This is a genomic window from Streptomyces sp. NPDC096136, from assembly GCF_044763325.1.
Lineage (GTDB): Bacteria > Actinomycetota > Actinomycetes > Streptomycetales > Streptomycetaceae > Streptomyces.
Window position 1 is genome coordinate 1 of the sequence record NZ_JBIWFZ010000015.1, and the last position, 192,893, is coordinate 192,893.

Annotated in this window: 171 protein-coding genes, 1 tRNA gene and 2 riboswitches; of the genes, 104 read left to right on the forward strand and 68 right to left on the reverse strand. The window is 72.7% G+C overall.

The annotated features are described in order from the left end of the window. Nucleotides 1-352 precede the first annotated feature (352 nt). Nucleotides 353-823 (reverse strand): hypothetical protein, encoded by a 471-nt coding sequence (locus ACIRBY_RS26605; protein WP_403904877.1) that lies wholly within the window; start codon nt 821-823, stop codon nt 353-355. Next, complete coding sequence (locus ACIRBY_RS26610; RefSeq protein WP_403904880.1) at nt 823-1,212, reverse strand: DUF6325 family protein; 390 nt, start codon at nt 1,210-1,212, stop codon at nt 823-825. Before ACIRBY_RS26610 ends, ACIRBY_RS26605 begins: the two co-directional genes overlap by 1 nt. A gap of 110 nt (nt 1,213-1,322) precedes the next feature. On the opposite strand from ACIRBY_RS26610, the gene ACIRBY_RS26615 reads away from it, so the two are divergent. Further along, a complete protein-coding gene (locus ACIRBY_RS26615; RefSeq protein WP_403904886.1) occupies nt 1,323-2,723 on the forward strand; it encodes an FtsW/RodA/SpoVE family cell cycle protein in 1,401 nt (466 codons plus the stop codon). Continuing rightward, a complete protein-coding gene (locus ACIRBY_RS26620; protein WP_403904888.1) occupies nt 2,720-4,180 on the forward strand; it encodes a penicillin-binding transpeptidase domain-containing protein in 1,461 nt (486 codons plus the stop codon). Before ACIRBY_RS26615 ends, ACIRBY_RS26620 begins: the two co-directional genes overlap by 4 nt. A 194-nt stretch (nt 4,181-4,374) precedes the next feature. Here ACIRBY_RS26620 and ACIRBY_RS26625 read toward each other — a convergent pair whose 3' ends face one another. Next, entirely contained in the window at nt 4,375-5,481 is a 1,107-nt protein-coding gene (locus ACIRBY_RS26625) for a ferritin-like domain-containing protein (RefSeq protein ID WP_403904890.1), read from the reverse strand. Nucleotides 5,482-5,658: 177 nt separating this feature from the next. Here ACIRBY_RS26625 and ACIRBY_RS26630 point away from each other — a divergent pair, with 177 nt between their 5' ends. From ACIRBY_RS26630 to ACIRBY_RS26640, 3 genes are read left to right on the forward strand one after another with little or no spacing between them, the layout of a single operon-like run. Then, complete coding sequence (locus tag ACIRBY_RS26630; protein ID WP_403904893.1) at nt 5,659-6,588, forward strand: diiron oxygenase; 930 nt, start codon at nt 5,659-5,661, stop codon at nt 6,586-6,588. A 37-nt stretch (nt 6,589-6,625) separates the two neighbouring features. Beyond that, the gene (locus tag ACIRBY_RS26635; RefSeq protein WP_403904896.1) at nt 6,626-7,354 is read left to right on the forward strand and encodes a TetR/AcrR family transcriptional regulator; all 729 of its coding nucleotides are present in this window, start codon (nt 6,626-6,628) and stop codon (nt 7,352-7,354) included. A 10-nt stretch (nt 7,355-7,364) separates the two neighbouring features. Continuing rightward, nucleotides 7,365-7,640, forward strand: coding sequence for a hypothetical protein (locus ACIRBY_RS26640; RefSeq protein ID WP_403904898.1), 276 nt, complete (start codon nt 7,365-7,367; stop codon nt 7,638-7,640). An 89-nt stretch (nt 7,641-7,729) separates the two neighbouring features. Here the strand turns inward: ACIRBY_RS26640 and ACIRBY_RS26645 are convergent, their stop codons facing one another. The 3 genes from ACIRBY_RS26645 to ACIRBY_RS26655 form a co-directional block, all read right to left on the reverse strand. Further along, entirely contained in the window at nt 7,730-8,983 is a 1,254-nt protein-coding gene (locus tag ACIRBY_RS26645) for a histidine kinase dimerization/phospho-acceptor domain-containing protein (RefSeq protein ID WP_403904901.1), read from the reverse strand. Continuing rightward, on the reverse strand, nt 8,980-9,762 hold the full coding sequence (locus ACIRBY_RS26650) for a hypothetical protein (RefSeq protein ID WP_403904903.1): 783 nt from the start codon (nt 9,760-9,762) through the stop codon (nt 8,980-8,982). Before ACIRBY_RS26650 ends, ACIRBY_RS26645 begins: the two co-directional genes overlap by 4 nt. Before the next feature lie 134 nt (nt 9,763-9,896). Further along, nucleotides 9,897-10,499 carry a hypothetical protein gene (locus tag ACIRBY_RS26655; RefSeq protein ID WP_403904905.1) on the reverse strand — a complete coding sequence of 201 codons (603 nt, stop codon included), beginning with the start codon at nt 10,497-10,499 and terminating at the stop codon, nt 9,897-9,899. Nucleotides 10,500-10,677: 178 nt separating this feature from the next. On the opposite strand from ACIRBY_RS26655, the gene ACIRBY_RS26660 reads away from it, so the two are divergent. Further along, complete coding sequence (locus ACIRBY_RS26660) at nt 10,678-11,478, forward strand: NERD domain-containing protein (protein ID WP_403904907.1); 801 nt, start codon at nt 10,678-10,680, stop codon at nt 11,476-11,478. Nucleotides 11,479-11,740: 262 nt separating this feature from the next. Here the strand turns inward: ACIRBY_RS26660 and ACIRBY_RS26665 are convergent, their stop codons facing one another. Then, on the reverse strand, nt 11,741-12,889 hold the full coding sequence (locus ACIRBY_RS26665; protein ID WP_403904909.1) for a Ku protein: 1,149 nt from the start codon (nt 12,887-12,889) through the stop codon (nt 11,741-11,743). 31 nt (nt 12,890-12,920) lie between these two features. Between ACIRBY_RS26665 and ligD the strand changes: the two genes are divergently transcribed. Together ligD and ACIRBY_RS26675 are read left to right on the forward strand one after the other, a co-directional pair. Further along, nucleotides 12,921-13,817, forward strand: a complete 897-nt coding sequence (gene ligD / locus ACIRBY_RS26670) for a non-homologous end-joining DNA ligase (RefSeq protein WP_403904912.1) — start codon at nt 12,921-12,923, stop codon at nt 13,815-13,817. After that, complete coding sequence (locus ACIRBY_RS26675; RefSeq protein WP_403904914.1) at nt 13,814-14,719, forward strand: ATP-dependent DNA ligase; 906 nt, start codon at nt 13,814-13,816, stop codon at nt 14,717-14,719. The genes ligD and ACIRBY_RS26675 overlap by 4 nt, the downstream gene beginning before the upstream one ends. Nucleotides 14,720-14,759: 40 nt before the next feature. Here ACIRBY_RS26675 and ACIRBY_RS26680 read toward each other — a convergent pair whose 3' ends face one another. Both ACIRBY_RS26680 and ACIRBY_RS26685 read right to left on the reverse strand, forming a co-directional pair. After that, nucleotides 14,760-15,155, reverse strand: coding sequence for a DUF6479 family protein (locus ACIRBY_RS26680; protein WP_403904916.1), 396 nt, complete (start codon nt 15,153-15,155; stop codon nt 14,760-14,762). 116 nt (nt 15,156-15,271) lie between these two features. Then, the gene (locus ACIRBY_RS26685) at nt 15,272-16,252 is read right to left on the reverse strand and encodes an XdhC family protein (protein WP_403904918.1); all 981 of its coding nucleotides are present in this window, start codon (nt 16,250-16,252) and stop codon (nt 15,272-15,274) included. Nucleotides 16,253-16,596: 344 nt separating this feature from the next. Between ACIRBY_RS26685 and ACIRBY_RS26690 the strand changes: the two genes are divergently transcribed. Then, nucleotides 16,597-16,965 carry a DUF6083 domain-containing protein gene (locus ACIRBY_RS26690; protein ID WP_403904921.1) on the forward strand — a complete coding sequence of 123 codons (369 nt, stop codon included), beginning with the start codon at nt 16,597-16,599 and terminating at the stop codon, nt 16,963-16,965. Nucleotides 16,966-17,008: 43 nt separating this feature from the next. Here the strand turns inward: ACIRBY_RS26690 and ACIRBY_RS26695 are convergent, their stop codons facing one another. Both ACIRBY_RS26695 and ACIRBY_RS26700 read right to left on the reverse strand, forming a co-directional pair. Then, the gene (locus ACIRBY_RS26695; RefSeq protein ID WP_403904924.1) at nt 17,009-17,407 is read right to left on the reverse strand and encodes a hypothetical protein; all 399 of its coding nucleotides are present in this window, start codon (nt 17,405-17,407) and stop codon (nt 17,009-17,011) included. Between the two features lie 388 nt (nt 17,408-17,795). Continuing rightward, nucleotides 17,796-17,867, reverse strand: a tRNA-Arg gene (locus ACIRBY_RS26700). 155 nt (nt 17,868-18,022) lie between these two features. Between ACIRBY_RS26700 and ACIRBY_RS26705 the strand changes: the two genes are divergently transcribed. The 25 genes from ACIRBY_RS26705 to ACIRBY_RS26825 all read left to right on the forward strand — a co-directional run bounded on the left by ACIRBY_RS26705 (nt 18,023) and on the right by ACIRBY_RS26825 (nt 43,914). Then, nucleotides 18,023-18,442 (forward strand): response regulator, encoded by a 420-nt coding sequence (locus ACIRBY_RS26705; protein ID WP_403904927.1) that lies wholly within the window; start codon nt 18,023-18,025, stop codon nt 18,440-18,442. A gap of 175 nt (nt 18,443-18,617) precedes the next feature. Beyond that, nucleotides 18,618-19,580: an ArgS-related anticodon-binding protein NrtL gene (nrtL, locus tag ACIRBY_RS26710; protein ID WP_403904930.1), complete on the forward strand. Its 963-nt coding sequence runs from the start codon at nt 18,618-18,620 to the stop codon at nt 19,578-19,580. A gap of 19 nt (nt 19,581-19,599) precedes the next feature. Beyond that, on the forward strand, nt 19,600-20,991 hold the full coding sequence (gene lysA / locus ACIRBY_RS26715) for a diaminopimelate decarboxylase (protein ID WP_403904933.1): 1,392 nt from the start codon (nt 19,600-19,602) through the stop codon (nt 20,989-20,991). Between the two features lie 159 nt (nt 20,992-21,150). Next, nucleotides 21,151-22,440: a homoserine dehydrogenase gene (locus ACIRBY_RS26720; protein ID WP_042820321.1), complete on the forward strand. Its 1,290-nt coding sequence runs from the start codon at nt 21,151-21,153 to the stop codon at nt 22,438-22,440. Between the two features lie 6 nt (nt 22,441-22,446). Then, a complete protein-coding gene (gene thrC, locus ACIRBY_RS26725) occupies nt 22,447-23,517 on the forward strand; it encodes a threonine synthase (RefSeq protein ID WP_042820311.1) in 1,071 nt (356 codons plus the stop codon). Nucleotides 23,518-23,864: 347 nt separating this feature from the next. Then, nucleotides 23,865-24,803, forward strand: a complete 939-nt coding sequence (gene thrB / locus ACIRBY_RS26730; protein WP_366452046.1) for a homoserine kinase — start codon at nt 23,865-23,867, stop codon at nt 24,801-24,803. A gap of 429 nt (nt 24,804-25,232) precedes the next feature. After that, nucleotides 25,233-27,320: a transcription termination factor Rho gene (gene rho, locus ACIRBY_RS26735; RefSeq protein WP_403904936.1), complete on the forward strand. Its 2,088-nt coding sequence runs from the start codon at nt 25,233-25,235 to the stop codon at nt 27,318-27,320. Nucleotides 27,321-27,489: 169 nt separating this feature from the next. After that, nucleotides 27,490-28,593 (forward strand): LCP family protein, encoded by a 1,104-nt coding sequence (locus ACIRBY_RS26740; RefSeq protein ID WP_403904939.1) that lies wholly within the window; start codon nt 27,490-27,492, stop codon nt 28,591-28,593. Nucleotides 28,594-28,764: 171 nt separating this feature from the next. Further along, nucleotides 28,765-28,983 carry a 50S ribosomal protein L31 gene (gene rpmE, locus ACIRBY_RS26745; RefSeq protein WP_007266580.1) on the forward strand — a complete coding sequence of 73 codons (219 nt, stop codon included), beginning with the start codon at nt 28,765-28,767 and terminating at the stop codon, nt 28,981-28,983. A 120-nt stretch (nt 28,984-29,103) separates the two neighbouring features. Further along, complete coding sequence (prfA, locus tag ACIRBY_RS26750) at nt 29,104-30,183, forward strand: peptide chain release factor 1 (RefSeq protein ID WP_403904941.1); 1,080 nt, start codon at nt 29,104-29,106, stop codon at nt 30,181-30,183. Nucleotides 30,184-30,265: 82 nt separating this feature from the next. Further along, nucleotides 30,266-31,111 carry a peptide chain release factor N(5)-glutamine methyltransferase gene (gene prmC, locus ACIRBY_RS26755; RefSeq protein WP_042813202.1) on the forward strand — a complete coding sequence of 282 codons (846 nt, stop codon included), beginning with the start codon at nt 30,266-30,268 and terminating at the stop codon, nt 31,109-31,111. Between the two features lie 55 nt (nt 31,112-31,166). Continuing rightward, the gene (locus tag ACIRBY_RS26760; protein WP_403904944.1) at nt 31,167-31,814 is read left to right on the forward strand and encodes an L-threonylcarbamoyladenylate synthase; all 648 of its coding nucleotides are present in this window, start codon (nt 31,167-31,169) and stop codon (nt 31,812-31,814) included. Then, the gene (locus tag ACIRBY_RS26765) at nt 31,811-32,449 is read left to right on the forward strand and encodes a low molecular weight phosphatase family protein (RefSeq protein ID WP_042813199.1); all 639 of its coding nucleotides are present in this window, start codon (nt 31,811-31,813) and stop codon (nt 32,447-32,449) included. The genes ACIRBY_RS26760 and ACIRBY_RS26765 overlap by 4 nt, the downstream gene beginning before the upstream one ends. A 138-nt stretch (nt 32,450-32,587) precedes the next feature. Then, the gene (glyA, locus tag ACIRBY_RS26770; protein ID WP_403904946.1) at nt 32,588-33,823 is read left to right on the forward strand and encodes a serine hydroxymethyltransferase; all 1,236 of its coding nucleotides are present in this window, start codon (nt 32,588-32,590) and stop codon (nt 33,821-33,823) included. 104 nt (nt 33,824-33,927) lie between these two features. Beyond that, the gene (locus ACIRBY_RS26775) at nt 33,928-35,274 is read left to right on the forward strand and encodes an MraY family glycosyltransferase (RefSeq protein WP_403905214.1); all 1,347 of its coding nucleotides are present in this window, start codon (nt 33,928-33,930) and stop codon (nt 35,272-35,274) included. Nucleotides 35,275-35,560: 286 nt separating this feature from the next. Next, complete coding sequence (locus ACIRBY_RS26780) at nt 35,561-35,998, forward strand: hypothetical protein (RefSeq protein ID WP_403904948.1); 438 nt, start codon at nt 35,561-35,563, stop codon at nt 35,996-35,998. Between the two features lie 210 nt (nt 35,999-36,208). Further along, nucleotides 36,209-37,048, forward strand: a complete 840-nt coding sequence (gene atpB, locus ACIRBY_RS26785) for a F0F1 ATP synthase subunit A (protein WP_403905216.1) — start codon at nt 36,209-36,211, stop codon at nt 37,046-37,048. Nucleotides 37,049-37,126: 78 nt separating this feature from the next. Beyond that, nucleotides 37,127-37,354 (forward strand): ATP synthase F0 subunit C, encoded by a 228-nt coding sequence (gene atpE / locus ACIRBY_RS26790; protein WP_030386954.1) that lies wholly within the window; start codon nt 37,127-37,129, stop codon nt 37,352-37,354. A 50-nt stretch (nt 37,355-37,404) separates the two neighbouring features. Further along, nucleotides 37,405-37,938 (forward strand): F0F1 ATP synthase subunit B, encoded by a 534-nt coding sequence (locus ACIRBY_RS26795; protein WP_403905219.1) that lies wholly within the window; start codon nt 37,405-37,407, stop codon nt 37,936-37,938. Further along, nucleotides 37,935-38,750: a F0F1 ATP synthase subunit delta gene (locus tag ACIRBY_RS26800; protein WP_042818478.1), complete on the forward strand. Its 816-nt coding sequence runs from the start codon at nt 37,935-37,937 to the stop codon at nt 38,748-38,750. Before ACIRBY_RS26795 ends, ACIRBY_RS26800 begins: the two co-directional genes overlap by 4 nt. Before the next feature lie 134 nt (nt 38,751-38,884). Beyond that, nucleotides 38,885-40,480 carry a F0F1 ATP synthase subunit alpha gene (atpA, locus tag ACIRBY_RS26805; protein WP_042818476.1) on the forward strand — a complete coding sequence of 532 codons (1,596 nt, stop codon included), beginning with the start codon at nt 38,885-38,887 and terminating at the stop codon, nt 40,478-40,480. 20 nt (nt 40,481-40,500) lie between these two features. Next, nucleotides 40,501-41,418, forward strand: a complete 918-nt coding sequence (locus tag ACIRBY_RS26810) for a F0F1 ATP synthase subunit gamma (RefSeq protein WP_390685368.1) — start codon at nt 40,501-40,503, stop codon at nt 41,416-41,418. Next, complete coding sequence (gene atpD, locus ACIRBY_RS26815) at nt 41,418-42,860, forward strand: F0F1 ATP synthase subunit beta (protein WP_366452036.1); 1,443 nt, start codon at nt 41,418-41,420, stop codon at nt 42,858-42,860. Before ACIRBY_RS26810 ends, atpD begins: the two co-directional genes overlap by 1 nt. 104 nt (nt 42,861-42,964) lie before the next feature. Then, on the forward strand, nt 42,965-43,339 hold the full coding sequence (locus ACIRBY_RS26820; protein ID WP_042818471.1) for a F0F1 ATP synthase subunit epsilon: 375 nt from the start codon (nt 42,965-42,967) through the stop codon (nt 43,337-43,339). A gap of 128 nt (nt 43,340-43,467) precedes the next feature. Beyond that, on the forward strand, nt 43,468-43,914 hold the full coding sequence (locus ACIRBY_RS26825) for a DUF2550 domain-containing protein (protein WP_211275098.1): 447 nt from the start codon (nt 43,468-43,470) through the stop codon (nt 43,912-43,914). A gap of 62 nt (nt 43,915-43,976) precedes the next feature. Here the strand turns inward: ACIRBY_RS26825 and ACIRBY_RS26830 are convergent, their stop codons facing one another. The 3 genes from ACIRBY_RS26830 to ACIRBY_RS26840 form a co-directional block, all read right to left on the reverse strand. Then, on the reverse strand, nt 43,977-45,839 hold the full coding sequence (locus ACIRBY_RS26830; protein WP_403904953.1) for a glycosyl hydrolase family 18 protein: 1,863 nt from the start codon (nt 45,837-45,839) through the stop codon (nt 43,977-43,979). Nucleotides 45,840-46,019: 180 nt separating this feature from the next. Then, nucleotides 46,020-46,676, reverse strand: coding sequence for a response regulator (locus tag ACIRBY_RS26835; RefSeq protein WP_403904956.1), 657 nt, complete (start codon nt 46,674-46,676; stop codon nt 46,020-46,022). Beyond that, a complete protein-coding gene (locus tag ACIRBY_RS26840; protein WP_403904959.1) occupies nt 46,673-47,872 on the reverse strand; it encodes a sensor histidine kinase in 1,200 nt (399 codons plus the stop codon). Before ACIRBY_RS26840 ends, ACIRBY_RS26835 begins: the two co-directional genes overlap by 4 nt. A gap of 168 nt (nt 47,873-48,040) precedes the next feature. Here ACIRBY_RS26840 and ACIRBY_RS26845 point away from each other — a divergent pair, with 168 nt between their 5' ends. Further along, nucleotides 48,041-48,619: a hypothetical protein gene (locus ACIRBY_RS26845; protein ID WP_403904962.1), complete on the forward strand. Its 579-nt coding sequence runs from the start codon at nt 48,041-48,043 to the stop codon at nt 48,617-48,619. Here ACIRBY_RS26845 and ACIRBY_RS26850 read toward each other — a convergent pair. Next, nucleotides 48,616-49,188, reverse strand: a complete 573-nt coding sequence (locus ACIRBY_RS26850) for a cob(I)yrinic acid a,c-diamide adenosyltransferase (RefSeq protein ID WP_366452033.1) — start codon at nt 49,186-49,188, stop codon at nt 48,616-48,618. The genes ACIRBY_RS26845 and ACIRBY_RS26850 overlap by 4 nt on opposite strands. A gap of 182 nt (nt 49,189-49,370) precedes the next feature. On the opposite strand from ACIRBY_RS26850, the gene ACIRBY_RS26855 reads away from it, so the two are divergent. The 4 genes from ACIRBY_RS26855 (at nt 49,371) to ACIRBY_RS26870 (ending at nt 54,871) form a co-directional block, all read left to right on the forward strand. Continuing rightward, nucleotides 49,371-50,219 (forward strand): 3-hydroxyacyl-CoA dehydrogenase family protein, encoded by an 849-nt coding sequence (locus ACIRBY_RS26855; RefSeq protein WP_344165295.1) that lies wholly within the window; start codon nt 49,371-49,373, stop codon nt 50,217-50,219. A 180-nt stretch (nt 50,220-50,399) separates the two neighbouring features. Continuing rightward, a complete protein-coding gene (locus ACIRBY_RS26860) occupies nt 50,400-50,723 on the forward strand; it encodes an STAS domain-containing protein (RefSeq protein ID WP_403904965.1) in 324 nt (107 codons plus the stop codon). A gap of 90 nt (nt 50,724-50,813) precedes the next feature. Beyond that, nucleotides 50,814-51,455, forward strand: a complete 642-nt coding sequence (locus ACIRBY_RS26865; RefSeq protein ID WP_403904967.1) for a LysE family translocator — start codon at nt 50,814-50,816, stop codon at nt 51,453-51,455. Nucleotides 51,456-51,934: 479 nt separating this feature from the next. Then, entirely contained in the window at nt 51,935-54,871 is a 2,937-nt protein-coding gene (locus ACIRBY_RS26870; protein ID WP_403904970.1) for an ATP-binding protein, read from the forward strand. Nucleotides 54,872-54,940: 69 nt separating this feature from the next. Here ACIRBY_RS26870 and nucS read toward each other — a convergent pair whose 3' ends face one another. Further along, nucleotides 54,941-55,612, reverse strand: a complete 672-nt coding sequence (nucS, locus tag ACIRBY_RS26875; protein ID WP_403904972.1) for an endonuclease NucS — start codon at nt 55,610-55,612, stop codon at nt 54,941-54,943. A gap of 219 nt (nt 55,613-55,831) precedes the next feature. Between nucS and ACIRBY_RS26880 the strand changes: the two genes are divergently transcribed. Beyond that, the gene (locus ACIRBY_RS26880) at nt 55,832-56,224 is read left to right on the forward strand and encodes an SCO5389 family protein (protein ID WP_042811577.1); all 393 of its coding nucleotides are present in this window, start codon (nt 55,832-55,834) and stop codon (nt 56,222-56,224) included. An 87-nt stretch (nt 56,225-56,311) separates the two neighbouring features. Here the strand turns inward: ACIRBY_RS26880 and ACIRBY_RS26885 are convergent, their stop codons facing one another. Beyond that, the gene (locus ACIRBY_RS26885) at nt 56,312-57,343 is read right to left on the reverse strand and encodes an LLM class flavin-dependent oxidoreductase (RefSeq protein ID WP_403904975.1); all 1,032 of its coding nucleotides are present in this window, start codon (nt 57,341-57,343) and stop codon (nt 56,312-56,314) included. Between the two features lie 250 nt (nt 57,344-57,593). Between ACIRBY_RS26885 and ACIRBY_RS26890 the strand changes: the two genes are divergently transcribed. After that, the gene (locus ACIRBY_RS26890) at nt 57,594-57,920 is read left to right on the forward strand and encodes an ATP/GTP-binding protein (RefSeq protein WP_403904978.1); all 327 of its coding nucleotides are present in this window, start codon (nt 57,594-57,596) and stop codon (nt 57,918-57,920) included. A gap of 33 nt (nt 57,921-57,953) precedes the next feature. Here ACIRBY_RS26890 and ACIRBY_RS26895 read toward each other — a convergent pair whose 3' ends face one another. The 7 genes from ACIRBY_RS26895 to mce all read right to left on the reverse strand — a co-directional run bounded on the left by ACIRBY_RS26895 (nt 57,954) and on the right by mce (nt 68,395). Then, a complete protein-coding gene (locus ACIRBY_RS26895; protein WP_403904981.1) occupies nt 57,954-58,832 on the reverse strand; it encodes an ABC transporter permease in 879 nt (292 codons plus the stop codon). Continuing rightward, a complete protein-coding gene (locus ACIRBY_RS26900) occupies nt 58,829-59,950 on the reverse strand; it encodes an ATP-binding cassette domain-containing protein (RefSeq protein WP_403904984.1) in 1,122 nt (373 codons plus the stop codon). The genes ACIRBY_RS26895 and ACIRBY_RS26900 overlap by 4 nt, the downstream gene beginning before the upstream one ends. Nucleotides 59,951-60,117: 167 nt before the next feature. Further along, nucleotides 60,118-60,897 carry an ABC transporter permease subunit gene (locus ACIRBY_RS26905; protein WP_403905222.1) on the reverse strand — a complete coding sequence of 260 codons (780 nt, stop codon included), beginning with the start codon at nt 60,895-60,897 and terminating at the stop codon, nt 60,118-60,120. 2 nt (nt 60,898-60,899) lie between these two features. Further along, the gene (locus tag ACIRBY_RS26910) at nt 60,900-61,826 is read right to left on the reverse strand and encodes an ABC transporter ATP-binding protein (protein WP_403904987.1); all 927 of its coding nucleotides are present in this window, start codon (nt 61,824-61,826) and stop codon (nt 60,900-60,902) included. A 138-nt stretch (nt 61,827-61,964) separates the two neighbouring features. Then, nucleotides 61,965-62,903 (reverse strand): cellulose-binding protein, encoded by a 939-nt coding sequence (locus ACIRBY_RS26915; protein ID WP_042811317.1) that lies wholly within the window; start codon nt 62,901-62,903, stop codon nt 61,965-61,967. Between the two features lie 194 nt (nt 62,904-63,097). Continuing rightward, the gene (gene scy, locus ACIRBY_RS26920) at nt 63,098-67,822 is read right to left on the reverse strand and encodes a polarized growth protein Scy (RefSeq protein WP_403904989.1); all 4,725 of its coding nucleotides are present in this window, start codon (nt 67,820-67,822) and stop codon (nt 63,098-63,100) included. 144 nt (nt 67,823-67,966) lie between these two features. Next, a complete protein-coding gene (gene mce, locus ACIRBY_RS26925; RefSeq protein ID WP_042820734.1) occupies nt 67,967-68,395 on the reverse strand; it encodes a methylmalonyl-CoA epimerase in 429 nt (142 codons plus the stop codon). Nucleotides 68,396-68,541: 146 nt separating this feature from the next. Here mce and ACIRBY_RS26930 point away from each other — a divergent pair, with 146 nt between their 5' ends. Both ACIRBY_RS26930 and meaB read left to right on the forward strand, forming a co-directional pair. Next, complete coding sequence (locus ACIRBY_RS26930) at nt 68,542-69,744, forward strand: acetyl-CoA C-acetyltransferase (protein WP_042820733.1); 1,203 nt, start codon at nt 68,542-68,544, stop codon at nt 69,742-69,744. Nucleotides 69,745-69,755: 11 nt separating this feature from the next. Then, nucleotides 69,756-70,718, forward strand: a complete 963-nt coding sequence (gene meaB / locus ACIRBY_RS26935) for a methylmalonyl Co-A mutase-associated GTPase MeaB (protein ID WP_403904992.1) — start codon at nt 69,756-69,758, stop codon at nt 70,716-70,718. A gap of 91 nt (nt 70,719-70,809) precedes the next feature. Here the strand turns inward: meaB and ACIRBY_RS26940 are convergent, their stop codons facing one another. From ACIRBY_RS26940 to ACIRBY_RS26955, 4 genes are all read right to left on the reverse strand, one after another. Further along, on the reverse strand, nt 70,810-71,286 hold the full coding sequence (locus ACIRBY_RS26940) for a MarR family transcriptional regulator (protein WP_366452100.1): 477 nt from the start codon (nt 71,284-71,286) through the stop codon (nt 70,810-70,812). A gap of 85 nt (nt 71,287-71,371) precedes the next feature. Beyond that, the gene (locus tag ACIRBY_RS26945; RefSeq protein WP_403905224.1) at nt 71,372-72,175 is read right to left on the reverse strand and encodes an AIM24 family protein; all 804 of its coding nucleotides are present in this window, start codon (nt 72,173-72,175) and stop codon (nt 71,372-71,374) included. A gap of 11 nt (nt 72,176-72,186) precedes the next feature. Further along, nucleotides 72,187-72,837, reverse strand: a complete 651-nt coding sequence (locus ACIRBY_RS26950; RefSeq protein ID WP_403904995.1) for an AIM24 family protein — start codon at nt 72,835-72,837, stop codon at nt 72,187-72,189. Further along, nucleotides 72,837-73,475 (reverse strand): AIM24 family protein, encoded by a 639-nt coding sequence (locus tag ACIRBY_RS26955; RefSeq protein ID WP_403904998.1) that lies wholly within the window; start codon nt 73,473-73,475, stop codon nt 72,837-72,839. The genes ACIRBY_RS26950 and ACIRBY_RS26955 overlap by 1 nt, the downstream gene beginning before the upstream one ends. A gap of 159 nt (nt 73,476-73,634) precedes the next feature. On the opposite strand from ACIRBY_RS26955, the gene ACIRBY_RS26960 reads away from it, so the two are divergent. Beyond that, nucleotides 73,635-73,979, forward strand: coding sequence for a DUF3817 domain-containing protein (locus ACIRBY_RS26960; protein WP_079429816.1), 345 nt, complete (start codon nt 73,635-73,637; stop codon nt 73,977-73,979). Further along, entirely contained in the window at nt 73,976-74,272 is a 297-nt protein-coding gene (locus ACIRBY_RS26965) for an MTH1187 family thiamine-binding protein (protein WP_403905000.1), read from the forward strand. Before ACIRBY_RS26960 ends, ACIRBY_RS26965 begins: the two co-directional genes overlap by 4 nt. 115 nt (nt 74,273-74,387) lie before the next feature. On the opposite strand, the gene ACIRBY_RS26970 is transcribed toward ACIRBY_RS26965, so the two are convergent. Next, complete coding sequence (locus ACIRBY_RS26970) at nt 74,388-75,383, reverse strand: DUF5937 family protein (RefSeq protein ID WP_403905003.1); 996 nt, start codon at nt 75,381-75,383, stop codon at nt 74,388-74,390. A gap of 112 nt (nt 75,384-75,495) precedes the next feature. Between ACIRBY_RS26970 and ACIRBY_RS26975 the strand changes: the two genes are divergently transcribed. The 4 genes from ACIRBY_RS26975 to ACIRBY_RS26990 all read left to right on the forward strand — a co-directional run bounded on the left by ACIRBY_RS26975 (nt 75,496) and on the right by ACIRBY_RS26990 (nt 79,730). Continuing rightward, nucleotides 75,496-76,977 carry an MFS transporter gene (locus tag ACIRBY_RS26975; RefSeq protein WP_403905006.1) on the forward strand — a complete coding sequence of 494 codons (1,482 nt, stop codon included), beginning with the start codon at nt 75,496-75,498 and terminating at the stop codon, nt 76,975-76,977. Between the two features lie 43 nt (nt 76,978-77,020). Next, on the forward strand, nt 77,021-77,530 hold the full coding sequence (locus ACIRBY_RS26980) for a MarR family winged helix-turn-helix transcriptional regulator (protein WP_403905009.1): 510 nt from the start codon (nt 77,021-77,023) through the stop codon (nt 77,528-77,530). A 50-nt stretch (nt 77,531-77,580) separates the two neighbouring features. Continuing rightward, entirely contained in the window at nt 77,581-77,910 is a 330-nt protein-coding gene (locus tag ACIRBY_RS26985; protein WP_042809084.1) for a DUF3817 domain-containing protein, read from the forward strand. Nucleotides 77,911-78,029: 119 nt separating this feature from the next. Next, nucleotides 78,030-79,730, forward strand: coding sequence for a methylmalonyl-CoA mutase family protein (locus ACIRBY_RS26990; RefSeq protein ID WP_366452015.1), 1,701 nt, complete (start codon nt 78,030-78,032; stop codon nt 79,728-79,730). A gap of 115 nt (nt 79,731-79,845) precedes the next feature. Here the strand turns inward: ACIRBY_RS26990 and ACIRBY_RS26995 are convergent, their stop codons facing one another. Beyond that, nucleotides 79,846-80,478 carry a TetR/AcrR family transcriptional regulator gene (locus tag ACIRBY_RS26995; protein WP_403905012.1) on the reverse strand — a complete coding sequence of 211 codons (633 nt, stop codon included), beginning with the start codon at nt 80,476-80,478 and terminating at the stop codon, nt 79,846-79,848. Between the two features lie 272 nt (nt 80,479-80,750). On the opposite strand from ACIRBY_RS26995, the gene ACIRBY_RS27000 reads away from it, so the two are divergent. From ACIRBY_RS27000 to ACIRBY_RS27015, 4 genes are all read left to right on the forward strand, one after another. Further along, nucleotides 80,751-81,734 (forward strand): tetratricopeptide repeat protein, encoded by a 984-nt coding sequence (locus tag ACIRBY_RS27000; RefSeq protein ID WP_403905014.1) that lies wholly within the window; start codon nt 80,751-80,753, stop codon nt 81,732-81,734. A 602-nt stretch (nt 81,735-82,336) separates the two neighbouring features. Then, nucleotides 82,337-82,984 carry a DUF6230 family protein gene (locus ACIRBY_RS27005; RefSeq protein ID WP_403905016.1) on the forward strand — a complete coding sequence of 216 codons (648 nt, stop codon included), beginning with the start codon at nt 82,337-82,339 and terminating at the stop codon, nt 82,982-82,984. A gap of 114 nt (nt 82,985-83,098) precedes the next feature. Then, entirely contained in the window at nt 83,099-83,653 is a 555-nt protein-coding gene (locus ACIRBY_RS27010) for a DUF6114 domain-containing protein (RefSeq protein ID WP_403905018.1), read from the forward strand. Next, on the forward strand, nt 83,643-84,977 hold the full coding sequence (locus tag ACIRBY_RS27015; protein WP_403905020.1) for a hypothetical protein: 1,335 nt from the start codon (nt 83,643-83,645) through the stop codon (nt 84,975-84,977). Before ACIRBY_RS27010 ends, ACIRBY_RS27015 begins: the two co-directional genes overlap by 11 nt. Before the next feature lie 111 nt (nt 84,978-85,088). Here ACIRBY_RS27015 and pyk read toward each other — a convergent pair whose 3' ends face one another. The 3 genes from pyk to pta all read right to left on the reverse strand — a co-directional run bounded on the left by pyk (nt 85,089) and on the right by pta (nt 89,945). Then, nucleotides 85,089-86,519, reverse strand: coding sequence for a pyruvate kinase (gene pyk, locus ACIRBY_RS27020; protein ID WP_403905023.1), 1,431 nt, complete (start codon nt 86,517-86,519; stop codon nt 85,089-85,091). A 62-nt stretch (nt 86,520-86,581) separates the two neighbouring features. After that, nucleotides 86,582-87,796, reverse strand: a complete 1,215-nt coding sequence (locus tag ACIRBY_RS27025; RefSeq protein ID WP_403905026.1) for an acetate kinase — start codon at nt 87,794-87,796, stop codon at nt 86,582-86,584. A 58-nt stretch (nt 87,797-87,854) separates the two neighbouring features. Next, entirely contained in the window at nt 87,855-89,945 is a 2,091-nt protein-coding gene (gene pta, locus ACIRBY_RS27030; RefSeq protein WP_403905028.1) for a phosphate acetyltransferase, read from the reverse strand. Between the two features lie 230 nt (nt 89,946-90,175). Here pta and ACIRBY_RS27035 point away from each other — a divergent pair, with 230 nt between their 5' ends. Continuing rightward, nucleotides 90,176-91,201, forward strand: coding sequence for an ATP-dependent 6-phosphofructokinase (locus ACIRBY_RS27035; protein ID WP_403905031.1), 1,026 nt, complete (start codon nt 90,176-90,178; stop codon nt 91,199-91,201). A gap of 137 nt (nt 91,202-91,338) precedes the next feature. Here the strand turns inward: ACIRBY_RS27035 and ACIRBY_RS27040 are convergent, their stop codons facing one another. The 5 genes from ACIRBY_RS27040 to ACIRBY_RS27060 form a co-directional block, all read right to left on the reverse strand. Further along, nucleotides 91,339-92,031 (reverse strand): XRE family transcriptional regulator, encoded by a 693-nt coding sequence (locus ACIRBY_RS27040; protein ID WP_403905033.1) that lies wholly within the window; start codon nt 92,029-92,031, stop codon nt 91,339-91,341. A 283-nt stretch (nt 92,032-92,314) separates the two neighbouring features. Continuing rightward, the gene (gene glgB / locus ACIRBY_RS27045) at nt 92,315-94,627 is read right to left on the reverse strand and encodes a 1,4-alpha-glucan branching enzyme (RefSeq protein WP_403905036.1); all 2,313 of its coding nucleotides are present in this window, start codon (nt 94,625-94,627) and stop codon (nt 92,315-92,317) included. Next, nucleotides 94,624-96,057, reverse strand: a complete 1,434-nt coding sequence (locus ACIRBY_RS27050; protein WP_403905039.1) for a maltokinase — start codon at nt 96,055-96,057, stop codon at nt 94,624-94,626. Before ACIRBY_RS27050 ends, glgB begins: the two co-directional genes overlap by 4 nt. Before the next feature lie 173 nt (nt 96,058-96,230). After that, entirely contained in the window at nt 96,231-97,937 is a 1,707-nt protein-coding gene (treS, locus tag ACIRBY_RS27055) for a maltose alpha-D-glucosyltransferase (protein ID WP_366452001.1), read from the reverse strand. Beyond that, nucleotides 97,934-99,928, reverse strand: coding sequence for a maltotransferase domain-containing protein (locus ACIRBY_RS27060; protein ID WP_403905042.1), 1,995 nt, complete (start codon nt 99,926-99,928; stop codon nt 97,934-97,936). The genes treS and ACIRBY_RS27060 overlap by 4 nt, the downstream gene beginning before the upstream one ends. A gap of 498 nt (nt 99,929-100,426) precedes the next feature. Between ACIRBY_RS27060 and ACIRBY_RS27065 the strand changes: the two genes are divergently transcribed. Both ACIRBY_RS27065 and glgP read left to right on the forward strand, forming a co-directional pair. Beyond that, nucleotides 100,427-101,281: a hypothetical protein gene (locus tag ACIRBY_RS27065; RefSeq protein WP_403905044.1), complete on the forward strand. Its 855-nt coding sequence runs from the start codon at nt 100,427-100,429 to the stop codon at nt 101,279-101,281. Between the two features lie 76 nt (nt 101,282-101,357). Then, nucleotides 101,358-103,997 carry an alpha-glucan family phosphorylase gene (gene glgP / locus ACIRBY_RS27070; RefSeq protein WP_403905047.1) on the forward strand — a complete coding sequence of 880 codons (2,640 nt, stop codon included), beginning with the start codon at nt 101,358-101,360 and terminating at the stop codon, nt 103,995-103,997. A gap of 6 nt (nt 103,998-104,003) precedes the next feature. Here the strand turns inward: glgP and ACIRBY_RS27075 are convergent, their stop codons facing one another. Beyond that, complete coding sequence (locus ACIRBY_RS27075) at nt 104,004-105,032, reverse strand: Lrp/AsnC family transcriptional regulator (protein ID WP_403905049.1); 1,029 nt, start codon at nt 105,030-105,032, stop codon at nt 104,004-104,006. Between the two features lie 158 nt (nt 105,033-105,190). On the opposite strand from ACIRBY_RS27075, the gene ACIRBY_RS27080 reads away from it, so the two are divergent. Together ACIRBY_RS27080 and ACIRBY_RS27085 are read left to right on the forward strand one after the other, a co-directional pair. After that, nucleotides 105,191-106,708: an MFS transporter gene (locus ACIRBY_RS27080; RefSeq protein WP_403905052.1), complete on the forward strand. Its 1,518-nt coding sequence runs from the start codon at nt 105,191-105,193 to the stop codon at nt 106,706-106,708. 172 nt (nt 106,709-106,880) lie between these two features. After that, nucleotides 106,881-107,384, forward strand: coding sequence for a hypothetical protein (locus ACIRBY_RS27085; RefSeq protein WP_403905055.1), 504 nt, complete (start codon nt 106,881-106,883; stop codon nt 107,382-107,384). A 120-nt stretch (nt 107,385-107,504) separates the two neighbouring features. Here ACIRBY_RS27085 and ACIRBY_RS27090 read toward each other — a convergent pair whose 3' ends face one another. Further along, a complete protein-coding gene (locus ACIRBY_RS27090; protein ID WP_403905058.1) occupies nt 107,505-109,778 on the reverse strand; it encodes a M4 family metallopeptidase in 2,274 nt (757 codons plus the stop codon). Nucleotides 109,779-110,159: 381 nt separating this feature from the next. On the opposite strand from ACIRBY_RS27090, the gene ACIRBY_RS27095 reads away from it, so the two are divergent. Next, a complete protein-coding gene (locus ACIRBY_RS27095) occupies nt 110,160-111,647 on the forward strand; it encodes a sugar transferase (RefSeq protein WP_403905061.1) in 1,488 nt (495 codons plus the stop codon). A 16-nt stretch (nt 111,648-111,663) separates the two neighbouring features. Here ACIRBY_RS27095 and ACIRBY_RS27100 read toward each other — a convergent pair whose 3' ends face one another. Further along, on the reverse strand, nt 111,664-112,608 hold the full coding sequence (locus ACIRBY_RS27100; RefSeq protein WP_403905064.1) for a GDP-L-fucose synthase family protein: 945 nt from the start codon (nt 112,606-112,608) through the stop codon (nt 111,664-111,666). Nucleotides 112,609-112,742: 134 nt separating this feature from the next. Here ACIRBY_RS27100 and gmd point away from each other — a divergent pair, with 134 nt between their 5' ends. The 3 genes from gmd to ACIRBY_RS27115 all read left to right on the forward strand — a co-directional run bounded on the left by gmd (nt 112,743) and on the right by ACIRBY_RS27115 (nt 117,541). Then, on the forward strand, nt 112,743-113,756 hold the full coding sequence (gmd, locus tag ACIRBY_RS27105; protein ID WP_403905067.1) for a GDP-mannose 4,6-dehydratase: 1,014 nt from the start codon (nt 112,743-112,745) through the stop codon (nt 113,754-113,756). 247 nt (nt 113,757-114,003) lie between these two features. After that, on the forward strand, nt 114,004-116,778 hold the full coding sequence (locus tag ACIRBY_RS27110; RefSeq protein ID WP_403905070.1) for a LamG-like jellyroll fold domain-containing protein: 2,775 nt from the start codon (nt 114,004-114,006) through the stop codon (nt 116,776-116,778). 76 nt (nt 116,779-116,854) lie between these two features. Continuing rightward, nucleotides 116,855-117,541, forward strand: coding sequence for a hypothetical protein (locus ACIRBY_RS27115; RefSeq protein WP_403905073.1), 687 nt, complete (start codon nt 116,855-116,857; stop codon nt 117,539-117,541). 59 nt (nt 117,542-117,600) lie between these two features. Here the strand turns inward: ACIRBY_RS27115 and ACIRBY_RS27120 are convergent, their stop codons facing one another. Continuing rightward, nucleotides 117,601-118,722: a glycosyltransferase gene (locus tag ACIRBY_RS27120; protein WP_403905076.1), complete on the reverse strand. Its 1,122-nt coding sequence runs from the start codon at nt 118,720-118,722 to the stop codon at nt 117,601-117,603. Next, complete coding sequence (locus ACIRBY_RS27125; RefSeq protein ID WP_403905078.1) at nt 118,719-119,258, reverse strand: WcaF family extracellular polysaccharide biosynthesis acetyltransferase; 540 nt, start codon at nt 119,256-119,258, stop codon at nt 118,719-118,721. Before ACIRBY_RS27125 ends, ACIRBY_RS27120 begins: the two co-directional genes overlap by 4 nt. Nucleotides 119,259-119,348: 90 nt before the next feature. Between ACIRBY_RS27125 and ACIRBY_RS27130 the strand changes: the two genes are divergently transcribed. Both ACIRBY_RS27130 and ACIRBY_RS27135 read left to right on the forward strand, forming a co-directional pair. After that, the gene (locus ACIRBY_RS27130; protein WP_403905080.1) at nt 119,349-120,863 is read left to right on the forward strand and encodes a hypothetical protein; all 1,515 of its coding nucleotides are present in this window, start codon (nt 119,349-119,351) and stop codon (nt 120,861-120,863) included. Between the two features lie 85 nt (nt 120,864-120,948). Next, nucleotides 120,949-121,923: a hypothetical protein gene (locus ACIRBY_RS27135; RefSeq protein WP_403905083.1), complete on the forward strand. Its 975-nt coding sequence runs from the start codon at nt 120,949-120,951 to the stop codon at nt 121,921-121,923. A gap of 18 nt (nt 121,924-121,941) precedes the next feature. On the opposite strand, the gene ACIRBY_RS27140 is transcribed toward ACIRBY_RS27135, so the two are convergent. From ACIRBY_RS27140 to ACIRBY_RS27150, 3 genes are read right to left on the reverse strand one after another with little or no spacing between them, the layout of a single operon-like run. Continuing rightward, nucleotides 121,942-123,171 (reverse strand): hypothetical protein, encoded by a 1,230-nt coding sequence (locus ACIRBY_RS27140; protein WP_403905086.1) that lies wholly within the window; start codon nt 123,169-123,171, stop codon nt 121,942-121,944. Then, on the reverse strand, nt 123,168-124,883 hold the full coding sequence (locus ACIRBY_RS27145; protein ID WP_403905088.1) for a lipopolysaccharide biosynthesis protein: 1,716 nt from the start codon (nt 124,881-124,883) through the stop codon (nt 123,168-123,170). The genes ACIRBY_RS27140 and ACIRBY_RS27145 overlap by 4 nt, the downstream gene beginning before the upstream one ends. Further along, entirely contained in the window at nt 124,880-126,085 is a 1,206-nt protein-coding gene (locus tag ACIRBY_RS27150) for a glycosyltransferase family 4 protein (protein WP_403905227.1), read from the reverse strand. The genes ACIRBY_RS27145 and ACIRBY_RS27150 overlap by 4 nt, the downstream gene beginning before the upstream one ends. A gap of 161 nt (nt 126,086-126,246) precedes the next feature. Between ACIRBY_RS27150 and ACIRBY_RS27155 the strand changes: the two genes are divergently transcribed. After that, entirely contained in the window at nt 126,247-126,768 is a 522-nt protein-coding gene (locus ACIRBY_RS27155) for an adenylyltransferase/cytidyltransferase family protein (RefSeq protein WP_403905090.1), read from the forward strand. Here ACIRBY_RS27155 and ACIRBY_RS27160 read toward each other — a convergent pair. Together ACIRBY_RS27160 and glgX are read right to left on the reverse strand one after the other, a co-directional pair. Further along, entirely contained in the window at nt 126,749-127,471 is a 723-nt protein-coding gene (locus ACIRBY_RS27160; RefSeq protein WP_403905093.1) for a CDP-alcohol phosphatidyltransferase family protein, read from the reverse strand. The two genes, ACIRBY_RS27155 and ACIRBY_RS27160, sit on opposite strands and share 20 nt — an antisense overlap. A 93-nt stretch (nt 127,472-127,564) precedes the next feature. After that, nucleotides 127,565-129,850 carry a glycogen debranching protein GlgX gene (glgX, locus tag ACIRBY_RS27165; RefSeq protein ID WP_403905096.1) on the reverse strand — a complete coding sequence of 762 codons (2,286 nt, stop codon included), beginning with the start codon at nt 129,848-129,850 and terminating at the stop codon, nt 127,565-127,567. A 166-nt stretch (nt 129,851-130,016) separates the two neighbouring features. On the opposite strand from glgX, the gene ACIRBY_RS27170 reads away from it, so the two are divergent. The 8 genes from ACIRBY_RS27170 to ACIRBY_RS27205 all read left to right on the forward strand — a co-directional run bounded on the left by ACIRBY_RS27170 (nt 130,017) and on the right by ACIRBY_RS27205 (nt 139,457). After that, nucleotides 130,017-131,261 carry an Ig-like domain-containing protein gene (locus tag ACIRBY_RS27170; protein WP_403905098.1) on the forward strand — a complete coding sequence of 415 codons (1,245 nt, stop codon included), beginning with the start codon at nt 130,017-130,019 and terminating at the stop codon, nt 131,259-131,261. A 136-nt stretch (nt 131,262-131,397) separates the two neighbouring features. Further along, a complete protein-coding gene (locus ACIRBY_RS27175) occupies nt 131,398-133,719 on the forward strand; it encodes a choice-of-anchor A family protein (protein ID WP_403905100.1) in 2,322 nt (773 codons plus the stop codon). A 219-nt stretch (nt 133,720-133,938) separates the two neighbouring features. Beyond that, nucleotides 133,939-135,123, forward strand: coding sequence for an Ig-like domain-containing protein (locus tag ACIRBY_RS27180; RefSeq protein WP_390685522.1), 1,185 nt, complete (start codon nt 133,939-133,941; stop codon nt 135,121-135,123). An 86-nt stretch (nt 135,124-135,209) separates the two neighbouring features. Further along, entirely contained in the window at nt 135,210-135,977 is a 768-nt protein-coding gene (locus tag ACIRBY_RS27185; RefSeq protein WP_403905102.1) for an enoyl-CoA hydratase/isomerase family protein, read from the forward strand. 258 nt (nt 135,978-136,235) lie between these two features. Next, entirely contained in the window at nt 136,236-136,739 is a 504-nt protein-coding gene (locus ACIRBY_RS27190) for an ATP-binding protein (protein ID WP_403905105.1), read from the forward strand. A 378-nt stretch (nt 136,740-137,117) separates the two neighbouring features. Next, on the forward strand, nt 137,118-137,927 hold the full coding sequence (locus ACIRBY_RS27195; protein ID WP_403905108.1) for a polysaccharide deacetylase family protein: 810 nt from the start codon (nt 137,118-137,120) through the stop codon (nt 137,925-137,927). Beyond that, the gene (locus ACIRBY_RS27200; RefSeq protein ID WP_403905111.1) at nt 137,924-139,111 is read left to right on the forward strand and encodes a YncE family protein; all 1,188 of its coding nucleotides are present in this window, start codon (nt 137,924-137,926) and stop codon (nt 139,109-139,111) included. The genes ACIRBY_RS27195 and ACIRBY_RS27200 overlap by 4 nt, the downstream gene beginning before the upstream one ends. Before the next feature lie 133 nt (nt 139,112-139,244). Beyond that, nucleotides 139,245-139,457 (forward strand): EF-hand domain-containing protein, encoded by a 213-nt coding sequence (locus ACIRBY_RS27205; RefSeq protein ID WP_403905230.1) that lies wholly within the window; start codon nt 139,245-139,247, stop codon nt 139,455-139,457. Between the two features lie 58 nt (nt 139,458-139,515). Here the strand turns inward: ACIRBY_RS27205 and ACIRBY_RS27210 are convergent, their stop codons facing one another. From ACIRBY_RS27210 to ACIRBY_RS27230, 5 genes are all read right to left on the reverse strand, one after another. Continuing rightward, nucleotides 139,516-140,070, reverse strand: coding sequence for a PadR family transcriptional regulator (locus ACIRBY_RS27210; protein WP_403905114.1), 555 nt, complete (start codon nt 140,068-140,070; stop codon nt 139,516-139,518). Nucleotides 140,071-140,184: 114 nt separating this feature from the next. Continuing rightward, a complete protein-coding gene (locus tag ACIRBY_RS27215) occupies nt 140,185-141,006 on the reverse strand; it encodes an ATP-binding cassette domain-containing protein (protein WP_403905117.1) in 822 nt (273 codons plus the stop codon). After that, complete coding sequence (gene cbiQ / locus ACIRBY_RS27220) at nt 141,003-141,752, reverse strand: cobalt ECF transporter T component CbiQ (RefSeq protein ID WP_403905120.1); 750 nt, start codon at nt 141,750-141,752, stop codon at nt 141,003-141,005. Before cbiQ ends, ACIRBY_RS27215 begins: the two co-directional genes overlap by 4 nt. 3 nt (nt 141,753-141,755) lie before the next feature. After that, nucleotides 141,756-142,103 (reverse strand): energy-coupling factor ABC transporter substrate-binding protein, encoded by a 348-nt coding sequence (locus tag ACIRBY_RS27225; RefSeq protein WP_403905123.1) that lies wholly within the window; start codon nt 142,101-142,103, stop codon nt 141,756-141,758. Beyond that, nucleotides 142,103-142,798, reverse strand: coding sequence for an energy-coupling factor ABC transporter permease (locus tag ACIRBY_RS27230; protein WP_403905125.1), 696 nt, complete (start codon nt 142,796-142,798; stop codon nt 142,103-142,105). The genes ACIRBY_RS27225 and ACIRBY_RS27230 overlap by 1 nt, the downstream gene beginning before the upstream one ends. 29 nt (nt 142,799-142,827) lie before the next feature. Continuing rightward, nucleotides 142,828-143,024: riboswitch (cobalamin riboswitch) on the reverse strand. Between the two features lie 123 nt (nt 143,025-143,147). Between ACIRBY_RS27230 and ACIRBY_RS27235 the strand changes: the two genes are divergently transcribed. Continuing rightward, on the forward strand, nt 143,148-143,858 hold the full coding sequence (locus tag ACIRBY_RS27235; RefSeq protein ID WP_403905128.1) for a flavodoxin family protein: 711 nt from the start codon (nt 143,148-143,150) through the stop codon (nt 143,856-143,858). Nucleotides 143,859-143,867: 9 nt separating this feature from the next. Here the strand turns inward: ACIRBY_RS27235 and ACIRBY_RS27240 are convergent, their stop codons facing one another. The 6 genes from ACIRBY_RS27240 to gcvT form a co-directional block, all read right to left on the reverse strand. After that, nucleotides 143,868-144,383, reverse strand: a complete 516-nt coding sequence (locus ACIRBY_RS27240) for a hypothetical protein (RefSeq protein ID WP_403905130.1) — start codon at nt 144,381-144,383, stop codon at nt 143,868-143,870. 92 nt (nt 144,384-144,475) lie between these two features. Continuing rightward, nucleotides 144,476-144,883: an SsgA family sporulation/cell division regulator gene (locus ACIRBY_RS27245; protein WP_403905133.1), complete on the reverse strand. Its 408-nt coding sequence runs from the start codon at nt 144,881-144,883 to the stop codon at nt 144,476-144,478. Nucleotides 144,884-145,061: 178 nt separating this feature from the next. Continuing rightward, nucleotides 145,062-146,444, reverse strand: coding sequence for an L-serine ammonia-lyase (locus tag ACIRBY_RS27250; protein ID WP_403905136.1), 1,383 nt, complete (start codon nt 146,442-146,444; stop codon nt 145,062-145,064). Between the two features lie 261 nt (nt 146,445-146,705). Further along, on the reverse strand, nt 146,706-147,962 hold the full coding sequence (glyA, locus tag ACIRBY_RS27255; protein WP_042811644.1) for a serine hydroxymethyltransferase: 1,257 nt from the start codon (nt 147,960-147,962) through the stop codon (nt 146,706-146,708). A 17-nt stretch (nt 147,963-147,979) separates the two neighbouring features. After that, nucleotides 147,980-148,360 carry a glycine cleavage system protein GcvH gene (gene gcvH / locus ACIRBY_RS27260; RefSeq protein WP_079429884.1) on the reverse strand — a complete coding sequence of 127 codons (381 nt, stop codon included), beginning with the start codon at nt 148,358-148,360 and terminating at the stop codon, nt 147,980-147,982. A 92-nt stretch (nt 148,361-148,452) separates the two neighbouring features. Next, nucleotides 148,453-149,568, reverse strand: coding sequence for a glycine cleavage system aminomethyltransferase GcvT (gcvT, locus tag ACIRBY_RS27265; protein WP_403905139.1), 1,116 nt, complete (start codon nt 149,566-149,568; stop codon nt 148,453-148,455). A gap of 152 nt (nt 149,569-149,720) precedes the next feature. Next, nucleotides 149,721-149,824: riboswitch (glycine riboswitch) on the reverse strand. A 261-nt stretch (nt 149,825-150,085) separates the two neighbouring features. Between gcvT and ACIRBY_RS27270 the strand changes: the two genes are divergently transcribed. The 11 genes from ACIRBY_RS27270 (at nt 150,086) to ACIRBY_RS27320 (ending at nt 162,282) form a co-directional block, all read left to right on the forward strand. Then, nucleotides 150,086-150,700 carry an AAA family ATPase gene (locus ACIRBY_RS27270; RefSeq protein ID WP_403905233.1) on the forward strand — a complete coding sequence of 205 codons (615 nt, stop codon included), beginning with the start codon at nt 150,086-150,088 and terminating at the stop codon, nt 150,698-150,700. Nucleotides 150,701-150,923: 223 nt separating this feature from the next. Then, nucleotides 150,924-151,658: an enhanced serine sensitivity protein SseB gene (locus ACIRBY_RS27275; protein ID WP_403905142.1), complete on the forward strand. Its 735-nt coding sequence runs from the start codon at nt 150,924-150,926 to the stop codon at nt 151,656-151,658. Nucleotides 151,659-151,720: 62 nt separating this feature from the next. Beyond that, the gene (locus ACIRBY_RS27280; protein WP_403905145.1) at nt 151,721-152,461 is read left to right on the forward strand and encodes an enhanced serine sensitivity protein SseB C-terminal domain-containing protein; all 741 of its coding nucleotides are present in this window, start codon (nt 151,721-151,723) and stop codon (nt 152,459-152,461) included. 635 nt (nt 152,462-153,096) lie between these two features. Continuing rightward, nucleotides 153,097-154,089, forward strand: coding sequence for an ABC transporter permease (locus tag ACIRBY_RS27285; RefSeq protein ID WP_358892284.1), 993 nt, complete (start codon nt 153,097-153,099; stop codon nt 154,087-154,089). A 94-nt stretch (nt 154,090-154,183) separates the two neighbouring features. Next, a complete protein-coding gene (locus ACIRBY_RS27290; RefSeq protein ID WP_403905236.1) occupies nt 154,184-155,893 on the forward strand; it encodes an ABC transporter substrate-binding protein in 1,710 nt (569 codons plus the stop codon). A 160-nt stretch (nt 155,894-156,053) separates the two neighbouring features. Next, complete coding sequence (locus tag ACIRBY_RS27295) at nt 156,054-157,055, forward strand: ABC transporter permease (RefSeq protein WP_045949763.1); 1,002 nt, start codon at nt 156,054-156,056, stop codon at nt 157,053-157,055. A gap of 32 nt (nt 157,056-157,087) precedes the next feature. After that, entirely contained in the window at nt 157,088-158,149 is a 1,062-nt protein-coding gene (locus ACIRBY_RS27300; RefSeq protein WP_403905239.1) for an ABC transporter ATP-binding protein, read from the forward strand. A gap of 5 nt (nt 158,150-158,154) precedes the next feature. Further along, nucleotides 158,155-159,231, forward strand: a complete 1,077-nt coding sequence (locus ACIRBY_RS27305; protein WP_403905242.1) for an ABC transporter ATP-binding protein — start codon at nt 158,155-158,157, stop codon at nt 159,229-159,231. Nucleotides 159,232-159,399: 168 nt separating this feature from the next. Beyond that, nucleotides 159,400-160,056: a trimeric intracellular cation channel family protein gene (locus ACIRBY_RS27310; RefSeq protein ID WP_366451960.1), complete on the forward strand. Its 657-nt coding sequence runs from the start codon at nt 159,400-159,402 to the stop codon at nt 160,054-160,056. Nucleotides 160,057-160,116: 60 nt separating this feature from the next. Next, nucleotides 160,117-160,968 (forward strand): thioesterase family protein, encoded by an 852-nt coding sequence (locus ACIRBY_RS27315; protein ID WP_403905148.1) that lies wholly within the window; start codon nt 160,117-160,119, stop codon nt 160,966-160,968. A 150-nt stretch (nt 160,969-161,118) separates the two neighbouring features. Continuing rightward, the gene (locus ACIRBY_RS27320) at nt 161,119-162,282 is read left to right on the forward strand and encodes a cysteine desulfurase family protein (RefSeq protein WP_403905151.1); all 1,164 of its coding nucleotides are present in this window, start codon (nt 161,119-161,121) and stop codon (nt 162,280-162,282) included. A gap of 35 nt (nt 162,283-162,317) precedes the next feature. Here ACIRBY_RS27320 and ACIRBY_RS27325 read toward each other — a convergent pair whose 3' ends face one another. Further along, nucleotides 162,318-162,995, reverse strand: a complete 678-nt coding sequence (locus tag ACIRBY_RS27325) for an N-acetylmuramoyl-L-alanine amidase (RefSeq protein WP_403905154.1) — start codon at nt 162,993-162,995, stop codon at nt 162,318-162,320. A gap of 68 nt (nt 162,996-163,063) precedes the next feature. Here ACIRBY_RS27325 and mnmA point away from each other — a divergent pair, with 68 nt between their 5' ends. Continuing rightward, nucleotides 163,064-164,200, forward strand: a complete 1,137-nt coding sequence (gene mnmA / locus ACIRBY_RS27330) for a tRNA 2-thiouridine(34) synthase MnmA (RefSeq protein ID WP_403905157.1) — start codon at nt 163,064-163,066, stop codon at nt 164,198-164,200. Between the two features lie 11 nt (nt 164,201-164,211). On the opposite strand, the gene ACIRBY_RS27335 is transcribed toward mnmA, so the two are convergent. Next, entirely contained in the window at nt 164,212-165,135 is a 924-nt protein-coding gene (locus ACIRBY_RS27335; RefSeq protein ID WP_403905160.1) for an NADP-dependent oxidoreductase, read from the reverse strand. Between the two features lie 127 nt (nt 165,136-165,262). Here ACIRBY_RS27335 and ACIRBY_RS27340 point away from each other — a divergent pair, with 127 nt between their 5' ends. The 11 genes from ACIRBY_RS27340 to ACIRBY_RS27390 all read left to right on the forward strand — a co-directional run bounded on the left by ACIRBY_RS27340 (nt 165,263) and on the right by ACIRBY_RS27390 (nt 177,750). Then, nucleotides 165,263-166,306, forward strand: a complete 1,044-nt coding sequence (locus ACIRBY_RS27340) for a GlxA family transcriptional regulator (protein ID WP_403905163.1) — start codon at nt 165,263-165,265, stop codon at nt 166,304-166,306. Between the two features lie 89 nt (nt 166,307-166,395). Next, entirely contained in the window at nt 166,396-166,740 is a 345-nt protein-coding gene (locus ACIRBY_RS27345; RefSeq protein WP_403905166.1) for a DUF1330 domain-containing protein, read from the forward strand. A gap of 67 nt (nt 166,741-166,807) precedes the next feature. Continuing rightward, on the forward strand, nt 166,808-167,497 hold the full coding sequence (locus ACIRBY_RS27350) for an SDR family oxidoreductase (protein ID WP_403905168.1): 690 nt from the start codon (nt 166,808-166,810) through the stop codon (nt 167,495-167,497). Further along, nucleotides 167,494-168,477 carry a methionine synthase gene (locus tag ACIRBY_RS27355; protein WP_403905170.1) on the forward strand — a complete coding sequence of 328 codons (984 nt, stop codon included), beginning with the start codon at nt 167,494-167,496 and terminating at the stop codon, nt 168,475-168,477. Before ACIRBY_RS27350 ends, ACIRBY_RS27355 begins: the two co-directional genes overlap by 4 nt. 31 nt (nt 168,478-168,508) lie before the next feature. Continuing rightward, nucleotides 168,509-170,710, forward strand: coding sequence for an NAD-dependent DNA ligase LigA (ligA, locus tag ACIRBY_RS27360; RefSeq protein WP_403905173.1), 2,202 nt, complete (start codon nt 168,509-168,511; stop codon nt 170,708-170,710). A 356-nt stretch (nt 170,711-171,066) separates the two neighbouring features. After that, nucleotides 171,067-173,247, forward strand: coding sequence for a putative bifunctional diguanylate cyclase/phosphodiesterase (locus ACIRBY_RS27365; protein WP_403905176.1), 2,181 nt, complete (start codon nt 171,067-171,069; stop codon nt 173,245-173,247). A gap of 323 nt (nt 173,248-173,570) precedes the next feature. Then, a complete protein-coding gene (gene gatC, locus ACIRBY_RS27370) occupies nt 173,571-173,867 on the forward strand; it encodes an Asp-tRNA(Asn)/Glu-tRNA(Gln) amidotransferase subunit GatC (protein WP_007266718.1) in 297 nt (98 codons plus the stop codon). Nucleotides 173,868-173,872: 5 nt separating this feature from the next. Further along, nucleotides 173,873-175,372: an Asp-tRNA(Asn)/Glu-tRNA(Gln) amidotransferase subunit GatA gene (gatA, locus tag ACIRBY_RS27375; RefSeq protein WP_403905178.1), complete on the forward strand. Its 1,500-nt coding sequence runs from the start codon at nt 173,873-173,875 to the stop codon at nt 175,370-175,372. A 62-nt stretch (nt 175,373-175,434) separates the two neighbouring features. Further along, entirely contained in the window at nt 175,435-175,614 is a 180-nt protein-coding gene (locus ACIRBY_RS27380; RefSeq protein ID WP_344165909.1) for a hypothetical protein, read from the forward strand. A gap of 16 nt (nt 175,615-175,630) precedes the next feature. Beyond that, the gene (gene gatB / locus ACIRBY_RS27385; protein ID WP_403905181.1) at nt 175,631-177,142 is read left to right on the forward strand and encodes an Asp-tRNA(Asn)/Glu-tRNA(Gln) amidotransferase subunit GatB; all 1,512 of its coding nucleotides are present in this window, start codon (nt 175,631-175,633) and stop codon (nt 177,140-177,142) included. An 83-nt stretch (nt 177,143-177,225) separates the two neighbouring features. Then, nucleotides 177,226-177,750 carry a hypothetical protein gene (locus ACIRBY_RS27390; RefSeq protein WP_403905183.1) on the forward strand — a complete coding sequence of 175 codons (525 nt, stop codon included), beginning with the start codon at nt 177,226-177,228 and terminating at the stop codon, nt 177,748-177,750. Nucleotides 177,751-177,763: 13 nt separating this feature from the next. Here the strand turns inward: ACIRBY_RS27390 and ACIRBY_RS27395 are convergent, their stop codons facing one another. Genes ACIRBY_RS27395 through ACIRBY_RS27405 form a run of 3 tightly spaced genes read right to left on the reverse strand, consistent with a single transcriptional unit; the run spans nt 177,764 to nt 180,167 of the window. Then, nucleotides 177,764-179,293, reverse strand: a complete 1,530-nt coding sequence (locus ACIRBY_RS27395; RefSeq protein WP_403905186.1) for a protein kinase — start codon at nt 179,291-179,293, stop codon at nt 177,764-177,766. A 59-nt stretch (nt 179,294-179,352) separates the two neighbouring features. Then, nucleotides 179,353-179,595 carry a DUF397 domain-containing protein gene (locus ACIRBY_RS27400; RefSeq protein WP_403905188.1) on the reverse strand — a complete coding sequence of 81 codons (243 nt, stop codon included), beginning with the start codon at nt 179,593-179,595 and terminating at the stop codon, nt 179,353-179,355. Further along, nucleotides 179,592-180,167: a Scr1 family TA system antitoxin-like transcriptional regulator gene (locus tag ACIRBY_RS27405; RefSeq protein WP_403905245.1), complete on the reverse strand. Its 576-nt coding sequence runs from the start codon at nt 180,165-180,167 to the stop codon at nt 179,592-179,594. The genes ACIRBY_RS27400 and ACIRBY_RS27405 overlap by 4 nt, the downstream gene beginning before the upstream one ends. Before the next feature lie 37 nt (nt 180,168-180,204). Here ACIRBY_RS27405 and ACIRBY_RS27410 point away from each other — a divergent pair, with 37 nt between their 5' ends. Beyond that, nucleotides 180,205-180,999, forward strand: a complete 795-nt coding sequence (locus tag ACIRBY_RS27410) for an alpha/beta fold hydrolase (RefSeq protein ID WP_403905190.1) — start codon at nt 180,205-180,207, stop codon at nt 180,997-180,999. Here the strand turns inward: ACIRBY_RS27410 and ACIRBY_RS27415 are convergent. From ACIRBY_RS27415 to ACIRBY_RS27430, 4 genes are all read right to left on the reverse strand, one after another. Beyond that, nucleotides 180,977-181,561, reverse strand: coding sequence for a GNAT family N-acetyltransferase (locus tag ACIRBY_RS27415; protein ID WP_403905193.1), 585 nt, complete (start codon nt 181,559-181,561; stop codon nt 180,977-180,979). The two genes, ACIRBY_RS27410 and ACIRBY_RS27415, sit on opposite strands and share 23 nt — an antisense overlap. Next, a complete protein-coding gene (locus ACIRBY_RS27420) occupies nt 181,558-183,606 on the reverse strand; it encodes a penicillin acylase family protein (RefSeq protein ID WP_403905195.1) in 2,049 nt (682 codons plus the stop codon). The genes ACIRBY_RS27415 and ACIRBY_RS27420 overlap by 4 nt, the downstream gene beginning before the upstream one ends. An 85-nt stretch (nt 183,607-183,691) precedes the next feature. Next, on the reverse strand, nt 183,692-184,204 hold the full coding sequence (locus ACIRBY_RS27425; protein ID WP_403905198.1) for a DinB family protein: 513 nt from the start codon (nt 184,202-184,204) through the stop codon (nt 183,692-183,694). Nucleotides 184,205-184,320: 116 nt separating this feature from the next. Next, a complete protein-coding gene (locus tag ACIRBY_RS27430) occupies nt 184,321-185,106 on the reverse strand; it encodes a GNAT family N-acetyltransferase (protein WP_403905248.1) in 786 nt (261 codons plus the stop codon). A 61-nt stretch (nt 185,107-185,167) separates the two neighbouring features. Between ACIRBY_RS27430 and ACIRBY_RS27435 the strand changes: the two genes are divergently transcribed. The 6 genes from ACIRBY_RS27435 (at nt 185,168) to ACIRBY_RS27460 (ending at nt 192,803) form a co-directional block, all read left to right on the forward strand. Beyond that, a complete protein-coding gene (locus ACIRBY_RS27435; protein WP_403905251.1) occupies nt 185,168-185,620 on the forward strand; it encodes a signal peptidase I in 453 nt (150 codons plus the stop codon). Between the two features lie 138 nt (nt 185,621-185,758). Continuing rightward, nucleotides 185,759-187,990, forward strand: a complete 2,232-nt coding sequence (locus ACIRBY_RS27440; protein WP_403905200.1) for an MMPL family transporter — start codon at nt 185,759-185,761, stop codon at nt 187,988-187,990. A 27-nt stretch (nt 187,991-188,017) separates the two neighbouring features. After that, complete coding sequence (locus tag ACIRBY_RS27445; protein ID WP_403905202.1) at nt 188,018-188,572, forward strand: GNAT family N-acetyltransferase; 555 nt, start codon at nt 188,018-188,020, stop codon at nt 188,570-188,572. 103 nt (nt 188,573-188,675) lie between these two features. Beyond that, on the forward strand, nt 188,676-189,329 hold the full coding sequence (locus tag ACIRBY_RS27450) for a hypothetical protein (protein WP_403905205.1): 654 nt from the start codon (nt 188,676-188,678) through the stop codon (nt 189,327-189,329). 190 nt (nt 189,330-189,519) lie between these two features. Then, nucleotides 189,520-189,684, forward strand: a complete 165-nt coding sequence (locus ACIRBY_RS27455) for a hypothetical protein (RefSeq protein WP_403905207.1) — start codon at nt 189,520-189,522, stop codon at nt 189,682-189,684. Between the two features lie 80 nt (nt 189,685-189,764). Further along, nucleotides 189,765-192,803: an AAA family ATPase gene (locus ACIRBY_RS27460; protein ID WP_403905210.1), complete on the forward strand. Its 3,039-nt coding sequence runs from the start codon at nt 189,765-189,767 to the stop codon at nt 192,801-192,803. Nucleotides 192,804-192,893 lie beyond the last annotated feature (90 nt).

Genomic DNA, 192,893 nt, shown 5'->3' on the forward strand with positions numbered 1-192,893 from the left:
ATCTGACGCGTGGGGGCGGCCCCGGTTCCCATGGGATGTCGGCCCGGATGGGCGGTCTGCCGGCCCCCGACGACCCCGCCTCATCGCTGCTCCCGCCGCGTGTCCGACTCTGGACCGTCCCGTTCCTTTGGGGGGTTCCCGGCAGTCTTCGGCTTTTCGTGGCGGGGCGGTCTGTCAAGGGTCGCCGTAGGCGATCGCGTAGCGACGCGACGAAGGAGCGCCCTTGACAGGCCGTCACGACGCGGAAGGACGATGAGACTGGCGGGAACCCCCCAACCCTCTCTGAGACCGCCCAGCCGGGACCCCGCCCCCACCGACCCCGCCCAGCTTCACCCACCCCGCCCCCGCCCCCTCACCCCTCCAGCAGTCGCGCCTTGAACCGGCTGAACTCCTCCGGGGTCAGGAGCCCTTCCCGGGCGAGGTCGGCCAGTTGGTTGAGCTCCGGGACCAGGGTTGCGTGTGCGGGCGGCGTCGGCTGGGGCGTCCCGGGCGGGGTGGTCGGCCAGGGGCTCGGGCGGGCCATCGCGTCGGCCTCGTCCGCCGCTTCCGCCCGCCCCTCCATCCCGGCGGCCCCCGCGGCCTCCGCCAGGGCCTCGGCCTCGTCCTCCGCGAACGCGTCGGCAAGGGAGTCACCCGCACCGGCCCCCACACCGGAACCCACGGGCTCCTCCTCCCCCTCCCGCCCCACCTCCCGCTCCCCCTCGCCCACGTCCTGGTTCCACTCCGCCGCCCCCGCCGCCCGCCGCAGCAGGCCCCGCAGCAGGGGGTGGCCCGCAGGCCGGGTCGCCGCCGTCACCGTCACGTTCACCGGCCGGATGAACATCAGGCCACCTCCACCCGCTCCGCCGGGATCCGGACCGAGCCCACGATCCGCCCGCCCGCCGCCCGTACGGCGAGGGCCGCGTCCTGCGCCCAGACGTGCTCGACGACCAGCAGCAGCGCGCAGCTGCCCCGGTCCAGGAGCTCCGCCGCCTCGCGCACGTCCTCCGGGCCGATCAGCCGGGCCACGTCGCGGCCCGCCAGGAGGCCGCGCAGCTCCACGAACTCGTCGAACTCCGCCGCCATGACCTCCCCCGAGGCCGTCTTCGTCGTGACGAGGCCGTCGATCAGGCGCACCACCCCGGTCTTGCGCAGCCCCGTCACGGCCTCGACCGCCGGGACCCGGAGCTGTTCCTCCGGGAAGGCGAGGACGATGAATTCCACAGGTCCCATAAGGCTCGGCTCCGGCTCCTGCTCGTGGCGATTCCGACCGTTTCTGACGACTCTTCGGCAGACTATGGCATAACCGGACATAGGGGTGGTTGGCTTGCTACGTTTCCCGTATGCCCCCGCCAGCCCTGACGGCGAAGGTGACGGAGCCCGAGCCCGCTCCGCCCCCTCTCCCCGGCGCCCGCACCCCCAAGCGCCGGGGCATCGAGCTGATGCTCCTCGCCGGAGCCGTCCTGATCTCCGTGCTGGGCTACGCGTACGTCGGCCTCGCCGGCCGGGTCTCGACCTCCACCACCCACTACGCCGCCGGCCTCGCCGTGGCCGCGCTGGTCGCGCACCTCGCCGTACGCCTCCGGGCCCCGTACGCCGACCCTGTCCTCCTGCCCATCGCCGTCCTGCTCAACGGCCTCGGTCTCGTGCTCATCGAGCGGCTCGACCTCGCCACCCCGGGCGAGGCCGGCGCGGGGGACCAGCTGCGCTGGTCGGGGCTCGGCGTGGGGCTGTTCGCCCTGGTCGTCGCCGGGCTGCGCGACCACCGGGCGCTCCAGCGGTACGCCTACCTCTCCGTCACCGCCGCCCTCGCGCTGATGCTCGTCCCCGTCTTCTTCCCGGCCGTCAACGGCGCCCACATCTGGATCCGCTTCGCCGGGCTCTCCTTCCAGCCGGGGGAGTTCGCCAAGATCCTGCTGGCCGTCTTCTTCGCCGCCTACCTCGCCGCCAACCGCACCGCCCTGGCCCTCACCGGCCGACGGCTCTTCTGGAGGCTCCGGCTCCTGCCCGGCCGGGTCCTCGGGCCGATCCTCACGATCTGGCTGCTCAGCGTGGGCGTCCTCGTCCTGGAGCGGGACCTCGGCACCTCGCTCCTCTTCTTCGGCCTCTTCGTCATCATGCTGTTCACCGCCACCGGCCGGATCGGCTGGATCGCCGTCGGGCTGCTCCTCGCCGCGCTCGGCGCGTACGCCGTCGGCACCCTCGAACCGCACGTCCACAGCCGCGTCCAGGACTGGATGAATCCTTTCGCCTCCATCGACCGCGGCGAGGGGCCCGGCCAGCTGGCCCAGTCCCTCTTCGCCTTCGCCGCCGGCGGCCTCCTCGGCGCCGGCATCGGCCACGGCCAGTCCTTCCTCATCGGTTTCGCCGCCAAATCGGACTTCGTCCTCGCCACCGCCGGCGAGGAGCTGGGCCTCGTCGGCCTGACCGCCCTCCTGCTCCTCTACGGACTCCTCGTCTCCCGCGGCTTCCGTGCCGGGCTCGCCCTCCGCGACCCCTTCGGGCGGCTCCTCGCCACCGGGCTCGCCTCGATCGTCGCCCTCCAGGTCTTCGTCATCGCGGGCGGTGTCACCGGCCTGATCCCGCTCACCGGCATGGCCATGCCCTTCCTGGCCCAGGGCGGATCCTCCGTCGTCACCAACTGGATCATCGTCGCCCTGCTGGTCAGGCTCAGCGACAGCGCCCGCGGCGGCGGGGTGACCGGGCCGGCCGGGGCGACCGGGGTCGCAGGAGGTCCGGGATGATCCGCTACATCCGCTGGTGCGCGTACTTCTGCGTGCTCCTCCTCGCCGCGCTCCTCGTCAACGTGGCCCGCGTGCAGGTCTGGGAGTCCGCCGCCTACGGTGCGAACCCGGCCAACAAACGCCCCGCCATCGCGCGCTACGCCCAGCCGCGCGGCAACCTCCTCGTCGACGGCCGGCCCGTCACCGGCTCCCGCGACAGCGGCCAGCTGCTGCGCTACGAGCGGACCTACACCGACGGCCCGCTCTACGCGCCCGCCACCGGCTTCTCCTCCCAGACGTACGGGACCAGCTTCGCCGAGCGGGCCGAGGACGCCGTCCTGGCCGGCACCGATCCGGGGCTCTCCGCCTTCCCCCTCTGGTACGACCTCTCGCGCGGCCGCCCCGCCGGCGGCGACGCCGCGACCACCCTGCGCGCGGACGTGCAGCGGGCCGCGTACCGGGGGCTCGGCGGCAAGCGCGGCGCGGCGGTCGCGCTGGAGCCGGCGACCGGCCGGATCCTGGCGCTGGTGAGCAGCCCCTCCTACGACCCGGGCCTGCTCTCCGGCACCGGTGCGGCGGTCAAGGCGGCCTGGGCGCGGCTGAACGCGGACCCCGCCAGGCCGATGCTCAACCGGGCGCTGCGCGAGACGTATCCGCCGGGCTCCACCTTCAAGATCGTGACGGCGGCCGCGGCCCTGGACGCGGGCGTGGTCGACGACGTGGACGCCCCCACCCGCACCCCGGACCCGTACCCGCTGCCCGGCACGAGCACCCTGCTGCCGAACGCCGGCACGGGCTGCGAGGACGCCTCGATGGCGGAGGCGGTGCAGTGGTCCTGCAACACCGTGATGGCCGGGATCGGGGTGCGGGTGGGCCTCAGGGGCATGGTCGAGGCGGCGGAGCGGTTCGGGTTCAACGACGAGGAGCTGCGGGTGCCGTCCTGGGTGTCCCGGTCGAACTTCGACACCGACATGAGCCCGGACCAGCTGGCGCTGTCCTCGATCGGGCAGTTCAACACCAGGGCCACGCCGCTGCAGATGGCGATGGTGGCGGCGGCGGTGGCCAACGGCGGCGAGATCGAGACGCCCTATCTGGTGGACCGTACGACCCGTCAGGGCGGTGGCCCGGTCCGGCGCTCCGGACCGCGCACCCTGGGCCGCGCCATGAGCCCGCCGACGGCGCTGCGGATGCAGGAGCTGATGGTGAAGGTGGTGGAGGAGGGCACCGGGCGCAACGCGGCGATCCCGGGCGCCCGGGTCGGCGGCAAGACCGGTACGGCCCAGCACGGGCTGGGCAACGCCGGCACGCCCTACGCGTGGTTCATCGGCTGGGCCAAGGCCGGGGAGGCGCCGGTGCCGGCGGTCGCGGTGGCGGTGGTGGTCGAGGACGCCTCGGCGGTCCGCGGTGACATCAGCGGCAACGGCGCGGCGGCCCCGATCGCCCGCGCGATGATGCAGGCCTCCCTGTCCGGCCACTGACCGGCGACGCCTCGGCCGGGGCCCGCACGCCGGGCAGGCCCCCGGTCTCGGCCTCAGGCCCGCACGCCAGGCCGGCCCCCGGGTCCGTCTGCCAGGCCGGCCCTCGGGCCCGCCCCCAGGCAGGCCCCCGGTCTCGGCCCCAGGCCCCCCGGGCTCGGCCGCCCGGGTCTCGGCCCGCCCGAGGCTCCGCCGGCCTAGGCTTGCGCGCCCTCCTCGATGGCCGCCTCCACCTCCGCCACCCGGTCCCGCTCCTCGGCCGCGAAGCGTTCCCGGTCGAGGGCCTCGGCGATCTCCTCGTCCTGGGTCATCAACAGGTCGAGGTTGGAGTCGCCCATCTCGAAGACGCCCATGTCCAGGTACGCCTTCTGCAGCCGCTCGCCCCACAGCCCGATGTCCTTCACGCACGGCACGATCCGGCTGAACAGCAGCCTGCGGAACAGGTGCAGGAACTCCGACTGCTCGGAGAACTCCTCCGCCTCCCGCCGCGGGATACCGAAGTTCTCCAGCACCTCCACCCCGCGCAGCCGGTCGCGCATCAGGTGGCAGCCCTCGATGACGAACTCCTCGCGCTCGCGCCGCTCGGCGTCCGTCAGCTGCCGGTAGTAGTCGCGCAGGGCCATCCGTCCGAAGGCCACGTGCCGGGCCTCGTCCTGCATCACGTACGCGAGGATCTGCCGGGGCAGCGGCTTGTCCGTCGTGTCGCGGATCATCCCGAACGCGGCCAGCGCCAGCCCCTCGATGAGCACCTGCATGCCCAGGTACGGCATGTCCCAGCGGGAGTCGCGCAGGGTGTCGCCCAGCAGCCCCTGGAGGCTGTCGTTGATCGGGTAGAGCATCCCGACCTTCTCGTGCAGGAAGCGCCCGAAGACCTCGGCGTGCCGGGCCTCGTCCATGGTCTGGGTGGCGGAGTAGAACTTGGCGTCCAGGTCCGGCACGGACTCCACGATGCGTGCCGCGCACACCATCGCGCCCTGCTCGCCGTGCAGGAACTGGCTGAAGTTCCAGGCGCCGTAGTGCCGGCGCAGCTCGCCCTTGTCCCGTTCGGTCAGCTTGGCCCAGTGCCGGGTGCCGTAGAGGGTCAGGACCTCGTCGGGGGTGCCCAGCGGGTCGTACGGGTCGACCTCGATGTCCCAGTCGATGCGCTTGGCGCCGTCCCACTGCTTGTCCTTGCCCTTCTGGTAGAGCGCGAGGAGGCGTTCGCGGCCCTCGTCGTACTCCCAGCTGAAGCGGGCCGAGCCGCCGGCGGGCACCTGCCAGACGCCCTCGCCCGGGGCCGTGGTGTAGAGCTCGTGCGTCGACACTGACGCCTCCTCGTCTCACGTACTGCCGTACTGCCGTACAGGACTGGACGGTTGGCAGCGTCACACGTTGGTAGACACGGGGTCAACAAGTCGTGCGCGAGGGATTGACGACCTTGCTGACAAGCAGTCTTATAAGACGTGACCGTTGGTAACCCGACTGCCGAGGGGCCCGAAGCCATGACGACCGTGACGGAGCGAGCCGCGCTGAGGGACGCCCTCGGCCTCCTCAAGGACCGCGAGCAGATCGCCGAGCGCCTGCTCGAATCCTCCGCGAAGCACTCCTTCGACCCCGACGAGGAGCTCGACTGGGAGGCCCCTCCCGTCGACGGGAAGTACTACTGGCCGCCCGAGCTGCTCTCCCTCTACGACACCCCGCTGTGGAAGAAGATGGGGGAGGAGCAGCGCATCGAACTCTCCCGCCACGAAGCGGCCGCCCTCGCCTCGCTCGGCATCTGGTTCGAGATCATCCTCATGCAGCTGCTGGTCCGGCACATCTACGACAAGTCGCTGACCAGCAACCACGTCCGCTACGCGCTCACCGAGATCGCCGACGAGTGCCGCCACTCGATGATGTTCGCCCGCATGATCCGGACGGGCGGCGCCCCCGCCTACCCGGTCTCCCGCGCCAACCACAACCTCGCCCGGATCCTGAAGACGGTCTCCACCACCCCCGGTTCCTTCGCCTGCACCCTGCTCGGCGAGGAGATCCTCGACTGGATGCAGCGCCTGACCTTCCCGGACGAGCGCATCCAGCCCCTCGTGCGCGGAGTGACCCGCATCCACGTCATCGAGGAGGCCCGGCACGTCCGCTACGCCCGCGAGGAGCTGCGCCGCCAGATGCTGACCGCCCCGCGCTGGGAGCGCGAACTCACCCGGCTCAGCTGCGGCGAGGCCGCCCGCGTCTTCTCCCTCGCCTTCGTCAACCCGGCCGTCTACGACAACGTCGGCCTCGACCGGCGCGAGGCCGTCGCCCAGGTCAAGGCCAGCGGCCACCGCCGCGAGGTCATGCAGACCGGAGCCAAGCGGCTCACCGACTTCCTCGACGACATCGGCGTCCTGCGCGGCGCCGGACGCCGCCTCTGGAAGAGCTCCGGCCTCCTCCCGTAAGCCCCCGCGAGCCGCACCGTACGTCTACGCTGCGGACATGACCGTACGCACCGTACGTGCCTACCGCAGGCTGAGCGTCGAGGAGCGGCGGGCCCAACTCCTCGACGCGGCCCTGTCGCTGTTCGCGCACCGGGCCCCGGAGGAGGTCTCCCTCGACGACGTCGCGGAGGCCGCGGGGGTCTCGCGGCCGCTGGTCTACCGCTACTTCCCCGGCGGCAAGCAGCAGCTGTACGAGGCCGCCCTGCGCTCGGCGGCCGACGTCCTCGAACTCTGCTTCGCCGAACCCCAGACCGGGCCGCTCACCGCACGGCTCTCCCGGGTCCTCGACCGCTACCTGGCCTTCGTCGACGGACACGACGCCGGCTTCGCCGCCCTCCTCCAGGGCGGCAGCGTCGTGGAGACCTCGCGCACCACCGCCACGGTGGACGGCATCCGCCGCGCGGCCGCCGAGCAGATCCTCCTCCACCTGGAGCTGCCCGCCCCGGGCCCCGGACCCCGGCTGCGGATGATGGTCCGCACCTGGATCACGGCGGTCGAGGCGGCCTCCCTGATCTGGCTCGACGAGGGCAAGCAGCCGGAGGCCGCCACCCTCCGGGACTGGCTGGTCGACCAGTTCATCGCCCTCCTGACGGCCACCGCCGCCACCGACCCCGAAACGGCCTCCGCCGCCCGCGCGGCCCTCGCCCTGGAACGCGCGGACGGCCCCGCGGGCCTCCTCGCGCGGCGCGTGATCCCCGTGGTCTCCGACGCGGCCCACCTGCTGTGACACTGGTGGGGTGAGAAGCGAACCGACCCCCTTCGAGGGCGGCCCGATGGACGGCCGGGTCCTCCCGATCCTCCTCGGCCCGACGGGACACCCGCCGAAGTGGTACGAGATCCCCGTCCCGGCGGCGGACGGCGGACCGCCGACGGTCCTGCTGTACCAGCGGGTGCCGTCGGGGTACACGAAGCGGCTGGGGCTCCAGAAGGGGTGGAAGTACGCGTTCTGCCCGACGGGCGAGAAGCCGAAGCTCCGCTGGCCGTGGACGAAGCCCCCGCGACACGACGCCTGACCGGCGGGGCCGGGCCGCGGCGGGCCCCGTCCCGCCGGGGTGCGGGTGAGCGGTCGGCGCCCGGTCCCTCGCGGGGTACGGGCGCGTCCCTACGACGCCGGCGGCGCCGGCGGCTCCGGCAGGGTCAGCACCGCCAGGGCCCCGCCGCCCGCCGCCGCGCGGAAGTCCAGCCGGGCGCCGATCGCCTCGGCCTGGCCTACCGCGATGGTCAGCCCGAGCCCGTGCCCCCCGCCCCCGCTCCGGAACCGCTGCGGCCCCCCGTCCAGCAGGTACTGCGGGTACCCGCCCCCGTGGTCCCGTACGGTCACCACCGGGCCGTTCACCGTCACCACCACCGGACCCCGCCCGTGCTTGTGGGCGTTCGCGACCAGGTTCCCCAGCACCCGCTCCAGCCGCCGCCGGTCCGTCTCCACGTGCGCGTCCCGGACGACGACCACCTCCGTGTCCGTCCCCGAGGCCCGCACCACCCTCCGCGCCAGCCGTGCCAGCTGGTGCAGATCGGTCTCCACCCGCTCGCTCCCGGAGTCCAGCCGCGAGATCTCCAGCAGGTCCTCGGTCAGCTGCCGCATCGTGCGCACCCGCTCCCGCACCAGCTCCGTCGGCCGTCCCTCCGGGAGCAGCTCCGACGCCGCCTGCAGACCGGTCAGCGGGGTGCGCAGCTCGTGCGCCACGTCGGCCGTGAACCGCTGCTCGCTCAGCAGCTTCCGCTGGAGGGACCCCGCCATCCTGTCGAGCGCCCCCGCCACCGTCGACACCTCGTCCGGGTGCCGTGAGGGATCCTCCGCGCGCGGGTCGCCGACCCGCGCGTCCAGGTCGCCCCGGGTGATGCGCCGCGCGACCGTCGCCGTCTGGTGCAGCCGCCGCGTCACCCGCGTCACCGCGAAGGCCCCGACCAGCAGCGTCCCCCCGAGGGCCAGCACCGAGGAGCCGATGATCGCGTTGTCCAGCCCCGTGATCGTCCCCGCGCTCTGCCCGTAGTCGACGGAGGTGGCCAGCGCCCGCCCGTCGGCCGGGGCCGCCGCCCACATCACCGGCCGTCCCTGCCGGTCCTCCGCCACGACCGTCCCGCGCTGCCCGCTCACCGCCAGCGCCCGCAGCGGCCCCGGCAGCCCCTGCGGGTCGATGCCCGACTCGGGCGGCAGGGCCTCGCCGGCCTCGTAGGCGAGCGAGGCCTCGTGCAGCTTGCCCAGGGCCTCGTCCCGGGCCGTGGCGACGGTCTGCCGGGTCACCTGGACGTGCACGAGCACGCCCAGCACCACGGCCAGCGAGCAGCACATCACCACGATGAAGCACGCCGACTTCCAGGTCAGCGTCGCCGTCCAGGCGGGCAGCAGCCGTCTCACGGCGCACCCGCGGAGGGGCCCGTGGAGGGGCCCGTGGAGGGGCCGGCCGCCCCCGCCGGCACCCGTACGATCTGCTCCCGCGCCGGCAGCATCGTCCGCTGCTTCGCGTCCCAGGACCAGGCGGTGATCAGCTCGTACCCGGAGTTGCCGCTCGGCACCCGCAGGACCACGTCCCGCCCGGCCAGCTCCACGCCGATCACGGTCTGGGTCGTCGCCATGATCCGGTTCAGCCGGCCGTCCGGATCGGCCGTGTACACCCGTACGGACATCATCCGGTCGGGGAACTCGATCCCGACCACCACCTCGTCCTTGCCGTTCCCGGTCAGGTCCCGGTAGTACGGCGCCAGCACGGGACACGCCCCCGGGGCCCGCCCCTCCCGTCCGCACGCGCGGATCGCCGCGGCGGTCTCCGGGGGCATCCCGTCCGGCCCGACGGAGAGGTCGGGATGTGCCCGCAGCTCGGCCTGCACCAGGGCCACCGGGTCGACGGAGTGCACGTCCTGGCCGGTGACCCGCGGCAGGCCCGGCACGTACTGCGGCGGCGCACCCCCGGGATCGGCGGGCGGTACCTCCGCGCCCTTGCGCTCCGGCCACAGGTCGACGGGCCCGCTCACCGTCGGGGTCGGCCCCGCGGAGACGAGCCCGCCCGTGTTCCCGCACCCGGCGGCCGACGGCAGCAGGGCCAGCAGGACGACCAGCCCGGCACCCGCACCCGTACGTGACCGCGCATCCGGACCTGCAGGCGGATGCGGATGCGCACGCACACGGGAGCGGGGCATGCGCACGGCGCGGGTCCTCCTCTCCGGGGTGGATCAGGCAGTCGTCGGGGACGTCGTCCCGACCACCTTATGCGGAGATAAGCCCGATTTAGGATTTTCGGTCATCGGGGGAAGCCGTCCTCCCGCCCCGGGGCTCAGCCGTCCGTACGGCCCCGGCGCAGCATCGCGAAGCCCAGACCGGCCGCCCCCACGGCCGCGATCCCGCCGCCCGCCGCGAGCAGCAGCACCCCGCCGCCCGGACCGTCGGCCAGGGTGTTCAGCCGCAGCGCCTCGGCGGTGCCGAGGGTGTGGCGGGTCTCGGCGACGGCCGGCACCACGTGCCCGGTGCCCCGGCGGGTCGCCGTCTTGTGCCCGTCTCCGGCCACCGTGTGCGAGCCGTCCTGCGCGAGGGTCTCGCCGACCCAGGAGGAGAGCCTCCCGTCCGGCCGCAGCGCGGCGTGCAGCTCGCCGGACCCGCCCACGCCAGTGGTCCCGTCCCGGCTGGTCAGCGTCGCCACCGTGGCGCCCGAGCGCAGGATCTCCGCCTGGTACGCGTCCTTCGCGAGGCGGTACACGTTCGCGGTCGAGCGGCCGTCCGCGAGGGCGAGGCTGCCGACCAGGGTCCGCGGCGCGCCGGCGGCGGACGCGGCGGGGACCCCGTCGGCGAGCGCGGCGGCGGTGGGCAGCGCCAGCAGGCCCGCGGCGCATGCGGTCACGGCGGTGGCGCGAACGATGGTGCGGCGGCTGACGGTGTTCACGGGAGTCCTTCGGTGCGGTCGGGTGCCGGTGGGTGCGGCACCAACGTAGGCGCGGGCTGTTGCGGTAGAGCGCTGACCTTGTAACAGGAAGGCAGCAGCGAGCCGACGGAGCTGTTACATGTTCGAGGGATTGCCGAGTGCGGCGGCGCCTGCTCACATGGACGCGGGGGTGAGGCCGATGCACGGACTCAAGGTCCTTCCGGGCGGCCGGCCCGGCCGGCTCTACGTCAGCCTGCCCGACGGCCGGACGGTGGCCTGGTACGACCGCCGGACCAAGCGGGTCAGCATCCTGGCGGACGACCGGCGCGAGGCCGTTCTGGCGGCGCTGCGCCCCTACTTGAGCGGGGACTGGACCATCGGGCCGCCCCCCGTCCCCACCCCGGCCGAACTCCGCCGCCTGTACCTCCCGCCGGACCGCGACCTGGCCCCGAACCGCCCCGGCGAGACGCTGCTCGGCGAACTCGCGTACGGCGCACCGGGAGGCGGCCGCACCCGGCACCGCATGCGCCGTCAACTCCTGGCCCTCCAGCGGACGGGCGCGGAGCTCGACCTCCTCGAAGCCACCGACTGGCGGGCCGTCCACGACGTCCCCCTGCCGGGCCTCGGACTCCTGGACCACCTGCTCATCGGCCCGCCGGGCGTCTTCGCCCTGCGCACGGTGCCGGGCCGCCGCCAGCGCGCCCAGGTGGGCGACCTCCTGCTGACCGTGGGCCGCGCCGCCCCCGGCCCGGACCCCCGCTGGATCCGCCGCGCGGCGGCCCGCGCCGCCCGCGCCCTGGCGTCCCCGGTCACCCCGGCCCTGACCCTCGCGGACGCCTCCCGGGTGGACGTGGCCCCCACCCTCCGCGACGTCCTGGTCCTCCAGCCCCCCACCCTGACGGCCACCCTCCGCGCGATCCCCCCGACCCTCAAACCACCGGACGTGGAGGCCCTGTTCACCCTGGCCCGCACCAGGACGACCTGGACACCCGAGCCGTAGCCCACCCGCCCACCCCGACGGACCGGAACCGGGACGCCGTCCGCCCCGCCCCCGCCGTCCGCCCCGCGCCCGTCCGCCCCGCGCCCGCCGTCCGCCCGCCCCTCCGGTCAGGCCGGCCCCGGCCCCGCGCCCGCCGTCCGCCCGCCCCTCCGGTCAGGCCGGCCCCGGCCCCGCGCCCGCCGTCCGCCCGCCCCTCCGGTCAGGCCGGCCCCGGCCCCGCGCCCGCCGTCCGCCCCGCACCCGCCTCCGCCCGCCCGTCCCGTCAGGCCGAACTCCGCTTCCGAGGCGCGGCCTTCTTCGCCGTTCCCGCATCCGCCCCCGCCCCCGCGGCGCTCTTCCGCGCGGCAGCCGTGGACTTCGTGGACGTGGACTTGGCGGGCGCGGATTTCGTGGACGTGGACTTCGTACCGGAAGCCGCCTGCCGCGCTCCCGACTTGCCGGCCGTCGCCTTCGAAGTCGACTTCGCCGTGGTCTTCTTCGCGGCCCCGGCACTCTTCCGGGCCCCCGCCGCGGTCGACTTCTTCCCGCCCACCGCCTTCGGCGCGGAGGCCGCCGGGGCCGCCTTCCGCCGGATCGGCGTCACCTCGGCCTCCCCGTTCCCGCCCCCGCTGCCGCCGTCCCCCGAACCCCCGCCCCGCGAGGCCCGGGCAGCCCGCACGCTGCTCTCCAGCGCCGCCATCAGGTCGATCACCTGCCCGCCGGACGGTTCGACCACCGCCTCCGACGGCTCGAACGCGCCTCCCGCCTTCGCCGCGATCATCGACTCGACGGCCTCCTGGTACTCGTCGTGCAGCGAGGAGATCTCGACCTCCCCCAGGGTTGCCATCAACGCGTCCGCCAGGTCCAGCTCGGCGTCCCGCACCGAGACCGACGCCTCCGGCGCCACCCCCTCTGGCGCCCGGATCTCGTCGGGCCACAGCAGCCCGTGCATGGCGATGACGTCGTCGACGACGCGCAGCATCCCCAACCGCTCCCGCCCCCGCAGCGCGAACTTGGCGATGGCCACCTTCCGGCTCCGCTTCAGCGCCTCCCGCAGCAGCGTGTACGGCTTCGCCGCGGTGGCCCCGTTCGCCGCCAGGTAGTAGGCGGAGTCCATCTGCAGCGGATCGATCTGATCGGCCGGCACGAAGGAGACGATCTCGATCGTCTTCGCCGAGGCGATCGGCAGCCGCGCCAGGTCCTCGTCCGTGATCGGCACGATCGACCCGTCCGCCTCCTCGTACCCCTTCCCGATCTCGTCCGACGACACCTCCTCGCCGTCCAGCTCGCACACCTTGCGGTAGCGCACGCGCCCGCCGTCCGTCACGTGGATCTGGCGGAAGGAGATGGAGTGGCTCTCGGTGGCGTTCACGAGCTTGATCGGGATGCTGACCAGGCCGAAGGAGATCGCCCCGTTCCAAATGGATCGCACGGTTCCTCCTGATTCGTGGCAATCTCATCGTATGACGCCGATCACGTCGGTGGAGGGGCGCCGCATCGCGCTCAGCAACCTGGACAAGGTCCTGTACCCGCGGACCGGCTTCACCAAGGGCGAGGTGCTGCACTACTACGCCACCGTCGCGCCCGCCCTCCTCGCGCACCTCCACGACCGCCCGGTCTCCTTCCTCCGCTATCCGGACGGCCCGGACGGGCAGCTGTTCTTCACCAAGAACCCGCCGCCCGGCACCCCCGCATGGGTGAAGACCGCCCCCGTGCCCCGCTCCGACGACCCCGGGGCCGTACAGGTGCTCGTATCCGATCTGCCGGCCCTCATCTGGGCCGCCAACCTGGTCGTCGAGTTCCACGTCCACCAGTGGCCCGCCGCCACCCCGGCCGTCGCCGACCGGCTCGTCTTCGACCTGGACCCCGGCGCCCCCGCGACCGTCGTCGAATGCTGCGCCGTCGCCCTCTGGCTGCGCGACCGCCTCGCCGCCGACGGGCTGCACGCGTACGCCAAGACCTCCGGCTCCAAGGGCCTGCACCTGTCCGTCCCGGTGGAGCCGACCCCGTCCGCGCGGGTGTCCGCGTACGCCAAGACCCTCGCCCAGGAGGCCGAGGCCGCCCTCCCCGGCGGGGTCGTGCACCGCATGGCCAAGGCCCTGCGCCCCGGCAAGGTCTTCGTCGACCACAGCCAGAACGCCGCCGCCAAGACCACCGCCGCCCCCTACACCCTGCGCGCGCGGGCCCTGCCCACCGCCTCCGCCCCCGTCTCCTGGGCGGAGGTCGAGGCCTGCCGCGACCCGTCCGACCTGGTGTTCCTCGCCGACGACGTACCGCCCCGCCTCGAACGCGACGGCGACCTCCTGGCCCCCCTGCTGGACCCCGCCCGGGCGGGCGCGCTGCCCGGGAAGCCGCGGTGACGGCGCCGGTCCGGGTGGCCCTTGCTGCCTCCGTACGCACCCTCCCGCGCGGCCCGGGCCTGGCCTACGAGCCGAAGTTCGACGGCCATCGCATGGTCATCCGCCGTGATGCCGGGGGAGTCGTCCTCCAGGCCCGCTCCGGCCGCACCGTCACCACCGCCTTCCCGGACCTCGTGGCCGCCGCGCGGCAGTTGCCGGCCGGGACCGTCCTGGACGGCGAGGTGGTCGTCTGGCACGCCGGCCGCACGGACTTCGCCCTGGTCCAGCGCCGCGCGGCGGCCACGCCGGCCCGCGCGGCCGCCCTGGCCCGGACCCTTCCGGCCTCGTACGCCGCCTTCGACGTCCTGGAGCTCGCGGGTCTCGACGTACGCGCCCACCCCTACGCACGCCGCCGCGCCCTCCTGGTCGACCTGCTCGCCCCCCTCGGGCCGCCGCTCCAGCCGGTGCCCATGACGACCGACCCGGAACTGGCCGAGACCTGGTACGCGACGCTACCCGCGAGCGGCATCGAGGGGCTGGTCGTCAAACGCCTGGACCAGCCCTACCCGTCCGGCCGCCGCGCCTGGCGCAAGCTCCGCCACACGAACGTCCGCGACGCGGCGGTGATCGGCTACACCGGCACCGCGCGCCGCCCGCTGGCGCTGGTCCTCGTCCTCCCGGGGGAGGACGAGGAGACCCCCCTGGTGTCGAGCCCCCTCCCGCCCGCCCTGCGCACGGACCTCGCTGCGGCCCTGCGCGACCGCCCCCCGGCCGCCGCGCCCGCCGGCGGCGCGGTGGCCACGGCGATCGGCGTGGGCGAAACCCCGTACACCCCACTGGACCCGCCCCTCACGGCCGAGGTGCGCCACACCTCGGCCCGCCACCCCCCGCCGCAGGTGCTCCGCCTCCGGACGGACCTCTGACCCGCGCGGAGGGCGCGGGCCAGAGGATGCGCTCGGCGGGCTAGGAGTGTGCGCCGCGCCCGGCGTTGGGCGGGGCCCCGGGCTGCGGGTGCGGCCCGGGCCCGCTCACGGGCTTGTACCCGGACTCCCGCTCGGCCCGCACCTCGTCCGGGTGCAGGGAGGTGGTGGAGCCGAAGTTCCCGTACCCCTGCATCTCGTGCGGCCTCAGCCCGCCCTCGGGGATCTCGACGGAGTCCCGCTCCTCCCGGACCTCGTGCACGGCGCCGCCGTCCGGCAGGTGCGGCTGGCTCTCGGGGGTGGGCGGCGGCGGCTCCTTGGCCCGCACCATCTGTCCCAGCTTGAACCCGGCGAGCAGGAACCCGGCGATGGCGATGCCGACGATGAAGAACCATGCGCTGTGGGTGAGGGTCGCGTCCACGCTCAGGATCATGTCCATGCATCCCATTTTCCCGTTTTCAGACCTTTTTCACGCGGTCGGCGCAAAGAATCATGAACGGACCCCACCCCCGATCCCCGCCCCCCCGATCCCCGCCCCCCCCCGGGTGCCCGCTCCTACCTGAGCGGCCCGTCGGAATCCCGCAGCCCCCGGGCGTCCCGCCCCCCGAGCACCCCGAGGATCTCCGCGCAGATCGCCAGAGCCGTCTCGGCCGGGGTCTTCGCCCCCAGGTCGAGCCCGATCGGCCCGTGCACCCGCGCCAGCCCGGCCTCACCCACGCCCGCGGCCACCAGCCCCTCCCGGCGCCGCGCCGTGGTCCGCCGCGAACCCAGCGCCCCCACGTACGGGATCCCGAGGGCCAGGGCGTTGCGCAGCGTCGGCACGTCGAAACCCGGCTCGTGGCTGAGCAGCACCAGGCAGGCGGCGTCCCGGTGCCGGACGAGCACCTTCTCCGCCTCGTCGGCGTCCTCGACCACCACCGACCCCCACCCCAGCAGCGCGGCCTGCGCCCCGATGACCTGGGCCAGCTCCCCGCCGCCGCCGATCACCAGGTGCGGGGCCGAGGGGTACGCCTCCACGAGCACCAGCCCGGACCCCCCGTACAGCGCGTCCCGTCCCGGCCGGCGGGTCCCGAGCAGCTCCCCGGCCCGCCGTCCGGCGTCGTCGGACGGCACGTCCCCCGCCCGCACGACCTCGCTCACGGCGGCGTCCGCCCCCTCGCTGAGCCGGGTCACCAGCGCCACCCCGGCCCCCGTCCCGAGCAGCTCCCACCACTCGGCGGGGATCGCGGACAGCGGCTGCAACAGCACCTCGGCCTGCCCGCCACAGGTCAGCTTCGCCTCGGTGGCCTCACCGGCCCCGACCGACACCTCGCACACCCGCGCACCGCCCCCGGCCCCCATGACCCCCGCCTCGGCGACGAGCTCGGCGTCGAACACCCCGCGGTACAGGGCCCCCACGCACTCGCCCCGCGCGTCCACGAGCACGGCCCCGGCGGGATCCCGCGGTCCGAACCCCTGCTCGGTCACCGGCCGCGCCAGGAACGCCACCCGCCCCTCGGCGGCCCACTGCCGCGCCGTCTCCGCCAGCCCACGCATCCCGTCGCCCCATCCTCTGTGCGCCACCACACCGCAAAGCGCCAGGTCAACGGCACGAAGCGGCCTCAAATCCACCCTACGCACCCCCGCTCCCCCCGCCACCCCCCGAACACACAGACCCTGCCCGACCCCCTCGTACGGACCACCGGAACACCTGCCCCCGCGCCGGCCCCTCCAGCCCCCTGCGCGACCGCCTCCCGCCCCTACCGGCCGAAGGCGTTGGGTCGCGTGTGACAGGCGACGCCCCATGCGCCGCCACCCACCCCACCCGTACCCATCCACCCCACCCGACCTGGCCGGTTCGCGCCCTTTGCACAACCCGCCGCACTGTCGACCCTCACGGTATGGGGGACTACCAGGACGAACCGACCCGGCTGCGAGCCGGGCAGCCGCACTGTCCGTACTGCGGCCTGCCGGTGGACAGGGCGGCCACGCTGGAGCACGACTGGGTACTGCTGGAGCCGGACATGACGCCGCCGGCCCACGTCGTGCCCGCGCAGCACCGCTGGATCGTGCTGTCCGACGGCCGCGTCACCGTGTACGGCGTCTGCCCGCCGGACCCGGCCCAACGCTGCCGCATAGAACACCGCCTCGCCTGCGCGGCCCAGCCCCTCCCCGACCTCTGGCCCTGGCTCACCACCCTCCGCACCGAAAACGCCCGCCAGGCCCGGCGCCGGGCGGAACCGGCGCAGGACTGGCCCGACGCCGGCTAGCCGAAACGGCCCGCCGGAGAACCCGACGGGCCGCGGAGCGGGCTCAGACCAGGACGCCCCCCTGGGCCGGCTTCCCCACCGGTGCCGGGTTCGGGGGAGGGAAGCGGTCGTCCGGCGGGTTGCAGGGCGCGGCGAAGCACTCCCACACGTGGTGCGGGGGAACACCGTGCGACCCTGCGCCCTTCCCGGGCGGCCCGCAGGGAGCGGTGACGCACTGCCAGTCGTGCCCGGGGGGAACGTTCACGGGAGGCCCGTCCTTCCCCTGCCCGTCCGGCGGATCGCAGGGCGCGGCGAAGCACTCCCACTGCTGCCCGGCGGCGGTCAGGTGCGGCGTCCCGTGGACGGCGGCGAGCGCGGCGACGTTCAGCAGGGCACCTCCCACGGCCACGACGGTCGAGGCGGCGAACACGAAGAGACGACGGGTCCAGAACGGCTGGGTCATGGGAATCCTCCTCCACTCGGAACGAACGACCGGGAAGGCCCCTCCGGCCCTTCCCGCCCCACCACCAGTAGGCCCCGCCACCGCCCCGGCGTCACGGCCCGCGATCCCGTGTCTTGACGCAGCCCGGAATCCCCGATACCGCCGTCGTGCACCCGCCCGGGCCGGCTGCCGCCGAGGGGGACGGCGTGGAAGAAGCCGGACGCCCAACGGGTGGCACGCACCTACGCGATAGCCCGGCGCCGCCAGCCCCGGCGCACCGCCCGCCCCCGAACCGGTCCCGCCTGCCGGCCCCAACACCGATGCCCGACACGGCACATGACCGCAGAAACGCGAAGACCCCGTCTCAGCGTGACCGCTGATGGCGGGGTCTTGGGCACTTCGTGCGAAGTGCCCCCGGCAGGATTCGAACCTGCGCACACGGCTCCGGAGGCCGTTGCTCTATCCCCTGAGCTACGGGGGCGTGTCGTTCGCGTTGCGGCGACGGGTTGAACACTACCAGCTTCCACGGGGTGATCAGGAACCGTTTTGGGCGGGAGGAGGGAGGTCGGTCGCCCGGACGGGGTGGAAGTGGCAAAAACCCGGACGCGGGGGCTTAGGGCGACCTACTCTCGAGTTGTGCCAGGCGCCTCGGGCCGGGTGCTTGTTGTCGACGACAACAAGGTCATCCGGCAGCTGATCAAGGTCAATCTCGAGCTGGAGGGCTTCGAGGTCGTGACCGCGAACGATGGTGCCGAGTGCCTGGACGTCGTCCACCGCGTGTGTCCCGACGCGATCACCCTTGATGTGGTCATGCCCCGGCTCGACGGGTTCGGGGCCGCCGCGCAACTGCGGGCCGACCCGCGGACGCGGCACGTGCCCGTCGCCATCGTCAGTGCCTGTACGCAGCACGAGGTGGAGGCCGGGATCGCCGCCGGGGTGGACGCCTTCCTCGCCAAGCCCTTCGAGCCCGCCGAGCTGGTGCGGGTCGTGCGGCGGCTCGTCGAGCGGAAGGACCGGCGCGAGCGGAAGGGTGCCCCGGCCGGCAGAGGGGTGTAAGGCCAGAGGGGTATAAGGGCAGAGGGGTGTGGGGGAGGGGCCTGCCGGGCCGTCCGTTGCGGTGTCCGGTCCGGCCGTCCGTTCCGGGGCGTGTTGCCGCCGTCCGTTCCAGGGCCCGTTCCACATGGCGAAACCCGATGCATGGGGGAGGGGCTTCTCCCCTAGGCTGGGCCCCGTGATCCCCGCCGACCTCTCTCGTGCCGTCGTACACGCCGTGCGCCGTGCCGTCGAGGCCGGGGAACTCGACGGGCCCGTGCCCGCGCGGGTGGTCGTCGAGCGGACCCGGCCCGGAGGGGTGGGGGAGTACGCCAGCCCCGTCGCCCTGAGGATGGGGAAGGGTGCCGAGGCCGCCCGGGTGCTCGCGGGGGCGCTGGTCCTGGAGCCCGGGATCGAGACCGTCGACGTCACCGGGCCCGGATTCCTCAACTTCACCCTCGCCCCCCTGTCCGGCGCCGAGCTGGTGCGCGACGTACGGGCCAGGGGAGAGCGGTACGGGTGCGTCCGGCCGCGCAGCGGGGCCGTCGGCGGGGACCGGGAGCAGGTCGTGCGTTCCGCCGTCGCCCGGATCCGGGAGGGGCAGGGCCTCGACGGCGCCGGGGCCGGCGGAGGCCCGCGCGTCGCGCCCGTCGCCCGCCGGGACGGGGACGTGCGCGCCCGGTACGGGGCCGCGGCCGCCGTCTGGGCCATGCTCGCCGTGCCGGCGAAGGAGACCCCCTCGTTCACGGACGCGCTGCTCGTGCAGGGTGAGGAGAACGAGGTCTTCCGGGTGCGGTACGCCCACGCCCGGGCCCGGGCACTGACCCGGAACGCCCGCGACCTCGGGTTCCACGCCGAGCCCGGCGACATCGCAGAGCCCGGCCTCGCAGACGCGCCCTGCGCGCCCGCCCTGCTGCGCGCCCTCGCCGACCACCCCCTCGCCCTCGAGGCCGCCGCGCACCACGGGGCGCCCGAGCGGCTCGCCCGGCACCTCGTCGCCGTCGCCGACGCGCTCCTCGACTTCCAGCACCAGGTCCTGCCCCTCGGGGACGAGAAACCCTCGGCCGCCCACCGCGCCCGGCTGGCTCTTGCCGAAGCCGCCGGGGCGGTGCTGGCCGGCGGCCTCGCCCTCCTCGGCATGGACGCCCCAGCCTTCTTGTGACTTCCGAAGAGAGATTCCGATGAGCCGTTCCGCGCACCCCGCCGGGCCCCGCCACGCCGACGTCCTGCCCGAGGGCCACTACGCCCCGCCGCCCGCCGACCTGAACGCGCTGGACGAGAAGGTCTGGTCGCGGACCGTCACGCGGAACGGGGACGGGGTCGTCTGCGTCGGCGGTATCGAAGTGACCCGGCTCGCGGAGGAGTTCGGAACGCCCGGCTACTTCCTCGACGAGGAGGACTTCCGGGCCCGCTGCCGGGCCTGGGCGCACGCCTTCGGCAAGGACGCCGACGTCTTCTACGCGGGCAAGGCCTTCCTGTCCAAGGCCGTCGTGCGGTGGCTGAAGGAAGAGGGGCTGAACCTCGACGTGTGTTCCGGCGGGGAGCTGGCCACCGCCCTCGCCGCCGAGATGCCCGCCGAGCGGATCGCCTTCCACGGCAACAACAAGTCGGAGGCGGAGATCCGGCGCGCGGTCGGCGCCGGCGTGGGGCGGATCGTGCTCGACTCCTTCCAGGAGATCGCGCGGGTCGCGCACATCGCGGCCGAGCTGGGGGTGCGCCAGCCCGTGCAGATCCGCGTCACCGTCGGCGTGGAGGCGCACACCCACGAGTTCATCGCCACCGCGCACGAGGACCAGAAGTTCGGGATCGCCGTCGCCGACGGCTCCGCCGCCGAGGCGGTGCGGCGGGCGCTCGGGCACGACAGCCTGGAGCTGCTCGGCGTCCACTCCCACATCGGCTCCCAGATCTTCGACATGGCCGGCTTCGAGGTGTCCGCCAAGCGGGTGGTCCGGCTGCTGGCCGCCGTCCGCGACGAGCACGGCGTCGAGCTCCCCGAGATCGACCTCGGCGGCGGCCTGGGCATCGCCTACACCTCCGCCGACGACCCGCGCGAGCCCCACGAGATCGCCAAGGCGCTCACCGAGATCGTCGCGCGGGAGTGCGAGAGCGCCGGGCTCAAGGCCCCCCGGATCTCCGTCGAGCCCGGCCGCGCCATCGTCGGCCCCACCGCCTTCACCCTCTACGAGGTCGGCACGATCAAGCCGCTGGAGGGCCTGCGCACGTACGTCTCCGTCGACGGCGGCATGTCCGACAACATCCGGACGGCCCTCTACGACGCCGAGTACGCCGTCACCCTCGTCTCCCGCGTCTCCGAGGCCGAGCCCATGCTCGTCCGCGTCGTCGGCAAGCACTGCGAGAGCGGCGACATCGTCGTCCGCGACGCCTTCCTGCCCGCCGACCTGGCCCCCGGGGACCTGATCGCCGTGCCCGCCACCGGGGCGTACTGCCGCTCCATGGCCAGCAACTACAACCACGCGCTCCGCCCGCCCGTCGTCGCCGTGCGCGACGGGGCCGCGCGGGTGATCGTCCGGCGCGAGACGGAGGAAGATCTCCTGTCCCTCGACCTCGGATGATTCCCATATTTTCGGGACGGGGCGTCCGGTCCCGAAAATAGACGTCTCACTCAATGGACCGAAGATGGAAACTGCTGTCCATTGAGTGAGACTGGTTCATACCTGGCGCGCAACCCGCGCGCCGGGAGCGAAGAAAGATCGAAAGGCGTAGGTCGAATGATGCGTACGCGTCCGCTGAAGGTGGCGCTGCTGGGCTGTGGAGTGGTCGGCTCAGAGGTGGCGCGCATCATGACGACGCACGCCGACGATCTGGCGGCCAGGATCGGCGCGCCCGTCGAGCTCGCCGGCGTCGCCGTGCGCCGCCCCTCCAAGGTGCGCGAGGGCATCGACCCCGCGCTCGTCACCACCGATGCCACCGCCCTGCTCAAACGCGGCGACATCGACGTGGCCATCGAGGTCATCGGCGGCATCGAGCCCGCCCGCACCCTGATCACCACCGCCTTCGAGAACGGCATCTCCGTCGTCTCCGCCAACAAGGCGCTGCTCGCCCAGGACGGCGCCGCGCTGCACGCCGCGGCCGAGGCGCACGGGCTGGACCTCTACTACGAGGCCGCCGTCGCCGGCGCCATCCCGCTGGTTCGCCCGATGCGCGAGTCCCTCGCCGGCGACAAGATCAACCGGGTGATGGGCATCGTCAACGGCACGACGAACTTCATCCTCGACAAGATGGACTCCACCGGCGCCGGCTACCAGGAGGCGCTCGACGAGGCCACCGCCCTCGGCTACGCCGAGGCCGACCCCACCGCCGACGTCGAGGGCTACGACGCCGCCGCCAAGGCCGCGATCCTGGCGGGCATCGCCTTCCACACCCGCGTCCGCCTCGACGACGTGTACCGCGAGGGCATGACCGAGGTCAGCGCCGCGGACTTCGCCTCCGCCAAGCGGATGGGCTGCACCATCAAGCTCCTCGCCATCCTGGAGCGCGCCGCCGACGGCGAGTCCGTCACCGCCCGCGTCCACCCGGCGATGATCCCGCTCAGCCACCCGCTCGCCTCCGTCCGCGAGGCCTACAACGCGGTCTTCGTCGAGGCGGAGGCCGCCGGGCGGCTCATGTTCTACGGGCCCGGCGCGGGCGGTTCGCCGACCGCGTCCGCGGTCCTCGGCGACCTCGTCGCCGTCTGCCGCAACAAGCTCGCCGAGGCAACGGGGCCCGGCGAGTCGGCGTACACCCAGCTGCCCGTCAGCCCCATGGGGGACGTCGTCACCCGCTACCACATCAGCCTCGATGTGGCGGACAAGCCGGGCGTCCTCGCCCAGGTGGCGACCACCTTCGCGGAGCACGGGGTGTCGATCGACACCGTCAGGCAGCAGGGCAAGGACGGTGAGGCCTCCCTCGTCGTCGTCACCCACCGCGCACCCGACGCCGCCCTCTCCGGGACCGTCGAGGCGCTGCGGAAGCTGGACACCGTGCGCGGTGTCGCCAGCATCATGCGTGTTGAAGGGGAGTAAGGACCCATGAGCAGCAATCGCACCCACCAGTGGCGCGGCATCATCGAGGAGTACCGGGACCGCCTGCCGGTCACCGAGACGACCCCCGTGGTCACGCTCCGGGAGGGTGGCACTCCCCTCGTTCCCGCCCAGGTGCTCTCCGAGCGCACGGGCTGTGAGGTGCACCTCAAGGTCGAGGGTGCGAACCCCACGGGGTCCTTCAAGGACCGCGGCATGACCATGGCCATCACCAAGGCCAAGGAGGACGGCGCCAAGGCCGTGATCTGCGCCTCCACGGGCAACACCTCCGCCTCCGCCGCCGCGTACGCGGTGCGCGCCGGCATGGTGTCCGCGGTCCTCGTGCCGCGCGGCAAGATCGCGCTCGGCAAGATGGGCCAGGCCCTCGTGCACGGCGCCAAGATCCTGCAGGTTGACGGCAACTTCGACGACTGCCTCGACCTGGCCCGCGCGCTGTCCGACAACTACCCGGTGGCGCTGGTCAATTCCGTCAACCCGGTGCGCATCGAGGGTCAGAAGACGGCCGCGTTCGAGATCGTCGACGCGCTCGGCGACGCCCCCGACATCCACGTGCTGCCCGTCGGCAACGCCGGCAACATCACCGCGTACTGGAAGGGCTTCAAGGAGTACAAGGCCGACGGCCTGGCCTCCCGTACGCCCCGCGTCTGGGGATTCCAGGCCTCCGGCTCGGCGCCGATCGTGCGCGGCGAGGTCGTCAAGGAGCCGCACACCATCGCCACCGCGATCCGCATCGGCAACCCGGCCTCCTGGGACTACGCGCTCGCCGCGAAGGAGGAGTCGGGCGGCTTCATCGACGAGGTGACGGACCGCCAGATCCTGGCCGCCTACCGCCTGTTGGCCTCCCAGGAGGGCGTCTTCGTCGAGCCCGCCTCGGCCGCCTCCGTGGCCGGCCTGCTCAAGGCCGCCGAGCTGGGCCTGGTCGACCCGGGCCAGAAGATCGTGTGCACCGTCACCGGCAACGGCCTGAAGGACCCCGACTGGGCGGTCGCGGGCGCTCCGCAGCCCGTCACCGTCCCGGTGGACGCCGAGGCCGCCGCCGTCCGCCTCGGCCTGGTCTGACCCCGGGCCCCGTCCGGGCCCCCGGCCGCACCCGCGGCGCCATGACCCGATTGCCGGATTCCGGAAACCTTCCGGAATCCGGCGACCCGGGCCGTACGACACCGGAAGCCAACGGCAATTCAGCGGAATCCACCGGAAGGCGCCGACACGCATCGTGCGCCTCCTGTGCGCCCTATGTCGCGGGAGAACCTTCCTTCGATACGCTGTACTTACATCCGCCACCGCGCATATGACCGCGGTGCTGCCCCGAGGGCCTTCGGGTGTCGTACGTTCTCCAGTACATTTCGCAGCGAAGATCCCGCACAGCCCGCCGGATCCCGCACAGTCACAAGGAGTGTCATCGACCGATGGCAGGTCCAGCGTTCCGCGCCGCCGCCGTACGAGTGCGCGTGCCCGCCAGCAGTGCCAACCTCGGCCCCGGCTTCGACGCCCTCGGCCTGGCCCTGGGGCTCTACGACGACGTGGTCGTCCGCGTCGCCGACTCCGGCCTGAACATCGACATCGCGGGTGAGGGTGCCGACACCCTCCCGCGCGACGAGAGCCACCTCCTCGTGCGCTCCATGCGCACCGCCTTCGACCTGCTGGGCGGACAGCCGCGGGGCCTGGAGGTCGTCTGCGCCAACCGCATCCCGCACGGGCGGGGCCTCGGCTCCTCCTCGGCCGCGATCTGCGCCGGCATCGTCGCCGCGCGCGCCGTGACCATAGGCGGCGAGGCCAGGCTCGACGACACGGCGCTGCTGGAGCTCGCCACCGAGATCGAGGGCCACCCCGACAACGTCGCGGCCTGCCTGCTCGGCGGCTTCACCCTCGCCTGGATGGAGGGGGGCAGCGCCAAGGCGATCCGTATGGACCCCGCCGATTCCATCGTTCCGGTGGTCTTCGTGCCGTCGAAGCCGGTCCTGACCGAGACCGCCCGCGGCCTGCTGCCGCGCTCCGTACCGCACGTGGACGCCGCCGTGAACGCGGGGCGCGCGGGCCTGCTCGTGGAGGCCATGACCAGGCGTCCCGAGTTCCTGCTGCCCGCCACCGAGGACCGGCTGCACCAGGAGTACCGCTCCCCGGCGATGCCGGAGAGCGTGGGACTCGTCAACCGGCTGCGGGCGGACGGCATCCCCGCGGTCATCTCCGGCGCGGGCCCCACGGTCCTCGCGCTGGTCGACAACGACGCGGCCGACAAGGTCGCGCAGCTCGCGGGCGAGGGGTGGGCCGCGAACCGGCTGGCCCTCGACGCCGCGGGAGCGAGCGTCCTTCCGCTGGGCGCCCAGGGCGGTCAGCCCGTGTCCTAGCACCCCGGGTGCTGGGAAGTGGGACCCGCCGGGGGTGGGCGGCCGGGCAGGCCGCCCGCCCGCGGAGGGCGATTGCCGGTGATTGAGAGGGGGAATGTCTGTTGGATCCGGTAGTGTTAATCTCAAGTACGCAACCGAAGCCGCCATGGCTCGGTGCTCAGTGTCCCCATCCGGGACCACCTTTCTTCCGGGAGCCTCCCCGACTGCTTTGATCGCTGCCAGCAGTTTCGGGCACGCTCCGGAATCGGCGTGACATTCCCACGCTTCCAGCTCGGGGGCTTCTCGCCGGAACCACGCACGTTTCTCTCTCCGCCGTTCTACCGGCGGACCACCGCCCCGGCACGGTCCACACACCTAGGACTGTTGTCGGACAGCACAACCGGTCGCCGAGCCAGACAGGCCGACGTCCGCTCCAGGGAAGGACCCTTCGTGAGCGACACCACCGATCTGATGGGCGCTGCCGACACCAACGTCGACACCAGTGCCCCCGCCGCGGGCGCCGCAGCTGCCACCGCCACCCGGCGCCGCCGCTCCGGCACCGGCCTCGAGGGCATGGTCCTGGCCGAGCTGCAGCAGGTCGCGTCGGGCCTCGGTATCAGGGGCACCGCGCGCATGCGCAAGAGCCAGCTGATCGAGGTCATCAAGGAGGCGCAGGGCGGCAGCGCCCCCAAGGCCGCGGCCCCCGCCGCCGCCGACGCCGCCGAGGCCAAGCCGAAGCGCCGCGCCACCAGCAAGGCCCGTACGGGTGAGGCGGCCGCCGCGGCGCCCGCCGAGAAGCCCGCCGCGCAGGCCCAGATCGAGATCCCGGGCCAGCCGATCAGCGAGGACGCCCCGGCCGGCGAGCGCCGCCGCCGCCGCGCCACCGCCCCCTCCGGCAGCCCCGAGTCCTCGGCCCCCGCCGTCGTGCAGGTCGAGCAGAAGACCGAGGCCCCCGCGGCCGCCCCGCAGGTCGAGGCCAAGGCGGAGCAGGCCGTGGCCGTGTCCGCCCAGGGTCAGGGCCAGGCCCCCGCCCAGGAGGCCGGCGAGGGCCGCAGCCGCCGTGACCGCCGCGACCGCGGCGAGCGCGGGGAGCGCGGGGAGCGCCAGGGCCGCCGCGAGCGCGGTGCCAAGGCCGAGGAGCAGGGCCAGCAGCAGGGCGGCCAGGCCCAGCAGCAGGGCGGCCGCCAGGACCGCGCCGACCGCCAGGACCGCGCCGACCGTCAGGACCGCCAGCAGCAGGGCGGCGGCCGTGGCCAGCAGGGCCGCCAGGACAACGGTCCGCAGGACGACTTCGACGGCGAGGACGGCCGCCGCGGCCGGCGCGGCCGCTACCGCGACCGCCGTGGCCGCCGCGGCCGCGACGAGTTCGCCCCGGGCGAGCCGCAGGTCGCCGACGACGACGTCCTGATCCCCGTCGCGGGCATCCTCGACATCCTCGACAACTACGCGTTCATCCGGACCTCCGGCTACCTGCCCGGCCCGAACGACGTGTACGTCTCCCTCGCCCAGGTCCGCAAGGCCGGCCTGCGCAAGGGCGACCACACCACCGGCGCCGTGCGCCAGCCCAAGGACGGCGAGCGCCGCGAGAAGTTCAACGCGCTGGTGCGCCTGGACTCCGTCAACGGCATGGCGCCCGAATCGGGCCGCGGCCGTCCGGAGTTCCAGAAGCTGACCCCGCTCTACCCGCAGGACCGGCTCCGCCTGGAGACCGACCCGGGGGTGCTGACCACCCGCATCATCGACCTCGTGTCGCCGATCGGAAAGGGCCAGCGCGGCCTGATCGTGGCCCCGCCGAAGACCGGCAAGACCATGATCATGCAGGCGATCGCCAACGCGATCACCACCAACAACCCCGAGTGCCACCTGATGGTCGTCCTGGTCGACGAGCGTCCGGAAGAGGTCACCGACATGCAGCGGTCGGTCAAGGGCGAGGTCATCTCCTCGACCTTCGACCGCCCGGCCGAGGACCACACGACGGTCGCCGAGCTGGCCATCGAGCGCGCCAAGCGCCTCGTGGAGCTGGGTCACGACGTGGTCGTCCTGCTGGACTCCATCACCCGTCTGGGCCGCGCGTACAACCTCGCGGCGCCCGCCTCCGGCCGCATCCTGTCCGGTGGTGTCGATTCGACCGCGCTCTACCCGCCGAAGCGCTTCTTCGGCGCCGCGCGCAACATCGAGGACGGCGGCTCGCTGACCATCCTGGCCACCGCGCTCGTCGACACCGGCTCGCGCATGGACGAGGTGATCTTCGAGGAGTTCAAGGGCACCGGCAACATGGAGCTCAAGCTCGACCGCAAGCTCGCCGACAAGCGCATCTTCCCGGCCGTCGACGTCGACCCGTCGGGTACGCGCAAGGAGGAGATCCTCCTCAACAGCGAGGAGCTCGCCATCGTCTGGAAGCTGCGCCGGGTGCTGCACGCGCTCGACTCGCAGCAGGCGATCGAGCTGCTGCTCGACAAGATGAAGCAGACGAAGTCGAACGCCGAGTTCCTGATGCAGATCGCCAAGACGACCCCGGCCGGCAAGAACGACGACTGACCGGGTCGCCCGTACGCGCGAACGCCCCCGCCGCACCCGCGGCGGGGGCGTTCGCGCGTGCGACCTTCGCCACAGGCGTGCGGCTCGCACAGAAAGCCGTGGAACCCTGGAATGCGTTCGTCCGTCTGAGTGAGGGAAGACGGGCAACGGAGCCAGGACTGAGGAGAGCATGAGCGAGGACAGCAGGGGCGGCGGCCGCCGGGCCGCGCGCGGGGGACGGCGCAGGGGGCAGCCCCAGCGCCGCAAGGGCCTCAGAGTGGCCGCCTGGACCGCCGCCGGCGTGGTCCTGCTGGGCGGCGGCAGCCTCGGCTGGTTCTACTTCAAGCTCAACGGCAACCTGCACAGCGTCGACATCGACCAGGCCCTGGGCAAGGACCGCCCGCCGAACGTCGACAACGGCTCGATGGACATCCTGGTGCTCGGCTCCGACTCCCGCGAGGGTGCGAACCGTGAGTACGGCGCGGACGACGGCGGCTCGGCCCGCTCCGACACGGCGATGATCATCCACCTCTACGAGGGCCACAAGCAGGCCAGCGTGGTGTCGATCCCGCGCGACACGATGCTCCCGCGGCCCGCGTGCCCCATGGGCAAGGGGAAGAACAGCGCCCCCCGGCAGCGCGCGCAGTTCAACGAGGCCTTCACCATCGGCGGGGCCGCCTGCGCGGTGAAGACCGTCGAGGCGATGTCGGGGATCCGCATGGACCACTACATCGAGGTCGACTTCACCGGCTTCAAGAACATCATCGACAACCTCGGCGGGGTCGAGCTCACGACCACCAAGCCGATCAAGGACTACGGCAGCCACCTCGACCTGCCGGCCGGCTCCCACAAGCTCAACGGCGAGCAGTCCCTCGGCCTGGTCCGTACGCGCAAGACCGTCGGCGACGGCGGCGACCTGGGCCGAATACAGCTCCAGCAGGCCTTCATCAAGGCGCTGATCAAGCAGGTCAAGGGCGTCGGGGTCTTCGACAGCCCCAAGAAGCTCTACGGCCTCGCCGACTCCGCGACCAAGGCGATCACCACCGACAAGGCGCTCGGCGACGTGAAGTCCCTCGCGAGCTTCGCCCAGGGGCTCCAGGGGATCAGTGCCGAGAACATGCACATGATCACCGTCCCGGTCACCCAGGACCCGCTCGACAAGGACCGCGTCGCGCTCCTGCCCAAGGACTCGAAGATGGTCTGGGACGCCCTGCTCGCCGACCAGCCCATCCCCGCCGCGGCCACGGAGCACTCCAACGGCGACAAGAGCACCGCGGGCTCGATCGTGCAGTAGCGGGTCCCTCCCGCCGCGCCGGAATAGATGCCGGGCCCACCCCGTTGAGGGGAGCGTTCCGAGAATTTTGACAGGCGGCCCGGTCCTGGCAGACTGGTCTGTCGGCCCCGGTTCACGCAGTGCGCAATTCGGCTCCTGCGACCCGGCGCCCTCCCGAATCTAGGAGACACCTTGAAGCGCGATGTTCACCCCGAGTACGTCGAGACCCAGGTCAGCTGCACCTGTGGCGCGTCGTTCACCACCCGTAGCACCCTGACCGAGGGCACCATCCGTGCCGAGGTCTGCTCCGAGTGCCACCCGTTCTACACGGGCAAGCAGAAGATCCTCGACACCGGTGGCCGTGTGGCCCGCTTCGAGGCCCGCTTCGGCAAGGGTGCGGCCAAGAAGTAGCGCGACCCAGGCGCCGGTCTCCGGCCGCCCCCTGACCATGCGGGGGTGGCCGGACCGGCGCCTTTGTCGTCGTATCGACAGCCCAGCCCATTTTTGACTTTTTCACCCCAGGAGCACCCGATGTTCGAAGCGGTCGAGGACCTGGTCGGCGAGCACGCCGACCTCGAGAAGAAGCTCGCCGACCCTTCGGTCCACTCCGATCAGGCGAACGCGCGCAAGCTGAACAAGCGCTACGCGGAGCTGACCCCGATCGTGGCGACCTTCCGTGCGTGGAAGCAGTCGGCCGAGGACATCGAGACGGCCAAGGAGCTGGCGGCCGACGACCCCGACTTCGCCGCCGAGGTCAAGGAGCTGAGCGCGCAGCGCGAGGAGCTCACCGAGAAGCTCCGCCTGCTGCTCGTCCCGCGCGACCCCAGCGACGACAAGGACGTGCTCCTGGAGATCAAGGCGGGCGCCGGCGGCGACGAGTCCGCCCTGTTCGCGGGCGACCTGCTGCGCATGTACCTGCGCTACGCCGAGCGCGTCGGCTGGAAGACCGAGATCATCGACTCCACCGAGTCCGAGCTCGGCGGCTACAAGGACGTCCAGGTCTCCGTCCGCACCAAGGGCGGCAACGGGGCCACCGAGCCCGGCCAGGGCGTGTGGGCCCGGATGAAGTACGAGGGCGGCGTCCACCGCGTCCAGCGCGTCCCGGCCACCGAGTCCCAGGGCCGCATCCACACCTCCGCCGCCGGCGTGCTCGTCACCCCGGAGGCCGAGGAGGTCGAGGTCGAGGTCAACCCGAACGACCTGCGCATCGACGTCTACCGCTCCTCCGGCCCCGGCGGCCAGTCCGTCAACACCACCGACTCGGCCGTGCGCATCACGCACATCCCGACCGGCGTGGTCGCCTCCTGCCAGAACGAGAAGAGCCAGCTCCAGAACAAGGAGCAGGCCATGCGCATCCTGCGCTCGCGCCTGCTGGCCGCCGCCCAGGAAGCCGCCGAGCAGGAGGCCTCCGACGTGCGCCGCAGCCAGGTGCGCACCGTGGACCGCTCCGAGAAGATCCGTACGTACAACTTCCCGGAGAACCGCATCTCGGACCACCGCACCGGTTTCAAGGCGTACAACCTGGACCAGGTGCTCGACGGCGACCTCGACTCGGTCATCCAGGCCTGCGTCGACACCGACTCCGCGGCGAAGCTCGCGGCCGCGCACTGACCCCCGCACCACCCCCCTCCCCCAAGCTCTCGGCTCCGCTCGAGCAGGGGGGACCCCCATGACAGCAGCCCGGAGGACCAGCGTGAACTTGCTGCTTGCCGAGGTGGCCCAGGCCACCCAGCGGCTGGCCGCCGCCGGCGTGCCCTCACCGCGTTTCGACGCGGAGGAGCTCGCGGCCTTCGTGCACGGCGTCAAGCGGGGGGAACTGCACCACGTCAAGGACGCCGACTTCGACGCCCGCTACTGGGAGGCCGTCGCGCGCCGCGAGGCGCGCGAGCCGCTCCAGCACATCACCGGCCGGGCCTTCTTCCGCTACCTGGAGCTCCAGGTCGGCCCCGGGGTGTTCGTGCCCCGGCCCGAGACCGAGTCGGTGGTGGACTGGGCCATACAGGCCGTCCGGGCCATGGACGTGGTCGAGCCGCTGATCGTGGACCTGTGCACCGGCTCCGGCGCCATCGCGCTCGCCATGGCCCAGGAGGTGCCGCGCTCGCGCGTGCACGCCGTGGAGCTGTCCGAGGACGCGCTGCGCTGGACCCGCAAGAACGCCGAGGGCTCCCGGGTCACCGTCCACCAGGGCGACGCCCTGACCGCGCTGCCCGAGCTGGACGGCCAGGTCGACCTCGTCATCTCCAACCCCCCGTACATCCCCCTCACCGAGTGGGAGTACGTGGCCCCCGAGGCCCGGGACCACGACCCCGAGATGGCGCTGTTCTCCGGCGAGGACGGCCTCGACACCATCCGCGGGATCGAGCGCACCGCCCACCGGCTGCTGCGGCCCGGCGGCATCGTCGTGATCGAGCACGCCGACACCCAGGGCGGCCAGGTGCCGTGGATCTTCGCCGACGAGCGGGGTTGGGCCGACGCCGCCGACCACCCGGACCTGAACAACCGCCCGCGCTTCGCGACCGCCCGCAAGGCCATGCCGTGACGCCCACGACCCCGACCGCCCACGACACCACCCCGCTGCACGAGGAGGCCCGCTGATGGCCCGGCGATACGACTGCAACGACGCGACGGACCGCAAGACGGGCCTGCGCGAAGCGGCCTCCGCCGTACGCCGCGGGGAGCTCGTCGTGCTGCCCACCGACACCCTGTACGGGATCGGCGCGGACGCCTTCAGCGCCGAGGCCGTCGGCGACCTGCTCGCCGCCAAGGGCCGCGGCCGCAACATGCCCACCCCGGTGCTCATCGGCTCCCCCAACACCCTGCACGGCCTCGTCACGGACTTCTCCGAGCAGGCGTGGGAACTCGTCGACGCCTTCTGGCCGGGCGGGCTCACGCTCGTCGCCCGGCACCAGCCGTCGCTGGCCTGGGACCTGGGGGAGACCCGCGGGACCGTGGCCGTGCGCATGCCCCTGCACCCCGTCGCGATCGAGCTGCTGACCGAGGTCGGCCCGATGGCGGTGTCCTCGGCGAACCTGTCCGGGCACCCGGCGCCGGAGGACTGCGACGCGGCGCGCGCCATGCTGGGCGACTCCGTCTCCGTCTACCTGGACGGCGGGCCGACCCCGAGCACCCTGCCGTCGTCGATCGTCGACGTCACCGGGAAGGTTCCCGTGCTGCTGCGCGAGGGCGCGCTGACCGCCGAGCAGCTGCGGGAGGTCGTACCCGACCTCGAGGTGGCTCCGTGAGCCCTCAGGGGCGTGGCATAGCCAAGGGAGACACCTTCCGCATACTCCACGTCAGCACCGGGAACGTGTGCCGCTCGCCCATCACCGAGCGGCTGACGCGGCACGCCCTGGCGCACCGGCTGGGTGCGCTGGGGCTGGCCACCGGCGACCTGATCGTGGAGAGCGCGGGCACCTGGGGCCACGAGGGCGCGCCGATGGAGGCCAACGCGGCGGCCGTGCTGGAGGACTTCGGCGCGGACGCGTCGGGGTTCACCGGGCGCGAGCTGCTCGACGAGCACGTCATACGGGCCGACCTGGTGCTGACCGCCACCCGCGACCACCGGGCCCAGGTCATCTCCATGGGGCACTCGGCGGGGCTGCGGACCTTCACGCTGAAGGAGTTCACCCGGCTGGTGCGGGCCATAGACCCGGCGACCCTGCCGCCGCTCGACGACGGGATGGCCGAGCGGGCCCGGGCGCTGGTGCGGGCCGCCGCCGCGCTGCGCGGGTGGCTGCTGGCGCCCTCCGCCGACGCCGACGAGGTGTACGACCCGTACGGCTCGCCGATCACGTTCTTCCGCTCCATCGGCGATGAGATCAACCAGGCGCTGGACCCCGTCGTCACCGCGCTGACGGGCGTGGCCGGGCCGCGCTGACCCTCCGGGGGCGCGCAGGACCGCGGGGCCGGCACGCGCCCCGCGCGGCGGTCGCGGCGGGGCGGCTCGCAGGGCGTGAACGCGGGGCCCGGCCTACAGTGGCTGGTACCGGTACCCCCACTGCGCGGGAGTCGCGCCATGAGCGTCACCACTGAGCGGGCCACGGACGTGCTGCGGGCACAGGACCCGCAGATGGCCGACATCCTCGAAGGGGAGCGGCAGCGGCAGGCCACCACGCTGCAGATGAGTGCCGCCGAGAACTTCACCTCCGCCGCCGTGCTCGCCGCACTGGGTTCCCCGCTCGCCAACAAGTACGCCGAGGGGTACCCCGGCGCCCGCCACCACGGCGGCTGCGAGTACGCGGACCTGGCCGAACGGCTGGCGCAGGAGCGGGCCAGGGCGCTGTTCGGGGTCGAGCACGCGAACGTGCAGCCCCATTCGGGTTCCTCCGCCGTCCTCGCCGCGTACGCCGCGCTGCTGCGGCCCGGGGACACCGTCCTGGCCATGGGCCTCGCGTACGGCGGGCACCTGACGCACGGCTCGCCCGCCAACTTCTCCGGGCGGTGGTTCCACTTCGTGGGGTACGGGGTCGACGCCGGGACCGGACTCGTCGACTACGAGCAGGTGCAGCGGCTGGCCCGGTCGCACCGTCCCAAGGCCATCGTGTGCGGGTCCATCTCCTATCCCCGGCACCTGGAGTACTCGGCCTTCCGGGAGATCGCCGACGAGGTCGGGGCCTACCTGATCGCCGACGCCGCCCATCCCATCGGGCTGGTGGCCGGAGGGGCCGCGCCCAGCCCCGTGCCGTACGCGGACGTGGTCTGCGCGACCACCCACAAGGTGCTGCGCGGTCCGCGCGGCGGGATGGTGCTGTGCGGGGCCGAGTTCGCCGAGCGCGTCGACCGGGCGGTGTTCCCCTTCACCCAGGGCGGCGCCCAGATGCACACCATCGCCGCCAAGGCGGTCGCCTTCGGGGAGGCGGCCGGCCCGGGCTTCACCCGGTACGCCCACAAGGTCGTGGCCAACGCCCGGGCGCTCGCCGGGGCCCTGCGGGCGCACGGCCTGGCCGTCACCACCGGCGGCACCGACACCCACCTGATCAGCGCCGACCCCGCCCCCCTCGGCATCGACGGCCCGGCCGCGCGCGCCCGGCTGGCCGCCGCCGGGATCGTCCTGGACACCTGCGCCCTGCCGTACGGGGACCAGCGCGGGATCCGCCTGGGCACCGCGGCGGTGACCACGCAGGGCATGGGTGAGGCCGAGATGGCCCGGATCGCCGAGCTGTTCGCCGCCGCGCTGGGCGGCGGGGACATGGCCGGAACACGTGCCGAGGCCGCCGAACTGGTCGGCGGATTTCCCCCGTACGGGGAGTAACGGGGGCGAACGTCCCGTAGTGCAACCGGAACGGGGACTCCGCGCGTCCTCGTCCCCGTGTACATCGCGGCTAATGTGTGGGGCTGAGATGGCCGGCGATACATCTGGGGCAGCCAGTGCGTGAATATCTGCTGACGCTTTGCGTCACGGTCGCGGTGACCTACCTGCTGACCGGGCCCGTCCGGAAGTTCGCCATCGCCGCGGGTGCGATGCCGGAGATCCGCGCCCGCGACGTGCACCGCGAACCCACCCCCCGGCTGGGCGGCATCGCCATGTTCGGCGGCCTGTGCGCGGGCCTGCTGATCGCCGACCACCTGCAGAACCTCAACGGCGTCTTCGAGCGCTCCAACGAACCCAGAGCGCTGCTCTCGGGCGCCGCGCTGATCTGGCTCGTCGGGGTCCTCGACGACAAGTTCGAGCTCGACGCGCTGATCAAGCTGGGCGCCCAGATGATCGCCGCGGGTGTGATGGTCATCCAGGGCCTGACCATCCTGTGGATTCCGGTTCCGGGCATCGGCACCGTCGCGCTGACCCAGTGGCAGGGCACCCTGCTCACCGTGGCGCTGGTGGTGATCACCATCAACGCGGTGAACTTCGTCGACGGGCTCGACGGCCTGGCCGCCGGCATGGTCTGCATCGCCACCTGCGCGTTCTTCCTCTACGCCTACCGGATCTGGTTCGGCTACGGCATCGAGGCGGCCGCCCCCGCGACGCTCTTCGCCGCCATCCTGATGGGCATGTGCCTGGGCTTCCTGCCGCACAACATGCACCCCGCCCGGATCTTCATGGGCGACTCCGGCTCGATGCTGATCGGCCTGGTCCTGGCCGCCTCGGCGATCTCGATCACCGGACAGGTCGACCCGGACACGATGGCCCTCTTCGTCGGCGGCGAGCGCAACGCCACGCACGCGATGCTGCCGGTCTTCATCCCCCTGCTGCTGCCGCTGACGATCATCGCGATCCCGATGGCGGACCTGCTCCTGGCCATCGTGCGGCGTACCTGGAAGGGCCAGTCGCCCTTCGCCGCGGACCGCGGGCACCTGCACCACCGGCTCCTGGAACTCGGGCATTCCCACAGCCGCGCTGTACTCATCATGTACTTCTGGTCGGGGCTGATCGCCTTCGGGACGGTGGCCTATTCGGTGCACTCCGCCTCGATGTGGATCGTCCTCTCCATCGCCGCGCTGAGCGCCCTGGGCCTCGTCCTGCTCCTGCTGCCGCGGTTCACCCCGCGCGCCCCGCGCTGGGCCGAGGGGCTGGTCCCGCCGCGCTACCGGCACGCCCGGCGGGCGGCCGAGGCGGCGGCGGAGGCGGCGGTCCGGGAGGACGCCGGGACCGAGCCGGCGCCGGCGCGGCCGATCGCGGCCGGGGTGTCCGGCGTCAACGGCGCGACAGCGGTAGGCCCCCGTTCGCGCTTCCCCGACCGGCGTAAGGCGGGTTCGGCGCGCTGACGCGCCCGGAGCATGTCCGACATGGACGCCCTTTACCAGACAAGCCGTCACCCTGTCTTGCACACACGGGCGGATTAGCCCTCATGTGTGACAGTCAGCACACCGCACAGGTAAAGCTCTCATCAAATAGTTTGTGATACCGTTCACTAAACCCGGCGACAGAGCCGAAGGACCGTAGTGCGACGGTCCATCGGCCCGAGGCGATCACTCGGACCGGGCTTACGCTCGTCCCCGTACGAGTTCCCGTACGAGTCCGTGCCCCCACCACCACGCGGAGCAAACCGCCATGCGGTCTAACGACGTCCGATCCCTCCTGCAAACCGCCGTACCCACCGCTGCCGCCGGCGTCATCGCCGCCGTCATCAGCGGTCTGGTCGTCGGTGGCAAGGGCGTGGTCGGGGCGCTCGTCGCCACCGCCGTGGTGATCGTCTTCATGGGTATCGGATTCATCGTGCTCCAGCGCACGGCGAAATCCCTGCCGCACCTGTTCCAGGCGATGGGCCTCATGCTCTACGCCGCTCAGATCCTGCTGCTCTTCGTCTTTCTCGCCGTGTTCAAGAACACGACGCTGTTCCACCCCCGGGCATTCGCGATCACGCTCGTCGTCACCACCCTCGTGTGGACCGGCGCGCAGACGCGTGCCCACATGAAAGCCAAGATCCTTTACGTCGAGCCGGACTCGACCAAGGGGGAAAAGCCCGAAAATCCGGGGTCCAAGCCGTGAGGGGTAGGGCCGGGATAAGTGTGCGTTCGAGATGCTGCTATCGTCCGGTTCCAACTGCGGCACTGCGGGCGCGGGCATCTGAGCTGACGCCTGTTCCATCGCGAGGCTCGATGCCTGACTGCCGCCCCCACACCCGTTACACCAGTCCAGTGCCGAACCGCGGCCGCGCGCCGCGCCGACACGATGAGGTTGCCGTACCTATGCGCCACGCTGAAGGAGCCCGCGGTGAGTGCTGACCCGACGCAGGTCCTCGCTTTCGAGACCGACTGTCACATCTTCTCCGGATGTGGCTTCCCCGGTCCGGGCCTGCACTCGTTCCTCTTCGAGCCGCTGTGGGGCGAACCCGGCCTGACGAGCACGTACTTCAACAAGCCGATGCTGCTGGCCCTCCTGGGCTCGGTCATCATCGTGGCCTTCTTCTGGGCCGCCTTCGGCAAGCCGAAGGTCGTCCCCGGCAAGCTCCAGATGGTCGCCGAGACCGGCTACGACTTCGTGCGCCGCGGCATCGTCTACGAGACGCTGGGCAGGAAGGAGGGCGAGAAGTACGTCCCCTTCATGGTCTCGCTGTTCTTCTTCGTGTGGATCCTGAACGTCTGGTCGATCGTTCCGGTCGCCCAGTTCCCGGTGACCGCGATCATCGCGTACCCGGCGATCCTCGCCGCGATCGTGTACTTCATCTGGATGTCGGTGACGTTCAAGCGCCACGGCTTCGTCGGCGGTCTGAAGAACCTGACCGGCTACGACAAGTCGCTCGGCCCGGTGCTGCCGCTGGTCATGATCATCGAGTTCTTCTCGAACGTCCTGGTCCGCCCGTTCACCCACGCGGTCCGACTCTTCGCGAACATGTTCGCCGGTCACACCCTGCTGCTGCTCTTCACGATCGCCAGCTGGTACCTGCTGAACGGCATCGGCATCGCCTACGCGGGCGTGTCGTTCGTGATGGTGATCGTGATGACCGCCTTCGAGCTCTTCATCCAGGCCGTCCAGGCGTACGTCTTCGTCCTCCTGGCGTGCAGCTTCATCCAGGGCGCGCTCGCCGAGCACCACTGAGTCAGGCCCTCCCCCAAACCCCCTTGTCGTCCGGTGGCCAACCCCCACCGGATCCGTGAAAGAGAAGGAAGAACTGGCATGTCCCAGACCCTTGCCGCCGTCACCGGTTCCCTCAGCTCCGTCGGTTACGGTCTCGCGGCCATCGGCCCCGGCGTCGGCGTCGGCATCATCTTCGGTAACGGCACCCAGGCCCTCGCCCGCCAGCCCGAGGCCGCCGGTCTGATCCGCGCCAACCAGATCCTCGGCTTCGCCTTCTGTGAGGCGCTCGCCCTCATCGGTCTGGTCATGCCGTTCGTCTACAGCTGACGAACAGCTCCCACTAGTCCGATTAGACGAAAGGCACTGATGTGAACCTCATGGTTCTCGCGGCTGAGGAGATGGAAAACCCCCTCTTCCCGCCGATCCCCGAGCTCGTCATCGGTCTGATCGCCTTCGTCATCGTCTTCGGTTTCCTCGCGAAGAAGCTCCTCCCGAACATCAACAAGGTTCTGGACGAGCGTCGCGATGCCATCGAGGGCGGTATCGAGAAGGCTGAGGCCCTTCAGATCGAGGCCCAGAGCGTGCTGGAGCAGTACAAGGCCCAGCTCGCCGAAGCCCGGCACGAGGCCGCGCGCCTGCGCCAGGACGCGCTGGAGCAGGGCACTGCGCTCAAGGAAGAACTGCGCGCAGAGGGCCAGCGGCAGCGTGAGGAGATCATCGCTGCCGGTCACGCCCAGATCGCCGCTGACCGCAAGGCCGCCTCTCAGGCGCTGCGTCAGGACGTGGGCAAGCTCGCCACCGACCTGGCCGGCAAGCTCGTCGGCGAGTCCCTCGAGGACGTCGCCCGGCAGAGCCGCACCATCGACCGCTTCCTCAGCGAGCTCGAGGAGAAGGCCGAGGCGGCCCGATGAACGGAGCGAGCCGCGAGGCGCTGGCCTCCGCGCGCGAGCGTCTCGACGCGCTGACGGACAACACGTCCGTCGACGCGGCGAAGCTCGCCGGTGAGCTGGCTGCCGTCACCGCGCTGCTCGACCGTGAGGTCTCGCTGCGTCGGGTCATCACGGACCCGGCGCAGTCCGGCGAGGCCAAGGCCGAGCTGGTCGGCCGGCTGCTGTCCGGCCAGGTGGGCGGGGAGACCCTCGACCTGGTGTCCGGCATGGCCCGGTCCCGCTGGTCGCAGTCCCGTGACCTGGTGGACGCGCTGGAGGAGCTGGCGGCCACCGCCGACCTCACGGCCGCCCAGCAGGCGGGCGCGCTCGACAACGTCGAGGACGAGCTGTTCCGGTTCGGCCGGATCGTCGCCTCGAACACCGAGCTGCGTGCCGCGCTGACCGACCGTGCCGCCACCGCCTCCGCCAAGAGCGAGCTGCTGCGCAGCCTGCTCGGCGGCAAGGTGAACGCCGTCACCGAGCGCCTGGTGATCCGTCTCGTCACGCACCCGCGTGGACGTAGCCTTGAGGGGGGACTCGAGTCCCTCTCGACGCTCGCCGCTGCGCGTCGTGACCGCATGGTCGCCACGGTGACCAGCGCGGTCCCGCTCAGCGACGTGCAGAAGCAGCGTCTCGGCGCGGTGCTGGCCAAGCTGTACGGCCGCCAGATGCACCTGAACCTCGACGTGGACCCCGCGGTCCTCGGCGGGATCTCGGTGCGGGTCGGCGACGAGGTCATCGACGGCACCATCGCGGAGCGCCTCTCCGAGGCGACCCGCCGCATGGCCGGCTGACCAGCCGCCACCACACAGATACAAAGCATTCCTAGCGGCCCGGTTGGGCCGTGCAGAACTTGCAGAAGATTCCTGGGGGTCGCCCCCAGACCCCTAAGAAGCTTCAGGCCCAACAAGGAGAGCAGGGAACCCAGATGGCGGAGCTCACGATCCGGCCGGAGGAGATCCGGGACGCACTGGAGACCTTTGTCCAGTCGTACCAGCCGGACGCGGCCTCGCGCGAGGAGGTCGGAACGGTCAGCGTTGCCGGCGACGGCATCGCGAAGGTGGAGGGCCTGCCCTCCGCCATGGCGAACGAGCTGCTGAAGTTCGAGGACGGCACCCTCGGTCTCGCCCTCAACCTCGAGGAGCGCGAGATCGGTGCGATCGTCCTCGGCGAGTTCAGCGGTATCGAGGAGGGCCAGCCGGTGCAGCGCACCGGTGAGGTTCTCTCCGTAGGTGTCGGCGAGGGCTACCTCGGCCGCGTTGTCGACCCGCTCGGCAACCCGATCGACGGCCTCGGCGAGATCGCGACCGAGGGCCGCCGCGCCCTCGAGCTGCAGGCCCCGGGCGTCATGGTCCGTAAGTCGGTGCACGAGCCCATGCAGACCGGCTACAAGGCCGTCGACGCGATGGTGCCGATCGGCCGTGGCCAGCGTCAGCTGATCATCGGCGACCGCCAGACCGGCAAGACCGCCCTGGCCGTCGACACGATCATCAACCAGCGCGACAACTGGCGCTCGGGCGACGTGAACAAGCAGGTCCGCTGCATCTACGTCGCCATCGGCCAGAAGGGCTCGACCATCGCGTCCGTGCGCGGCGCCCTGGAAGAGGCCGGCGCGCTCGAGTACACGACGATCGTCGCCGCCCCGGCGTCCGACCCGGCCGGCTTCAAGTACCTGGCGCCGTACACCGGTTCCGCCATCGGCCAGCACTGGATGTACGCCGGCAAGCACGTCCTGATCATCTTCGACGACCTGTCGAAGCAGGCCGACGCCTACCGCGCCGTGTCGCTGCTGCTGCGCCGCCCGCCGGGCCGTGAGGCCTACCCGGGTGACGTCTTCTACCTGCACTCCCGTCTGCTGGAGCGCTGCGCGAAGCTCTCCGACGACATGGGTGCCGGCTCGATGACCGGTCTGCCGATCGTCGAGACCAAGGCGAACGACGTCTCGGCGTTCATCCCGACCAACGTCATCTCCATCACCGACGGCCAGTGCTTCCTGGAGTCCGACCTGTTCAACGCCGGCCAGCGTCCGGCCCTGAACGTCGGTATCTCGGTCTCCCGCGTCGGTGGCTCCGCCCAGCACAAGGCGATGAAGCAGGTCTCCGGCCGTCTTCGCGTCGACCTGGCCCAGTACCGCGAGCTGGAGGCGTTCGCCGCCTTCGGTTCCGACCTGGACGCCGCGTCGAAGTCCTCGCTGGAGCGCGGCAAGCGCATGGTCGAGCTGCTGAAGCAGGGCCAGTACCAGCCGATGCCCGTCGAGGAGCAGGTCGTCTCCGTCTGGGCCGGCACCACCGGCAAGATGGACGACGTCCCGGTCGAGGACATCCGTCGCTTCGAGTCGGAGCTGCTGGAGCACCTGCGCCGCGAGCGCAAGGACCTCCTCACCTCCATCGCCGACGGCGGCAAGATGTCGGACGACACGCTGGGCTCGATCGCCGACGCGATCGCCGCCTTCAAGCGCCAGTTCGAGACCTCGGACGGAAAGCTCCTCGGCGAAGACGTTCCGGCCGTCAACGTCTCCAAGTGACGACGGAAGGGACCTGACTCATGGGAGCGCAGCTCCGGGTCTACAAGCGTCGCATCCGTGCCATCACGGCGACCAAGAAGATCACCAAGGCGATGGAGATGATCGCCGCCTCGCGCATCGTCAAGGCGCAGCGCAAGGTGGCGGCGTCGATGCCGTACGCGACCGAGCTCACCCGTGCGGTGACCGCGGTGGCCACCGGCTCGAACACCAAGCACGCCCTGACCACCGAGGTCGAGGCGCCGACCCGCGCCGCGGTCCTGCTCATCACGAGCGACCGCGGTCTGGCCGGCGGCTACTCCTCGAACGCCATCAAGCAGGCCGACCGGCTCACCGAGCGGCTGCGCGCTGAGGGCAAGGAGGTCGACAGCTACATCGTCGGCCGCAAGGGCGTCGCCTACTACGGCTTCCGTGAGCGCAAGGTCACGGACTCCTGGACCGGCTTCACCGACAGCCCGGCCTACGCCGACGCCAAGCGCGTCGCGGAGCCGCTGATCGAAGCCATCCAGAAGGAGACGGCCGACGGCGGCGTCGACGAGCTGCACATCGTCTTCACGGAATTCGTGTCGATGATGACGCAGAACGCGGTGGACGGCCGGATGCTGCCGCTCAGCCTCGAGAAGGCTGCGGAGGAGGACGGTGCGAAGGGCGAGATCCTTCCGCTGTTCGAGTTCGAGCCGTCGGCGGAGGACGTCCTCGACGCCCTGCTGCCGCGCTACGTCGAGAGCCGCATCTACAACGCACTGCTGCAGTCGGCCGCTTCCGAGCACGCCGCCCGCCGCCGCGCGATGAAGTCGGCGACCGACAACGCCGGTGAGCTCATCAAGAGCCTCTCCCGGCTTGCCAACGCGGCCCGCCAGGCCGAAATCACCCAGGAAATCAGCGAGATCGTCGGTGGCGCGAGCGCCATGGCCGACGCGACCGCGGGGAGTGACAAGTAATGACGACCTCTGTTGAGACGGCCGCTGCCACGGGCCGCATCGCCCGGGTCATCGGCCCGGTCGTCGACGTGGAGTTCCCCGTCGACGCGATGCCCGACATCTACAACGCGCTGAAGGTCCAGGTCGCCGACCCGGCCGAGGAGGGCGCGCTCAAGACGCTGACCCTCGAGGTCGCCCAGCACCTGGGTGACGGCATGGTCCGCACGATCTCCATGCAGCCCACCGACGGCCTGGTCCGCCAGGCCCCGGTGACCGACACGGGCGAGGGCATCACCGTCCCCGTCGGTGACTTCACCAAGGGCAAGGTGTTCAACACCCTCGGTGAGGTGCTGAACTACCCGGAGGCCAACGCCGAGGTCACCGAGCGCTGGGCGATCCACCGCAAGGCGCCGAACTTCGACGAGCTCGAGTCGAAGACCGAGATGTTCGAGACCGGCGTCAAGGTCATCGACCTCCTCACCCCGTACGTCAAGGGTGGAAAGATCGGTCTGTTCGGTGGTGCCGGTGTCGGCAAGACCGTTCTGATCCAGGAAATGATCTACCGCGTCGCCAACAACCACGACGGTGTGTCGGTGTTCGCGGGTGTCGGTGAGCGTACCCGTGAGGGCAACGACCTCATCGAGGAGATGTCGGACTCCGGCGTTCTGGACAAGACCGCGCTGGTCTTCGGCCAGATGGACGAGCCCCCGGGCACCCGTCTGCGCGTCGCCCTGGCCGGTCTGACCATGGCGGAGTACTTCCGCGATGTGCAGAAGCAGGACGTCCTCTTCTTCATCGACAACATCTTCCGGTACACCCAGGCCGGTTCCGAGGTGTCGACCCTGCTCGGCCGTATGCCCTCCGCGGTGGGTTACCAGCCGAACCTGGCCGACGAGATGGGTCTCCTCCAGGAGCGCATCACCTCGACCCGTGGTCACTCGATCACCTCCATGCAGGCGATCTACGTCCCCGCCGACGACCTCACCGACCCGGCGCCGGCGACCACCTTCGCCCACCTCGACGCGACGACGGTTCTCTCCCGTCCGATCTCCGAGAAGGGCATCTACCCGGCCGTGGACCCGCTGGACTCCACGTCCCGGATCCTGGACCCCCGCTACATCGCGGCGGACCACTACAACGCGGCCATGCGCGTCAAGGGGATCCTGCAGAAGTACAAGGACCTCCAGGACATCATCGCGATCCTCGGTATCGACGAGCTGGGCGAGGAGGACAAGCTCGTTGTCCACCGTGCCCGTCGCGTCGAGCGCTTCCTGTCGCAGAACACCCACGTCGCCAAGCAGTTCACCGGCGTGGACGGTTCGGACGTTCCGCTCGACGAGTCGATCGCCGCGTTCAACGCGATCTGCGACGGTGAGTACGACCACTTCCCCGAGCAGGCGTTCTTCATGTGCGGTGGCATCGAGGACCTCAAGGCCAACGCCAAGGAGCTGGGCGTCTCCTGATGCCCCCAGGAGAGGGGCGGGTGTGTCCCGCCCCTCTCTCCACGCCCATTAGAATTTGACCCAACACCCGGCGGACCCGCCGGGTGGTGACCCGAGGAGCCACCTTGGCTGCTGAGCTGCACGTCGAGATGGTCGCGGCGGACCGCAATGTCTGGTCCGGCGAGGCCACCCTGGTCGTCGCCCGCACCACGTCCGGCGACATCGGCGTCATGCCCGGTCACCAGCCGCTTCTCGGTGTGCTGGAATCGGGCCCGGTGACCATCCGTACCAGCGAGGGCGGCACGGTCGTCGCCGCGGTGCACGGCGGATTCATCTCGTTCGCGGACAACAAGCTGTCCCTGCTGGCCGAGATCGCCGAGCTCGCGGACGAGATCGACGTCCAGCGGGCGGAGCGGGCACTGGAGCGCGCGAAGGCGGACGCTGACGCGGCCGCCGAACGTCGCGCCGATGTCCGGCTGCGCGCGGTCGCGGGGCACTGAGCCCCGTACCGAAGAGTTTGAAACCTCAGCCGCGGTCCGTTCCGGAATTTTCCGGAGCGGGTCGCGGCTGAGGCGATGTACGTACTTTTTGTTTGTGCGGTTTTCGATGAGCGAGGAGGTCGGTGAAGATGCTCCTCGCTCTGCTTGTGAGCGGCCTGGTCGTAGCCCTGGTGGTGATCGGGCTGTTCGTGTTCGGGCTGCGCCGCAGACTGATCCAGCGCTCCGGCGGGACCTTCGACTGCAGCCTGCGCTGGGGCGTGGCCGAGGAGCCCGACGTCTCCGGCAAGGGGTGGGTCTACGGGGTCGCCCGCTACAGCGGTGACCGCATCGAGTGGTTCCGCGTGTTCAGCTATTCGCCGCGGCCGCGCCGGCTGCTGGAGCGCTCGTCCATCGAGGTGCTCGCACGCCGCGCGCCGGAGGGCGAGGAGGAGCTGGCGCTGCTGTCCGACTCCGTCGTGCTCGGCTGTTCCCACCAGGGGACGCGCCTGGAGCTGGCGATGAGCGAGGACGCCCTGACCGGTTTCCTGGCCTGGCTGGAGGCGGCGCCTCCGGGACAACGGGTCAATGTCGCCTGATCACGACGCGGCGAAGCCGGGGAGACGGGGGCGGACCCGTCTCCCCGGCTTCGTTCATCTCTTTACTGCAGTCCGGTGTGGATCGCGGCGGCGAGCTCGCCGGCCGCCGTGTCGCCGCTGAACTCCCAGAAGAAGGCTCCCTTGAGCCCCTGGTTCTTCAGCCAGGCCATCTTCCCGGCGATGGTGGCGGGGGTGTCGTAGCTCCACCAGTTGCTCCCGCACTTGGCGTAGGCGGTGCCGGCGACGGTGCCGGTGGTCGGGCAGCTGCTCTTGAGGACCTTGTAGTCCTCGATGCCCTGCTCGTAGGTGCCGGGGGCGGGCCCGGTCGCGGTGCCGCCGGGGGCGTCCTGGGTGACTCCGGTCCAGCCGCGGCCGTAGAAGCCGATGCCGAGGTTGAGCTTGGAGCCGGGGATGCCCTTGCCCTTGAGCTTGGTGATCGCCGCCTCGGAGTTGAAGCCGGCGATCGGGATGCCCGCGTAGGAGGTCAGCGGGGAGTGCGGGGCGGTCGGGCCCTTGGCGTCCCACGCGCCGAAGAAGTCGTACGTCATCACGTTGTAGAAGTCGACGTACGGTGCGGCGCCCGCGTAGTCCGCGAGGTCGAGCTTGCCGCCGTTGGAGCCGTCGGCGGAGATGGCGGCGGTGACCAGGTTGGCGGAGCCGAACTTGGCCCGCAGGGCCGACATCAGGTTCTTGAAGGCGGCGGCGCCGCTGGTGTCGCAGGACAGGCCGCAGGCGTTCGGGTACTCCCAGTCGATGTCGATGCCGTCGAAGACGTCCGCCCAGCGGGGGTCCTCGACCAGGTCGTAGCAGGACTGGGCGAAGGCGGCCGGGTTCTGCGCGGCCTGGCCGAAGCCGCCGGACCAGGTCCAGCCGCCGAAGGAGTAGACGACCTTGATGTTCGGGTATTTGGCCTTCAGCTTGCGCAGCTGGTTGAAGTTGCCGCGCAGGGGCTGGTCCCAGGTGTCGGCGACGCCGTCGACGCTCTGGTCGGCGGTGTAGGCCTTGTCGTAGTCGGCGTAGGAGTCGCCGATGGTGCACTTGCCGTTCTGGACGTTGCCGAAGGCGTAGTTGATGTGGGTGATCTTCGCGGCGGTGCCGGAGGTGACCAGGTTCTTCACGTGGTAGTTGCGCTGGTAGACGCCCCAGTCGGTGAAGTAGCCGAGCTTGACCCTGGCGCCCGGGTCGGGGCCGGGACCCGGTCCGGGATCGGTGCCGCCGCCCGGGGTGGTGACGGAGAGGGGGGCGGAGGAGGGGCCGGTCTGGTCGGCGGTGTCGCGGGCGGTGACCGTGTAGGTGTAGGTGGTGCCCTTGGTCAGCCCGCTGTCGCCGTAGGTGGTGCCGGTGACGGTGGTGAGCTTGGAGCCGTCGCGGTAGACGTCGTAGTTCTTGACGCCCTTGTCGTCGGTGGCCGCCGCCCAGGACAGGGTCAGCGCGTTCTCCGTGAGCCCGGAGGCCGTGGGGGTGCCGGGGGCCGAGGGAGGCGTGTCGGTGGGGGTGGTGCCGCCCTCGCAGGAGCCGCCGTTGACCTTGCAGCCGGAGGGGGCGCCGGGGCCGCTGCCGTTGAAGCCGAAGCTGGCGGTGGCGCCGGGGGCGAGGGCGCCGTTCCAGCCGACGTTCTTGGCGGTCCAGTGGGTGCCGGAGCTGGTGACGGTGGCGTCCCAGGCCGAGGTCACCTGGGTGCCGGCCGGGAAGTCCCACTCCACGGTCCAGCTGCTGAGGGCGGTGGTGCCGGTGTTCTTCACCGTCCACTTGCCCTCGAAGCCGGTGCCCCAGTCGGAGACCTTGGTGTAGGTGGCGGTCGCGGAGGCGGCCGCCTGCGCGGGCCCGGCCAGGCCGACGAGGCCGGCGACGGGCAGGGCGAGGGCGGCCGCGGTGGCGGCCAGCCTCCTGAAGAGGGGGATGCGTCGTGGGGGTGCTGTGCTCAAGGGTGCTCCTCCGGAGGTCCGTGCCGGTCGGGGGGCCGACCGGCACTGGGGATGGGACCTGCGCCGCCCGTGAGCACGCCGGAAGCGATCTTTGTCATGGCACGCTCACCACAGTGATGCGGTGAGACTAGAAAGGTCTGTACCAACCGTCAAGAGGTCCAGACCTCATCCCCGGGCGCCCTACTGGATGCCCAACTCCCGTGCCAGCACGGCGGCTTGGACCCGGCTGCGCAGCCCCAGCTTCGCCAGCAGCCTGCTGACGTGCGTCTTCACCGTCGCCTCCGCCATCTCCAGCCGTACGGCGATCTCCGCGTTCGACATCCCCTCGCCCAGCGCCCCCAGCACCTCCCGCTCGCGCCGGGTCAGCGACTCCACCGCGGCGGCCGCCTCCGGCCGCGCGGGCGCCCGCAGCGGCCGCGGCGCGGCGAACTCGGCGATCAGCCGCCGGGTCACCGCGGGCGCGATCAGCCCTTCGCCGCGCGCCACCGTCCGCACCGCCGCGATCAGCTCGGCCGCGTCCGCGTCCTTGAGCAGGAAGCCCGCGGCCCCCGCCCGCAGGGCCCCGAACACGTACTCGTCGAGGTCGAAGGTGGTCAGCACCAGCACGTCGGCCAGCCCCTCCGCGGCCACCCGGCGGGTGGCCTCGACCCCGTCGAGGACCGGCATCTGCACGTCCATGAGGACCAGGTCCGGCCGCAGCTCCCGGGCCAGCCGCACCGCCTCCTCGCCGTCGGCGGCCTCGCCCACCACCTCGACGTCGCCCGCACTGCGCAGGATCAGCACCAGCCCGGCCCGTACCGCCCGCTGGTCCTCCGCCACCACGACCCTGATGCTCATTCCGCTACCGCCCCGTCTTCCGCGGGCAGTTCCGCCCGCACCTGCCACACGGGCCCTCGCGCGCCCGCCGTGAACGTTCCGCCGAGCAGTTCCGTCCGCTCGTGCATGCCGACCAGCCCCGCCCCGGAGCCGGGTGCGCGCGGGCCCGGCCGGTCCCCGTACGGGGAGTCCACCGCCACCGTCAGCAGGCCGCCCTCCCGGGCGACCCGGACGGCGACCGTGCCGGCGGCGGCGTGCTTGAGGGCGTTGGTCAGCGACTCCTGGACGATCCGGTACGCCGCCAGCTCCACCGGGGCCGGCAGCGGCGGCGCCTGCCGGCGCGCGTCGTGCAGGACGAAGTCCAGCCCGCTCGCGGTGCCGTTCGCCCGGGCCCGCTCCAGCAGCGCCTCCAGCCCGTCGAGGGAGGGGACGGGCGCGGCCTCCTGCCCGGCCCCCGCCTCGCGCAGCAGCCCGATCAGCCGGCGCATCTCGGCGAGCCCCTGGACGCTGTTCTCGCGGATCACCCCGAGGGCCTCGCGGCTGGTGGCGGGGGAGTCGATGGACAGCGCCGCGGTGGAGTGGATGGCGATGGCGGAGAGGTGGTTGGCCACCATGTCGTGCAGCTCGCGGGCCATCCGGGCGCGTTCGGCCGCCACGGCCTGCGTACGGTCCATTTCGGCCAGCAGCGCCGTCTGCTCGGCGCGCAGCCGGGCGGCCCCGGCGGCCTCGCGGTGGTTGCGCAGGGTGGCGCCGGTCAGGGCCGGGGCGAAGCTGACGATCCCGGTGAGCACGCCGATCATCAGCGCCTGCGGGGAGCGCAGCCAGGCCAGGGTCCCGATGGTGACGACGAGGGTGATCAGGCCGGTGCTGACCGGCAGGCGCCGGGCCATGGAGGGTGTGCCGTAGACGACGGCCGCGTACATCAGGTCGGTGAACATCACGACGGTGGCGATGCTGCCCACCGTGAACTGGTCGGCGACCACGGCGAGGGTGCCGACGACCAGGGTGACGTTCGGCGCGGTGCGGCGCAGCAGCTCCATGCCGCCGACCGTCAGCAGCGGGACCAGCGCCGCCCAGTCGGGCAGTTGGTGCCGGTAGCCGGTGCCCCCGGGGCCGGTGCTGTGGACCCCGAGCGACCAGAGCAGGAGACCGGCGAGGGTGCTGATCGCCGCGATCAGGACGTCGTCTCGGTGGGGGCGGGGGATCGTGGGCGTCACGGTCCCATCCAACACGGTGCCGGGCGGCGCGGCCTCGGTACCGGGGTGGAGACGGCGCTACACCGAAGGGTGCAGTCGGGTTCCCCACTGGAGACGAGGCGTCGGGGCAGGACGGACGGAAGGCTGGAGGGGAACCACGGGAGAAGCGAGGGGAAGGGAGGCGGGGACGTGCTCGTCGCGCTGATCATCGCCTGTGAGGTCGGGTTCTGGGTGCTGCTGGCCGGCGGACTGGCGCTGCGCTACCTGGCCGGAATGCCGCGGCTGGGCGCCGCGCTGCTGCTGTGCGAGCCGCTGCTGGAGCTGGTGCTGCTGGCGGTGTCCTTCGTCGACCTGAAGAACGGCGGAGAGCCGAGCTGGCGGCACGGGCTCGCGGCCTTCTACATCGGCTACACCGTCGGCTACGGGCACTACACCGTGAAGTGGCTGGACGGGCACGCCGCCCACCGCTTCGCCGGGGGCCCGAAGCCGCCCGGGGCGAAGTACGGCAGGGCCCGCGCCGTCCACGAGTGGAAGCTGTGGACGCGGACCCTGGCCGGCGCGGCGGTCGCGCTCGGCCTGCTCCAGGCCGGGATCCTGTACGTCGGCGACGCCGCCGACACCGGCAGCCTCCAGGCGTGGCAGTTCGTCGCCCTGCGGGTGCTCGGCATCCAGGCCCTGGTCGCCGCGACCTACTCGGTCTGGCCCCGCAAGGCGCCGGCGGGCACGGACACGGAGTCCGGCGCCGGACCGGCCGGAACCGCGCGCTAGCGCTCGCCGCCCGGGACCCAGAGCACGTCCCCGACCTCCTTGTTGGCCGTGCGGGCCAGGATGAACAGGAGGTCGGAGAGGCGGTTGAGGTAGGTGGCCGTCAGCGGGTTCATCACCTCGCCGTGCGCCTCCAGCGCCGCCCAGGTCGAGCGCTCCGCCCGGCGCACCACCGTGCAGGCCTGGTGCAGCAGGGCCGCGCCGGGGGTGCCGCCCGGGAGGATGAAGCTGCGCAGCTTCTCCAGGCGCTCGTTGAAGACGTCGCAGTCCGCCTCCAGCCGGTCGACGTAGAACTGCTCCACCCGCAGCGGCGGGTACTGGGGGTCCTCGACGACCGGGGTGCACAGGTCGGCGCCCACGTCGAACAGGTCGTTCTGCACGCGGACCAGGACCTTGACGACCTCCTCCGGCAGCGAGCCCAGCGCGATCGCGGTCCCGATGGCGGCGTTGGCCTCGTTGGCGTCGGCGTACGCGGAGATCCGCAGGTCCGTCTTCCGCGTGCGGCTCATGTCGCCCAGGGCGGTCGTGCCCTGGTCGCCGGTGCGGGTGTAGATGCGCGTGAGGTTCACCATGGCGCCAGGGTAGTGCGGGCCAACTGCGGGCGGCCCGCGCACTGCTGGGCCGTGTCGGTGTGATGTCCGTCATCTGAGACGTGACGCGTGTTACTTCGCGGTCACTGGGCCCCTCACGGACGCTAGTCTCCGCCGGAGAGGCTACGAGGCCGGGTCGTACTGAGAACAACGAGGGGTGTGCAGTGGCTGGGAAGCTCGCCGTCATCGGCGCGGGACTGATGGGTTCCGGGATCGCTCAGGTCTCCGCTCAGGCGGGTTGGGACGTCGTCCTGCGGGACGTCACCGACGCCGCGCTGACCCGGGGCACGGACGGCATCAAGGCCTCGTACGACAAGTTCGTCTCCAAGGGCAAGATGACGGCCGAGGACGCCGAGGCGGCCCTCGCGCGCATCACCACGACCACCGACTTCGACGCGGTCGCCGACGTGGACATCGTCGTCGAGGCCGTCTTCGAGAAGATCGAGGTCAAGCACGAGATCTTCCGGACCCTGGACGACCTGGTCCGCGAGGACACCGTCCTCGCCTCCAACACCTCCGCCATCCCGATCACCAAGATCGCGGCGGTCACCAAGCGCCCGGAGCGGGTCGTCGGCGCGCACTTCTTCTCGCCCGTCCCGATGATGCAGCTCTGCGAGCTGGTCCGCGGCTACAAGACGAGCGACGAGACCCTCGCCACCACCCGCGCGTTCGCCGAGTCCGTGGGCAAGACCTGCATCGTCGTCAACCGCGACGTCGCCGGCTTCGTCACCACCCGCCTGATCTCCGCCCTCGTCGTCGAGGCCGCCAAGCTCTACGAATCGGGCGTGGCCTCCGCCGAGGACATCGACATCGCCTGCAAGCTGGGCTTCGGCCACGCCATGGGCCCGCTGGCCACCGCCGACCTCACCGGCGTGGACATCCTGCTGCACGCCACCAGCAACATCTACACCGAGTCCCAGGACGAGAAGTTCGCGCCGCCGGAGCTCATGCGCCGCATGGTCGACGCGGGCGACATCGGCCGCAAGAGCGGCCAGGGCTTCTACAAGCACTGAGCACGGCCGTTCGAATCCCCGCACCCTACGGGGTGAATTAGGTATCGGTTCGCTCACGGTCGGCAACTTCACCGCCCGCCGGGCAGTCAGTTGCGGTGAGAGTTGCCGACCACGAGCCGATCACGAGCCGACCACGGATCCGTCGGACCACACGCACGCAGGTACAGCCGGGGAGCACATATGCACATCAGGGGCGACCACGCCGAACTCGCTGTCGGGGGCCGCCTCGACGTGCGCAGCGCGGCGGACGCCCGTACCGCCCTCCACACCGCCCTCGACGACGGCCACGGCGACCTCGTGCTCGACCTGACCGGGCTCGACTCCTGGGACGCGACCGGACTCGGCGTGATCATGGGAGCGCACCGGCGGGCCGGCCGGACGGGCCGGCGCCTCGTCCTGCGCGGGGTGCCCGACCGGATGCAGCGGCTGCTCGTCGCCACCCGGCTGCACCGCATCCTCGCGATCGAGGGCGGGCTGGAAGCGGAGTCCCTGCCCCGGGCCTGATCCGGGACGGGCGCGCGCGTGCGGCCGGGCGTGCGGCGGCCCGCGGAAAAGGGGCTGCGCGGGCGGGCCGGGCTCGGTTTTCATGGGCGCATGGTGTCCACCGACAGACTGCTGGCCTTCGCGGCCATGTCGTTCCTGCTGATCGTGATCCCCGGCCCGAGCGTGCTCTTCGTGATCGGCCGGGCGCTGGCGCAAGGCCGCCGGGCCGCCCTGACCACGGTGGCCGGGAACACCCTCGGGGCGTACGTGCTGGTCGTGGCCGTGGCCCTCGGGGTGGGGACCGTCGTCGAGCGCTCGGTCCTCGTCTTCACGGCGCTGAAGCTGGTCGGCGCCGGCTACCTGGTGTACCTGGGGGTCAAGGCCGTGCGCCGGCGCGGATCCCTGCGGGCCGCCCTCGCCGAGGCGGCCCCCACCGCGCACGGCGGGCTGCGGACCCTGGGGGAGGGGTTCGTGGTCGGCGTGGCCAACCCCAAGACCATCGTCTTCTTCGCCGCCGTGCTGCCCCAGTTCGTCGACCGCGAGCGGGGCCACGTCGTCCTCCAGATGCTGCTGCTCGGCCTGGTCTTCAACCTCATCGCGGTCGTGTCCGACAGCCTCTGGGGGCTCGTCGCCGCCACCACCCGGGGCTGGTTCGCCGGATCCCCGCGCCGGCTCGACGTCGTCGGCGGGATCGGCGGACTCACCATGATCGGCCTGGGGGTCGCCGTCGCCGCGACCGGCCGCAAGGACTGAGCCCGGATACCGTCCGGCGCGGCGGAGTTCCGGCTTCCGCGGGTACGGGCGGGAATCGCAACGGGCCTATGGTGGAGGCACCCCCGTGGTTCCGGCGCGACCCGGCAGCGTTTAGGGTCGGGCGGAAACCGGACCAGTGGCGACGAGCGGCGCGAGCGAGGCCGGGCGGTAGGGAAGACGGCGACGGAGCGCGCGAGGCGAGGCGGGGGGACGGGGACATGGACCGTGCAGAGGGGAAGCCCGGGGAGGGCCGACGGCCCGAGGACCGGACCGCCGACGGGACGCGGCGGCCTGAGACGCGGGCGGACGACCGTACGGAGCGGCCCGGGGGCCGACCGCCCGCCGGACCGGCGGCCGGGGCTCCGGGCGCCGGGGGAGCGGTGCTGGGCGGGCCTGGTGTCGGTACGCCCGCTGCCGGTACGGCCGCTGCTGGTGTGCCCGTCGCTGGTGCGCCCGTCGCTGGTACGGCCGTCGCCGGTATGGCCGTCGCTGGTACGCCCGGTGTCGGTACGCCCGTCGCTGGCACGCCCGCCGTCGGGGTGCCGCCGCTGCCCGCCGCGCCCGCGCGGATCGTGACCTTGACCGCCGGGGAGTTCACCCTCACCGTCAACCCCGTCGACGGCAGCGAGATCGAACCCCACCGGCCCGGTGCCGGCCCGGACGCCGACCGCCGCCCCGCCAAGCGGGAGGCCTCCTCCCGCGCCGCCCAGGACGCCGCCGCCCGGCCGCCCGCACTGCCCGGGCCGCCCGCTCCCGGCCGCCCGCTCCTGGAGCGCGCCGAGGAGCGGGCGCGGCTCGTACGGCTGCTCCAGCGCGGCCGCTCCGTCCGGCTGACCGGCCCCGCCGGATCCGGCCGCACCGCCCTGCTCGACGCGGTCGCGCGGGACTGCGCCGACCTGGCGCCCGACGGCGTCGTCCGGCTCAGCGGCCACGGCCAGCAGCAGCCGGCCGAGCTGCTCCACGCCCTCTACTCGACCGTGTACGACACCGCCGGCCGGCGGCCCGACCGTACGGCCCTCCTCGCGCGGGTCCGCGAGATCGGCGCCATCGTGCTCCTCGACGACCTGGAGCTGGGCGGTCCGGCGCTGGACGAGCTGCTGCGCGCCACCCCCGAGTGCGCCTACCTCCTCGCCGCCACCCCCGAGGCCAAGGCCCCCTCCGACGACTCGCACCTGGAGGAGGTCTTCCTCGGGGGCCTCGGCCGCACCGGCTGCACCGAGCTCCTGGAGGCGCTCACCGGCCGGCCCCTGACCGAGGCGGAGACGGCCTGGGCCGGGGACCTGCGGTTCGCCTCCGAGGGCCTGCCGCTGCGCTTCGTCCAGGCGGCCGCCCTGCTGCGGCAGCGCGACGAGCTGAACGGCACGGCCGCCGGGGACGAGGACGAGGAGCCCGGTGTCTTCGAGGAGCGCCCGCGCGACCCCGCCCCCGTGCCGCTCCCCACCCTGGCCCAGGCCGCCGCCCCCGCCGAACTGCTGGCCTCCCGGGTGAGCGAGTCGGCCCGCGCCGCCCTGCGGATCGCCTGCGCGCTGGGCGGGGAACTCCCGCACCCCGCGCACCTGCCCGCGCTGGTCGGCGACACCCACGCGGACACGGCCGTCGCCGAACTGCTCGGCTGCGGGCTGATCACCCCCGTCGGTCCGCGCTTCCGGCTCGCCGAGGGCGTCGCGCGTCAGCTGGAGGAGGCCGGGTACGGAGGCGCCGGCGCCGAGGAGGCCCGTACCGCCGCCCGGCACTACGCCTGGTGGACCGGGCACGCCTCGGTCACCCCGGAGCGGGTCGCGGCCGAGGCGGACGCGGTGCTCGCCGCGCTGGCCGGGGCCGATGTGGTGGCCGCCGTGCTCCTGGCCCGGACGGCGGCGCCCGCCTTCGCGGCCTCGCTGCACTGGGACGCCTGGGAGCGGGTGCTGCGTGCGGGGTCGGAGGCCGCGCGGAAGGCCGGGGAGGTCGCCGAACAGGCGTACTTCCACCACGAGCTGGGTGTCCTCGCCCTGTGCGAGGGGCGCCTGGACCGGGCGCGCGCCGAGCTGGAGGCCTCGATCGGACTGCGCGGCGCGCTCGCGGACAAGCGCGGGACGGTCGCCGGACGGCGGGCGCTGGCCCTGGTCACCGACCGCGAGGTACTGGGCGCGGCGGGCTCCCCGCCGCTGCGGCTGGAGGCCCCGCCGACACCCGCGACGGTGTCGGAAACGGCCCCGACGGCGCCGCTGCCGAAGCCCCTGGCGGGGTCCGAGTCGACGGCTGCGACGACGCCTTTGGCGAAGCCCTCGGGGTGGCCGGTGGCGAAGCCGTCTGAGGCTGCCGCCACGGCGCCGCTGCCGAAGCCCCTGGCGGGGTCCGAGTCCACGGCGGCGACGACGCCTTTGGCGAAGCCGTCTGGGGCTGCCGCGACGGCGCCGCTGCCGAAGCGCCCGGCGGGGTCCGAGTCGACGGCTGCGACGACGCCTTTGGCGAAGCCCTCGGGGTGGCCGGTGGCGAAGGCGTCTGAGGCTGCCGCCACGGCGCCGCTGCCGAAGCCCCTGGCGGGGTCCGAGTCGACGGCTGCGACGACGCCTTTGGCGAAGCCCTCGGGGTGGCCCGTGGCGAAGCCGTCTGAGGCGGCCGCCACAGCGCCGCCGGCGAAGCGCCCGGCCACGGACGCGACGACGACCCCGGCGGCCGCCGCTCCGACCGCCCGCACCGGGAAGACCGTCGAGCAGCCCCCGGCCCCCGCCGGACGGCTCGGGAAGGCGGCCGTCCCCGCACGGGGATCGGAGGACGCCACCCAGGTCAACCCGGTGATCCGCCGGGCCCAGCTGCCGCCCCCGGAGACCCCCGCGAACCTCTCGGCGGTGTTCGGGAACGCCTTCCCGCCGCCCGCGCCCGCCCGTCCCGCACCGCCCCGCCCGCCCGGCCCGCACCCGGCGGCGGCCGCCGCCCGGGCACGGCGGCGCCGGACGGCCCTGCTGGGGGCGGCCGGGGTGCTCACCGTGGCGGCGCTCGGCACGGTCATCGGCCTGGCGCTGGCCTCGGACGGTGCGGAGGACCCGCAGTCCCCGTCGGTGTCGTCCAGCCCCTCGGCGCAGGTGTCCCCACACGTCCCGCAGGTGCCCGGCACCGTCGGCGACGACCCGGCGGGCGAGCCGGCCCGCCCGGCCGGGCCCGGTCAGTCGTCCCCGGCCCCGCAGCCGGGCGGCAGCGGGGCGGCCTCCGCCTCCCCGACGCCGACCGGAACGGCCACCACCCAGCCCCCGGCGTCCGCGACGCCCACTCCGACGCCGACCCCCACGCCCACGCCGACCCCCACCCCGACCCCCACGCCGACCCCCACGCCCACGCCGACCCCCACGCCGACGCCGACCGCCACGTCCACGTCGACCGCCACGGCCTCCGGGCCGACGACGGGCTCCTCCGCGAGCTCTTCGACGTCCCCCGGCTGAGCCCGGCGGGCCGCGTACGCACGACGGCCCCCCGAGCCGGAGCTCGGGGGGCCGTCCGGTCCGCGTGCGTCAGAACAGGCGGAGCTTGTCGTCCTCGATGCCGCGCAGGGCGTCGTAGTCCAGGACCACGCAGTCCATGCCCCGGTCATTGGCCAGAACCCGCGCCTGCGGCTTGATCTCCTGCGCCGCGAACACACCGCGCACCGGCGCCAGGTGCGGGTCGCGGTTCAGCAGCTCCAGGTACCGGGTCAGCTGCTCGACGCCGTCGATCTCGCCGCGCCGCTTGATCTCCACGGCCACCGTCGCGCCCGCCGCGTCCCGGCACAGGATGTCCACGGGGCCGATGGCCGTCATGTACTCGCGCCGGATCAGGGTGTAGCCCTCGCCCAGCGTCTCGATGCGGTCGGCCAGCAGCTCCTGGAGGTGCGCCTCGACGCCGTCCTTGATGAGCCCCGGGTCGGTGCCCAGCTCGTGGGAGGAGTCGTGGAGGACCTCCTCCATGGTGATGATGAGCTTCTCGCCCGCCTTGTTGACGACGGTCCAGACGTTCGCCCCGTCCCCGCTCCCCTCCTTGAGGGTGCACGGAGGCGACATCCAGTTGAGCGGTTTGTACGCCCGGTCGTCCGCATGGATCGAGACACTGCCGTCGGCCTTCACGAGGATCAGACGGGGTGCCGAGGGCAGATGGGCGGTGAGCCGACCCGCGTAGTCGACGGAGCAGCGGGCAATGACGAGACGCATGGTCGGCAACGCTACTCGACCGACGGGCCTTCACGCGATTCGCCCCTGAAAGCCCCGTTCGCCGATGGCGCGTTGTATGCGCATTCTCCTGGTGCGCCACCCGGCGGGCGCCTACCGTGGTGAGCGGGAGGTTGCCGAGCGTGCACACTGCGTCGCGGCCTCCCTCCCTGCCCGCAGGACTCCGGCGACCCAGACGCCGGGGTCACGAGAGGAGAACCCATGTCGCTCGACGTCTCACCGGCCCTACTCGAACAGGCCGAGCGAGGCGAGGTCGACGAAGCCGCCTTCGTCGACTGCGTCCGGACCTCCCTGCCCTACGCGTGGGAGATGATCAGCTCGTTGGTGGCCCAGCTGGAGGTTGAGGGCGGAGAGTTCGCCGACAACCAGACGCCGCCGCCGGACGAGCAGGCGCGCGGCCAGCTGCTGCGCGCGCTCGCGAGTGACGCGATCAGGGGTGCGCTGCAGCGGCACTTCGGGGTGCGCCTGGCCTTCCAGAACTGCCACCGCGTGGCGGTCTTCCCGCTGGATCCCTCGGTGGACGGCCGGCTGGCCAAGTTCACCTCGATCCGCGGCCAGCTGCTGAACCAGTCGCCCGAACTGCGCGACTGCTAGGACCGGTACTCCGCTGCCGCTCCGTGTCGCCGCACGGCGACGGACACCGGAGCGGCAGCCCAGGCCACGCGCCGGGGCCGCCGCGGGTCAGGCCAGCAGCGGCAGGACCTCCGTGCCCAGGCGCCGGACGTTCTCCTCCGTCGCGGCGAGGTCGCCGGAGCCCTCCGCCAGCAGGGCGAAGCGCGTGATGCCCGTGCGCTCCGCGGTGGCCGCCAGCCGGTCCGCCGCCAGCCGCGGCGTACCGACCGGGTGCAGGTCGCACAGCAGCTCCGTGTAGGCGTGCGGGTCGCGCATCGAGCGGGCCCGGCCGTCCACCGTCACGTGTGCGTCGAGGCCCTGCCGGAGCCAGCCGGGCATCGCCTTCAGCAGGGTCTCGCGGGCGTCGCCCGTACGGTCCGCCAGCTGGCACACCCCGGCCGACACGTGCCCGGCCTCCCGTACGGCCTCCGGCGCGTGCCCGGCGGCCAGCGCCGTCTCCCGCCAGAGCGCGACCATCCCCGCCTTGTCCTCGTCCCCGCAGTGCATGCCCAGCAGCATCGGCAGCCCGCGCCGCGCGGCCGTCCGCACCGACGCGGGGGAGGTGCACGCGACGATCACTTCCGGCCCCGTCCCGTCCCCGTCCAGCGCCTGGTCCGGGCGGGGTACGACGGCCACCTCGCGGAAGCCGTACCGCTCGCCGGCCGCCCCCACGCGCGGCTCGGCCAGCCAGCGCCGCAGCAGGTCGAGGTCCTCCGGGAACCCGGACTCGTACGCCTCCAGGCCGCCCCCGAACACCTCCAGGTCCACCCACGGCCCGCCCCGCCCCACCCCGAGGGTGAACCGGCCGCCGGAGGTGACGTGGAGCAGGGCCGCCTGCTCCCCGAGCGCCACCGGGTGCGTGTTGGGCAGCACGCTCACGGCCGTGCCCACCCGCAGCCGCCGGGTCCGCCCCAGCAGCAGCGCGGCCAGCGTCACCGCCGACGGGCAGACCCCGTACGGGACGAAGTGGTGCTCGGCGAGCCAGACCGAGTCGAGCCCGGCCCCCTCCGCCACCTCGGCGGTCCGTACCGCCCGGTGCAGGGCCTCCCCCTGTCCCTGGCCCGGGAACTGGGCCGCCACTACAAACGCTCCTACGCGCATCGCCCTTGGCCTCCTCGCGGCTGGCGCGGCCTCCCCAGGTGGACCGGCACTTTGCTCGTTCATGGCATCGATGTCCGAAGGCAACAACGTCTGACACGTGCCAAAGGCACGGCCTGACAGGAAAGTTATTGAGATAGTCGGGCCAGTTCCGTTCGGAGGAGGGCCTTCACCGGACACCCTGGGGGCCGCGCGGTCCGCTGCGCGTAGTCTGGGTGAAAGTCACTGTCCGTCGCCCCTCCGTGAGGTATACGTGTCACCGCGCCACAACCGCCCCCGGGGCGGCGAGACCCCGGACGAACGGCCCGGCTCCGGCTACGACCGGTACGGGCTGGAGCGCACCGAGGAGTACCTGGGCGAGGAGTGGAAGGTCCGCCACGTCGCGGGCGCCGGCGCGGCGGGCAAGCGCTACCGCTGCCCGGGCTGCGACCAGGAGATCCCCCCGGGCACCCCGCACGTGGTGGCCTGGCCCGAGTACGGCGGCGTGGACGACCGCCGGCACTGGCACAAGGCCTGCTGGAACGCGAAGGACCGCCGCACCTCCAAGGTGCAGCGGTCCCGCAACGCGCCGCGGTACTGAGCGGCGCGGCCGCCGCGGCTCAGACGTCCCGGCTCAGACGTCCCGGCGGCGGACGACGGCGTAGGAGGCGGCGACCGCGCCCGCCGTCACCAGGACGAGCAGCGCGATCTGGGCGAGGTCGCTGGGCATCGCCGTCCCGGCGACCCCGCTGTCCTGCACCCCGAAGAGCTGGAAGAGGCCGACGGGCGCGTTGTAGCGCAGGACCACCGATCCCAGCCCGCTCGTGACCGGCCAGGCCATCAGTATCGACCCGAGCACCGGCGGCATGGTGACCAGGCCGAGCATCACCGCGATGGCGCCCGCCGAGTGCCGCACCAGCGCCCCGACCGCCAGGGCGAGCAGGCCCAGCAGGGTCACGTAGGCACAGCCGGCCAGCGCGCCCGCCCACTCGGCTAGCCCGTGCGGCCCGGCGGCGGGCCCGCTGTGCAGGATCGCCGCCCAGAGCCCGACGAACCCCACCGAGCAGGTGGTGGTGGTGAACGCGACCGCGCCGAAGACCAGGTACTTCGCGGTGAGCACCCGCAGCCGGTCGGGGGCGGCGGTGAAGGTGGTGCGGATCAGGCCCGTGCCGTACTCGGAGGAGATCGTCAGCACGCCGAGCACGATCACGGCGAGCTGGCCGACCATCAGCCCGAAGAGGGCCGGCGCGGGGTAGGGAAGGCTCTCGTAGTCCCGGGACGCGGTCTGGATCACGGCCAGCATGCCGACGCCGACGACCAGCGCCACGAGGGAGCCGAGCGTCCACAGGGTGGAGCGCACGGAGGTCAGCTTGGTCCACTCCGAGGCCAGCGCGTGCCCCAGGTGCGGCCGGGGGGTCGGCAGCGGGGAGCTGTAGGCGCCGGGCCCGTTCGGCCCGGGCCCGTTCGGCGCGGGCGCGCTCGCCGTCGGCTTCCCGGCGGGGGTGGTGGTCATCGGGGGTCCTCGGGGGTGGGCTGGGGGGAGGGGGCCAGGTCGGCGGCGCTGCCCGGCATCAGGAAGGGCCGCCGCTGCGCTCCCGGGGGCGGGGGAGCGAAGAAGCTCGCCGCCGTCTCGGGCGCGACGGCCGTCTCGTCCCCGTCCTCCCACTCGGGGACGGACAGCGGCTCGGGCTCCCAGAGCTCGGCGCGGGGGTCGTCGGTGGAGGTGTACTCGACGGAGGCCTGGGTCATCCGCATGTAGGCCTCCTCCAGCGAGGCCCGGTGCGGGGACAGCTCCCACAGCCGTACGCCGGCTGCGTGCGCGAGGTCGCTGATCCGCGGGAGCTCCAGTCCCGTGACGCGCAGCGCCCCGTCGGGCTCCTGGAGGACCCGGCCGCCCGCCCTGGCCAGCGCGGTCGCCAGGGTCCCGCGGCCCGCGGGGTCCCCGTCGGCGGCGCGGACCCGCGCGAATCCGGCCGAGTTGTGCGTGATGAAGTCCTGCGTGCTCATGTCGGCCAGCAGCCGTCCCCGGCCGATCACGATCAGGTGGTCGGCGGTCAGGGCCATCTCGCTCATCAGGTGCGAGGAGACGAAGACGGTGCGGCCCTCGGCGGCGAGCTGCCGCATCAGGTTCCGGACCCAGAGGATGCCCTCGGGGTCGAGGCCGTTGACCGGCTCGTCGAAGAGCAGCACCTGAGGGTCGCCGAGGAGGGCGGCCGCGATGCCGAGCCGCTGGCCCATGCCGAGCGAGAAGCCCTTCGTCCGCTGGCGGGCCGCGGCCTGGAGGCCGACCACGCCGAGGACCTCGTCCACCCGCTTCTCGGGGATCCCGGAGAGCTGGGCGGTGGCCAGCAGGTGCGTCCGGGCCCGCCGGCCGCCGTGCACGGCTTTGGCGTCGAGCAGGGCGCCGACGTGCCGCTGGGCGTTCGGGAGGTCCCGGAAGGGCAGGCCGTTGATCGTGACCTGACCGGCGGTGGGCCGGTCCAGCCCGAGGATCATGCGCATGGTGGTCGACTTGCCGGAGCCGTTCGGCCCGAGGAAGCCGGTCACGTGACCCGGCTTGACCTGGAAGGACAGCCCGTCGACCGCGGTCTTGCTGCCGAAACGCTTCGTCAGGCCGACTGCCTCGATCATCGTGCTGCCCCTTGTCGGCCCCGGACGGCTCTCGCCCGCCTATGCCCTAAGAGGATATCGAGCCGCGGCCGGTTCCCGCCGGGACCGGATCCCTGAGCTCTCCCTGAGATCCGGCCCGGGGTTTTCCCGTAGTACGCGGGACGTCCGTCCTGAGGCGGAGCCGGCCGTCAGGCGTCCCGCCTCCTGAGGACGAGGTAGCCGCCTCCCACGGCGGCCAGGACCCACAGGACCATGATCCCGAGGCCGCCCCAGGGGCCGTAGGGGGCCTGGACCTGGTTCAGCGTGTCCGGAACGGTCTCCATGATCTTGGAGCCGGCCTGGTCCGGGAAGAACTGGGACACCTTCCGGGTCGTGGCGAAGGCGCGCAGGATCGTCGAGATCAGGAAGAAGAACGGCATCAGGATGCCCAGGGCCAGGACCGAGCTGCGCAGGACGGCGGTCACGCCCATCGAGAACAGCGCGATCAGGGCCATGTAGAGGCCTGCGCCGGTGACCGCGCGCAGGACGTGCTCCCCGCCGAGTCCCGTGCCGTGCTCGCCCAGGATCGCCTGGCCGAGGAAGAAGGACAGGAAGCTGGTGGCGAGGCCCACGGCCAGGGCCAGGGCGGTGGCGGCCGTGAGCTTGCCGAGCAGGAACTCCGCGCGGCGCGGCACGGCGGCCAGCGAGGTGCGGATCATGCCCGAGCCGTACTCGGTGCCGACCACCAGGACACCGAAGACGATCATGGCGAGCTGGCCCAGGGACATCCCCGCGAAGCTCGCCGCGATCGGGTCGAAGGCGAGCTGCTCGGCGGGGGGCATGTCCGGGAAGCGGGACGCGGCGAAGGAGCACAGCAGGGCGCCGAGCCCGACCGTGACGACCAGGGCGCACGCCAGGGTCCAGGTGGTGGAGGCGACGGTGCGGATCTTGGTCCACTCGGACCGGAGGACGGCGGGGAAGGAGGACACGGTCACTCGCCGCCCTTCCGGGGTGCGTGGGCGTGGTATTCGACGGTGCCCGCCGTCATGCGCATGAACGCTTCCTCCAGTGAAGCCCGCTGCGGGCTGAGTTCGTGCAGGACGATCTGGTGCCGGGCCGCGAGTTCGCCGAGCCGCTCGCTCGGGACGCCGTCGATTTCCAGGGCGCCGGTGGCGGGGACCGCGATCGCGTCGATGCCGGCCTCGTGCAGGACGTCCTTGAGGCGCTCCTGCTGCGGGGAGCGCAGGCGGACGTAACTGCGGGAGTTCTGCTGGATGAAATCCGCCATCGACAAGTCGGCGAGGAGCTTTCCTTGTCCGATGACCACCAAATGGTCCGCCGTGAGCGCCATTTCGCTCATCAGATGGGAGGAGACGAAGATCGTCCTTCCCTCGGACGCCAGCCCCTTCATAAGATTGCGGATCCAGAGAATTCCCTCCGGGTCCAGACCATTGACGGGTTCGTCGAACATGAGGATCTCCGGATCGCCCAGCAGGGCAGCGGCGATTCCCAGCCGTTGGCCCATTCCGAGCGAAAATCCTTTCGACTTCTTCCGTGCCACCGGCGTCAGTCCCACCAGGTCCAGCACCTCGCCGACCCGGCTCTTCGGAATCCGGTTCGACTGGGCGAGGCAGAGCAGGTTGTCGTGGGCGCTGCGCCCGCCGTGCATGGCCTTGGCGTCCAGCAGCGCTCCGATGTGCTTCAGCGGTTCCTTGAGGTCCCGGTAGTGCCTGCCGTCGATCCGGACCGTGCCGCTGGTCGGCCGGTCGAGGTCGAGCATCATGCGCATGGTCGTCGACTTCCCCGCCCCGTTCGGGCCGAGGAAGCCGGTCACCGCCCCCGGTTTGACCTGGAAGCCGAGGTGGTCGACGGCGGTCTTCGCGCCGAATCGCTTGGTGAGTCCCTCTAGCTCGATCATGCGGCCACGCTAGAACGCGGCAGGGCCGTACGCCACCTCGAAATGGTGATGTACGGCCCTGGATGCCCGATTTCGACTACCGGGAAGTAGCTCCGCGTGCGCACGGGGGTGTATCCGCACGCGGGCGTACGGGAGTTGCTAGCGGCTCTGCTGCGCCGGGACGCCGCGGGTGACCGGCTCGTCGTCGATCGGGGAGCCGGCGGCGGCCACGGCCGCACCGGTCAGCGTCGCCAGCATCTCGCGGACGTTGGTCAGCTGGGCGTTGATGGAGTCGCGGCGGTTGGTCAGCGCCGCCAGCTCGCGCTCGGACTCGCTGCGGATGCGGTCGGCCTTCGCGTTGGCGTCGGCGACGATGTCCTCGGCCTGGCGCTGCGCGGTCTCCACGGTCTGGCGGGCCCGGCGCTCGGCGTCCGTGCGCAGCTTCTCGGCCTCCAGGCGGAGCTGTTCGGCGCGGTGCTCGATCTCCGCAAGGCGCTTTTCGGCCTTCTGCTGACGGGAGGCGAGGTCGCGCTCGGACTGCTCACGGCGCTTGGCCAGGTTGGTCTCGAAGTCCGCGGCGGCCTGGGCGGCCTTGGCGCGGGTCTCCTCGAAGAGGGCGTCGGCCTCCTCGCGCTTGGAGGCGGCGTCCTTCTGGGCCTCGGCGCGCAGGGTGGCGGCGTCCCCCTTCGCCTTCTCGACGATGCGGACGCCCTCGTCCTCCGCCTTCGACTTCCGGTCCGCGGCGAACGACTCCGCGTCGTTGCGCACCTGCTGCGCGGCGGACTCGGCCAGCTCACGGTGCTGCTCGGCCGCGCGACGGGCCTCCTCGCGCAGGTCCTTCGCCTCCTCCTCGGCCAGCCGCAGGATCTTCTCGACCCGGGCGCCGAGACCTGCGTACGACGGCTCCGCGTCGCTCACCTGGGCCTGGGCGTTCTGCGTTTCGAGGTGCAGCTCCTCGATCCGCTTTTCCAGAGAGTTGATACGTCCAAGGGCGCTGTCGCGGTCGGAGACCAGCTTGGTAATGCGGTCGTCCACCTGACCGCGGTCGTAACCACGCCGCACGAGCTCGAAGCCGAAGGGGGAGGAAGTGTCGCTCATGGGGTTCCTGTCGAATGAGACCGATGAGGTGCTACGTGAGGTGTTGAGGGGAATCCTAGGCGCCCGGACGGCGTGTCATCGAGTCAATCCGCGTTTGCCCTGGACAATGACACCCCTTTTGAGTGGCAAGACGACGGAATGATTGTCACTCCTTCGACTGAACCTCCCTCAGAAGCACACATCCTGAGTTCCGACTACCCCTCTGATGCCTTGCCACCCGAACGAGTGGAACCCGCCGAAGCGCCGGCCTTCACACCCCCCGAGCCCTGGCCGCCCACGGACGACTTTCCGCCACCCGAAGGCGCCTCGAATGATTCCAACGCCTCAAGAACGTCCTGGACACGGGAGATCTCCGCCTGAATGTCCTCGCGCCTGCGCACCAGGACCTCCAGCTCGCGCCGGCCCTCCTCGACCAGCCGCTCCGCCTCCGCCTGCGCCTCCGCGAGGGCCCGCTCGGCCTGCCGCGACAGCTCCGCCTTCTTCTGCTCGGCCTCCTTGAGCAGCGTCTCGGCCTTGCGCACGGCGGCGATGCGGACCTTGCTCGCCTCGCTGCTCGCGTCCGACAGCAGCTCCTTGGCCTTCGCCTCCGCCTCGGCGCTCTGCTCGGTCGCCGCCCGGACCAGCTTGTCCACGCGCTCGCCGGCCGACTTCATCTGCTCCGCCGACTCCCGGCGGGCACGCTCGTGCAGCTCCTCGACCTCGGACTCGACGCGGGAGCGCAGCTCCTCCGCCCGCTCCCTTATGGCGGCCGCGTCCGTACGCGCCCCGATCAGCAGCTCGTCGGCGTCCGTACGGGCCTTCTCCACCAGGGAGTTGCCCTCGACCGTGGCCTCCGAGCCGATCCGCGCGGCCTCCTTGCGCGCCGCGTCCACCATCGCGTCGGCCTGCTCCTCGGCCGCCGTGGTGGCGGCCAGGGCCTGCCGGCCCGCGTCGGAGGTCAGCTTGTCGGCCTCCGTCACGGCCTCGGTGATGAGCCGGTCGACCTGCTCGGCGGCCTCGCGGCGGCGCTTGTTGGCCTCCTCGCGCGCCTCGTCCAGCGCCCGCTCGGCCTCCTCGCGGGCCTCGGTACGGGTGCGGTCCGCCTCGGTGGCGGCCTCCGCCTTCACGCGCTCCGCCTCGGAACGGGTGCGCGTCGCGTGCTCCTGGGCCGAGGACAGCGTCTCGGCGGCCTCGGCGCGCAGCCGCTCCGCCTCGTCGGCCGCCTCGCCGACCGTGCGCTCGTTGTCCTTGCGGGTCTGCTCGGTGAGCTTCTCCGACTCGGACACCGCCTCGGTGATGAGCCGGTCCGCCTGCTCGGCGGCCTCCGTGCGCAGCCGGTTGCCCTCCGCGCGCGCCTCGTCGAGGGTCTGCTGCGCCTCGCGCTCGGCGCTCTCCAGGGTCTCGTTCGCCGCGGCCGTGACGCGCTCCGCCTCCGCGGTGGCCTCGCCGACGATCCGGCCGCCCTCCGCGCGGGCCTCGTCGAGGGTCTCCTCCGCCTCGGTGGCCAGCCGGTCGGCCTCCGCCGCGGCCTCGCCGAGCGTCAGCTCGTTGGCCGCGCGGGTCTCCTCGATGAGGCGGTCGCCCTCGGCACGGGAGTCGACCAGGATCCTGGCCGAATCCCGCTCCGCCGCGGCCAGGGTCGCCGCGGCCTGCGCCGTCAGCTTCTCCGCCTCGGCGGCGGCCTCGGTGATGAGCCGGTCGGCCTGCTCGGCTGCCTCGCTGCGCAGCCGGTTGCCCTCGGCGCGGGCCTCGTCCAGCACGGCCCGGGCCTCGGTGCGGGCGGCCTCCGCCGCCTGTTCGGCCTCCGTCGTGAGGCGCTCGGCCTCGGCGGTGGCCTCGGCGACCGTCAGCTCGTTGGCCGCGCGGGTCTCCTCCGTCAGCCGCTCCGCCTCGGCGGCGGCCTCGGTGATGAGCCGGTCGGCCTGCTCGGCGGCCTCGGTGCGCAGCCGGTTGCCCTCGGCGCGGGCCTCGTCCAGGACGGAGGCCGCCTCGGCACGGGTGGCCTCGGCCGCCCGCTCGGCCTCCGTCGTGAGGCGCTCGGCCTCGGCGGTGGCCTCGGCGACCGTCAGTTCGTTGGCCGCGAGGGTCTCCTCGGTGACCCGCTCCGCCTCCGCCGTCGCCTCGGCCGTGATCCGGGCACCCTCGGCGCGGGAGGCCTCCAGGGACTCCGCCGCCTCGTTCCGGATCCGGTTGGCGTCGTCACGGGCGTCCGCCCGGGTCCGCGCCGCGTCGCGCTCGGACGCCGCGAGGGCGTCGGTCGCCTCGGTCCGCACGCGCTGCGCGTACTCGGCCGTGTCGGCGCGCAGCTGCTCGGCCTCGGCGATGGCGTCGCCGACCGTGCGCTCGGCCAGGGCCTTCGCCGCGTCCGTCTCGACCTTGGCCTCGCTGCGCACGCGCGCCGCGTCCTCGGCCGCCCGGTCCCGCTCGGCGTGGGCGTCGGCGCGGACCCGGTCCGCCTCCTCCTCGGCCTCGCCGCGGGTGCGCTCCGCCGCGTGCTCCGCCGCGCTGCGCAGCCCGGCGATCTCCTCCTCGGCCTGCTCGTGCAGCCCGGCCACGGAGTCCCGTACCTGCTGGGCGGTGGCCTCGGCCGCCGCGACCAGCTCCGCGGCGCGGACCTCCGCCTCCTCGGTCAGGCGGGCCGCCTCGGCCTGCGCCTCCTCCGAGCGCTTGCGGGCCTGCGCCAGCAGCTCCTCGCTCTGCTCGCGGGCCTGGGCCCGCTCGTTGCCCGCGTCCGTACGGGCCGCCGACAGGGTCTCCTCGGCCTCGCGGCGGCGCCGGGCGGCCTCCTCCTGGGCGGCGGCCAGCGCCTCCGCGGCCTCCTCGGCGACCCGCTCGGCCGCCGCCTTCGCCTCGGCGCGCAGCCGGTCCGCGGTCTCCTGCGCCTCGGTGCGCACGCGCTCCGACTCGGCCTCCGCCTCGGCGCGCAGCCGTACGGAGACCAGTTCGGCCTCCGCCCGGACCCGTCCGGCGTCCTGCGCGGCCTCGGAGCGCAGCTGCTCCGCCTCCGCCTCCGCCTGGCCCTGGAGGGTGCGGATGCGCTCCGCCGACTCGGCGCGCAGCCGGTCGCTCTCCTCGGTCGTCTCCTTGCGGATGTTCTCCGCCGCCAGACGGGACTCGCGCAGGGTCTGCTCGGCCGACGTCAGGCGGGCCTCGGCGTCCGAGTGCAGCCGCGCCAGCTCCGCGTCGGCCTCCGCCCGCTTGGCCGCCAGCGCCTGCTCGGTCTCCTCGCGCCGCGCCCGGGCCGCCGCGTCCGCCTCGGCGGCGAGCGCGCCGGCCGCCTCCTCGGCCTCGGTGCGCAGCCGCTCGGCCTCGGCGCGGGTGCGCTCCAGGGTCTCCTCGGCCTGCCTGCGCAGGGTGGTGGCCCGCTCCACGGCCTCGGCGCGGACCCGCTCGCTCTCGGCGCTCGCGCCCGAGCGCAGCTCGTCGGCGTCCGCCTTGGCCTTGCCCAGGAGCTCCTCGGCGGTCTTGGCCGCCTCCTCGATCTGCTGGACCGCCTCGCGGCGGGCCTCGCCGCGGATCCGCTCGCCCTCGGCGACGGCCTCGGCGCGCAGCTGCTCGGCCTCGCCGCGCAGCCGCCGCGCCTCCGCCTGGAGTTCGACCGTACGGGCCCGGTACTCCTCGGTGTCGTCCTTCGCGGCGCCCTTGAGCTCGGCGGCCGCGTCGGCCGCCTGGGCGCGCAGCCGCTCCGCCTCGGCCTCGGCCTCGCGGCGGATCCGCTCGGCCTCCTCGGAGGCGGCGCGGGTGGTCGCCCGGGCGTCCTCCGAGGCCTTGTTCAGCACGTCCTCGGCGGTGCGGGCCGCCTTCGCCAGCTGGGCCGCCATGTCCTCGGCGGCGGCCGTGCGGGCCTGCTCGCCGGCCTCGGTGCGCAGCCGCTCCGCCTCCGCGCGGGCGTCGGCCAGCGCGTGCTCGGCCTCGGCCTTGAGGACCTCGGCCTCCTTGGTGGCCTCGCCGACCAGCCGGGCGACCTGTTCCTTCGCGGTGCGGGTGCGCTGCTCGTTGACGGACTCGGCCGAGGCGAGCTGCCGGGCGGCGCTCTCCTTGGCCTCGGCGAGCAGGGTCTCGGCCTCCGCCCGGGCCGCGCGCAGCGCGCCGTCGGCCTCCTGGACGCGCGCCTCGGCCACCCGGCCGAGGTCCATGGTCTGCTGCCGGGTCTGCTCGGCCTCGGCGGTGGTGGTGGAGCGCAGCCGCTCGGCGTGCTCGGTGGCCTCCTGGGCCTGCGCGGAGGCGGCGGCGAGCAGCCGCTCGGCCTCCTTGCGGGCGCGCAGCAGCGAGGCCTCGGCCTCGGCACGGGCGGCCTCGGCGTCGGCGGCGAGCCGGCGGCGGGCCTCCTCGGCGGTCCGGGCGGCCTCGGCGCGGGCGGCGCCCAGTGCCTGCTCGGCCTCGGCGCGGGACTCCTCCATGAGCCGGCGGGCCTGGGACTCGGTCCGGGCGCGCAGCTGCTCGGCCCAGGCGACGTTCTCGTTGACGTGCGCCTCGACGGTCTGGCGGCGCTCGTTGAGCTCCTGGTCCAGCCGCTGGCGGCGGTTGACGGCCTCGGTGTGCAGCTCCGCCTGGAGGCGCGCCTGGTGCTCGGCGTGCTCCTGGAGGATGCGCTGGGTCTGGGCCCGGGCGTCGCGCAGTTCGCGCTCGGCGTCGGAGCGCATCTGGTCGGCCTGGATCTGGGCGTTGCGCAGCAGCTGCTCCGCCTGGTATCCCATGTCCGCGCCGTCGTAGGCGGGCCGGGACGCGAGGGCGCGCCGCACCTCGTGCAGCTTGGCCCGCAGCACCTCGACCTGGTAGCCCAGGTCCTCGGCGTGCTGGACTGCCTTCCCGCGCTCCTTCCTCAGCCGCTCCATCTCGGCTTCGAGGCGCGTGAGATGGTCGGCTTCAGCCTGATGGCTCTCCTGGCTTTCGTAGCCGAGCACAGCGCGGTCCCGTCCGTCCCCTGGTCGCAAGCTCATCTCAATTGAGCATCGCTCGCCCGCTGAACGACGCCCCCGGGGAGATGGTGTCAGAAACCGGGGCAGGGGTTACAGGTCCCGCCCCGTCTCCGCGCCGAACCCCGGCCGAGCCATGGCCACTCTACCGGCCGGGGAATGGGGGCATCAGTGATCAGGGTTGCTCGTGACGAGTTCGGTGAGGACTCCGTGGCAGTCCTTGGGGTGGAGGAAGGTGATCCGGGAGCCCATGGAGCCGATGCGGGGCTGGTCGTAGAGGACCCGGACGCCCTTGCCGCGGATGGCCTCGGCGTCGCCGTCGACGTCCGCCGTGCCGAAGGCGATGTGGTGCACGCCCTCGCCGTTCTTGGCGAGCCACTTGCCCACCGCGGAGTCCTCGCGGGTGGGCTCCAGGAGCTGGAGGTAGGAGGCGCCGCCGTCGGAGGTCCCGTTGATCTTCAGCATGGCCTCGCGGACGCCCTGCTCCTCGTTGACCTCGGTGTGGAACACCTCGAAGCCGTACGTGGCACGGTAGAACTCGACGGTCTTGTCCAGGTCGAAGCAGGCGATCCCGATGTGGTCGATTCTTGTCAGCATGGGTCCAGTGCACCGCCGAGGAGGGGCGTCACGCAACGTGCCAGCGATCACACCGACTGCCCGGTGACGGCGCGGGTACTGCTCAGTACATTCAGGTAAACCCTCGTTCACTCCTCAGCTTCCCCGCTGAAAGGGGATTCGCCCTCATGTCCGGAACGAACAACACCACCTCCGTGATCGTCGCCGGGGCCCGCACGCCCATGGGGCGGCTGCTCGGCTCGCTGAAGTCCTTCTCGGGCGCCGACCTCGGCGGCTTCGCCATCAAGTCCGCGCTGGAGCGGGCCGGGATCTCCGGCGACCAGGTCCAGTACGTGATCATGGGCCAGGTGCTCCAGGCCGGCGCGGGCCAGATCCCCGCCCGCCAGGCCGCCGTCAAGGCCGGCATCCCCATGAACGTGCCGGCGCTCACGATCAACAAGGTGTGCCTGTCGGGCCTCGACGCCATCGCCCTCGCCGACCAGCTCATCCGCGCGGGCGAGTTCGACGTCGTGGTCGCGGGCGGCCAGGAGTCGATGACCAACGCCCCGCACCTGCTGCCGAAGTCCCGCGAGGGCTACAAGTACGGCGCGATCGAGATGCTGGACGCGATGGCCTACGACGGCCTGACGGACGCCTTCGAGAACATCGCGATGGGCGAGTCCACGGAGAAGCACAACACGCGCCTGGGCATCGAGCGCGCCCCGCAGGACGAGTTCGCCGCCGCCTCGCACCAGCGGGCCGCCGCCGCGCAGAAGAACGGCGTCTTCGAGGCCGAGATCACCCCGGTCGAGATCCCGCAGCGCAAGGGCGACCCGGTGGTCTTCGCCGCGGACGAGGGCATCCGCCCGGAGACCACGGTGGAGTCGCTGGGCAAGCTGCGCCCGGCGTTCGCCAAGGACGGCACCATCACCGCCGGCACCTCCTCGCAGATCTCCGACGGCGCCGCCGCCGTGGTCGTGATGAGCAAGGCCAAGGCCGAGGAGCTGGGCCTGGAGTGGATCGCCGAGATCGGCGCCCACGGCAACGTGGCCGGCCCGGACAACTCCCTCCAGTCGCAGCCCTCGAACGCGATCCTGCACGCCCTGGGGAAGGAGGGCCTGGAGGTCGCCGACCTGGACCTGATCGAGATCAACGAGGCCTTCGCGGCGGTCGCCGTGCAGTCAATGAAGGACCTCGGCGTGACCCCGGAAAAGGTGAACGTCAACGGTGGCGCGATTGCCCTGGGCCACCCGATCGGCATGTCCGGCGCCCGCGTGGTGCTCCACCTGGCGCTGGAGCTCAAGCGGCGCGGCGGCGGGGTCGGCGCGGCCGCGCTGTGCGGCGGCGGCGGCCAGGGCGACGCCCTCGTGATCCGCGTCCCGAAGGCGTAGGTGCTGCACTGATGGCGACGGTGGACGTCCCCGCGCTGGTGGCGCAGGCCCGCGAGGGCCGGCCGCGGGCCGTGGCCCGGCTGATCTCACTGGTCGAGGGGGCGTCCCCGCACCTGCGCGAGGTCATGGCCGCCCTGGCCCCGCTCACGGGCGGCGCGTACGTGGTCGGGCTGACGGGCTCGCCCGGGGTCGGCAAGTCGACCTCGACCTCGGCCCTGGTCACGGCCTACCGCAAGGCCGGCAGACGGGTCGGCGTGCTCGCGGTGGACCCGTCCTCGCCCTTCTCGGGCGGGGCCCTGCTCGGCGACCGGGTCCGCATGTCGGACCACGCCTCCGACCCGGGGGTCTACATCCGCTCCATGGCCACCCGGGGGCACCTGGGCGGGCTCGCCTGGGCGGCGCCGCAGGCGATCCGGGTGCTGGACGCGGCCGGCTGCGACGTGATCCTCGTCGAGACGGTCGGCGTCGGGCAGTCGGAGGTGGAGATCGCCTCGCAGGCCGACACCTCGGTGGTGCTGCTCGCGCCCGGGATGGGCGACGGGATCCAGGCCGCGAAGGCCGGGATCCTGGAGATCGGCGACGTGTACGTGGTGAACAAGGCCGACCGGGACGGCGCGGACGCGACCGCCCGGGAGCTGAACCACATGCTGGGCCTGGGCGAGTCCCGGGGTCCCGGCGACTGGCGCCCGCCGATCGTCAAGACGGTCGCGGCCCGGGCCCAGGGCATCGACGAGCTGGTCGAGCAGCTGGAGAAGCACCGGGCGTGGATGGACGAGCGCGGGGTGCTCGCCGAGCGCCGGGCCGCGCGGGCCGCGCGCGAGGTGGAGACCATCGCGATCACCGCGCTGCGCGGGCGCCTCGCGGACGTGCACGGCGACGCGCACCTGGGCGGCCTGGCCGCGCGGGTCGCGTCCGGGGAGCTGGATCCGTACGCGGCGGCCGACGCGCTGCTGGAGAGCCTGACCGAGCGCTGAGGCGCCCGGGGACGCCGGAGGGGCGGGGGAAGTGCTTCCCCCGCCCCTCCTGCGCGCGTAGGGGCCGTCCGGGGGCTCCGGACGGCCGCCGCTAGATCTTGCCGCGGGTGCCGCGCAGGTGCTCCGCGACGGGCGCCAGCGAGCTGCGCAGCGCCTGGAGGGCCTCCGGGGGGAGCAGGTCGATGAAGTGCTCCCGGACGGACGCCACGTGGTGCGGGGCGACCTTGCGCATGGTCTCCATGCCCTCGTCGGTGAGCACGGCGTACAGGCCGCGCCGGTCGGACTCGCAGTTGACCCGGCGCACCAGGCCCGCGGCCTCCATGCGGGTGATCTGGTGGGACAGCCGGCTCTTCGACTGGAGGGTCGCGGTGGCCAGGTCGCTCATGCGCATCCGGTGGCCCTCCGACTCCGAGAGGTTGACCAGGATCTCGTAGTCGTTATTGGTGAGTCCGAAGGGCTGGAGATCCTTTTCCAGCTGGTGCATCAGCAGTCTGCTGACGTCCAGGTGGGTGCGCCAGGCGCACTGTTCGGCGTCGGTAAGCCAGCGGGTGGCCGTCTCGGTCTCCATCGTCTCCATGAATGAACTCTACCTAAGAAGTTGAATTACGTACAAAAATAGGAAGATCTTCCCGGCCCGCGGGGCGGGGTGCGCCTCACAGGCCGAGTCGCCGCTGGAGGTCGCCGAGCTGCCCCGGCATCCGCGGCACCCCCAGCTGCCCCAGCGGACCCTGGCCGGCCCCCGGGACGCCCTGCGCGTTGCCCGTGGCCGCCCCGGCGCCCACCTCGCCGACCGACTGCTCCGCCATCAGCAGCTCGGTCGACTGGAGCAGCACCGTGCCCGCGCCGACGAACTCGAACTGGTGCTCCTCGCCCGAGGTGCCGCCGATGCCGGTCAGCGCGCGCAGCCCGCCGATCACGCCGGACATGTAGCCGTGGTCGTAGTGGTGGCACGGGGAGGGGCAGTCCGCCCAGCCCACCAGCGCCTGCGGGTCCACCCGCAGCGGCGGCTCCATGAAGACCACCGGTCCGTTGGACGCCGCCACGAACTTCCCGGTTCCGATCAGCGTCAGGAATCCCGGGACGATCGACTGCTTGAGGGCCAGCGTGGGCTGGTAGGCCAGCAGGTTCCCCGACCGGATGGTCAGGTTGCCGTCGTCCAGGTCGTACGAGTTCACGTCGAAGGCCCGGTCGGCCAGGAGCATCTTGCCCTGCCCCTCGGCGACCACCCAGTCGCTCGCGTGCAGCGGTGAGTGGAAGCTGGTGCGCAGCAGCCGGTCGAAGCGGCCGTGGCCGATGCCGTTGAACTCGATGCGCCCGTAGTACGAGATCATCTTGCCCTTCTGCAGGAACCACTGGTTCCCCTTGAGCTCCACGCAGAAGGTGTACGCGTTCACGTTGTCGTCGGAGGGCAGCGTGTACGGGTCGAAGACCGTCGGGCCGCCCGGCCCGCCGGTCATGGGGCCGAAGTTCACAGCTTCTCCTCCGAGGCCTGTACGTAGACCGCGCCCTGGCCGGAGAGCTCCAGCTGGAACGCCTCGCCCGAGCCGCGCCCCACCATGTCCCGCCAGCCGAGCGCGGTGGAGAGCTTGTTCCTGACGTCCCCGTGGTGGGCCACGTACGCCTGCGGGTCGACGTGGACCGGCCGGTTCGGGGTGATGGGGAGCTCGATGACCCCGCCGTGGGCCATCACGGCGACCGCGCCGTGGCCCTTGAGGGTGGTGGTGAACAGGCCCTGGCCCGTCACCTGGCCGCGCACCATGCCCATGACGCCGCCCTGCGAGCCCATGAACATGGTGCCCTGCTGGAGGGTGCCGTCGAAGGCGAGCAGCCGGTCGGCCTCGACGTAGAGGGTGTCGCCCTGGAGGTTGATCACCTGGATGTGGTGGCCGCCGTGGCCGAACATCACGGTGCCGTTGCCCTCGACCTCCATCAGCGGGGTCTGCTCGTTGGCCACCCGGCGGCCGATCATGCTCATGACGCCGCCCTGGCCGCCGGTGATGCTCGGCGTGAAGGAGACCTCGCCGCGGTAGGCGAGCATCGCCCCGCGCTGGCTGTACATCTTCTGCCCGGGGACCACCTGGGCCTCGACCATCTTCGAGTTGATCTCGCGGAACGGCATCAGAGGTCGCCCCCGACCGTGTTGCGCTCGCTGGGCTGCACGTACACCAGGCCCTCGCCCTCGAAGCGGATCTGGAACGCCTCGCCGGAGCCCTCGCCGATCAGGGTGCGGAAGTTGATCCCCGACTGGAACGACTGCTGGAGGTTGCCGGTGTGGGCGATGTACGCGCCCGGGTCCACCGAGAGCGGGTACTGGGCGCTGACGCGCAGCACCACCGCCGGGCCGTCGGACATGACCGCCGCCTGGCCGGTGCCCTCCACCGTCGTGGTGAAGAGCCCGTTGCCGGTGCTCGCGCCGCGCAGGCCGGTGAACGTCGTGCCGGTGCGCAGGGAGGCGTCGGTGCACAGCAGGTTGCTGGACTCGACGTACAGCTTCTCGCCGCGCAGGTCGACCAGGTTGATCTCGCTCGCACGGTCCGCGAAGTAGCAGGTGCCGTGCCCCTGCACCTCCATCACGGTCATCTGCTCGCCGGTCAGCCGGCGCGTCACCATCCCGCGGAGGCCTTCGCCGCCGCCCGTCATCTTCTTGAAGGCCATCTGCCCGTCGTACGCGACCATGGAGCCGTTCTTCGCTTTCACGGCGTCCCCGGTCAGTGCGACGGCCAGCACCTTGCTGCCTTGGAGTCGGAACTGAGCCACGGGGTGACGGTATCGGTACCGGGCGGCACCGAACAGGGCCGGGAAGCCGATATGCGCCACATTCACCGGGGTTGGGGGTTCCGGGCCCCGGCCCGAAGATCCCCGGGGACTACTGAGACACTGGAACGGCCCCCCGGTCCCCGGCCCCGAAGGTTCCACGTGGACATCAAGACCGCCTCCGCCCTGCACCGGCTGCGCCTCATCTCCGTACCGGAGGCGCTGTCGTTCCCGGCCCTGCTGATCTTCGGCTCCCTGCTGAGCCGGATCTCGGACATCGACTACCTGATGATGCCGCTGGGCATCCTGCACGGGATCCTGTTCGTCATCTACGCGGTCTTCCTGCTGGACGTGTGGAACAAGGCGAAGTGGCCGCTGAAGAAGGTCGCCCTGTTCTTCCTCCTCGCGCTGCTGCCCTTCGGCGGGCTCTACGGCGACCGGCTGCTCAAGCGGGACGAGGCCGACAGCGTCGTCGCCGCCCGCGCGCGCGAGGCGGCCCGGGCATGATCGTCGCGTTCTCGGTGACCCCGCTGGGGGTGGGCGAGGAGGTCGGCGAGTACGTCGCCGACGCGGTCCGCGTGGTGCGCGAGTCCGGCCTGCCCAACCGCACCGACGCCATGTTCACCACCCTGGAAGGGGAGTGGCACGAGGTGATGGACGTGGTCCGGCGCGCGGTGGCCGCGGTCGAGGAGCGCGCCCCGCGGGTCTCCCTGGTCCTCAAGGCCGACATCCGCCCCGGCGTCACCGACGGGATCACCTCGAAGGTCGACACGGTCGAACGCCACCTCGCCCGGGACTGACCCGGCGCGCCGACGCGCTTCCCGACAGCGCCCCCGCCCGCCGGCGGGGGCGCTGCCGTACGCACGGACCCCTGGGGTGTGACGGGTCCCACCGCCGGGCGGCGCGGCGGGCGCGTCAGGCCCCGTCGGTGCCCGAGGCGAGGGCGATGGCCAGGGGGGTGCGTTCGTAGCGGACCTGGTGGCCGTGGCGGGCGGAGATGAGCAGGCCCGCCTCCTGGAGCACCTTCAGATGCGCCGACACCGACGACGGGGCCATGCCGAGCCGGTGGGCCAGCGCCGTGGTGGAGGCCGGCTCCTCCAGGGCGCACAGCACGTCGGCCCTGCCCCGGCCCAGCAGGCGCGCCAGCGCGGCCGGGGTGTCCTCCCGCACCGGGGTCCACAGGGCGCCGATGCCCCGGGCCGGGTAGACCACCGTCGGCTGCCAGGGCGGGTCGAAGCCGCCCGCGATCTTCGGCCAGATGAAGGCGCTCGGCATCAGCACCAGCCCCCGCCCGCCCAGGACCCGCGCGTACGCGGAGGGCCGCTCGATGGTCAGGGTGAGGGAGGCGGAGTCCCAGGAGAGGTCCGGGTGCAGCCCGTCGAAGAGGGCCTCCAGCCCCCCGGCGGCGAGCCGGTGCGAGTGGAAGAGGACGTCCGCCTCCAGCAGGGCCCGCAGCCTCGGCCAGTGCGGCTCGACCAGCACGGTCCAGGCCCGCTCCAGCAGATCGGCCAGCTGCTGCACGGACCGTGCGGGATCCGCGACCAGGGACCGGCCCAGCTCGCTGTCGAGCGCGCCCGGCGTGCAGGCCAGCGCCTTGAGCATGTCCTCGCGGGCCGCGTCCGGGTCCGCCGCGCGGACCTGCGCCAGCTCCTGCGCGAAGGAGGCGCCGGGTCCGTTCGGCGGCGGGCTGACGAAGTCCGTGCTGTGCCCGCGGCGGGGCATCAGCAGCCACAGCGGCCGCAGGTCCAGCCCCGCGGCCGCGGCCCGGATCCCGCGCAGCCAGGGCAGGTGGTACCCCTGCCGGTCCGGCCGCTTCAGGGTGCGGACCGCCTCCTGCGTCTCCCACAGGGGCGACAGCGCGAACCGGCAGCGCAGCAGGTCCTCGTGCCCGAAGTGGTGGAGCAGACCCATCCCGGCCGCCTCCCTCCGTATGCGCGTCGGCGCCGACCCGAGGACTCTGCCCCAACATTCGCCCCCACGCGAATCCCTACGCTCCGGGGGCAGGGTCACGGAGGCTGCCGCCATGCCGACCGACCACGACGCCCCCGCCGACCGGGCCGACCCCCGCACCACCCCGCCCGCTCCGGCCGCTGCGGGTTCCGCCGCTCTGGGCATCGCCGTTCCGGGCCCGGCCGCTTCGGGCGCTGCCGCTCCGGGCATCGCCGCCCCGGGCCCGGCCGCTTCGGGTTCCGCGGCCCCAGGCTCCGCCGACCCGGGCCCGGCCGCTGCCGGTTCCGCCGCCCCGGCCCCCGCCGCCCCGGATCCGGCGGCCCCGGATCCGGCGGCCCCCGGCCCCGCCGTCCCGGAGGCCGGGTACCGGGCCGTGTTCCGGGTCCGGGAGTTCCGGGCCGTCTTCGCCGCGCACCTGCTCTCCCTGCTCGGCCTCGTCGTCGCCGAGATCTCCCTCACCGTCCTCGTCTACCGCGCCACCGGCTCCCCCCTGATGAGCGCGCTCACCTTCGCCCTCGGCTTCCTCCCCTACGCCCTCGGCGGCACCCTGCTCGCCGGGCTCGCCGACCGGTACCCCGCCCGGCGGCTGCTCGTCGCCTGCGACCTGCTGTGCGCCGCCTGCGCCGCCGGCATGGTCTGGCCGGGCACACCCGTCGCGGGGATCCTCGCGCTGCGCTGCGCCATGGCCTTCGTCGCACCCCTCTTCCAGGGCGCCCGCAGCGCCTCCCTCGCCGACGTCCTCGGCTCCGGCGAGGCCTTCGTCCTCGGCCGGTCGCTGCTGCGGATGGTCTCGCAGAGCGCCCAGCTCACCGGCTTCGGCCTCGGCGGGCTGCTGCTGACCGTCCTCGCGCCGCGCGGGGCCATCGCCCTGACCGCCGCCGGGTTCCTGGCCTCCGCCCTGCTGCTGCGCCTGGGCACCCGCTCCCGGCCCGCCCGCGCCGGGGCCGCCCGCCACTCCGCGCTCGGCGGGCTGCGCGCCGTGCTCGGGGAGCGCCGGCTGCGCGCCCTCACCCTCCTGATCTGGCTCCCGCCCGCCTTCACCGTCGTCCCGGAGGCGCTGCTCACGCCCTACGCCGACGGCATCGGGGCGGGCACCGTCACCCTCGGGGTGCTGATGTGCGCCCTGCCGCTGGGCACCGTCGCGGGTGAACTCTGGGCCGGCTCGGCCCTCACCGCCCGGACGCGTGCCCGGATCACCGCGCCCCTGGCGGCCGTCTCCCTGCTCCCCTTCCTCGTGTACGCGCTCCGCCCCGGCGCGGCCGCCGTCGCCGTGGCGCTCGTCCTCGCCGGGCTGGCGCACGCCCACGCCCTCGGCGTCGACCGGATGTACGTGGACGCCGTCCCCGACGAGCTGCGCGGCCGGGCGATGACGCTGCTCAGCACCGGGCTGATGACCTTCCAGGGGGTGGGCATGGCGCTGGCCGGAGCCGCCGCCGAGGTCATCCCGGCGCACGCCGTCGTCTCCGGCTCCGCCCTGCTCGGCACCCTCGTCGTCCTCCTCCTGCTCGCCGAACTGCGCGCCACGGCGCCGCCCGGCGGAGCGGCCGAGGACTGAGACGGGGGGCCGCCGGAAATGACCGCCCGGTAGGGTCTGGTGGATGCCGAAGCCGCTCAGCCTCCCCTTCGACCCCATCGCCCGTGCCGACGAGCTCTGGCGGCAGCGCTGGGGTCCCGTGCCCTCCATGGCCGCGATCACCTCGATCATGCGCGCGCACCAGATCCTGCTCGGCGAGGTCGACGCCGTGGTGAAGCCGTACGGCCTGACCTTCGCCCGGTACGAGGCGCTCGTGCTGCTCACCTTCTCCCAGGCGGGGGAGCTCCCGATGTCGAAGATCGGCGAGCGGCTGATGGTCCACCCCACCTCGGTGACGAACACGGTGGACCGGCTCGTGAGGTCCGGGCTGGTGGCCAAGCGGCCCAACCCGCAGGACGGCCGCGGCACGCTCGCGTCCATCACGGAGAAGGGCCGGGAGGTCGTCGAGGCGGCGACCAAGGACCTGATGGCGGTCGAGTTCGGGCTCGGCGCCTATGACGCGGAGGAGTGCGCGGAGATCTTCGCGCTGCTCAGGCCGCTGCGGGTGGCCGCCGCCGACTTCGAGGAGAGCTGAGGGCCGGGGCGCGTCAAGATCGCGCAAATCGGGCGGTTACGCTCGACGGCATGAAACGAAGCGTGCTGACCCGCTACCGCGTCATGGCCTACGTGACCGCGGTCATGCTCCTGATCCTCTGTGCCTGCATGGTGGCGAAGTACGGCTTCGACACCGGCGCCGACCTGACCCTCGCGGTCTCGCAGGTCCACGGCGTGCTCTTCATGATCTACCTGGTCTTCGCCTTCGACCTCGGCTCCAAGGCCAAGTGGCCCTTCGGCAAGCTGCTGTGGGTCCTGGTGTCGGGGACCATCCCGCTGGCCGCGTTCTTCGTCGAGCGCGGGGTCCGCGCCGAGGTCGAGCCGCTCGTCGCGGACGCCCCCGTCACCGTCGGGGCCTGAGCCCGCGTCCGGGACCGCTCGCGCGGGCCTGTAGGAACGCTCGAAACCACACCCCCGGGGAAGACTCCCCGGGGGTTTGCCATCGACATTTACTAGGACGTCCTAGTAAATTCGAAGGCATGGACGCAGACGCCATCGAGGAGGGCCGCCGCCGCTGGCAGGCCCGATATGACAAGGCCCGCAAGCGGGACGCGGATTTCACCACGCTCTCCGGCGATGAGGTCGACCCCGTCTACGGGCCCCGGCCCGGAGACGCGTACGAGGGCTTCGAGCGCATCGGCTGGCCGGGGGAGTACCCCTACACCCGCGGCCTGCACGCCACCGGGTACCGCGGCCGGACCTGGACCATCCGGCAGTTCGCCGGCTTCGGCAACGCCGAGCAGACCAACGAGCGCTACAAGATGATCCTCGCCGCCGGCGGCGGCGGGCTCTCGGTGGCCTTCGACATGCCCACCCTGATGGGGCGCGACTCCGACGACCCGCGCTCGCTCGGCGAGGTCGGCCACTGCGGCGTCGCCATCGACTCCGCCGCCGACATGGAGGTCCTCTTCAAGGACATCCCGCTCGGCGACGTCACCACGTCGATGACGATCTCCGGCCCGGCCGTCCCCGCCTTCTGCATGTACCTCGTCGCCGCCGAGCGCCAGGGCGTCGACCCGGGCGTGCTCAACGGCACCCTCCAGACGGACATCTTCAAGGAGTACATCGCCCAGAAGGAGTGGCTCTTCGAACCCGAGCCGCACCTGCGCCTCATCGGCGACCTGATCGAGTACTGCGCGAACGGCATCCCGGCCTACAAGCCGCTGTCCGTCTCCGGCTACCACATCCGCGAGGCCGGGGCCACGGCCGCGCAGGAGCTCGCGTACACCCTCGCCGACGGCTTCGGGTACGTGGAGCTCGGCCTCTCCCGCGGCCTGGACGTCGACCACTTCGCGCCCGGCCTGTCCTTCTTCTTCGACGCGCACCTCGACTTCTTCGAGGAGATCGCCAAGTTCCGCGCCGCCCGCCGCATCTGGGCCCGCTGGATGAAGGAGGTGTACGGCGCGAAGAACGAGAAGTCGATGTGGCTGCGCTTCCACACGCAGACCGCCGGCGTCTCCCTGACGGCCCAGCAGCCGTACAACAACGTCGTGCGCACCGCGGTCGAAGCCCTCGCGGCCGTCCTCGGCGGCACCAACTCGCTGCACACCAACGCCCTCGACGAGACCCTCGCCCTCCCCAGCGAGCAGGCCGCCGAGATCGCGCTGCGCACCCAGCAGGTGCTGATGGAGGAGACCGGCGTCGCCAACGTGGCCGACCCGCTGGGCGGCTCCTGGTACGTCGAGCAGCTCACCGACCGCATCGAGGCCGACGCCGAGAAGATCTTCGACCAGATCAAGGAGCGCGGCCTGCGCGCCCACCCGGACGGGCAGCACCCGATCGGCCCCATCACCTCGGGCATCCTGCGCGGCATCGAGGACGGCTGGTTCACCGGCGAGATCGCCGAGTCGGCCTTCCAGTACCAGCGCGCCCTGGAGAAGGGCGACAAGCGGGTCGTCGGCGTCAACGTCCACCACGGCTCGGTCACCGGCGACCTGGAGATCCTCCGCGTCAGCCACGAGGTGGAGCGCGAGCAGGTGCGGGTGCTCGCCGCGCGCAAGGAGCGCCGCGACGACGCCAAGGTGACGGCCTCGCTGAAGGCCATGCTGGACGCCGCCCGCGACGGCTCCAACATGATCCCGGCCATGCTGGACGCCGTACGGGCCGAGGCCACGATGGGCGAGATCTGCAACGTCCTGCGCGACGAGTGGGGCACCTACACCGAGCCCCCCGGCTTCTAGTCCGCGCACCGCGCACCGCGCACCGCGCCACGGGCCGGCCGGGGGTTCCCCGCGGGGAACCCCCGGCCGGCCCCGCGCTTTCGATCCGTCCGCCCCGTGCGTTCCGCGCGCCGCCTCAGGCGCGGGCGGCGAGGCCGTGCATCAGCAGTGCGGTGAAGGCCGCCACCCAGCCCTCGTCCACCGGCTCGGAGCTCACCAGCGCGCGGTGCACCACCGTGCCCGCGATCACGTCGAAGATCAGGTCCGTGGTGTGCCCGGCGAGGGACGGGTCCTCCTCGTACGGGAGCTCGCCGCGGGCCTGGGCCCGTTCCCGGCCCAGTACGACGAGACGTTTCTGCCGGTCCACGATCGCCGACCGGATCCGGTCCCGCAGCGCCTCGTCCCGGGTGGACTCGGCGACCACCGCCATCAGGGCCGTACGGGCCTCCGGGCGCCGCAGCAGTCCCGCGAACTGCAGGACCACGTACTCGATGTCCGCTTCCAGGGACCCCCGGTCGGGCAGTTCGAGCGCGTCGAAGAGCTCCGCCACCGCGTCCACGACCAGCTCGTTCTTCCCCGCCCAGCGGCGGTACAGGGTGGTCTTGGCGACGCCGGCCCGGGCCGAGACGTCCCCCATGGTCAGCTTCGACCACCCCAGCTCCACCAGCGCCTCCCGCGTCGCCGCCAGGATCGCCGCGTCCGCAGCCGCGCTCCGGGGGCGGCCGGTGCGGCCGGGCTGGGGGGTCGTGCGGGGGCAGGGGTTGCGCATGGCCGAGACCATACCCGCCAGTAGCGGAACCGCCGGGGGCCTCCGCGCTGTGGTTCAGATCACGGGGCGCCCGGCGCCCGGGGGAGTTACGCTACGGCTCGTAGCGTAAGAGCGACAACCACGCGAAGAGCTACCGGCGCCAGGTGGGGACCCGGCGCCACAGCAGTGCGGATCGACGGCGGGCACCCCGCGGAACCCTCGGATACGAGGTTTCGCGCGGGATCTTCCGGGATCCTTTTCGTCGGCGCGCGCACACGGGGGAGGATGTACGCATGCAGCCCAGAAACATGTCCATGAGCGGCGTCGTCGACCTCGCCGCGGTGAAGGCGGCCGGCGAAGCCAAGGCGAAGGCCGAGCAGGCCCGCGCGGAGGCGGCCCGCCAGGGCGGCCCCGGCGCGCCCGGCGGCGCCGTACCGCCGTCCGCGCTCGTCGTCGACGTCGACGAGGCCGGCTTCGAAAGCGACGTCCTCCAGCTCTCCAACGAGGTCCCGGTCGTCCTCGACTTCTGGGCCGAGTGGTGCGAGCCGTGCAAGCAGCTCGGCCCGCTCCTGGAGCGGCTGGCCGTCGAGGCGAACGGCCGCTTCGTCCTGGCGAAGATCGACGTCGACGCCAACCAGATGCTGATGCAGCAGTTCGGCATCCAGGGCATCCCGGCCGTGTTCGCCGTGGTCGCCGGCCAGGTGCTGCCGCTGTTCCAGGGGGTGGCCCCCGAGCAGCAGATCCGCGAGACCCTGGCCCAGCTGGTCCAGGTCGCCGAGGAGCGCTTCGGCATCCTCGGACTCCAGGTCGACCCCGACGCCACGGGCGCCCCGGCGGCCCCGGCCCCCGTGCCGGCCGGTCCGTACGACGCGCTGCTGGAGGCGGCCGTCGTCGCGCTGGACGCGGGCGACCTGGGCGGGGCCGTGCAGGCGTACAAGAACGTGCTCGCGGACGACCCGGCCAACACCGAGGCCAAGCTGGGCCTGGCCCAGGCCGAGCTGCTCTCCCGGGTGCAGCACATGAACCCGCAGACCGTGCGCGCCGCGGCGGCCGAGAACCCGCGCGACCCGGCCGCCCAGATGGCCGCGGCCGATCTGGACCTGGCCGGCGGGCACGTGGCGGACGCCTTCTCCCGCCTGGTGGACACCGTACGGGTGACGTTCGGTGACGAGCGGGACTCCGTACGGGTACGGCTCCTGGAGCTCTTCGAGGTCATCGGCGCCGACGACCCGCGGGTGACCGCGGCCCGTACGGCGCTGGCGCGGGTGCTCTTCTAGAGCCCGGCCGGGCTCCGGCTGGAGCGGTACCCAGCCGGGGTGACCGGCGATTTGTTGACACAGAGATAAACAGCGGCCGCACTTTGCCAAAACTTGGTAATCGCGGCCGCTGTTACTCGGAGTAAATCGAACCCCGTGAACTGTCCGGTTGGTTCCTTCTTCACCCCTTCTGTCGTGGCCCAGGGTGACACCCTGTGTGGCTGCTGTGCGACGTAGGGCGGCGCTCCGGTTACCCAGCCGTTACCCGCGAGTAACGACCCCCCTTGTGCCCCGGCCTGGAATGGACCACGATCGGCGACGCTCGGTCCTTCCCGTAGAGCCGCTCATCCGGCGGCCGCGGCGGAGGGTCCCCACCGGGTGGGCCGGTGGCACGCACACCGGCCGTGGACAGGGGGGTCTCTGCCACACCGGCAGGGCCTGTCCTCCAGGTTGCGCGAACGCGTGGCCCAGTGGTTGTCGCTCGGGGGTGATCGCCGGTGTATCGGACGCGGCTGCGCCGCGGCTCGGCCGCCTGCGCTCCTTCCCGAGGACGTAGCACTTCTCCCATCCCAGGCCGGGCTCAGTCCGGACCGGAGATGTACGTCCGAGAAGGAGGAACGAATATGAGTTCTCAGGTTCGTGGCGGGACCAGATGGAAGCGCTTCGCGCTCGTCATGGTGCCGTCCATCGCGGCCACGGCCGCGGTCGGTGTGGGTCTGGCGCAGGGTGCCCTCGCGGCCTCGTTCAGCGTTTCGGGTCAGGACTTCAAGGTGTCGGCCGACGAGCTCGTCGGCCATGACCTGATCCAGTACGGCAGCGTCGCCGACGGTGCCACGCTGGGTTCCAAGGAGACGGCCCACCACCCGGTGACCATCTCCGGTTTCAGCTCCGCCAAGATCACCAACATGTGCCAGTCGCTGGTCACCCCGGTGCCCGTCCTCGGCGGGGCCATCACGCTCCAGCTGCGTACCGGCAACAAGGGCCGCTCGGCCGAGGCGACCAACCTCTACCTGGACGTCGCCGAGCTGGACGCGGACGCCAAGTTCGACCAGCTCGACATCGGTGTCGCGGTGGGCGACGGCAGCCACACCACCAAGCCGGTCCCCGGTACGGTCGCGGACACCGGCCTGTTCTCGCAGCGCGCCAAGACGGCCACGCTGACCAACGTGCGCCAGAAGGCGTGGGCGACGACGGCGGGCACCTTCACCCTGCCCGACCTCAAGCTGCGTCTGCTCAGCGGCAACCAGCCGTGCTACCAGGACGAGAAGTAGGCCTCGTCCCGGACGTGTGACTGACCGGACGGGCGGGCGGCGGCAGCCGCCGGCGCCCGCCCGTCCGGGCTCCACAGAGTTCTCCGTACCACCGTTTCCAGGGAGCTGTTGTCCATGAACCCCGAGGCCCCGGTTCACGCCGCAGACGATCACTGGTTCACCGTCGCGCGCCACCGCTTCCGCGCCTGGCGGGGCCAGCGCCCCTTCTGGGCGGGTCTGTTCACCATTCTCGGCGGTGTGCCGATCGCCTACTTCCCGTACGCGGACCTCCGGCTGGGCAACATCACCCTCGCGATGGCGACGACGGCCGGCTCCGGCTCGCTGATCATCGGCGTCCTGCTGATCACGATCGGCCTGGCCCTCTGGTTCCAGCAGGGCATCCGCGTCTTCGCGGGCGTCGCCGCGATCCTGCTGGCCCTGGTGTCCATCCCGGTGTCCAACCTCGGCGGCTTCTTCATCGGCTTCCTCTGCTCCATGATCGGCGGCGCCCTCGCGCTGTCCTGGGCGCCCGGAGTGCCCGTGGCGGAGGAGCCCCTGGAGGAGGACGCGCAGCGGCCGCACGACCTGCCGGACGGCTTCCACGGCATCCCGGGCCCCCGTGAGACGGAAACGCCGTACGTGACCGAGAAGACTGCCCACGCCGATGGCGGGAGGAACAGTGCGGGGTGACGAGACGCAGCGGGGCGTGGCCCCAGGCGCAGAGTCCCGTGAGAGAAAGGGCCGCCACGCGGCGCCCAGGAAGTCGCTGCTGAACAAGCTCCAGATACCCGTCGGCAAGACGATGGCGCTGGCGGCGATGCCGACGGCCGTGCTCGTCGGGATGGGGATCGCCCCGAAGCTGGCCCTGGCCGACGACAAGGAGATCCCCTTCGCCCCCGGCCCGTGCGTGACGCGCTCCGACGAGCCCTCCGCCCCGGCCACGCCGTCCCCGTCCGGCTCCCCGTCCGCGAAGCCCTCACCGGGTACGTCGCCGGGCGCGAGCCCCTCGCCGGGTGCGAGCCAGGCCCCGAAGCCGGGTGCGAGCCCCGCGGCGACCCCGTCGGCCAAGCAGCCCGAGGCCCCGAAGGAACGGAAGCAGGAGACCCCGCCGGCCAAGCCGTCCGCGAGCGCCTCCCCGTCCCCCTCGGCGACCAGGACCCCGAACCCGCTCGACCCGCTGGGCGTCGGAGACGCCCTCAAGGGCCTGGTGGACGCCTTCGGCAAGCCCCTCCAGGGCGCGCAGAAGCCGGCCGCCCCCGCGACGCCCGCCCCGGGCACCCCGAAGGCCCCCGCCGCCGACCCGACCGCCGACGCGATCCGCGACGCCGCGAAGAAGGCCGGCGCCACGGTCGAGGAGCTGCCGCAGTCCGTCAAGGACACCGTCAAGACCCCCAAGGACGAGACGGGCAAGGCGGCGGCCGACGAGAACAAGGCGGACGGGGACAAGGCCGACGCGGACAAGGCCGACGGGGCCTCCCCGTCCCCCACGTCCTCGACGACGGCGGACCCGGACGGCAAGCAGCCGTTCCCCTGCCCGACCTTCGACGCCAAGGCCCTGGCCGACGCGAAGCTGGAGCAGGGCATCCCGCTGCTGCCCGACGAGCCCTGGTACCTGGACAGCTCCCTGCTGACCCTCTACGGCCTGGACTACGAGGGCATCGTCGAGGTGAAGACGGCGAGCGGGAACACCAAGAAGGTCCTGAAGTTCACGGCGGACTCGCTGGACATCAAGGACCTGTACCAGACGGTCGGCAAGAGCGGGAACGTCGCCCACCTGAAGTCGCGCCCGGGCTCCACGTCCAAGATCCGCGACGGCAAGGTCACGATGTACACGGAGAGCCTCAAGGGCAACCTCTTCGGGCTCATCCCGATCGAGTTCACCCCGAACAGCCCGCCGCCCCTGAACGTCCCCTTCGCGTTCTTCACGCACGTCAAGGTCGTCCAGGCCGGCCAGTTCGGCGGCAACCTCACGGTCCCGGGCCTGCACAACTACATCGGCCCGCCGGAGGGCTGACGCGCGCGGCGGCTCCCGCGGAACGCACCGAGGGCGGCACCCCGGGTCCCTTGCGGGACCGGGGTGCCGCCCTCGGTCTCTGTGCGGCGGAGTCGGGCGGGCCCGGGGGCCTCAGTCGCGGCCGGTGCCGCCCAGGTGGTGGACGCGGACCATGTTGGTCGTGCCCGGGACGCCGGGGGGCGAGCCGGCGGTGATGATCATGGTGTCGCCGGCGTTGAAGCGCTGGAGCTTCAGCACCTCGGCGTCGACCAGCTCGACCATCGCGTCGGTGCTGTCGGCGTGCGGGACGATGGCCGACTCGACGCCCCAGCTCAGGGTGAGCTGGTTGCGGGTGTTCACGTCGGTGGTGAACGCCAGGATCGGCTGCTGGGCGCGGTAGCGCGACAGGCGGCGGGCGGTGTCGCCGGACTGGGTGAAGGCGACCAGGGCCTTGCCGTCGAGGAAGTCCGCGATCTCGCAGGCCGCGCGGGCGACGGAGCCGCCCTGGGTACGCGGCTTCTTGCCCTGGACCAGCGGCTGGAGGCCCTTGGAGAGCAGCTCCTCCTCGGCCGCCGTGACGATCTTCGACATCGTCTTGACGGTCTCGATCGGGTAGGCGCCCACGGAGGACTCGGCGGAGAGCATGACCGCGTCGGCGCCGTCGAGGATGGCGTTGGCGACGTCGGAGGCCTCGGCGCGGGTCGGCCGGGAGTTGGTGATCATCGACTCCATCATCTGGGTCGCGACGATCACCGGCTTGGCGTTGCGGCGGCACATCTCGATGAGCCGCTTCTGGACCATCGGGACCTTTTCGAGCGGGTACTCGACGGCCAGGTCGCCGCGGGCCACCATGACCGCGTCGAAGGCCGCGACCACGGCCTCCATGTTCTCGACGGCCTGCGGCTTCTCCACCTTGGCGATGACGGGGACCCGGCGGCCCTCCTCGTCCATGACGCGGTGGACGTCCTTGACGTCGTTGGCGTCGCGGACGAAGGACAGGGCGACCATGTCGCAGCCCATGCGGAGGGCGAAGCGCAGGTCGTCGACGTCCTTCTCCGACAGGGCGGGGACGTTCACGGCGGCACCCGGCAGGTTGATGCCCTTGTGGTCCGAGATGACACCGCCCTCGATGACGATGGTCCTGACCCGCGGGCCGTCGACCTCGGTCACCCGCAGCTCGACGTTGCCGTCGTTGATCAGGACCTGGTCCCCCTTGGCGACGTCGCCCGGGAGCCCCTTGTAGGTGGTGCCGCAGATGGACTTGTCGCCCGGGACGTCCTCGGTGGTGATGGTGAACTCGTCACCGCGCACCAGCTCGACGGGACCCTCGGCGAAGGTCTCCAGACGGATCTTCGGACCCTGGAGGTCGGCGAGGACGCCGACCGCGCGCCCGGTCTCCTCGCAAGCCCTCCGGACGCGGTCGTACCGCTCCTGGTGTTCTGCCTGGGAACCGTGGCTGAAGTTGAATCGGGCCACGTTCATACCTGCCTCGATGAGTGCTTTCAGCTGCTCAAGCGAGTCGACGGCGGGGCCCAGCGTGCAGACGATTTTGGAACGGCGCATGAAGCGGATCCTATCCGTTTGTTTCGTAGCGGAATATTCCGTCTGGTGGAAAGTCCAAGTGACTACTGGGTAACCAGCGCGTACGCCTGGGTGGCGATCTCCAGCTCCTCATCGGTCGGCACCACGGCCACCGCCACCCGGGCGTGGTCCGGCGAGATCAGCCGGGGCTCCGGGGAGCGTGCCGCGTTGGCCTCCGGGTCCAGCGCGAGCCCCAGTGCCTCCAGTCCGGAAACCGCCGCTTCCCGGACCACCGGGGCGTTCTCGCCGACGCCCGCCGTGAACACCACCGCGTCCACCCGGCCCAGGACCGCCGTGTACGCGCCGATGTACTTCTTCAGCCGGTGGACGTACGCGGCCAGCGCCAGGCGCGCCGACCCGTCGCCTTCGCCCGCCCGCCGGGTCACCTCGCGCATGTCGTTGTCGCCGCACAGACCCAGCAGACCGCTCTTCTTGTTGAGCAGCGAGTCGATCTCGTCCACCGACAGCCCGCCCACCCGCGCCAGGTGGAAGATCACGGCCGGGTCCAGGTCCCCCGACCGGGTCCCCATGACCAGCCCCTCCAGCGGGGTCAGGCCCATCGAGGTCTCCACGCACACCCCGCCGCGCACGGCCGAGGCGGAGGCGCCGTTGCCCAGGTGCAGCACGATCACGTTCACGTCCTCCACCGGCCGGCCCAGCAGTGCGGCCGTCGCCCGCGAGACGTAGGCGTGGGAGGTCCCGTGGAAGCCGTACCGCCGGATGGAGTACTTCTCGGCGGTCGACGCGTCGATCGCGTACCGGGCCACGTGCTCCGGCATCGTCGCGTGGAAGGCCGTGTCGAAGACGGCCACCTGCGGGAGGTCCGCGCGCAGCTCGCGCGCCACCTCGATGCCGGTCACGTTCGCCGGGTTGTGCAGCGGGGCCAGCGGGATCAGGTTGCGGATCTCCGCCAGCACCTCGTCGTCGATCACCGTCGGGGCGGTGAACCGGGTCCCGCCGTGCACCACCCGGTGGCCCACCGCGGCCAGTTCGGGGGAGTCCAGGCCCAGGCCGTCGGCGGCCAGCTCCTCGGCGACCGCCCGCAGGGCCTGCCCGTGGTCCGCGATCGCGCCCGCCCGCTCGCGCCGCCCTCCCCCGGCCCCGGGTCCGCAGAGCGGCTCGTGCACCAGGCGGGAGCCCTCCTCGCCGATCCGCTCCACCAGGCCGACGGCCAGGCGGGAGGAGTCCGCCATGTCGAGGAGCTGGTACTTGACCGACGAGGAGCCGGAGTTGAGGACGAGTACGCGCGTTGCGGTCACGGCGGGTGTCTTTCCTTCGGACGGGCGGGGATGCGGGGAGGGGTGCCGGGGCGGGGGGTCAGGCGGTGGGGGCCGGCGCGTCCGGGGTCTGGGCCTGGATCGCGGTGATGGCCACCGTGGTGACGATGTCCTGGACCAGTGCCCCGCGCGAGAGGTCGTTGACGGGCTTGCGCAGGCCCTGGAGCACCGGGCCGACCGCGACGGCGCCCGCCGAACGCTGTACGGCCTTGTACGTGTTGTTGCCCGTGTTCAGGTCCGGGAAGATCAGCACGCTCGCCCGCCCGGCCACCTCGGAGCCGGGCAGCTTGGTCGCCGCCACCGAGGGCTCCACGGCCGCGTCGTACTGGATCGGGCCCTCGACGAGCAGGTCCGGCCGGCGCTCGCGGACGATCTCGGTGGCCTTGCGGACCTTGTCCACGTCCGCGCCGGAGCCCGAGGTGCCGGTGGAGTACGAGAGCATCGCGATCCGCGGCTCGACGCCGAAGGCCGCGGCGGTGGCGGCCGACTGGACGGCGATGTCGGCGAGCTGCTCGGCGTTCGGGTCCGGGTTGACCGCGCAGTCGCCGTACACGAGGACCTGGTCGGCCAGGCACATGAAGAAGACGGAGGAGACGATCGACGCCTCCGGCTTGGTCTTGATGATCTCGAAGGCGGGGCGGATGGTCGCGGCGGTGGAGTGCACCGAGCCGGAGACCATGCCGTCGGCCAGGCCCTCCTGGACCATCAGCGTGCCGAAGTAGTTGGCATCGGTGACCACGTCGTGGGCGAGCTCGACGGTCATGCCCTTGTGGGCGCGGGCCCGGGCGTAGTACTCGGCGAACCGTTCCCGCATCGGGGAGGCGGCCGGGTCTATGAGCTGCGCGCCGGAGATGTCGACGCCCAGGTCGGCCGCCTTCTTCAGGATGGTCTGCTCGTCGCCCAGCAGGGTCAGGTCGCAGACCCCCCGGCGCAGCACCACGTCGGCCGCCCGCAGCACCCGCTCCTCGGCGCCCTCGGGCAGGACCACGCGCCGCCGCTGGGAGCGGGCCCGCTCCAGCAGTTCGTGCTCGAACATCATCGGGGTGACGCGCTCCGAGCGGGCCACCGACAGCAGCCCGCGCAGCTCGGCGGTGTCCACGTGCCGTTCGAAGAGGCCGAGTGCGGTCTCCAGCTTGCGCGGGGTCGCGGAGTTCAAACGGCTCTGCAGGGAGAAGAGTTCGGCGGCCGTCGGGAAGCTGTTGCCGGCCACCGAGACCACGGGTGTGCCGGGTGCCAGCTTCGAGGCCAGGGTCAGGACGTCCTGTCCCGGGCGCTCGCCCAGGGTCAGCAGTACGCCCGCGATCGGCGGGGTGCCGGAGGCGTGCGCGGCCAGGGCGCCGACGACCAGGTCGGCACGGTCCCCGGGGGTGACCACCAGGCAGCCGGGGGTCAGGGCGGGCAGGAAGTTGGGCAGCATCGCGCCGCCGAAGACGAAGTCCACGGCATCGCGCGCCAGCCCGGCGTCGTCACCGAGGAGCACCTCGCCGCCGAGCGCCCGGGTGATCTGGGCGACGGTCGGGGCCGAGAGGGACTTGTCCTCCGGCAGGACGTAGCAGGGCACGGGCAGGCGGGCGGCCAGCCGCTCCGCTATGGAGTCCCGGTCCGCGGGGGCGACCCGGTTGACCACCATCGCCACGACGTGGCAGCCCAGGCTCTCGTAGGCCCGGTGGGCGTTGCGGGCCTCGGCGCGCACGGCGTCGGCCGGGTGCCGGGTGCCGCCGACGACGGGCACCACGACGGCGCCGAGCTCGTTGGCGAGGCGGGCGTTCAGGGCCAGCTCGTCGGGCAGGTTGGTGTCGGCGTAGTCGGTGCCGAGGACCAGCATGACCTCGTAGTCGCGGGCCACCCGGTGGTAGCGGTCCACGAGCCGGGAGACCAGCTCGTCCGTGCCCTTCTCGGCCAGGACCGCGGAGGCCTCCCCGTACTCCATCCCGTACGCGTCCGAGGCGTCCTGGTCGAGCCGGTAGCGGGCCTTCAGCAGGTCGAAGAGGCGGTCCGGTGCGTCGTGCAGCAGCGGACGGTAGACGCCGACCCGGCCGGTCCGGCGGGTCAGCAGCTCCATGATGCCCAGTTCGACGACCTGGCGGCCGTCCCCCCGCTCGATCCCGGTCACGTACACGCTGCGCGTCACGCGCGGCCTCCGTCCATGCTGGTGGATATCCGTTTGGTGTGGCTCGACCTCTTGACAATACCCCGCTCAGTGGATAAAGCGCCCGACAGAAGAAAGGCCCGGAGGGCAGGGGCGAAAGGCCTGGTGGGCGGAGTAGTGCGGAGCGCGGGCCGCCCTGCCGCCATGGAACAATCGGACACGTGGGATCAATACGCCCATCAGGTACGACCAGGAGCAGGAGACACAGGACGATGCGTATCGGAGTTCTCACCGCAGGCGGCGACTGTCCCGGCCTGAACGCCGTCATCCGGTCGGTCGTACACCGCGCGCTGGTCGGCCACGGCGACGAGGTCATCGGCTTCGAGGACGGCTTCAAGGGCCTCCTCGACGGCCACTACCGCCCCCTGGACATCAACGCCGTCAGCGGCATCCTGGCCCGCGGCGGCACCATCCTCGGTTCGGCGCGCATGGAGCGCGCCCGGCTGCACGAGGCCGCCGAGAACGCGCACGAGCTGGCCCGGCGCTACGAGCTCGACGCCCTGATCCCGATCGGCGGCGAGGGCACCCTGACGGCCTCGCGGATGCTCTCGGACGCGGGGATGCCGGTCGTCGGCGTCCCGAAGACCATCGACAACGACATCTCCGCCACCGACCGCACCTTCGGCTTCGACACCGCCGTCACCGTCGCCACCGAGGCCATAGACCGCCTCAAGACCACCGCCGAATCGCACCAGCGCGTGATGGTCGTCGAGGTCATGGGCCGCCACGCCGGCTGGATCGCCCTGGAGTCCGGGATGGCCGGCGGCGCCCACGGCATCTGCCTGCCGGAGCGCCCCTTCGAGGTGGAGGCCCTGGTCAAGATGGTGGAGGAACGCTTCTCCCGGGGCAAGAAGTTCGCCGTCGTCTGCGTCGCCGAGGGTGCGCACCCGGCCGAGGGCTCCATGCCGTACGAGAAGGGCGCGATCGACGCCTACGGCCACGAGCGCTTCGCCGGCATCGGCAACCGACTGGCCGTCGAGCTGGAGCACCGCCTCGGCAAGGAGGCCCGCCCGGTCATCCTCGGCCACGTCCAGCGCGGCGGCGTACCGACCGCCTACGACCGCGTCCTGGCGACCCGCTTCGGCTGGCACGCCGTGGAGGCCGTGCACCGCGGGGACTTCGGCAACATGACCGCCCTGCGCGGCACCGAGGTGGTCATGGCCCCGCTGGCCGAGGCCGTCACCGAGCTGAAGACCGTCCCCGAGGACCGCATGTACGAGGCCGAGTCCGTCTTCTGAGCGGACCGTACGGCGTCCGTCTTCCGAGCCGACCGTACGGCCCGGGCCGCCGGGACCCGCGCCCCCGCCCGCGCGCCGAACGGCCGCGGCCGCCCGCCCGCGAGGGGGCCGTCCGCGGCCGCCGCGCCCGGTGCGTCCTATCCCGCACCGCCGGCCAGCGACCAGAACCGCTCCGAGATCGCCTCCAGGTACTCCCGGCCGGCGTCGCCGGTCCAGGTCGAGCTCTCGCCGCCGCCCCAGCTGACCGTGGCCACCATCCGCTGCTGGTACTCGTTGTAGAGCAGCTCCAGGACCCGCTCCAGATGCGCCTTGGGCACCGGCAGCAGCTTGGCCAGCGGCTTCACGTACGCCTGCCAGCGGGTGGTCGCCGCGCTGCGCAGCAGCCCTTCGAGCTCCTCCTGCTTGCCGGTCACCGCCACGAACTGGGCGAGGCTCAGCTTGAGGGCCGAGGCGAGGGCGGCGGACTGGCGCTCGTTGCCCTTCCAGCGCCCGCTGTCCTCCATCTTGAGGTACGCGCCCGGCTCCAGCCCGACCCGGCGGGCCAGGTCCTCGGGGTCCATGCCCCGCGCCAGCCGGTGTTCCCGCAGGGTGACGGGCTCGGCGAGCAGCTCCCCGGGGGAGCACCAGAGCACGCCGGCGAGGGCGGTGAGCTCGGCGGAGCTGGGCGACTGCTCGCCCTGCTCCCAGGCCATCACGGTCTCGGGCGCGACGAGCAGGCCGTACTGGGCCCGCAGGCCGTAGGCGACGTGACCGGGCGCCATGCCCAGGGCCGCGCGCAGGCGACGCGCGGCGGGGGCATTGAAAGGTGGGCTGGAGTGCACAGGGCACACCGTAGGAGTGGCCGAGCCGCTACGACTACAGACCAATCAAACAAGCCAATAACTCGTAGGAAAGTCCTAAGAAGTTCATGACTTTATGCGGTTTTCCCGGCGACCGTCCGGTAATCGGATGCACGGAAGATCCATGTACAGCGTACGGATCAGGCCACTCCATTTCAGGCGCCTCCGGAGACCCGCCGCGTGATCCCCACCACACACCGTGAACCACACCCCAATGCCCTGCGTGATCCATAACGGGGCCCTCGCATACGGGGGTGGCGAGGGCCCCGCGTGCTCAGGGCCTGAGCCAGACCGTCGCCATCGGCGGGAGCGTCAGCCGCAGGCTCTTCGCGCGCCCCTGGGCCGCGACCGCCTCGGGGCGCAGCGGACGTCCGTGGTGGACGCCGCTCCCTCCGTACACCTCCCGGTCCGTGTTGAGGACCTCCCGCCACGCCGGGACCTCCTCCGGCACCCCGATCCGGTACCCGTGCCGGACCACCGGGGAGAAGTTCGACACGCACAGCAGCGGCGAGCCGTCGTGTCCGTACCGCAGGAACGCGAACACGTTGTCGTCGGAGGCGTCGGCCTCCACCCACGCGAAGCCCTCCGGCACCGAGTCCCGCTCCCACAGCGCCGGCGCCGCCGTGTACGCCCGGTTCAGGTCGCGCACCAGCTCCCGCACCCCCCGGTGGTCCCCGGCCGCCGGGTACGAGGAGTCCAGCACCCACCAGTCCGGCCCGTAGGTCTCCGACCACTCCGAACCCTGCGCGAACTCCTGCCCCATGAACAGCAGCTGCTTGCCCGGATGGGCCCACATGAAGCCCAGGTACGCCCGGTGCGTGGCCCGCTGCTGCCACCAGTCGCCCGGCATCTTCGACACCAGCGAGCGCTTGCCGTGCACCACCTCGTCGTGCGAGATCGGCAGCACGTAGTTCTCGCTGAACGCGTACACCATCCCGAAGGTCATGTCGTGGTGGTGGTACTTGCGGTGCACGGGCTCCTTCGACACGTACCGCAGCGTGTCGTGCATCCAGCCCATGTTCCACTTCAGCCCGAAGCCCAGCCCGCCCGAGTCCGTCGGCCGCGTCACCCCGTTCCAGGCCGTGGACTCCTCCGCGATCGTCACCACCCCCGGACAGCGCCGGTACACCGTCGCGTTCATCTCCTGGAGCAGCGCCACCGCGTCCAGGTCCTCCCGGCCGCCGTGCTCGTTGGGCGACCAGTCGCCCTCGCCGCGCGAGTAGTCCAGGTACAGCATCGAGGCCACCGCGTCCACGCGCAGCCCGTCCACGTGGAACTCCTGGCACCAGTACACGGCGTTGGCCACGAGGAAGTTGCGGACCTCCTTGCGCCCGTAGTCGAACTCCAGCGTCCCCCAGTCCGGGTGCGCGGCCCGCCGCGGGTCCTGGTGCTCGTACAGCGGCCGCCCGTCGAACTCGGCCAGCGCCCACGCGTCCCGCGGGAAGTGCGCCGGCACCCAGTCGACGATCACCCCGATCCCCGCCCGGTGCAGCGAGTCCACCAGGAAGCGGAAGTCGTCCGGGGTGCCCAGCCGCGAGGTCGGCGCGTAGAAGCCGGTCACCTGGTAGCCCCACGAGCCGCCGAAGGGGTGCTCGGCGACCGGCATGAACTCCACGTGCGTGAAGCCCAGCTCCTTGACGTACGAGGGCAGCTGCTCGGCCAGGCTGCGGTAGCTCAGCCCCGGCCGCCAGGACGCCAGGTGCAGCTCGTACACCGACATCGGGGACTGGTGCGCCGGGCGCAGCCCCCGCGCGGCCATCCACCGCGCGTCCCCCCACTCGTAGCGGGAGGCGGTGACCACCGAGGCGTTCGCCGGCGGGACCTCCGCGTACCGGGCCATCGGGTCGGCCCGCAGGGTGTGGCCCCCGTCGGGGCGGGTGACGTCGTACTTGTACAGGGCCCCCTCGCCCACCCCCGGCAGGAACAGCTCCCACACGCCGGTCGAGCCCAGGGAGCGCATCGGGTACGCCACCGGGTCCCAGCAGGAGAAGTCCCCGGTGACCCGCACCCCCTGCGCGTTCGGCGCCCAGACCGTGAACCGGGTGCCGGCCACCCCCTGGTGCTCCATGACCTCCGAGCCGAGGGCCGTCCACAGCTCCTCGTGCCGGCCCTCGCCGATCAGGTGCAGGTCCAGCTCGCCGAGGGCGGGCAGGAACCGGTACGGGTCGTGGACCTCGACCTCGTCGCTGTCGTAGGTCACCAGCAGCCGGTAGTCCGGCACGCCGGTCAGCGGCAGCAGCCCGGAGAACAGCCCGTCCCCCTCGTCGAAGAGCTCGGCCCGCAGCCCCTTGGCCACGATCGTGACGGCCTTCGCGTAGGGGCGCAGCACCCGGAAGGCCACCCCGCCCCGCTGGGCGCGGGCGCCGAGCAGCGCGTGCGGGTCGTGGTGGCGGCCCTCCAGCAGCCGGGCCCGTTCCCCCGCGTCCAGCGCGGCGGCCGGCCGGACCCCGTGGGGCGGCGCGGCGCGACGGGCCCGCGACCCCCTCGGTACGGGCGGCCGGGCCGCCGTCTTCGGCGCGGGCGTCGGGGCCGCGTCGGGGGCGGCTTCCTCTCGGACGGTCGGTGACGGCTGTCGTGCGGCGCTCACGCGAGCGGCCTCCTCGGGGGCTTCGGGTGGGGGGTGGTGCCGGGTACGGGCGGGGGCATGCGGTGGGCTGGGCGCTCGGGCGCCGACAGCCGGCGGATCGCCGCCATCGGCACGTGCAGCCAGTCGGGGCGGTGGCGGAACTCGTAGCGGGCCTCGTACACCGCCTTGTCGGTCTCGTACGCGCGCAGCAGGACCGGGTCCTCGCGCGGGTCGCGGCCGGTGGTGCGGGCGTAGCCCTCGCAGAACGCGGCCCGGCAGGCGTCCGCCCAGGCGGGGGCGAAGGGCCGGTGGGAGCGGGCGGCGTAGTCGAAGGAGCGCAGTATCCCGGCGACGTCGCGGACGGCCGGTTCGGGGCGGCGGCGGTCGGCCAGCGGGCGGGCGGGCTCGCCCTCGAAGTCGATCAGCGCCCAGGTGCCGTCGGCGGTGCGCAGGGTCTGGCCCAGGTGCAGGTCCCCGTGGATGCGCTGGGCGGGCACCCCGGCGCCCCGGGAGGCGGCCAGTGCGTCGAAGGCCCCGCGCAGCCCGGCCTCGTAGGCCCGCAGCGCGGGCACCTCGCGGGCGGTGGCGGCCAGCCGGGCGGTCATCCCGGCGGCGAGCCGGGCGGTCTGCTCGGGGCACAGGGCCAGCGTGGGCAGGGCGTCGGCCAGGGCGCTGTGCACCTCGGCGGTGGCCCGGCCCAGGGCGTGCGCCTCGGCGGTGAAGTCGGCGCCGGCGCCGAGCCGGCGCAGGGCCAGCTGCCAGCCGTCGTCGGAGCCGCGCAGGTAGGGCTGGAGCACGCCGAGGGTCAACGGTTCTCCGCCGCCCGGCGCGGCCTCGTACCAGGCGACCGGGGCGGGGACGCGGGCGCAGCCGGCGGCGGCGAGGGCTCTGGGCAGCTCCAGGTCGGGGTTGATCCCGGGGCCGACCCGGCGGAACACCTTGAGGATGTACGCGTCCCCGTAGATCAGCGAGGAGTTGGTCTGCTCCCCGGACAGCGGCCGGGGGGCGAGCCCCGCCTCGATCGGGGCGTCCGGGTCCCGGTCGAAGCGCAGCGGCCCCAGGGTGCCGGGGGAGCGCAGCCGCTCCAGCAGCATGGCGGCGAGCCGGGGGTCGCCCAGGGCCTCGTACACCGCCCTGCCCGCGTACGGGCCGGAGCGGGGGTGGCCGATCAGGGCGGGGGCGAGGGCGGGGGGCAGCGGGGACGGCCGGATGCCCAGGAGCAGTTGGTAGCAGTCCCCGTCCACGTCCAGCAGCAGGTGCAGCAGTCCGGGGACGGATCCCGGCGGCAGCAGCTCGGCCGCCGAGACGGCCCTGAGCCGGCCGATCCCGCGTCCCTTGCCCGCGAACCAGCGCTGCGCGGGCAGCCATTCCCTCAGCATCGGTTCGAGCGGGCCGATCCCGGCGGCCCGGTCGGCCGCCAGCCGGCTCCGGGCGGATGCAGCCTCCGACATGGCGTCGCGTCCTTTCCCCGGGCCGTCACAGAATGCGCAGAGTGTCCCGGATGTGCGGCAGTTGCTTCTCCGGTAAGTGCGAGTGTCGGGTCAGGATGCTCCGTACAGGGGCGGGCGTTGACCCGTTGGAGTGCCCGCCCCGTTCCGGTGGCGCGCAGGTTCGCGCGACTGGCCTACAGACCGGGCTGTTCCCGGCGCAGGCGGAACCAGTAGAAGCCGTGGCCCGCCAGGGTCAGCAGGTACGGCCATTCACCGATCGGCGGGAAGCGCACGTCGCCCGTGAGCTCCACCGGGACCCGCCCGTTGAACGACCGCAGGTCCAGCTCGGTGGGCTGTGCGAAGCGGGAGAAGTTGTGCACGCACAGCACCAGGTCGTCCCCGAACTCGCGCAGGAACGCGAGGACGGCCGGGTTGGACGAGGGGAGTTCGGTGTACGAGCCGAGGCCGAAGGCCGGGTTCGCCTTGCGGACCTCGATCAGCCTGCGGGTCCAGTGCAGCAGCGAGGAGGGCGAGGACATCGCGGCCTCGACGTTGGTGACGCGGTACCCGTAGACCGGATCCATGATGACCGGCAGGTTCAGCCTTCCCGGATCGCAGGAGGAGAAACCGGCGTTGCGGTCGGGGGTCCACTGCATCGGCGTGCGCACCCCGTCGCGGTCGCCGAGCCAGATGTTGTCCCCCATGCCGATCTCGTCGCCGTAGTACAGGACGGGCGAGCCGGGCAGGGACAGCAGCAGGGCCGTGAACAGCTCCATCTGGTTGCGGTCGTTGTCCAGGAGCGGGGCCAGCCGGCGCCGGATGCCGATGTTGGCCCGCATCCGCGGGTCCTTGGCGTACTCGGCGTACATGTAGTCGCGCTCTTCGTCGGTGACCATTTCGAGGGTCAGCTCGTCGTGGTTGCGCAGGAAGATGCCCCACTGGCAGCGGTCCGGGATCGCCGGGGTCTTGGCCAGGATCTCGGAGACGGGGTAGCGCGACTCGCGGCGCACGGCCATGAAGATGCGGGGCATGACCGGGAAGTGGAAGGCCATGTGGCACTCGTCCCCGCCGGTCGCGTAGTCCCCGAAGTAGTCCACGACGTCCTCGGGCCACTGGTTGGCCTCGGCGAGCAGGACGGTGTCCGGGTAGTGCGCGTCGATCTCCGCTCTGACCCGCTTGAGGAGCGCGTGGGTGCGGGGCAGGTTCTCGCAGTTGGTGCCCTCCTCGGCGTACAGGTAGGGCACGGCGTCCAGGCGGAAGCCGTCGATGCCGAGGTCCAGCCAGAACCGCAGGGCGGAGATGATCTCCTCCTGCACGGCCGGGTTCTCGAAGTTGAGGTCCGGCTGGTGCGAGAAGAACCGGTGCCAGTAGTACTGCTTGCGGACCGGGTCGTAGGTCCAGTTCGAGGTCTCGGTGTCGACGAAGATGATGCGGGCGTCCTGGTACTGCTTGTCGTTGTCCGCCCACATGTAGTAGTCCCCGTAGGGCCCGTCCGGGTCCTTGCGGGACTGCTGGAACCACTCGTGCTGGTCGCTGGTGTGGTTCATGACGAAGTCGATGATCACCCGCATGCCGCGGCCGTGCGCGGCGTCGACGAACTCCACGAAGTCCGCGAGGTCCCCGAACTCGGGGAGCACCGAGGTGTAGTCGGAGACGTCGTAGCCCCCGTCGCGCAGCGGCGAGGCGAAGAACGGCGGCAGCCAGAGGCAGTCGATCCCCAGCCACTGGAGGTAGTCCAGCTTCTGGGTGAGCCCCTTGAGGTCCCCGACGCCGTCGCCGTTGCTGTCGTGGAAGGAGCGGACGAGGACCTCGTAGAAGACGGCCCGCTTGAACCAGTCGGGGTCGCGGTCCTTGGCGGGGGTGTCCTCGAAGGTGTCGTGGACGGGATCGTTGATCATCATGCGGTGGGTGACCCTCCGGTGGGCGGGGACGGTCGCAGGGCGGCCAGGACGTGCGCGGGCGTACGGCCCGGTTCCAGGCGCACGTAGTTCGCCCTGCCCCAGTGATAGGTCTCGCCGGTGAGCTCGTCGCGCACCGCGAGGGACCCGTGCCAGTCGAGGCCGAGTACCGGCATGTCCAACGAGACCGTCGCCTCCTGGGTGTGGTGCGGATCGAGGTTGACGACCACCAGTACGGAATTGCCCTCAGCGTGCTTCGAATAGGCGATCACCTGTTCGTTGTCGGTCGAATGGAAGTGGATGTCCCTCAGCTGCTGGAGGGCGGGGTTGCGCCGGCGCATCCGGTTGAGGGCGGTGATCAGCGGGGCGATGGAGCGGCCCTCGCGGTCGGCCGCCGCCCAGTCGCGGGGGCGCAGCTCGTACTTCTCGGAGTTCAGGTACTCCTCGCTGCCCTCGCGGACCGGCTCGTTCTCGCAGAGCTCGTAGCCGGCGTAGACGCCCCAGGTCGGGGAGAGGGTGGCGGCGAGGACCGCCCGGACCTCGAAGGCGGGCCGGCCGCCCTTCTGGAGGTACTCGTGGAGGATGTCCGGCGTGTTGACGAAGAAGTTCGGCCGCATCACGGAGGCCGAGCGGGTGCCGGACAGCTCGGTCAGGTACTCGGTCAGCTCGGCCTTGGTGTTGCGCCAGGTGAAGTACGTGTACGACTGCTGGAAGCCGATCGAGGCCAGGGCGCGCATCATGGCGGGCCGGGTGAAGGCCTCCGCCAGGAAGATCACGTCCGGGTCGGTCTTGTTGATGTCCGCGATCACCTTCTGCCAGAAGACGACCGGCTTGGTGTGCGGATTGTCGACGCGGAAGATCCGGACCCCGTGGTCCATCCAGTGCCGCAGGATCCGGCAGGTCTCCTCGATGATCCCGGCCATGTCCGTGTCGAAGTGGATCGGGTAGATGTCCTGGTACTTCTTCGGCGGGTTCTCGGCGTAGGCGATCGTCCCGTCGGCGCGGTGGCGGAACCACTCCGGGTGCTTCTCCACCCAGGGGTGGTCCGGGGAGCACTGGAGGGCGAAGTCGAGGGCGATCTCCATCCGGAGCTCGCGGGCCCGCGCGACGAAGGCGTCGAAGTCCTCCAGCGTCCCCAGGTCGGGGTGGACGGCGTCGTGCCCGCCCTCCGGGGAGCCGATGGCCCAGGGCACGCCCGGATCCCAACTTCCGGCAGAAAGCGTGTTGTTGGGGCCCTTGCGGAAGGTCGACCCGATCGGGTGGACCGGCGGCAGGTACACGACGTCGAAGCCCATCGCGGCAATGGCCGGGAGCCGTTCGGCGGCGGTCCGGAACGTGCCGCTCACGGGGCTCGCCCCGGGCTCCACCACGGCTCCCTCGGAGCGGGGGAACATCTCGTACCAGGAACCGAAGAGGGCCCGCCTGCGCTCGACGAGCAGCGGCAGCGCCTTCGCGGAGGTCACCAGCTCCCGGTAGGGGCGCCGGGCGAGCGCCGCGTCGACGGCCGGGGCGAGCGCGGCCGCGTGGCGCACCTCCACGGACCGGTCCTCGTCGCGCATCACGTCCGCGGCGGCCAGCACGGCCTCGCGTCCGTCGCGCTTGGGGACCTTGGCGGCGGCCCGTTCGTAGAGCTCGGCGCCCTCGAGGAGCATCAGGCCGGTGTCGAGGCCGGCCGGGAGCTTGACCGCGGCGTGGGCCCGCCAGGTCGCGACCGGATCGCTCCACGCCTCGACGGTGTACGTCCACCTCCCCTCGATCTCGGCGGAGACGCGGGCCCCCCACCGGTCGGTGCCGGGGGCCAGCTCGCGCATCGGAACCGGCGGGCGCAGCCGCCCGCTGGGATCGCGCAGGACCACATGGGCGGAAACGGCGTCGTGCCCCTCGCGGAACACGGTGGCGGAAATCTCGAAGACCTCGTCCACCACCGCTTTGGCGGGTCTGGCGCCGCAGTCGACGGCGGGGCGGACGTCCAGCACGGGAATGCGACCGATCATGATGGGATCACCTGAAGGCAGTTCGCAGGGCTCGGTGACGGGCCAGCCGGAGTCACGGCTGGTAGTGCACGCTCTGTTCGCTCTGTTTCTAGCCGCTCGGAAGACGGCTGGGCTGCGGGCATGGCCGCTCCTGTCCGCGTTCACTCGGGTGGCGGGAGAAGGTCGGGGGAGGGTGCGCCGTGCGTGTACCGCGTGTACCCGCTGAGCCCTTCCCAATCCCGCAGCGCCCAATCCGTGCTGTCGGTTAACTACTCGTACGTAAGGACGGGCCGATTCCCCAAGCCCCCGGTCGACATCGGCCGAGGCTCCGTCAAGTCGGCCGGTACCAGGTGAGGTCCGGTCCGACACCCCCGCACCTCCTGCCCCACCGGCCCCCCACACCCCGCGAGGGCGCCGGGAGGCGGGCGCGGGGCCCGCTCGCCCGCACCGGAGGCTGACGGTGTTTCAGCACTTCGGAAGGGGTCACCCGGGGACGTGATCCGCGCGAGAATGCGCGGCATGGGTCTGACCGAGCAGCTCGTGCATCCCGACCCCCGGCAGCGGGAAGGGGCCGCGCGGTGGGTGAGCGGGGCGGTGTGGGGTCCCGGGGCGGAGGCGGAGCTGGCCGGAGTGCTCGTCGAGGCCGCCTGCGGCGAGGAGGACCCCGCCGCGCTGGAGGCGCAGGTCGGCGCGCTCGTCGCCGTCGAGGCGGGGATCAGCGACCTCGGGCTCCAGCGGCTCGGGCTGCTCTGGCCGGCGCCCCCCGCCCTGGAGCGGCTCCTCGCGCGGGCCGGCCGGCTCCAGGTCTCCGCCCCCGTCACCCCCGGCGGGGCCGCCACCCTCGCCGTGGTCCGCTGCCTGCGCGGGGCCCCCCGCACCGGGTCGCGGCTGCGCACCGCCGACGGGGCGTGGGTGGTGCTGGAGCGGATCGAGCTCTACGGGCGGGCCGTCGACCGGCTGGACGCCGGCAGCACCGCCCGGGTCCTGCTCTCCGGGACCGGGGCGCGCGCCCTGCAGGAGTGGGACCGCCTCGACGCCGACCCCCGCGTGCGGGAGTGCGTCCAGGGGCTCCTCTCGCCCGACCCCCGGCTGCGCCGCCTGGCCGCCGCCGAGGCCTGCGACCGGCCCGACTCCTGGGACGACGAGGCCGGGCGCCGGCTCTGCGCCGCCCTCGCCCGGGCCGCCGCGGCCGAGACCGACCCGCAGGCCCTGGAGGGCGAGTTGCATGCCCTGCTCCGCCTCGGCGTCTTCGTCTCGTTCCCGGTCCTCGTCCTGCTGCGCGGCCTCGAACGGGCCGCCCTGCCGCCCTCGCTGCGCCCGTATCTGGACGACCTGTTGGACGAACGGCCGCCCGGGGACCGGATCCGGCAGTAGCCTTCCGGGGGCGTTGCGCGCCTGCACAGCGTGGTGCGGCCGCTCCGATCCGTCATCCCCTGCGAAGGTGGAACACGTGAAGGCTATCCGTCGATTCACCGTGCGCCCCGTCCTCCCCGAGCCGCTCATGCCACTCGCCGAACTCGCGCGCAACCTGCGCTGGTCGTGGCATACGGAAACCCGCGAACTCTTCCAATCCGTCGACCCCGAGGGCTGGCAGGCCGCCGGCGGCGACCCCGTCCGGCTGCTCGGCTCGGTCTCCGCCACCCGGCTCGCCGAGCTCGCGGCCGACCGGCGCTTCCTGCGCCGGCTCGCCGTCGCGGTCGCCGACCTCGACGACTACGTCCACGGCGGGAGGTGGTACCAGACCCGCGAGAACAGCGGCGGGCTGCCCGCCGCCATCGCCTACTTCTCCCCCGAATTCGGCATCACCGCCGCCCTCCCCCAGTACTCCGGCGGGCTCGGGATCCTCGCCGGCGACCACCTCAAGGCCGCCAGCGACCTCGGCGTCCCGATCATCGGGGTCGGCCTGCTCTACCGGCACGGCTACTTCCGCCAGTCGCTCTCCCGCGACGGCTGGCAGCAGGAGCACTACCCGGTGCTCGACCCCCAGGAACTGCCCCTCGCCCTGCTCCGCCAGGAGGACGGCACCCCCGCCCGCGTGACCCTCGCCCTCCCCGGCGGACGGTCGTTGCACGCGCACATCTGGCAGGCCCGCGTCGGCCGCGTCCCGCTGCTCCTGCTCGACTCCGACGTCGAGGACAACGACGCCGGCGCCCGCGAGGTGACCGACCGGCTCTACGGCGGCGGCAGCGACCACCGACTCCTCCAGGAGATGCTGCTCGGCATCGGCGGCGTCCGCGCCGTCCGCACCTACTGCCGCATCACCGGCCACCCCGAACCCGAGGTCTTCCACACCAACGAGGGACACGCCGGGTTCCTCGGCCTCGAACGCATGAGGGAGCTGGAAGGGGAGCGGGGCCTGGGCTTCGAGGCCGCCCTCGAAGCGGTCCGCGCCGGGACCGTCTTCACCACCCACACCCCCGTCCCCGCCGGCATCGACCGCTTCGAGCGCTCCCTCGTCGCCCGGCACTTCGGCGAGGGCGGCGAGCTGGCCGGCGTGCCCGTCGAACGGATCCTGGAACTCGGCGCCGAGTCCTACCCCGGCGGTGATCCCGGCGTGTTCAACATGGCCGTCATGGGCCTGCGCCTCGCCCAGCGCGCCAACGGGGTCTCCACCCTCCACGGCGCGGTCAGCCGCGGCATGTTCGCCGGCCTCTGGCCGGGCTTCGACCCGGCCGACGTGCCCATCACCTCCGTGACCAACGGGGTGCACGCCCCGACCTGGGTCGCCCCCGAGGTCATGCGGCTCGGCGCCCGCCAGATCGGCGCCGGGCGCACCGAGGACGCCCTCGCCGTCGGCGGCTCCACCCGCTGGGACGCCGTCGCGCAGATCGCCGACCAGGACGTGTGGGACGTACGGCGCTCCCTGCGCGAGCAGCTGGTCCAGGAGGTCCGCGACCGGCTGCGCGCCTCCTGGAAGCAGCGCGGCGCCGCCGACGCCGAGCTCGGCTGGGTGGACACCGTCCTCGACCCGGACGTGCTGACCATCGGCTTCGCCCGGCGCGTCCCCTCGTACAAGCGGCTCACGCTGATGCTGCGCGACCCCGAGCGGCTGCGCGCCCTGCTGCTGGACCCGGACCGCCCGGTGCAGATCGTCGTCGCGGGCAAGGCGCACCCGGCGGACGACGGCGGCAAGCGGCTCGTCCAGGAACTGGTGCGCTTCTCGGACGACCCGCGCGTGCGCCACCGGATCGTCTTCCTGCCGGACTACGGCATGGGCATGGCGCAGAAGCTCTACCCGGGCTGCGACGTCTGGCTCAACAACCCGCTGCGGCCGCTGGAGGCCTGCGGGACCAGCGGGATGAAGGCGGCGCTCAACGGCTGCCTCAACCTGTCGGTGCTGGACGGGTGGTGGGACGAGTGGTTCGAGCCCGACTTCGGCTGGGCCATCCCCACCGCCGACGGGCTCGGCACGGACGAGGAGCGGCGCGACGACCTGGAGGCGGCCGCCCTCTACGAGCTGATCGAGAACCGGGTCGCGCCCCGCTTCTACGACCGGGCCGGCCGCACGGGGCTGCCCGACCGCTGGATCGAGATGGTCCGGCGCACCCTGGTGTCCCTGGGCCCGAAGGTGCTCGCGGGCCGGATGGTACGGGAGTACGTGGAGCGGCTCTACGCCCCGGCGGCGCTCGCGCACCGCGCCCTGACCGCCGACGCGGCGCGGGACCTGGCCTGGTGGAAGGGCCGGGTCCGGGCGGCCTGGCCGAGGGTGGCCGTCGAGCACGTGGAGGCCGTCGCCGCCACGCCGGTGGGCGGCACCGCCGAGCTGGGGGCCACCCTCACCCTGCGGGTGCGGGTGGCGCTCGACGCGCTCGCACCGGACGACGTCGAGGTGCAGGCGGTCGCGGGCCGGGTCGACTCCGAGGACGTGATCAAGGACGGGCGGGCCTTCCCGCTCAAGCCCGCCGCCGGTCCCGACCTGGACGGGCGGTGGGTCTACGAGGGCCCCCTCGCCCTCGACCGGACGGGCCCCTTCGGCTACACGGTACGGGTGCTGCCCACGCACCCCTTGCTGGCCACCCCGGCCGAACTGGGCCTGGTGGCGGGCCCGGTGGACGCCGACACGGCGACGGGCGGCGTCCTGCTGCGCTGACCCGGGTCAGGGGGCGGGCGGCGGGTCGACCAGCCGCCCGTCCTCGACCAGCATCCCGGCCCGCTTGAGGGTCCGCAGGTTCGGGATGACCTCCACCTGCCCTATGCCGGGCACCGCGCCGATCCGCTCGGTGAGGTACGTGTACAGCGCGTCGGTGTCCCGGCACACCACCACGGCCAGCAGGTTCGCCGCCCCGGTGATGGCCGCTGCGAACGGCACCTCCGGATGGCTCCCCAGTGCCGCCCCCACCTCCGCCAGCCGGGCCGGCGGCACGGTCAGCAGCAGGGAGGCGTCCGCCTCGTAGCCGAGGTGCTCCGGGATGACCTCCACGTCGAAGTAGACCGCCCCGCGCTCCCGCAGCCGCTCCAGCCGGCGCCGGGCCGTGGACTCCGACAGGCCCGAGGCCCGCGCCAGCTCCGGGTAGCCGGCGCGGCCGTCCTGCCGCAGGACCGCCAGCAGGGCCAGCTCGGCCTCGTCGAGGGTGTAGCGCGCATCCTCGTACTCCGGCGCGGGCGGCGGCGGGCACAGGGCCTCGACCTGGTCCGGGCGCAGCCCCTTCAGCGCCGCCCAGACCCCCGGGCCGCCGATGTACTTGCGCAGGACGGTGTGCGCGCTGATCGCGGTCACCCGGCGGGTGCGCGGCAGCTTCTCCAGCAGCAGGGCGTCCCGGTCCTCGCGGGTCCGGGCCCGGGTCATGCAGTGGATCTCCGTACCGCCCGAGTTCAGGGTCACCCAGGCGATGTCCGGCCGACGGGCCAGTGCCTCGGCCACCGCCACCGCCGCGTCCGGGGCGCACTGGACGCGCACCCAGGACTCGAACAGCCCGACCCGGCCGCCGACGGGCAGGCCGACGACCCGCAGCAGGCCGTTGCCGCGCAGCCGGTGGTAGCGGCGCACCACCGTCTGGTCGGAGACCTCCAGTACCTCCGCCAGCCGGCTGAAGGGGGCCCGGCCGTCGATGGACAGCGCCTGGGCGAGGGCCTGGTCGAAGGCGTCCAGCTCGGTGGGCCGGTCCGCGCGGGTCGTGAGGTGCATGGTTTCCATCATTCCAGGTACGGCAATGACCGGAATCCTGCGGAACCGGTCTTCCGGGTGGGTGATTCGCGGCTCCGCTGCCACGGTGGGGCGACCGCAGAGAAGACCCACGCCGGGCACCGACGACCCCGGCTCGGAAGAACCAGAGGAGAATCCCCATGCGCAAATGGCTGCCCCTGACGGCGGTGTGCATCGGGGCGTTCATGCTCCTGGTCGACGTCACGATCGTGACCGTCGCCCTCCCGGACATGGCCGCCGACATGCACACCGGTTTCTCGGGGCTCCAGTGGGTGATGGACATCTACGCCCTCGCCCTCGCCGCCCTGCTGCTCGGCTCGGGGTCGCTCGCCGACCGGATCGGCCGCCGCCGGGTCTACCTCGGCGGGCTCGTGGTCTTCGCCGCCGCCTCCCTCGTCTGCGGCCTGGCCGACGGGCCGGGTGCGCTGATCGCCTTCCGCGCCGTCCAGGGCATAGGCGGCGCGGCGATGGCCGCCACCTCCATGGCCCTGCTCAGCGCCTCCTACCAGGGCCGCGACCGCGGGGTCGCCTTCGGCGTGTGGGGCGCGGTCAACGGCGCCGCCGCGGCGGCCGGGCCGATCGTCGGCGGGCTGCTCACCGAGCACTTCGGCTGGCGCTGGATCTTCTTCATCAACCTGCCCCTGTGCGCCCTGGCCGTGTTCGTGACCCTCAGGGCGGTGGCGGAGTCCCGCGACCCGCGGGCCCAGGGGCTCGACCTGCCGGGCATGGCCACCTTCACCGTGGGGGCCGGGGCCCTGACCTACGCGCTGATCCGGTCCGGCGAGGACGGCTGGGGCTCGCCCGCGACCCTCGGGCTGTTCGCCCTGGCGGCGGTCGCCTTCGCCGGGTTCGTCCTCGTCGAGCTGCGCGGCTCCCGCCCGATGCTGGACCTCTCGCTCTTCCGCAGCCCGGCCTTCGTGGCGGTGATGACCGCCGGACTGCTGACCTCCGGGGCGGCGTTCTCGTACCTGATGTACGTCTCCCTGTGGCTGCAGTCCGCCGAGGGGATGACCCCGGTGGGCGCCGGCCTGGCGCTGGTGCCGATGAGCCTGGCGGCCTTCGTGGTCGCGGCGGTGGCCGGGCGGCTGCTGCACGGGGTCTCCGCGCGGCTGACCATCGGCGGCGGGCTGCTGCTGATCGGCGGGGGAGCGCTGCTCCAGGCCTGGATGCTCGACGCCGGCGACAGCTGGCCCGCGCTGGTGCCGGGACTGGCGCTGACCGGGGTCGGGGTGGGCGTGTCGATGCCGGCGCTGGCCGCGGCCGCCATGGGGGCGGTGCCCCCGGCGCGGGCGGGCATGGCCGGCGGGGTCCTGAACACCTCGCGGCAGCTCGGCACGGCCCTGGGCATCGCGGTGCTGGGCGCCGTGTTCCAGGCCGGGCTGGCGGACGGGCTCGGCGGGCGGCCCGCCGGCACCGCCGACGCCCTGGCCTCCGGCGGGGCCGGCCGGCTGCTGGAGGCCGTGCCCGGGGCCCGGGCCTGGGTGGACGCGGCCTTCGCGAGCGGGCTGCGGGAGACCTTCGCGGTCTCGGGCGCGCTGGGCCTGGCCGGCGGTCTGGCGGTGGTCCTGCTGATGCGCCGCCCGGCGCCGAGCGGCACGGGCGCCGCCAAGGTCCCGGCCCCGGCCGGCGACCCGACCCGGCCGCAGCAGCCGGCGTAAGGGCCCGGACGCCCGGGTCGCCGCTGCGCGGGCCTTGCTCCGCGCGGCGGCGGGGCGGGGCGGGCGCTCCAGGAGGGTGAACCTCCGAACATCCTGGCGCATGGTGCCCGCCCCCGGGCCCCGGCGGCTCCTAGGCTGCCCTGCGGACGCCCCCGCGAGAAACGGACCCCCCATGCGCCTCCGCTCCACCGCCACAGCCGCCACCGCCCTCCTCGCCGCCGCGCTGGTCCTCCCCACCTCCGGCCAGGCCCTGGCCAACGGCCACGACCACGGCACCCTCGGCGAGATCCACTACCGGTTCACGGACGACGACGGGGACGTGCGCCACGGCACGATCGAGCCGGGCGACAACGACACCTGCTACCGGCTGACGGGCACCAGCCGCAACCGGGCGGCCTTCGCGGTGCAGAACGACACGGACTCGCTGGCCCTCGTCTTCCGGGACAACAGCTGCGGCGGCGAGGCCCAGGAGGTGCTGCGGCCGGGCGAGCGCGCGCACGACCTGAACGCCCGCTCCGTCTACCTCAAGCCGACGGACGACCACCACCACGGCCGCCACGACCGCGACGACGACTGGGGCGACGAGGACCGCGCCCGCCCCCGTACGGACCGCGGCAAGGACCGCGTCGTGTTCGACCGGGCCCTCCTCGGCGCGGCCTTCCGCACGCTCGGCTGATCCGCCGCCCGCGGCCCCGCACCGCAGGGGCACATGGACAGGGCCGCCCGGGGAGGATTCCTCCCGGGCGGCCCCGTGGTTTCAGCGGTTCAGCCGTGGTTCACTGCCTGCCCCGAGGGGTCAGAAGGTGAGCTTCCAGCTGTCGATCTTGCCGGTGTCGAAGGTGGCGTTGTCGTTCACGCGCAGCTTCCAGACGCCCTGGGCGACCTCGGAGGAGGCGTCCACCGTGTAGCTCTTGATGATGTTGTCGGCGCTGCCGCCGGCACGGTTGTGCAGGTTGTAGACGGTGCCGTCAGGAGCCACCAGGTCGACCTTCAGGTCGCCGATGTAGGTGTGGAGGATGTTGACGTCCACCTTGAGGGTGCTCGGCGCGTTGCCCGTGCGGGTGACCGTGATCGGGGACTCGACCGTGGCGTTGTCGTTGATCGCGTAGTCGGTCGTGTTCTCGAACACGTTCTGCTGCGAGGTCCCGACGGTCCAGGTGAAGGACGCGGTGCCCGTCTTGCTCGCCGAGTCGGTGACGGTGACGGTCACGTTGGACGTGCCCGTGGTGGTCGCCGTACCGGAGATCAGACCGGTCGAGGAGTTGATCGACAGGCCGGTCGGCAGGCCGGTCGCCGCGTAGGTCAGGGCGCCCGGGTTGGTGCTGGTCGCCTGGACCTGGAGGCTCACCGCGGTGTTGACCTGGGTGGTCTGGTTCTGGATCGCGGTGACGGTGACCCCGTCGTTGATGCGCGGGCCGACGTTGATGGCGGCCCAGGCGTTGGCCACGTTGTTGTACGTGGCGGAGCCGGCACCGTACAGGTCGGCGGCGGCCTTCAGGGTCTGGACGCGGGCGTCGGCGTAGTTGGTGGTCGACTTGAAGTAGCCCACCGTCAGCGCGCGGAACCAGATCTTCGCGGCGGCGTCACGGCCGATCGCGGTGACCGGGAGGCCGTCGGAGGTCGGCGAGTTGTAGCTCACGCCGTTGATGACCTTGGCGCCGGAGCCCTCGGAGGCCAGGTAGAACCAGTGGTTGGCCGGACCCGAGGAGTAGTGGACGTCGATCGAGCTGATGCCCGAGTACCACGCGTCCTTCGACGCGCCGTCCTTGCTCGGCTTGTCCATGTAGCGCAGCGGGCTGCCGTCGCCGTTGATGTCGATCTTCTCGCCGACGAGGTAGTCGCCCACGTCGGTCGGGTTGTTGGCCCAGAACTCGACGGCCGCCGCCATGATGTCGGAGGTGGCCTCGTTCAGACCGCCGGACTCACCGCTGTAGGTCATGTTGCCGGTGACCGAGGTCAGACCGTGGGTCATCTCGTGCGCGGCCACGTCGATGGAGGTGAGGGGCTTGTTGTTGCCCTCGCCGTCGCCGTAGGTCATGCAGAAGCAGGAGTCGTCCCAGAAGGCGTTGACGTACGCGTTGCCGTAGTGGACCCGGCTGTAGGGGGCCACGCCGTCGTTGCGCAGGCCGTTGCGGCCGTGGACGGTCTTGTAGTAGTCCCACGTGAGCTGGGCGCCGTAGGCGGCGTCCGCGCCGGCCGTCTCCTTGTTGGAGGGCAGGCCGTTGCCCCAGACGTCGGTGGTCTTGCTGAAGAGCGTGCCGGTGCCGGACGAACCGCCGTTGAGGTTGTACGTCTTGTGGCCGCCGCGCCCGGCGTCGGTCAGCGTGTAGTTGCTGCCGGACTGGGTGGTGCCGAGGGTCACCTGGCCGCTGTACTGCGTGTTGCCGGTGCCCGTCTCGACGGCCTGCCACTGGGTGATCTTCGCGCCGGTCTTGGCGTCGGTGATCACGTGCAGGCGGCTCGGGGTGCCGTCGTCCTGGAGGCCGCCGACGACGGTCTCGAAGGCGAGGACCGGGACGCCGGAGCCGGCCCAGATCACCTTGCGGGCGCCCTTGTCGGCCTTGGACTGCTTGGAGCCCGCGGAGTTGGCGGCGGAGACGGCCTGGCCCTCTGCGGCGGTGGTGCTGACCGTGGCGTTGGTGTCCGCGACCTTGATCTCGTGCTGGGTCGCCTTGGTCACGCTCTTGGTGACGCCGCCCTTGGCGTGGACGGTCAGGTCGCCGCCGAGCACGGGCAGGCCGTCGTAGGTCCGCTCGTAGGTGGTGTGCGTGGTGCCGTCGGCGTCCTTGGACACGTCACGGACGATCAGCTTCTCGCCGCTGCCGAGGCCGAGCGCCTTGGCCGCCTGCGCGGTGGTCGAGTTGGCCTCGCTGATGAGCGTCGCACGCTCCGAAGCGCTGAGTACGAGGTTGGCCGCGCCCGGGTTGGGCTGGGCGGCCGTGCGGGCCTGCGACGCGGTGACGTCGGCGGCGGCGGTGGCGGTACCGGCCTGCATACCTACGGCGACCAGGGCAGCCGCAGCTACGAGTGCGCCGGCCGCGGTGGCACGCCGCTGGGGGGTGGGACTCAACGCAGACTCCTTCTGCAAGGGGGGTTCCGGATGGCTGGGTGGGCCTCCGGGCAGATCAGGGCTGTGCGATGAACGGATCAGAGCGTGCCACCTGGAGTGTCCGATGTCAGGGCCACATCAAAAGGTTGGCTGGAAACGGTTCGTTGTCCGAAGAGACGTATCCGGTATCCGGACCATTCACCTTTGTGTGCAAGGGCGGTCCGGACGGGGTGGAACGGTTGGTACCGGTTGCTAACCCTTGGGTAACAAGAGGCGGCGTTCACCCGAACGGCATTTACCGTACGGGTGTTTGTCGTACTGTTTCCCGGTGCGACAGATGTTCGTTGCTTGGGGAAGCAGCGGACGAGCGCCACCGACATAGACCACGTGCCAGGGGGGCCCATGAGGCATGTCCATTTTCCTGCGCAAAGAGTGGCCGCGGCGGCCGGGGATGCGGACGGGCCCCTGGACGCCCCCGCGCGGCGCATCGGTGACAAGGCCCGCTGGTACCTGCCCGCCGCGGTGGCCGCCGACTTCGCCGGCGCCGCCGTTCCCGTCGGGCTGGTCTTCGACGCGGCGCAGCAGGCCAGGCCGGTGTACTGCGCCCTGGGCGCGGCCCTCGCGTGGACGGGCGTGCAGGCGCTGCGCCGACGTTACGCCACCCGCGCGCTCGGAGAATCCCGCGGCGTGCTGCCGATGGTGCACGACTGGCTGATTCTGATCGGCGTCCTGGCCGTCGCCCGCGTGATCACCGGGGAGAGCACCCCGCGGCTGGCCGCCCTCGGGGCGCTGCTGCCGGCGCTGCTCGTCACCGTCGCCTGCCGAAAACTGATCTACCGTCACCTGTACGCGGCCCGGCGCGCGGCCCAGGCCGTCAGCCGGGTGCTCGTGGCCGGGGAGCCGGCCGCCGCCGAGCACGTCATCGCGCACCTCGCGGCGCGCACGGACCACCCGTACGTGGTCGTCGGCGTGCTCCCGGTCGGCGAAGGGCCCCTGGAGGGCGGGGTGCCCGTCGCGGCCCGGCTCGCCGCGCGGATGCCCGAGGCCCTGTCCGAGGACTCGGCCGCCGTGCTCGGCGCCGTCCGCAGCCACCACGCCGACCTGGTGCTGGTGGTGCCCGGGGCGCGGATCGCGGGGGAGCGGCTGCGCCGGGTGGCGTGGGCGCTGCACGACGAGGGCCTGGAGATGGCGGTCTTCCCCGGCCTGGTGGAGGTCTCCGTCAAGCGGCTGGAGACCCTGTCCGCCGGCGGCCTCGCCGTGCTGCGGGTCGCCCCGCCCGTGCGGCGGGGGGTGCAGGCCCTCCTCAAGGCCGTGCTCGACCGGGTCGCGGCCGCGGCCGGACTGCTCCTGCTGTCACCGCTGTTCCTCGGGCTCGTGCTGGCCATCCGCCTCGGCTCGCGCGGCCCCGCCTTCTACAGCCAGCGCCGCATCGGGCGCGACGGGGTCCCGTTCGTCATGTGGAAGTTCCGCACGATGGTGGTGGACGCCGACCGGCTCAAGGCCGAGCTGTCGGGGGCCAACGAGAACGACGGGCCGATGTTCAAGATGCGCCGGGACCCCCGGGTGACCCGGGTGGGCCGGCTGCTGCGCCGCACCTCGCTGGACGAACTGCCGCAGCTCTTCAACGTCCTGACGGGCAGCATGTCCCTGGTCGGCCCGCGCCCGCCGCTGCCGGAGGAGGTGGCGGAGTACGACGAGGTCGAGCTGCGCCGGCTCACGGTGCGGCCCGGGATGACGGGGCTGTGGCAGATCAGCGGACGCTCCGACCTCTCCTGGGACGAAACGATTCAGCTTGATCTCCAGTACGTGGACAACTGGTCCTTCACCAGCGATGTCGACGTCATGGGCCGTACCCTCCGCGCCGTCGTCGACGGCCGCGGAGCGTACTGAGGGGCCCGGGTTGAGATCAGTTCTGCTCCCGCCACCACCGGTAGGTGGAGGCGATGCCGTCGCGCAGCCCGATGCCGGGCTTCCAGCCCAGCGCGGTCAGGCGGGACACGTCCAGCAGCTTGCGCGGGGTCCCGTCCGGCTTGGACGTGTCCCAGGCGAGCCGGCCCTCGAAGCCGGTCACCTCGGCGACCGTCTCGGCCAGCTCCCGGATGGTCAGGTCCTCGCCGCAGCCGATGTTGACGGGCTCGTCCCCGTCGTAGCGCTCCAGCAGCACCGCGCAGGCGGCCGCCAGGTCGTCGACGTGCAGGAACTCCCGGCGCGGGGTGCCGCTGCCCCACAGGGTGACCTCTTCGCGGCCCTCGGCGGCGGCCTCGTGGAAGCGCCGGACGAGCGCGGGCAGCACGTGCGAGGACTCCAGGTCGAAGTTGTCCCCGGGGCCGTAGAGGTTGGTGGGCATGGCCGAGACGTACGAGGCCCCGTACTGCCTGCGGTACGACTGGACCTGCACGATGCCCGCGATCTTCGCCAGCGCGTAGGCCTCGTTGGTGGGCTCCAGCGGCCCGGTCAGGAGGGCGTCCTCCGTGATGGGCTGCGGGGCGAGCTTGGGGTAGATGCAGGAGGAGCCCAGGAACAGCAGGCGGCCCACCCCGGCGGCGTGCGACCCGCCGATGACGCTGAGCTGGATCCGGAGGTTGTCCTCCAGGAACTGCACCGGGTAGGTGCTGTTGGCCATGATCCCGCCGACCTTGGCGGCGGCCAGCACCACGGCGTCCGGGCGGACGTCCCTCAGGTACGCCTCCGTCGCGCCGGCGTCGCGCAGGTCGAGGTCGGCGCGGCCGCGGGTGAGCACCTCGTGGCCGTCGGCGGTGAGGCGGCGGACGACCGCGGACCCCACCAGGCCGCGGTGTCCGGCGACGAAGACACGGGCGTGCGGGGGCAGGAGCGGCTGCGGATTAGTCATACCGCCGATGATGCCAGTCCGCCCGTGCGCGCCGACCCGGACTTACGGCGCCCCGCCCGCCGCACCGACCACACAGACCGCACACCGAGGCGAAGCCTCACACGCAACAGCAACAACGGACCCCAGGGGGACCCATGGGCAAGACCGCACTGATCACCGGCGTCACCGGACAGGACGGCTCGTACCTCGCCGAGCTCCTGCTCTCGAAGGGCTACACGGTGCACGGACTCGTGCGGCGGTCCTCCAGCTTCAACACGGAGCGGATCGACCACGTCTACCAGGACCCGCAGACGGCGAACCGCTCCTTCGTCCTGCACCACGCCGACCTCTCCGACGGCGTGGCCCTGGTGAACCTGCTGCGCGACATACGCCCCGACGAGGTCTACAACCTCGGCGCCCAGTCCCATGTCCGGGTCTCCTTCGACGCGCCCCTCTACACCGGCGACGTCACCGGCCTCGGCGCGCTGCGCCTGCTGGAGGCCATCCGGGCCAGCGGCGTGGACACCCGCATCTACCAGGCCTCGTCCTCGGAGATGTACGGCTCCACGCCGCCCCCGCAGAACGAGGACACCCCGTTCCACCCGCGCAGCCCGTACGGCGCCGCGAAGGTCTTCGCGTACTGGACCACGGTCAACTACCGCGAGGCGTACGACATGTTCGCCGTCAACGGGATCCTCTTCAACCACGAGTCCCCGCGCCGCGGCGAGACCTTCGTGACCCGCAAGATCACCCGCGCGGTGGCCCGGATCAAGGCCGGCCTCCAGGACCACCTCTACCTCGGCAACCTCGACGCCGTCCGCGACTGGGGCTACGCGCCCGAGTACGTCGAGGCGATGTGGCGGATGCTCCAGCAGGACGAGCCGACCGACTACGTGGTCGCCACCGGAGTCGCCGCCACCGTGCGGGAGTTCGTCGAGTCCTCCTTCGCCCACGCCGGCCTGGACTGGAACGAGCACGTCCGCTACGACCCCAAGTACGAGCGCCCCAGCGAGGTCGACGCCCTCATCGGCGACGCCTCCAAGGCGCGTGAGATCCTCGGCTGGAAGCCGACGGTCCTCGTGCCCGAACTCGCCCGCATCATGGTCGACGCGGACGTCCGACAGGTCGAGGACCAACTGGCGGGCGCGACCGTCCGTATCGACCGCTGAGGCCGTATATTTCGCCTACGATTTGCCGTGTCTCGGTCATGTCCGCGATGCTCCGCGGTCCTGACCGGGGCAAACCTGCCGTATGTCCTCGTGCGCCCTCTGTTCTGAACCCTGTTGATCCCAAGTTGGTATGCAGTGGGTCAAGTGAGGTGACCGGGCCTTCGCCTGAGTCCTAGTCTGCGCCGGGTACACATGGCTGTTCGTACAGTTCCAGCCATCAGAACCGGGCGACTGCCCTGGGGGGTTCATGCGTAGATCCAGAGGGCTGACTGCTGCCCTCGTCCTGTCCCTGGCCGGTGCCGGCACCGGCCTGGGCGTCGTGCTGATGCCCGCGGCGTCGGCCATCACGCCGCCGGTGGCGTTCACCGCCGACGAGCTGCCCACCTGGCAGCCGAACGGCGTCGTCTTCGCCATGGCCGAGGCGAACGGCACCGTCTTCGCCGGCGGCACCTTCTCGGCCGTCCGCCCGCCCGACGCCGTCGGCGGCACCGAGCAGGAGGCCGTGAACTTCGTGGCGCTCGACGCCGCCACGGGCAACCCCACCTCCTGCAAGCTGGCGTTCACCGTCGGCGACGGCACCGCGACTGTCCGGGCGCTGGCCGTCTCCAAGGACGGCAAGACCCTGTACGCGGGCGGTTACTTCGGCGCCGTCAACGGCACCCCGGTCTCCAGCCTCGCGGCCGTCGACATCGAGACCTGCACCCCCAAGGCCTCCTTCCACCCCGGCGTGCCCGCCACCGTGCGCGCGCTGGAGGTCACCGACGACACCCTGTACGTGGGCGGCGACTTCGGCACCGTCGAGGGCCAGACCCGCGAGCGGTTCGCCGCGGTGGACGCCTCCTCCGGCGCCCTCAAGCCCTTCACCGCCAACGCCGACGAGCCCGGCCGCGCCATCAAGGTCAGCAACGACGGCAAGAAGGTCCTGCTCGGCGGCGACTTCTTCACGGTCAACGGCTCCAACTCGCACGCCCTGGCCGTCGTCGACGCCACCACCGGAGCGGTCGCCAAGACCTACTCCACCATCCCGTCGAACTCGGTCGTCAAGGACATCGCAGCCGACGCCACCGGCTACTACACGGCCAACGAGGGCTCCGGCGGCGGCGTCTTCGACGGCCGCATCGGCCTGAACACCGACTTCAACGAGAAGTGGCGCGACCGCTGCCTCGGCGCGACCCAGTTCGTGCTCCCGTACGACGGCGTCCTCTACAGCGCCTCGCACGGCCACGACTGCTCCACCGAGCTGGAGTTCCCCGACGGCAAGCGCAACTTCCTGATGGCCCAGCCGACCGACCACACCGGCGCCGCCCCCGCCCCCGTGGACGGCTTCGTGCGCGGCCCGCGCAAGCTCGGCTGGCACCCGACCGCCAACGACGGCATCGGCGAGGGCATCGGCCCGCGCGTCATGGCCGTGGCGGAGAAGTCCGACGTCAAGTACCTCTGGGTGGGCGGCGAGTTCACCCTGATCAACGGCAAGCCGCAGGCGGGCCTGACCCGCTTCGCCAACACCGGCGACGTCGGCGCGCCCACCACCCCGGTCGCCAGCGCCGGCAGCACCAAGCCCGGCGAGGTCCAGGTCCGCTGGCGCACCAGCTACGACCAGGACGACAGCAAGCTGACCTACCGGATCTACCGCAACGGCTCGGCCACCCCGATCCAGACCATGACCGCCGACTCCCTGGAGTTCGAGCGGCCGCAGGCCTCCTGGACCGACACCACCGCCAAGGCCGGCCAGTCCTACACCTACCGGGTGACCGCGACCGACGGCGCCGGCAACACCAGCGCCCTGTCCGCCGCCGCCTCCGTGACCGTCCCGACCTCGGTCCAGGCCTACCCGGACAAGGTCCGCGCCGACGGCGCCAACCTGTACTGGCGCTACGACGACACCTCCAGCCCGTACGCGGCCGACTCCTCCGACGGCGGCAACACCAGCGGCATCCAGGTCAACGCCCCGGCGCTGAACCAGAGCCCCGGCGCCGTCAGCGGCACCAGCACGGCCATGGGCTTCAACGGCACCAGCCAGCAGGTGTACAGCGACCACCGCCAGTTCGTGGGCAGCAGCTTCACCGTCGAGACCTGGTTCAAGACGAACACCACGCGCGGCGGCAAGCTGATCGGCTTCGGCAACAACACGGCCAACAGCAGCGGGTCCTACGACAAGCAGCTGTACATGACCAACACCGGCCGCCTCGCCTTCGGCGTCTACAACGGCTCGACCCGCACCATCACCACGGGCCTGTTCGAGACGTACAACGACAACAAGTGGCACCACGTGGTCGGCACCCAGGGCCCCGGCGGCATGACGCTCTACGTCGACGGCCAGAACAAAGGCACCAACAGCGCCACCACCTCCACCCCGTACGCCGGCTACTGGCACGTGGGCGGGGACAACCTCAACAGCTGGCCGAACCGGCCGACCAGCAACTTCTTCGCCGGCCAGATCGACGAGACCGCCGTCTACCCGACGGCCCTCACCCAGGCCCAGGTCAAGAACCACTACGACCTGGCCAAGGCGCCCGCCGACACGGTCTCCAAGGTCCCCGCGGCCGAGGACACCTACATCAACCAGGGCGCCCCGTCCACGGCCTACGGCACCTCCACGCAGCTCGCGGTGCGCGGCACCTCCGCGTACGAGTCGTACCTGCGCTTCACCCTCCCGGCCGCCCCGGCCGGGCAGGTCCTGAAGGCCGCCTCGCTCCAGTTCAAGACCTCCACGCAGACCGGTGCGGGCACCACCGACACCGTCTCCGTGGTCCCGGTCACCGGCACCTGGAGCGGCGCGGGCACGACGTTCGCCACCAAGCCCACCCTCGGCACCACCCCGCTCGGCAGCATCGCGGGCGTGCCGGACGGCTCGGCCCTCGCGAACGTCGAGCTGGACACCACCGCGCTCTCCGCGGTGCTGGGCAGCAGCTACAGCCTCGGCCTGACCAGCACGGGCACCGACGCGCTGTGGCTCTGGTCCTCGGAGTCGACCGCCGCGGACGCCGCTCCGCAGCTGATCCTCACCTTCGGCCAGAAGTAACCACCTGAGGACGTACGGGGCCCGGCGCGCAGACCGCCGGGCCCCGTACGCCTTCCCACCCACGGGAGCCCTCTCCATGCACCTCCGCTCCGCAACGGCGACCACCGCCCTCCTCCTGGCCTCCGCCCTCGCCCTGACCGGATGCAGCTCCTCCGGCGACACCAAGGCCGACGCGGGCCCGGCCAAGCCGAAGCCGCCGGCCGCGTCCCCGGCCCCCGACCCGGCGGACGCGAGCCCCTCGGCCGCCCCCGACCCGAACGCCAAGCCGGCCGGCCCGGTCCTCCCGGACGCGCAGCTCACCCCGAAGACGGGCAGCTTCAAGGAGAACGAGAAGAAGTACCTGAGCGGGCGCGTCCCGGAGAAGACGGACCCGGCGGCCGTCCTCCAGACCGGCCAGGAGACCTGCCAGCGGGTGGAGCGCACCGCGAAGCGCGACAAGGACGCGGCGGCCGCGTCGATCGCCTCGGGCGAGGTGACGGGCGCCCGGGACGCGATCACGTACCTCTGCCCCGACCAGAAGCCCATCCTGGCCACGGCGGAGAAGGGCTTCGGCGACGGCCCCCGCACCAACCCGGCTGCGGGCACCTACCGCGCCGCCACCCAGACCACCACCTGCACCTGGGAAGCCAAGTCGAAGGACGGCACGGTCCTCGCCTCGGGCCCGGAAGCCCCGCCCAAGCCCGGCGACCGCATCACGGCGACGATCCCCGCAGGCACGTCGGAATTCACCTCGACGAACTGCTACGCCTGGCTCCCGGCGTAACCCGGCCCACCCGCGGACGCCGCCGCACCCCTTGAGGGGCCGGCGGCGTCCGCACGTCCTCAGCCCCGCCGGACGGCGTCCTCGTAGACCCCGAGCAGGGTGTCCAGGACCGTGTCCATCGAGAAGGAGTTCGCCGCCAGTTCGCGGGCCGCCTTCGACGCCGCGCCGTTCTCCCACGGGTCCAGGAGGTCCAGGACCGCCTGCGCCACGCCCTGCGGGCCCGGGTCCACCGCCCGGCCCGCGCCGGCCGACGCGATGTCGCGGGCCAGGCCGTTGGAGTGGGTGACCACCGTCGGGACGCCCACCGACAGGGCCTCCAGGACCGACATGGGGAAGGGCTCGTCCACCGACGGGAGGACGTAGACGTGGGCGCGGCGCAGCTCCGTCAGGACCTCCGGGGTGGAGAGGGCGCCCGGGACCGTGAAGCGGTCCGTCAGGCCCAGGGCGGTGATGCGGGCGCGGACGGCGGCCAGTTCGCCCTCGTCCGGGCCCGCCACCACGAACTGCGCGTCCGGGTGGACGGCCAGCACCGCCGGGGCCGCGTCCACGAAGTCCACCGGGCACTTGCGGGCCTGGAGGCGGGCCGAATACAGGATGCGGGGCGGGCCGCTCGGCGGCGGCCGCTCCTCCTGGGACGGGGTGCCGTTGACCAGGCGGACCGCCCGAGCGAGCGGCGGGGCGCCGACCACAGCGTCCAGGCCCGTGCGCTCGTGCGGGGTCAGGTGGAGGACCGCGTCCGCGCCGCGCAGCAGGCGGCGGACCGCCACCGCGTCCAGGACCTTCGCGAGGAGCTTGTCGCTGGGGTCGACCATGCCGTGGGTCTGCAGGACCAGGGGCCTGCCGGCGCGCAGGGCCGCCAGGGCGAGCGGGAGGGTCACCAGGTCGCGGGCCAGGTGGACGTGGACCACGTCCGCCTCGCGCACCAGGCGGGACGCCGAGGCCAGCAGGGCCGGGGAGGTCATCCCGCTGAAGCCCAGCGGCAGCAGGCGGCGGGCCGGGAAGAGCTTCGCCGGGACCCCCTCGACCGAGGCCGGCCAGGGGTCGAAGCCCTCGCCGAGGGCCACGAGCCGCGCCTCGTGGCCCCGCTCCCGCAGCCCCTCGGCCAGGTTCAGGGCCACCCGCACCGGGCCGCCGAAGGCGTGCGAGGGGGAGTGGAGGGTGACGGCGTGCAGGATCTTCACTTGGGCTCCTCCACCGGGCGGCGGCGGCCGTCCTGGGTCTGCAGGGTCAGGGCGGGGAGGTCCTTGTGGACCACCGAGCCGGCGCCGGCCACCGCGCAGCGGCCCACCGTCACGCCCGCCAGCACCGTCGCCCGCACGGCCACCCACGCGCCGTCCTCGACGGTGATCGGGGCGTTGCGGTAGCGGAAGTCGGCGGCCCGGTGGTCGTGCGAGCCGGTGCACAGCATCGACTCCTGCGACAGGCACACGTGCGCGCCGATCTCCACCGGCTCCAGGTTGAGCAGCCAGACGCCCTCGCCGATCCAGGTGTGGTCGCCGACCTTCAGCTTCCAGGGCCACAGCACGCGCACCCGGTGGCGGATCAGCACGCCCTCGCCGATCTCCGCGCCGAAGGCCCGCAGCAGCGCCACGCGCAGCCGTGCCGGGCAGAACCAGGCCATGAAGAGGGTGTTCATCACCGCGAACCACAGGGCCTGCGTCAGCAGCCCCCGCCCCTTGTCGTATCCGCCCAGCGTGAAGGCAGGAAGATTGCGCACCGGTCGCCCCCGTCGTCCCACGCGCCTCCCCTGGCGCGGAACGCTCAGATTAGACTGCGCGCGGATCACGCACATGGGGTGGGGGCAAAGGTGGCTACGGACATACGCACGCCCAGCGTGAAGGAGGCGCCGCCGACACCCGGGGACGAGGCGCAGTGGGGGCCGGTCACCACACCGCGCACGCTGCTCTCCCGGGCGCTGTCCGTGCCGCTCGCGCTCGGATTCACCGTCTTCCTGCCGGTGTTCGTCGCCGCCCAGTCCGGCGACGGCCAGCAGGACGCGGCCTTCTGGCTCCAGTTGCTGCTCACCATGTACGCGGGCGCCCGGCTCTCCGCCATGGTGCTGACCAGCCGCCGCAAGCTCCTCCAGGGGTCCTTCTGGCTCTTCGTCTACATGGCGATGGGCGTGGCGCCGCTCGCCCAGGCCGTGTTGGGCCGCGTCCCGACCCCGGTCGTCGGGCCGCGCTCCGACCTCACCCTCGCCATCGGGCTGGTGCTCCTCGGCTGCGCGGCCTTCGACGTCGGCGTGCTGCTGGCCCGCCACCGGCCGGCGGGCCGCGCGGGCGGCTCCCCGAAGGAGCCCCGCCCCGTCATGGCGCACCGGCGGCGCCTCCAACTCCTCACCGTCGTCGCCTTCGTGTGCAGCGCGGCGTTCATCCTCAAGCTGGGCGGCCCCGCCGTCTTCTTCTCCAGCCGCCAGGAGATCATCGCCGGCATCCAGGACGCGGGCGTCTCCAACGGCGACGGACAGGCCGGCCAGGCCCTGCTGCGCGGCTTCGGCACCGTCCCCGCGCTGCTCGCCATGCTGCTGTACACGCGCTGGCTGATCACCTCGACGTACGCCCGCCGCAAGGTGTCGGTCATCGTCACATGGGCCGGGCTGCTCGCCCTCAACCTCGTCGTCAACAACCCGGTCTCGAACCCGCGCTACTGGTTCCTGACCGTCATGTTCGCGATGCTGTTCACCCTCTTCCCGGTCAGCGCCGCCATGTACCGCGTCGCGCTGTCCATGGCCGTGGTCGTCGCCCTCCTCGTCTTCCCCTTCGCGGACCGCTTCCGCTACGACGAGAAGAACTACAAGCCCGTCGAGACCACCTCGTTCCTGGAGCCCATGGCGCTCAAGGACTACGACCAGATCGGCATGTTCGCGAACACCATCACCTTCGCCGACTCCGGCCCCGGCCACTCCTACGGCCGCCAGCTCGCCGGATCCGTCCTCTTCGCGGTGCCCCGCTCGGTGTGGCCGGGCAAGCCGCGCGACACGGGCGTGATGGTCGGCCAGTGGATGGGCACGGTCAACACCAACCTCTCCTCCCCGATCTGGGCGGAGCTGTGGCTGGACTTCGGCCCCCTGGGCATGGGCGCCGGCCTGCTGGCCGTCGGGTACGCCGCCGCGCGCGTCGACCGCCGCTACGCCAAGCGCGCCACGCGCCGCTCGCCGCCCGGCAGCCTGATCTCGGTGGTGGTCCCGCTGGTGGCCGGGTACTCCTTCATCCTGCTGCGCGGGCCGCTCCTCCAGGCCTCGGGCCGGGTCGCGATCGCCGCGATGTGCCTCGCGCTGGTGGCCACGTACCGCACGGACCAGAGCACCACCCTGCGCCGCTGACCCCGGGCGTGCGGGGCCCGGGCCGGGCGCGCAGCATGGAAGCAGTGCGGGAGCAGCCCACGCCCCCGTACGCCGGGAGCCCCGCATGGACCACCGCCCGTCGGCCGGCCGGCGCCGGGCGGCCTCCGCGGTCGCCACGGGCGTCATGGCCGCCGTGCTGACCGCCGTGCCCGCCGGCGCCGCGCACGCCTTCACGGGCGGCAACCACGAGGAGATCACCCGGGCCGCGCTGCCCTGGCAGCCGCTCACGCTGACCGCGATGGCCGACGCCCGGGACGGGGCGGTCAACGCCGACGACCGCCGCCCCTACTTCGACATCGGCCCCCTGCACTGCGACAACGCCGACTACCTCGCCCCCCGCTACGACCCCCGGTACCCCCGCACCCGGGCCCGGGCCACCGCCGAGCTCCTCGCCTGCGTCCGCTCCGCCGTCGCCCGCTTCCGCAACGCGGTCGAGGCCGCGGACGGCCTCGTCGACGCCGACGGCCGGGTGCGCGCCGGCCAGAGCGACCTGTCCACCCCCTGCACCTGGTCCGGGCGCTCCGACCGGGCCAAATGCGCCGTCCTGGAGCAGCTCGGCCGCGGCTGGCACCAGATCGAGGACTTCTACGCGCACTCGAACTGGACCGACCGGGCCGCCCCCGGCCCCATCGGCCCCGACAACCCGCCCGGACTGGGGCGCACGGACGTGGCGCCGTTCCTCGACATCCGCCGCTACAGCACCATGAAGGAGGCCGACTGGATCCGGCGGGCGCGGGAGCTGATCCCCGCGGACCTCACCACCGGCTGCTACCCCGACGCCGATTCCACCGGCGCCAGGAGCCCCGACTGCCGCGGCCGCGTCACCCACAACCGCGCCCTGAACAAGGACACGGCCGCGTCCGTCCGCTCGCGCACCGACGACGACTTCCGCCGCGCCACGGCCGGCGCCACCGCCGAGATCACCCGCCAGTGGAAGGGCTTCGAGGCCGCACTGCGCGCGGCGTACCCCGAGCACCGGCGCGGCGAGCGGATGATCTGCGCCCTCACCCACGACACCCCGGCCACCGCCTGCCCCTGACGCACGGGGCCGGCGGGGCTACGCCGCGTCCCGCGCGGCGGCCGGCGCCGGGACCGGGGCCGGCGGCTCCAGCCGGGCCACCCGCAGCCAGCCCGCCGCCGCCTTCGCGGCGGAGCCCAGGGCCAGGCCCCAGGCGGCCCCGGCCACGCCCCAGGCGGCGTACCCGCCCAGCAGCAGGGCCACCGACAGCAGCGAGAACACCACCTGCAACGACAGGGTGGCCTTCGGGTTCAGCACCCGCAGGGTCAGCAGCGCGCAGGTCCCCAGGCCCATCACGGCGTACTGGGCGCCCGTCGCCGGCAGCAGCGCGGAGGCCGCCTCCCAGGTGTCGCCCAGCAGCTGCCGGCCCAGCCGGTCCGGCAGCGCGTACAGCACGGCCGCCCACCCGGCGCCGACCAGCGCGAGGACGGCACCCGTCAGGGCGGTCAGCCGGACCACGCCGCGCTTGCCCGAGGCCCGCCCGACGATCGGCGGGCCGAAGGCGTTCGCCGAGTTGAACAGCACGTTCAGTGGACCGAACAGGGTCGTGGCCCCGCGCAGCGCGCCCACGGCCAGCGGGGTCGCGAAGGCCCCGAGTCCCAGCACCGCGAGCTGGCTGGAGCCGTTGCCCACGGCGAACTCGACCACGAACCGCTGCCCGAGGTGCCCGCGCCGCAGGTACGGCCGGACATCGGCGCGGGCGCCCCGCACGTACGGCCGCAGCAGCCACAGGCCCAGCCCCAGCGCGGGCAGCGCGGACAGCCCCCACACCAGCACCAGCCGTCCCGCCGAAACCCCCTGCGGCTGCACGGCCAGCGCCGCGACCGCGCACACGAGCCGCAGCGCGTCGGCGGCCAGCGCCCGTTCGGGCACCCGCAGGGCGGAGAAGCAGTACCGCAGCCCGTCCTGGACGAGGACCGGCGCCAGGACGAGCCCCAGCGCGGCGACGGCCCAACCGGCGTCCCCGGGCACCAGGGGGCCCGCCGCGGCCAGCAGCAGCCCGGCCGCGGCGGCCGCGCAGGCCGTGAACAGCACCGACGAGCGGCACACCGCCCCCAGCCCCGCGCCCTTCTCCAGCACCACGGTCTGGCCGACGTAGGCCATGTTCAGCCCGAGGAGCACGCTGAAGGCCACGTAGACCATCGAGAAGTCGGCGAAGCCCGACGCCGAGGACAGCCGGGCGGCCAGCACCAGCACCAGGATGTTCGTGGCGCTGGAGGCGGCCTGGTCCAGGACCGAGGAGACCGCGGCGAGGCCCCGCCGGCTCACCGCCGGCCCGAACGGACCGTGCGCAGGGCCACGGTGTCGCCGCCCTCGCCCGGGAGCCGCCCTTCGGCGGCGTCCGCCTCGTGGGCCGGCGGGGGCGGCACGGCCCCCGGGGCGGAGGCGGCGGGCGCCCCCTTGCCCCTGCCGCGCTTCTCGCCCGGCAGCGGGGAGTGCAGCACCGCGCCCAGCACGGTCCCGCCGGCCCCGCTGATCAGCTCGCGGATCCGGGCCAGGTCGCTGCGGTGCACCGCGCGCGGGTCGCAGACCACCAGGACCCCGTCGACGCGGTCGACGAGCGCGAGCGCGTCGGCGTACGAGAGCACCGGCGGCGCGAGCACGACCACGGTGGAGTTGGGGGAGTCGGCCTCGGAGATCAGCCGGGTCGCGCGCGGGGAGGTCAGCGCGCGGGCCACGTTGCGCACCCGGTCGCCCGGGATCAGGTCGAAGGCGCCCGACTCCCCGGCGTCCACCACCAGCTGCCGGCCGTCCGGCCAGTCGGACTCGGGCCCGCCCGTACCGGGGCCGCCGGTCACCTGGCTCCAGCGCGGCCGCCCGCCCGCGTCCGTCGGCAGCTGGCTGGCCAGCACCGGCGTGCGCAGGTCGGCCTCGATCAGCAGCACGTCCTTGCCGGTCTCGGCGAAGGAGGCGGCCAGGTTCACTGCCACCGCGGCGGCCGTCTCGCTGCTGCCGCGCGGTGCGACGACCAGCAGCCGGCGCCGGTCGGCGAAGCGCGCGTCGTAGGCCAGCCGGAAGGCCACCGAGCGGTACTCCTCGGCGAGCCGCGGATCGGCCTCGCCGGCCGCGAGCAGCGGACCGCCGCCCGTCTTGTCCCGGGGCAGGTAGCCCAGGACGGGCGCGCGCAGGGCCCGGGCCACGTCGCCCTCGGAGCGCGGCGCCGGGTCGAAGACCAGCCGCACCCAGGCGGCGAGCAGGCCGAGGGCCAGGCCCGTGGCCGCGCCGAGCGCGAGCGACATGGGGATGCCCGGGCCGTCGGCGGCGGCGGGCGGGGCCGCCGGGCTGGTCACCCGTCCCGGGGTCATGTCCAGGGCCTGGAGCTTGGTGATGTTGTTGTTGAGGGTGTTGACCTTGCTCTGGAGGTCGGTCTTGGAGCCCAGGGCCGCGTCGCGGGCCGCGCCCGCCGGCATGGCGTTGATCTGCTTGGCCAGGTCGTCGAGCTGCTTGGCGACGGGGTCGCGCTGGTCCGCGTAGCCCTTCACCATCGTGGTGCGGGTGACGTCGAGGGCTTCCTGCCGCTTGTGCAGGTAGGCCTGGGCCATGCCGTTCGCCCGCTTGGCGGCCTCCTTGGGGGAGGAGGCGGTGTAGGTGAAGCGGAGCACCATCGTCTGCGGCGGGTTGGTCACCTGGAGGCCGGAGCGCAGCGCGGGCACGCCCTTGTCCGGGATGCCGAGCGTCTTCGCCGCCTGCTCGGCTATGGAGCTGGAGAGGGCGACCTGCCGCTCCGAGCCGATGTTGATCGCCTTGTCGGGCGCCAGGCTCGGGTTGAACGGGTCGTCGGTGGGGGCCCGCAGCACCACGTCGGCGACCGACACGTAGGTGTCCGCCGTGGAGATGCCGAGGTAGACGCCGCCCAGCAGGCCGATGCCCACGCCGGCGCCGAGCAGCCGGCGGTAGCGCAGCAGCTGCCTGAACTGGTCCCTCAGGAGGTCCGGTTCGTCCTCGGGCGGGGCCGCTGCCGGGCGGTTCGTCTCGGTCACGACTGGGGACCCCCAAGTGCTTCGTCGATCAGTGCGTCGATGCGGGCCAGGCCCGCTTCACGGCTCAGGTGGGCCGCCACGTGGACGGGACCGGCCGCGCCCAGCGCGTCCGCGCCCTCGGGGTCCTGCGCCAGGGACCGGACGGCCCCCAGCAGGGCCTCGGGGTCCTCCGGCGGTACGAGCACCCCGGCGCCCGAACGCTCCACCTCCTGGGCGGTCCCGCCCTGCGCCGCGACGGAGGCGACGACGGGCCGGCCGGCCTGGAAGTAGGAGGTGAGCTTGGACGGAACGCTCATGTCCAGCACGGCCGCGTGCTGCGTGACCGCGAGCACGTCCGCCGCGGCGAGGATATCCGGGAACTCCCCGTCGGCGGCAGGGGGGATGATGTCCAGGTTGGGCACGTCGGCGGCCAGGGCCGCGAGGGCCGCGCGCTGGCTGCCGTCGCCCATCAGGACGAAGCGGACGCGGGGGTCGAGCCGGGCGGCGCCGACGAGGACCTCCAGCCCCTGCTTGAGGCCCATGTTCCCGGAGTGCAGCACCACGGTCTGGTCCGGTGCCCAGCCCAGGTGGCGGCGGGTCTCCCCGCGAGGCCGGGCGGGCCGGGGGACGTGCGACCAGTTGGGCACCAGGCGGATCCGCGCGGGGTCCACGCCCATGCCGACGACCCGGTCCACGAAGGTCTCGTGGATGACGCCGACCAGCGCGGCCCGCTTGAGGGCGTACGCCTCCGCCCGCCCGGCCAGCGCGGCCGCCTTGTCCCCGCCGCTGATCCCGCTCTGCGCGGCCGCGGCGCCCATCAGGTCCTGGACCACCGGGACGAACGGCACCTTCCAGCGGGCGGCGAGCCGCGCGGCGATCACCCCGCCGGCCAGGCTGGGCATCTGGGCCATCACCGCGTGCGGCCTCGGCATCCGGGGCGGGGCCGCGGCGCCGTGCAGCAGAATCGATCCTTCGAACAGGGCCCGCTTCACGGCGGTCTGCTGCGCCGGCACGGTGTGCGCGCGCCGGTGCACGGTGACCCCGGCGCGCCGTTCGGTGCGCCGCAGCGCCCCCTTGTACTCGGGTTCCAGGGACCACGCCGGGTAGTGCGGCATGCCCGCGAGGACGTGGGTGTCGTGGCCGCTGCTCGCCCAGTGCTCCGCGATCTGGGTGGCGTACGGGCCTATGCCCGCGTGCTCCGGGGCGTAGTTGGTGGAAACCAGCAGCAACCGCCGCCGGTGGCCGGATGTGGACACTTGGCGTCCCCTTCTCCCCTGGATGATGCGCACGTCACCCTATGCGTTCACCGTCGGGCAGTGGAACGTGCGCGCTATTGTCTGGTCATTCCGCCGCACCGGGGGGTGCGGCCTGTGGGGGGTAATCGATGACGGAGCATCACATGTCCGATGCCGCGCGGTCCGCGCGCCGGCCGTACCGGGTGGGCTACGCCCCCGGTGCCTACGACCTGTTCCACATAGGACACCTCAACATCCTCCGGCACGCCCGCAGCCAGTGCGACTACCTGGTGGCGGGCGTCGTCTCGGACGAGATGGCCGAACTGGCCAAGGGGCGCCGCCCGATGATCCCGCTGGTCGAGCGGCTGGAGATCGTCCGCAGCGTCAAGTACGTCGACGCCGCCTTCGTCGAGACGGTCCCGGACAAGGTCGAGACCTGGAAGCAGGTCCGCTTCGACGTCATCTTCAAGGGCGACGACTGGCGGGGCACCCCCAAGGGCGACAGGCTGGAACGGGACTTCGCCGCCCACGGGGTCGACGTCGTCTACTTCCCCTACACCGTGCACACGTCCAGCACCCAGCTGCGCCGGGCCCTGGACGCCCTCGCCCAGCCGCAGGCCGTCCCCCTGCACCAGCCGTCGGCCGGACCCCTCACCGCCGAACGGCGCTGAGCTCCCGGAACCACTTCGCCAGGAACGCCAGCAGGAACAGCGCGGCGACCGCGCCCAGGCCCGCGTACGCCCAGCGGAACAGCGCCCCGCCGCCGAGCAGCAGGAACACCAGGCAGAACACCCCGTAGTCGACGGGGAGCAGCGCCACCGCGCGCAGGGTCGACGGCGCGGCGGCGGGGCTCCCCGGGGCGGCCTTGGGCTTGAGCTTCTCGGTGAGCAGCCCGCCGAAGAAGGTGACCACCGCGGCGAACTGGAAGCCCAGCGGCACCAGCAGCCAGCCGGTCGCGCCCGTGCCGTAGGCCTCGGGGAAGCGGTAGAAGGCGATGAGCACGCAGGAGTGCAGCGCGGTCAGCTTGGCGGCGTCCACGACGTGGTCCAGCCATTCGCCCGCCGCGCTGCCGCCCCCGCGCAGCCGGGCCAGCTGCCCGTCGGCGGAGTCGAAGGCGAAGCCGGCCGCGAGCGCGGCCCACACGGCGATCCCCAGCCCCCACGAGGGCGCGGCCAGGGCGACCGCCGCCACGGCGGCGAAGCTGAACGCGGCGCTGACCAGCGTCACCTGGTTCGGGGTCAGCCCCAGCGCGTACGAGCCCGCGGCCAGGTACCGGCCGGCGGGCCGGTTCACGAACCGGGAGTAGAGCGACACGCCCTTCGCCGACTTCTGCGCCCCGCGCAGCTCCCGCAGCGCCGTCCCCACCCTCGACATGCGTACTCCCGTTCGTGTGCCCATGTGTTCGTATGTTCACGGAAAGGGCACATCATCGCAGGGCGAACGGGGGCGGCGGCCCCCCTTCGCCCCTCAGCCCGCCACCCGCAGCAGCAGCACCGACCGCGCCGGCACCGTCAGCGGCCGCCCGCCCCGGTGCCGGGTTCCCGGCGCGGCCTCCTGCTCCTCCCGCGAGGTGTCCAGCACGAGCTCGTACTCCCCGGCCCACGGCGGCCCCGGCAGCACCCACTCCACCGGCCGGTCCCCGGAGTGCAGCAGCGCCAGGAAGCTGTCGTCCGCCACCTGCCGGCCCCGCTCGTCCCGCCCCGGGATGTCCCGGCCCGACAGGTACAGCCCCACCGCGGACGCCGGCGCGTACCAGTCCCGCTCCGTCATCTCCGCCCCCGCCGGGGTGAACCAGGCCAGGTCCCGCAGCCCGTCCGCGCCCTGCGCCCGCCCCGAGAAGAACGCCCGCCGGCGCAGCACCGGATGGGTCCGGCGCAGCGCGACCAGCCGCCGGGCCAGTGCGAACAGCCCGCTCCACGCCGGGTCGGACAGCAGCGACCAGTCCACCCAGCCCGTCTCGTTGTCCTGGCAGTAGGCGTTGTTGTTGCCGCCCTGGGTCCGCCCGAACTCGTCCCCCGCCACCAGCATCGGCACGCCCGTCGACAGCAGCAGCGTGGTCAGCAGGTTGCGCAGCTGCCGCCGGCGCAGCGCGGCGATCCGAGGATCGTCCGTCTCGCCCTCGGCCCCGCAGTTCCACGACCGGTTGTCGTTGGTCCCGTCCCGGTCGCCCTCGCCGTTCGCCCCGTTGTGCTTGCGCTCGTACGACACCAGGTCGCGCAGGGTGAACCCGTCGTGCGCCGTCACGAAGTTCACCGAGGCGTAGGGCCGCCGTCCGCCCCAGGCGTACAGGTCGCTCGACCCCGACAGCCGGTACCCCAGGTCCCGTACGTCGGGCAGCGCGCCCCGCCAGAAGTCCCGCACGGCGTCCCGGTAGCGGTCGTTCCACTCCGTCCACAGCGGCGGGAACGCCCCCACCTGGTAGCCGCCCGAGCCCACGTCCCACGGCTCCGCGATCAGCTTCACCCGGCGAAGCACCGGGTCCTGGGCGATCACCGCGAGGAACGGCGACAGCATGTCCACGTCGTGCATGGACCGGGCCAGGGCCGCCGCCAGGTCGAAGCGGAAGCCGTCCACCCCCATCTCCGTGACCCAGTACCGCAGCGAGTCGGTGATCAGGCGCAGCACGTGCGGCCGCCCGGCGTGCAGGGTGTTGCCGCAGCCCGTGTAGTCGGCGTAGCGGCGCTGGTCGGACTGGAGCCGGTAGTAGCCCCGGTTGTCGACGCCCCGCAGCGACAGGGTCGGGCCCAGCTCCCCGGCCTCCGCCGTGTGGTTGTAGACCACGTCGAGGATGACCTCGATCCCCGCCGCGTGCAGGGCGCGCACCATCCGCTTGAACTCGCCCACCTGCTGCCCGGCGGTCCCGCTGGCGGAGTACCCGGCGTGCGGGGCGAAGTAGCCGACCGAGTTGTAGCCCCAGTAGTTGCGCAGCCCCCGCCGCAGCAGGTGGTCCTCGTGCGCGAACTGGTGCACCGGCAGCAGCTCCACCGCCGTCACCCCCAGACCCACCAGGTGCTCCACCGCCGCGGGATGCGCCAGCCCCGCGTAGGTGCCGCGCAGCTCCGGGGGAACACCCGGATGGCGCATGGTGAACCCGCGCACGTGCAGCTCGTAGATCACCGAATCGGCCCAGGGCGTCTTCGGCCGGACGTCGTCCGCCCAGTCGTCGTCATCGTGGACGACGACCCCCTTCGGGACGAACGGCGCCGAGTCCCGGTCGTCGCGCACGGTGTCCGCGATGTACTGCTGGGGCCAGTCCCGGACGTGCCCGTACACCTCCGGCGGCAGCGAGAAGTCCCCGTCGACGGCCCGCGCGTACGGGTCCAGCAGCAGCTTCGCCGGGTTGTACCGGGCGCCCGTCCAGGGGTCCCAGCGCCCGTGCACCCGGAACCCGTACCGCTGCCCGGGCCGCACGCCCGGCACGAAACCGTGCCAGATCTCGTGCGTCAGCTCGGTCAGGGTGCAGCGGGTCTCCGTGCCCAGGGCGTCGAACAGGCACAGCTCCACCGCCTCCGCGCCCTGCGCCCACAGCGCGAAGTTGGTGCCCGCGACCCCGCCGGGGCCCTCGTGGAACCGGGCCCCCAGCGGGTGCGAGGACCCCGGCCACACCGGTGGCCCCGGGTGCGCGGCCGCGCGCAGCACCCGCGCCTGGACGCGGTCCCGCACGGCGTCCATGTCGGGGCCGCCCCGGGGGGCGGCCTCGGTGGTATCGCTGGCGGCGGCATCCACCGCCTCTTGCTCGGCTGCGCTCGACACTGCCCGCCTCCACGGCTCCTGGGTACCGGCGGGGGGAGTGCGGCCCGGCGTCCCGGCCAGGGCCCGCCCCCGTCTGGTCCTTCCCACTGTTCTGCCCTGACTGCCGTACCCGGAACGTGTCCGGCCCTCACGTTTCCCCCGGAGGGCCCCCGTCGTTGGACGGGACGTGACACTTCTGACGAGGCGGGCAGGGGCGGGATGGGCCGCCGTGGCGGTGTGGGCGGCGCTGCTGGGCGGGCTCACCGGCTGCACCGGGGACGGCGGGTCCCCGGTCGAGGTGGCGCTGCCCGGCAAACCGCGCTCGCCCGACGAGGCCATCCGCATCACCCCCGCCGACAACGCCAAGGGGGTCCCCGCCGACGGCCCGCTGCGGGTCAACGTCCCGGAAGGCCGGCTGGAACGGGTCGTGGTCACCAAGGTGGAGGACGCCCAGCAGGAGCAGGTCCCCGGGTCCATCGCCCCCGACGGGCTCAGCTGGAGCCCCGACCCGGAGGCCGGGCGGCTCTCGCTCGCCGCCAAGTACACCGTCGACGCGGTCGCCCTCGACGGGCACGACCGCCGCCAGGCCCGCCACACCACCTTCACCACCTACGTCCCCGAGGAGCGGTTCATCGGCTACTTCAAGCCCGAGAACCGCTCCACCGTCGGCACCGGCATGATCGTCTCCTTCAACTTCAGCCGGGGCGTCAAGAACCGCGCCGACGTCGAACGGGCCATCACCGTCACCTCCGAACCGGCCGTGCCCGTCGTGGGCCACTGGTTCGGCTCCGAGCGCCTGGACTTCCGGCCCAAGGAGTACTGGAAGCCGGGCACCCAGGTCACTGTGAGGATGAAGCTGCGCGACGTCGAGGGCGCGCCGGGGGCGTACGGCATCCAGGACAAGAGCATCCGGTTCGCCATCGGCCGCTCCCAGGTCTCCACCGTCGACGCGGCGGCGCACACCATGGAGGTCCGGCGCGGCGGCGAGCTGCTGTCCACCATCCCCGTCAGCGCCGGCGCCCCGAAGAACACCACCTACAACGGCAAGATGGTGGTGACGGAGATGTTCGACGTCACCCGGATGAACGGCGCCACCGTCGGCTTCACCAGCGACGACGGCAAGGGCGAGTACGACATCCCCGACGTCCCGCACGCCATCCGGCTCACCGCCTCCGGGACCTTCCTGCACGGCAACTACTGGTCCAGCCCCGACACCTTCGGCACCACCAACACCAGCCACGGCTGCGTGGGCCTGCGCGACGACAAGGGCGGCGGCTCGGACACACCGGCCGGCTGGTTCTTCGACCGGACCCTGATCGGGGACGTGGTGGAGGTCGTGAACTCCCAGGACAAGACCGTGGCGCCGAACAACGGGCTGGGCGGCTGGAACATGTCCTGGGCCGACTGGGTCGCGGGCTCCGCCCTCAGCTGACCGGCGCCGCAATCGAGTGATCGTCGGACCGGAATGCCGTAGCCGGGGAGTGTCGTCCGTCCGCCACGCCGGGCCCCGCCCGCAGCCTGGCAGGGCCATCAGCGCAGGCGGTGGCCGGATTCACGGACGGAGCGTCATGTCAGCAAGGAACTGGACCCTCGGGCTGGCCGTGGGAGCCGTACTCGCGGCCACCGCCGGGGCCCCCTCGGCCCTCGCGGCGGGCCCCGGCGGCCCCCCGCCGGCGGCCCGCGCCCTGCGGGCCCCGCTGCCCGGCGGCCTCGGTCCGTGCATCCCCGGCGGGACCGGCCCGAACCAGGGCTGCCCGCCCGTCTGGCCCGAGCCCAACAACGGCCCCTTCACCGGCCGGGACAACGGCATCAACCTCTTCGTCGGCGGCGACATGCAGGTCCGCCGGGGAGCGGCCGAGGCCGAGGGCAAGGTCGTCGTGCTCGGCGACTTCGACATGAACAAGTCCGCCGGCGGCAACGTCTACAACGTGGGCATCGCCGGCGTCGGCTCCCGGGTCCCCCCGGCGGACGGCTCGGACTTCCTGACCACCGGCGACGACATCACCGTCGCCGCCGGCCAGCGCCTCCTCGCGGACAACGGCGTCGTCCGCTACGCGGGCACCCTCACCGGCACCGTGACCGGCACCACCACCAAGGACCCCGCCGCAGCGGCCCCCTACACCGCGCTGCGCGGACAGCTCGGCGCCGCGAGCACCTGCTACGCCTACCCCCAGGGAGCCCCGCGCCCCGCGACCGGCCGGGCCGTGTGGAGCGCGCAGGAGACCGTCTTCACCGGCGACGGCACCTCCATGCTCCAGGTCTTCAACGTGGACTTCGACCTCGCCGGCCCCGGCACCGCCCAGCAGACCGTCCGTTTCACCGGCATCCCCGCGGGCGCCACCGTCCTGGTCAACGTCACCGGCGAGACGCGCGCGCTCCGCGTCAACAACGTCCTGCTGCCGACCGGGCTGCGCGAGCGGCTGCTGTGGAACTTCCCCGACGTCCGCACGGTCGGCATCGCCGGCTCCGCCCAGCTCGGCGGCAGCGTCCTGATCGGCCCGGACTCCTCCCGCGCGACCGTCTCCGTCATCGGCGTCAACGGCCGCTTCTTCACCGCCGGCAGCGTCACCCACACCAGCCCCACGGAGACCACGGGCCTCGGAGCCGAGTTCCACGCCTACCCCTTCGACGGGGACCTGCCCCAGTGCGCCCCCAACCCGCCCGTCACGGGACGGCTGTCCGTACAGAAGACCGACGAGGAGGGCCGGCCGCTGGCCGGCGCCCGCTTCGAGCTGTGGCGCGAGTCCAACGGCATCCCGGACCTCCAGACCGAGGGCCCGAACCCCGACAGCCAGGTGACCGACTGCACCACCCCCGCCGACGGCACCTGCACCCGCGAGGAGGAGCTCGGCGTCTACTACTGGCGCGAGACGGCCGCGCCCCCCGGGTACGACCTGTCCCCCGACCCGGTCTTCATGTCGGTCCTGACGCCGGACAACGTCGAGGAGGGGGTGGAGGTCGTCGCCCAGAACCGCCGGACGGAGCCGCCCGCCGCCAAGGCCCGCGTGGTCCTGCACAAGGTCGACCTGGAGAACGGGGAGCCCGTGCCCGGCGGCCGCTTCGAGCTGTGGCGCGAGACCAACGGCGTCGCCGACCTCCAGACGACCGGCCAGGACCCGGACACCCGGGTCGGCGGCGTCTGCGTCACCGACACCCAGGGCACCTGCACGGTCGAACTGCCGGTCGGCGACCGCTACTACTGGCGCGAGGTGGGCGTCCCCGACGGCTACGAGCGTCCCGCCGACCCCGTCACGGCCTTCGACCTCGACGGGAACGACGTCGCCCAGGGCGTCGTCGTCACCATCCGCAACCAGCGCAAGGACGTGGAGCACCCCGGGTCCCTCAAGGTCCTGAAGAAGGACGCCAAGACCCGCAAGCCGCTGGCCGGGGCCGTGTTCCAGCTGTGGAAGGAGACCAACAACACCGAAGGCCTCCAGACCGCGGGCCGGTACCCCGACGAGCGGATCGGCGAGCCCTGCACCACCGGCGGCAACGGGGCCTGCGCCTTCGACGGGCTCGCCCCGGGCTCGTACTACGTCCTGGAGACCGCGGCCCCCGACGGCTACGCCCTGCCCGCCGACCGGGTCACCGGCCCGCTGCGGCTGGAGGGTGCCGCCCCGGGCCGTGAGGTCGTCGTCCCGGTCCTCAACAAGCGGGACAAGCACGGCAAGCCGGACCACCACGAGCCCGGCCACGACAAGCCCGGCCACCACGAGCCGGGCCACGACAAGCCGGGCCACGAGGAGCCGGGCCACGACAAGCCGGGCCACGAGGAGCACGGCGACCACGACGGCCCCCACCGGCCGGGCCGCGACGGGCCCGGCCACGGCGACCACGAGGGCCTCGGCCTCCCGGGCCTCGGCGGTGACTGGGCCGCCCCCCGCGGCTGACCCACGGGTCGGCCGGTGCCCCGCGCACCGGCCGTGTCCGCGGTCCGTCCCCGCAGGCAGTTGGGACGGAACGGTGACATGACCGTGCCTATTCGTAAGCTCCCCGTGTGATTTCCTGTCGACGAAGCGCGCGACTGTCCGTGCGCGGGGGACATGGGGAGAACACGAGTGAACGTGCAGCCGATACGCGGCCGCGTCCGCACCGGCCTGCCGGCCCTGATGCTGGGCGCGGCCCTTCTGCTGACCACTGCGTGCAGCGGCGGCGGCAGCGCCGGGAGCGGCGGCGGTGGCGACAACGGCAAGCCCGGCGGCGGCAACGCGGCCAAGGCCAACACGGAGGCCTCGAAGGCCGTCGTCAACGTCAAGCCGGACGACGGCGCCAAGGAGGTCGCCACCAGCGGCGTCCTGAAGGTCTCCAGCACCGGCGGCAAGCTGACGACGGTCACGGTCGCCGACACCAAGGGCAACGCGGTCGAGGGCAAGCTGACCCCCGACGGCTCCGGCTGGGAGCCCGCCCGCAACCTGGCTTCCGCCACCGAGTACAAGGTGCACGCGGTCGCCAAGGACGAGGCCGGCCGGGAGTCCGCCAAGGACACCACCTTCACCACCCTCACCCCGCAGAACACCTTCGTCGGCCACTACACCCCCGAGGACGGTTCGACCGTCGGCGTGGGCATGCCGGTGTCGATCAACTTCACCCGTGGGATCACCAACACCGAGGCCGTGGAGAAGGCCATCACGGTCACCGCCGAGCCCTCCGTGCCGATCGAGGGCCACTGGTTCGGCAACGACCGCCTCGACTTCCGCCCCGAGAAGTACTGGGCCGCCGGCACCAAGGTCACCGTGAAGCTCGCCCTCGACGGCGTCGAGGGCCGCCCGGGGGTCTACGGCAAGCAGACCCGTACGGTCACCTTCACCATCGGCCGCTCCCAGGTGTCCACGGTGGACGCGACGGCGAAGACGATGGAGGTCGTCCGCGACAACCAGGTCATCAAGACCCTTCCCATCACGGCCGGCGCCCCCGCGACGACGACCTACAACGGGCAGATGGTCATCAGCGAGAAGTACAAGGTGACCCGGATGAACGGCGCCACCGTCGGCTTCGGCGGGGAGTACGACATCTCGGACGTCCCGCACGCGATGCGCCTGTCGAACTCCGGCACCTTCGTCCACGGCAACTACTGGGCCCCCTCCAGCACCTTCGGCTCGGAGAACGTCAGCCACGGCTGCGTCGGCCTGGAGGACGAGCGCGGCGCCGGGGACCCGAACACCCCCGCCGCCTGGTTCTTCAACGAGTCGCTGATCGGCGACGTGGTGGTCGTGAAGAACTCCAAGGACAAGCAGATCGCCCCGGACAACGGCCTCAACGGCTGGAACATGGACTGGGCGGAGTGGAAGAAGTAGGCGGATCGGCGAGCTGATCCCGTGGCCCGGTGCTGTGACCCACAGCACCGGGCCACTTCTCGTTAACCGCCGCTAACCTTCCCCGTATGACCCTCTCTCTCGAAGTCTCCGAAGGCGTCGGCACCCTCCGCCTGGACCGCCCGCCCATGAACGCCCTGGACATCGCCACCCAGGACCGGCTGCGCGAGCTCGCCGTGGAGGCGACCGACCGCGCCGACGTGCGCGCCGTCGTCATCTACGGCGGGGAGAAGGTGTTCGCGGCCGGGGCGGACATCAAGGAGATGCAGACCATGGACCACGCGGCCATGGTCGCCCGGTCCCGCGGCCTCCAGGACGCCTTCACGGCCGTCGCCCGGATCCCCAAGCCCGTCGTCGCCGCCGTCACCGGCTACGCGCTCGGCGGCGGCTGCGAGCTCGCGCTGTGCGCCGACTACCGGATCGCCGCCGACAACGCGAAGCTCGGCCAGCCCGAGATCCTGCTCGGCCTGATCCCGGGCGCGGGCGGCACCCAGCGGCTGTCCCGGCTGATCGGCCCCTCCAAGGCCAAGGACCTCATCTTCACGGGCCGGATGGTCAAGGCCGACGAGGCCCTCGCCCTCGGGCTGGTGGACCGGGTCGTGCCCGCCGCCGAGGTGTACGCGCAGGCGCACGCCTGGGCGGCGAAGCTCGCCCAGGGTCCGGCGATCGCCCTGCGCGCGGCCAAGGAGTGCGTGGACGCCGGCCTGGAGGCCGACATCGACACCGGCCTGACCATCGAGCGGAACTGGTTCGCGGGCCTGTTCGCCACCGAGGACCGCGAGCGCGGCATGCGCAGCTTCGTGGAGGAGGGCCCCGGCAAGGCCAAGTTCGTCTGAGCCCGGCCGTCGCGGTGCGGCCGTCCGGGAGAACCCCTGCGGGTGGTTTATCCAGGCCTTAAGGCAACCTTAAGGCGAAACGGTTGATCAACTCAGGGTGATCACCTCTCGGCGGACCGTCACCGCAGGTCAACACGGCCCGCCAGTAAGCCGGTTGCCCCTCGCATATGCCAGTGCGCCCTCTCGGAATCCCCAATTCCGGGGGGCGTATTCCGTGGAACGGCCCGGCCGGGCGCGGCGGCCGTCCATGATGGGGGCATGGCGGGCCTGGAGGGTGTGGAACAGCCGCGGCAGCGCGGCAGCGCTATGGCCGTACGGCTCACGGCGGCGGTCGAGGACGAGCAGGGACTCAAGGCGCTGGAGCTGCACGGGAACCCGGCGGAGGCGGAGGTGACCCTGCCGTCCATGCCGGAGTCCGCGGGGACGGCCCGCCGGCTCACCCAGAGCGTGGTGATCCGCTTCTGGGGCCTGTCGCCGCAGATCGCCGAGCACGCCGTCCTGCTGGTCTCGGAGCTCGTCGGCAACGCCGTGCGCCACACCGGGGCCCGGTCCTTCGGTTTACGGATGCTGCGCCGCCGCGGCTGGATCCGCGTGGAGGTGCGCGACCCCTCGCGGGGGCTGCCCTGCCTGATGCCGGTCCACGAGCTGGACACCACCGGCCGGGGGCTCTTCCTCGTCGACAAGCTGTCCGACCGCTGGGGCGCCGACCTGCTGCCGCGCGGCAAGATCACCTGGTTCGAGATGCGGGTCGCGGACCGCTGACCCCCCACAACGCCGGAAACCCCCTGTCGCCGAGGTGGGGCGCTACGGGGGTTTCGTGGGCGCCGAGGACCGGTGGGGTGTGTGGTCCTCGGCGGTGGGCTTCGCTCGGGTCAATGGGAAGCCGTGGTTCCGACTATGGCAGACGGGGGCCCGAACACCAAAAGTCCCTACTCGGACATAAGTGTGCATATCCTAAGAGTTTTCATCTAAATCTTAGGTGAGGTGAGCCACTCGCCTCGCAATCCATGAATGACTATCCACTGCCCTGTGTAATTCGTTGATCAAATATCGGACGATCGCCTCCCGGAACGCCACTACCGGAGGTCCCGAAATGGGTCAATCATTATCTTTTGGGGCGTTCGCCACTTAAATGGGCAGGTGCTCTGTTACCCAGACCGCCGTACCGCCCTGCGCGCCACGGCGGCGGTCGCCGCCGGCGCCCTCACCGCGGCCTGCGGCACGGGCGTCGGCGCCCCGTCGGCGCCCCGGACCGCCCGGGCCGCCTCCGGCCGGCCCGACACGGTCCGCCCCGGCGCCGCCAAGCCCGCCCCGGCCGCCGCCCCCGCCCCCCGCCGGTTCCCCGGGCAGCCCGTCGAGATCGCGCACGGCCCCCTCGACCGCACCGGGGTCGCGCTCACCTTCCACGGCAACGGGGACCCCGCCCTCGCCCGCGCCGTGCTCGCCGAGGCCGAGAAGGCGGGCGCGCGGATCACCGTCCTGGCCATCGGCACCTGGCTCGACGACCACCCCGACATGGCCCGCCGGATCCTCGACGGCGGCCACGAGCTCGGCAACCACACCCAGCGCCACCTCGCGATCAACTCCCTGCCCGAAGCGGAGGCCTACGCCGAGATCACCGGCTGCGCCGAGCGCCTCAAGCGCCTCACCGGCTCCATCGGAACCTGGTTCCGGCCCTCCCAGACCCAGTACGCGAGCCCGCTCGTCCAGAAGCTGGCCCAGCGGGCCGGCTACCCGCACGTCCTCTCGTACGACGTGGACTCCCTCGACTTCACCTCGCCCGGCGCCGCGGCCGTCATCCGCAACGTCACCGGGACGATCCACGGCGGATCGGTGGTGAGCCTGCACTTCGGCTACGCGGACACGGTCGACGCGATGCCGCCCCTCCTCGAAGAACTCGCGCGCCGCGAGCTGCGCGCGGTGACCACCACGGAGCTGCTGACCCCATGACGACCACCCGCCTTCCCCGGAAGGCCACCGTGCTGCTGGCCGGTCTGGTCCTCGCCGCCCTGGCCGGCTGCGGATCGGGCGACAAGTCGCCCGCCGAGGCGCTCGGCTCCAAGGGGCCGGCCAACCCCGTCAAAGCCCTGCCGGCCGTGCCGCCGGGGCTGCCGGGGATGCCCCCGGTGCTCGATCCGACCGACGTGTACGCGGCGGACCGGCCGAACCAGCTCTCCCCGGTCGTCAAGGACTTCCCCTCGCGCGTCTACGTGCCGAACACCAACTCCAACACGGTGTCCGTCATCGACCCGGCCACCTACAAGGTCGTCGAGACCATCCCGGTCGGCGTCCAGCCCCAGCACGTGGTGCCTTCGTGGGACATGAAGACCCTGTGGGTCAACAACAACCGGGGCCACACCCTCACCCCCATCAACCCGGCCACCGGAGAGGCCGGGGAGCCCGTCGAGGTCCACGACCCGTACAACCTCTACTTCACGCCCAACGGCAAGTACGCCGTCGTGATGGCCTCCATGGACCGCGAGCTGGTCTTCCGCGACCCCCACACCATGAACCGGGTCAAGACCGTCCCGGTGACCTGCTTCGGCGTCAACCACGCCGACTTCTCGCTCGACGGCCGCTACTTCATCGTCAGCTGCGAGTTCTCCGGCGAGCTGCTCAAGGTCGACACGGAGAAGATGGAGGTCATCGCCCAGCAGAAGCTCCCCTTCGAGGGCGCGATGCCGCAGGACGTCAAGATCTCGCCGGACGGGAAGACCTTCTACGTCGCCGACATGATGGCCCACGGGATGTGGGTGCTCAGCGGCGACAAGTTCGACACCCCCAAGCTGCTGCCCACGGGCAAGGGCTGCCACGGCCTCTACGTCAGCCGCGACTCCCGCGAGATGTACGTCTCCAACCGCGGCGAGGGCAGCATCTCGGTCTTCGACTTCAAGAAGAAGCAGCTCACCAAGAAGTGGGAGCTGCCCGACGGGGGCAGCCCCGACATGGGCGGGGTCTCGGCCGACGGCAAGGTGCTGTGGCTGTCCGGCCGCTACAACTCCGAGGTCTACGCGATCGACACCACCAGCGGCAAGGAGCTGGCCAGGATCCCCGTCGGCAGCGGACCCCACGGCCTGGCCGTCTACCCGCAGCCCGGCCGCTACTCCCTCGGCCACACCGGGATCTTCCGCTAGGCGCGGCCCGCCCGCCGCGCCGGAACCCGGCGGTCCCCGGGAGCCCGCACGGCTCCCGGGACCCGTGGGCGTGACCCGCCCCCGGTACGGCTACCCTGAGCCGGTCAACAAGCACCAGGAAGGGGTGGCCCCAGTGGCGGACATCGACAAGGCACGCGAGACGTTCGACCGGTTCGACGCGAACGGCGACGGCGTCATCACGGCCGACGAGTACAGCGCGGCCATGAAGGCCATGGGGGACGCTTTCGTCACCCCGGCGGTCGCCGAAGCGATCATCGCGGCGAAGGACCTCAACGGCGACAAGCTGCTGAGCTTCGACGAGTTCTGGGCCGACCTGAACAAGTAAGGCCCCGCCGAACGGGCGCCGCGCCCGCCTCCGTCCCGCCCGCCGGGACGGGGGCGCGTCAGGCTCCCGCGCCGGAGCCCGTCATGTCCTCGACCTCGGCGAGGGCCTCCTCCAGCCAGCCGAGCCAGAAGCCCTCCAGGGCGATCCCCCCGTGCAGCACCAGCCTGCGCAGCCGGTCCGGGTCCGCGTCGCGCCCCGGCGGGAAGTCCTTCGCCTCGATGGCCTCGTACTCCGCCAGCTGCGCCCGGTGCAGGTCCAGGTGCCGCCGCAGCTCCGCACCCAGCCCCTGCGGCCCCACCACGGCCGCCGCCCGGATCCGCAGCAGCAGCGCGTCCCGCATCGGCTTGGGGTCCTGCCGCTCGTCCACCCACCGGGCCAGCTCGGCACTGCCGTCCGGCAGCACCTCGTACTCCTTCTTCTGCCCGCGCACGGGCACCTCGCTGGGCAGCGCCCGGATCAGCCCCGCTTCCTCCAGCCGCCCGAGCTCCCGGTAGATCTGCTGGTGGGTCGCGGACCAGAAGTAGCCGATCGACTTGTCGAACCGCCGCGTCAGCTCCAGCCCGGACGAGGGCTTCTCCAACAACGCGGTGAGAATGGCATGCGGCAGCGACATGCCGCCATCCTAGGTGCGGGCAATCGTCCCGCAGGGCGGGACGGGTGGGCACACCGGGACCCCGCCCCGCAGGGCCGCCCCCGCGTCGGCCGCGCCGCCCCCGCCCCGCCGCGCTCAGCCCAGCGCGGCCAGCGCCTCGGGCACGCGGGGCCCCGCCGCGTCCGCGCCCAGGAACCCGTGGGCCCGCAGGAACGCCGTCACCGCCGGGGACCACGCCTGGCGCAAGCCGGCCGAAGCCAGCAGCTCGGGGTCCGACAGCAGCACCCCCGCCGCCCCCACCCGTATCCCCGAAGGCGTGAGCACGGCCGCGTCGTCGGCCCACCGCACCGCCAGGTCCACGTCGTGGGTGGCCATCACCACCGTCGTCCCCGCCGCCCGCAGCCCCGCCAGGACGTCCAGCAGGCGCTCCTGCCCGTCCGGATCGAGGCCCGCGGTCGGCTCGTCCAGGATCAGCACCCGCGGGGCCATCGCCACCGCGCCCGCGATCGCCGCGCGCTTGCGCTGCCCGTACGACAGCAGGTGCGTCGGACGGTCCCGCAGCGCGGTGATGTCCAGCGCCGCCAGCGCGGAGTCCACCCGCGCGCGGACCTCCGCCTCGGGGAGGCCCAGGTTCATCGGGCCGAAGGACACGTCCTGCTCCACGGAGGCCGCGAAGAGCTGGTCGTCGGGGTCCTGCACCACCAGCTGGACGGTGGTGCGCAGCCGGGTCAGCCCCCGCCGGTCGTACGCCACCGCCGAGCCCTCCAGCCGCAGCGCGCCCGACGCGGGCCGCAGGCCCCCGCTCAGCAGCCGCATCAGCGTGGTCTTGCCGCTGCCGTTGCGGCCCAGCAGCACCAGCGCCCGCCCCTCGGCGATCGCGAAGTCCACGCCCGACAGCACCGCCGGCCCGTCCTCGTACGCGTACCCGGCGCCGACCAGCTCCACCAACGGGGTCACAGCCCCAGCTCCTTCAGTACGAGGGTCCCCGCGACCAGGGCGGCCAGCAGGGCGGCGGCGGCCGCCAGGAACCGCCGGGACAGCGCCGCCGGCGGGACGAGCACCCGCAGCGCGCCGTCGTAGCCGCGCCCCGCCAGCCCCTCCTGGAGCCGGGCGGCGCGGTCGAAGGCCCGGACGAACGAGGTCGCCGCGAGCCCCGCCACCGAACGCCAGGCGGCCGCCCGTCCTGCCTGTCCGAGCCGGGCCGCCTGGGCCCGGCGGACCTGCGCCAGGGAGTCCAGCAGCAGGAAGCCGATCCGGTACATGACGAGGGCCACGTCGACCACGGGCGCGGGCACCCCGGCCCGCACCAGCCGGGGCAGTACGTCCGAGACCGGTGTGGTGAAGGCGAACAACAGCACCCCGAGGGAGGCGGCCGAGGTGCGCAGCAGCAGGTCCAGCGCGTGCCGGGGCCCGTCCGGGGCGGGCGCGAGGAAGCCGTCCGGGCCGCCCACCGACACCAGCAGCGGCAGCGCCCCGGTGACGCAGAACCCGAGCGGGACCCGGAAGGCCCGCCACAGCTGCCGCCCGGCCACCCCGGCGGGCCCCAACAGCACGGCCAGGGTCGCGGCGGCCACCAGCGGCCCGCCGGGCCACGGGGGCAGGCACACCGCGGTGACGGTCAGACCGAACCCCAGGAGGGCCTTCTCCAGCGGATGGCGGCCGCGCCAGCGGCTGCTGTGCGCCGCGACGTCGATGGGCAGCACCGGCTACGGCTCCCGCGCGGGCTCGGCGGGGGACTGCGCCTGCGCGAGGGCCTGCGCCGCGCCCTGGCGGCGGCCCCTGCGGACCCCGAAGTAGTACGCGAGCACGCCCGCGCCCAGGGCCGCCTGGAGGGCGAACAGCGCGGACTCGATCTCGCCCGAGGGGGGTTCGTACAGCGGGGAGAACCAGGGTTCGTAGTCCGGCTCGAGCTCGGTGATGGCCGACTCCGCCTGGGCGTCGGCGCCCGCGAAGGGCTCCTCCTTGCCCTCGCCGAGCCCCAGCGCGAGCGGCAGCACGGCCAGCGCCGCCACCAGGAGCAGCAGCAGGGTGTTGATCTTGGCGTTCCTGCTCATCAGGCGGCCGCCTCCTCGGTCCGCTTCGTACCGGCCAGCCTGGCGACGCCGAGCCGGACCAGGTCCGACGTGCTCGACTGCATCAGCAGCCGCATCACGAGCACCGTCAGCAGCCCCTCGCTGACCGCGAGCGGGATCTGGGTGAGGGCGAAGATGCCCGCGAACTTCTCCAGGGACCCCAGGAAGCCGCTCGCCGGGTCCGGGAAGGCCAGCGCCAGCTGGACCGAGGTCACGCAGTAGGTGACCAGGTCGGCGAAGAAGGCCCCGAAGAAGACGGTGACCATCAGCGGCGCACCGGACTTGCGCAGCAGCCTGTAGGCCGCGTACCCGGCCCAGGGCCCGGCGATCGCCATCGAGAAGACGTTGGCGCCGAGGGTGGTGAGGCCGCCGTGCGCCAGCAGCAGCGCCTGGAACAGCAGGGTGATCGTGCCGAGCACCGCCATGACGGGCGGCCGGAACAGGATGGCGCCGAGCCCGGTCCCGGTGGGGTGCGAGCAACTGCCCGTGACCGAGGGGATCTTCAGGGCGGACAGGACGAACGTGAACGCTCCGGACGCGCCGAGGAGCAGCGTGCTCTCCGGGTGGGACTTCACCTCGCGGGTCAGGGCGCGGACCCCGTGGACGACGAACGGGGCGGACGCGGCGCCCCAGGCGGCCGCGTGCAGCGGGGGCAGGAACCCCTCGGCTATGTGCATGAGTTGGGAGACCTCTCCAGCACCTCGTGGATGGACGTACGCGCCCCGGCCGGTCTCCTGGCTGACGGGTACTGCCGCCCCGGCTCCGCCTTCCCGGGTCCGTACGGTCTCCCGTGCGGACCCAGTGGCTCCCGCAAGGGGGTGGAGCTGGACTTCCCGATCACAGTGGCGAGGGCCGCACCGGTTTCGCACCGGTTTCCCGAACACCAAGGCCAGCTGACCCTAGTCGTCCGCACGGACCGGTATCAACCCGGACCGATCCGGCCGATCGGATGGCCGAATTCCGATTCCTCCCCCGGACGGCCGCCGAGCGCTGGCGGGGCCGGCGGCCGGCCCGCAGGGTGGGGGCGTGCCCGACTTCGACTACTCCGACCTGTCCGCCGTCTTCGTCAACTGCACCCTCAAGCGCTCGCCCGAGACCAGCAACACCGAGGGGCTGATCTCCAAGAGCCGCGCCGTCATGGAGTCGGCTGGGGCCCGGACCTCGCTGATCCGCGCCGTCGACCACGACATCGCCACCGGCGTCTGGCCGGACATGACCGACCACGGCTGGGAGAGCGACCAGTGGCCGGTGCTCTACAGCCAGGTCATGGACGCCGACATCCTCGTGCTCTGCGGCCCGATCTGGCTGGGCGACAACAGCTCGGTCATGAAGCAGGTCATCGAGCGGCTCTACGCCTGCTCCTCGCTGCTGAACGACAAGGGCCAGTACGCGTACTACGGGCGGGTCGGCGGGGCGCTGATCACCGGCAACGAGGACGGCGTCAAACACTGCGCCATGAACGTCCTCTACAGCCTCCAGCACCTGGGCTACGCCATCCCGCCGCAGGCCGACGCCGGCTGGATCGGCGAGGCGGGGCCCGGCCCCTCGTACCTGGACCCGGGCTCGGGCGGCCCCGAGAACGACTTCACCAACCGGAACACGACGTTCATGTCGTGGAACCTGATGCACCTCGCGGCGCTCCTCAAGCGCGCCGGGGGCGTCCCCGCCCACGGCAACCAGCGCTCCGCGTGGGACGCCGGCTGCCGTTTCGACTTCCCGAACCCGGAACACCGCTAGGGAGGGTCCTCAGCAGGTGTTCGGGTGCGCGACGTCCACCACGAGCCGCTCGGGCGCCTGCAGGACGGAGGTGCTGTAGGCGGGCTTGGTGTCGAAGGCGGCGCCGAAGGTCACGTACCCCTCGTAGTCGCCGGTCAGGGCGAGGCCCTTGAGCTTGCTCAGGCCGATCTGCTGGAGCTTGGGCCCCAGGTAGACGTTGTTGCCCGCCTCGTCGTGGCCGGCGGCGGGGTGCAGGCGGATCTCCAGGAAGTACTTCCCGGGTAGCGGCACGGGCTTGCCCGACCCGTCGTAGACCAGCTGGGAGACGGGCGTGACGGTGAACGGGGGCACGGAGCCCTGGAGGTCGACGACGATCCGGTCGTACGTGCAGTGACCGCCCCAGCGGGCGTTGACGACCAGCGGGGTGGCGGAGCGGACGGCCGCCGGGGCGGCGGCCGAGGCCGGTGCGGCGAGCGCGAGCCCTGCGGTCAGCAGGGCACCCGTGGCCAGGGCCACGAGCCGGCGGCGGTGCGGGTGGTGACGCATGGCGTCCCCCCGATCCTCTGAGACGGGGACTGACTGTCATCCGGTAGGACATCCCCGGGGGCCGTGCGGTTGCACGGGGCGGCCCGGCCGCCTCAGAAGGTCAGCAGCGCGCTCAGCTCCGCGTCCAGGTCGTAGTGGCGGTGCTCCTCCCCGCGCGGGACCAGCTCGGTCATCCGCCGGCACAGGCCGCGCAGGTCCTTGGCCCGCGCGGAGACCACGCAGCCGTGCTCGCCGTTGGTCAGGGCCAGCAGGATCCGCGGCTCGGTGCCCGTCCAGCGCGGCCACACCTGTATGTCGCCCTCCCCGGTGGCGGAGGTCTGCCCGTCGATCAGCAGCTCCCGCGAGAACACCCAGCGGGCTATCCGCGCACCGCCGCCCCGGAACTCCACGGCGACCTCGTACGGCCGGTCGGTGCGGTAGACGAAGACGCCCTCCAGGGGGACCGCCGTCGGTGCGGCCTCCAGCCGCATCGGCAGTACACGGTGTTCGGTGATGGCCATGGCGGCTGCCTCTCGTCGCGGGGTAACAGCGCCCCCCGCAGCACGCTAGTGCACCGACCGCCCCCCATCCGGGGGCCGAAGGTCCCGACCCGGGCGGGCCGTGGGACCTCTTTCGCCGGACGCGCGGAGGGGCCCGGCGCACCCGCGCCGGGCCCCTCGTCACGCTGCGTCGTTCAGGTCAGCACTCGATGACGTTCACCGCGAGGCCGCCGCGCGCGGTCTCCTTGTACTTGACCTTCATGTCCGCGCCGGTCTCCTTCATGGTCTTGATGACCTTGTCCAGGGAGACCTTGTGGCTGCCGTCGCCGCGCATCGCCATCCGGGCGGCCGTGACCGCCTTGACGGCCGCCATGCCGTTGCGCTCGATGCACGGGATCTGCACCAGGCCGCCGACCGGGTCGCAGGTCAGGCCCAGGTTGTGCTCCATGCCGATCTCGGCCGCGTTCTCCACCTGCTCCGGGGAGCCGCCCAGCACCTCGGCCAGGGCGCCCGCCGCCATGGAGCAGGCGGAGCCGACCTCGCCCTGGCAGCCGACCTCGGCGCCCGAGATGGAGGCGTTCTCCTTGAAGAGCATGCCGATCGCGCCCGCGGCCAGCAGGAAGCGCACCACGCCGTCCTCGTCCGCGCCGGGCACGAAGTTCACGTAGTAGTGCAGGACGGCCGGCAGGACGCCCGCGGCGCCGTTGGTGGGGGCGGTCACCACGCGCCCGCCCGCGGCGTTCTCCTCGTTCACCGCCATCGCGTAGATCGTCGTCCACTCGCTGCGGTGCAGCAGCGGGTCGCCCTCGGTGCGCAGCTGGCGCGCCGTGGCGGCGGCCCGGCGCTTGACGCGCAGCCCGCCCGGGAGGATGCCCTCGCGGGACATGCCGCGCGAGACGCAGGACTGCATGACCCGCCAGATCTCCAGGAGGCCCTCGCGGATCTCCTCCTCGGTGCGCCAGGCCTTCTCGTTCTCCATCATCAGGGAGGAGATCGACAGGCCGGTCTCGTTCGCGAGGCGGAGCATCTCGTCACCCGAGCGGAAGGGGTACTTCAGCACGGTGTCGTCGAGCTTGATCCGGTCCTCGCCGACCGCGTCCTCGTCCACGACGAAGCCGCCGCCGACCGAGTAGTAGGTCTTCTCCAGCAGCGGGGCGCCGGAGGCGTCGTAGGCGAAGAGGGTCATGCCGTTGGCGTGGTACGGCAGCGAGCGGCGGCGGTGCAGGATCAGCTGGCTCGGCTCGTCGAAGTCGATCTCGTGGACATCGCCTATCTCGGTGCCCAGCAGGCGCAGCTTCCCGGTGCGGCGGATCCGCTCGACCTCGTCGTCGGCGGTCTCGACGTCCACCGTGCGCGGGGAGTGGCCCTCCAGGCCCAGCAGGACCGCCTTGGGGGTGCCGTGGCCGTGGCCGGTGGCGCCGAGGGAGCCGAAGAGCTCCGCCCGCACGGCGGCGGTCTGGGCGAGGACGCCGTCCTTCTTCAGGCGCGACACGAACATGCGCGCCGCGCGCATCGGGCCGACCGTGTGGGAGGAGGAGGGGCCGATACCGATGGAGAAGAGGTCGAAGACGGAGATGGCCACTGGCGGACTCCCTTGTCGGCTCGTGGGGTGGAGAGGGGGCAGGGGTGTGGGTGGAGCGGGGTGGTGCAGGGGGGATCTGCGGATTTTGTCCGGCAGACGAGCGTAACGCGTGGAGATGAACGTTTCGGCTCGCGGAAGGGTCCGGCGGACGTGAGCCGCCTCGCGTTCCGGTGCCCCGGCGGGGGGAGGGGGGCCGGGGAAGAAGACAGAAAGGGGCCCGGCCCTGTGCGGTACAAGGCCGGACCCCCTCCTGGCCCGCTGCTAGAGCGACGGGTACAGCGGGAACTTCGCGGCGAGCGCGGAGACGCGCGCCTTGAGGTCGTCCGCGTCGAACGCCGGCTTCAGGGCCTGCGCGATGATCTCGGCGACCTCGCGGAAGTCCTCGGCGCCGAAGCCGCGGGTGGCCAGCGCCGGCGTACCGATGCGCAGACCCGAGGTGACCATCGGCGGGCGGGGGTCGTTCGGGATGGCGTTCCGGTTGACCGTGATGCCGATCTCGTGGAGCCGGTCCTCGGCCTGCTGGCCGTCCAGCTCGGAGTTGCGCAGGTCGACCAGGACCAGGTGCACGTCGGTGCCGCCGGAGAGGACGGAGACGCCCACCTCGGTGACGTCCGGCTGGACCAGGCGCTCGGCGATGATCTTCGCGCCCTCCAGGGTGCGCTCCTGGCGCTCCTTGAACTCGGGCGAGGCCGCGACCTTGAAGGAGACCGCCTTGGCCGCGATCACGTGCTCCAGCGGACCGCCCTGCTGGCCCGGGAAGACCGCGGAGTTGATCTTCTTGGCCAGCTCCTGCGTCGACAGGATGACACCGCCGCGCGGACCGCCGAGGGTCTTGTGCGTGGTGGTGGTGACGACGTGGGCGTGCGGCACCGGGTTCGGGTGCAGACCCGCGGCGACCAGGCCCGCGAAGTGGGCCATGTCGACCATCAGGTACGCGCCGACCTCGTCCGCGATCCGGCGGAAGGCGGCGAAGTCCAGCTGGCGCGGGTAGGCGGACCAGCCGGCGACGATCAGCTGCGGCTTGGACTCCTTGGCGAGGCGCTCGACCTCGGCCATGTCGACCTGGCCGGACTCGTCGACGTGGTACGGGACCACGTTGTAGAGCTTGCCGGAGAAGTTGATCTTCATGCCGTGGGTCAGGTGACCGCCGTGGGCCAGGTTCAGGCCCATGATCGTGTCGCCCGGCTTCAGCAGCGCGAACATCGCGGCGGCGTTGGCCTGCGCACCGGAGTGCGGCTGGACGTTCGCGGCCTCGGCGCCGAAGAGCGCCTTGATGCGGTCGATCGCGATCTGCTCGACCACGTCGACGTGCTCGCAGCCGCCGTAGTAGCGGCGGCCCGGGTAGCCCTCGGCGTACTTGTTGGTCAGGACCGAGCCCTGGGCCTCCATGACGGCGACCGGAGCGAAGTTCTCCGACGCGATCATTTCCAGGGTCGACTGCTGGCGCACGAGCTCGGCGTCGACGGCGGCGGCGACGTCGGGGTCGAGCTCGTGGAGGGGGGTGTTCAGAACGGACATCAGGATCCCCTGGGGTGTCAGTTACCGGTGGTGAGGGCGGTGTACTCGTCGAAGGACAGCGCGTCCTTGGGCTCCTCCGAGAGCTTCACCTTGAACAGCCAGCCACCCTCGAACGGGGCGGAGTTCACCAGCGCCGGGTCGTCCACGACGTCCTGGTTGAACTCGACGATCTCACCGGAGACGGGGGAGTAGAGGTCGCTGACCGACTTCGTCGACTCCAGCTCGCCACAGGTCTCGCCCTCGGTGACGGTGTCGCCGACCTCGGGGAGCTGGGCGTAGACGACGTCACCGAGCGCGTCGGCGGCGAAGGCCGTGATGCCGACCGTCGCGACGCCGTCGACGGCGTCCGACAGCCACTCGTGCTCCTTGGTGTAACGCAGCTGCTGGGGGTTGCTCATGGCCTGATTCTCCTGGATGCGGTGCGGTGGATACGAACGGTGGTCTTGCGTGCCGGCGGGGGCCGCCGGCGGGGTCCCGGGGACCCCGGGGGTCACTTCTGCCGCTTGTAGAACGGCAGGGCCACGACCTCGTACGGCTCATGCGTACCGCGAATGTCCACGCCGACACCGGAGGTGCCGGGCGCGGCGTGCTCCGCGTCGACGTACGCCATCGCGATCGGCTTGCCCAGCGTCGGGGACGGGGCGCCGGAGGTGACCTCGCCGATCACCTTGCCGTCGGCGACCACGGAGAACCCGGCGCGCGGGACGCGGCGGCCCTCGGCGACCAGGCCGACCAGCTTGCGCGGGGCCTGCGTGGCGGCGCGCTCGGCGGCGGCCTCCAGGGCGGCGCGGCCGACGAAGTCGCCCTCCTTCTCGAACTTCACGACCCGGCCCAGCCCGGCGTCGAAGGGCGTGAGGGAGGTGGTGAGCTCGTGCCCGTACAGCGGCATGCCCGCCTCCAGGCGCAGGGTGTCGCGGCAGGACAGGCCGGCCGGCACCAGGCCGACGCCCTCGCCGGCCTTGGCCAGCGCCTGCCACAGCTCCACGGCGTGCTCGGGGGAGACGAACAGCTCGAAGCCGTCCTCGCCCGTGTAGCCGGTCCGGGCGATCAGCGCGGGCACGCCCGCGACGGTGCCCGGCAGGCCCGCGTAGTACTTCAGGCCGTCCAGGTCGGCGTCGGTCAGCGAGGCCAGGATGCCGGGGGACTCGGGGCCCTGGACTGCGATCAGCGCGTACGCCTCGCGGTCGTCGCGGACCTCGGTGTCGAAGCCGGCGGCGCGCTCGGCCAGGGCGTCCAGGACCACCTGGGCGTTGGAGGCGTTGGCGACGACCATGTACTCGGTCTCGCCGAGGCGGTAGACGATCAGGTCGTCGAGGATCCCGCCGTCCTCCTGGCAGATGTGCGTGTAGCGCGCGCGGCCGACGCCGACGGTGGAGATGTTCCCGACGAGGGCGTAGTCGAGCGCCTTGACGGCCTCGGGGCCCTGGACGGTGATCTCGCCCATGTGGGAGAGGTCGAACAGGCCGGCCTTGGTGCGCACGGCGTTGTGCTCGTCGCGCTCGCTGGCGTAGCGCAGCGGCATGTCCCAGCCCGCGAAGTCGGTCATGGTCGCACCGAGCGACCGGTGCAGCGCGTCGAGCGCGGTCAGGCGGGGGGCAGTGCTCATGGGTGTGGCTCCCGGGTCCCAGGGCATGACATGACGAGGACGATCCTCCCCATCTGTCATCGGAACCTGAGAGGTTCGCCGAGAGTTCCCGCGCGGGGAACGCCGACTTGCACCTTGGGTGGAGCTGCGGACAGCTCGCTTTTCAGATCTGCCTCATCCACGCGGTACGGGGCCTGAGAGATTCAAGGGAGGAACTTGCTCCTTCGGCGCCCGGGCACGGCCTCACGGCCAGCCGGGACTCTCCCGCGCGGATTCAAGCGGCCGGTATGCAGTTGGTGTCCAGATGGCGCACATCATTGCACGGGTCGGGCGGAAGCGGGCAGCGGGGCCCGAAAGAACGTACGGAACACCAAAGGCCCCGGTGGCCCCGGCGGTCCCAGGTGGCGGACGTCCCGCCCGGAACCGGAGGGCGCGGATTACCGTCTCTTTACATTCAGCGGGCACAGGGCCCTCACGGCCCGAGTCGGGGGGAGACGATCACGTGCGGAGATTCGGAGTGGTGACCAGTACGGGAGCGGTGGACGGGACCCGGGTGCGGCCCCTCGCCGCCCCGGCCGCCTGCACGGTCCGCGACCTGCGCGGATCGGCCGCCCGGAGCCCTCGGAGCCTGAGCTTCCGCGTGGGGGACATCGTCGTGGTGTCCGGTCTGCCGGGTGGCGGCAAGAGCACCCTGATCAAGCGGGCGGCCCCCGGCGGCGGCATCGACTCCCAGGACGTCCGCGAGCGCTGGGAGCGCCGGATGCCGCGGGCGCTGCCGTACGCGGCGTACCGCCCGCTGGTCCGCGCGGCCCACTACTGGGCCCTGTGGCGCGAGCTGCGCTCCGGCGCGTCCGTAGTCGTCCACGACTGCGGCACCCAGTCCTGGGTCCGGGCCCTCCTGGCGGCCACCGTCCGCCGCCGGGGCAGCCGCCTCCACCTCCTCCTGCTGGACACCACCCCGGAGGAGGCCCTCGCGGGCCAGGAGTCCCGGGGTCGCGGGGTCTCGCCGTACGCCTTCGCGCGCCACCGCGCGGCGGTGACCCGCCTCCTGGCTGCCGCCGCCGCGGGCCGCTCCCCGAGGGGCTGCGCCACCACCACCCTCCTGGACCGCCCGTCGGCGGCGACGCTGACGGAGATCACCTTCACGCCCTGACCCGGCCCGGGTGCGCCGCGGGGCCATCCACAGCCCCGCCGGCGTTTGAGGCGCGGGGTCCGGGGCGGAGCCCCAGGAGACGGGGAGAGGGCGGGGCGGGGAGAGGGCGGGGCGGGGAGACGGCTCCGCGCGGCGGCCCGCACCCGGTGCCCCGCTCCACCGGCGGAGCCACCCGGTAGCCTCGGGGCCACATCCACGGGACGCACCACAAAGGCAGGGGCACATGCAGGGCAACGGCTGGCCGGCGAACGAGTTGGAACAGGTGCTCGGAACGGCCCTCGGGCAGCCGGACGCCGGCCCCCGCATCCTGGAGGCCCTGGGCCGCGCCCGTGTCTGGGTGCCGCTCCCGCAGGGCGGCGGCCCCGACAGCACCTCCCTCGACCTCCCCACCATGCTGATCGCCGGCGAGGCCTACGTCCCGGTCTACAGCTCCGAGGCCCAGTTCCGCTCCGCCGCCGGCCCCGCCATGGACTTCGCCGTCGCCCCCGCCGTGGAGTTCGCCCGCGGCCTGCCCCCGCAGCTCGGCATCGCCGTCAACCCCGAGGGCGCCGTCGGCGTCCCCCTGCCGCCCGCCGCCGTCGCGCAGCTCTGCCGCACCGGCCGGACCGAGCTCGACGGCCCCGCCAGCGGCGCCCGCGTCCGGCTCTTCGAGCCCGACTGGCAGGACGACCCCGTCGACTTCCTCACCGCCGCCGCCGAGGAGTTCCGCGCCACCGGCGTCGTCTCCGCCGCGCACCGCTGCCTGGCCAGCGTCGAGGGCAAGGACCCCGAGCTCTACATCGGCGTCCAGCTGGTGGGATGGGACGCCGGATCCCGGACCGCCCCGCTGGAGGCGCTCGGCCGGGCGCTCGCCCGCGTGCCGGCGCCCTGGCCGGTGCAGTTGATCCTGCTGGAGGCCGCCGAGGACCCGGTCACGGACTGGATTCGTGAGCGCGTGCGCCCCTTCTACCTCCCGTAGCGCCGCTTAAGCTGTTCGGGACGTGGAGACGACGGGCGGACGAAGACGAAGAGGGGTACCGGGTGAGTGCGTCAGGCACGGCCGCGGCCGGGCAGGTCGAGCACATGCTGCGCCAGGTGACTCCCGGGCGCTATGAGAGCTACGAGTCATTCCTGCACGCCCTCGCCGAGGGCCGGCTGTGGATGCTGCTCTGGCAGGGGCAGCCGGGCTCACCGGACGCCCAGTACGGCGGGATGGAGGTCGAGGGGCTCGGCTACGCGCCCTGCGTGACCTCCCCGCAGGAGCTGGCCGCCAGCGGCTGGAACCGGGGCTACGAGGTGGTCACCGGCCGGGACATCGCCCGTGCCCTCTACCCCGACCGCTGGGGGCTGTGGGTCAACCCGCACGCCCAGGGCGGCGGCCTCGGCATCCCCTGGGCGGACCTCCGCCGGATCGCGACCGGCCTGGACCGGATGCCGGCCGGCCCGCTGCGGCTGTCCGAGCCCGCCCTGGAGCTCCCGCAGTTCTACGGCCTGCTGACCCAGCACGCCCACCGCACGCCCGCCGTCCGCTCGCTGCGCCGCGCCTGGGTGCAGCCCGCGCTCGGGTCGGCGTACCTCGCGGTCGGCCTCGACCTCTACGACGCCTCCGCGCCCGCGCTGGAGTCCGTCCGGGAGATGATGCGCCAGTCGGTCGGCGTCGTGCCCGAGGGCGTGCCGGTGTGCACGGTCGCGCTGGCGGACGAGCACGATCCGGTGGCCATGTGGCTGCGCTCCCAGACGCGTCCCTTCTACGACCGCGAGGGGCAGGCGGCCGCGTACTGAGCCGCCGCGGGCCGAACACCGAGCCCGTTACAGGGACATTTCCGGGTATGCCCGCACCATGAGACGGGCCGTCCGACGCGACGTCCGGCCGTCGGGAACCACCGTTCCCGGCGGCCTTTGCCTTGTCCGGATTTCGCCCCCATTGGGCGCCCAATTGGCATGCTCCTCCGTAGAGTTGGGCGCCATGTCCGTTTGGCTACCGAACGGACGGTGTTGCTCCGCTGAGCCGCCACCGGAGTCCGGATAACGGGAACTCAAGCCTCAGATCACGGTTGCGCATCCTTTCATCTGCGGGTCTGGCGGCTGGTCGAGCGCCCGATGAAGACTCCCCACCCAAGAGCCGGTCAGTCCTCCAGGACCCGGCTCGGCACGTGCACTCCGCTTGTCGTTCCGCACAGCACTTCCCGCACTTCCGCACGTCCGCAGTCTTCGCATTCCACGCGTCACACCTGCACTTCCCGCATCTCCTGCACTTCCTGCACCTCCCGCAGTTCTCGCAGTACTCACGCACCTCCCGACGCACCTCACCCGCGTTCCACCGTGTCCCGAGCACTCCGAGCGCCACTCCGCACCAACGCCGCCACAGCGGCGGGCATGGGCCGACCACCCGTCGGCCGAGAGGGGTCCCCACCACGATGACGGCACCACTGCACGACACGAGCGCGGAAACGCCCGCACCCGTGTCCGTAGCCGACGTCCCTGCCAAGGCCATCGAAGGCCGCTCGCCCGGCCGCATCGCCTGGATGCGGCTCAAGCGCGACAAGGTCGCGCTGACCGGCGGTGTGGTCGTGATCCTGCTGATCCTGGTGGCGATCTTCGCGCCGCTGATCGTGAACCTGCTGGGCCACGACCCCAACGAGTTCCACGAGGACCTGATCGACCCGGACCTGGGCACGCCGCTCGGCTCCTTCGGCGGCATCAGCTCCGACTACCTGCTGGGCGTCGAGCCGACCAACGGCCGCGACGTCTTCAGCCGGATCGTCTACGGCGCGCGCATCTCCCTGATCGTCGCCTTCCTGGCCGCCTTCGTCTCGGTCGTCCTCGGCAGCTTCCTGGGCGCCCTCGCCGGCTTCATCGGCGGCTGGGTCGACGGCGTCATCAGCCGCCTGATGGACCTGCTGCTGGCCTTCCCGCAGCTGCTGTTCACCATCGCCCTGGTCTCCGTCGTCCCCAACTCCGTCTGGGGCTTCGAGGGTTCGGGCGTCCGGATGGGCGTGCTCATCCTCGTCATCGGGTTCTTCGGATGGCCGTACATCGGACGCATCGTCCGCGGCCAGACGATCTCCCTGCGGGAGCGCGAGTACGTCGAGGCGGCGCGCAGCCTCGGGGCGGGCCGCGGATACATCCTCGTCAAGGAGCTGATGCCGAACCTGGTCGCGCCGATCCTCGTCTACACCACGCTGATCATCCCGACCAACATCCTGACGGAGGCGGCCCTCAGCTTCCTGGGTGCCGGCGTCAAGCCGCCCACCTCCTCCTGGGGAAAGATGCTCTCCGACGCCGTCCCCATCTACCAGGACGACCCCATGTACATGGTGGTCCCCGGTATGACGATCTTCATCACCGTCCTGGCGTTCAACCTCTTCGGGGACGGGCTGCGCGACGCGCTCGACCCCAAGGGCAGCTGAACCGCTTCTTCGATTCACCACCTATGGAGGTTGGACCACCGTGATCCGCAGAAAGCAGGCCCTCGCGATCGCCGCCGTGATCGCCGCCCTGTCGATGACCGCCGCGTGCGGTGGCGGCGGGGACAAGAAGGACGACACCAAGGCCGACGCCGACAGCGGCAAGGGCTACAGCGGTGCCGCGGACGGCGTGATCAACGCCTCCGACACCAAGGGCGGCGAGCTCAAGCTCTGGTCCCCGCAGGACGTGGACTACCTCGACCCGGCCCGCGCCTACTACGGCTTCGTCTGGGACATGCAGCGCCTGTACGTCCGCAGCCTCCTCGCCTACGACGCGAAGCCCGGCAAGGACGGCACGAAGGCCGTTCCGGACCTCGCCGAGGCCCTGCCGGTCGTGAGCAACGACGGCAAGACCTACACCCTGAAGCTCAAGGACGGGGTGAAGTTCGAGGACGGCACGCCGATCACCTCGAAGGACGTCAAGTACGGCATCGAGCGCGTCTTCGCGCAGGACGTGCTGTCCGGCGGCCCGACCTACCTGATCGACGTCCTCGACCAGGGCCAGAAGTACCCCGGCCCGTACAAGGACACCGACCCGGACAAGATGGGTCTGAAGTCCGTCCAGACGCCGGACGACAAGACGATCGTCTTCAACCTGGCGAGCGCCAACGCCGACTTCAGCTACCTGCTGGCCATGCCGACCTCCTCGCCGGTCCCGGTGGGCAAGGACACGGGCGCCACCTACACCAACAAGCCGGTCTCCACCGGTCCTTACAAGGTGGAGAGCTTCACCGCCGGCAAGGGCGCGACCTTCGTCCGCAACGAGAACTGGGACCCGAAGACGGACCCGATCCGCAAGGGCCTGCCGGACAAGGTCTCCTTCACGGTGACCACCAACCCGGACGACATGGACCAGCGCCTGCTCTCCGGCGACATCGACCTCGCCATCGACGGCACCGGTGTGCAGCAGGCCGCCAAGAACAAGATCCTCAAGGACGCGAACCTCAAGAAGAACGCGGACAACCCGTTCACGGGCTACATCCGCTACTTCGCCTTCCCGACCACGGTCGCGCCGTTCGACAACATCGAGTGCCGCAAGGCCGTCATCTACGCGGCCGACCCGAAGTCCCTGCAGACCGCCCGCGGCGGCCCGACCAGCGGTGACCTCGGCGCGAACATGCTGCCGCCCGGCGTCCCCGGCTCGGACAAGGCCTACGACCCGTTCGGTCTGACGAAGGGCAAGCCGCAGGAGGCCAAGGCCAAGGAGGCCCTCAAGGCCTGTGGCAAGCCGGACGGCTTCGAGACCACCATCGCCGTGCGCAACAACAAGGCGCCCGAGGTGAAGACGGCCGAGTCCCTCCAGGCCTCGCTCGCCAAGGTCGGCATCAAGGCGACGATCGACCAGTACGACGGCAAGCTCAACTCCTCCGTGATCGGTTCGCCCGAGAACGTGAAGAAGAAGGGCTACGGCATCATCGTCATGGGCTGGGGCGCCGACTACAACTCCGGCTCGGGCTTCCTCCAGCCCCTGGTCGACGGATCGTTCATCCTGCCCAACGGCAACAACAACTACACGATGATCAACGACCCGGAGATCAACGGCCTGTTCAAGACGGCCGCCACCAAGACTCCGGAAGAGGCCGCGCCCTTCTACACGGACATCAACAAGAAGGTCATGGAGAAGGCGCTCTACCTCCCGATCAACTTCGACAAGGCGCTCGTCTACCACAACCCGCGCCTGACGAACGTCTACTTCAACGAGTCCTTCGGCAAGATCGACCTCGCCACCGTGGGCATCAAGCAGTAACACCGGCCGGCCCCCGGCCCGAGTCGTCACGTACCACGTAACACCACAGGCAAGTGCCTTCACCGCACATGCGCTAGTCCGAAGGGCAGGTGAAGGCCGCAGGCGGTGGCCGCCGTCCCCACGAGGGGTGGCGGCCACCCGCGCCGGGCGGCCGACTGCAGTGCTCGTCTACCTCATACGGCGGCTGTTCAACGTCGCCGCCACGCTGCTGGTGGTCTCCGTGGTCACCTTCGGCATCTTCTTCGCGGTCCCGAAGCTGACCGGCAGCGATCCCGCGCTCATGTACGCCGGACGCGAGACCAACGAGACCGCCCTGGCGGGCATCCGCGTGAAGATGGGCTTCGACAAGCCGATCTCCGAGCAGTACCTGCTCTTCGTCAAGGGCATCTTCGCCGGCCGCGACTACGACGGCGGCACGGGCGTCACCCACTGTGCGGCCCCGTGCTTCGGCTACTCCTTCAAGACCGAGGCGCCCGTCTGGCAGACCATGATGGACCGCATCCCCGTCACCCTCTCGCTCGCCCTCGGCGCGGCGGTCATCTGGGTGCTCGCGGGAGTGGCCACCGGCGTCGTCTCGGCACTCAAACGCAGGACCGCCATCGACCGCACCGTGATGGTCGGCGCGCTCGCCGGCGTCTCCCTGCCGATCTTCTTCACCGGCATGGTGGCCCCCGCGATCTTCGTCTACAGCCTCGGCTGGCTGGACGTCTCCAACTACAAACCCCTGACCGAGGATCCGCTGGCCTGGCTCAACAGCCTGATCCTGCCCTGGGTCACCCTCGCCTTCCTCTTCGCCGCGACCTACGCCCGCATCACCCGGGCGACCATGCTGGAGGTCCTCGGCGAGGACTACATCCGCACGGCCCGCGCCAAGGGGCTCAAGGAGGGCGTGGTCATCCGCAAGCACGCCCTGCGCTCCACCCTCACGCCGATCGTCACCATGTTCGGCCTGGACCTCGGCGGCCTCCTCGGCGGCGCGGTGCTGACCGAGACCACCTTCAACTTCCAGGGCCTCGGCACGGCGGCCGTCGCCGCCATCAGCCAGGGCGACCTCCCCGTGATCATGGGCGTCACCCTGCTCGCCGCGCTGTTCGTGGTGCTGGCCAACCTGATCGTGGACCTGCTGTACGCCGTCATCGACCCGCGCGTGAGGCTGACGTGACCGAGAACCAGAACAACGGCGCGCCCGCCTTCGTGCCCGAGCAGGGAGGCCCGCGCGACGGGGCCCCCTTCCTCTCCGTGCGCGACCTGAAGGTGCACTTCCCGACCGACGACGGCCTCGTGAAGTCCGTCGACGGCCTCTCCTTCGACCTCGAACGCGGCAAGACCCTCGGCATCGTGGGCGAGTCCGGCTCCGGCAAGTCCGTCACCTCGCTGGCCATCATGGGCCTGCACCGCACCGGCAACGCCCGCAGCCGCCCGCACATCTCGGGCGAGGTCGTCCTCGACGGCGAGGAGCTCGTGGGCGCCTCCGCCGACCACGTGCGCCGGCTGCGCGGCCGCAAGATGGCCATGGTCTTCCAGGACCCGCTCTCCGCGATGCACCCGTACTACTCGGTCGGCAAGCAGATCGTCGAGGCGTACCGGACCCATCACGACGTCGACAAGAAGACGGCCCGCACCCGGGCTGTGGAGATGCTCGACCGCGTCGGCATCCCCGAGCCCCACCGGCGCGTGGACGCCTACCCGCACGAGTTCTCCGGCGGTATGCGCCAGCGCGCGATGATCGCGATGGCGCTGGTCAACAACCCCGAGCTGCTCATCGCGGACGAGCCGACCACCGCCCTCGACGTCACCGTCCAGGCGCAGATCCTCGACCTGATCCGCGACCTCCAGAAGGAGTTCGGCTCCGCGGTCATCATGATCACGCACGACCTCGGCGTGGTCGCCGAGATGGCCGACGACCTCCTCGTGATGTACGGCGGCCGCTGCGTCGAGCGGGGCTCCGCGGAGAAGGTCTTCTACGAGCCCCGGCACCCCTACACCTGGGGCCTGCTCGGCTCCATGCCGCGCATCGACCGCGACCAGACCGACCGGCTGATCCCGGTCAAGGGCTCGCCGCCCAGCCTGATCAACATCCCGAGCGGCTGCGCCTTCAACCCCCGGTGCCCCTACGCCGACGTGCCCAAGGGCGGCATCACCCGCACCCAGCGCCCCGAACTCACCGAGGACGGCAGCCGGCACTGGTCCGCCTGCCACATGTCGCAGGAGGAGCGGACCCGGATCTGGACCGAAGAGATTGCGCCGAAGCTGTGACCGACATGAAGAAGGGCACCGCCCCCGCCTCCGCCCCCGCCCCCGCGCAGCCCTCCGAGCCGGAGACCCTGCTGAAGGTCTCCGGACTGGTCAAGCACTTCCCCATCAACAAGGGGCTGCTGCGCCGCCAGACCGGAGCGGTCAAGGCCGTCGACGGGATCGACTTCGAGGTCCGGCGCGGCGAGACGCTCGGCGTCGTCGGCGAGTCCGGCTGCGGCAAGTCGACGATGGGCCGGCTGATCACCCGGCTGCTGGAGCCGACGGGCGGCCGCATCGAGTTCGAGGGCCGGGACATCACCCACCTGGGCGTCTCCCAGATGCGCCCGCTGCGCCGCGACGTGCAGATGATCTTCCAGGACCCGTACGGCTCCCTCAACCCGCGCCACACCGTCGGCGCGATCGTCTCGGCCCCCTTCCACCTCCAGGGGGTCACCCCGGAGGGCGGGGTCAAGGCGGAGGTCCAGCGCCTGCTCTCCCTGGTCGGCCTGAACCCGGAGCACTACAACCGCTACCCGCACGAGTTCTCGGGCGGCCAGCGCCAGCGCATCGGTATCGCCCGCGCCCTGGCCCTCAAGCCGAAGCTGGTCGTCGCGGACGAGCCGGTCTCGGCGCTGGACGTGTCGATCCAGGCCCAGGTGGTCAACCTGCTGGACGACCTCCAGCAGGAGCTCGGCCTGACCTACGTGATCATCGCGCACGACCTGTCGGTCATCCGGCACGTCTCGGACCGCATCGCGGTGATGTACCTCGGCAAGATCGTGGAGCTGGCCGACCGCAAGTCGCTGTACGAGTCGCCCATGCACCCGTACACGAACGCCCTGCTCTCCGCCGTCCCGGTCCCGGACCCCCGGCGGCGCGGCGCCAAGAGCGGCCGCATCCTGCTCAAGGGCGACGTCCCCTCGCCGATCTCCCCGCCGGCCGGGTGCCGCTTCCACACCCGGTGCTGGAAGGCCACGGAGGTCTGCAAGACCCAGGACCCGCCGCTGGTCCCCCTCAAGACGGGCCACGAGGTGGCCTGCCACCACCCGGAGAACGCGGAGGCGCCCGCCCCGGCCGGCGAATCCGGCCCCGCCGGCGCCTGAGGCGCGGGGGCCGGGGCGGAGCCCCTGGGGGCACCTCCCGGCGGTAGCCGGGGGAGAAACGGTGAAAGGGCGGGTCGGGGACTGCTCCGCGCAGCGGCCCCCGACCCCGCCCCACCCGCCGACGGTGCACCTGGCCGGCGGCCTCCTCCCCCCAGGTGACAATGAGACGTGCTCCACGATCTCTTCCCGCCCGGAGTCCAGCACGCCCTGGACCTCGCCGGCATCTTCGTCTTCGCCCTCGCCGGCGCCCTCCTCGCGGTCCGCAAGAACTTCGACGTCTTCGGCATCGCCGTCCTCGCCCTCGTCACGGCCCTCGGCGGCGGCCTCTTCCGCGACCTCTGCATCGGCGCCGTCCCGCCCGCCGCCTTCGGTGAGCTCAGCTTCTTCGTCACGCCCCTGCTCGCCGCCGCGCTCGTCTTCTTCCTGCACCCCGAGGTGCAGCGCATCAACCGGGCCATCAACGTCTGCGACGCCGCCGGCCTCGGCCTGTTCTGCGTGTCGGGCACCACGAAGGCCTACGAGTACGGCCTCGGTCTGACCTCCTCCGCCGCCCTGGGCGTGGCCACCGCCGTCGGCGGCGGCGTCCTGCGCGACGTCCTCGCCAACGAGGTCCCCTCGCTGCTGCGCGACCGCGAGATGTACGCCGTCCCCGCCGTCGTCGGCGCCTCGATGGTGGCCCTCTTCATCAGCTTCGACGTCCTGAACGCCATGACGACCGCCCTCGCGATCGTCACCACGTTCGTCCTGCGCATCCTCGCCATGCAGTACCACTGGCGCGCCCCGCTGGCCTGGAACCGCCGCTCCTCGGTGGCCGAAGAACCCTAGGTCCTCCACCCCCAAAACAAAAGCTACCGCTTAGTAGCTTCCGCGTGTACCGTCGTCGCCATGTCATACGCAGCGGCCCAGGCATCCATCGGCGACAGCGAATTCGACCGGGACACCAACGTCACGCCCCGCGCGGGCGAGCCGGGTGTGTACGACGCGGAGCTCTCCGCCGGCTGGACGATCATCACCGCGGTCAACGGCGGTTATCTGCTGGCCCTGGTCGGCCGGGCCCTGTCCGCGGCCCTGCCGCACCCGGACCCCTTCACCGTCTCCGCCCACTACCTGACCTCCTCCGTGCCCGGCCCCGCCGTGATCCGCACCGAGGTCGTCAGGGTCGGCCGCACCCTCTCCACCGGCCAGGCCTCGCTCTTCCAGTACGACGAGAGCGGCGCGGAGGTCGAGCGCATCCGCGTCCTCGCCTCCTACGGCGACCTCTCCGCGCTCCCCGACAGCGTCCACACCGTGGCGCTGCCCCCCGCCATCCCGCCCTACGAGGACTGCCTCGGCGCCGAGGCCGGCCCGGCCCCGATCCCCGGCAGCAGCGCCATCGTGGACCGGCTCCGGCTGCGGCTGGACCCGGCGACGGCGGGCTGGGCCGTCGGCGCGCCGTCGGGCAAGGGCGAGATGCGGGCCTGGTTCGAGCTGGCGGACGGCCGCGACGCGGACCCTCTGTCGCTGCTGCTCGCGGTGGACGCCCTTCCCCCGACCGCCTTCGACCTCGGCCTCCTGGGGTGGGCCCCGACGGTCGAACTCACCACCCACGTCCGCCGCCGCCCGGCCCCGGGCCCCCTCCGCATCGGCATCGTCACCCGCAACCTGGCGGGCGGCTTCCTGGAGGAGGACGCGGAGGTCTGGGACTCCGCCGACCGCCTGGTCGCCCAGTCCCGCCAGCTGGCGCGCGCCCCGCGCTAGCCGGCGGGGTCCGCCGTCCCCGGGGGGAGACGGCGGGCCCGTACGGCACCCCGCGGCCCGGCCGTGGCCCTGCCGTGGTCCGGCAGAACCGGCCGGGACCCGACCCGGACGGGACCCGCCGGTGCGGGCGGCTCGTAGAATCACCCCATCATGGCCTACCTCGACCACGCCGCGACCACGCCGATGCTCCCGGAAGCCGCCGCGGCGATGACCGCGCAGTTCGCCGCCACCGGTAACGCCTCCTCCCTCCACGCCGCGGGCCGCCGCGCCCGCCGCACCGTCGAGGAGGCCCGCGAGGCCCTCGCCGAAGCGCTGGGCGCCCGCCCCAGCGAGGTGGTCTTCACCGCCGGGGGCACCGAGGCCGACAACCTCGCCGTCAAGGGCCTCTACTGGGCCCGCCGCGACGCCGACCCGGCCCGCACCCGCGTCCTCGCCAGCCCCGTCGAGCACCACGCCGTCCTCGACGCCGTCCACTGGCTCGCCGAGCACGAAGGGGCCGACGTGGAGTACCTGCCCGTGGACCGCCACGGCCGGGTCCGCCCCGAGGCCTTCCGGGAGGCCGTCGAGCGGGGCCCCGACGACATCGCCCTGGCCACGGTCATGTGGGCCAACAACGAGATCGGCACCGTCATGCCGGTCCGCGAACTCGCCGCAGTCGCCCGCGAGCACGGCGTCCCGCTGCACTCCGACGCCGTCCAGGCCGTCGGACAGCTCGACGTCCGCTTCGGCGACAGCGGACTCGCCGCCATGACCGTCAGCGGCCACAAGATCGGCGGCCCCTACGGCATCGGCGCCCTGCTCCTCGGCCGCGACCAGACCCCCGTCCCCGTGCTGCACGGCGGCGGCCAGGAGCGGCACGTCCGCTCCGGGACCCTCGACGTGCCCGCCATCGCCGCCTTCGCGGTGGCGGCCGTCCTCGCCGCCGAGCGGCGCGAGCGGTTCGCCGCCGAGGTCGGCGCGCTGCGCGACGAGCTGATCGGCGCCGTCCTGGCAGCCGTCCCCGACGCCGTCCTCGGCGGGGACCCCGAGGACCGGCTCCCGGCCAACGCCCACTTCAGCTTCCCCGGCTGCGAGGGCGACTCCCTGCTGCTGCTCCTGGACGCGCAGGGCATCGAGTGCTCGACCGGCTCCGCCTGCACGGCGGGCGTCGCCCAGCCCAGCCACGTCCTGCTCGCCACCGGCACCGACCCGCAGCTGGCCCGCGGCACCCTCCGCTTCTCCCTGGGGCACACCTCCACCAAGGAGGACGTGGCGGCGGTGGCGGCGGCCATCGGCCCGGCCGTGGCCCGGGCCCGCACGGCGGGCCTCAGCTAGGGCCTTCCGGCGGGTCGGGGCCGCACAGGCCCTAGCTAGCCGGCCTTCGCGGGAGCGGTCCGGGCGAGCTCCTCCCGGACCGTCCGCAGGTAGCGGTCCCAGTTCCAGTGCGGTCCCGGGTCGGTGTGGTCCGCGCCCGGGACCTCCGAGTGGCCCAGGAAGTGCGTGCGGTCCACCGGTATGCCGTACCTCCGGCAGACGTCCGCCGCCAGCCGCGCCGACGCCGCGTACATCGCGTCCGTGAAGTCCTGCGGGCGGTCGACGAAGCCCTCGTGCTCGATGCCGACGCTGCGCTCGTTCATGGACCGGTTCCCGGCGTGGAAGGCGACGTCCAGCTCGCGCACCATCTGCTCCACGTGCCCGTCCTGGCGGACTATGTAGTGCGCCGACGCCTTGTGGAAGGGGTTCTTGAACGCGTCCACCGACGAGGCGAAGTCCCCCTGTGTGACATGCACGACGATCCGGTCCACCCGGTAGTCGTCGGGCCGGTCCGCCATCCGCCAGTTCGCCGGCGAGGCCGGCGTCCAGCCCACCCCGGGGGAGTCCACCTCCCCCTCCTTGCGCGGCCTGCTCACCCCCGGCAGCAGCCACCAGGCCCGCCGGAGCTCCTGCTGCCCCGCCAGAGCCCCCACCGCGAGCACCCCGAGCCCGCCGAACAGCACCGCCCGCCGGGTCCGGCCCCCGCCCTTCGCCTTCGCGCCCTTCTCGACCATGTGATCCACCCCCCACCGCCGACAACGCGCCGTGACCCCGCGCGGTTCCCCGTACCCTGGAAGGCGCTATGACTGAGAACCTGCCGCGCACCGCCCGCCCCCTCCGCGTCCTCGCCGCCATGTCCGGCGGCGTGGACTCCGCCGTCGCCGCCGCGCGCGCCGTCGAGGCCGGGCACGACGTCACGGGCGTCCACCTGGCGCTCTCCGCGAACCCCCAGTCCTTCCGGACCGGCGCCCGCGGCTGCTGCACCATCGAGGACTCCCGCGACGCCCGCCGCGCCGCCGACGTCATCGGCATCCCGTTCTACTGCTGGGACCTCGCCGAGCGCTTCCGCGAGGACGTCGTCGAGGACTTCGTCGCCGAGTACGAGGCCGGGCGCACCCCGAACCCCTGCCTGCGCTGCAACGAGAAGATCAAGTTCGCGGCGCTCCTCGACAAGGCCCTCGCCCTCGGCTTCGACGCCGTCTGCACGGGCCACTACGCGACGATCGTGGAGAAGGAGGACGGCACGCGCGAGATGCACCGCGCCTCCGACATGGCCAAGGACCAGTCCTACGTCCTCGGCGTCCTGGACGAGAAGCAGCTGGCCCACGCCCTCTTCCCGCTGGGCGACACGGTCACCACCAAGGACGAGATCCGCGCCGAGGCCGAGCGCCGGGGCCTGGCCGTGGCGAAGAAGCCCGACAGCCACGACATCTGCTTCATCGCCGACGGAGACACCCAGGGCTTCCTGGCCAAGCGCCTCGGCAAGGCCGAGGGCGACATCGTCGACGAGGCGACCGGCGAGAAGGTCGGCACCCACGACGGGGCGTACGGCTTCACCATCGGCCAGCGCAAGGGCCTGCGCATCGGCCACCCCGCCCCCGACGGCAAGCCCCGCTACGTCCTCGACATCTCCCCGGTGGACAACACCGTCACCGTGGGCCCCGCCGAGGCCCTCGACGTCACCGCCCTCACCGCGATCCGCCCCCGCTGGTGCGGCTCCACGGCCGCCCCCGCGGGCACCTACACCGCCCAGCTGCGCGCCCACGGCGGCGAGACCGAGGTCTTCGCCGAGGTCGTGGACGGCGAGCTGCGCGTCCGCTTCGCCGAGCCGGTCCGCGGTGTGGCCCCCGGCCAGGCGATCGTGCTCTACGACGGCACCCGCGTGGTCGGCTCCGCCACCATCGCCGCCACCACCCGGGCCACCACCGCCGCCGTCTAGGACGCCCCGGCTCAGACCACCGTCAGGACGATCTTGCCGGTGGTCCGGCCGAGCTCGCCGATCTCGTGGGCCTTCGCGGCCTCCGCGAGCGGCAGCACGGTCTCCACCAGCGGCTTCAGCGCGCCGCCGTCGGCCAGTGCCGCGATCTCGCGCAGCCCCAGCCGGTCCGGCTCGACCAGCACCCAGTCGGCGCGGAAGCCGCGGGTGTCGGCCGGCACGTCGTCCGGGCCGGGCAGGGTGACCAGCCGGCCGCCCTCGCGCAGCACCGACAGGGAGCGCTCGGCGATCTCGCCGCCGAGGCCGTCCAGGACCACGTCCACGTCCGAGACGATGTCCTCGAAGGCCACCGCGCGGTAGTCCACGACCTCGTCCGCGCCCAGCGAGCGCAGCAGCTCGTGCTTGCCCGCGCTGGCCGTGCCGATCACGTACGCCCCGCGCGCCTTGGCGATCTGCACCGCCAGGTGCCCGACGCCGCCGGCCGCCGCGTGCACCAGGACCCGCTCTCCGGGACGCACGTCCGCGGTGTCCACCAGTGCCTGCCAGGCGGTCAGCGCGGCCAGGGGCAGGGCCGCCGCCTCGACGTGGCTCAGTGAGGCGGGCTTCGCCGCCAGGTGCCGGGCCGGGGCGACGACGTACTCGGCGTAGCCGCCCGCCTGCCGCGGGAAGAGCGGCATCCCGTACACCTCGTCACCGGGGGCGAAGAGGGTGACGCCGGGGCCCGCCGCCTCGACGGTGCCCGACACGTCCCAGCCCACGGCCGGGGTCTCGCCCCAGGCGATCAGGCCCCCGCCGGCCCGGGTCTTCCAGTCGACCGGGTTCACGCCGGCCGCGTGGACCCGGACGAGGACCTCGCCCAGACCGGGCTCGGGCCGGTCGATCTCCCGCTCGACCAGGTTCTCCGGGCCGCCCCACTCGTTCACGACGATCGCGCGCATGTCCGCCTGCCTCATTCCATCCGTTTGCGTCTGATTCCGGGCCGTTTCCCGGCGACACGTCCCAGACTGGGGCACCGCACGCCTTCGTGGTGTTGGCCGTTTGGCCACTATGTGACAGGATCTGGCCATGAGCGAGACACGGGACGGCACCGAGGACGCGCCCCGCACCGGGAGCGGCGCCGGCGGCAGGCACCTGGTCGCGGTGCTGGCCCTGCCGGGTTTCCCCCCGTTCGAGCTGGGCATCCCCTCCCGGGTCTTCGGCAGCGCCGTGGACGACGACGGCGAAGCCCTCTACGAGGTCGTCGTCTGCACCGCCGACGGCCTTCCCGTGCCCAGCGACTCCGGCTTCACCCTCCAGCCCGCCGCCGGGCCCGAAGCCCTCGCCGCCGCCGACACCGTGATCGTCCCGCCCACCCACGCCATGCCCGAGCTGGGCCTCGGCGGTCCGCTGCCGCCCGCCGTCGCCGCGGCCATCGCGGGCATCCGCCCCGGCACCCGCCTGGTGTCCATCTGCACCGGCTCCTACGTCCTCGCCGCCGCCGGGCTCCTCGACGGCCGGCCCGCCACCACCCACTGGAACCTCGCCCGGGAGTTCCGCGAGGCCTACCCGCAGGTCCGCGTCGACGAGGACGTGCTCTTCGTCGACGACGGGGACGTCCTGACCTCGGCCGGGGTCGCCGCCGGCGTCGACCTGTGCCTCCACCTGATCCGCCGCGACCACGGCGCCGCCGTCACCAACCGGGCCGCCCGCGTGTGCGTCGTACCGCCCTGGCGCGACGGCGGGCAGGCCCAGTACATCGACCGCCCCGTCCCCGAACCCACCGTCGCCACCACCACCGCCACCCGCGCCTGGGCCCTGGAACGCCTCGCCGAACCGGTCAGCCTCGCCGAGCTCGCCGCCCACGCCCGGATGAGCCTGCGCACCTTCACCCGCCGCTTCCGCGACGAGGTCGGCATGACCCCGGTGCAGTGGCTCACCGCCCAGCGGCTCGAAGTCGCCCGCGACCTGCTGGAGTCCAGCGACCTGCCCGTCGACCTGGTCGCCCACCGCGCCGGCTTCGGCACCGCCAACTCCCTGCGCCAGCACATGCGCGCGTCCCTCGGCGTCTCCCCGATCGCCTACCGCCGCACCTTCCGGCCCGCCCCCGCCGAGGCCCACCAGCCCATGTGACACATGACCCCGGAGGTAATCGACCGGCCGCGCCCGCCCTGCCAGGATGAGATCAACAAGCCGCCAGGACCAGGGAATCGGAGCCAGACATGACCGCGTACGCCATCGGCCACATACGTCCCGAGACCATGAACGAGGACATCCTCCGCTACATCGAGGAGATCCAGTCGACCATGGACCCCTTCGAGGGCCGCTTCCTCGTCCACGGCAACCCGGTCGAGGTCCTGGAGGGGTCCTTCCCCGGCGACCTCGTGGTCATCGCCTTCCCCGACATCGAGCGCGCCCGCGCCTGGTACGCCTCCCCCGCCTACCAGGAGATCCTGCCCCTGCGCACCCGCCACATCCCCGGCGACATCCTCCTCGTCGACGGCGTCCCGCCCGGCTACGACGCCACGAAGACCGCCGCGGCCATCCGCGAGTCCGCCGGCCTCTGACACCTCGCGCGCCGGCCGGCCCCGGGTGGCGGGGCCGGTGGCGCGCGCGGGGTGCGAGCATGGCCGTATGCCTACTCACCTGATCACCGGCGCCGGCTCCGGCATCGGCGCGGCGGTCGCCGCCCGCCTGCACGCCCGCGGCGACGACCTCGTCCTGCTCGCCCGCGACGCCGCCCGCGCCCGGCAGCTCGTCGAGCGCTACCCCGGAGCCCGGACCCTCGTCGGCGACCTCGCGGACCCCGACCGGCTCTCCTGGGCCTTCTCCAAGCAGCCCATGCCCGAGCGGATCGACTCCCTCCTGCACATCGCCGGGATCGTCGACCTCGGCCCCGTCGGCGAGCTGCGCCCCAAGACCTGGCACCAGCAGCTCAACGTCAACCTGATCGCCCCCGCCGAGGTCACCCGCCTCCTGCTGCCCACCCTGCGGGCCTCCAAGGCGACCGTCGTCTTCGTGAACTCCGGCGCCGGCCTCAGCGCCCACGCCGAGTGGAGCGCCTACGCCGCCTCCAAGCACGGCCTCAAGGCCCTCGCCGACTCCCTGCGCGGGGAGGAGAAGGCCAACGGCATCCGCGTCACCTCGGTCTACCCCGGCCGCACCGCCAGCCCCATGCAGGCCAAGGTCCACTCGCAGGAGGGCAAGGAGTACGACCCCGCCGACTGGATCGACCCCGAGTCCGTGGCCACCACCATCGTCATGGCCGTCGACCTGCCCCGCGACGCCGAGGTCAACGACCTGAGCGTCAGGCCCGGCCGATGACCGCGGGCGCCACCGGCGTCGGATCCCTGCCGGGCGGCGACGCCCGCGAGGCCGCCAAGACCGCCACGGGCTCCTTCGAGGACTTCCCGTACCTGCCCGAACTGCCCGCCCGCGGACCCGGAGCCGACATGATCGGCCGCTCCCTCGGGCTGCTCGTCGACCTGTACGCCCACGTCGAGCCCAGCGGCTGGCGGATCAGCGACCGCCCCGGCCGCGACACCCGGCGCGCCCGCTCCTGGCTCGGCGAGGACCTCGACGCGCTGGAGGAGTTCACCCAGGGGTACACCGGCCGGCTGAAGGTCCAGGCCGTCGGGCCGTGGACGCTGGCCGCCGCCCTCGAACTGCACGGCGGCGAGGCCGTCCTCCAGGACGCCGGAGCCTGCCGCGACCTCGCCGCCTCCCTCGCCGAGGGCCTGCGCGGCCACCTCGCCGACGTCCGCAAGCGCGTCCCGGGCGCCGAGATCGTCCTCCAGTACGACGAACCCTCGCTCACCGCCGTCCTGCGCGGCCGGGTGCGCTCCGCCAGCGGCTACCGCACCTACCGGGCGGTCGACCGGCAGGTCGTCGAGAGCGCCCTGCGCGACCTGTTCTCCGTCCACGACGGGGAGGTCGTCGTCCACTCCTGCGCGCCCGACGTCCCCTTCGCGCTGCTGCGCCGGGCCGGCGCCGCGGCCGTCTCGTTCGATTTCTCCCTGCTCACCGAGCGCGAGGACGACGCCATCGGCGAAGCCGTCGAAGGCGGCATGAAACTCTTCGCCGGAGTGGTGCCGGGCACCGACGGCCCGTTGTCGGACCCGGGCGGTAGCGTCATGGGTGTCAGGAAGCTTTGGCGCAGGCTGGGGCTGGCTCCGGGGACTCTCGCCGAGTCCGTCGTGGTCACCCCTTCGTGCGGTCTGGCGGGCGCCTCGCCCGCCTACGCCCGCGCGGTGCAGGCCCACTGCGTCAGGGCGGCGAGGTCACTCGCCGACAACCCTGAGTGACGGTCGAGCACGGGCCACGGGAGGACACGGCATGGCAGCCGAACAGCAGGACACGGCAGTACCGACGGCGGCGCGCGAGCAGCACCAGCTGCTCGCCGAGCAGGTCGAGGAGCACCGCTTCCGGTACTACGTGAACGACCAGCCGGTCGTCAGCGACGCCGAGTTCGACCAGCTGCTGCGCTCGCTGGAGGCCCTGGAGGAGCAGTACCCCGAGCTGCGCACCCCGGACTCGCCCACCCAGAAGGTGGCCGGGGCGTACGAGACGGACTTCGCCTCCGTCGAGCACCGCGAGCGGATGCTCTCCCTCGACAACGCCTTCGACGACGAGGAACTGTCCGCCTGGGCCGACCGGGTGGCCCGGGACGTGAACACCCCGGACTACCACTACCTGTGCGAGCTCAAGGTGGACGGCCTCGCCGTCAACCTCACCTACGAGCACGGCCGCCTCACCCGCGCCGCCACCCGCGGCGACGGCCGCACCGGCGAGGACATCACGCCCAACGTCCGCACCATCGCCGAGATCCCGGACCGCCTCAAGGGGGACCGGGTCCCGGCCCTCGTCGAGATCCGCGGCGAGGTGTACTTCCCGATGGAGAAGTTCGAGGAGCTCAACGCCCGCCTGGTGGAGGCCGAGGGCAAGCCCTTCGCCAACCCGCGCAACGCCGCGGCAGGCTCCCTGCGCCAGAAGGACCCCAAGGTCACCGCCACCCGCCCGCTGCACATGGTGGTGCACGGCATCGGCGCCCGCGAGGGCTTCGAGATCGAGCGCCAGTCCCAGGCCTACGAGCTGCTGCGCGAGTGGGGCCTGCCCACCGCCCGGCACAACGCGGTGGTGTCCTCCCTCGCCGAGGTGCGCGCGTTCATCGCCCGCTTCGGGGAGAACCGGCACTCCGTGGAGCACGAGATCGACGGCGTCGTCGTCAAGCTCGACGAGATCGCCCTCCAGGGCCGGCTCGGCTCCACCGCCCGCGCCCCGCGCTGGGCGATCGCCTGGAAGTACGCCCCCGAAGAGGTCAACACCAAGCTGGTCGACATCAAGGTCGGCGTCGGCCGCACCGGGCGCGTCACCCCGTACGCCCAGGTCGAGCCGGTGACCGTGGCCGGCTCCGAGGTCGAGTTCGCGACCCTGCACAACCAGGAGGTCGTCAAGGCCAAGGGCGTCCTCATCGGGGACACCGTCGTCCTGCGCAAGGCGGGCGACGTCATCCCCGAGATCCTCGGGCCGGTGGTGGACCTGCGCGACGGCAGCGAGCGGGAGTTCGTGATGCCGACGCAGTGCCCCGAGTGCGGGACCGCCCTGCGCCCGATGAAGGAAGGGGACATCGACGTCCGCTGCCCCAACGGGCAGACCTGCCCCGCCCAGTTGCGCGAGCGCCTCTTCTACCTGGCCGGCCGGCAGTCCCTGGACATCGAGAACTTCGGCATGGTGGCCGCCGCCGCCCTCACCGGCCCGCTGGAGCCGGCGCGGCCGCCGCTGCTCGACGAGGGCGACCTCTTCGACCTCACCATCGAGCAGCTGCTGCCCATCAAGGCGTACGTCCTCGACCCCGACAGCGGACTGCCCAAGCGGGACCCGAAGACGGGCGAGGAGAAGATCGTCACGGTCTTCGCCAACCAGAAGGGCGAGCCGAAGAAGAACGCCCTGGCGATGCTGGAGAACATCGCGGCCGCCAAGGAGCGCCCGCTGGCCCGCATCATCAACGGCCTGTCCATCCGGCACGTCGGCCCGGTCGCCGCGGAGGCGCTCGCCCGCGAGTTCCGGTCCATCGACCGCATCGAACAGGCCACCGAGGAGGAGCTGACCGCGACCGAGGGCGTCGGCGCGATCATCGCCGCCTCCCTCAAGGAGTGGTTCGCCGTCGACTGGCACCAGGAGATCCTGCGCAAGTGGCGGGCGGCCGGGGTGCGCATGGAGGAGGAGGGGTCCGGCGAGGAGGAGGGCCCGCGCCCCCTGGAGGGCCTGACCGTCGTCGTCACCGGCACCCTCCAGAGCCACACCCGCGACGGCGCCAAGGAGGCCCTGCAGAGCCGGGGCGCCAAGGTGACCGGCTCGGTGTCGAAGAAGACCTCCTTCGTCGTGGTCGGCGACAACCCCGGCTCGAAGTACGACAAGGCCGTCCAGTTGAAGCTCCCGGTACTCGACGACGCCGGCTTCGATGTCCTGCTCGAACAGGGGCCCGAAGCGGCCCTGGAGGCGGCCCTTCCGCTGGACGGCGGCGGCGAAGGGCAGTAGTACCGCGAACGGATGCGCGGCGTGCGGCCGTACGGGCGGGCGCACGCCCCGGCGCGGCGCCCGGTGGTAAACGGCCGGTACATGGCTGGTCGAGGGCCCGTGAGCTGTCGGATCATCGGTGGGGTGACGGGGGGTCCTGGTCCAAACTCACCCGTTCGGCGGATACCGTACTGATGAGGATGGCTGGGTCGCATTCGGGCAACCACCGCCGACTGCTGCCCCTGGGAGCCTCTCCCGTCCTACTGTTGTGGGGTGCGCCTGTCGTGCGCGGCTGCCTGATGTGCCTTCCAGCCGTGATGGCATGACATCGGGGCCATCGCGCGACATCGGCATCGCCGGCTGTGAGAGGGACGGGCATGAAACCCACCGAAAGCGCCGACCCGTCACCTGAACTCGGCGGGGACCCCCCGTCCTTGCGGGCGGGCCGGCTCGGTGTCCTGCGTGCCAGGACACCGCAGACCCGCCCCCTGGACACCGGAGCGGGAGACCGGCGGCGCACCGTGCTGCCCGCCGCCGTCGTGGGCTCCGCCGCCGTGCTGCTCGTGGGCGGGATCGTCGCCGCCCTGACCGCCCGTCAGTCGCTGTTCCCGGGCGGCGCGGTCGGATGGGCGCTGGCCCTGCTCACCGGCATCATCGTCGGCCACCTCGTCGCCCTCGGCCGCGACCGCTGGTGGGGCGGCACGGGCTCGGGCGCCGCCCTCACCCTCGGCGTGCTCATCCTCTACGGCTGGGTCCCCGCCGGACTGGTCTCGCTGGCCGTGGTCACCCTCGTCGGGGCCGCACGCCGGCACCGGTGGCGGCAGGGCCTGCTGCACGGCTCCGTCGACATCCTCGGCATCGGCGCGGGCGCCCTCGTCCTGGCCGGCTTCGGCGACGCACCGACCGTGGAGTCGCCGTGGCAGCCCACCACCTGGGACCTGGCGGCCGCGCCCGAGGTGGCCCTGGTCGCCGTCTCCTACCTCCTCGTCACCCGCGTCCTGCTGTGGTTCGCGCTCACCCCGCCCGGCGGCGGCCTGCCCACGGTGGCCCGCACGGCCCTCATGCGCCAGGCCCTGGTGGCGGCGGCCCTGCTCGGCATCGCCCCCCTGATCTGCGTGGTCGCCAGCACCCAGCCGGTGCTCCTGCCGCTGTTCGCCGTACCGCTCATCGCCCTCGACTCCACCCTGTGGATCGCCCGCGCCCGCGCCGAGGAGCAGCTGCGCGACCCGCTGACCGGGCTGCCGAACCGGCAGTGGCTGCTGGAGCGGACCTGGGCCGCGCTCGACGAGGCTGAACGTTTGGGCACCCGCTCCGCCCTCGTCCTGATCGACCTGGACCGCTTCCGCGCCGTCAACGACACCCTCGGCCACCTCGCCGGGGACCGCCTGCTGCTCCAGATCGCCGCCCGCCTGCGCCAGGCCCTGCCCGCCGAGGCGGAGGCGGCCCGCCTGGGCGGCGACGAGTTCGCCGTCCTGCTGCCCACCACCGACTCCACCACCAGCGCCCAGCGGGTCGCCCGCCACCTCGTCGCCGAGCTCAGCTCCCCGCTGGACCTGGACGGGCTGACCCTCGTCCTGGAGGCCAGCGCGGGCCTCGCCGTCTTCCCGGACCACGCCTTGGACGCGGAGGGCCTGCTGCGCCGGGCCGACGTCGCCATGTACCAGGCGAAGCGGGACCGCACGGGCGTCGAGGTCTACGAGTCCAAGCGCGACAGCAACACCCCCGACCGCCTCGGCCTCCTCGGCGACCTCCGGCGCGCCCTGGACGCCGGCGAGGTGGAGCTCCACTACCAGCCCAAGGTCCGCTTCGACGGCCAGGTCGCCGGCCTGGAGGCCCTGGTCCGCTGGGTCCACCCGGAGCGCGGCCGCGTCCCTCCCGACGAGTTCATCGCCATCGCCGAGACCTCCGGGCTGATGCCGCACCTGACCGAGTACGTCCTGGAGACCGCCCTGGCCCAGGTCGCCCGCTGGCGCGCCCAGGGCCTCAAGGTCCCGGTCGCGGTCAACGTCTCCCCGCGCGACGTGCACACCCCCGGCTTCGCGGGCGCCGTGGCCGCCCGCCTGGCCCGCCACGGGGTGCCCGCGAGCGGCCTCCAGCTGGAGATAACGGAACACGTCCTCCTGGAGGACCCGCAGCGCGCCGCCGACACCATGGCCGGCCTGACCGGCCACGGCGTGAAGATGTCCCTGGACGACTTCGGCACGGGCTACTCCTCCCTGGTCCACCTGCGGCGCCTCCCGGTCAGCGAACTGAAGATCGACCGCTCCTTCGTCGCCCGCCTGGCGGTCGACGCCCAGGACGCGGAGATCGTCCGCTGCACGGTGGACCTGGCCCACTCCCTGGGCCTCCTGGTCGTCGCGGAGGGCGTGGAGGACGACGAGACGTGGGAGCGCCTGAGGGACCTGGGCTGCGACGCCGTCCAGGGCTGGCTCGTCGCCGCCGCGATGCCCCCGCAGGAGGCCACGGCCTGGCTCCTGGCCCGAGGCGAACGCGGCTGGCGCCGCCCGGCGGACATCACGGCGGAACTCGCCGCCACGGCCGACACCCCGGCCCCGTAGCGGGTCCCTGCGGGGCGGGGAGGCGGGCCCGGTCCGGCGGGGTCGCCGCTGCGCGGGGCGAGCCCCGGACCCCGTTGCGCCCGAACGCCGCGCGGGCTGGAATTCGCGCAGCGAATTTCCAGCCCCGCCGGCCTTTGAGGCGCGGGGGTCCGGGGGCGGAGCCCCCGGGGAACGGCGAGAGGGCGGGGCGGGGAGAGCGCTCCGCGCGGCGGTGTACCCGCACCGCGGCGCAGCCCGGCGGCAAACCGTTTACCAGGTCCAGGGGCGGGCCCCATAGGATTGGGCCCGAAACTACACACTCACCACCCCCAGAGGATCGCTGCATGCCTGGCATCACGCGCGAGGAGGTCGCCCACCTCGCTCGGCTGGCGCGTCTGGAGCTGAAGAGCGAAGAGCTCGACCACTTCGCCGGACAGCTCGACGACATCATCGGCGCGGTCGCCCGCGTTTCCGAGGTCGCCGACCAAGACGTCCCGCCGACCTCCCACCCGCTCCCGCTGACGAACGTCATGCGCGCGGACGAGGTCCGTCCCTCGCTCACCCCCGAGCAGGCGCTTTCCGGCGCTCCCGCCCAGGAGCAGCAGCGTTTCAAGGTGCCGCAGATCCTGGGGGAGGACTAATCACCATGGCTGACACCCACATCATCAAGCTGACGGCCGCCGAGACCGCCGCGAAGATCGCCTCCGGCGAGCTGACGGCCGTCGAGGTCACCGAGGCCCACCTGGCCCGCATCGACGCGACCGACGAGAAGGTCCACGCCTTCCTCCACGTCGACCGCGAGGGCGCCCTCGCGCAGGCCCGCGCCGTCGACGCCAAGCGCGCCGCGGGCGAGGAGCTCGGCCCGCTGGCCGGCGTCCCGCTCGCCCTCAAGGACATCTTCACCACGGTCGGCGTGCCGACCACCGTCGGTTCGAAGATCCTCGAAGGCTGGATCCCGCCCTACGACGCCACCCTGACGCGCAAGCTGAAGGAAGCCGACGTCGTCATCCTCGGCAAGACCAACATGGACGAGTTCGCCATGGGGTCCTCCACCGAGAACAGCGCGTACGGCCCCACCGGCAACCCCTGGGACCTCACCAAGATCCCCGGTGGCTCCGGCGGCGGCTCCGCGGCCGCCCTGGCCGCCTTCCAGGCCCCGCTCGCTATCGGCACGGACACCGGCGGCTCCATCCGCCAGCCCGCCGCCGTCACCGGCACCGTCGGCGTGAAGCCCACCTACGGCGGCGTCTCCCGCTACGGCATGGTGGCCTTCTCCTCCTCCCTCGACCAGGGCGGCCCCTGCGCCCGCACGGTCCTGGACGCGGCCCTCCTCCACGAGGTCATCGCCGGCCACGACCCGCTCGACTCCACCTCCATCGACGCCCCGGTCCCGCCGGTCGTCGAGGCCGCCCGCAACGGCTCCGTCGCCGGCATGCGCGTCGGTGTGGTCAAGCAGTTCCGCGGCGAGGGCTTCCAGGCCGGCGTCACCCAGCGCTTCGACGAGTCGGTGGAGCTCCTCAAGGAGCTCGGCGCCGAGATCGTCGAGGTGGACTGCCCGTCCTTCGACCTCGCGATGGCCGCGTACTACCTGATCGCGCCGTCCGAGTGCTCCTCGAACCTGGCCCGCTTCGACGCCATGCGCTACGGCCTGCGCGTCGGCGACGACGGCACGAGGTCCGCCGAGGACGTCACCGCCCTGACCCGCGAAGCCGGCTTCGGCGACGAGGTCAAGCGCCGCGTCATCCTCGGCACGTACGCGCTCAGCTCCGGCTACTACGACGCGTACTACGGCTCCGCCCAGAAGGTCCGCACGCTCATCACGAAGGACTTCGAGAAGGCCTTCGAGCAGGTCGACGTGATCGTCTCCCCGACGACCCCGACCACCGCCTTCGCCATCGGTGAGCGCACCGACGACCCGCTGGCGATGTACCTCGCGGACATTTGCACCATCCCGACCAACCTGGCAGGCAACTCCGCCATGTCGCTGCCCTGCGGCCTGGCCCCGGAGGACGGTCTCCCGGTCGGTCTGCAGATCATCGCCCCGGCGATGAAGGACGACCGTCTGTACAAGGTCGGCGCGGCCGTCGAGGCCGCCTTCGTCGAGCGCTGGGGCCACCCGCTGCTTGAGGAGGCTCCGTCGCTGTGAGTTCGAGTGCGCTGTCCAAGGCCAAGGGCTTCAAGAAGTCGAAGACCGGGACCTACCTGTCGATGGGCACCACCGCCTTCGGTGCCTTCAGTGTGATCAAGCAGGTGCGCAAGGCCCGCACCGAGCACGACACGCTCCAGCTCGTCGACGCCGTCGTGTCCGCCGCCGCCATCGTCACCGGGCTCGCGATCCTGTACCGCGAGCTGAAGCGCCTGGGCGACGACGACGTCCTGCTGGGCTGAGAGGGAAAGTTTCACCGTGACCACCTTCACCGAACTGCTGTCGTACGAAGACGCCCTCGCGTCGTACGACCCCGTCATGGGCCTCGAGGTCCATGTCGAGCTCGGCACCAAGACCAAGATGTTCTGCGGCTGCTCCACCGAGCTGGGCGCCGAGCCCAACTCGCAGACCTGCCCCACCTGCCTCGGTCTCCCCGGCTCGCTCCCGGTCGTCAACGCGATCGGCGTCGAGTCCGCCGTCAAGATCGGCCTCGCGCTGAACTGCGAGATCGCCGAGTGGTGCCGCTTCGCCCGGAAGAACTACTTCTATCCGGACATGCCGAAGAACTTCCAGACCTCCCAGTACGACGAGCCCATCGCCTTCAACGGCTACCTGGACGTCCAGCTGGAGGACGGCGAGGTCTTCCGCGTGGAGATCGAGCGCGCCCACATGGAGGAGGACACCGGCAAGTCGCTGCACGTCGGCGGCGCCACCGGCCGCATCCACGGCGCGTCCCACTCCCTGCTGGACTACAACCGCGCCGGCATCCCCCTCATCGAGATCGTCACCAAGCCGATCGAGGGCGCCGGCGAGCGGGCCCCCGAGGTCGCCAAGGCGTACGTGGCCGAGCTGCGCGAGGTCATCAAGGCCCTCGGCGTCTCCGAGGCCCGGATGGACAAGGGCCAGATGCGCTGCGACGTGAACCTGTCGCTGCGCCCGAACGGGACGAAGGAATTCGGCACCCGCTCGGAGACGAAGAACGTCAACTCCCTGCGCTCCGTCGAGCGCGCGGCCCGCTTCGAGATCCAGCGCCACGCGGCGGTGCTCTCGTCGGGCGGCTCCATCGTGCAGGAGACCCGGCACTTCCACGAGGAGGACGGCTCCACCACGGCCGGCCGCATCAAGGACAACGCCGAGGACTACCGGTACTTCCCGGAGCCCGACCTGGTCCCCGTCGCCCCGGCCCGCGCCTGGGTCGAGGAGCTGCGCGCCGGCCTCCCGGAGATGCCGCGCGTGCGCCGCAACCGCCTCCGCGAGGAGTGGGGCGTCAGCGAGCACGACATGCAGTCCATCCTCAACGCGGGCGCGGTGGACTCCATCGTCGCCACGATCGAGGAGGGCGCCGACTCGGCGGCCGCCCGCAAGTGGTGGATGGGCGAGCTGGCCCGCAACGCCAACGAGCAGGGCGTGTCGGTCGACGAGCTGCCGATCACCCCGGCCCAGGTGGCCCGCGTCGCGGCCCTGGTCGCGGCCGGCGACCTGAACGACAAGCTGGCCCGCCAGGTCATCGAGGGCGTCCTCGCCGGCGAGGGCACCCCGGACGAGGTCGTCGAGAAGCGCGGCCTGAAGGTCGTCTCGGACGAGGGCGCGCTGGGCGCGGCCGTGGACGAGGCCATCGCGGGCAACGCGGCCATCGCCGACAAGATCCGCGGCGGCAAGGTCGCCGCCGTCGGCGCCCTGGTCGGCGCGGTCATGAAGACCACCCGCGGCCAGGCCGACGCGGCCCGCGTCAAGGAGCTCATCCTGGAGAAGCTCGGCGTCTCCGAGTAGCTCAGGACGGCTGTGAGCACGGCGGCCCGTACCGATCGACCCGACCGGTACGGGCCGTCTCTTCTGTACGGAGGGGGAACGGGATGGAGATCGGGGCGATGGTCATCGCCGCCGTGGGCGTGGCGGGGACCCTGGGCGCCTCGCTGCTCACGCAGCGGGGCGCGGAGCGGGCGAAGCGCCGGGAGATAGAACTCGTGCGGGCGCACGACGCGGTACGGGACCACCTGACGCTGCGGCGCGGCTGCTACACGGCCCTCAACCGGGACTCGCGGCAGTTCACCACCGCCCTCAACCGCCACCTGCACGTCATGCGGGAGGGCGGGGCCGGGGACGCGGACCGGGAGGTCCTCGACGCGGCCAAGGCCGCCCACCGGGACACGTACTCCGAGGCGCAGATGATCGCCCCGGACGCCGTCCTCGGGGCGGCGACGGCCGTCAACCACGCCCTGAACCTGGTCTACGGCCAGGTCAAACGGCTGGAACGGGGCGACCCCGAGGAGGGCGAGACGATGGCGACGGTCTCCCGGGCCCAGCAGGAGGTCTGGGGCCTGCTCCGGGAGATGCGCGCGGCCATGCGCGAAGACCTCGGGGTGTCGTCGTCCGACTGAGTGCGCCGCTCCGCTACTTCTTCAGGGTGGGCGTGCCCAGCACGAGCCGGCCCATTCCGCAGGTGCGCCCCGGGTCGACGTAGGAGATGTCGAGGCGCTTGCCGTTCGCGACGTCGATCGACAGCGGCTTCGGCGATCCGACGCGCAGGGTGCCGCTCCACACGGACTTGCCGTCCACGTCCACGGTGACGTCGGCGCTCGCGTGCGTCGAGGCGTCGTCGACGCCGGCGACCATGGTCAGGGTCTTCCAGCCGCCGCCCAGGTCGTAGGAGGCCGACCCGTCGCAGATCTTGTAGGGACCGGCGGCCACCAGGGCGGTGTCGTAGCGCTGGGAACCGAGCGTGCCGCCGCCCGCCTCGAACCAGGCGTACTCGCTCTTGGCGACCGGGTCCAGGGTGGTGAGCGAGACCCCGCCGGGGTCGGACGCGGCAGGGGTCGGGGAGGGAGACCGGGAGGCGGACGGGGCCGTCGGCTGCGTGCCGCCCGCACGGTCGCGGCCGCCGCCGTCATCCCCTTGCGTGAAGTCCCCGAACAGCTTCACGCCGGTGAGCGCGAGGGCGGTCAGGAGCACCGCGCCCCCCGCCGCCATCAGGACCGGGCGCCGACGTCCCGGCGTCCGCGCCGGCCGCGCGTCCCGGACCCCGCCCAGCGGCCGGGAGACCACGGCCTGGCGGAGCTCCTGCACCCAGCCGGCCAGGCTCGGCGGCCGCTGCTGCGGGTCGTCGGCGCAGAGCGCCGCGATCCGTGCCCGCCGCTCGGCGTCCAGCGCCGCGACCTGCGGCAGCTGCGCCATCGCCTCGGCCAGCAGCCCCGGGGCGCGGGGCGGCGACTCCCCGCTGAGCAGGAAGTACGCGAGGGCGCCGAAGGCGTACCGGTCCGTGGCCGGGGTGCGCCTGCCGTCGAAGACCTCGGGGGCCGCATAGCCGGGGGTGAACCAGATCTCGGCCGTCCGGTGCTCGGCGGTCAGCTTGCTGAGGCCGAAGTCCACCAGCGTGGCCTGCCCGTCGGCGTCGACCATCACGTTGCCGGGGGAGAGGTCGCCGTGGACCACCTGGCGCCCGGACGGGGTGGCCTTCCCCGAGTGCAGCCAGTCCAGCACGTCGGCGAGCTGCTCCAGCGTCCGCATCACCTCGCGCCGCCCGGCGGGGGTGGAGAGGTCGCGCTCGGTCCGCCAGTCGCGCAGGTCGAGCCCGTCCACGTGGTTCATCACCAGCACCAGGGAGCGCCCGGACAGGCCGGAGGCCTCACCCCGGCGGTGGATCGGCGGGCCCTCGAAGTGCTCCCGCACGCCGACGACCCCGGGCCGGTGGACGAAGCGCAGCAGCTCCGCCTGCTCGTTCCACTTCCGGCTGATCCGGGCGAACTCCTCGGACGGGATCGTCGTCGTGGAGTCGAACACCTTGACGACGACCGGCTCGGCCCCGCCCGCCAGCTGGATCTCCGCGAGGTGGATCACGGCCTCGCCGCCGCGTCCGATGGACCGCAGCAACCGGTAACGGTCGGACGCCGAGTCGGGGCCGATGTACAGGCTCTGGCTGGTCAAGCTCCCCCCAAGGCCAGTCAGTTGACGGAGATCAGCTTGGCTGGCCGGGGTGGGTGGGGTCAATGGGAAACAGTGGTTCCCAGGAACGCGGACCAGGTGGTGGGGGAGACCGTGAGGACGGGGCCGTCGGCCACCTTGGAGTCGCGGACGTGCACGGCGGCGGGGTGGGCGGCTACCTCGACGCAGTCGCCGCCCTGGCTGCCGCTGTAGGTCGACTTCCGCCAGTTGTAGGCGACTTCGACACGGTTACCGCCGGCGTCACTGCTGTAGCCCGACTTGAACCAGGCCAGTTGGTGCGTCATGACTCTCCTGGCAGGTCGTCCAGCAGGCTCTTGCTGTGCTCGATCGCTTCTGGCGGGCGATGCGGTCCTCCGTCTGCTGGGTGATCTGGTCGGTGGGCATGGGGGTGGAAGTTGGAGAAGACCGCAGCCGCGTACTCGGGGGTCTGGAGCAGGCCCGGAACGGCTGCGTTCTCATAGGACAGCAGGCTCAACGCCTCCTCCTCGTGCTCCATGCACTCCCGCACGAAAGCCGGATATCGCTCGCGGCGCGGGACGGCGGCCGCCGCGTTGAGCACGGCCCCCTTCGCGTCGAGGTGGGGTTCCAGGACCTGGGCCATCTTCACCGACAGCGGCCGGCGGCCCTGTTCCACGGAGGCGATGGACTCCACGTCGCAGTGGGCCAGTTCGGCCAGCCTGGCCTGGGTGAGTCCGGAGAGCTTGCGCTGATGGGCCAGCAGGACGCCGACGACCTTCCCGACGCTTTCCCCTCTCGCGGCTCCGCCGACGCGCGAACCGCACGTACGCCACCCGTACAGAATCGGTGTACGAACTATTTCTGTAGTGATCGATAGAGAAGCTGTGTACTGTTCAATCTGTAACGATCGCTAGGGAAATGAACGAGGTCCTGCCATGTCCGTCATCACCGCCTCCTACGCCCGTACCGTCCGCAAGGAGAGCGGCGGTCCCGGTCTGCTGCTCGCCCATGGCGGAAGCGGCTCCGTCGACGGGAACTTCGGGGCGATCCTCGACGAACTGGCGGCCGGGCACAGCGTCGTCGGCGTCGACTACCCCGGCACCGGCGGGACTCCGAAGTCCGACGAGCCGCTCCGGCTGGACGAGCTGGCCGACCAGCTGGTGGCCGCCGCCGACGCCGAGGGGCTGGAGACCTTCGCCGTGCTCGGGTACTCCCTCGGCGGGAACGTGGCGCTGCGGATCGCCGCCCGCCATCCGGAGCGGGTGACCGCGCTCGTGCTGACGGCCACCTTCGTGCGGGCCGGGAACCGGCTGAAGCTGGTCGGCGACCTGTGGTCGGGGCTGGCGGCACGGGGTGAGAACGAGCTGCTGGCGCGGCTGATGGTGCCGCTGGCGCTCAGCCCGGCGGCGCTGGAGGGGCTGACCCCGGAGGAGGTCGAGGACTTCGTGCGGGCGACCGCCGCGTCCGTACCCGCGGGCACGGTGGATCAGGTCGACCTGATCAAGGGGGCCGATCTGCGCGCGGAGGCTGCGGGGGTCTCCGTGCCGGCCCTGGTGATCGCGACCACCGAGGACCGGCTCGTCCCGGTGGAGCTCCAGCGGGAGCTGGCCGAGGCCGTGCCGGGCGCCCGGTACGCGGAGCTGCCCACCGGTCACCTCCCCTTCGCCGAGCGCCCGACCGAATGGGCCGCGCTGGTGACCGGGTTCCTCAGCGAGCTGCGGGTCGGTTGAGGAAGGCCAGGCGGGCGGGCTTGGCCGGGAGGTAGACCTCGGGGAGGTCGATCTCCGGGAGCTCCACCTCCGGGCCGAGCTCGAAGCCGGTGCGCTCCAGCAGGGCGATGGCCTTGGTGTTGCGGGCGTCGGGCTCGCCGACCACCCGCAGGGCGCCACCGTCGGTGAACAGGTAGGTGAGGAAGGCCTCCATCAGGGCACCGGTGAAGCCGTGCCGGGCCGCGCCGCCGCTGGGGCCGAGCAGCAGGTGCACGCCGACGTCCCCCGGCCGGACCTCGTAGCACTCGCTGACCCGGTCCTCGGCGCAGTCGTACGTCTGGAACAGCGCGACCTGCTCCCCGTCCAGGCTGACCATGAACGCGTGGTGGGTGGTGCGGCGGTCCACGTCCTCGTAGATCTCCTGCACCAGCTCGCGGCTGGCCCCGCCCATGCCCCAGAAGCGGGCCCGCTCCTCGGTGACCCAGCTGTGGATCAGCGCGGCGTCGGCGGCGGGGTCGACGGGGGCGAAGGAGACCGTGCCGAAGCCCTCGACGGGGTGGCTGTAGATGGCGGTGCGGGTCATGAGGGTTCCTTGGTGAGGCGGGTCCAGTCGGTGACGACCGGTACGAGTTCGCAGCGGGCCCAGAGCGGGAGCTGGTCGCGGTGGTGGGGGGAGCCGGTGACGCCGTCGGCGCCGAGCGGGACCGCCCACAGGCTGTTGTCGCGGTCGGCCAGGTCCCAGGCGTAGCGGGCCGCCGAGGCGCGGGCGACGGTGTCCGTGACCCCCGGGACGGAGGAGGTGGCGTTGACGCAGTCGTGGTCGCCGCCCAGGCCGGGCCAGACGGCCTCCGGGTCCGGGACGGCCTGCCAGGGGGTCAGGCGGTGGGTGTCCGACCAGGGGGTCTCGGGGGCTCCGGCGGCCGCCGTCTCCTCCAGGGCGGCGCGGACGTGCGCCGCGCGGTCCAGGCCGGGCAGGAGGGGCGTGGTGAGGAGGCCTTCGAGGGCGTAGCCGACGCGGGGGACCAGGTACAGCCAGGGGTGGAACACCTCCGGGCCGCCGGGGGCGCCGGCCAGGTCAGCGAAGACGGGGTCGGCCGCCAGGCGGCGTACGACGGCCGTCCGGAAGGCGGCGAAGACGGCGGCGTCGGTGCTGTCGGCCTCCATGTGCCGGTCCCAGGCCAGCAGCCGCGCGCGGAGCCGGTCGGCGGCGGGGGAGAGGGCGCCGAGGCCGGGCAGCAGGTCGAGCAGCGGTGCGGCGGAGGCCAGGCGGGTGTCGCGGTGGACCTCGGCCATCGCCTTCGGGGACCAGTCCGCGGAGGCGTCGAGGAGGGCGCGGATCCGGTCGGCGCGGTGCGGGGGCGCGAACTCCACGCCCAGCGGGGAGGCGATCCCGCGGGCGTTCGCCATCACGGCGAAGCCCCGTACCGGCTCGGCGGGGGTCTCGGCCCAGCCCCGCCAGGCGTGCCGGACGTCCCAGGCGGGCACCGGGCGCAGCCGGTTGGCGGCCTCGCGCAGCGGGACGGCGCCCGCGACGCGGTGCAGCAGGCCGCCCTCCGTGTCGGCGGCGTGCACGACGTTGACGGGCTCGGCCCAGCCGTCGAGGGCGCGGTCGACATCGGCGACGGTGCGGGCGCGCAGCAGCGCGGGCAGGGCGGCGAAGCCGAGGTCGGCGCGGACGCGGGGCGGATAGCGCAGGGAGAGGACGCCGGAGTCGTCGTTGACGATCACCGGGCCGCGGGCGGTCTCCAGGACCTCGACCTCGACGTCCTCGCCGCCGGCGACCGCGATGGTCTCGGTGTGGCGGGCCACCGCCTCCCAGTCGCCGTCGGGGCCCAGCGCCTCGACGCCGTAGGCCGCGGGGCGCAGCCGCTCGGTGTAGAGGTCCTGGTAGTCGGCCATGGCGTTGGTGATGGCCCAGGCGACGGAACCGGCGTGGCCGAAGTGGGCGAGGCCCGGGACGCCGGGGACGGCCAGGCCGAGGACGTCGTACTGGGGGCAGGCCAGGCGGATCTGCTGGTAGACGCCGGGGTCCTCGATGAACCGGTGCGGGTCGCCCGCGATGATCGCCGCGCCGCCGGCGGTGCGGTCGCCCGGGACCAGCCAGCCGTTGCTGCCGGCGGTGCCGGGGCCGTCGGTCGCGAAGAGCGTGGCCGCGCCGTCGCCGAGGGCGCGGGCGACGCGGTCGCGCCAGAGCTTGGTGGCGAAGCCCGCGAAGAGGATGTGGGTGCCGATCCAGATCGAGAGCGGGACCCACGGTTTCCAGGGGGCGGGGGAATGGCCGGCGGCCGCGAAGCGGTCGTCGCGGGCCGCGCCCTCGGCGAGGCCCGCGTTGACCCCGTCGACGTAGGCGCCGACCCAGGCGGCCGTGTCCGCGTCCAGGGCCTCGAAGCACCGGTGGGCGGTGTCGTCGAGGCGGGCCTGGCGGGCGAAGCGGTCCCAGGAGACGCAGTCGGCCCCGAGGAAGGAGGCGCTGGAGCCCTGGGCGCGGTGCCGCTCCACCTCCAGCTGCCAGGCCCGGTCCCGGGCGGTGACCCGGCCCTGGGCGTAGGAGAGGCGGAGCGGGTCGGACGCCCGCAGGTGCGGGATGCCCCAGCTGTCGCGGTAGACCTCGTAGGTCTCGGTGGTCACAGCGCTCACGCTCTTCCCCCAGTGTCTTAGGTTAGGCTGCCCTAACTATAAGGGTGATCGGGGGGTGCCCTGCCGCCAGGTCCGGTCAGGCGCCGACGGTGCCGTCGATCGACTCCCGCAGGAAATCGGCGTGGCCGTTGTGGCGGGCGTACTCGTGGATCATGTGCAGCATCACCAGGCGCAGCGAGGCGTCCTCCTCCCACTTCGGCACGTACGCCGTCACGTCCAGCGACTCGGCGGCCGCCTCCACCGCGCGGGAGTGCGCCACCTCCGCCTCCCAGGCGGCGAAGGCCTCGGCGCGGGTCGCGCCGGAGGCGTCGTAGGCGGCCTGGAAGTCGCGGCTGTCCGACCACAGGTGCGGGACCTCGGTGTCCCCGCCGATCGTGCGGCGGAACCACTGGCGCTCCACCTCGGCCATGTGCCGGACCAGGCCCAGCAGGGAGAGGGTGGAGGGCGGGGAGGCCTGGCGGCGCAGTTCCTCGTCGGTGAGTCCGTCGCACTTCCAGGCGAGGGTGGCCCGGTGGAAGTCGAGGAAGGCGCGGAGGGTCTCGCGTTCGTCCCCGGTCAGGGGCGGTCCCATGCGTTCGGTGGTGTCCATGGTCGCGATCCTGCCGCGTCTTCGGCGGCCCGGGAAGCGATTTCGCGGCCCGGCCGGCGGCCCGGTCGGCGGCCCGCCGGGGGCCCGTCCGCCCCGGCGGCCGCCGGAGCGCCCCCTCAGCCCTGCCAGATGTACGGGACGGTGACGCCCAGCACCCCGAAGCCCAGGCGCTCCAGGATCGGCCGGCTGTCGTCCGAGGCGTCGACCTGGAGGTACGGGATCCCCCGCTCGGCCGCGATCCGGGCGCGGTGGGCCACCAGCAGGCGGTAGATGCCCCGGCCCCGCCAGTCCGGGTCGGTGCCGCCGCCCCACAGGCCGGCGAAGTCGCTGCCCGCCCGGATCTCCATCCGGGCCGAGCTGACCGGGACCTCCCCGGCCATCGCCACCACGACCTCGATGGATTCGGGGTCCTCCCGCAGCTGGGCGAGCACCTCCTCCTTGATCCGGGGCCGCTCGACACCGAAGGCCCGGTCGTGCGCCGCCATCATCAGGTCCACGCCCGCCTCGTCCGTCACCCGCAGCAGGGTGATCCCCTCCGGCGGCTCCACCGGCAGGGCGGCCAGGTCGGCGGTCCGTCCCACCATCAGCGTCTCGGCCGGCTCCGGCACGAAGCCCGCCGCCCGCAGCCGGTCGGCGAGATCGGCCGGACGGTCATGGGTGTACAGCTTCCACTCGAACACCGGCCCGCCCGGCGCCTGGCCGCCGGCGCCGAAGTGCGCGACCTGCGCCGCGATCTCCGCGTCCGCCGTGTCCTCGTCGAGGTCCGACCACACCACCCCGTTCCAGCCGGGCACGCTGATCCGCACGACCCGGCCCGCCCGCTCCACGTGCGGGCCCTCCGCTCCGCGCCGCACCTCGGTGTCGTAGCGGTCGCGCACCTTCAGCAGTTCATCAAGATCCATCGTCATGCGCGCACCTCATCAGCTGATCCTCCGCCCCCACAAGTCCATTAGCCTCACCCTCGTGAACGACGACCACACCATCTACACCGGCAAGGCCGCCCCCGACGCCGCCGCCGACCGGGGCTGGCTCCTGGGGCACTTCAAGGAACCGGGCGACCCCCGCCACAGCGAGGACGTCGAGATCAAGTGGGGCGTCCACCCCAAGGGCGAGGCACGCGGGCGCTGGGTCACCGGGGAGCGGCGCACCGCCCTCCAGGTGCTGATCAGCGGCCGCTTCCGGCTGGAGTTCCCCGGGCGCACCGTCGTCCTCGCCGAACAGGGCGACTACGTCGTCTGGGGCCGGGGCGTCGACCACTCCTGGTACGCGGAGGAGGACACCGTCGTCCTCACCGTCCGCTGGCCCTCCGTCCCGGGCTACCGGGCCGAAGGGCCCGCCGAGGGCCAGGCCTGTGACGATGCACACGAAAGCGACCGACGATCACGAAACGCTGCGATCGTGTCGACCGAGGTGTAAACCCACACACCTCGGCCGCCCGCCGCGGCCGCACCTTTCACAAGTCCACGACCCACCCGTCACGACTTCACGAGTTCAAGCGTTCTTTGCGTCGGGCCGACTCCCGCTGAAGATCCGAACCACCAGGGAGCACGTCCGTTGGCAGCAATCGCACGGTGGTGCATGCGACACCGGCTGGTCACCGTCCTGATCTGGCTGCTCGCCCTCGGCGGGACCGCCGCCGCGGCCACGGCCGCCGGAACGGCGTTCTCCAACGACTACGAGGTCCCCGGCACGCAGTCCAGCAGGGCCAACGCCCTCCTGCGCGACGGCTTCCACGGCCAGGGCGGCGACACCGACACCATCGTCTGGCGGACCCCGGACCACCAGACCGCCCGGACCCCCGAGGTCGAACGCCGGATGAGCCGGGCCCTGGACGCCGTCGCCGCCCTCCCCGGCGTCGGCTCGGTCAGCGGCCCCTACGGGCCGGGCCCCGGCGCCGCCGCCCAGATCAGCCCCGACGGCCGCACCGCCTACGCCGTGGTCACCTTCGACCGGCAGGCCGACTCCGTGCCCAAGGCCCAGGCCCGAGCGGTCGTCGAGGCGGCCAAGAACCCCGAGACCGAGGCCGGCGGCCTCCAGGTGGAACTCGGCGGCCGCGCCATCGGCCTGACCGAGGCCCCCAGCCCCCACCTCGCCGAGGTCATCGGCGTGGCCATCGCCGCGCTCGTCCTCTTCCTCGCCTTCGGCTCCCTCGCCGCGAGCCTGCTGCCCATCGCGACCGCCCTCGTCAGCGTCGGCAGCGCCTACTTCGGCATCACCCTCCTCGGGCACGCCATGGCCGTCGCCGACTTCGCCCCGATGCTCGGCACCCTCGTCGGCCTCGGCGTCGGCATCGACTACGCCCTCTTCATCGTCACCCGGCACCGCAAGGGCCTGGCCCGCGGACTGGACGTCGGGGAAGCCGCCGAGAACGCCGTCGCCACCACCGGACGGGCCGTCGTCTTCGCCGGGGCCACCGTCTGCATCGCCCTGCTCGGCATGCTGGTGCTGCGGCTCGACTTCCTCAACGGCGTCGCGATAGCCGCGTCCCTCACCGTGGTCCTGACCGTGGCGGCCTCCGTCACCCTCCTGCCCGCCCTCCTCTCGTACATCGGCATACGGGCCCTGTCCCGCCGCGAACGCCGCAGGCTCGCCGCCGAGGGCCCCCGGGCCGAGGCGCCCACCGGGTTCGCGGCCCGCTGGTCGGCCTTCGTCGAACGCCACCCCAAACTCCTGGGCCTGGTCGCCGCCCTCGTCATGGCCGTCCTCGCCCTGCCCACCCTCTCGCTCCACCTCGGCACCTCCGACCAGGGCAACAACCCGGCCACCTCCACCACCCGCAAGGCCTACGACCTGCTCGCCGACGGCTTCGGCCCGGGCGTGAACGGCCCGCTCACCGTCGTCGCCCGGCTCGACGGCGCCGGCGACCGGGTCGCCGTCCAGCGGCTGGCCGACGCCCTGCGCACCACCGAAGGCGTCGCCTCCACGGGCCCGGCCGTCTTCAACCGCAGCGGCGACACCGCCGTCCTGACGGTCGTCCCGGACTCCGCCCCGCAGTCCCGGGCCACGAGCGCACTCGTCGACCGGCTCCGCGAGGACGTCATCCCCCGCGCCGGACACGGCAGCTCCATGGAGGCCCGCGTCGGCGGCGTCACCGCCGGCTACGACGACTTCGCCGACGTGATCGTCGGCAAGCTGCCGCTCTTCGTCGGCGTGGTCATCGCCCTCGGCTGCCTGCTCCTGCTGCTCGCCTTCCGCTCCCTCGGCATCCCGCTCAAGGCGGCCGCCATGAACGTCGCCGCCGTCGCCTCCTCCTTCGGCGTCGTCGTCGCGATCTTCCAGTGGGGCTGGGGCAGCGAACCGCTGGGCCTGGGCAGCGCCGGCCCCATCGAGCCCTTCCTGCCGGTGATCATGGTGTCGGTGCTCTTCGGGCTCTCCATGGACTACCAGGTGTTCCTCGTCAGCCGGATGTACGAGGAATGGCTGGAGACCGGCGACAACCGGCGGGCCGTGCGCGTGGGCCTCGCCGAGACCAGCCGCGTGATCAACTCGGCCGCGGTCATCATGATCTCGGTCTTCCTGGCCTTCGTGCTCAGCGGGGACCGGATCATCGCCATGTTCGGCATCGCGCTCGCCGCCGCCGTCGCCCTCGACGCCTTCGTCCTGCGCACCCTGCTCGTCCCCGCGCTCATGCACCTGCTCGGCGGGGCGAACTGGTGGATCCCGGGCTGGCTCGACCGCCGCATGCCCAGGATCAGCATCGAACCCCCGGAGCGGCGCCCCCGTGCGACACTTCCGGCGCAGCGGCCGGACGCGGACCACGCGCAACCGGCCGAGCTGTCCCGCTGACCGGTTACGAGCCGTAAGGAAACACGCATGTTCGCGATAGACCTGGCCGAGGACGCCCAGCTCTTCCCGCTGGAGGTCTGGCACGCGGAGGAGTTCCTCGCGCACATCGACCGGGGCCGGGAGTTCATCGGGGAGTTCATCGGCTTCCCCGACCGCACCACCGACCTCGAATCGGCCCGCCGGCTCCTGCGCTCCAACGCCGAGAAGTCCGCCGCCGACGGCGCCCGCCTCTACGGCATCCGGCTCGGCGGCACCCTCGTCGGCGGCGTCCTCTTCCCGAACTTCGACGCCGACGCCGGCAACTGCGAGGTCGGCTGCTGGATGGAGCCCGCGGGCACCGGCCGGGGCCTGGTCACCAAGGCCTGCCGGGTGCTCATCGACTGGGCCTTCGACGTGCGCGGCATGCACCGCGTCGAATGGCACGTCGCCAGCGGGAACGGCAAGAGCATCGCCGTCGCCGAGCGCCTGGGCCTCACCCGCGAGGGCGTCCTGCGCCAGAACCACCTGCACCGCGGCGTCCGCCAGGACACCGAGGTCTGGTCGGTCCTCGCCGCCGAATGGGCCGCCGCCCGCACCGCGTAGCCGCCACGGCCGCGGGCCCCGCCGGGGACCCGCGGCCCGCCGGGCCCGGCGGGCCGCGAGGCCTCTCAGGAGCCTCTCAGAAACGCCGCCTACGGTGCGCGCCATGGACACCACCAAGACCGCCGCTCCGACCGCTCCCGAGGCGGACGCCGCCGAGGACAAGCCGGTCACCGGTACCCCGGCCGGGGCCGGGGACACCGCCGCCCCCGCCGCCGGAACCGACCGGCCGGACGCCGAGGCCGCGTCCGACGCCACCACCGCTTCCGCCGACGCCGCCGAGGACCCCGCCGCCGAGGAGGCCGCCGAGGAGGCCGGCGAGGACCCGGACGACGACGGGGCGGACGCCTTCCCCGAGCGGCCCACCGGCGTCGGCTCCGCGGCCGCCGCCCTCACCGCCGCCGGCCTCGGCCTCATCGCCCTCAGCGGCAGCTGGGTCGCCCGCGTCATCGGCGAGCGCCAGACCCTCATCGGCCAGATCGAGTCGGCCAACGCCACCACCGCCAAGGAGAAGATCGCCGCCCTGTACGGCGACGCCTGGCACATGACCGCCCTCGTCAACGGCCTCCTCTCCTCCCTCGCCCTGCTGCTCGCCGCCGTCGTCCTCGCCGCCCCCGCCTTCGGCGCCCCCGGCCGCGTCCATCCCACCTGGGTCCGCTCCGTCTCCTGGGCCGCCGTCGCCCTCGGCGTCCTCGGAGTCCTGCTCTTCGGACTCATGTACTTCGACCTCCTCGTCCCCCTCCCGACGGCCGCCGAGTAGGCACCGCCTTACCCCCTGCCTTAGGCCGCCCCCGGGCGGCTCCAGGGCTTCTCAGGACCTCGGGCCCCCGGCCTAAGGACCCCGGGGCCCCACAGATGCGGCATGCACCCCATGTGCCGCACCCCTCTGGGACGCGAATCTTGGATCACACCGAACGAGGTGCCCGAGAAGAGCAACCAGGGAGAACGAGATGTTCGAGTCCGAGATCGCCACCGCCCGCCGCGCCGACCTCATCCGCGAGGCCGACCGGTACCGGATGGCCCGCGAGGCCAAGAAGGCCCCCCGCACCTCTCGCGGCCAGGAAAGCGAGAGGACGGTGAGTCGCCACCGGAGCCTCTTCACCCGCGCCGCGTAACCCGCGCCACGCACCCCGTGGAATGACGCGAGATGACGAGCGCACCGATAACGACTGCCGCCCGACCGGACCCGTGTGCGATGCTCGGCGGCGTGGAAACCAGATCTGTCAGCCCGGTGTTCGTCGGCCGAGCCGACGAACTGGCCGTACTCGTCGACGCCCTGGCCCGCGCCGCGGACCAGGAGCCGCAGGCCCTCCTCATCGGAGGCGAGGCCGGAGTCGGAAAGACCCGGCTGACCGAGGAATTCCTCGGCGAGGCCGCCCGTCGCGGAGCCGTGGTGGCCGTCGGAGGCTGTGTGGAGATCGGGGCGGAGGGCCTTCCCTTCGCACCGTTCTCGACCGCCCTGCGCACCCTGCTGCGCCTGCTCCCCGGCGAACTCGCCGCCGCGGCCGCCGGACAGGAGGACGAGCTCGCCCGCATCCTCCCCGAACTCGGCGAGACCCCCCGCGGCCCCCACGACGAGGAGAGCACCGCCCGCCTCTTCGAACTGACGGCCCGGATGCTGGAGCGCCTCGCCGCCGACCGCACCGTCGTCCTCGTCCTGGAGGACCTGCACTGGGCGGACACCTCCACCCGGCACCTGCTCGCCTACCTCTTCCGCAGCCTCGGCCGGGGCCGGCTCGTCCTCGTCGCCACCTACCGGGCCGACGACATCCACCGCCGCCACCCGCTGCGCCCCCTGCTCGCCGAACTCGACCGGCTCCGCACCGTCCAGCGCCTCGAACTGTCCCGCTTCAACCGGGGCGAGGTGCGCCGCCAGCTCGCCGGAATCCTCGCCTCGCAGCCCGAAGAGGCCTTCGTCGACTCGGTCTTCGACCGCTCCGACGGCAACGCCTTCTTCGTCGAGGAACTCGTCGCCTCCCACGAGAGCGGCTGCCGCACCGGGCTCACCGAATCCCTGCGCGACCTCCTCCTCGTCCGCGTCGAGGTCCTGCCCGACGCCGCGCAGCGCGTGGTCCGCATCGTCGCCGAGGGCGGCTCCACCGTCGAGTACCCGCTGCTGCTCGCCGTCTCCCGGCTCGGCGAGGACGAGCTCATCGAGGCCCTGCGCGCCGCCGTCGGTGCCAACATCCTCCTCGCCACCGCCGACGGCGACGGCTACCGCTTCCGGCACTCCCTGGTCCGCGAGGCCGTAAGCGACGACCTGCTGCCCGGCGAGCGCGCCCGCGTCAACCGGCGCTACGCCGAGGCGCTGGAGGCCGACGAGACCCTGATCCGCGCCGAAGAGCGGATCATCCGGCTGGCCAACTACTGGTACGCCGCCAACGACCCCGCCAAGGCCCTGCCCGCCGTCCTCGCGGCCTCCGTCACCGCCCGCCGCCGGCACGCCTACTCCGAGCAGCTCAGCCTGCTCGAACGGGCCATGGACCTGTGGGAGGGCGTCCCCGACGAGGTACGGGGCGAACTGCGCCCCGCCGACTACACCGAGGTCTACCCGCCCTGCGGCTGCGACCCGGCCGCCACCCCGCTCCAGCGCGTCGACCTCCTCGCCGAGGCCACCGTCGCCGCCCGCTACGGCGGCGACCGCGAACGCGCCCTGAAGCTCACCAAGCTGGCCCTGCGCATCCTCGACGAGGACGGCGGCGACCCCCTGCGCGCCGCCTGGTTCTGGACCGAGCGCTCCCGCCTGATCGCCAACCTCGGCCGCGGCGACGGCTGGCACGAGATCGCCACCGCCCAGGAACTGGTCAAGGGGCTGCCCCCGTCCCAGGTGCACGCCGACGTCCTCGTCCGGGTCGCGGGCTGGGGCATGCTCCACAACCCGGGCCCCGGCAACCTCGCCGCCGCCGAACGGGCCGTGGAGTACGCCCGGATGATCGGCGCCGAGGAGACCGAGCTCAACGCCCGCATCACCTACGGCTGCCTGCTCATGGACTCCGGTGACGGCACCACCGGCCTCGCCGAGCTCCACTCGGTCAAGGACCGCGCCGCCCGGCTCGGCTTCACCGTCGTGGCGGGCCGCGCCCATATCAACATCACCTCCCAGCTCGAATCGATGGGCCGGTCCCGCGAAGCGGTGGAACTGGCCGAACAAGGGGTCGAACTCGTCAGCAGGGCCCGGCTCCTGGACACCGAGGCCTGGGTCCGCGGGAACATGGCGGAGAGCCTGTACAGCCTCGGCCGCTGGGACGAGGCCGCCGAAGCGGCCCGGCACACCCTGCGCGTCGGCCACGGCGCCGCCCCGCGCGGCTCCGCCTCCGCCCGCCTGGCCTACCTGGCCCTGGCCCGCGGCGAACTCGCCGAGGCCGCCGCCCAGCTCGCCGCCGCCCACGCCCACTTCGGCACCCACGACAGCCAGCCCCAGCACCGGATCCCGCTCTTCCGGCTGGCCGTCGGCGTGGCCGAGGGCGAGGGCCGCATCGCCGACGTCCGGACCGAGACCGCGCAGGCCATCGCCTACGGCTTCCCGCTCGGCCAGCACCGCTACGCCTGGCCCCTCCTGCTGGCCTCCGCCTCCGCCGAAGCGGACGCCAGGGGCCTGCCCGGCACCGACGAGGGCCGGGCCGCCGCCCTGGAGGCCGTGCGCACCGCCGCCCGCTCCCTGGCCACCCCGGCACCCCTGTGGAGCGCCCACTCCGAGTACCTCAGGGCCGAGCTGCTGCGCGCCGAGGGCCGCGACACCGTCGCCGACTGGACCGCCGTCGAGGCGGCCGTCAGCCCGCTGGAGCGCCCCTACCTCCTGGCCCGCGCCCGCCACCGGCTCGCCGAGGCCCTGCTGGGCTCCGGCGGGGACCGCGAGACGGCCGCCGGGCTGCTCGTCGACGCCCACGCCACCGCCGACCGGCTGGGCTCCCGACGGCTCCGCGAGGAGCTGGCCCTGCTCGCCCGGCGCGCCAGGCTCCCGCTGACCGCCGACGAGGGCCGCCCGGCCGCACCCGCCCCGGACACCGACCCGATCGAGGCCCTGGGCCTGACCAGCCGGGAACGGGACGTCCTGCGCCTGGTCGCGACGGGGAGCACCAACCGGCAGATCGCGGAGGAGCTGTTCATCTCCCCGAAGACGGCCAGCGTGCACGTGTCGAACATCCTGGCCAAGCTGGGCGTCGCGAGCCGGGGGGAGGCCGCGGCGCTCGCCCACCGGCTCCGCCTGTTCACCCCCCTGGCGCCACAGCCCTAGTGATCCGGTTCGGAGATCCTGTCGCAGTAGCGGCAGATGCGGTCGAGGATCTGGTCGGCGGTCTTGGCCCACTTGAAGGGCCGGGCTTCG

Excerpts from the sequence above, each read along its gene's own strand:
- ACIRBY_RS26605 (WP_403904877.1), bottom strand. The coding sequence starts at position 823 with ATGTTCATCCGGCCGGTGAACGTGACGGTGACGGCGGCGACCCGGCCT.
- ACIRBY_RS26610 (WP_403904880.1), bottom strand. The coding sequence starts at position 1,212 with ATGGGACCTGTGGAATTCATCGTCCTCGCCTTCCCGGAGGAACAGCTC.
- ACIRBY_RS26615 (WP_403904886.1), top strand. The coding sequence starts at position 1,323 with ATGCCCCCGCCAGCCCTGACGGCGAAGGTGACGGAGCCCGAGCCCGCT.
- ACIRBY_RS26620 (WP_403904888.1), top strand. The coding sequence starts at position 2,720 with ATGATCCGCTACATCCGCTGGTGCGCGTACTTCTGCGTGCTCCTCCTC.
- ACIRBY_RS26630 (WP_403904893.1), top strand. The coding sequence starts at position 5,659 with ATGACGACCGTGACGGAGCGAGCCGCGCTGAGGGACGCCCTCGGCCTC.
- ACIRBY_RS26635 (WP_403904896.1), top strand. The coding sequence starts at position 6,626 with ATGACCGTACGCACCGTACGTGCCTACCGCAGGCTGAGCGTCGAGGAG.
- ACIRBY_RS26650 (WP_403904903.1), bottom strand. The coding sequence starts at position 9,762 with ATGCCCCGCTCCCGTGTGCGTGCGCATCCGCATCCGCCTGCAGGTCCG.
- ACIRBY_RS26660 (WP_403904907.1), top strand. The coding sequence starts at position 10,678 with ATGCACGGACTCAAGGTCCTTCCGGGCGGCCGGCCCGGCCGGCTCTAC.
- ligD (WP_403904912.1), top strand. The coding sequence starts at position 12,921 with ATGACGCCGATCACGTCGGTGGAGGGGCGCCGCATCGCGCTCAGCAAC.
- ACIRBY_RS26680 (WP_403904916.1), bottom strand. The coding sequence starts at position 15,155 with ATGGACATGATCCTGAGCGTGGACGCGACCCTCACCCACAGCGCATGG.
- ACIRBY_RS26685 (WP_403904918.1), bottom strand. The coding sequence starts at position 16,252 with ATGCGTGGGCTGGCGGAGACGGCGCGGCAGTGGGCCGCCGAGGGGCGG.
- ACIRBY_RS26690 (WP_403904921.1), top strand. The coding sequence starts at position 16,597 with ATGGGGGACTACCAGGACGAACCGACCCGGCTGCGAGCCGGGCAGCCG.
- ACIRBY_RS26695 (WP_403904924.1), bottom strand. The coding sequence starts at position 17,407 with ATGACCCAGCCGTTCTGGACCCGTCGTCTCTTCGTGTTCGCCGCCTCG.
- lysA (WP_403904933.1), top strand. The coding sequence starts at position 19,600 with ATGAGCCGTTCCGCGCACCCCGCCGGGCCCCGCCACGCCGACGTCCTG.
- ACIRBY_RS26720 (WP_042820321.1), top strand. The coding sequence starts at position 21,151 with ATGCGTACGCGTCCGCTGAAGGTGGCGCTGCTGGGCTGTGGAGTGGTC.
- thrC (WP_042820311.1), top strand. The coding sequence starts at position 22,447 with ATGAGCAGCAATCGCACCCACCAGTGGCGCGGCATCATCGAGGAGTAC.
- thrB (WP_366452046.1), top strand. The coding sequence starts at position 23,865 with ATGGCAGGTCCAGCGTTCCGCGCCGCCGCCGTACGAGTGCGCGTGCCC.
- ACIRBY_RS26740 (WP_403904939.1), top strand. The coding sequence starts at position 27,490 with ATGAGCGAGGACAGCAGGGGCGGCGGCCGCCGGGCCGCGCGCGGGGGA.
- prfA (WP_403904941.1), top strand. The coding sequence starts at position 29,104 with ATGTTCGAAGCGGTCGAGGACCTGGTCGGCGAGCACGCCGACCTCGAG.
- ACIRBY_RS26760 (WP_403904944.1), top strand. The coding sequence starts at position 31,167 with ATGGCCCGGCGATACGACTGCAACGACGCGACGGACCGCAAGACGGGC.
- glyA (WP_403904946.1), top strand. The coding sequence starts at position 32,588 with ATGAGCGTCACCACTGAGCGGGCCACGGACGTGCTGCGGGCACAGGAC.
- ACIRBY_RS26780 (WP_403904948.1), top strand. The coding sequence starts at position 35,561 with ATGCGGTCTAACGACGTCCGATCCCTCCTGCAAACCGCCGTACCCACC.
- atpE (WP_030386954.1), top strand. The coding sequence starts at position 37,127 with ATGTCCCAGACCCTTGCCGCCGTCACCGGTTCCCTCAGCTCCGTCGGT.
- ACIRBY_RS26795 (WP_403905219.1), top strand. The coding sequence starts at position 37,405 with ATGGTTCTCGCGGCTGAGGAGATGGAAAACCCCCTCTTCCCGCCGATC.
- ACIRBY_RS26800 (WP_042818478.1), top strand. The coding sequence starts at position 37,935 with ATGAACGGAGCGAGCCGCGAGGCGCTGGCCTCCGCGCGCGAGCGTCTC.
- atpA (WP_042818476.1), top strand. The coding sequence starts at position 38,885 with ATGGCGGAGCTCACGATCCGGCCGGAGGAGATCCGGGACGCACTGGAG.
- ACIRBY_RS26810 (WP_390685368.1), top strand. The coding sequence starts at position 40,501 with ATGGGAGCGCAGCTCCGGGTCTACAAGCGTCGCATCCGTGCCATCACG.
- atpD (WP_366452036.1), top strand. The coding sequence starts at position 41,418 with ATGACGACCTCTGTTGAGACGGCCGCTGCCACGGGCCGCATCGCCCGG.
- ACIRBY_RS26825 (WP_211275098.1), top strand. The coding sequence starts at position 43,468 with ATGCTCCTCGCTCTGCTTGTGAGCGGCCTGGTCGTAGCCCTGGTGGTG.
- ACIRBY_RS26835 (WP_403904956.1), bottom strand. The coding sequence starts at position 46,676 with ATGAGCATCAGGGTCGTGGTGGCGGAGGACCAGCGGGCGGTACGGGCC.
- ACIRBY_RS26850 (WP_366452033.1), bottom strand. The coding sequence starts at position 49,188 with ATGGTGAACCTCACGCGCATCTACACCCGCACCGGCGACCAGGGCACG.
- ACIRBY_RS26860 (WP_403904965.1), top strand. The coding sequence starts at position 50,400 with ATGCACATCAGGGGCGACCACGCCGAACTCGCTGTCGGGGGCCGCCTC.
- ACIRBY_RS26865 (WP_403904967.1), top strand. The coding sequence starts at position 50,814 with ATGGTGTCCACCGACAGACTGCTGGCCTTCGCGGCCATGTCGTTCCTG.
- ACIRBY_RS26870 (WP_403904970.1), top strand. The coding sequence starts at position 51,935 with ATGGCCGTCGCTGGTACGCCCGGTGTCGGTACGCCCGTCGCTGGCACG.
- nucS (WP_403904972.1), bottom strand. The coding sequence starts at position 55,612 with ATGCGTCTCGTCATTGCCCGCTGCTCCGTCGACTACGCGGGTCGGCTC.
- ACIRBY_RS26880 (WP_042811577.1), top strand. The coding sequence starts at position 55,832 with ATGTCGCTCGACGTCTCACCGGCCCTACTCGAACAGGCCGAGCGAGGC.
- ACIRBY_RS26885 (WP_403904975.1), bottom strand. The coding sequence starts at position 57,343 with ATGCGCGTAGGAGCGTTTGTAGTGGCGGCCCAGTTCCCGGGCCAGGGA.
- ACIRBY_RS26895 (WP_403904981.1), bottom strand. The coding sequence starts at position 58,832 with ATGACCACCACCCCCGCCGGGAAGCCGACGGCGAGCGCGCCCGCGCCG.
- ACIRBY_RS26900 (WP_403904984.1), bottom strand. The coding sequence starts at position 59,950 with ATGATCGAGGCAGTCGGCCTGACGAAGCGTTTCGGCAGCAAGACCGCG.
- ACIRBY_RS26910 (WP_403904987.1), bottom strand. The coding sequence starts at position 61,826 with ATGATCGAGCTAGAGGGACTCACCAAGCGATTCGGCGCGAAGACCGCC.
- ACIRBY_RS26915 (WP_042811317.1), bottom strand. The coding sequence starts at position 62,903 with ATGAGCGACACTTCCTCCCCCTTCGGCTTCGAGCTCGTGCGGCGTGGT.
- scy (WP_403904989.1), bottom strand. The coding sequence starts at position 67,822 with ATGAGCTTGCGACCAGGGGACGGACGGGACCGCGCTGTGCTCGGCTAC.
- mce (WP_042820734.1), bottom strand. The coding sequence starts at position 68,395 with ATGCTGACAAGAATCGACCACATCGGGATCGCCTGCTTCGACCTGGAC.
- ACIRBY_RS26930 (WP_042820733.1), top strand. The coding sequence starts at position 68,542 with ATGTCCGGAACGAACAACACCACCTCCGTGATCGTCGCCGGGGCCCGC.
- meaB (WP_403904992.1), top strand. The coding sequence starts at position 69,756 with ATGGCGACGGTGGACGTCCCCGCGCTGGTGGCGCAGGCCCGCGAGGGC.
- ACIRBY_RS26940 (WP_366452100.1), bottom strand. The coding sequence starts at position 71,286 with ATGGAGACCGAGACGGCCACCCGCTGGCTTACCGACGCCGAACAGTGC.
- ACIRBY_RS26945 (WP_403905224.1), bottom strand. The coding sequence starts at position 72,175 with ATGACCGGCGGGCCGGGCGGCCCGACGGTCTTCGACCCGTACACGCTG.
- ACIRBY_RS26950 (WP_403904995.1), bottom strand. The coding sequence starts at position 72,837 with ATGCCGTTCCGCGAGATCAACTCGAAGATGGTCGAGGCCCAGGTGGTC.
- ACIRBY_RS26965 (WP_403905000.1), top strand. The coding sequence starts at position 73,976 with ATGATCGTCGCGTTCTCGGTGACCCCGCTGGGGGTGGGCGAGGAGGTC.
- ACIRBY_RS26970 (WP_403905003.1), bottom strand. The coding sequence starts at position 75,383 with ATGGGTCTGCTCCACCACTTCGGGCACGAGGACCTGCTGCGCTGCCGG.
- ACIRBY_RS26975 (WP_403905006.1), top strand. The coding sequence starts at position 75,496 with ATGCCGACCGACCACGACGCCCCCGCCGACCGGGCCGACCCCCGCACC.
- ACIRBY_RS26980 (WP_403905009.1), top strand. The coding sequence starts at position 77,021 with ATGCCGAAGCCGCTCAGCCTCCCCTTCGACCCCATCGCCCGTGCCGAC.
- ACIRBY_RS26985 (WP_042809084.1), top strand. The coding sequence starts at position 77,581 with ATGAAACGAAGCGTGCTGACCCGCTACCGCGTCATGGCCTACGTGACC.
- ACIRBY_RS26990 (WP_366452015.1), top strand. The coding sequence starts at position 78,030 with ATGGACGCAGACGCCATCGAGGAGGGCCGCCGCCGCTGGCAGGCCCGA.
- ACIRBY_RS26995 (WP_403905012.1), bottom strand. The coding sequence starts at position 80,478 with ATGCGCAACCCCTGCCCCCGCACGACCCCCCAGCCCGGCCGCACCGGC.
- ACIRBY_RS27000 (WP_403905014.1), top strand. The coding sequence starts at position 80,751 with ATGCAGCCCAGAAACATGTCCATGAGCGGCGTCGTCGACCTCGCCGCG.
- ACIRBY_RS27005 (WP_403905016.1), top strand. The coding sequence starts at position 82,337 with ATGAGTTCTCAGGTTCGTGGCGGGACCAGATGGAAGCGCTTCGCGCTC.
- ACIRBY_RS27010 (WP_403905018.1), top strand. The coding sequence starts at position 83,099 with ATGAACCCCGAGGCCCCGGTTCACGCCGCAGACGATCACTGGTTCACC.
- pyk (WP_403905023.1), bottom strand. The coding sequence starts at position 86,519 with ATGCGCCGTTCCAAAATCGTCTGCACGCTGGGCCCCGCCGTCGACTCG.
- ACIRBY_RS27035 (WP_403905031.1), top strand. The coding sequence starts at position 90,176 with ATGCGTATCGGAGTTCTCACCGCAGGCGGCGACTGTCCCGGCCTGAAC.
- ACIRBY_RS27050 (WP_403905039.1), bottom strand. The coding sequence starts at position 96,057 with ATGTCGGAGGCTGCATCCGCCCGGAGCCGGCTGGCGGCCGACCGGGCC.
- treS (WP_366452001.1), bottom strand. The coding sequence starts at position 97,937 with ATGATGATCAACGATCCCGTCCACGACACCTTCGAGGACACCCCCGCC.
- ACIRBY_RS27060 (WP_403905042.1), bottom strand. The coding sequence starts at position 99,928 with ATGATCGGTCGCATTCCCGTGCTGGACGTCCGCCCCGCCGTCGACTGC.
- ACIRBY_RS27065 (WP_403905044.1), top strand. The coding sequence starts at position 100,427 with ATGGGTCTGACCGAGCAGCTCGTGCATCCCGACCCCCGGCAGCGGGAA.
- ACIRBY_RS27075 (WP_403905049.1), bottom strand. The coding sequence starts at position 105,032 with ATGCACCTCACGACCCGCGCGGACCGGCCCACCGAGCTGGACGCCTTC.
- ACIRBY_RS27080 (WP_403905052.1), top strand. The coding sequence starts at position 105,191 with ATGCGCAAATGGCTGCCCCTGACGGCGGTGTGCATCGGGGCGTTCATG.
- ACIRBY_RS27085 (WP_403905055.1), top strand. The coding sequence starts at position 106,881 with ATGCGCCTCCGCTCCACCGCCACAGCCGCCACCGCCCTCCTCGCCGCC.
- ACIRBY_RS27095 (WP_403905061.1), top strand. The coding sequence starts at position 110,160 with ATGAGGCATGTCCATTTTCCTGCGCAAAGAGTGGCCGCGGCGGCCGGG.
- ACIRBY_RS27100 (WP_403905064.1), bottom strand. The coding sequence starts at position 112,608 with ATGACTAATCCGCAGCCGCTCCTGCCCCCGCACGCCCGTGTCTTCGTC.
- gmd (WP_403905067.1), top strand. The coding sequence starts at position 112,743 with ATGGGCAAGACCGCACTGATCACCGGCGTCACCGGACAGGACGGCTCG.
- ACIRBY_RS27110 (WP_403905070.1), top strand. The coding sequence starts at position 114,004 with ATGCGTAGATCCAGAGGGCTGACTGCTGCCCTCGTCCTGTCCCTGGCC.
- ACIRBY_RS27115 (WP_403905073.1), top strand. The coding sequence starts at position 116,855 with ATGCACCTCCGCTCCGCAACGGCGACCACCGCCCTCCTCCTGGCCTCC.
- ACIRBY_RS27135 (WP_403905083.1), top strand. The coding sequence starts at position 120,949 with ATGGACCACCGCCCGTCGGCCGGCCGGCGCCGGGCGGCCTCCGCGGTC.
- ACIRBY_RS27155 (WP_403905090.1), top strand. The coding sequence starts at position 126,247 with ATGACGGAGCATCACATGTCCGATGCCGCGCGGTCCGCGCGCCGGCCG.
- ACIRBY_RS27160 (WP_403905093.1), bottom strand. The coding sequence starts at position 127,471 with ATGTCGAGGGTGGGGACGGCGCTGCGGGAGCTGCGCGGGGCGCAGAAG.
- ACIRBY_RS27175 (WP_403905100.1), top strand. The coding sequence starts at position 131,398 with ATGTCAGCAAGGAACTGGACCCTCGGGCTGGCCGTGGGAGCCGTACTC.
- ACIRBY_RS27180 (WP_390685522.1), top strand. The coding sequence starts at position 133,939 with ATGCTGGGCGCGGCCCTTCTGCTGACCACTGCGTGCAGCGGCGGCGGC.
- ACIRBY_RS27185 (WP_403905102.1), top strand. The coding sequence starts at position 135,210 with ATGACCCTCTCTCTCGAAGTCTCCGAAGGCGTCGGCACCCTCCGCCTG.
- ACIRBY_RS27190 (WP_403905105.1), top strand. The coding sequence starts at position 136,236 with ATGGCGGGCCTGGAGGGTGTGGAACAGCCGCGGCAGCGCGGCAGCGCT.
- ACIRBY_RS27200 (WP_403905111.1), top strand. The coding sequence starts at position 137,924 with ATGACGACCACCCGCCTTCCCCGGAAGGCCACCGTGCTGCTGGCCGGT.
- ACIRBY_RS27210 (WP_403905114.1), bottom strand. The coding sequence starts at position 140,070 with ATGTCGCTGCCGCATGCCATTCTCACCGCGTTGTTGGAGAAGCCCTCG.
- ACIRBY_RS27225 (WP_403905123.1), bottom strand. The coding sequence starts at position 142,103 with ATGAGCAGGAACGCCAAGATCAACACCCTGCTGCTGCTCCTGGTGGCG.
- ACIRBY_RS27230 (WP_403905125.1), bottom strand. The coding sequence starts at position 142,798 with ATGCACATAGCCGAGGGGTTCCTGCCCCCGCTGCACGCGGCCGCCTGG.
- ACIRBY_RS27240 (WP_403905130.1), bottom strand. The coding sequence starts at position 144,383 with ATGCGTCACCACCCGCACCGCCGCCGGCTCGTGGCCCTGGCCACGGGT.
- ACIRBY_RS27245 (WP_403905133.1), bottom strand. The coding sequence starts at position 144,883 with ATGGCCATCACCGAACACCGTGTACTGCCGATGCGGCTGGAGGCCGCA.
- glyA (WP_042811644.1), bottom strand. The coding sequence starts at position 147,962 with ATGTCCGTTCTGAACACCCCCCTCCACGAGCTCGACCCCGACGTCGCC.
- gcvH (WP_079429884.1), bottom strand. The coding sequence starts at position 148,360 with ATGAGCAACCCCCAGCAGCTGCGTTACACCAAGGAGCACGAGTGGCTG.
- gcvT (WP_403905139.1), bottom strand. The coding sequence starts at position 149,568 with ATGAGCACTGCCCCCCGCCTGACCGCGCTCGACGCGCTGCACCGGTCG.
- ACIRBY_RS27275 (WP_403905142.1), top strand. The coding sequence starts at position 150,924 with ATGCAGGGCAACGGCTGGCCGGCGAACGAGTTGGAACAGGTGCTCGGA.
- ACIRBY_RS27285 (WP_358892284.1), top strand. The coding sequence starts at position 153,097 with ATGACGGCACCACTGCACGACACGAGCGCGGAAACGCCCGCACCCGTG.
- ACIRBY_RS27290 (WP_403905236.1), top strand. The coding sequence starts at position 154,184 with ATGACCGCCGCGTGCGGTGGCGGCGGGGACAAGAAGGACGACACCAAG.
- ACIRBY_RS27305 (WP_403905242.1), top strand. The coding sequence starts at position 158,155 with ATGAAGAAGGGCACCGCCCCCGCCTCCGCCCCCGCCCCCGCGCAGCCC.
- ACIRBY_RS27315 (WP_403905148.1), top strand. The coding sequence starts at position 160,117 with ATGTCATACGCAGCGGCCCAGGCATCCATCGGCGACAGCGAATTCGAC.
- ACIRBY_RS27320 (WP_403905151.1), top strand. The coding sequence starts at position 161,119 with ATGGCCTACCTCGACCACGCCGCGACCACGCCGATGCTCCCGGAAGCC.
- ACIRBY_RS27325 (WP_403905154.1), bottom strand. The coding sequence starts at position 162,995 with ATGGTCGAGAAGGGCGCGAAGGCGAAGGGCGGGGGCCGGACCCGGCGG.
- mnmA (WP_403905157.1), top strand. The coding sequence starts at position 163,064 with ATGACTGAGAACCTGCCGCGCACCGCCCGCCCCCTCCGCGTCCTCGCC.
- ACIRBY_RS27335 (WP_403905160.1), bottom strand. The coding sequence starts at position 165,135 with ATGCGCGCGATCGTCGTGAACGAGTGGGGCGGCCCGGAGAACCTGGTC.
- ACIRBY_RS27340 (WP_403905163.1), top strand. The coding sequence starts at position 165,263 with ATGAGCGAGACACGGGACGGCACCGAGGACGCGCCCCGCACCGGGAGC.
- ACIRBY_RS27345 (WP_403905166.1), top strand. The coding sequence starts at position 166,396 with ATGACCGCGTACGCCATCGGCCACATACGTCCCGAGACCATGAACGAG.
- ACIRBY_RS27350 (WP_403905168.1), top strand. The coding sequence starts at position 166,808 with ATGCCTACTCACCTGATCACCGGCGCCGGCTCCGGCATCGGCGCGGCG.
- ACIRBY_RS27355 (WP_403905170.1), top strand. The coding sequence starts at position 167,494 with ATGACCGCGGGCGCCACCGGCGTCGGATCCCTGCCGGGCGGCGACGCC.
- ligA (WP_403905173.1), top strand. The coding sequence starts at position 168,509 with ATGGCAGCCGAACAGCAGGACACGGCAGTACCGACGGCGGCGCGCGAG.
- ACIRBY_RS27365 (WP_403905176.1), top strand. The coding sequence starts at position 171,067 with ATGAAACCCACCGAAAGCGCCGACCCGTCACCTGAACTCGGCGGGGAC.
- gatC (WP_007266718.1), top strand. The coding sequence starts at position 173,571 with ATGCCTGGCATCACGCGCGAGGAGGTCGCCCACCTCGCTCGGCTGGCG.
- gatA (WP_403905178.1), top strand. The coding sequence starts at position 173,873 with ATGGCTGACACCCACATCATCAAGCTGACGGCCGCCGAGACCGCCGCG.
- ACIRBY_RS27380 (WP_344165909.1), top strand. The coding sequence starts at position 175,435 with ATGGGCACCACCGCCTTCGGTGCCTTCAGTGTGATCAAGCAGGTGCGC.
- ACIRBY_RS27390 (WP_403905183.1), top strand. The coding sequence starts at position 177,226 with ATGGAGATCGGGGCGATGGTCATCGCCGCCGTGGGCGTGGCGGGGACC.
- ACIRBY_RS27400 (WP_403905188.1), bottom strand. The coding sequence starts at position 179,595 with ATGACGCACCAACTGGCCTGGTTCAAGTCGGGCTACAGCAGTGACGCC.
- ACIRBY_RS27410 (WP_403905190.1), top strand. The coding sequence starts at position 180,205 with ATGTCCGTCATCACCGCCTCCTACGCCCGTACCGTCCGCAAGGAGAGC.
- ACIRBY_RS27415 (WP_403905193.1), bottom strand. The coding sequence starts at position 181,561 with ATGACCCGCACCGCCATCTACAGCCACCCCGTCGAGGGCTTCGGCACG.
- ACIRBY_RS27425 (WP_403905198.1), bottom strand. The coding sequence starts at position 184,204 with ATGGACACCACCGAACGCATGGGACCGCCCCTGACCGGGGACGAACGC.
- ACIRBY_RS27430 (WP_403905248.1), bottom strand. The coding sequence starts at position 185,106 with ATGGATCTTGATGAACTGCTGAAGGTGCGCGACCGCTACGACACCGAG.
- ACIRBY_RS27445 (WP_403905202.1), top strand. The coding sequence starts at position 188,018 with ATGTTCGCGATAGACCTGGCCGAGGACGCCCAGCTCTTCCCGCTGGAG.
- ACIRBY_RS27450 (WP_403905205.1), top strand. The coding sequence starts at position 188,676 with ATGGACACCACCAAGACCGCCGCTCCGACCGCTCCCGAGGCGGACGCC.
- ACIRBY_RS27455 (WP_403905207.1), top strand. The coding sequence starts at position 189,520 with ATGTTCGAGTCCGAGATCGCCACCGCCCGCCGCGCCGACCTCATCCGC.
- ACIRBY_RS27460 (WP_403905210.1), top strand. The coding sequence starts at position 189,765 with ATGCTCGGCGGCGTGGAAACCAGATCTGTCAGCCCGGTGTTCGTCGGC.